The 223,585-nt window shown below is 63.5% G+C and carries 219 protein-coding genes, 5 tRNA genes and 1 riboswitch (1 of these 225 cut by a window edge); of the genes, 127 read left to right on the plus strand and 97 right to left on the minus strand.

Annotated elements, in window-relative coordinates; translation table 11 throughout:
* The first annotated feature begins 887 nt into the window (after positions 1 to 887).
* Together recO and parC are read left to right on the plus strand one after the other, a co-directional pair.
* A complete protein-coding gene (recO, locus tag ILT42_RS16000) occupies positions 888 to 1,619 on the plus strand; it encodes a DNA repair protein RecO (protein ID WP_204216635.1) in 732 nt (243 codons plus the stop codon).
* 64 nt (positions 1,620 to 1,683) lie between these two features.
* A complete protein-coding gene (gene parC / locus ILT42_RS16005) occupies positions 1,684 to 3,930 on the plus strand; it encodes a DNA topoisomerase IV subunit A (protein ID WP_204216636.1) in 2,247 nt (748 codons plus the stop codon).
* A gap of 327 nt (positions 3,931 to 4,257) precedes the next feature.
* On the opposite strand, the gene ILT42_RS16010 is transcribed toward parC, so the two are convergent.
* The 5 genes from ILT42_RS16010 to hemB all read right to left on the minus strand — a co-directional run bounded on the left by ILT42_RS16010 (position 4,258) and on the right by hemB (position 9,301).
* A complete protein-coding gene (locus tag ILT42_RS16010) occupies positions 4,258 to 5,004 on the minus strand; it encodes an arginyltransferase (protein WP_204216637.1) in 747 nt (248 codons plus the stop codon).
* Between the two features lie 108 nt (positions 5,005 to 5,112).
* Positions 5,113 to 5,595, minus strand: a complete 483-nt coding sequence (locus tag ILT42_RS16015) for an RDD family protein (RefSeq protein WP_204216638.1) — start codon at positions 5,593 to 5,595, stop codon at positions 5,113 to 5,115.
* 19 nt (positions 5,596 to 5,614) lie between these two features.
* Positions 5,615 to 6,856: a threonine ammonia-lyase gene (locus ILT42_RS16020; protein ID WP_204216639.1), complete on the minus strand. Its 1,242-nt coding sequence runs from the start codon at positions 6,854 to 6,856 to the stop codon at positions 5,615 to 5,617.
* A 26-nt stretch (positions 6,857 to 6,882) separates the two neighbouring features.
* Positions 6,883 to 8,217 carry a branched-chain amino acid ABC transporter permease gene (locus ILT42_RS16025; protein ID WP_204216640.1) on the minus strand — a complete coding sequence of 445 codons (1,335 nt, stop codon included), beginning with the start codon at positions 8,215 to 8,217 and terminating at the stop codon, positions 6,883 to 6,885.
* Positions 8,218 to 8,263: 46 nt separating this feature from the next.
* Positions 8,264 to 9,301 (minus strand): porphobilinogen synthase, encoded by a 1,038-nt coding sequence (gene hemB / locus ILT42_RS16030; protein ID WP_204216641.1) that lies wholly within the window; start codon positions 9,299 to 9,301, stop codon positions 8,264 to 8,266.
* A 510-nt stretch (positions 9,302 to 9,811) separates the two neighbouring features.
* Between hemB and ILT42_RS16035 the strand changes: the two genes are divergently transcribed.
* From ILT42_RS16035 to ILT42_RS16095, 13 genes are all read left to right on the plus strand, one after another.
* Positions 9,812 to 10,864, plus strand: coding sequence for an enoyl-CoA hydratase/isomerase family protein (locus ILT42_RS16035; RefSeq protein ID WP_204216642.1), 1,053 nt, complete (start codon positions 9,812 to 9,814; stop codon positions 10,862 to 10,864).
* The gene (locus tag ILT42_RS16040) at positions 10,864 to 11,352 is read left to right on the plus strand and encodes a DUF6163 family protein (protein ID WP_204216643.1); all 489 of its coding nucleotides are present in this window, start codon (positions 10,864 to 10,866) and stop codon (positions 11,350 to 11,352) included. Before ILT42_RS16035 ends, ILT42_RS16040 begins: the two co-directional genes overlap by 1 nt.
* A 257-nt stretch (positions 11,353 to 11,609) precedes the next feature.
* The gene (locus ILT42_RS16045) at positions 11,610 to 12,866 is read left to right on the plus strand and encodes a L,D-transpeptidase family protein (RefSeq protein WP_204216644.1); all 1,257 of its coding nucleotides are present in this window, start codon (positions 11,610 to 11,612) and stop codon (positions 12,864 to 12,866) included.
* Positions 12,867 to 13,057: 191 nt separating this feature from the next.
* Positions 13,058 to 14,362 (plus strand): serine hydroxymethyltransferase, encoded by a 1,305-nt coding sequence (gene glyA, locus ILT42_RS16050; RefSeq protein WP_407664588.1) that lies wholly within the window; start codon positions 13,058 to 13,060, stop codon positions 14,360 to 14,362.
* A gap of 9 nt (positions 14,363 to 14,371) precedes the next feature.
* On the plus strand, positions 14,372 to 14,854 hold the full coding sequence (locus tag ILT42_RS16055) for a hypothetical protein (RefSeq protein WP_204216645.1): 483 nt from the start codon (positions 14,372 to 14,374) through the stop codon (positions 14,852 to 14,854).
* The gene (gene nrdR / locus ILT42_RS16060; protein ID WP_204216646.1) at positions 14,854 to 15,357 is read left to right on the plus strand and encodes a transcriptional regulator NrdR; all 504 of its coding nucleotides are present in this window, start codon (positions 14,854 to 14,856) and stop codon (positions 15,355 to 15,357) included. Before ILT42_RS16055 ends, nrdR begins: the two co-directional genes overlap by 1 nt.
* Positions 15,354 to 16,454 carry a bifunctional diaminohydroxyphosphoribosylaminopyrimidine deaminase/5-amino-6-(5-phosphoribosylamino)uracil reductase RibD gene (gene ribD, locus ILT42_RS16065; protein ID WP_204216647.1) on the plus strand — a complete coding sequence of 367 codons (1,101 nt, stop codon included), beginning with the start codon at positions 15,354 to 15,356 and terminating at the stop codon, positions 16,452 to 16,454. Before nrdR ends, ribD begins: the two co-directional genes overlap by 4 nt.
* On the plus strand, positions 16,454 to 17,089 hold the full coding sequence (locus ILT42_RS16070; RefSeq protein ID WP_204216648.1) for a riboflavin synthase: 636 nt from the start codon (positions 16,454 to 16,456) through the stop codon (positions 17,087 to 17,089). The genes ribD and ILT42_RS16070 overlap by 1 nt, the downstream gene beginning before the upstream one ends.
* Before the next feature lie 175 nt (positions 17,090 to 17,264).
* Entirely contained in the window at positions 17,265 to 17,753 is a 489-nt protein-coding gene (gene ribH / locus ILT42_RS16075) for a 6,7-dimethyl-8-ribityllumazine synthase (RefSeq protein WP_204216649.1), read from the plus strand.
* Positions 17,754 to 17,756: 3 nt separating this feature from the next.
* Positions 17,757 to 18,233 carry a transcription antitermination factor NusB gene (gene nusB / locus ILT42_RS16080; RefSeq protein WP_204216650.1) on the plus strand — a complete coding sequence of 159 codons (477 nt, stop codon included), beginning with the start codon at positions 17,757 to 17,759 and terminating at the stop codon, positions 18,231 to 18,233.
* Positions 18,234 to 18,365: 132 nt separating this feature from the next.
* Positions 18,366 to 19,346 carry a thiamine-phosphate kinase gene (gene thiL, locus ILT42_RS16085; protein ID WP_204216651.1) on the plus strand — a complete coding sequence of 327 codons (981 nt, stop codon included), beginning with the start codon at positions 18,366 to 18,368 and terminating at the stop codon, positions 19,344 to 19,346.
* A 6-nt stretch (positions 19,347 to 19,352) separates the two neighbouring features.
* Positions 19,353 to 20,549: an MFS transporter gene (locus tag ILT42_RS16090; protein WP_229428716.1), complete on the plus strand. Its 1,197-nt coding sequence runs from the start codon at positions 19,353 to 19,355 to the stop codon at positions 20,547 to 20,549.
* A gap of 148 nt (positions 20,550 to 20,697) precedes the next feature.
* Positions 20,698 to 22,824, plus strand: coding sequence for a sodium-translocating pyrophosphatase (locus tag ILT42_RS16095; protein ID WP_204216653.1), 2,127 nt, complete (start codon positions 20,698 to 20,700; stop codon positions 22,822 to 22,824).
* Positions 22,825 to 22,949: 125 nt separating this feature from the next.
* Here the strand turns inward: ILT42_RS16095 and ILT42_RS16100 are convergent, their stop codons facing one another.
* Positions 22,950 to 23,408, minus strand: coding sequence for an outer membrane protein assembly factor BamE (locus ILT42_RS16100; protein WP_204216655.1), 459 nt, complete (start codon positions 23,406 to 23,408; stop codon positions 22,950 to 22,952).
* Positions 23,409 to 23,505: 97 nt separating this feature from the next.
* Between ILT42_RS16100 and ILT42_RS16105 the strand changes: the two genes are divergently transcribed.
* A complete protein-coding gene (locus ILT42_RS16105; RefSeq protein ID WP_204216656.1) occupies positions 23,506 to 24,048 on the plus strand; it encodes a ubiquinol-cytochrome C chaperone family protein in 543 nt (180 codons plus the stop codon).
* Positions 24,045 to 24,563 (plus strand): YceD family protein, encoded by a 519-nt coding sequence (locus ILT42_RS16110; RefSeq protein WP_204216657.1) that lies wholly within the window; start codon positions 24,045 to 24,047, stop codon positions 24,561 to 24,563. Before ILT42_RS16105 ends, ILT42_RS16110 begins: the two co-directional genes overlap by 4 nt.
* A 69-nt stretch (positions 24,564 to 24,632) precedes the next feature.
* On the opposite strand, the gene ILT42_RS16115 is transcribed toward ILT42_RS16110, so the two are convergent.
* A complete protein-coding gene (locus ILT42_RS16115) occupies positions 24,633 to 26,303 on the minus strand; it encodes a M10 family metallopeptidase C-terminal domain-containing protein (RefSeq protein ID WP_204216658.1) in 1,671 nt (556 codons plus the stop codon).
* Between the two features lie 189 nt (positions 26,304 to 26,492).
* On the opposite strand from ILT42_RS16115, the gene plsX reads away from it, so the two are divergent.
* From plsX to ILT42_RS16140, 5 genes are all read left to right on the plus strand, one after another.
* Positions 26,493 to 27,527: a phosphate acyltransferase PlsX gene (plsX, locus tag ILT42_RS16120; protein WP_204216659.1), complete on the plus strand. Its 1,035-nt coding sequence runs from the start codon at positions 26,493 to 26,495 to the stop codon at positions 27,525 to 27,527.
* A gap of 9 nt (positions 27,528 to 27,536) precedes the next feature.
* Positions 27,537 to 28,514: a beta-ketoacyl-ACP synthase III gene (locus tag ILT42_RS16125; RefSeq protein ID WP_324617746.1), complete on the plus strand. Its 978-nt coding sequence runs from the start codon at positions 27,537 to 27,539 to the stop codon at positions 28,512 to 28,514.
* A gap of 226 nt (positions 28,515 to 28,740) precedes the next feature.
* Positions 28,741 to 29,055: an integration host factor subunit alpha gene (locus ILT42_RS16130; RefSeq protein WP_204216660.1), complete on the plus strand. Its 315-nt coding sequence runs from the start codon at positions 28,741 to 28,743 to the stop codon at positions 29,053 to 29,055.
* Positions 29,056 to 29,078: 23 nt separating this feature from the next.
* Positions 29,079 to 29,609 (plus strand): MerR family transcriptional regulator, encoded by a 531-nt coding sequence (locus ILT42_RS16135; protein ID WP_204216661.1) that lies wholly within the window; start codon positions 29,079 to 29,081, stop codon positions 29,607 to 29,609.
* Positions 29,610 to 29,674: 65 nt separating this feature from the next.
* Positions 29,675 to 29,752 (plus strand) — tRNA-Pro (locus ILT42_RS16140).
* A 243-nt stretch (positions 29,753 to 29,995) separates the two neighbouring features.
* On the opposite strand, the gene ILT42_RS16145 is transcribed toward ILT42_RS16140, so the two are convergent.
* The 5 genes from ILT42_RS16145 to ILT42_RS16165 all read right to left on the minus strand — a co-directional run bounded on the left by ILT42_RS16145 (position 29,996) and on the right by ILT42_RS16165 (position 35,547).
* Entirely contained in the window at positions 29,996 to 30,988 is a 993-nt protein-coding gene (locus tag ILT42_RS16145; protein ID WP_204216662.1) for a LysR family transcriptional regulator, read from the minus strand.
* Between the two features lie 22 nt (positions 30,989 to 31,010).
* On the minus strand, positions 31,011 to 32,180 hold the full coding sequence (locus ILT42_RS16150; RefSeq protein ID WP_204216663.1) for an amidohydrolase: 1,170 nt from the start codon (positions 32,178 to 32,180) through the stop codon (positions 31,011 to 31,013).
* Positions 32,180 to 32,839: a hypothetical protein gene (locus tag ILT42_RS16155; protein ID WP_204216665.1), complete on the minus strand. Its 660-nt coding sequence runs from the start codon at positions 32,837 to 32,839 to the stop codon at positions 32,180 to 32,182. Before ILT42_RS16155 ends, ILT42_RS16150 begins: the two co-directional genes overlap by 1 nt.
* An 82-nt stretch (positions 32,840 to 32,921) precedes the next feature.
* The gene (locus ILT42_RS16160; protein ID WP_204216667.1) at positions 32,922 to 34,526 is read right to left on the minus strand and encodes an ABC transporter substrate-binding protein; all 1,605 of its coding nucleotides are present in this window, start codon (positions 34,524 to 34,526) and stop codon (positions 32,922 to 32,924) included.
* A 22-nt stretch (positions 34,527 to 34,548) separates the two neighbouring features.
* Entirely contained in the window at positions 34,549 to 35,547 is a 999-nt protein-coding gene (locus ILT42_RS16165) for a succinylglutamate desuccinylase/aspartoacylase family protein (RefSeq protein ID WP_204216669.1), read from the minus strand.
* Positions 35,548 to 35,769: 222 nt separating this feature from the next.
* Here ILT42_RS16165 and ILT42_RS16170 point away from each other — a divergent pair, with 222 nt between their 5' ends.
* The 4 genes from ILT42_RS16170 (at position 35,770) to ILT42_RS16185 (ending at position 39,974) form a co-directional block, all read left to right on the plus strand.
* Positions 35,770 to 36,711 carry an ABC transporter permease gene (locus tag ILT42_RS16170; RefSeq protein ID WP_204216670.1) on the plus strand — a complete coding sequence of 314 codons (942 nt, stop codon included), beginning with the start codon at positions 35,770 to 35,772 and terminating at the stop codon, positions 36,709 to 36,711.
* The gene (locus ILT42_RS16175; RefSeq protein ID WP_204216672.1) at positions 36,711 to 37,592 is read left to right on the plus strand and encodes an ABC transporter permease; all 882 of its coding nucleotides are present in this window, start codon (positions 36,711 to 36,713) and stop codon (positions 37,590 to 37,592) included. Before ILT42_RS16170 ends, ILT42_RS16175 begins: the two co-directional genes overlap by 1 nt.
* A 104-nt stretch (positions 37,593 to 37,696) precedes the next feature.
* Complete coding sequence (locus tag ILT42_RS16180) at positions 37,697 to 38,833, plus strand: NADH:flavin oxidoreductase/NADH oxidase (protein ID WP_229428727.1); 1,137 nt, start codon at positions 37,697 to 37,699, stop codon at positions 38,831 to 38,833.
* 4 nt (positions 38,834 to 38,837) lie between these two features.
* Entirely contained in the window at positions 38,838 to 39,974 is a 1,137-nt protein-coding gene (locus ILT42_RS16185; protein ID WP_204216675.1) for a M20/M25/M40 family metallo-hydrolase, read from the plus strand.
* A gap of 125 nt (positions 39,975 to 40,099) precedes the next feature.
* On the opposite strand, the gene ILT42_RS16190 is transcribed toward ILT42_RS16185, so the two are convergent.
* The 5 genes from ILT42_RS16190 to ILT42_RS16210 form a co-directional block, all read right to left on the minus strand.
* Positions 40,100 to 41,617: a flavin-containing monooxygenase gene (locus ILT42_RS16190; protein WP_204216682.1), complete on the minus strand. Its 1,518-nt coding sequence runs from the start codon at positions 41,615 to 41,617 to the stop codon at positions 40,100 to 40,102.
* Entirely contained in the window at positions 41,610 to 42,461 is an 852-nt protein-coding gene (locus tag ILT42_RS16195) for an alpha/beta fold hydrolase (protein ID WP_267874476.1), read from the minus strand. The genes ILT42_RS16190 and ILT42_RS16195 overlap by 8 nt, the downstream gene beginning before the upstream one ends.
* 414 nt (positions 42,462 to 42,875) lie before the next feature.
* Complete coding sequence (locus ILT42_RS16200) at positions 42,876 to 44,375, minus strand: tripartite tricarboxylate transporter permease (RefSeq protein ID WP_204216696.1); 1,500 nt, start codon at positions 44,373 to 44,375, stop codon at positions 42,876 to 42,878.
* Positions 44,376 to 44,414: 39 nt separating this feature from the next.
* Positions 44,415 to 44,855 carry a tripartite tricarboxylate transporter TctB family protein gene (locus ILT42_RS16205; protein WP_204216704.1) on the minus strand — a complete coding sequence of 147 codons (441 nt, stop codon included), beginning with the start codon at positions 44,853 to 44,855 and terminating at the stop codon, positions 44,415 to 44,417.
* Between the two features lie 70 nt (positions 44,856 to 44,925).
* Positions 44,926 to 45,900, minus strand: a complete 975-nt coding sequence (locus ILT42_RS16210; RefSeq protein ID WP_204216706.1) for a Bug family tripartite tricarboxylate transporter substrate binding protein — start codon at positions 45,898 to 45,900, stop codon at positions 44,926 to 44,928.
* Between the two features lie 298 nt (positions 45,901 to 46,198).
* On the opposite strand from ILT42_RS16210, the gene ILT42_RS16215 reads away from it, so the two are divergent.
* A complete protein-coding gene (locus ILT42_RS16215) occupies positions 46,199 to 47,329 on the plus strand; it encodes a zinc-dependent alcohol dehydrogenase family protein (RefSeq protein ID WP_204216707.1) in 1,131 nt (376 codons plus the stop codon).
* Positions 47,330 to 47,466: 137 nt separating this feature from the next.
* Here ILT42_RS16215 and ILT42_RS16220 read toward each other — a convergent pair whose 3' ends face one another.
* Positions 47,467 to 48,015 carry a cupin domain-containing protein gene (locus ILT42_RS16220; protein ID WP_204216709.1) on the minus strand — a complete coding sequence of 183 codons (549 nt, stop codon included), beginning with the start codon at positions 48,013 to 48,015 and terminating at the stop codon, positions 47,467 to 47,469.
* A gap of 140 nt (positions 48,016 to 48,155) precedes the next feature.
* Between ILT42_RS16220 and ILT42_RS16225 the strand changes: the two genes are divergently transcribed.
* Positions 48,156 to 49,490 carry an aspartate aminotransferase family protein gene (locus tag ILT42_RS16225; RefSeq protein WP_204216711.1) on the plus strand — a complete coding sequence of 445 codons (1,335 nt, stop codon included), beginning with the start codon at positions 48,156 to 48,158 and terminating at the stop codon, positions 49,488 to 49,490.
* Between the two features lie 221 nt (positions 49,491 to 49,711).
* Entirely contained in the window at positions 49,712 to 50,113 is a 402-nt protein-coding gene (locus tag ILT42_RS16230; RefSeq protein WP_204216712.1) for an MAPEG family protein, read from the plus strand.
* Here ILT42_RS16230 and ILT42_RS16235 read toward each other — a convergent pair whose 3' ends face one another.
* Positions 50,114 to 50,332, minus strand: coding sequence for a hypothetical protein (locus ILT42_RS16235; protein WP_204216714.1), 219 nt, complete (start codon positions 50,330 to 50,332; stop codon positions 50,114 to 50,116). It abuts the gene before it with no gap.
* A gap of 46 nt (positions 50,333 to 50,378) precedes the next feature.
* On the opposite strand from ILT42_RS16235, the gene ILT42_RS16240 reads away from it, so the two are divergent.
* A complete protein-coding gene (locus ILT42_RS16240) occupies positions 50,379 to 50,603 on the plus strand; it encodes a hypothetical protein (RefSeq protein WP_204216716.1) in 225 nt (74 codons plus the stop codon).
* A gap of 167 nt (positions 50,604 to 50,770) precedes the next feature.
* Here the strand turns inward: ILT42_RS16240 and ILT42_RS16245 are convergent, their stop codons facing one another.
* Positions 50,771 to 51,205 carry a BA14K family protein gene (locus ILT42_RS16245; protein WP_204216718.1) on the minus strand — a complete coding sequence of 145 codons (435 nt, stop codon included), beginning with the start codon at positions 51,203 to 51,205 and terminating at the stop codon, positions 50,771 to 50,773.
* 555 nt (positions 51,206 to 51,760) lie between these two features.
* Between ILT42_RS16245 and ILT42_RS16250 the strand changes: the two genes are divergently transcribed.
* From ILT42_RS16250 to ILT42_RS16265, 4 genes are all read left to right on the plus strand, one after another.
* Positions 51,761 to 53,917, plus strand: a complete 2,157-nt coding sequence (locus ILT42_RS16250) for a sensor histidine kinase (RefSeq protein ID WP_204216719.1) — start codon at positions 51,761 to 51,763, stop codon at positions 53,915 to 53,917.
* 11 nt (positions 53,918 to 53,928) lie between these two features.
* On the plus strand, positions 53,929 to 55,032 hold the full coding sequence (locus tag ILT42_RS16255; RefSeq protein WP_204216720.1) for a helix-turn-helix transcriptional regulator: 1,104 nt from the start codon (positions 53,929 to 53,931) through the stop codon (positions 55,030 to 55,032).
* Between the two features lie 272 nt (positions 55,033 to 55,304).
* Positions 55,305 to 55,517, plus strand: coding sequence for a helix-turn-helix domain-containing protein (locus tag ILT42_RS16260; protein WP_204216722.1), 213 nt, complete (start codon positions 55,305 to 55,307; stop codon positions 55,515 to 55,517).
* 24 nt (positions 55,518 to 55,541) lie between these two features.
* The gene (locus ILT42_RS16265; protein ID WP_204216724.1) at positions 55,542 to 56,249 is read left to right on the plus strand and encodes a PhoH family protein; all 708 of its coding nucleotides are present in this window, start codon (positions 55,542 to 55,544) and stop codon (positions 56,247 to 56,249) included.
* 656 nt (positions 56,250 to 56,905) lie between these two features.
* Here ILT42_RS16265 and ILT42_RS16270 read toward each other — a convergent pair.
* From ILT42_RS16270 to ILT42_RS16290, 5 genes are all read right to left on the minus strand, one after another.
* On the minus strand, positions 56,906 to 59,182 hold the full coding sequence (locus tag ILT42_RS16270; protein WP_204216726.1) for a hypothetical protein: 2,277 nt from the start codon (positions 59,180 to 59,182) through the stop codon (positions 56,906 to 56,908).
* A 7-nt stretch (positions 59,183 to 59,189) separates the two neighbouring features.
* Positions 59,190 to 59,744 carry a lysozyme gene (locus ILT42_RS16275; RefSeq protein WP_204216727.1) on the minus strand — a complete coding sequence of 185 codons (555 nt, stop codon included), beginning with the start codon at positions 59,742 to 59,744 and terminating at the stop codon, positions 59,190 to 59,192.
* Between the two features lie 16 nt (positions 59,745 to 59,760).
* On the minus strand, positions 59,761 to 60,147 hold the full coding sequence (locus ILT42_RS16280; protein WP_204216729.1) for a RuvC family protein: 387 nt from the start codon (positions 60,145 to 60,147) through the stop codon (positions 59,761 to 59,763).
* A gap of 635 nt (positions 60,148 to 60,782) precedes the next feature.
* Positions 60,783 to 62,309, minus strand: a complete 1,527-nt coding sequence (locus ILT42_RS16285; protein ID WP_204216730.1) for a VapE domain-containing protein — start codon at positions 62,307 to 62,309, stop codon at positions 60,783 to 60,785.
* A 32-nt stretch (positions 62,310 to 62,341) separates the two neighbouring features.
* The gene (locus ILT42_RS16290) at positions 62,342 to 63,376 is read right to left on the minus strand and encodes a hypothetical protein (protein WP_204216732.1); all 1,035 of its coding nucleotides are present in this window, start codon (positions 63,374 to 63,376) and stop codon (positions 62,342 to 62,344) included.
* A 289-nt stretch (positions 63,377 to 63,665) separates the two neighbouring features.
* On the opposite strand from ILT42_RS16290, the gene ILT42_RS16295 reads away from it, so the two are divergent.
* The 10 genes from ILT42_RS16295 (at position 63,666) to ILT42_RS16340 (ending at position 67,552) form a co-directional block, all read left to right on the plus strand.
* Positions 63,666 to 63,893: a hypothetical protein gene (locus ILT42_RS16295; protein ID WP_204216734.1), complete on the plus strand. Its 228-nt coding sequence runs from the start codon at positions 63,666 to 63,668 to the stop codon at positions 63,891 to 63,893.
* On the plus strand, positions 63,893 to 64,192 hold the full coding sequence (locus tag ILT42_RS16300) for a hypothetical protein (protein ID WP_204216736.1): 300 nt from the start codon (positions 63,893 to 63,895) through the stop codon (positions 64,190 to 64,192). Before ILT42_RS16295 ends, ILT42_RS16300 begins: the two co-directional genes overlap by 1 nt.
* Positions 64,193 to 64,437: 245 nt before the next feature.
* On the plus strand, positions 64,438 to 64,683 hold the full coding sequence (locus ILT42_RS16305) for a hypothetical protein (RefSeq protein ID WP_204216738.1): 246 nt from the start codon (positions 64,438 to 64,440) through the stop codon (positions 64,681 to 64,683).
* Positions 64,676 to 65,182, plus strand: a complete 507-nt coding sequence (locus ILT42_RS16310; protein ID WP_204216740.1) for a hypothetical protein — start codon at positions 64,676 to 64,678, stop codon at positions 65,180 to 65,182. Before ILT42_RS16305 ends, ILT42_RS16310 begins: the two co-directional genes overlap by 8 nt.
* Before the next feature lie 193 nt (positions 65,183 to 65,375).
* Positions 65,376 to 65,675: a hypothetical protein gene (locus ILT42_RS16315; RefSeq protein WP_204216741.1), complete on the plus strand. Its 300-nt coding sequence runs from the start codon at positions 65,376 to 65,378 to the stop codon at positions 65,673 to 65,675.
* A 250-nt stretch (positions 65,676 to 65,925) separates the two neighbouring features.
* Positions 65,926 to 66,135 (plus strand): HNH endonuclease, encoded by a 210-nt coding sequence (locus ILT42_RS23300; RefSeq protein ID WP_407664610.1) that lies wholly within the window; start codon positions 65,926 to 65,928, stop codon positions 66,133 to 66,135.
* Positions 66,136 to 66,385: 250 nt separating this feature from the next.
* Entirely contained in the window at positions 66,386 to 66,658 is a 273-nt protein-coding gene (locus ILT42_RS16325) for a hypothetical protein (RefSeq protein WP_204216752.1), read from the plus strand.
* Between the two features lie 32 nt (positions 66,659 to 66,690).
* On the plus strand, positions 66,691 to 66,894 hold the full coding sequence (locus ILT42_RS16330) for a hypothetical protein (RefSeq protein ID WP_204216754.1): 204 nt from the start codon (positions 66,691 to 66,693) through the stop codon (positions 66,892 to 66,894).
* Positions 66,891 to 67,094 carry a hypothetical protein gene (locus tag ILT42_RS16335; RefSeq protein WP_204216756.1) on the plus strand — a complete coding sequence of 68 codons (204 nt, stop codon included), beginning with the start codon at positions 66,891 to 66,893 and terminating at the stop codon, positions 67,092 to 67,094. Before ILT42_RS16330 ends, ILT42_RS16335 begins: the two co-directional genes overlap by 4 nt.
* Complete coding sequence (locus ILT42_RS16340) at positions 67,094 to 67,552, plus strand: hypothetical protein (RefSeq protein ID WP_204216758.1); 459 nt, start codon at positions 67,094 to 67,096, stop codon at positions 67,550 to 67,552. Before ILT42_RS16335 ends, ILT42_RS16340 begins: the two co-directional genes overlap by 1 nt.
* A gap of 497 nt (positions 67,553 to 68,049) precedes the next feature.
* Here the strand turns inward: ILT42_RS16340 and ILT42_RS16345 are convergent, their stop codons facing one another.
* Entirely contained in the window at positions 68,050 to 68,262 is a 213-nt protein-coding gene (locus tag ILT42_RS16345) for a hypothetical protein (protein ID WP_204216767.1), read from the minus strand.
* A 100-nt stretch (positions 68,263 to 68,362) separates the two neighbouring features.
* On the opposite strand from ILT42_RS16345, the gene ILT42_RS16350 reads away from it, so the two are divergent.
* Positions 68,363 to 68,812, plus strand: a complete 450-nt coding sequence (locus ILT42_RS16350) for a hypothetical protein (protein ID WP_204216769.1) — start codon at positions 68,363 to 68,365, stop codon at positions 68,810 to 68,812.
* A gap of 17 nt (positions 68,813 to 68,829) precedes the next feature.
* Here the strand turns inward: ILT42_RS16350 and ILT42_RS16355 are convergent, their stop codons facing one another.
* The 4 genes from ILT42_RS16355 to ILT42_RS16370 form a co-directional block, all read right to left on the minus strand.
* On the minus strand, positions 68,830 to 69,051 hold the full coding sequence (locus ILT42_RS16355) for a hypothetical protein (RefSeq protein WP_204216771.1): 222 nt from the start codon (positions 69,049 to 69,051) through the stop codon (positions 68,830 to 68,832).
* A complete protein-coding gene (locus tag ILT42_RS16360) occupies positions 69,038 to 69,250 on the minus strand; it encodes a hypothetical protein (protein ID WP_204216772.1) in 213 nt (70 codons plus the stop codon). Before ILT42_RS16360 ends, ILT42_RS16355 begins: the two co-directional genes overlap by 14 nt.
* Before the next feature lie 74 nt (positions 69,251 to 69,324).
* A complete protein-coding gene (locus ILT42_RS16365) occupies positions 69,325 to 69,561 on the minus strand; it encodes a ribbon-helix-helix domain-containing protein (RefSeq protein WP_204216773.1) in 237 nt (78 codons plus the stop codon).
* 56 nt (positions 69,562 to 69,617) lie between these two features.
* Positions 69,618 to 71,357 (minus strand): recombinase family protein, encoded by a 1,740-nt coding sequence (locus ILT42_RS16370; RefSeq protein WP_204216774.1) that lies wholly within the window; start codon positions 71,355 to 71,357, stop codon positions 69,618 to 69,620.
* Positions 71,358 to 71,670: 313 nt separating this feature from the next.
* Between ILT42_RS16370 and ILT42_RS16375 the strand changes: the two genes are divergently transcribed.
* Together ILT42_RS16375 and ILT42_RS16380 are read left to right on the plus strand one after the other, a co-directional pair.
* Positions 71,671 to 72,030: a hypothetical protein gene (locus tag ILT42_RS16375; RefSeq protein ID WP_204216775.1), complete on the plus strand. Its 360-nt coding sequence runs from the start codon at positions 71,671 to 71,673 to the stop codon at positions 72,028 to 72,030.
* 100 nt (positions 72,031 to 72,130) lie between these two features.
* Complete coding sequence (locus ILT42_RS16380) at positions 72,131 to 72,325, plus strand: hypothetical protein (protein WP_204216776.1); 195 nt, start codon at positions 72,131 to 72,133, stop codon at positions 72,323 to 72,325.
* Positions 72,326 to 72,330: 5 nt separating this feature from the next.
* Here ILT42_RS16380 and ILT42_RS16385 read toward each other — a convergent pair whose 3' ends face one another.
* Positions 72,331 to 72,540, minus strand: a complete 210-nt coding sequence (locus tag ILT42_RS16385) for a DUF2842 domain-containing protein (protein ID WP_204216777.1) — start codon at positions 72,538 to 72,540, stop codon at positions 72,331 to 72,333.
* A 131-nt stretch (positions 72,541 to 72,671) separates the two neighbouring features.
* Here ILT42_RS16385 and ILT42_RS16390 point away from each other — a divergent pair, with 131 nt between their 5' ends.
* Complete coding sequence (locus ILT42_RS16390) at positions 72,672 to 73,733, plus strand: COX15/CtaA family protein (RefSeq protein ID WP_204216778.1); 1,062 nt, start codon at positions 72,672 to 72,674, stop codon at positions 73,731 to 73,733.
* Between the two features lie 61 nt (positions 73,734 to 73,794).
* Here the strand turns inward: ILT42_RS16390 and ILT42_RS16395 are convergent, their stop codons facing one another.
* Positions 73,795 to 74,205: a DUF1236 domain-containing protein gene (locus ILT42_RS16395; RefSeq protein WP_204216780.1), complete on the minus strand. Its 411-nt coding sequence runs from the start codon at positions 74,203 to 74,205 to the stop codon at positions 73,795 to 73,797.
* Between the two features lie 412 nt (positions 74,206 to 74,617).
* Between ILT42_RS16395 and ILT42_RS16400 the strand changes: the two genes are divergently transcribed.
* The 5 genes from ILT42_RS16400 to ILT42_RS16420 all read left to right on the plus strand — a co-directional run bounded on the left by ILT42_RS16400 (position 74,618) and on the right by ILT42_RS16420 (position 80,233).
* Positions 74,618 to 75,295: a ParA family protein gene (locus ILT42_RS16400; protein WP_204216781.1), complete on the plus strand. Its 678-nt coding sequence runs from the start codon at positions 74,618 to 74,620 to the stop codon at positions 75,293 to 75,295.
* A 454-nt stretch (positions 75,296 to 75,749) separates the two neighbouring features.
* On the plus strand, positions 75,750 to 77,207 hold the full coding sequence (locus ILT42_RS16405) for a sensor histidine kinase (RefSeq protein WP_204216782.1): 1,458 nt from the start codon (positions 75,750 to 75,752) through the stop codon (positions 77,205 to 77,207).
* Positions 77,208 to 77,544: 337 nt separating this feature from the next.
* Complete coding sequence (locus tag ILT42_RS16410; protein WP_229428730.1) at positions 77,545 to 78,375, plus strand: ABC transporter ATP-binding protein; 831 nt, start codon at positions 77,545 to 77,547, stop codon at positions 78,373 to 78,375.
* Positions 78,372 to 79,163: an ABC transporter permease gene (locus tag ILT42_RS16415; protein ID WP_204216784.1), complete on the plus strand. Its 792-nt coding sequence runs from the start codon at positions 78,372 to 78,374 to the stop codon at positions 79,161 to 79,163. The genes ILT42_RS16410 and ILT42_RS16415 overlap by 4 nt, the downstream gene beginning before the upstream one ends.
* 47 nt (positions 79,164 to 79,210) lie before the next feature.
* Positions 79,211 to 80,233, plus strand: a complete 1,023-nt coding sequence (locus tag ILT42_RS16420) for an ABC transporter substrate-binding protein (RefSeq protein WP_204216785.1) — start codon at positions 79,211 to 79,213, stop codon at positions 80,231 to 80,233.
* Positions 80,234 to 80,308: 75 nt separating this feature from the next.
* Here ILT42_RS16420 and ILT42_RS16425 read toward each other — a convergent pair whose 3' ends face one another.
* Complete coding sequence (locus tag ILT42_RS16425) at positions 80,309 to 83,158, minus strand: Calx-beta domain-containing protein (RefSeq protein WP_204216786.1); 2,850 nt, start codon at positions 83,156 to 83,158, stop codon at positions 80,309 to 80,311.
* 508 nt (positions 83,159 to 83,666) lie between these two features.
* Here ILT42_RS16425 and ILT42_RS16430 point away from each other — a divergent pair.
* The gene (locus ILT42_RS16430) at positions 83,667 to 84,020 is read left to right on the plus strand and encodes a DUF1428 domain-containing protein (protein ID WP_204216787.1); all 354 of its coding nucleotides are present in this window, start codon (positions 83,667 to 83,669) and stop codon (positions 84,018 to 84,020) included.
* 90 nt (positions 84,021 to 84,110) lie between these two features.
* Here the strand turns inward: ILT42_RS16430 and ILT42_RS16435 are convergent, their stop codons facing one another.
* Positions 84,111 to 84,350: a hypothetical protein gene (locus tag ILT42_RS16435; protein ID WP_204216788.1), complete on the minus strand. Its 240-nt coding sequence runs from the start codon at positions 84,348 to 84,350 to the stop codon at positions 84,111 to 84,113.
* A gap of 280 nt (positions 84,351 to 84,630) precedes the next feature.
* Between ILT42_RS16435 and ILT42_RS16440 the strand changes: the two genes are divergently transcribed.
* Positions 84,631 to 84,840: a cold-shock protein gene (locus tag ILT42_RS16440; RefSeq protein WP_204216789.1), complete on the plus strand. Its 210-nt coding sequence runs from the start codon at positions 84,631 to 84,633 to the stop codon at positions 84,838 to 84,840.
* 86 nt (positions 84,841 to 84,926) lie between these two features.
* On the plus strand, positions 84,927 to 85,121 hold the full coding sequence (locus ILT42_RS16445; protein WP_204216790.1) for a hypothetical protein: 195 nt from the start codon (positions 84,927 to 84,929) through the stop codon (positions 85,119 to 85,121).
* Between the two features lie 146 nt (positions 85,122 to 85,267).
* On the opposite strand, the gene ILT42_RS16450 is transcribed toward ILT42_RS16445, so the two are convergent.
* The gene (locus ILT42_RS16450; protein ID WP_204216791.1) at positions 85,268 to 85,465 is read right to left on the minus strand and encodes a hypothetical protein; all 198 of its coding nucleotides are present in this window, start codon (positions 85,463 to 85,465) and stop codon (positions 85,268 to 85,270) included.
* A gap of 314 nt (positions 85,466 to 85,779) precedes the next feature.
* Between ILT42_RS16450 and tyrS the strand changes: the two genes are divergently transcribed.
* Positions 85,780 to 87,030 carry a tyrosine--tRNA ligase gene (gene tyrS / locus ILT42_RS16455; protein WP_204216792.1) on the plus strand — a complete coding sequence of 417 codons (1,251 nt, stop codon included), beginning with the start codon at positions 85,780 to 85,782 and terminating at the stop codon, positions 87,028 to 87,030.
* Positions 87,031 to 87,092: 62 nt separating this feature from the next.
* Here tyrS and ILT42_RS16460 read toward each other — a convergent pair whose 3' ends face one another.
* The 7 genes from ILT42_RS16460 to ILT42_RS16490 form a co-directional block, all read right to left on the minus strand.
* A complete protein-coding gene (locus ILT42_RS16460; protein WP_204216793.1) occupies positions 87,093 to 88,697 on the minus strand; it encodes a serine hydrolase in 1,605 nt (534 codons plus the stop codon).
* Between the two features lie 90 nt (positions 88,698 to 88,787).
* Positions 88,788 to 89,459 carry a class I SAM-dependent methyltransferase gene (locus ILT42_RS16465; protein WP_204216794.1) on the minus strand — a complete coding sequence of 224 codons (672 nt, stop codon included), beginning with the start codon at positions 89,457 to 89,459 and terminating at the stop codon, positions 88,788 to 88,790.
* Between the two features lie 10 nt (positions 89,460 to 89,469).
* The gene (locus tag ILT42_RS16470) at positions 89,470 to 89,907 is read right to left on the minus strand and encodes a pseudoazurin (protein WP_204216795.1); all 438 of its coding nucleotides are present in this window, start codon (positions 89,905 to 89,907) and stop codon (positions 89,470 to 89,472) included.
* 12 nt (positions 89,908 to 89,919) lie between these two features.
* A complete protein-coding gene (locus ILT42_RS16475) occupies positions 89,920 to 90,684 on the minus strand; it encodes an ABC transporter ATP-binding protein (RefSeq protein WP_204216796.1) in 765 nt (254 codons plus the stop codon).
* Positions 90,681 to 91,667, minus strand: coding sequence for a FecCD family ABC transporter permease (locus ILT42_RS16480; RefSeq protein ID WP_229428731.1), 987 nt, complete (start codon positions 91,665 to 91,667; stop codon positions 90,681 to 90,683). The genes ILT42_RS16475 and ILT42_RS16480 overlap by 4 nt, the downstream gene beginning before the upstream one ends.
* 71 nt (positions 91,668 to 91,738) lie before the next feature.
* A complete protein-coding gene (locus ILT42_RS16485) occupies positions 91,739 to 92,755 on the minus strand; it encodes an ABC transporter substrate-binding protein (protein WP_204216798.1) in 1,017 nt (338 codons plus the stop codon).
* 148 nt (positions 92,756 to 92,903) lie between these two features.
* Positions 92,904 to 93,099, minus strand: a riboswitch (cobalamin riboswitch).
* 50 nt (positions 93,100 to 93,149) lie between these two features.
* Complete coding sequence (locus ILT42_RS16490; RefSeq protein WP_204216799.1) at positions 93,150 to 94,010, minus strand: DMT family transporter; 861 nt, start codon at positions 94,008 to 94,010, stop codon at positions 93,150 to 93,152.
* Between the two features lie 120 nt (positions 94,011 to 94,130).
* Here ILT42_RS16490 and ILT42_RS16495 point away from each other — a divergent pair, with 120 nt between their 5' ends.
* Positions 94,131 to 95,537, plus strand: coding sequence for an aminotransferase-like domain-containing protein (locus tag ILT42_RS16495; RefSeq protein ID WP_204216800.1), 1,407 nt, complete (start codon positions 94,131 to 94,133; stop codon positions 95,535 to 95,537).
* A gap of 61 nt (positions 95,538 to 95,598) precedes the next feature.
* Positions 95,599 to 95,847: a CBU_0592 family membrane protein gene (locus tag ILT42_RS16500; protein WP_204216801.1), complete on the plus strand. Its 249-nt coding sequence runs from the start codon at positions 95,599 to 95,601 to the stop codon at positions 95,845 to 95,847.
* A 7-nt stretch (positions 95,848 to 95,854) separates the two neighbouring features.
* Here the strand turns inward: ILT42_RS16500 and ILT42_RS16505 are convergent, their stop codons facing one another.
* Complete coding sequence (locus tag ILT42_RS16505; RefSeq protein WP_204216802.1) at positions 95,855 to 96,103, minus strand: hypothetical protein; 249 nt, start codon at positions 96,101 to 96,103, stop codon at positions 95,855 to 95,857.
* A 168-nt stretch (positions 96,104 to 96,271) separates the two neighbouring features.
* Here ILT42_RS16505 and ILT42_RS16510 point away from each other — a divergent pair, with 168 nt between their 5' ends.
* Complete coding sequence (locus ILT42_RS16510) at positions 96,272 to 96,478, plus strand: hypothetical protein (RefSeq protein ID WP_204216803.1); 207 nt, start codon at positions 96,272 to 96,274, stop codon at positions 96,476 to 96,478.
* 24 nt (positions 96,479 to 96,502) lie between these two features.
* On the opposite strand, the gene ILT42_RS16515 is transcribed toward ILT42_RS16510, so the two are convergent.
* The 3 genes from ILT42_RS16515 to ILT42_RS16525 form a co-directional block, all read right to left on the minus strand.
* A complete protein-coding gene (locus ILT42_RS16515; RefSeq protein ID WP_204216804.1) occupies positions 96,503 to 100,132 on the minus strand; it encodes a PAS domain-containing protein in 3,630 nt (1,209 codons plus the stop codon).
* Positions 100,133 to 100,344: 212 nt separating this feature from the next.
* A complete protein-coding gene (locus ILT42_RS16520; protein WP_204216805.1) occupies positions 100,345 to 100,911 on the minus strand; it encodes a sigma-70 family RNA polymerase sigma factor in 567 nt (188 codons plus the stop codon).
* A gap of 240 nt (positions 100,912 to 101,151) precedes the next feature.
* Positions 101,152 to 101,613: a DUF1801 domain-containing protein gene (locus ILT42_RS16525; protein ID WP_204216806.1), complete on the minus strand. Its 462-nt coding sequence runs from the start codon at positions 101,611 to 101,613 to the stop codon at positions 101,152 to 101,154.
* A gap of 170 nt (positions 101,614 to 101,783) precedes the next feature.
* Here ILT42_RS16525 and ILT42_RS16530 point away from each other — a divergent pair, with 170 nt between their 5' ends.
* The 3 genes from ILT42_RS16530 (at position 101,784) to ILT42_RS16540 (ending at position 103,870) form a co-directional block, all read left to right on the plus strand.
* Complete coding sequence (locus ILT42_RS16530) at positions 101,784 to 102,800, plus strand: LLM class flavin-dependent oxidoreductase (protein ID WP_204216807.1); 1,017 nt, start codon at positions 101,784 to 101,786, stop codon at positions 102,798 to 102,800.
* Between the two features lie 92 nt (positions 102,801 to 102,892).
* Complete coding sequence (locus ILT42_RS16535; RefSeq protein WP_204216808.1) at positions 102,893 to 103,345, plus strand: cupin domain-containing protein; 453 nt, start codon at positions 102,893 to 102,895, stop codon at positions 103,343 to 103,345.
* 270 nt (positions 103,346 to 103,615) lie between these two features.
* Positions 103,616 to 103,870, plus strand: coding sequence for a hypothetical protein (locus tag ILT42_RS16540; RefSeq protein WP_204216809.1), 255 nt, complete (start codon positions 103,616 to 103,618; stop codon positions 103,868 to 103,870).
* Here the strand turns inward: ILT42_RS16540 and ILT42_RS16545 are convergent.
* A complete protein-coding gene (locus ILT42_RS16545; RefSeq protein WP_204216810.1) occupies positions 103,858 to 105,081 on the minus strand; it encodes a hypothetical protein in 1,224 nt (407 codons plus the stop codon). The genes ILT42_RS16540 and ILT42_RS16545 overlap by 13 nt on opposite strands.
* A 390-nt stretch (positions 105,082 to 105,471) precedes the next feature.
* Here ILT42_RS16545 and ILT42_RS16550 point away from each other — a divergent pair, with 390 nt between their 5' ends.
* Positions 105,472 to 106,281 (plus strand): adenylate/guanylate cyclase domain-containing protein, encoded by an 810-nt coding sequence (locus ILT42_RS16550; RefSeq protein ID WP_204216811.1) that lies wholly within the window; start codon positions 105,472 to 105,474, stop codon positions 106,279 to 106,281.
* Between the two features lie 43 nt (positions 106,282 to 106,324).
* On the opposite strand, the gene ILT42_RS16555 is transcribed toward ILT42_RS16550, so the two are convergent.
* Entirely contained in the window at positions 106,325 to 107,080 is a 756-nt protein-coding gene (locus ILT42_RS16555; RefSeq protein WP_204216812.1) for a sulfite exporter TauE/SafE family protein, read from the minus strand.
* Between the two features lie 174 nt (positions 107,081 to 107,254).
* Between ILT42_RS16555 and ILT42_RS16560 the strand changes: the two genes are divergently transcribed.
* Entirely contained in the window at positions 107,255 to 107,962 is a 708-nt protein-coding gene (locus ILT42_RS16560; protein WP_204216813.1) for a haloacid dehalogenase type II, read from the plus strand.
* A 62-nt stretch (positions 107,963 to 108,024) separates the two neighbouring features.
* Positions 108,025 to 108,279, plus strand: a complete 255-nt coding sequence (locus ILT42_RS16565) for an EamA family transporter (RefSeq protein WP_204216814.1) — start codon at positions 108,025 to 108,027, stop codon at positions 108,277 to 108,279.
* Between the two features lie 340 nt (positions 108,280 to 108,619).
* Here ILT42_RS16565 and ILT42_RS16570 read toward each other — a convergent pair whose 3' ends face one another.
* From ILT42_RS16570 to ILT42_RS16580, 3 genes are all read right to left on the minus strand, one after another.
* Entirely contained in the window at positions 108,620 to 109,135 is a 516-nt protein-coding gene (locus ILT42_RS16570) for a helix-turn-helix domain-containing protein (RefSeq protein ID WP_204216815.1), read from the minus strand.
* A gap of 478 nt (positions 109,136 to 109,613) precedes the next feature.
* Positions 109,614 to 110,897 (minus strand): O-acetylhomoserine aminocarboxypropyltransferase, encoded by a 1,284-nt coding sequence (locus ILT42_RS16575; RefSeq protein WP_204216816.1) that lies wholly within the window; start codon positions 110,895 to 110,897, stop codon positions 109,614 to 109,616.
* A 149-nt stretch (positions 110,898 to 111,046) separates the two neighbouring features.
* Positions 111,047 to 111,574: a CoA-binding protein gene (locus ILT42_RS16580; protein WP_204216817.1), complete on the minus strand. Its 528-nt coding sequence runs from the start codon at positions 111,572 to 111,574 to the stop codon at positions 111,047 to 111,049.
* 45 nt (positions 111,575 to 111,619) lie between these two features.
* Between ILT42_RS16580 and ILT42_RS16585 the strand changes: the two genes are divergently transcribed.
* The 5 genes from ILT42_RS16585 to argC all read left to right on the plus strand — a co-directional run bounded on the left by ILT42_RS16585 (position 111,620) and on the right by argC (position 115,006).
* A complete protein-coding gene (locus ILT42_RS16585; RefSeq protein ID WP_229428717.1) occupies positions 111,620 to 112,054 on the plus strand; it encodes a PaaI family thioesterase in 435 nt (144 codons plus the stop codon).
* 482 nt (positions 112,055 to 112,536) lie between these two features.
* Positions 112,537 to 112,998, plus strand: a complete 462-nt coding sequence (gene rplM, locus ILT42_RS16590) for a 50S ribosomal protein L13 (protein WP_204216818.1) — start codon at positions 112,537 to 112,539, stop codon at positions 112,996 to 112,998.
* Positions 112,999 to 113,000: 2 nt separating this feature from the next.
* Positions 113,001 to 113,477, plus strand: a complete 477-nt coding sequence (gene rpsI, locus ILT42_RS16595; protein WP_204216819.1) for a 30S ribosomal protein S9 — start codon at positions 113,001 to 113,003, stop codon at positions 113,475 to 113,477.
* Positions 113,478 to 113,581: 104 nt separating this feature from the next.
* Positions 113,582 to 113,917 carry a DUF3140 domain-containing protein gene (locus ILT42_RS16600; RefSeq protein ID WP_204216820.1) on the plus strand — a complete coding sequence of 112 codons (336 nt, stop codon included), beginning with the start codon at positions 113,582 to 113,584 and terminating at the stop codon, positions 113,915 to 113,917.
* A gap of 120 nt (positions 113,918 to 114,037) precedes the next feature.
* Complete coding sequence (argC, locus tag ILT42_RS16605; RefSeq protein ID WP_204216821.1) at positions 114,038 to 115,006, plus strand: N-acetyl-gamma-glutamyl-phosphate reductase; 969 nt, start codon at positions 114,038 to 114,040, stop codon at positions 115,004 to 115,006.
* A gap of 68 nt (positions 115,007 to 115,074) precedes the next feature.
* On the opposite strand, the gene ILT42_RS16610 is transcribed toward argC, so the two are convergent.
* Positions 115,075 to 115,956 carry a fumarylacetoacetate hydrolase family protein gene (locus ILT42_RS16610; protein ID WP_204216822.1) on the minus strand — a complete coding sequence of 294 codons (882 nt, stop codon included), beginning with the start codon at positions 115,954 to 115,956 and terminating at the stop codon, positions 115,075 to 115,077.
* Between the two features lie 382 nt (positions 115,957 to 116,338).
* Here ILT42_RS16610 and ILT42_RS16615 point away from each other — a divergent pair, with 382 nt between their 5' ends.
* Positions 116,339 to 117,658, plus strand: coding sequence for an OmpP1/FadL family transporter (locus tag ILT42_RS16615; protein WP_204216823.1), 1,320 nt, complete (start codon positions 116,339 to 116,341; stop codon positions 117,656 to 117,658).
* A gap of 69 nt (positions 117,659 to 117,727) precedes the next feature.
* Here the strand turns inward: ILT42_RS16615 and phaC are convergent, their stop codons facing one another.
* Positions 117,728 to 119,539: a class I poly(R)-hydroxyalkanoic acid synthase gene (gene phaC, locus ILT42_RS16620; RefSeq protein WP_204216824.1), complete on the minus strand. Its 1,812-nt coding sequence runs from the start codon at positions 119,537 to 119,539 to the stop codon at positions 117,728 to 117,730.
* Positions 119,540 to 119,652: 113 nt separating this feature from the next.
* Between phaC and ILT42_RS16625 the strand changes: the two genes are divergently transcribed.
* The 7 genes from ILT42_RS16625 (at position 119,653) to ILT42_RS16655 (ending at position 126,962) form a co-directional block, all read left to right on the plus strand.
* A complete protein-coding gene (locus ILT42_RS16625) occupies positions 119,653 to 120,057 on the plus strand; it encodes a hypothetical protein (protein WP_204216825.1) in 405 nt (134 codons plus the stop codon).
* 35 nt (positions 120,058 to 120,092) lie between these two features.
* Positions 120,093 to 121,313 (plus strand): LL-diaminopimelate aminotransferase, encoded by a 1,221-nt coding sequence (locus ILT42_RS16630; RefSeq protein ID WP_204216826.1) that lies wholly within the window; start codon positions 120,093 to 120,095, stop codon positions 121,311 to 121,313.
* 99 nt (positions 121,314 to 121,412) lie between these two features.
* Entirely contained in the window at positions 121,413 to 122,735 is a 1,323-nt protein-coding gene (locus tag ILT42_RS16635; RefSeq protein ID WP_204216827.1) for a homoserine dehydrogenase, read from the plus strand.
* 54 nt (positions 122,736 to 122,789) lie between these two features.
* On the plus strand, positions 122,790 to 123,788 hold the full coding sequence (gene glpX, locus ILT42_RS16640) for a class II fructose-bisphosphatase (protein ID WP_229428719.1): 999 nt from the start codon (positions 122,790 to 122,792) through the stop codon (positions 123,786 to 123,788).
* A gap of 209 nt (positions 123,789 to 123,997) precedes the next feature.
* Complete coding sequence (gene recJ, locus ILT42_RS16645; RefSeq protein ID WP_229428734.1) at positions 123,998 to 125,695, plus strand: single-stranded-DNA-specific exonuclease RecJ; 1,698 nt, start codon at positions 123,998 to 124,000, stop codon at positions 125,693 to 125,695.
* Between the two features lie 102 nt (positions 125,696 to 125,797).
* Positions 125,798 to 125,873, plus strand: a tRNA-Glu gene (locus ILT42_RS16650).
* Positions 125,874 to 125,981: 108 nt separating this feature from the next.
* Positions 125,982 to 126,962 (plus strand): glycosyltransferase family 2 protein, encoded by a 981-nt coding sequence (locus tag ILT42_RS16655; RefSeq protein WP_204216829.1) that lies wholly within the window; start codon positions 125,982 to 125,984, stop codon positions 126,960 to 126,962.
* Here the strand turns inward: ILT42_RS16655 and ILT42_RS16660 are convergent.
* Positions 126,959 to 127,585: a 2-dehydro-3-deoxy-6-phosphogalactonate aldolase gene (locus ILT42_RS16660; protein ID WP_204216830.1), complete on the minus strand. Its 627-nt coding sequence runs from the start codon at positions 127,583 to 127,585 to the stop codon at positions 126,959 to 126,961. The genes ILT42_RS16655 and ILT42_RS16660 overlap by 4 nt on opposite strands.
* A gap of 170 nt (positions 127,586 to 127,755) precedes the next feature.
* Between ILT42_RS16660 and ILT42_RS16665 the strand changes: the two genes are divergently transcribed.
* From ILT42_RS16665 to speB, 3 genes are all read left to right on the plus strand, one after another.
* On the plus strand, positions 127,756 to 128,271 hold the full coding sequence (locus ILT42_RS16665; protein WP_204216831.1) for an Lrp/AsnC family transcriptional regulator: 516 nt from the start codon (positions 127,756 to 127,758) through the stop codon (positions 128,269 to 128,271).
* 99 nt (positions 128,272 to 128,370) lie between these two features.
* Positions 128,371 to 129,636: an ornithine--oxo-acid transaminase gene (rocD, locus tag ILT42_RS16670; protein ID WP_204216832.1), complete on the plus strand. Its 1,266-nt coding sequence runs from the start codon at positions 128,371 to 128,373 to the stop codon at positions 129,634 to 129,636.
* A gap of 17 nt (positions 129,637 to 129,653) precedes the next feature.
* Positions 129,654 to 130,664 (plus strand): agmatinase, encoded by a 1,011-nt coding sequence (speB, locus tag ILT42_RS16675; protein WP_204216833.1) that lies wholly within the window; start codon positions 129,654 to 129,656, stop codon positions 130,662 to 130,664.
* 7 nt (positions 130,665 to 130,671) lie between these two features.
* On the opposite strand, the gene ILT42_RS16680 is transcribed toward speB, so the two are convergent.
* Positions 130,672 to 131,649: a DUF1624 domain-containing protein gene (locus tag ILT42_RS16680; RefSeq protein WP_204216834.1), complete on the minus strand. Its 978-nt coding sequence runs from the start codon at positions 131,647 to 131,649 to the stop codon at positions 130,672 to 130,674.
* A 55-nt stretch (positions 131,650 to 131,704) separates the two neighbouring features.
* Here ILT42_RS16680 and ILT42_RS16685 point away from each other — a divergent pair, with 55 nt between their 5' ends.
* The 9 genes from ILT42_RS16685 to ILT42_RS16725 all read left to right on the plus strand — a co-directional run bounded on the left by ILT42_RS16685 (position 131,705) and on the right by ILT42_RS16725 (position 136,971).
* On the plus strand, positions 131,705 to 132,475 hold the full coding sequence (locus ILT42_RS16685) for an SIR2 family NAD-dependent protein deacylase (protein WP_204216835.1): 771 nt from the start codon (positions 131,705 to 131,707) through the stop codon (positions 132,473 to 132,475).
* A gap of 111 nt (positions 132,476 to 132,586) precedes the next feature.
* Positions 132,587 to 133,207 (plus strand): cold-shock protein, encoded by a 621-nt coding sequence (locus ILT42_RS16690; RefSeq protein WP_407664591.1) that lies wholly within the window; start codon positions 132,587 to 132,589, stop codon positions 133,205 to 133,207.
* 63 nt (positions 133,208 to 133,270) lie between these two features.
* Positions 133,271 to 133,684 carry a DUF192 domain-containing protein gene (locus ILT42_RS16695; protein ID WP_229428737.1) on the plus strand — a complete coding sequence of 138 codons (414 nt, stop codon included), beginning with the start codon at positions 133,271 to 133,273 and terminating at the stop codon, positions 133,682 to 133,684.
* Between the two features lie 156 nt (positions 133,685 to 133,840).
* Positions 133,841 to 133,917, plus strand: a tRNA-Pro gene (locus ILT42_RS16700).
* Positions 133,918 to 133,953: 36 nt separating this feature from the next.
* Positions 133,954 to 134,259 carry an ETC complex I subunit gene (locus tag ILT42_RS16705; protein WP_204216837.1) on the plus strand — a complete coding sequence of 102 codons (306 nt, stop codon included), beginning with the start codon at positions 133,954 to 133,956 and terminating at the stop codon, positions 134,257 to 134,259.
* A gap of 19 nt (positions 134,260 to 134,278) precedes the next feature.
* A tRNA-Arg gene (locus ILT42_RS16710) sits at positions 134,279 to 134,355 on the plus strand.
* 281 nt (positions 134,356 to 134,636) lie between these two features.
* Positions 134,637 to 136,154 (plus strand): phytase, encoded by a 1,518-nt coding sequence (locus ILT42_RS16715; RefSeq protein WP_204216838.1) that lies wholly within the window; start codon positions 134,637 to 134,639, stop codon positions 136,152 to 136,154.
* Positions 136,155 to 136,275: 121 nt separating this feature from the next.
* Positions 136,276 to 136,506 carry a hypothetical protein gene (locus tag ILT42_RS16720; RefSeq protein ID WP_204216839.1) on the plus strand — a complete coding sequence of 77 codons (231 nt, stop codon included), beginning with the start codon at positions 136,276 to 136,278 and terminating at the stop codon, positions 136,504 to 136,506.
* 48 nt (positions 136,507 to 136,554) lie between these two features.
* The gene (locus ILT42_RS16725; protein WP_204216840.1) at positions 136,555 to 136,971 is read left to right on the plus strand and encodes a response regulator; all 417 of its coding nucleotides are present in this window, start codon (positions 136,555 to 136,557) and stop codon (positions 136,969 to 136,971) included.
* Positions 136,972 to 136,979: 8 nt separating this feature from the next.
* Here the strand turns inward: ILT42_RS16725 and ILT42_RS16730 are convergent, their stop codons facing one another.
* A complete protein-coding gene (locus ILT42_RS16730) occupies positions 136,980 to 137,162 on the minus strand; it encodes a hypothetical protein (RefSeq protein WP_204216841.1) in 183 nt (60 codons plus the stop codon).
* 240 nt (positions 137,163 to 137,402) lie between these two features.
* Between ILT42_RS16730 and ILT42_RS16735 the strand changes: the two genes are divergently transcribed.
* The gene (locus ILT42_RS16735) at positions 137,403 to 137,609 is read left to right on the plus strand and encodes a NepR family anti-sigma factor (protein WP_204216842.1); all 207 of its coding nucleotides are present in this window, start codon (positions 137,403 to 137,405) and stop codon (positions 137,607 to 137,609) included.
* Positions 137,610 to 137,625: 16 nt separating this feature from the next.
* Here ILT42_RS16735 and ILT42_RS16740 read toward each other — a convergent pair whose 3' ends face one another.
* The 3 genes from ILT42_RS16740 to ILT42_RS16750 form a co-directional block, all read right to left on the minus strand.
* Positions 137,626 to 140,697, minus strand: a complete 3,072-nt coding sequence (locus ILT42_RS16740) for a hypothetical protein (protein WP_204216843.1) — start codon at positions 140,695 to 140,697, stop codon at positions 137,626 to 137,628.
* A 245-nt stretch (positions 140,698 to 140,942) separates the two neighbouring features.
* Positions 140,943 to 141,695, minus strand: a complete 753-nt coding sequence (locus ILT42_RS16745) for a hypothetical protein (RefSeq protein WP_204216844.1) — start codon at positions 141,693 to 141,695, stop codon at positions 140,943 to 140,945.
* A 1-nt stretch (position 141,696) separates the two neighbouring features.
* On the minus strand, positions 141,697 to 143,271 hold the full coding sequence (locus ILT42_RS16750) for a lipopolysaccharide biosynthesis protein (RefSeq protein WP_204216845.1): 1,575 nt from the start codon (positions 143,269 to 143,271) through the stop codon (positions 141,697 to 141,699).
* Positions 143,272 to 143,738: 467 nt separating this feature from the next.
* Here ILT42_RS16750 and ILT42_RS16755 point away from each other — a divergent pair, with 467 nt between their 5' ends.
* On the plus strand, positions 143,739 to 145,742 hold the full coding sequence (locus ILT42_RS16755; protein ID WP_204216846.1) for a hypothetical protein: 2,004 nt from the start codon (positions 143,739 to 143,741) through the stop codon (positions 145,740 to 145,742).
* Positions 145,743 to 145,806: 64 nt separating this feature from the next.
* On the opposite strand, the gene ILT42_RS16760 is transcribed toward ILT42_RS16755, so the two are convergent.
* Both ILT42_RS16760 and ILT42_RS16765 read right to left on the minus strand, forming a co-directional pair.
* Complete coding sequence (locus ILT42_RS16760; RefSeq protein WP_204216847.1) at positions 145,807 to 146,094, minus strand: hypothetical protein; 288 nt, start codon at positions 146,092 to 146,094, stop codon at positions 145,807 to 145,809.
* A 69-nt stretch (positions 146,095 to 146,163) separates the two neighbouring features.
* Positions 146,164 to 146,463, minus strand: coding sequence for a hypothetical protein (locus tag ILT42_RS16765; RefSeq protein ID WP_204216848.1), 300 nt, complete (start codon positions 146,461 to 146,463; stop codon positions 146,164 to 146,166).
* Between the two features lie 240 nt (positions 146,464 to 146,703).
* Here ILT42_RS16765 and ILT42_RS16770 point away from each other — a divergent pair, with 240 nt between their 5' ends.
* The gene (locus tag ILT42_RS16770) at positions 146,704 to 147,804 is read left to right on the plus strand and encodes an NADH:flavin oxidoreductase/NADH oxidase (protein ID WP_229428720.1); all 1,101 of its coding nucleotides are present in this window, start codon (positions 146,704 to 146,706) and stop codon (positions 147,802 to 147,804) included.
* Positions 147,805 to 147,861: 57 nt separating this feature from the next.
* Here ILT42_RS16770 and ILT42_RS16775 read toward each other — a convergent pair whose 3' ends face one another.
* Positions 147,862 to 148,572, minus strand: coding sequence for an outer membrane protein (locus ILT42_RS16775; RefSeq protein ID WP_204216849.1), 711 nt, complete (start codon positions 148,570 to 148,572; stop codon positions 147,862 to 147,864).
* A 410-nt stretch (positions 148,573 to 148,982) separates the two neighbouring features.
* Here ILT42_RS16775 and ILT42_RS16780 point away from each other — a divergent pair, with 410 nt between their 5' ends.
* Positions 148,983 to 150,620, plus strand: coding sequence for a Na/Pi cotransporter family protein (locus ILT42_RS16780; RefSeq protein WP_204216850.1), 1,638 nt, complete (start codon positions 148,983 to 148,985; stop codon positions 150,618 to 150,620).
* A gap of 21 nt (positions 150,621 to 150,641) precedes the next feature.
* Here ILT42_RS16780 and ILT42_RS16785 read toward each other — a convergent pair whose 3' ends face one another.
* The gene (locus ILT42_RS16785; RefSeq protein ID WP_204216851.1) at positions 150,642 to 150,848 is read right to left on the minus strand and encodes a hypothetical protein; all 207 of its coding nucleotides are present in this window, start codon (positions 150,846 to 150,848) and stop codon (positions 150,642 to 150,644) included.
* Positions 150,849 to 150,978: 130 nt separating this feature from the next.
* Between ILT42_RS16785 and ILT42_RS16790 the strand changes: the two genes are divergently transcribed.
* Entirely contained in the window at positions 150,979 to 151,890 is a 912-nt protein-coding gene (locus tag ILT42_RS16790; RefSeq protein ID WP_204216852.1) for a LysR substrate-binding domain-containing protein, read from the plus strand.
* A gap of 3 nt (positions 151,891 to 151,893) precedes the next feature.
* Here ILT42_RS16790 and mdoH read toward each other — a convergent pair whose 3' ends face one another.
* Both mdoH and ILT42_RS16800 read right to left on the minus strand, forming a co-directional pair.
* Complete coding sequence (mdoH, locus tag ILT42_RS16795) at positions 151,894 to 154,077, minus strand: glucans biosynthesis glucosyltransferase MdoH (protein WP_204216853.1); 2,184 nt, start codon at positions 154,075 to 154,077, stop codon at positions 151,894 to 151,896.
* On the minus strand, positions 154,053 to 155,615 hold the full coding sequence (locus ILT42_RS16800; protein ID WP_204216854.1) for a glucan biosynthesis protein: 1,563 nt from the start codon (positions 155,613 to 155,615) through the stop codon (positions 154,053 to 154,055). The genes mdoH and ILT42_RS16800 overlap by 25 nt, the downstream gene beginning before the upstream one ends.
* Before the next feature lie 213 nt (positions 155,616 to 155,828).
* On the opposite strand from ILT42_RS16800, the gene glmU reads away from it, so the two are divergent.
* Both glmU and glmS read left to right on the plus strand, forming a co-directional pair.
* Positions 155,829 to 157,202 (plus strand): bifunctional UDP-N-acetylglucosamine diphosphorylase/glucosamine-1-phosphate N-acetyltransferase GlmU, encoded by a 1,374-nt coding sequence (gene glmU, locus ILT42_RS16805; protein WP_204216855.1) that lies wholly within the window; start codon positions 155,829 to 155,831, stop codon positions 157,200 to 157,202.
* 101 nt (positions 157,203 to 157,303) lie between these two features.
* Positions 157,304 to 159,130: a glutamine--fructose-6-phosphate transaminase (isomerizing) gene (gene glmS, locus ILT42_RS16810; protein ID WP_204216856.1), complete on the plus strand. Its 1,827-nt coding sequence runs from the start codon at positions 157,304 to 157,306 to the stop codon at positions 159,128 to 159,130.
* A 4-nt stretch (positions 159,131 to 159,134) separates the two neighbouring features.
* On the opposite strand, the gene recG is transcribed toward glmS, so the two are convergent.
* On the minus strand, positions 159,135 to 161,252 hold the full coding sequence (gene recG / locus ILT42_RS16815; RefSeq protein ID WP_204216857.1) for an ATP-dependent DNA helicase RecG: 2,118 nt from the start codon (positions 161,250 to 161,252) through the stop codon (positions 159,135 to 159,137).
* Between the two features lie 106 nt (positions 161,253 to 161,358).
* On the opposite strand from recG, the gene ILT42_RS16820 reads away from it, so the two are divergent.
* The 3 genes from ILT42_RS16820 (at position 161,359) to ILT42_RS16830 (ending at position 166,120) form a co-directional block, all read left to right on the plus strand.
* Positions 161,359 to 161,655 carry an FAD assembly factor SdhE gene (locus ILT42_RS16820; protein WP_204216858.1) on the plus strand — a complete coding sequence of 99 codons (297 nt, stop codon included), beginning with the start codon at positions 161,359 to 161,361 and terminating at the stop codon, positions 161,653 to 161,655.
* A 73-nt stretch (positions 161,656 to 161,728) separates the two neighbouring features.
* The gene (gene mfd / locus ILT42_RS16825; protein WP_204216859.1) at positions 161,729 to 165,250 is read left to right on the plus strand and encodes a transcription-repair coupling factor; all 3,522 of its coding nucleotides are present in this window, start codon (positions 161,729 to 161,731) and stop codon (positions 165,248 to 165,250) included.
* 3 nt (positions 165,251 to 165,253) lie between these two features.
* On the plus strand, positions 165,254 to 166,120 hold the full coding sequence (locus ILT42_RS16830) for a serine hydrolase domain-containing protein (RefSeq protein ID WP_204216860.1): 867 nt from the start codon (positions 165,254 to 165,256) through the stop codon (positions 166,118 to 166,120).
* Here ILT42_RS16830 and ILT42_RS16835 read toward each other — a convergent pair.
* Both ILT42_RS16835 and ILT42_RS16840 read right to left on the minus strand, forming a co-directional pair.
* A complete protein-coding gene (locus tag ILT42_RS16835) occupies positions 166,117 to 166,467 on the minus strand; it encodes a hypothetical protein (protein ID WP_204216861.1) in 351 nt (116 codons plus the stop codon). The two genes, ILT42_RS16830 and ILT42_RS16835, sit on opposite strands and share 4 nt — an antisense overlap.
* Positions 166,468 to 166,590: 123 nt before the next feature.
* The gene (locus ILT42_RS16840) at positions 166,591 to 168,405 is read right to left on the minus strand and encodes an extracellular solute-binding protein (RefSeq protein ID WP_204216862.1); all 1,815 of its coding nucleotides are present in this window, start codon (positions 168,403 to 168,405) and stop codon (positions 166,591 to 166,593) included.
* Between the two features lie 223 nt (positions 168,406 to 168,628).
* Between ILT42_RS16840 and ILT42_RS16845 the strand changes: the two genes are divergently transcribed.
* Positions 168,629 to 169,447, plus strand: coding sequence for an invasion associated locus B family protein (locus ILT42_RS16845; protein ID WP_204216863.1), 819 nt, complete (start codon positions 168,629 to 168,631; stop codon positions 169,445 to 169,447).
* A 102-nt stretch (positions 169,448 to 169,549) separates the two neighbouring features.
* Here ILT42_RS16845 and hspQ read toward each other — a convergent pair whose 3' ends face one another.
* Positions 169,550 to 169,879 carry a heat shock protein HspQ gene (gene hspQ, locus ILT42_RS16850; RefSeq protein ID WP_204216864.1) on the minus strand — a complete coding sequence of 110 codons (330 nt, stop codon included), beginning with the start codon at positions 169,877 to 169,879 and terminating at the stop codon, positions 169,550 to 169,552.
* 194 nt (positions 169,880 to 170,073) lie between these two features.
* On the opposite strand from hspQ, the gene ILT42_RS16855 reads away from it, so the two are divergent.
* Positions 170,074 to 171,042 (plus strand): AEC family transporter, encoded by a 969-nt coding sequence (locus tag ILT42_RS16855; protein ID WP_204216865.1) that lies wholly within the window; start codon positions 170,074 to 170,076, stop codon positions 171,040 to 171,042.
* Here ILT42_RS16855 and ILT42_RS16860 read toward each other — a convergent pair.
* Positions 171,024 to 172,247 carry a UbiH/UbiF family hydroxylase gene (locus tag ILT42_RS16860; RefSeq protein WP_204216866.1) on the minus strand — a complete coding sequence of 408 codons (1,224 nt, stop codon included), beginning with the start codon at positions 172,245 to 172,247 and terminating at the stop codon, positions 171,024 to 171,026. The genes ILT42_RS16855 and ILT42_RS16860 overlap by 19 nt on opposite strands.
* Before the next feature lie 211 nt (positions 172,248 to 172,458).
* On the opposite strand from ILT42_RS16860, the gene ILT42_RS16865 reads away from it, so the two are divergent.
* The 5 genes from ILT42_RS16865 (at position 172,459) to ILT42_RS16885 (ending at position 178,788) form a co-directional block, all read left to right on the plus strand.
* Positions 172,459 to 174,009, plus strand: a complete 1,551-nt coding sequence (locus tag ILT42_RS16865; protein WP_204216867.1) for an ABC transporter ATP-binding protein — start codon at positions 172,459 to 172,461, stop codon at positions 174,007 to 174,009.
* Positions 173,999 to 175,072: an ABC transporter permease gene (locus ILT42_RS16870; RefSeq protein ID WP_204216868.1), complete on the plus strand. Its 1,074-nt coding sequence runs from the start codon at positions 173,999 to 174,001 to the stop codon at positions 175,070 to 175,072. Before ILT42_RS16865 ends, ILT42_RS16870 begins: the two co-directional genes overlap by 11 nt.
* A complete protein-coding gene (locus tag ILT42_RS16875) occupies positions 175,069 to 175,986 on the plus strand; it encodes an ABC transporter permease (protein ID WP_204216869.1) in 918 nt (305 codons plus the stop codon). The genes ILT42_RS16870 and ILT42_RS16875 overlap by 4 nt, the downstream gene beginning before the upstream one ends.
* Positions 175,987 to 176,091: 105 nt before the next feature.
* Positions 176,092 to 177,153: a BMP family ABC transporter substrate-binding protein gene (locus tag ILT42_RS16880; RefSeq protein ID WP_204217046.1), complete on the plus strand. Its 1,062-nt coding sequence runs from the start codon at positions 176,092 to 176,094 to the stop codon at positions 177,151 to 177,153.
* 195 nt (positions 177,154 to 177,348) lie between these two features.
* Entirely contained in the window at positions 177,349 to 178,788 is a 1,440-nt protein-coding gene (locus tag ILT42_RS16885) for a M10 family metallopeptidase C-terminal domain-containing protein (protein ID WP_204216870.1), read from the plus strand.
* A gap of 135 nt (positions 178,789 to 178,923) precedes the next feature.
* Here ILT42_RS16885 and ILT42_RS16890 read toward each other — a convergent pair whose 3' ends face one another.
* On the minus strand, positions 178,924 to 179,835 hold the full coding sequence (locus tag ILT42_RS16890) for an agmatinase (RefSeq protein ID WP_204216871.1): 912 nt from the start codon (positions 179,833 to 179,835) through the stop codon (positions 178,924 to 178,926).
* Entirely contained in the window at positions 179,832 to 181,148 is a 1,317-nt protein-coding gene (rimO, locus tag ILT42_RS16895) for a 30S ribosomal protein S12 methylthiotransferase RimO (protein ID WP_204216872.1), read from the minus strand. The genes ILT42_RS16890 and rimO overlap by 4 nt, the downstream gene beginning before the upstream one ends.
* Positions 181,149 to 181,464: 316 nt before the next feature.
* On the opposite strand from rimO, the gene ILT42_RS16900 reads away from it, so the two are divergent.
* Positions 181,465 to 181,785 (plus strand): hypothetical protein, encoded by a 321-nt coding sequence (locus ILT42_RS16900; RefSeq protein ID WP_204216873.1) that lies wholly within the window; start codon positions 181,465 to 181,467, stop codon positions 181,783 to 181,785.
* A gap of 300 nt (positions 181,786 to 182,085) precedes the next feature.
* Positions 182,086 to 182,475: a response regulator gene (locus tag ILT42_RS16905; RefSeq protein WP_204216874.1), complete on the plus strand. Its 390-nt coding sequence runs from the start codon at positions 182,086 to 182,088 to the stop codon at positions 182,473 to 182,475.
* Positions 182,476 to 182,580: 105 nt separating this feature from the next.
* On the opposite strand, the gene ILT42_RS16910 is transcribed toward ILT42_RS16905, so the two are convergent.
* The 11 genes from ILT42_RS16910 to ILT42_RS16960 all read right to left on the minus strand — a co-directional run bounded on the left by ILT42_RS16910 (position 182,581) and on the right by ILT42_RS16960 (position 191,137).
* Positions 182,581 to 182,826 (minus strand): formate dehydrogenase subunit delta, encoded by a 246-nt coding sequence (locus ILT42_RS16910; RefSeq protein ID WP_204216875.1) that lies wholly within the window; start codon positions 182,824 to 182,826, stop codon positions 182,581 to 182,583.
* A complete protein-coding gene (gene fdhD, locus ILT42_RS16915) occupies positions 182,823 to 183,665 on the minus strand; it encodes a formate dehydrogenase accessory sulfurtransferase FdhD (protein WP_204216876.1) in 843 nt (280 codons plus the stop codon). Before fdhD ends, ILT42_RS16910 begins: the two co-directional genes overlap by 4 nt.
* Positions 183,652 to 186,495, minus strand: coding sequence for a formate dehydrogenase subunit alpha (gene fdhF / locus ILT42_RS16920; RefSeq protein ID WP_204216877.1), 2,844 nt, complete (start codon positions 186,493 to 186,495; stop codon positions 183,652 to 183,654). The genes fdhD and fdhF overlap by 14 nt, the downstream gene beginning before the upstream one ends.
* Positions 186,496 to 186,505: 10 nt before the next feature.
* Positions 186,506 to 188,062, minus strand: coding sequence for a formate dehydrogenase beta subunit (locus ILT42_RS16925; protein WP_204216878.1), 1,557 nt, complete (start codon positions 188,060 to 188,062; stop codon positions 186,506 to 186,508).
* The gene (locus ILT42_RS16930; RefSeq protein ID WP_204216879.1) at positions 188,059 to 188,535 is read right to left on the minus strand and encodes a formate dehydrogenase subunit gamma; all 477 of its coding nucleotides are present in this window, start codon (positions 188,533 to 188,535) and stop codon (positions 188,059 to 188,061) included. The genes ILT42_RS16925 and ILT42_RS16930 overlap by 4 nt, the downstream gene beginning before the upstream one ends.
* Positions 188,536 to 188,633: 98 nt before the next feature.
* On the minus strand, positions 188,634 to 189,527 hold the full coding sequence (locus tag ILT42_RS16935) for a LysR family transcriptional regulator (RefSeq protein WP_204216880.1): 894 nt from the start codon (positions 189,525 to 189,527) through the stop codon (positions 188,634 to 188,636).
* Between the two features lie 63 nt (positions 189,528 to 189,590).
* Positions 189,591 to 189,824, minus strand: a complete 234-nt coding sequence (locus tag ILT42_RS16940; RefSeq protein ID WP_204216881.1) for a hypothetical protein — start codon at positions 189,822 to 189,824, stop codon at positions 189,591 to 189,593.
* A gap of 34 nt (positions 189,825 to 189,858) precedes the next feature.
* Positions 189,859 to 190,005, minus strand: a complete 147-nt coding sequence (locus ILT42_RS16945) for a hypothetical protein (protein ID WP_204216882.1) — start codon at positions 190,003 to 190,005, stop codon at positions 189,859 to 189,861.
* Between the two features lie 74 nt (positions 190,006 to 190,079).
* The gene (locus tag ILT42_RS16950) at positions 190,080 to 190,280 is read right to left on the minus strand and encodes a hypothetical protein (protein WP_204216883.1); all 201 of its coding nucleotides are present in this window, start codon (positions 190,278 to 190,280) and stop codon (positions 190,080 to 190,082) included.
* A 186-nt stretch (positions 190,281 to 190,466) separates the two neighbouring features.
* A complete protein-coding gene (locus tag ILT42_RS16955; RefSeq protein WP_204216884.1) occupies positions 190,467 to 190,634 on the minus strand; it encodes a hypothetical protein in 168 nt (55 codons plus the stop codon).
* A 122-nt stretch (positions 190,635 to 190,756) separates the two neighbouring features.
* Positions 190,757 to 191,137, minus strand: coding sequence for a hypothetical protein (locus ILT42_RS16960; protein ID WP_204216885.1), 381 nt, complete (start codon positions 191,135 to 191,137; stop codon positions 190,757 to 190,759).
* Positions 191,138 to 191,530: 393 nt separating this feature from the next.
* Here ILT42_RS16960 and ILT42_RS16965 point away from each other — a divergent pair, with 393 nt between their 5' ends.
* On the plus strand, positions 191,531 to 191,704 hold the full coding sequence (locus ILT42_RS16965; protein ID WP_204216886.1) for a hypothetical protein: 174 nt from the start codon (positions 191,531 to 191,533) through the stop codon (positions 191,702 to 191,704).
* A gap of 28 nt (positions 191,705 to 191,732) precedes the next feature.
* Here the strand turns inward: ILT42_RS16965 and ILT42_RS16970 are convergent, their stop codons facing one another.
* Positions 191,733 to 192,716: a calcium-binding protein gene (locus tag ILT42_RS16970; protein ID WP_204216887.1), complete on the minus strand. Its 984-nt coding sequence runs from the start codon at positions 192,714 to 192,716 to the stop codon at positions 191,733 to 191,735.
* A 417-nt stretch (positions 192,717 to 193,133) separates the two neighbouring features.
* Between ILT42_RS16970 and ILT42_RS16975 the strand changes: the two genes are divergently transcribed.
* From ILT42_RS16975 to ILT42_RS16990, 4 genes are all read left to right on the plus strand, one after another.
* Positions 193,134 to 193,223 (plus strand) — tRNA-Ser (locus ILT42_RS16975).
* A 151-nt stretch (positions 193,224 to 193,374) separates the two neighbouring features.
* Positions 193,375 to 195,627, plus strand: coding sequence for an ATP-binding protein (locus ILT42_RS16980; protein WP_204216888.1), 2,253 nt, complete (start codon positions 193,375 to 193,377; stop codon positions 195,625 to 195,627).
* A complete protein-coding gene (locus tag ILT42_RS16985; protein ID WP_204216889.1) occupies positions 195,620 to 196,075 on the plus strand; it encodes a response regulator in 456 nt (151 codons plus the stop codon). Before ILT42_RS16980 ends, ILT42_RS16985 begins: the two co-directional genes overlap by 8 nt.
* A gap of 53 nt (positions 196,076 to 196,128) precedes the next feature.
* Positions 196,129 to 198,009, plus strand: a complete 1,881-nt coding sequence (locus ILT42_RS16990; protein WP_204216890.1) for an HWE histidine kinase domain-containing protein — start codon at positions 196,129 to 196,131, stop codon at positions 198,007 to 198,009.
* On the opposite strand, the gene ILT42_RS16995 is transcribed toward ILT42_RS16990, so the two are convergent.
* Positions 197,996 to 199,240, minus strand: coding sequence for an extracellular catalytic domain type 1 short-chain-length polyhydroxyalkanoate depolymerase (locus ILT42_RS16995; RefSeq protein WP_204216891.1), 1,245 nt, complete (start codon positions 199,238 to 199,240; stop codon positions 197,996 to 197,998). The two genes, ILT42_RS16990 and ILT42_RS16995, sit on opposite strands and share 14 nt — an antisense overlap.
* A gap of 105 nt (positions 199,241 to 199,345) precedes the next feature.
* Positions 199,346 to 199,765, minus strand: coding sequence for a hypothetical protein (locus ILT42_RS17000; protein WP_204216892.1), 420 nt, complete (start codon positions 199,763 to 199,765; stop codon positions 199,346 to 199,348).
* A gap of 659 nt (positions 199,766 to 200,424) precedes the next feature.
* Between ILT42_RS17000 and ILT42_RS23225 the strand changes: the two genes are divergently transcribed.
* From ILT42_RS23225 to ILT42_RS17040, 8 genes are all read left to right on the plus strand, one after another.
* Complete coding sequence (locus ILT42_RS23225) at positions 200,425 to 201,384, plus strand: septal ring lytic transglycosylase RlpA family protein (protein WP_204216893.1); 960 nt, start codon at positions 200,425 to 200,427, stop codon at positions 201,382 to 201,384.
* A gap of 70 nt (positions 201,385 to 201,454) precedes the next feature.
* A complete protein-coding gene (locus tag ILT42_RS17010; protein WP_204216894.1) occupies positions 201,455 to 202,669 on the plus strand; it encodes a D-alanyl-D-alanine carboxypeptidase family protein in 1,215 nt (404 codons plus the stop codon).
* On the plus strand, positions 202,669 to 203,340 hold the full coding sequence (gene tmk, locus ILT42_RS17015) for a dTMP kinase (protein ID WP_204216895.1): 672 nt from the start codon (positions 202,669 to 202,671) through the stop codon (positions 203,338 to 203,340). The genes ILT42_RS17010 and tmk overlap by 1 nt, the downstream gene beginning before the upstream one ends.
* A complete protein-coding gene (locus tag ILT42_RS17020) occupies positions 203,330 to 204,391 on the plus strand; it encodes a DNA polymerase III subunit delta' (protein ID WP_204216896.1) in 1,062 nt (353 codons plus the stop codon). The genes tmk and ILT42_RS17020 overlap by 11 nt, the downstream gene beginning before the upstream one ends.
* 30 nt (positions 204,392 to 204,421) lie before the next feature.
* A complete protein-coding gene (gene metG / locus ILT42_RS17025; protein WP_204216897.1) occupies positions 204,422 to 205,969 on the plus strand; it encodes a methionine--tRNA ligase in 1,548 nt (515 codons plus the stop codon).
* A 45-nt stretch (positions 205,970 to 206,014) separates the two neighbouring features.
* Positions 206,015 to 207,337, plus strand: a complete 1,323-nt coding sequence (locus ILT42_RS17030) for a family 1 glycosylhydrolase (protein WP_204216898.1) — start codon at positions 206,015 to 206,017, stop codon at positions 207,335 to 207,337.
* 65 nt (positions 207,338 to 207,402) lie between these two features.
* Positions 207,403 to 208,212 carry a TatD family hydrolase gene (locus tag ILT42_RS17035; protein ID WP_204216899.1) on the plus strand — a complete coding sequence of 270 codons (810 nt, stop codon included), beginning with the start codon at positions 207,403 to 207,405 and terminating at the stop codon, positions 208,210 to 208,212.
* Positions 208,209 to 209,012 (plus strand): MBL fold metallo-hydrolase, encoded by an 804-nt coding sequence (locus ILT42_RS17040; protein ID WP_204216900.1) that lies wholly within the window; start codon positions 208,209 to 208,211, stop codon positions 209,010 to 209,012. Before ILT42_RS17035 ends, ILT42_RS17040 begins: the two co-directional genes overlap by 4 nt.
* Here the strand turns inward: ILT42_RS17040 and ILT42_RS17045 are convergent.
* Positions 209,009 to 209,353, minus strand: coding sequence for a lysozyme inhibitor LprI family protein (locus ILT42_RS17045; protein ID WP_204216901.1), 345 nt, complete (start codon positions 209,351 to 209,353; stop codon positions 209,009 to 209,011). The two genes, ILT42_RS17040 and ILT42_RS17045, sit on opposite strands and share 4 nt — an antisense overlap.
* 100 nt (positions 209,354 to 209,453) lie before the next feature.
* Complete coding sequence (locus ILT42_RS17050) at positions 209,454 to 209,696, minus strand: hypothetical protein (protein ID WP_204216902.1); 243 nt, start codon at positions 209,694 to 209,696, stop codon at positions 209,454 to 209,456.
* Between the two features lie 740 nt (positions 209,697 to 210,436).
* Here ILT42_RS17050 and ILT42_RS17055 point away from each other — a divergent pair.
* Positions 210,437 to 210,802: a DUF4186 domain-containing protein gene (locus ILT42_RS17055; RefSeq protein ID WP_204216903.1), complete on the plus strand. Its 366-nt coding sequence runs from the start codon at positions 210,437 to 210,439 to the stop codon at positions 210,800 to 210,802.
* Positions 210,803 to 210,864: 62 nt separating this feature from the next.
* On the plus strand, positions 210,865 to 211,695 hold the full coding sequence (mazG, locus tag ILT42_RS17060; RefSeq protein ID WP_204216904.1) for a nucleoside triphosphate pyrophosphohydrolase: 831 nt from the start codon (positions 210,865 to 210,867) through the stop codon (positions 211,693 to 211,695).
* Here the strand turns inward: mazG and hflX are convergent.
* The 7 genes from hflX to dusB form a co-directional block, all read right to left on the minus strand.
* Positions 211,692 to 213,098: a GTPase HflX gene (gene hflX / locus ILT42_RS17065; protein ID WP_204216905.1), complete on the minus strand. Its 1,407-nt coding sequence runs from the start codon at positions 213,096 to 213,098 to the stop codon at positions 211,692 to 211,694. The genes mazG and hflX overlap by 4 nt on opposite strands.
* A complete protein-coding gene (hfq, locus tag ILT42_RS17070) occupies positions 213,099 to 213,350 on the minus strand; it encodes an RNA chaperone Hfq (RefSeq protein ID WP_204216906.1) in 252 nt (83 codons plus the stop codon).
* 163 nt (positions 213,351 to 213,513) lie between these two features.
* On the minus strand, positions 213,514 to 214,884 hold the full coding sequence (ntrX, locus tag ILT42_RS17075) for a nitrogen assimilation response regulator NtrX (protein WP_204216907.1): 1,371 nt from the start codon (positions 214,882 to 214,884) through the stop codon (positions 213,514 to 213,516).
* Positions 214,884 to 217,067, minus strand: a complete 2,184-nt coding sequence (locus ILT42_RS17080) for a sensor histidine kinase NtrY-like (RefSeq protein ID WP_204216908.1) — start codon at positions 217,065 to 217,067, stop codon at positions 214,884 to 214,886. Before ILT42_RS17080 ends, ntrX begins: the two co-directional genes overlap by 1 nt.
* A gap of 157 nt (positions 217,068 to 217,224) precedes the next feature.
* Positions 217,225 to 218,679: a nitrogen regulation protein NR(I) gene (ntrC, locus tag ILT42_RS17085; protein ID WP_204216909.1), complete on the minus strand. Its 1,455-nt coding sequence runs from the start codon at positions 218,677 to 218,679 to the stop codon at positions 217,225 to 217,227.
* A gap of 9 nt (positions 218,680 to 218,688) precedes the next feature.
* On the minus strand, positions 218,689 to 219,786 hold the full coding sequence (locus tag ILT42_RS17090) for a two-component system sensor histidine kinase NtrB (RefSeq protein ID WP_204216910.1): 1,098 nt from the start codon (positions 219,784 to 219,786) through the stop codon (positions 218,689 to 218,691).
* Positions 219,786 to 220,805: a tRNA dihydrouridine synthase DusB gene (dusB, locus tag ILT42_RS17095; RefSeq protein ID WP_204216911.1), complete on the minus strand. Its 1,020-nt coding sequence runs from the start codon at positions 220,803 to 220,805 to the stop codon at positions 219,786 to 219,788. Before dusB ends, ILT42_RS17090 begins: the two co-directional genes overlap by 1 nt.
* 139 nt (positions 220,806 to 220,944) lie before the next feature.
* Here dusB and ILT42_RS17100 point away from each other — a divergent pair, with 139 nt between their 5' ends.
* Together ILT42_RS17100 and ILT42_RS17105 are read left to right on the plus strand one after the other, a co-directional pair.
* Positions 220,945 to 222,135, plus strand: a complete 1,191-nt coding sequence (locus ILT42_RS17100; RefSeq protein WP_204216912.1) for a bifunctional 2-C-methyl-D-erythritol 4-phosphate cytidylyltransferase/2-C-methyl-D-erythritol 2,4-cyclodiphosphate synthase — start codon at positions 220,945 to 220,947, stop codon at positions 222,133 to 222,135.
* Complete coding sequence (locus ILT42_RS17105) at positions 222,132 to 222,620, plus strand: CinA family protein (protein ID WP_204216913.1); 489 nt, start codon at positions 222,132 to 222,134, stop codon at positions 222,618 to 222,620. The genes ILT42_RS17100 and ILT42_RS17105 overlap by 4 nt, the downstream gene beginning before the upstream one ends.
* Before the next feature lie 97 nt (positions 222,621 to 222,717).
* On the opposite strand, the gene ILT42_RS17110 is transcribed toward ILT42_RS17105, so the two are convergent.
* Complete coding sequence (locus tag ILT42_RS17110) at positions 222,718 to 223,188, minus strand: type II toxin-antitoxin system RatA family toxin (protein ID WP_204216914.1); 471 nt, start codon at positions 223,186 to 223,188, stop codon at positions 222,718 to 222,720.
* A gap of 2 nt (positions 223,189 to 223,190) precedes the next feature.
* Positions 223,191 to 223,585: the 3' portion of a P-loop NTPase family protein gene (locus ILT42_RS17115; protein WP_204216915.1), read on the minus strand. 127 nt of this gene lie beyond the right edge of the window; the window shows 395 of its 522 coding nt (coding positions 128-522); the start codon falls outside the window, past its right edge; it ends in the stop codon at positions 223,191 to 223,193.

The following is a 223,585-nucleotide window of genomic DNA, read 5'->3' on the forward strand; positions in this document are numbered from 1 at the left end:
CGGCCCGGAGGGCCGGGAGCGGGTGGGAAACGCCATGTCCGGGAATGTCGCGTTGCCGCCCCTCCCCGGGGCGCTGATGCGCTCCGAGCCTCCCCCCCTGGGGGGGGGGGGGGGGCTCCCCCCCCGCGTCCCCCGGTCCCGGCCCCCCCGGTTCCGGCCGACGGGGCTCGGGCTGTGCGGCCGGGGGCTGCCTCGGTGCGGGTGGGGTCGCCTGCGCTGGAGGCGCTTGAGGCGGGGTGGCTTGGGGCGCCGGGCGCGGTGCGGGACGCTCGGCATCGGGCCCTGGGCCGGGACGTGGCGCGCCTCCGGGTGCATCCTGCTGGCGCGGGGGACGACCGGGACCTCCCTCCGGGCCCCCAGGACGCGGAGCCTGCTCGCCCGCGCGCGGGCGGTCCGGCCTCGGTCCGTCGGGGCCGCCGGGACGGGCGCCGGGTGCGCCGCCGCGTTCGCCGCCAGATCCTCTTTCGCCGGGACCTCGCTCTCCACCGCCACGCTCACCCGGGCCGCGCTCTCCGCCAGGGCCGTCGGGACGCCGGCGCCGGGGCTCATTGGGGTTGTCGCCGGGACCAGGAGCCGGTTCGGCCTGGGCCAAGACGGTGTTCGCAGGCCGGTCGGTCAGCTGAGCGGAGGCCGCCGTCACGGCCATCATGAGGGGCAGGGCCGTGCCTGCGAGGAGCAGGAGAGGGGAACGCATGATTGGATAGGTCCTCGTCTGTTTTTTCTTCGATCAGGAGCCTCGACAAACCCGCTGTCCGTTTCTTGTTCCTTCAGGTAACGTTCAGGTTGGCCCGCGAGGACGCCGATATACTTGATAAGACTGGAAAATTGGTCTCGCGATGACTACATGAAATTCTCGCAGATCTTCCCCTGGGCCCTGGATTCGGTGCATGCAATGGACGGATGACGGCATCGTGCTCGGTGCCCGCAAGCACGGCGAGGCCAGCGTGATTCTGGAGGCGATGACCCGGGAGCACGGACGCCATCTCGGGCTCGTACACGGTGGGCGCTCGAAGCGGCTCCAGCCGGTGCTTCAGCCCGGCAATGGCGTGCATGTGACCTGGAAGGCGCGGCTCGACGAGCATCTGGGGCTCTTCCAGGTCGAGGGCACCGCGCTGAGAGCCGCCCACCTCATGGGGTCGCCCCTTGCACTCTATGGCCTTGCAACGCTGGCTCACGATTTGCGCGCCCTGCCCGAGCGCGAGCCCTTCGGCGAGCTTTACGAAACGTTGACCGTTCTGGTCGACCATCTCTCGGACCCGGATCTGGCGCCGTCCATGTTCGTTCAGTTCGAACTGGAGCTGCTCGCGGATCTGGGGTTCGGGCTCGATCTGACGGTTTGCGCCGCCACGGGCCAGGAGAACGATCTGATCTACGTGTCGCCTAGGAGCGGCCGGGCGGTGAGTGCGGGAGCGGGCGAGCCCTACAAGGACCGGCTTCTGAAGCTCCCGGGCTTCCTGATCGGGCAGAGCCGGGAGAACAGGCCGAGGCCGGAGGATATCCGGGCCGGATTTGCGCTCACGGAATTCTTCCTGCATCAGAACGTCTTCCTGGAGCGGGGGCAGACCCAGCCCGAGGAGCGGGCGCGCTTCGTCGCACTCGCGACGTCTGGAGACAGCTGATTTGTTTCTGATATGTTCTCATATCGGAATGTGACGAACGATTCGTATTTGAGGATTTTCATCCATGGGTAAGACGGTCACCCCGCCCTCCGGCGGGGAGATTGAGAACATCAATCTGAAGGACGCCCTGGAAGAGCGCTATCTGGCGTATGCGCTGTCCACCATCATGCACCGGGCCCTGCCGGACGCGCGGGACGGCCTGAAGCCGGTCCACCGGCGGATCCTGCACGCCATGCGGCTCCTGCGGCTCGATCCGAAATCGGCGCCGAAGAAATGCGCCCGCGTGGTCGGCGACGTGATGGGCCAGTACCACCCCCACGGCGACCAGTCGATCTACGACGCCCTCGTGCGCATGGCCCAGGACTTCGCCCAGCGTTACCCGCTGGTGGAGGGACAGGGCAATTTCGGCAACATCGACGGCGATAACGCCGCCGCCATGCGTTACACCGAGGCGAAGCTGACGGAAGTGGCGCGGCTTCTGCTCGAAGGCATCGACGAGGACGCGGTCGATTTCCGTGAGACCTACGACCAGACCAACGAAGAACCCATCGTCCTTCCGGCCGCCTTCCCGAACCTGCTCGCCAACGGCTCGCAGGGCATCGCCGTGGGCATGGCGACCTCGATCCCGCCCCACAACGCGGCCGAACTCTGCGACGCGGCCCTGTACCTGATCGGCCATCCCAACGCGTCGTCCGAGCAACTCGTCACCTTCGTGCCGGGCCCCGATTTCCCGACAGGCGGCATCGTGGTCGATACCCCTTCCTCGATCATGGAGACCTACCGCACAGGGCGCGGCTCCTTCCGCGTACGGGCACGCTGGAACAAGGAGGATGTGAGCCGGGGCACGTGGAACATCGTCGTCACCGAGATCCCCTATTCGGTGCCGAAATCGCGCCTGATCGAGAAGATCGCGGAGCTCCTCCAGGAGAAGAAGCTGCCGCTCTTGGCCGACGTTCGCGACGAATCGGCCGAGGACGTGCGCATCGTTCTGGAGCCGCGCTCCCGCACCGTCGATCCGATCATCCTCATGGAATCGCTCTTCCGGCTGACCGAGCTGGAAAGCCGCATCCCGATGAACGTGAACGTGCTGGCGGGCGGCAAGGTGCCGAAAGTGCTCGGCCTCGCCGAGTGCCTGCGCGAGTGGCTCAACCATCGCCGCGACGTGCTCATTCGGCGCTCGACCCATCGGCTGTCGGTCATCGACCGGCGGCTGGAAATCCTCGGCGGCCTGCTCATCGTCTATCTCGATCTCGACCGGGTGATCAAAATCATCCGCGAGGAGGACGAGCCGAAGCAGGAGCTGATGCGCGTCTTCAAGCTCACCGAGATCCAGGCCAACGCCATCCTCGACACCCGCCTTCGTTCGCTGCGCAAGCTTGAGGAGATGGAGCTCAAGCGCGAGCAGGCCGCCCTCCAGGGCGAGAAGGCCACCATCGAGACCCTACTCGGCTCCGAGAAGATCCAGTGGAAGACGGTTTCGTCCGAGATCCGCGAGGCCCGCAAGCTGTTCGGGCCCGAGACGGCCTTGGGCAAGCGCCGCACGGTCTTCGCCGAGATGCCGGACACCTCCGACATCGACTTCGCGGAGGCCATGGTCGAGCGTGAGCCCATCACGGTGCTCGTGTCCCAGAAGGGCTGGATCCGGACCATGAAGGGCCACGTGGCCGATATCTCGGGCGTCCAGTTCAAGGGCGACGACGCGCTCAAGACCTCGTTCTTCACCGAAACCACCGCGAAGATCATGGTGGCGGCCACGAATGGACGCTTCTTTACCCTGGAGGCCTCCAAGCTGCCGGGCGGCCGCGGCTTCGGCGACCCCATCCGCCTCATGGTGGACCTGGAGGAGGGCGCCGATTTCATTTCGGCCTTCCCCTACAAGGCGAACGCGAAGCTCCTCGTGGTGGGCACCGACGGGCGCGGCTTCGTGGTGCCGACGAACGACCTCGTGGCCAATACCCGCAAGGGCAAGCAGATCCTCAACCTCGACGAGCCGTCCAAAGCCGTGGTCGTGACGGAGGTCGAGGGCGACACGGTGGCGATCATCGGCGAAAACCGGAAGATGCTGGTTTTCCCGTTGAAGCAGATCCCCGAAATGACCCGCGGCAAGGGCGTGCGCCTCCAGCGCTACAAGGATGGCGGCGTCTCCGACGCCAAGGTCTTCAAGCTCAAGGAGGGACTGACCTGGAAGGACACGGCGGGCCGCACCTGGACGGTCGCCAAGGAAGACCTGCGCGACTGGATCGGCGACCGCGCCGAAGCCGGCCGCCTTCCGCCCAAGGGCTTCCCGCGCAGCAACAGCTTCGGATCGTGATTACAGAAGCCCCGCCAAGCGATTGGCGGGGCTCTTTTTTGTGCCTTCCTCCTTGAGGGGAAGGTGTCACGGAGTGACGGATGGGGGTGGAGCGACTGGGTGAGTGATCAGCATGCTCTTACCGCCGTCATCCCCGGGCTTGACCCGGGGACCCACGTCTTGCGACGCGGGCGTGGGTGGCCGGATCAAGTCCGGCCATGACGGTAGAGGTGTATGCGCCGTGACGATCAATGGTGCGCTCTGACTTCTCCACCCCCACCTCGGTCGCTTGCGCGCCTGTCATCAAAGATTATGGAGAAGTCACGATGCGGGTTAAGCGCGGACTGATCACTCGAACCGCAGCCACCCCGGCGCCAACAATCGCTCCTGCGGGGTGAAGCGCGCCTTATAGGCCATCTTCTTCGAGCCTTCGACCCAGTAGCCCAGGTAGAGGTAGGGCAGGCCCATCTCTCGCGCGCGCTCGATATGGTCCAGAATCATGTGGGTGCCCAGGCTCCGGTCCAAGAGCTCGGGGTCGTAGAAGGAATAGACCATCGACAGTCCGTCGCTCATCACGTCGGTGAGACACACGGCCAGGAGGTCACCCGTGCCGCGCCCCGTGATGCCGCTGTCGATGCCCCGTCGGCGATACTCGATGATCGCCGTATCCACGTGGCTATCCTCGACCATCATCGAGTAGTCGAGAACGGTCATGTCGGCCATGCCGCCATCGGTGTGCCGGGCGTCGAGATAGCGGCGAAAGAGAGAGTATTGGTCCGAGGTCGGCTTGTTCGGCACAAGGGTGCCGATGATGTCCCGGTTCGTCTTCAGGACGCGCTTCATGTTGCCGGACGGCTCGAACTCCCGCGTGAGCACCCGCACGGACACGCAGGCCCGGCAGGTGTCGCAGGCCGGCCGGTAGGCGATGGTCTGAGAGCGGCGGAAGCCTCCCTGGGTCAGGATCTCGTTGAGATCCCGGCCCCGGCGCCCGACAATATGCGTGAAAACTTTCCTCTCCTCCTTGCCTGGCAGATAGGGGCAGACGGACGGGGAGGTGAGGTAGAATTGCGGCGGGTCGCGGGGTTGGCTCGTCACGCGGAATGCCTTGGATGAGAACCTTGAGCGCAAACTTAACGCTCAAGGATAACATTGGTCCCCGACACGTCCAGTCAAGGCATGCTGCGACGCGGCATCACAGCCCGATCAGGCCCGGACAACGAGGATTCCGGTGAGAAGATCGCGCACGAAGCGGCGGTCGCTTCGGGCGAAGCCCACGAGAATATCGCCTGCCCAGAGCAGAAAGGTCGGCGAGGCCACGTAGAACAGCAGGGCATGCACGGCCGCTGCCAGTCCGGACACCCGCCCGCCCGTGGAGGCATCCACGACCTTCAGCCCGTTCATCCGCATGCCGACGGTGGCCTGGGCCGGCCCGCCAATGGTGATGGCGTTGTAGAGCACGAAGGTCATCGCCATGAGCGGCAGGCCGACGGCGAAGAGCAGCCAACCGAATCCAAGGGTGACGATGCCGAAGATGAAGATCGCCACGCAGATGAGGCAGATCCAGAAGAAGATCACCACCAGGTCGATCAGGTATGCCCAGAACCGGCGCGATATGACGCCCTCCGTCATGCGCTCCAGTTCGTAAGAGCGCGCATCGATCACCGGCATGGTCGGCCCGCTGGCCATGGTTGTTCACTCCTCAAGATCAGTAAGCCGTCTCCGACAACCCTCGCGCATCGATCCGCTTGGGGGCAAGACCGTCCTGTGCCAGGGCCTCGAAGATCTCTGATGTATGCATTCTTCCGCGCGTTTCTATAGTCACGTCGATGGAAACCCCTTTGGCGGGCACGTCGAGGAACAGGCGGCCATGGGTGACCTCCAGGATGTTGGCGCCCAACGCGCCCAGGCGGCTCGCCAGGGTCCCCAGGAGGCCGGGACGGTCGTTGGACGTGATCCGGAACGAGGCGATCCGGTCGTCCCGCTCCAGCTCGCGCACCATCACGGAGGCGAGGAGGCGCGCGTCGATATTGCCGCCGCAGAGGACGAGGCCGACCTTGCGGCCCCGGAATCGCTCCGGCTCGGTGAGCATGGCGGCGAGGCCCGCCGCGCCCGCGCCCTCCGCCATGGTCCGCTGCAGGGTGGCGTAATCGTTCACGGCCCGCTCGATCAGCGCCTCCTCGACCAGGATGATGCTGGGTACGAGGTCGCGCACCACCGGCAGCGGCCGCTCGCCCACGGTCTTCACCGCGATGCCCTCCGCCAGGGTGGCCCCGCCGATGGGGAGGTCGGTGCCCCGCACGGCGTTCCAGAAGGACGGGTAGAGCGCGGCCTCGACGCCTACGATCTCGATGGCGGGCTTGACCGCCTTCGCGGCGACCGCAATGCCCGAGATGAGGCCGCCTCCGCCGATCGGCACCACGATCTGGTCCAGGTCGGGAACCTCCTCCAGCATCTCGAGGCCGATCGTGCCCTGGCCCGCCATCACCTTGGGGTCGTCGTAGGGGTGCACCAGCACCAAGCCTTCCTCCACAACGAGCTCCCGCGCTCTCTGGGCCGATTCGTAAAGCGTCTCGCCGAACAGGATAACCTTCGCGCCATGGGAGCGGGTGTTCTCCGCTTTCACCAGCGGCGTGCCCTCCGGCATCACGATGGTGGCCGGGATGCCGAGACGCTTGGCGTGGTAGGCGACCGCCTGGGCATGGTTGCCCGCCGACATGGCGATGACGCCCCGGCGGCGCTCGTCCGGAGTCAGGCTTTCCAGCTTCACGACGGCGCCGCGCTCCTTGAAGGAGCCCGTCGGCTGCATGTTTTCCAGCTTCACGAAAACCTGTGCACCGGTCAGCTGGGACAGGCGCGGGGATGGCATGAGGGGCGTGCGGAGCACCTGCCCCTTGATGGTCTGCGCGGCTTGTCTCACGTCGCCGATATCGATGGCGTATCCGGCCACGATGTCCTCCGTTCGGATTTCGCCCTCTAGACGGGGCGTGGTGTCGATTCCCGCAGGCCAAGGAATCCGCCCGGCCTGAAGATCAGGAAAACCGCGAGCGCCCCGTAGAGAGCGATGTCCCGGCCTTCGATGGGAAGGTAAGCCGACCAGAAGGTTTCGAACAATCCTACCGCAACGCCACCCAGGAGAGCCCCCGGTATGGAGCCGATGCCGCCGATGATCGCCGCGATGAGCGCCTTCAACCCGTACTGGAAGCCCGCCGCGAAGCCGATCCCGCCATATTGGGTCACGATCAGGAGCCCGGACAGGCCCGCCATCGCGCCCGCCAGCGCGAAGGTTGTCAGCGCCAGCCGGCGTTCGTCGACGCCGAGAATCGCCGCCATGCGGGCATCGTCCGCGGAGGCTCGCCAGGCCCGTCCGAACCTCGTCCCCTGCATGGTCCACAGGAGAACGGAGGCGGCCACGAGGGCGATGCCGGCGACGAGCAGGGAGACCGGCGTGAGGCTCACCACGAAAGCCCCGGATCGGGCCACCGGGATCGCCCCGGACCAGAGAGGCGGGAGCCAGACCGTGACGGGGCTTTGCGCCAGGCGCAGGAACTCCATGAGGGCGACCGACAGGCCCACCGTGGCGATAAGGCTCGGCTGGCTGCTGCGGGTCGTGATCCGGGTGATCGCGAGGGTGTTTCCGACGGCGCTGAAAAGCGCGCCAGCGAAGAGGGCTGCCGCCATCCCGAGCCCGAGCCCTACGAAGGGCGACGTGACCCCGAGCGCCACAAGGGCGATGGCCGCTCCGGCGACCGTGGCCGCCCCTCCAACCGCCGCCAACTCACCGAAGGCGAGACTGATCCGACCCGTCAGTCCGAAGACGAGCGCATAGGCGACGGACAGGAGCGCATAGATGCCGATCCGGGGCAGGGCGGCGAGGAGCTGCTGGAGCGCGTAGGCCAGCCCGAAGGGGATCTCGGACGCGTCGACGCGCAGCTCTCCGCCCGGGTCCCCCGCCACGCCCTCCGGCGTCTCGATGTAGTAGCGCTTGAGCAGATAGAGGTTGGCGCCGGGAAGGGGGCCACGCTCCGTCAGGATGCCTGTCAGCTCGGCCTTGTTGGGGGAGAGGCCATCGGCCGCGAATTGGCACAGGATGGAGCGGTCAAGAGGACGGCGGTTGGGCATGTCGACGGAATAGTCGATGCGCACGCTGCGGGGCCCCGGGCCGGCCTCGGCCCTCAGCACGGTGATCCGCCCGCCGGGATTGAGGGCCGGCAGGGCGGTCCGGCAGACCCGCGCCTGCTCGGCGTCCACGGAGAACCCGCATGCGGCGAGAAGGCTCAATCCAAGGAAGCACAGGGCGAGACGCCCCATGCGCGCGATGCTGGCTCGGATCACGTCACGTGGGTGGGTGAGAGGTTCAGGCTTTCAGCCTCTCGGCGACCCGTGGGGCGAAATAGGTGAGGATCCCGTCCGCGCCGGCCCGCTTGAAGGCGATGAGGCTTTCCATCATCGCTCTCTCGCCGTCAAGCCAACCGTTCTGGGCCGCCGCCTGGATCATGGCGTACTCGCCGGACACCTGGTAGGCGAAGGTGGGCACCGAGAAGGTGTCCTTCACCCGGCGGACGATGTCGAGATAGGGCAGGCCGGGCTTGATCATGACCATGTCGGCGCCCTCGTCGAGGTCGAGCGCGACCTCCCGCAGGGCTTCGTCCGAATTGGCCGGGTCCATCTGGTAGGTGCGCTTGTCGCCCACCAGGGTGGCGCTGGTGCCGATGGCGTCCCGGAACGGGCCATAGAAGGCGGAGGCGTACTTGGCCGCGTAGGCCATGATCTGCACGTCCTCGAAGCCGGCCGCGTCCAGGGCGTCGCGGATGGCACCCACCCGCCCGTCCATCATGTCGGACGGCGAGATGATGTCGGCGCCGGCCTCCGCCTGAAGCACGGCCTGCCTGGCCAGGACGTCCACCGTCGCGTCGTTGACGATCCGGTCACCTTCCATCACGCCGTCATGACCGTGGCTGGTATAGGGGTCGAGGGCCACATCCGTCATGATGCCGATCTCCGGCACGGCCCGCTTGATCTCCCGCACGGCGCGGCAGACGAGGTTGCGGCTATTGACGGCCTCGGACCCGGTCGGGTCGCGAAGGGACGGGTCGGTGTTCGGGAACAGGGCGATGACGGGGATGCGCAGCGTGGCGGCCCGCTCGGCCTCCCGCACCGCCTGATCCACCGTGAGGCGCTCGACGCCGGGCATGGAGCCCACGGCCTCGCGAGCCCCCGAGCCTTCGTTCAGGAAGAGCGGCCAGATCAGATCGTCGACGGAGAGGCTGTTCTCGCGCACCAGGCGCCGCGTCCAATCGGCCTTTCGGTTGCGGCGCGGCCGGTGCGTCAGGGACAGCGAGAACGCGGGAGCATCCTGCACCACCGGGCGGGGGAACGACGACAGCTTCGACATCGATCTTTTTCGATCCTCTTCCGACGCCGGCTGCCAGTACCGGCTCGGATGGAGGTATCACATTTGAATGGATGTAAAAAAGGCGCCGATGTCGCATTTCCTCTTGGGGTGGCGAGGTCGTGAGAGGATTCTCCCTGTCCATGACAAGCGTGGCGCTTTTGCCCTCCACCCTTGCGGGGAGGGTCGAGTCGCGAAGCGACCGGGGCGGGGATGAAGACGTCGGAGCGGATCGTGAATTGTTGGAGCGCACGCGCCGCTACCGTCATGGCCGGACTTGATCCGGCCACCCACGGGTCAACGTCGCAAGGGGTGTCATCGGAGACGTGGGTCCCCGGCTCGAGGCCGGGGATGACGCGGCGAAGAGTTATGCCGCCATCGCTCACCCAGACGCCCCTCATCCGAGCGCGTCGCGCCCACCTTCCCCGCAAGGGGAAAGGAACAAGCGCCCATCCGTTGACGCATCCCCCAACGCCCGTCTAAGCCCTTGAGCTGGGATAAAGGGAGCGCTCCATGGCAGCCGATGACGAGGTGATCTGCGAGAAGCGTGGGGCAGCCGGGCTCATCACCCTCAACCGGCCCCAGGCCCTGAACGCCTTGACCCTGGGCATGGTGCGCGCGATGCGCAAGGCGCTCGATTCCTGGACCGCCGACCCGTCCGTGACCCGCGTCGTCGTGACGGGAGCGGGCGACAAGGCGTTCTGCGCGGGAGGCGACATCCGACGCCTGCACGACCTCGGCAAGGCGGGCGAGACCGAGGAAGCGCTGGCGTTCTGGCGCGAGGAGTACCAGCTCAACGCCCTGATTCACCGCTATCCCAAGCCCTATGTGGCGCTGGCGGACGGGATCGTGATGGGCGGGGGCTTCGGGATTTCCGTCCACGCGCCCTACAGGGTCGGCGGGCCGCGCTACCTCTTCGCGATGCCGGAGGTCGGGATCGGCTTCTTCCCTGACGTGGGCGGAATCTATGCGCTGCCCCGCCTGCCGGGCCGGACCGGCACCTACCTGGCGCTCACCGGAGACCGGATCCGCCTCGCGGACGCGGCCTATCTCGGCCTCGTCACCCATCCGGTCCCGTCCGAGGCCATCGAAGCCATCAGACTCGCCCTGGTCGAGGGTGCGCCCGTGGGCGAGACCCTGTCAGTCCACGCGATGGATGCCGGACCCGCGCCCCTCGCGGACCATCGTGACGTCATCGACGCCTGCTTCTCGGCCGACAGCGTGCAGGGCGTCCTGGACCGCCTCGACCAGGCGGCCACCGAGGGGTCGGGCTTCGCCGCCAAGGCGGCCGCGACCATGAGGACCAAGTCGCCGACGAGCATGTCCATCGCCTTGGAGCAGATGCGCCGGGGCGGAGCGCTCGACTTCGACGAGGCCATGCGCACCGATTTCCGCGTGGTGAGCCGGATCGCGCGAGGGCACGACTTCTACGAAGGCGTGCGTGCGGTCATCATTGACAAGGACAACGCCCCGTCCTGGAAGCCCGCGACACTGGGTGAGGTCGACCCGCAGGCCATCGCCCACCACTTCTCCAGCCTCGAATCCGACGAGTTGAAGATCGCCTGATGCCCCAGCCCCAATCCGCTCACTCCCAAGCGTCGCGCCAGCCGGTCGGCCTGTCCAAGGAACATCCCTCCGACCGAATCGAGGAGGCGGTCCCGTCCTCCGGCCTGCGCTGGAGCCTCATCCTCACCTGGTTCATGCGCGTCCTGGCGATTCTCTGGATCATGAAGGGCTTGAGCGCCTGGGCCGTTATCCTGGGGGTCTGGACACCCGCTGGCCTGTTCGAGACGCGCTCCCTCGGCTACCAGGCAACCATCGTCTATTTCGCCCTGATCGACCTTATCGCCGCCGTTGGGTTGTGGATGGTGAGCAGCTGGGGCGGTGTCATGTGGCTGCTCGCGATCATGAGCCACCTGATTCTCGCCGCGTTCTTTCCCGGCATCGTCGCGAGCGGCGTCTCCACGCTGGCGTTTTTCCTGGGACTGCTGGTGGTTTATCTGGCCATTTCCTGGCTTTCGGCGCGGGAGACGCAGCCGAAAACCCAAGCTTGAAGCCCTCGCCGGCTCAGCCCAGACTGGGCCCGAAGGATATATTGTGGCCTCCAGGTCACAGTTGGCAATTCCCTAACCATAAGCCTTCGCCTTTGCGGCAAGTATGGGCACACAAACGTGTTTTGCCTTAAATCGGCCCCGATGTTCTCTGTTTTCGATACCGTTCGTTAAATCTATCCCGGCAATTTCGGCTGGGAGCGAAGGGTGAGACGAACGCCCTTTTCGTCCTGGATCGTCATCAACCGAGAGCCTCGTTCATGCTGTCTCGCCGTCGCCTTCTCCTGACAGGGTCCGCCGCCCTCATCCTCACGCCCGCGATGGCTTCCGCGCAGGGCCAGGCCGAGTGGTCGCAAAATTACGAGGCCGTGTCCCGCAGCCGCGTCCAGCGGACCTCGACTCCTATCCTCTCGCCTGAGACGGTGGCCACCACCGAGCAGATGATCCAGCGCTACCGCGACATCGCTTCCCGCGGCGGATGGCCGTCCGTGCGCGGCACGGAAGGGTTGCGCGTCGGCTCCAACGGCCCGGCGGTCGGGCTACTGCGCCAGCGCCTCATCGTCACGGGCGACCTCGATCCCAACGCCGGCGATTCGCCGATCTACGATTCCTATGTCGAGGCCGCCGTGCGACGCTTCCAGGCGCGTCACGGCATCGGCGCCACGGGCTCCATGAACAGCACCACCGTGGCGGCCATGAACGTGCCGGCCGACATCCGCGCCCGGCAGCTCGAGATCAACCTCGTGCGCCTGCGTACCTATTCGGGCAATCTCGGTGGCCGCTACGTAATCACCAACATCCCGGCGGCCCTCGTCGAGACGGTTGAGGGGGGGCAGGTCCATACCCGCCACGCCGCCGGCGTTGGCAAGATCGACCGCCAGTCGCCCCTGCTGAATTCGAAGGTGGTCGAGATCAACTTCAACCCGTTCTGGACGGCGCCCGCATCGGTGGTGAAGAAGGATCTCATCCCCAAGATGCAGAAGGAGCCGAACTACCTGACGGAGAACAAGATCCGCATCTTCAACGGTGCCGGTCAGGAGATTCCGTCGAGCCAGATCAACTGGTTCTCCGACGAGGCGACCCGCTACCGCTTCCGCCAGGATCCCGGTGGCGACCTGAACTCGATGGGCTACGTGCGCATCAACATCCCGAACCCGCACGGCGTCTATATGCACGACACGCCGTCCAAGGGCATCTTCGGCGACGATTTCCGCTTCGTATCCTCGGGCTGCGTGCGCCTGCAGAACATTCGCGACTATATCGAGTGGCTGCTGAAGGACACTCCCGGCTGGAGCCGCGAGCAGATCGACGCCACGTTCAAGTCCGGCGACCGAATCGATGCCCGCCTGTCGACCGCTGTTCCGATCTATTGGGTGTACGTCACGGCCTGGGCGACACCGGACGGCCTCGTGCAGTTCCGCGACGATATCTACAACAAGGACGGCCTCGGCGGATCGATCCCGGTGGCCAGCCGCACGCCGACCGAGCCGGACCAGGAAATGTTCCTGCAGAACTGAGCCGGTTCACGTCATTCCAGCGGCCCGCCCCATGGCGGGCCGTTTCGCGTTTCAGGCGTCGCGGTCCTGGGTACTGGTCCTGGGGTGGCGGGTTCCATGGCCCCATGTTAAAGGCTCGGGCGAAAGTTCCATCGGCTCGCGGCGGATTTCGGTCGGCCTCGCGGGGCCGCCACTTGAGGTGAGGGTTCAACATGAGCATGAGCGAAAAGGCCCAAGGCCATCTGTCCAATAGCTTTTTCTCGGCCAGCCTTGCCGACAGCGACCCGGAGATCGCCCGCTCCATTGAGCTTGAGCTCGGCCGCCAGCGCGACGAGATCGAGCTGATCGCCTCCGAGAACATCGTGTCCCGCGCTGTGTTGGAGGCTCAAGGGTCGGTGATGACGAACAAGTACGCGGAGGGCTATCCGGGCCGCCGCTACTATGGCGGCTGCCAGTTCGTGGACATCGCCGAGAACCTCGCCATCGACCGCGCCAAGCGCCTGTTCGATTGCAAGTTCGCCAACGTCCAGCCCAATTCCGGTTCCCAGGCCAATCAGGCCGTGTTCATGGCCCTCATGAAGCCCGGCGACACCTTCATGGGCCTCGATCTCGCCTGCGGCGGCCACCTGACCCATGGGGCACCCGTCAACATGTCGGGCAAGTGGTTCAACGTGGTGAGCTACAAGGTCCGTCCCGAGGACCAGATCATCGACATGGATGAGGTCGCGGCCCTCGCCCGGGAGCACAAGCCCAAGGTGATCGTGGCGGGCGGCTCGGCCTATTCCCGCTTCTGGGACTTTGCCCGCTTCCGCGAGATCGCCGATGAAGTCGGCGCGTATTTCATGGTGGATATCGCGCATTTCGCGGGCCTCGTGGCCGGCGGCGCCCACCCGTCCCCGTTCCCGCACGCTCATGTGGCCACGACGACGACCCACAAGACCCTGCGCGGCCCCCGCGGCGGCATGATCCTCACCAACGACGAGGATCTAGCCAAGAAATTCAACTCGGCCGTCTTCCCCGGCCTTCAGGGCGGGCCCCTGATGCATGTCATCGCCGCCAAGGCGGTGGCCTTCGCCGAGGCTCTGCGGCCTGAGTTCAAGCTCTATGCCCGCTCGGTGGCCGACAACGCCAAGGTGCTCGCCGACACGATCCTGTCCGGCGGCTACGCGATCGTGGCGGGTGGGACCGACAATCACCTGATGCTGGTGGATCTGCGGCCGAAGAAGCTCACCGGCAAGGCCGCCGAGCTGTCGCTCGGTCGCGCCCACATCACCTGCAACAAGAACGGCGTGCCCTTCGATCCCGAGAAGCCGATGGTCACCTCCGGCATCCGCCTGGGCACCCCAGCAGCGACCTCGCGGGGGTTCGGCGTGGCCGAGTTCAAGCGGGTGGGCGAGCTGATCGTCGAGACCCTCGACGGACTGGCCAAGAACGGCGAGGAGGGCAACGCCGAGGTGGAGGCTTCGGTGCGAAAGCGGGTCCACGAGTTGACCCGCCGCTTCCCGATCTACGGGTGATCGAATTCAATGGCAGAAGTCCAGGCTGCAACGGCGCCAAGACAATCACGCGTCCTGGCGGCCTTCATCTTATCACCGTTAGCCGCCGGTCTGGCTTTCCTCTCGCCCCTGATCGTATCTGTCGTGTTCGAGATGTTAAGCGCGTCCAAGGATGCGGCCTACATGCTTGAGGTCAAGACGACTGCCTTAAAGACTGCTGCATTTGTGACCTCGGTCTGTGCCTTCGGGGCTACAATCATTCTTGGTCTACCAGTTTATTGTCTGCTCCGCAGAAGAGGTTCGATTTCTCCGCTTATGTCGGTCCTTACTGGAGGGATGGTCGCCTTCACAGCCGCATCCCTCGTTCTGATAGGGAATGATTGGGCGCATACGAGTATCGAGACTGTTTCCGGCCTATTGGCTAAGATTTTTGTTTGCGGGCTGTTAGGCGGCCTTGTTTTCTGGCTCTGTGCGTTCTGGCGCGATCCAGATTTGATAGTTGTGAGTGCCTGATGCGCTGCCCCTATTGCGGAAGCCTGGACACCCAGGTGAAGGACTCGCGACCGACGGACGACGCCTCGTCGATCCGCCGGCGCCGGGTCTGTCCCGATTGCGGGGGCCGCTTTACGACCTTCGAGCGGGTGCAGCTGCGCGAGCTTTTCGTGGTCAAGCGCTCCGGCCGTCGGGTGCCTTTCGACCGGGACAAGATGGAGCGCTCGGTCGAGGTGGCCCTGCGCAAGCGCTCGGTCGATCCCGAGCGGGTGGAGCGGATGCTCAACGGCATCGTGCGCCAGCTCGAGAGCCAGGGTGAGACCGATGTGCCGAGCGAGACGGTTGGCGAAATGATCATGGAAGGCCTGAAGGCCCTCGATCACGTGGCCTATGTGCGGTTCGCGTCCGTCTACAAAAACTTCGGCGAAGCCAAGGACTTCGAGGATATTCTTGGTAAGTTGGCCGAGGTCGAAGGCACCGTGGCGCCCCGCAAGAAGAGCGGCGCTCGAACCTCCGACGAATGAGCGCCGGGACCGACAGGCGCCTGATGGCGCTGGCACTGACCCTCGGTGAGCGCAATCTCGGTCGGACTTGGCCGAACCCCTCCGTGGGCGCGGTCGTGGCGGACGAGGATGGGTCCCTGATCGTCGCCGGGGGTGCGACCCAGCCCGGCGGGAGGCCCCATGCGGAGCGCGTGGCCCTCGCGTCGGCCGGGGAGGCTGCCAGGGGCCGGACCCTTTATGTCTCCCTCGAGCCCTGCTCCCACCACGGGAAATCACCGCCCTGCAGCGATGCCGTGATCGCGTCCGGGATCCGGCGCGTGGTCTCGGCCATCGAGGATCCGGACGACCGTGTGGCCGGGCGAGGCCATGCCCTGTTGCGCGCCGCCGGGATTTCCGTCGAGGTCGGGTGCCTGGCCGATCGGGCCCGGCGCAGCCATCGCGGTCACATGACGAGGGTCACGAAGGGTCGTCCTGCCGTGACCGTCAAGCTTGCCCGGACAACCGAAGGGTTTGCGGGGTCACGGTCCGGCCCAAGGCTCCTGATCACAGGCGAAGACGCCAGGGCTCGGGTCCACCTGATGCGGGCGCACGCGGATGCCATCATGGTCGGCATCGGCACGATCCTGGCCGACGATCCGTTTCTCGACGTGCGCCTGCCGGGCCTTGAGAGCCGGTCCCCGATCCGGATCGTCATCGACAGCGGGCTCCGGACCCCTGTCGGGTCCAGGATCGTCGGGGATAGCGGCCGCGTCCCGACCTGGATCGTCACGACGGCGGGGGCATCCTTCGAGGCGGAGCGGGCGTTCGTGGCCTCCGGCGCGGAGGTCCTTCGGGTCGAGCCCGATGCGGCCGGGCGAGTGGATCTGGGTCAGGCGCTGCAGCTTCTCGGAGCGCGGGGGCTGACGCGGGTTTTCTGCGAGGGCGGGCCGGAGCTTGCGAACGCGCTGGCGCGGGCCGATCTGATCGACGAGCTGACCCTCGCCACCGGGCGTTCGGCGCGAGGGCAGGGCGATGTCCCGGCCCTGGGGCCCGACCTGCAGGATTTCATGGACGGCCTGCGCCTCGTCGGTGACGAGGGGGCCGGATCCGATCTGTTCATGTTCTGGGAGAAACCCTGATGTTCACTGGCATCGTGACCGATATGGGCGAGGTCGTCGCCGCGGAGGGCCAGCAGGGCACCCTGAAGCGCCTGCGCATCCAGGCCACCTACGATCCGGCCACCATCGCTCTCGGCGCATCCATCGCCTGCGGCGGGCCATGCCTCACGGTGGTGGATGTCGGCGCCCGCGAGGGCGGATGCTGGTTCGACGTGGACGCGGCGGCCGAAACCCTGGCGCTCACCACCGTGGGCGAATGGGCGCCCGGCACCCGCATCAATCTCGAGCGCTCCCTGAAGATCGGCGACGAGCTCGGCGGCCATATCGTCACGGGTCACGTGGATGGCCTTGCCACCATCGTGAGCCGGGAGGAGATCACGGCGGGAGACGGGCCGTGGGGGGCGACCGCCCGATTCACCATCCGGGCGCCCCATGCCCTGGCGCCTTTCATCGCCGCCAAAGGCTCCGTCTGCCTGGATGGCACCTCTCTCACGGTGAATACGGTGGAGGGCGACCTGTTCTCCGTTCTGATCATCCCGCACACTCTCGACGTGACCACATGGGGTACGCGAAAGGCCGGCGACCGGCTGAATCTGGAGGTCGATCTGATGGCGCGATACGCCGCACGGCTTGCGGATGCGCGTGCCGCGGGGTAGGGAGCGCAGATCTTTCCAAATCTAAGCCCTCGCCTTGAGAGGCTGGCCGACGAAGCTCCAACGGGCTCTCCTCCCCACAAGGGGGAGGGGAACCTGTACTACAGCTTCATGAGCGAGACTCCCGGGATGAGGCGACCTCATCGGTCCTCCTTTCCACCCTATTTGATTGAAACCCATGGTCTCACACGGTCCCAAGACAGATTCCCGCCCCGCCGTTCCCGGTGTCCGCATCCTCGTCGTCGAGGCGCGCTTCTACGACGATATCGCCGACCAGCTCCTCAAAGGCGCCCGCGCCGTGATCGAGAAGGCAGGCGGTGCGGCCGACGTGCTGACCGTGGACGGCGCACTGGAAATCCCCGCCACCGTCACTCTGGCCCTCGATGCCGCCGAAAAGGCCGGCCGTCCCTATGACGGCGTCATCGCCCTCGGCTGCGTCATCCGCGGCGATACGGGCCACTACGACATCGTGGCGGGCGAGAGCGCCCGGGCGCTCATGGACATTTCGGTCCAGCGTCCGATACCCCTCGCCAACGGCATCCTGACCGTGGAGAATGACGCGCAGGCCTGGACCCGGGCCCGGGTGGGCGAATTGAATAAGGGCGGCGGCGCGGCCGAGGCCGTGCTGGCCGTCATCCGGATCGTCCGCCAGCTTCAGGAGGCTTGAGCCATGTCCAAACCCGCAGAGCGCTCCGCCGCGCGTTTGGCCGCCGTCCAGGCCCTGTACCAGATGGACGTCTCCGGCAAGGGCGTCATCGACGCGCTGGCCGAATTCGAGGCCTTTTGGATCGGCCGCGAGGTCGAGGGCATCGAGTTCAAGCCGTCCGACACCGACTTCTTCCGCAATATCCTGTCGGGCGTGGTGAACAACCAGCGCGCCATCGACCAGACGATCGACAAGGCCTTGGCCCAGGGTTGGCCGCTCACCCGCATCGAGGCGGTGCTTCGCGCCATCCTGCGCGCGGGCGGCTACGAGCTCATGTTCCGCAAGGACGTGCCGGCCCGGGTCGTGATCACCGAGTACGTAGACGTGGCCCATGGGTTCTACGGCGAGGACGAGCCGGGACTCGTGAACGCGGTTCTGGACTCCGTTGCCCGCGAGGTGCGGGTCGGCGAGCTGGAAAAGCGCGCCGCCGGCAAGCGCTGACCGCCCCGCCGCTATTCCCTCGCCCTCGTGGCGCGGTTTAGGCTGTGGGATGAGCGCCCGACCTGTCGGATCGACGCTCCCCCCACCTCCAGCTCCTTCCCGCCAGGGGAGGGCATGTCCGCGTGCCCATCCATGACCCGCCCCACCGAAGATAGCCTCATCGCCCGGTTCTTCGCCCCGATCGCGGACCAAGCGGGTCTTGGCCTGAGGGACGACGCCGCCTGCTTCGCGCCCACGCCGGGCCGGGATCTCGTGTTGACCGTCGATGCCCTGGTCGAGAGCGTCCATTTCCTGCCTGACGACCCGCCTGGTTCCGTGGCCCGCAAGGCTCTTGGCGTGAACGTCTCCGATCTGGCCGCCAAGGGGGCCGACCCACGGGGATTCCTGCTGAGCCTCGCACTTCCCATGGGCTGGACCGAGGAATGGCTGGCGGCCTTCGCGGCGGGACTCGGAGAGGCCGCGCGGGAGTTCGGGTGCCCGCTTCTGGGCGGCGATACGGTCAAGGCAAGCGGTGCGCTCTCCCTGTCGGTGACGGCGCTCGGCGAGGTCCCGTCCGGCCGCATGGTGCGGCGGACCACGGCTCGCCCCGGCGATGCCATCTGTGTCTCCGGAACGATCGGAGACGCCGCCCTGGGCCTCGACCTGCGCCGCGACCCGGCCTGGGCCGCATTCCTGTCGGAGGACGAGCGCTCGCACCTGGCCGACCGGTATCTCCATCCTCGGCCCCGCCATGGCCTCGCGAGGGCGTTGAGGCGCTATGCCCATGCTGCCATGGATGTGTCGGACGGCCTTGCGGGAGACCTCGCCAAAATGCTGCGGGTCAGCGGCGTGACAGGCTGGGTCGATGCCGAAGCGGTGCCCTTGTCGGACGCGACGCGCCGGGCCGTGGGGGTCGAGCCGAGGCTCCTGGATCGGGCGCTGACCGGCGGCGACGACTATGAGATTCTCTGCACCTGTCCGAAAGACAGGATCGACAGTCTCGTGGAGGAGGCCGATAAGGCGGGCGTACCGGTGACCGTCATCGGCCAGGTTCTAGCGGGCGAGGGCCTTCCGGCGTTTCGGTTCGGCGACACCGAGAGGCGCTTCGAGACCGGATCGTTCTCGCATTTCTGAGGCACCATGTCCGCCATTCCAGATGACCGCCTCGCCAAGCGCAATGCCCTCATCCTGTCCGGCGCGCAGGCCTTCGGCGGGGCGAGCCCGGCCATCGTGGTCTCGCTCGGCGGCCTCGTCGGCCAGACCCTCGCGCCCGCTCCGCAATATGCGACCCTCCCGGTCAGCCTGATCAACCTCGGCCTCGCGCTCGGGACGATTCCGGCCGCGATGGTGATGCGCCGGGCAGGGCGGCGCACGGGCTACATCCTGGGGTCCGCCACGGGCGTCGCGGCAGGCTGCGTGGCGGCCGCCGGGATCGCCTCCGCGAGCTTCGCGCTCTTCTGTCTCGGCACGTTCATGGCCGGGTTCTGGGGCTCGTACACCCAAAGCTACCGGTTCGCCGCCACCGACACCGCTTCGGAAGCTTTCAAGCCGCGCGCGATCTCCTGGGTCATGGCGGGGGGCCTCGCCGGAGGGGTCATCGGACCGCAAATCATCATCTGGACGCGGGACGTGCTCGTCACGGCGCCGTTCGCGGCGGCCTTCCTGGGGCAGGCGGCGCTGGCCCTGCTCACTCTCGTGGTCGTGTCCTTCCTCCGGCCCGCCCCGGTGGCCTCCGCCGTCAAGCCCGGCGGACGTCCGCTGGGCGAGATCGTGTCTCAGCCCCGGTTTGTCGTGGCCGTGGTCACCGGGCTCGTCTCCTACGGGCTCATGACCTTCCTGATGACGGCCGCCCCCCTCGCGATGATCGGCTGCGGGCACTCGGTTGGAGACGCAGCCCTCGGCATCCAGTGGCATATCCTCGCCATGTTCGGCCCGAGCTTCTTCACCGGCCGCCTGATCGCGCGCTTCGGCAAGGAGCGCATCACGGCGCTCGGCCTGGTCCTCATCGCGGCGGGCGCCGTCATGGGTCTCACGGGACTGGACCTCGTTCACTTCTGGGGCGCCCTCATCCTGCTCGGCATCGGCTGGAACTTTGGCTTCATCGGAGCCACCGCCCTGGTGACCGATTGCTACCGGCCCGAAGAGCGCAACAAGGTGCAGGCCGCCAACGACTTCCTGGTGTTCGGGTCCGTGGCCGTCGCGTCCTTTTCGTCCGGATCCCTTCTGAACTCCGGCGGATGGCTCCTGGTGAACTCCCTCGTCTTCCCGCCCATCGCCGTGGCTTTGGGCCTGCTCGCATGGCAGACGCACCGGCGCGCGGCCGCGCTATCCGCCTGAACTCTCCTGTGAATCTTATCCAGAAGTCGCGTTGTGGGGTGTCCTAATATTTGGCACCAAAGTCACACACCTGAGGGGAGAAGGCCGCATCGAGGCCGAGACCGGCCCTGACGAGCGACCTCCTGCCTTCCATGACAAGGATGGCACAATGGCACTTACGCTGATTATTGTGGGCGGTCTGCTTTCTATTGCCTACGGCCTTTGGGCCATTTCCGACGTGATGAAGAAGGATGCCGGATCGCCTCGCATGCAGGAGATCGCGGCCGCGATCTCCGAGGGCGCCAAGGCCTATCTGCGGCGGCAGTACATGACCATCGCCATCGTGGGCGTCGTCCTGTTCGTCCTGATCGCCTACCTCCTCGGCCTGCGTGTCGCCGTGGGCTTCGCCATCGGGGCCATCCTGTCGGGCGCGGCGGGCTTCATCGGCATGAACGTCTCGGTTCGGGCCAATGTGCGCACGGCGCAGGCGGCCACCCAGTCCCTCGGCGGCGGTCTCGACGTGGCCTTCAAGTCGGGCGCTGTTACGGGCCTGCTCGTGGCCGGCCTCGCGCTCCTTGGGGTCGCGCTCTATTTCGGCTACCTGACCCGCATCGAAGGCCTCGCGGGCTCCAGCCGCGCGGTCATCGACAGCCTCGTGGCCCTAGGCTTCGGCGCGTCCCTGATCTCCATCTTCGCCCGCCTCGGCGGCGGCATCTTCACCAAGGGCGCCGACGTGGGCGGCGATCTCGTGGGCAAGGTCGAAGCCGGCATTCCGGAGGACGATCCGCGCAACCCCGCCACCATCGCCGACAACGTGGGCGACAATGTCGGCGACTGCGCCGGCATGGCGGCCGACCTGTTCGAGACCTATGCGGTGACCATCGTGGCCACCATGGTGCTCGCCGCGATCTTCTTCGCGGGCCAGCCGGCCCTGCTGGAATCGATGCTGCTCTACCCGCTCGCCATCGGGTCCGCCTGCATCCTCACCTCCATCATCGGCACCTTCTTCGTGAAGCTCGGGCCGAACCAGTCGATCATGGGCGCCCTCTACAAGGGTCTTATCGCCACGGGAGTCCTGTCCGTTGTGGCCGTCGCGGCCGTGACCTGGGGCACCATCGGCTTCGGTCCCATCGCCGGGACGGATTACAGCGGCCTGAGCCTGTTCTGGTGCGGCGTGGCCGGCCTCGGCGTCACGGCCCTGATCGTGGTGATCACGGAATACTATACCGGGGTGGGCTACCGCCCTGTGCGCTCCATCGCCCAGGCTTCCGTCACCGGCCACGGCACGAACGTGATCCAGGGCCTCGCGGTCTCGCTCGAATCCACCGCCCTGCCGGCTATCGTCATCATGGCGGGCATCATCGTCTCCTACTCCCTGGCGGGCCTTTTCGGCATCGCCATCGCGGTGACGGCGATGCTCGGGGTCGCCGGCATGATCGTGGCCCTCGACGCCTTCGGTCCCGTGACCGACAATGCGGGCGGCATCGCCGAAATGGCCGGCCTGCCGAAGGACGTTCGCAAGTCCACCGACGCCTTGGATGCCGTGGGCAATACCACCAAGGCCGTTACCAAGGGCTACGCGATCGGGTCGGCGGGCCTCGGCGCTCTGGTGCTGTTCGCCGCCTATACGTCGGACCTGAACTATTTCACCCAGAACGCCGCGACCTATCCCTACTTCCAGGGCGTCCGGCCGGACTTCTCCCTGGCGAACCCGTACGTGGTGGTGGGCCTGCTCTTCGGAGGACTGATCCCATTCCTGTTCGGGGGCATTGCCATGACGGCCGTCGGACGGGCCGCCGGCTCGGTGGTGGAGGAGGTCCGCCGTCAGTTCCGGGAAAAGCCCGGCATCATGGCGGGCACGGACCGGCCTGATTACGGCCGGGCGGTGGACATGCTCACCCGCGCCGCCATCAAGGAGATGATCGTCCCGTCGCTCCTGCCGGTCCTGGCGCCGATCGTGACTTATTTCGTGGTCTATGCGATCGCCGGGAAAAGCCAGGCCTTCTCGGCCGTGGGCGCTATGCTGCTCGGCGTCATCGTCACGGGGCTATTCGTGGCGATCTCCATGACGTCCGGCGGCGGCGCCTGGGACAATGCCAAGAAGTCCTTCGAGGACGGTTTCACGGACGAGGCGGGCGTCACCCACCAGAAGGGCTCCGAGGCTCACAAGGCTTCCGTGACCGGTGACACCGTCGGGGACCCCTACAAGGACACGGCCGGCCCGGCCGTGAACCCCGCCATCAAGATCACCAACATCATTGCGCTGTTGCTCCTGGCGGTGCTGGCGCATTCCTGAAATCAGGCGTTTTCCAAAAAAAAGCCCCGGGGACCCTCCCGGGGCTTTTTGCTTCCCATCGATGCAGCAAACGAAAATGGCCGGGAAAACCCGGCCATTGCAATGTTGTGCGGGGCGGGCCCGGGTCAGGCGCCGAACGGGTTGAAGTTGTTCGTGCCCTTGAAGATCTGGCCCAGGAAGCTCGATTCCTCGCCGCCGGACGGGGTCGTGCGGGAGATGAAGTCGAAGACCTTGCCGTCTTGGATGCCGTAAAGGGCGACGCGCTCGACCCGGAGGCCGTTGTCGAAATAGACGGCGGTCACCTGCTGGTCGACCACGGACTCGCCGAGGAACTGAAGCGTCCGCTGCGATTTCTGGCTGATATAGTACCAGTTCTTGTTGCCGACGGTGGAGACCGTGGAGGGAGTGCCCAGGGTATTGAGGACCTGCTCGGCGCTCATGCCCTTCTTCACGCTGGCCAGGGCCTGCTCGTCGACGATATAGCCGCGCTGGAAGGTCTCGCCGCCCATGCATCCCGCGAGGGCCGAGGTCAGGAGAGCGGCGGCCGCCAGGCGGGCCAGTGTTTTACGAGATGAACGCGTCATATCACTCTTCCAACGATGCGGCGCCGTTGAGCTTGCGCCTTTGGATGCGGATGGCGTACCCCGGTGTCGAGATTTTGACAAGGCAGGACACTCCAAGGTGATCTTCAACCTCTTTCGCAGGGATCCCCGACGCGAGATGATCGCGACCCTCTACGAGCGGGTCGCCACGGCCTCGCGGCAGCCGGGACTTTATACCGGGTTGGGCGTGCCGGACACACTCGAGGGCCGGTTCGAATCCTTGTCTCTCCACATGATTTTGGCCCTGCGGGCCCTGCGCGGGCGGCCCGATCCGGCAGCGGAGGTCGCCAAGGACCTCACCGATGCCTTGTTTCGCGACCTGGACAGTTCCCTTCGGGAAATGGGCGTCGGCGACACGGTTGTGCCCAAGCGCATGAAGAAGCTCGCCAGCGCCTTCTACGGCCGGGCTCACGCCTACGACGCCGCCCTCGACGCCGGGGACGAGACCGGCGTCGCGGAGGTCTTGGCCCGCAACGTTCAGGGCAGCGACGTGCCGGCGGAGGCTCTCGCGCGTTATGTTCTGGCAGCCGACCGCCGGATCCGGCAGCCGGATCTCGATGCCATCCTGGAGAAAGGCCTCGATTTCCCGACCCCCGAAACTTTCATGGAGACGTCCCGATGACCCCGGATGAAGTTGGCCCACTGACCCGCCCGGTCGATGTCGTCCACATGCCGGCCCGGGGCACCCAGGCTCATGTTCACGCCACCGAGGAGGAGTGCCGGGCGCTCGCCCGGGACTTCAAGCTGCCCGCCATCCGCTCGCTCACGGGGGACTTCACCCTTGAGAAGACCGCCAAGGGCATCCAGGTGCGCGGCACGGTCCGGGCGGACATCACCCAGACGTGCGTCGCGACCCTCGAGGATTTCGATTCCACCGTCGAAGAGGACGTCGACGTGGACTTCGCGGAGCCGGAGGGCATGCCCGCCGCCCCCCCGACCGACGAACATGATTTCGACCCACCCGACGAGATCGTGAACGGCAAGATCGATCTGGGAGCCCTGACCGCCGAATTCCTGGCGCTGGGCCTCGACCCTTATCCCCGCAAGCCCGGCGCCGCCTTCGAGGGCGGCGACAAAGACAAGGAGGAATCCCCCTTTGCGGCCCTGGCGAAGCTGAAGGGGCAGGGCGGGGACTGAGGCCGAGTTCGCGCTTGCAGAACAGGAACCATGAGCGAGCCGGAGCGGCACGGGCCGCTCCCCAAGAACTCAAATAACCATAAAATCGCCGTGCTTGATGGTCGGCTTCATCAGCAGTTCGGCAAACTTGACCGCTCCGATTTTTCCGGTCCCGTCCGCGTCGTAGTACAAAGCGCCCTTGGTCTTGTCGTAGATGATGCGGTCATCCTTCTGCTTGGCTTCCTTGCCGAGCTGGAACGCGCCCTTTTTCAACGCACCGTCAGGTCCCACTTTCTTGAAAACATTGTTGTCGAGATGGATCTTATCGATTCTCGCCTGGAAATCCGTGATCGTATCGACGTTTTTCCGGGAAAGCGTGGTGTTGAAAACGAATATGTCGCTCCCTAGGCCTCCGGATAACGTGTCCATTCCGCCCATGCCGCGGATGATGTCATTGCCCGATTGGCCGGACAGCCGTTCAGGCGAATTGGAGCCGATGATCGTCTTGTTGTCCGGTACCGGCGATTGGCTGCTCACGGAGATGTAGAGATTGCGATCGAGGAAGGCGCCCTTGCTATCCGTGGCGCGAACCTTGACTGTATAGCTGCTGCCAATCGTGAAGCTGATTTTGGAAGGGTCGACGAGGGTGAGGTTTGTTCCGTTGAGGGCAAACCGGCCGCCCGAACCGTCGATCAGGCTGTAGGTCAGCGTGTCCCCGTCATTCGGATCGGTGCCCTCGACCGTGCCGACCTTGGATCCGGCCACGCTGTTATGGCTCACGTAGCCGCCCATCAGCCGAACGTCGCTCGGCGCCAGATTTTGGTTACCGAAAACGATCTGCTTCTTCGTGATGCGGTACCCGCTGCCATAGACGTCTATGTCCACAACCGTGTCACCGGCCGCCAGCGCCCGGGTGGGGGCATTGATGACGAGCGAGCGCATGAGGGCGCTGACAGCTTCGGATGAAACACCGGTGCCGAAGGAAAACGATATTGATCCGCCGTAGTAGCTCGAAGTGGAAAAGTCGGCGAGATAAGTATCTTTGAAATAGACTTTCCCTGAGCCTGAGACTGAACTCGAGAATGCGATGTTGTTGGTCGCCGTGAGGGCGATCGTGCCGTAATCTTGCCAGACCTGCTTCTTGGCGATACTCACCGACAGGGCCTTGATGGAGTTGAAGTCGTCCGAGATGACCGCGTCCGCGTTGCTGTCGAGCGCAATCCTGTCGCCTGACTTCAACTCCCGCTTCATCTCGTCGAGTCCTGTGACCGTGGGAGCGCGATTGACGGATATCAGGCCGCTTCCGTGTCGGATCGTGTCGATCCCACGGCTATGGAGGAGGTTGATGTCATCGACGATGAGTTCGGATCCCTCGACGATCACCGTGTCGTTCTGAGCCGAAAAGCCATTCAGGACCCTAGCCAGACGTACATCCTTCGTGGAGAGGACGGCGTTGTTCGTGTTCATGTACACGATGTTGAAATTCGTGACCGCAACCGATCTCAAATCGATCGTGTCGCCATAGAAGTCGAGCGAATTCCCGGTGCCGACCGCGTCGATCGCTCTTACACCCGCGAGCTGACTGGCGTTCAAAACGATCCAGTCGTTGCTCGCCGTGCCCGAGATCGTCTCGAACCCCGAAAAAGTAATCTTGCGCAGGTCGAAATCGCCGCCGCCGTTCAGGATCAGCTTGTCTTCGCCGGCGCTACCCTGGAACGAACCACCTGTCAGGTCGCTACCGTATATAACTTTATCCGCCATCTCACGCTCCAAGCTACGCAACTCTGTGCAGCCCCTGATTGCCGTTAGGGCGCAAGATACACGGCAATATATCTAACGCAATAACATTTCGTTGGTCTCGGAAAGGTTCCCAACAACCCTATTGCGCCCCCGCCCTAAACCGCTATTTTCCGGCGCCTGAACCTAGAACCACGGAAGACAGTCCCGCCCATGCCGAAGCCAGTGCGTATTTCGCTCGATGCGATGGGCGGGGATCATGGGCCTTCGGTGGTGGTGCCGGGGGCGGCGCTTGCCCTGGAGCGGCATCCGGACATCCGGTTCCTCATGGTCGGCAACGAGAGCCTGATCGCGCCGCTGGTGGAGCGGAACCCGAAGCTCAAAGACGTGACGGAAATCCGCCACACGGACCTCGCCATCGCCATGGACGAGAAGCCCGCCCAGGCCATCCGGATGGGACGCGGCAAGTCCTCCATGTGGAAGGCCGTGCAGGCGGTGAGGGACGGGGAGGCCGATGCCGCCGTCTCGGCCGGCAACACGGGCGCCCTCATGGCAACGGCCAAGATCTGCTTGAAAATGATGGCCCATATCGACCGCCCGGCCATCGCGGCCATGTGGCCGACCATGCGGGGCGAAAGCATCGTGCTGGACGTGGGCGCGACCATCGGGGCGGATGCACAGCACTTCGTGGACATGGCCGTGATGGGCGCCGCCATGGCCCGCATCGTCTTCGATCTCGACCGGCCGAGCGTCGGCCTCCTCAATGTGGGCACGGAAGAGATCAAGGGTCTGGAGACCGTAAAGGAAGCCAGCCGCATCCTGCGGGACACCAAGTTTCCGAATCTCGATTATCGGGGGTTCGTCGAGGGGGACGATATCGGCAAGGGCACGGTCGACGTCGTCGTGACGGAGGGATTCACGGGTAACATCGCCCTGAAGACGGCGGAGGGCACCGCCAAGCAGATCGGCGAGTACCTGCGTTCGGCCATGAGCCGGACCCTCATGGCCAAGATCGGCTACCTGTTCGCCAAGCAGGCCTTCACGGCCCTGAGGGACAAGATGGACCCCCGCAAAGTCAATGGCGGCGTGTTCCTCGGCCTCGACGGCGTCGTGGTGAAGAGCCATGGCGGAACGGACGCGCTGGGCTTCGCCAGCGCCATCGACGTGGCCTACGATATGGCGCATTTCGAACTCATTAAGACCATCAGGACCATGCTGGAGCATGATCCGGCCGGCCAATCGGCCTGAGGACACCCTGTGAAACGTATTCGTTCCGTCGTGCGTGGCTGCGGCTCCTACCTGCCGCCCCGTCTGGTCACCAACAAAGACCTCATGGAGTTCGTGGAAACCTCGGACGAATGGATCGTCCAGCGGACAGGCATCGAGCAACGCCACATCGCAGCCGATGACGAGACGACTTCGATTTTGGGTATCAAAGCCGCCGAGGCGGCCCTGGCGGATGCGGGCCTTCAGGCGAGCGAAATCGATCTCATCGTCTGCGCCACCTCCACGCCGGATTATACCTTTCCATCCACCGCGACGATGATCCAGAACGGTCTCGGCATTCATCACGGCGCCGCCTTCGACCTGCAGGCCGTGTGCACGGGCTTCGTCTACGGCGTTGCCACGGCGGACAAGTTTCTGACGTCGGGCTCCCACAAGCGCGCCCTCGTCATCGGGGCCGAGACCTTCTCGCGGATTCTCGATTGGGAGGACCGGACCACCTGCGTGCTGTTCGGCGACGGCGCCGGCGCCATCGTGCTCGAGGCCCAGGAAGGCGAGGGGACCCCCGCCGACCGAGGCGTCCTGACCTCGCACCTCCGTTCGGACGGCCGCTATCGCGACAAGCTCTACGTGGACGGCGGTCCCGGCTCTACCAAGACCACCGGTGTGCTGAAGATGGAGGGCCGCGAGGTTTTCCGGTTTGCGGTCGGCATGGTCACGGATGTGGTCCGGGATGCCTTCGAGTCGACGCAGACCACCGCTGAGCAACTGGATTGGTTCGTGCCGCATCAGGCCAACAAGCGCATCATCACGGCCAGCGCCGAGAAGCTGGGCATCGCACCCGAGAAGGTGGTGATCACCGTCAACAAGCACGGCAACACCTCGGCGGCTTCGATACCGCTGGCCCTCGACACGGCCGTCAAGGATGGCCGGATCAAGAGGGGCGATCTCGTGATGATTGAGGCGATCGGCGGCGGGTTCACCTGGGGCAGCGCGCTCATCCGCTGGTAGTCGGGGGATCGTCCCCGCTCGCCCTCTACGAAAGACGGGGGCGCCGCCGGCAGAAGGCCACAGGGTCTATTTTATTGGAATGAAAGCCTTTTTGGTCTTTCATACCTATTCATAGCCGGGTATTCGGCTGTGTTCGTGAGCTTGGGCGGTTGACCGCGCGGCACCGTCTGAATAGCGTCACGTTAGGGGACGGGTGGCGTAAGCCGCCAACGCTGGGGGAGCGTGAATGGCCGGGAAGACTGTGACCAGAGCCGATCTGAGCGAGGCCGTGTACCAGAAGGTGGGGCTGTCGCGGACGGAATCTGCGGATCTTGTCGAATCGGTGCTCTCGGAGATCTGCAACAGCCTCGCGGCCGGCGAGACCGTGAAGCTGTCCTCTTTCGGTTCCTTCATCGTGCGCGACAAGGGCGAGCGGGTTGGGCGCAACCCGAAGACCGGCATCGAGGTGCCCATCGATCCCCGGCGCGTCATGGTCTTCAAGCCGTCCAACGTGTTGAAGGCGCGCATCAACGGTTTGGACGTCGACGACGCCGAGGATTAGCCCTGGAGGCTCGGACCTGAGAGATGGACAAGAGCCCTGACGCCTTTCGGACCATCAGCGAAGTCGCCGACGAGTTGGACGTGCCGCAGCACGTCCTCCGTTTCTGGGAAACCCGGTTCAATCCCATCAAACCCCTGAAGCGCGGGGGCGGGCGGCGATATTACCGCCGCGACGACGTGGAGCTCCTCAAGGGCATCCGCCACCTTCTCTATGGTGAAGGCTATACGATCCGCGGCGTCCAGCGCATCCTCAAGGAAGAAGGCATTCGTTTCGTCCAGTCCGTGGGACGGGGCGAGCAGACGGTCGCGGCGCCCGAATTGGGTGAGCAGGAAGATCCCTTCGACACGCCGTCCGCGAATGGATCGGCGCTGCCGGGCCTCGAATTGGCGGATTCGCCCCCAGCCTCGGCAGGGATACCGTCCGGCGAAACCGGCGGGTCGGGGCTCGGCGACGCCGAGATTCGGCTGCTGCAAGCCGCCTGGGCCGAATTGGATGAATGCAGGCGCGTGCTGAGCGCCCTGAAAACGCTCGCGGAACCGAACTCGCAGGAATAACCGTCGATTTCCGTCGATTAGGCGATTGCTTCTCCGGGCCCGACGGCTTATATGGCGGGCTCAGTCGGAGCGTAGCGCAGCCCGGTTAGCGCACTAGTCTGGGGGACTAGGGGTCGGAGGTTCAAATCCTCTCGCTCCGACCATTGATTTCAATGACTTAACCGGCATTGAACCTGATCCTTTCATCACGGGTTGCAGATTTTGGTTCGGTGGTGTTCGTCCAGCTTGGCGATAACCGACTCGGCCATAGCCTTCGGGCGAGCCAGAAACCGGTCATGATCTTCTGAGCGTGGGCCGCGAGGGGGCCGATCAAGGTTGCAATCTCACGGGCCGATGCACCGGCTAACGACCGTCCGAAAGCTTTGCCTTGCGACGGTCAGAGGGATCTAGCTTGTTACGAGATCAGATTTCAGGACAGGCAATTGTCCCCATTCTTGAGACAAAAACGAAAATGCTTCCCCAACGGAACTCGATCGGCGTGAGCGCGTCCTGAGAATTGCTACCTGGCGTTCCAGCTTTGGCTCCGTCCTGATCTCTACGAGGCCTTTCTCTTTGCTGACGCACGAGGGCATGATGCCATAGCCGACGCCGCTCCGAATCAGAGTCTGCATGGTCTTGTAGTCGTCCACCTGGAAAGCGGGATCGGGGTAGCGCCCGATGCTTTCAAAGAATGACTCAGCGCCCCGTGTGGAATTCATATCGCGCAGGTTGCTTATGAATGGCAAATCAATGAGATCGGATGCCCTCACTAGACCCGCGCTGGCCAACTCGTGCCGCTCGGAGACGACGACATTGACTGGCTCCGTTTCTACGACCACCAGCTCGATGTCTGATCGCAGAACTGAGTGACCGACGACGATGTCGAGTTCCCCCCTGCGCAAGCGTTCCACTAGGACGGTCTGCAGCTCTCGTGTCAGTTCGAAACGAGTCCCGGGGTGTCTCCGGTGAAACTCGGCAACGTATTCTGCAGTGCGTACTGTCAGCGAGGGCAGCATGCCGATGCGGATTGTTCCGGCCTCTCCATTGCGGACCCGGCGCATGGATGCCTCGGCGTCCTGCACCCGCTGAACGATATCACGGGCATCGGGTAATAAAGTATCGCCAGCGGCCGTCAGCTTCACACGCTGTCCGCTGCGATCAATCAACTTGACCCCACAACTGGCCTCCAACGCGACGAGATCCTGCGAAATCGCGCCTTGGGACTTATGGAGTCGATTAGCCGCGGCGGTAAGCGTACCTTCTTCGACGATCGCCAGAAACGTTTGAAGGTGCCTTAGACTGACTCGCAGATTCATAGAGGTACGATGCCACCAAATCGAAGATTGGGGAGAATTGTTTATCTCGGCCCTTTTTGCAATTTGGTTCGGCTTGCTCGCCATTCGTCAACGCATTCCTGTTTATTCAAACCAGTCGGGTCTCCGCCACCTTGGCATACAGGGCAGCCCCGAGGGGTAGGACCTGGTCGTCGAAGACGAAGCCAGGATTGTGCAAGGCAACATCACCGGAGTGGCCCAGCCAGCAGAAGGAACCAGGCACGACCGCGAGGAAATCAGCGAAATCCTCGCTTCCCATGACAGGTCTGGACGCGGTCAAAACCCTGTCACCGAAAAGCGATCCAGCGATCTCGACCAATGCGGCTGTCTCTTCGGGATGGTTGACCAGGACCGAGAAAACGTCTCGTGTTTCGAACGAAACTTCGACGCGAAACGAAAGGCCGACCCCCGCCGCGATCTCCCGCATACGGATCCGGACAGCCTCTCGAACCACATCCGAGAAAGCACGTACGGTTCCAGCGACGGAAGCTGACGATGGAATAACGTTATACGCTGTTCCGCTGTGTATTCGTGTTACTGAAACGACAGTCGATTCGTTCGGAGGCAGATTTCTGGAAACGATCGTATTGATCTCGTTCACCAGCGCCACGACAGCGGCTATGGGATCATTGGCATCCTGCGGACGTGCGGCATGGCTTCCCTTCCCAGCGACCGTGAAATCGAAAAAGTCCGCTCCCGCCATGGCAGGGCCGGGAAAGACCGACACCTCACCCAGCTGAAGGTTCGGCGAGTTATGAATGCCGTAGATTTCATCCAGCGGGAACCGGTCGAGCACGCCATCCTTCAGCATCGCTCGCGCTCCGCCCAAACCCTCCTCAGCGGGTTGAAAGATCAAGACCACTCGGCCTTTGAACTCGCGCGTTTCCGCTAGATAGCGAGCCGCGCCTAGAAGCATGGCCATGTGCCCGTCGTGGCCGCACGCATGACTGCAGCCCGGACGGGTCGATTGCCATGGGAGGTTCGTCGTCTCGGTGATGGGCAACGCATCCATGTCCGACCGCAGGCCCACATACCGCTTTCCAGGATGACGCCCTTCGATGATACCGACAACGCCCGTTCCGCCGATGCCGCGAACGGTCTCGATGCCCCAACTCGAGAGCAGCGCCGCGATACGGTCTGACGTCCGATGCTCCGTGAAACCCAACTCCGGATGCGCATGAAAGTCACGGCGTATCCGTGTGAGGTCGTCGGAAAAGGCCAGAATACGCTGAGGCACGTTGGCGAGCGGGGCTATCATCAGACATCCCTGCGCTTGTCTGGCCAAGGGTACATCCGGTACCCGACGAAATTGGTCTGATCGCTCAATTCGGTTCCGAAACGTTCCGATAGCGATCGTCGCAGGTCAGTCATGTCCGGTCGGTTCGGCCATTCGCTCAAAAGCAAATAATGAGGCCGGAATGACGGCAGTCGCGGATGACCTTTTGTGCGAGTAGCGAGGCGAACCCGCTTGGCACCCGCAAGCAGAAGCCGCTCCGCCGCGCCAGAGTTGAGAAACGCAATGACATCTTCGCCGCTGGATGGATTAAGGTCGAAACGCTCCACGGCTATCCAGTCGGAATTGAGCAACGGCCGGTCCTCAACGACAACCGGGGCTACGAAAACATGGGAGTAGATCGTCCAGGTCTTGTTGCGGCGGCGTGCTAGAACTGCCTGAGAGTAAACGTCAGCCGCAGGGATGTGCTTGTACTCAGTCCGCTCGAATAAATCGACGCTTTCGATCTCGTAGAGATCGAAAATCGACATGTCTCCCTCTACGGCGCGATAGGAAGTCGCGTTATCGAACCCTGCCTGAAAAATGTCAGGCGCGTGCCGATACGCGTACCATTCGGCAAAGGCTGGAATATCCTCATCTGCGAGATCCAGCTCTGATGTGTAGAGCTTGCGTGTCGGTATCATGGCAGGTCCATTGAGAGCGCAGCGGCGCCGCGCCCTCCGTCAGGTTGATAGGTGTCCAAAATCACGTGGGTAGCCGTCGAATCTAAGCTGTTTTTTTCACGTTCCAGAACACTAGCATATTCGCGCGCACGAGCCCGCTCACCTCACTGCGCACGGCGAAAGGCGTAAAATACTCTCCAGTCAAAATTGCCGGTAGGCTCGTCCATAGAGCAGCAGACAGTTCTTCGAGCAGACCCCGTTGCTTAACAGGGTCGCTCTCCGCCATGTATCGCCCGCGAATATCTTCGACCTTTTCATCACAGGGCCAACCGAAGTAGGTCTTGCCGCTGCAACTACTGTCGATAACGAAGTTCGTCACAGGTGAAGACATCACGCCGCCGTTGATCGCGGAGTGGATAATGTGCCACCCCCCTTTTTCTGGTGGATCCTTCTTGTTGCGGCGTACTTGCAACTGCGCGAAATCGACGATCTGAAGGTCGACGTTGACCCCGATGGAGCGCAGTGCACCAACGGTGACATCCGCTAAGGCGCCCTGCGCAGGCAGTTCTCGCGTGCCGACCACGACAATGGTTTCGCCCTTATAGCCTGCCTCTTCCATCAGCTTGCGGGCGGCGGCTAAGTCCTGCTTGCGGTAGGGCTCGGAGCCCACCTCGGTCTTGCTGTCTCCGTCGCAGCTAAAATACGAAAAGCAGTTCTCGTGCCACCATCCCTCAGGGCCATATCCGGCGGCCATGTAGTCGGATTGCTTAACAAGCATTGCCAGAGCTTGGCGCGCCTTCGGATTGTTGAAGGGGGGAAACAGGTGGTTGGGGCGCATGAAACTCAAGGCGCCAAACATCATGAGCTTTTCGACCCGGACCTTCGGATTGTTCTGAAACAATGGAAGCAGGTCCGCCGGGGTCTGATCGATCAAATCAATCTCGCCGTTGATCAGAGCAGCCGCGCGTGTGTTGGCGTCCGGGAGGAATTTCAATTCAACTCGATCGACGTTCGCGACCTTACCGCCCGCAAGACCGCTGGGAGGCTCGTTGCGTGGAACATAATCTGTATTTTTGACCCACACGGCCTGATTGCCGATCCGCCACTCGGCGCGCACGAACTTGAACGGTCCTGAGCCAACAGACGTCGTCACTGCCTTGAAAGGGTCCGTTTCGACATCGGCCTTCCGCATAATTATCGGCTGGTTTCCACCGACCGGGGAAAGTGCCATTTCGACGAAAGGAAACGGTGTTGCGAGCTTGAGGACAAACGTGTCGGTCGTGGTCGCATCGAAAGACGCAATGATGCTTCCGAGCTTGGCTCCCAGGGTGTCCCGTACCATCCAGCGCTTGATCGAAGCCACAACATCGGCTGCCGTCACTGGCTGCCCGTCATGAAAGCGCAAGTCCGGCCTGAGCTTGAATTCATACGTCAGGCGGTCAGTCGAGATCGAATGATCGCCGACCATCTGCCGCTGAGGCTGCATTTTCTCGTCGAGGGCGAAGAGAGTGTCGTAGACCATCATCCCGTACTGGCCGGTCGTGGTGGTCGTCGTGATCATCGGGTCGAGCGTGCTCAGGTCGGAACTCGGGGTATACCGAAGCGTCCGCGCTGGGTCGGCTTGGGCCCAAGCGGGCCCGTGGAGCGCGCGTGCGAGAAAGGGCAGGGCAATACCCGCCTTGAGCAGGCTGCGACGTTCAATCTGCATTCTAGTCCCCTCTCTTCTTGTCTTATCGGCGTGGCGTGGGAATGTTGCGGTCGGACCACCCGGCCATAAACGCAAGCGTTCCCGGCTGAATCATTGCAGGCAGAGCTTGTGACACCATGAGCAACGGCTCGCTCTGCACGAGGAAACTCCGCATCACAGAAGGACCCCATCTGTCGAATCCGGATCCTTCCCCCGCGCGCTCGCCGATGTCCTCAAGGCGGAATTCTTCCAGCCGTTCGCCGGTAATCACGTTCGTGACCCACCCGAGGATTCCTGGAGGTATCCGCGCCCCCACCTTGGCATGATCATGAGGACCATCGAGCGCTCCAGCCCGCGAGGCGAAGAAAAGCTTAACCTGATCGATGATCTCCACGCGGTCAGGACCCGTCGGCTCTCGGTCGATATGCCCTCGAAAGGCGAGCATATTCAGGAGGCCGTCGGTGGCAATCGCAGTGTCGTTGCTCGATGCGCCTCCGAACTCGATCAAGCTTGCCTGTGCTCCTGCCGCTCGAGCAGAAGTGCACATTTGTCCTGGCGTATGTCGGTCCACCATTACGGGCACATAACCGAACGACGCGGTCAATTCGAGATTGCCGTAGTCGTAAGCGAAGTGCGTCTTGCGGACCGGCGTCCCTGAATGAACGTCGATGATGCAGTCGGCCCGCTCCAGAATATGGTCGAGAAGTGCGTGGGCCAATTGATCGCTCGTGCTCCCTACCGTGTTACCGGGAAAACGGCGGTTCAACTCAACAAGATCGGGATTATGCCTCATCATTCCCGTCAGACCGAAGGGGTTCGCGGCAGGTATGACGTAGACGGAGCCTCTGACGGGTAGGGTATCCAGCGTGCGGCACAGTTCGTGGAGCGCCAGAACGCCTAACGGTTTGTCACCGATGATCCCAGCAACAATTGCAGTCGCAGGGCCATCACCACGACCAAATTGGTGGACATGAATTCGCCAGGGAAAATCATCTATGCGAAGTCCGTCGACGTCGAAGAAATAGCGATGTCTACCTGGCATCAAACCACCATGAACCGACAGCGAGGATCAGTTCGTTCGATACGATAAGCAGGCCCGCTTCCGGCGAAATGCAGATCGGCTGCACTCCCTATCACTGTTTCTAAAGTCGCCGGACGCCTTCGGCATCATTAGTTTTTGCTATGTCCAGTTAAGGACTCTGCCGTTTCATGATGGATTCCGCTTTACGAAGATCAGGTGAAGTGGATACGCCCCGGAGAGCGCATGCTCAGGTATATCATCAAACGGATTGTGGCGGTGATCCCTGTGGTGTCTGTGGTGGCGCTGTTTGTCTTCTCGCTGCTTTACTTCAGTCCAGGGGACCCCGCAGCGATGCTCGCCGGTGACAATGCCTCGGCAGAGGACATTGATCGCATCCGAGAGAGCATTGGCCTGAACCAGGAGTTCTTCGTGCAGTTCGGACACTGGGCGCTCAACGTTTTGCAGGGGGATTTCGGGCGGTCGCTCTTCAGCAATACTCCCGTGAGCGCTCTCATTTTGGAACGAATGGGGCCAACATTAGCCCTCGCCTGGGTCACAATGGCCATAGCGATCCCAATCGGAATCCCCCTCGGCGTTGTGGCGGCATGGCGCTACGGCACTTGGATAGACCGTTTGGTGTCCTTCATGGCCGTGGCAGGATTTTCCGTTCCGGTGTTCGTGTTCGCCTACTGCCTCATCTATCTTCTCTCGATCCATCTGGCTTGGTTTCCTGTTCAGGGCTACGTTGAGCCATCTGCGGGCCTGTGGCCCTTCCTGCGCCATTTGATCTTACCGGGCGTCACCCTGTCGCTCCTGTATGTCGCCATGATCGCAAGGATGACACGGACGACGATGCTCGAAACCCTCAAGCAGGACTATATTCGAACCGCGAGATCAAAAGGATTGCGTGAGAGCCGTGTGGTCATGAAACACGCATTGCGCAACGCGTCCGTGCCAATCGTGACGACTGTCGGTCTGGGGGTCGCCCTGGTGATTACCGGCGTCGTGGTAACGGAAAGTGTGTTTGCAATCCCCGGCCTCGGCCGGCTGACGGTGGACGCAATCTTGCGCCGCGACTACCCGGTGATCCAAGGCATGATCCTCGTCTTCTCGCTCACCTATATGTTGATCAACCTGCTGATTGACATTTCCTACACGTTCCTCGATCCGCGGATCCGATACTGATGAAACTTTATAGGGTCGGTGGGGGCGAGGTGCAGACCGGTGTGGTCGCGATGCTCCGAAAGCAGTGGGCTCGGAACGCGCTAGCTGTCATCGCTGCAGGGATACTGATCGTACTGGCCATAGGCGCCATCTGTGCTCCGCTCTTATCGTCGATCGACCCACAATCAATCAGTCCAGCTAGAAGAATGAGGCCTCCTTCGACGCAGTTCTGGTTTGGAACGGACAACCTCGGCCGGGATATCTTCACCCGTGTAATCTATGGCTCGCGCGTGTCTCTAATGGTCGGCGTGGGAGTTGCGGCACTCGCCACACTATTTGGTACATTCATAGGCCTCCTGACGGGGTTCAATCGGGTTGCCGATGCCATTCTGAGCAGAGTTATGGATGGGCTGATGTCAATTCCGGCCATCCTGATCGCCATCGCACTGACAGCCCTGACACGTGCGAGCGTCCAGGGCGTCATCATTGCTATTACCATTGCGGAGATCCCCCGCGTGGCCAGACTGGTTCGCGGCGTCACACTGACATTGCGCGATCAGCCTTTCATCGAGTCCGCTCGCTCCATTGGATGCTCTACGCCTCAGATACTGTTCCGACACATTCTGCCAAACACACTCGCGCCCCTGATTGTGCAGGCGAGCTTTATCGGTGCGTCCGCGATTCTCATCGAAGCCACCCTGAGCTTTCTCGGCGCGGGCGCTCCGACTGAAATCCCAAGCTGGGGGAATATCATGGCGGATGGACGATCGCTTTTCCAAATCTCACCGCACATCATCTTCTTTCCGGCGTTGTTTCTCGCGATTACCGTTCTGGCAGTCAATATCGTCGGGGATGCAGCACGAGATGCGCTCGATCCTCGCCTCGCGCGTGAAACAAAATAGAAGTCTTTAGCATAACTGATGGGGCGCGCTTTGATTCCGGCTTGCCGTGACATCAACCACCTCTAGTGTGACCGACGGTCCGAATGATTCAGGAGACGACATCGATGGCAATGCTTTTCGAGCCGATTGCACTCCGGAGCTTGGTGCTGCCGAACAGGGTGGTGATCGCTCCCATGTGCGAGTTCAGCGCCGTCGACGGATGTGCATCGGATTGGCATATCATTCACCTTGGCCATCTCGCTGTTTCAGGCGCAGGCCTGCTCATCATCGAAGCAACCGGGGTCGAGCCGGCAGGGCGTATCAGCCGGGAATGCCTTGGCCTGTACTCGGATGAAAATGAGGAGGCATTGGCAAGGGTCCTGAAGATCGTGCGCAAGTACGCAAGCATGCCGATTGGAATTCAGCTCAGCCATGCAGGTCGGAAAGCGTCGATCCGCAAGCCGGCCGATGGACGGGGACCCGCAGGCGAAGAGGAGGGGGGCTGGGAGGTCGTTGCCCCATCACCGATACCCTTTGCCGAAACGTGGAAAACGCCACGGATGCTCGATCGAGCAGGCATGGACAGCGTTATTTCCAATTTTGTACAGGCGACCAAGCGTGCGGATCGGCTGGGATTGGATCTGTTGGAACTTCACTCCGCCCATGGCTATCTCATGAGCTCTTACTTGTCGCCGATCGCGAATGTTCGCACTGACGAGTATGGCGGAAGCCTGGAGAACCGGATGCGGTTCCCGCTCGAGATCTTCAAAGCCGTCCGTGAGGCTTGGCCGGATCACAAGCCTGCAGGTGTCAGGTTTAATGGCTCCGACTGGCTTGAAGGGGGCATCGACCCCGACGAAGCTGTGGCCTACGCAAAGGCGCTTGCCGCCATCGGATGCGATTATGTCGATGTGTCTTCCGGCGGCAATGGCTACGCTAACATACCGCTCAGTCCGGGCTATCAAGTCCCGTTCGCGGAGCGTGTGAAGCGCGAGACCGGCCTCCCAACCATGGCCGTCGGACTCATCAGAGAGCCAAGTCACGCAGAGCAGATTCTGCAGGATGGCATGGCTGATATGATCGCGCTTGGTCGAGGCATTCTCAACAACCCGCGCTGGCCTTGGCATGCGGCCGAGGAACTCGGCGCCGTCGTAGAAGCCCCGCACCAGTATATGCGTGCGGTGACCAGAACTGGCTTGCCGACACAGGATTCGACAGGCGTGCCGTCACATATTGCGCAGCTGCGCGAGTCGAGGGGGTAAACCGATGGACTTTGCGAACCTGCCGTTCGACATCGATTCCATGCTCCATGGCCTTCGCCGTTGGGTCGAATGTGAAAGCCCCTCGTATGATCCGCATCGCGTCAACGAGATGATGACGCTAGCCGCCCACGACTTCGCCGAAGCCGGTGGGCGTGTCGAACGCATTCCGGGATCCGGCGGTTTCGGTGACTGTATTCGCGTCAGATTCGGCGATGACGGTAACAGCAGACCCGGGATTCTCGTCCTTGGACACCTGGATACAGTGCATCCTGTCTCAACTCTTGAGAAGCTTTCCTGGCGCCGGGAGGACAATCGTTGCTACGGCCCAGGCATATTCGACATGAAGGCGGGCAATTACATCGCTCTCGAGGCGATGCGCCAACTGAAAGCGGCCGGGCAGCTGCCCTCGCTGCCCGTGACATTTCTTCTGACGAGCGATGAGGAAGTCGGAAGCGCGAGCACCCGCGACCTCATCGAGAAAGAGGCCGCCGTCCACCGTTACGTCCTGATCCCCGAACCAGGACGTCCGGATGGAGGTGTTGTGACCGGCCGATATGCCATTGCGAGGTTTGAGTTGGAGGCGATCGGTAGGCCCAGCCATGCGGGAGCGCGGCTCAGTGAGGGACGGTCGGCCATTCGCATTCTGGCCGATGCGATACCTGTGATCGAAGGCATGACGGACACAGACTGTACCTTCAGCGTTGGTGTCATCCATGGCGGCCAATGGGTAAACTGCGTAGCGAGTACCTGTACGGGGGAGGCCCTCAGCATGGCAAAGCGTCAGGAGGATCTCGACCGGGGTGTCGCGCGGATGCTAGCGCTCAACAGTGGCGACGAGGTAAGCGGCCGGCTGATCGTCAAGCGTAGCCTGACCCGCCCCGTTTGGGAAGCGAACCGTCGAAGCATGGAACTTTATGAGATGACGAGACAGCTTGCAAAGGAGCTTGGTGTCGATCTCAATCATGAAAGCGTCGGAGGTGGCTCCGATGGAAATTTCACCGGTCAGCTCGAGCACGTGGCCACTCTCGACGGCCTAGGTGTTCAGGGCGCGGGTGCGCACACCTTGAACGAACATATTTTCGTCGACAGCCTCGTTACCCGTGGCAGGCTTTTCGCAGGACTGCTCGCAACGCTTTCCTGAGCGTACAATTCGACATTCTATGAATTCGACCCTGGACCAGCATTCGCTCGTCCAGGGCATGTGCGTGTTAAAACTTCTGATGGTAGGACCCCTCTCACCCTTTTCAGGTGACAGGGGCGACCGAGTCAGGCGCTCTCGCGCACGTCATAGCCTGTTGGGGTGAACGTGCCGTTCTCGACGCGAAACTGTCTCATAAAGTCCGGCCAGAGGGCAGTGAGCTTTCCGCTATCCTTATGGAGGTACCAACTCTTGCATCCACCCGCCACCCAGACGGTTCCTTCGCTCCGTTCGTCGATTCTGCTCACATAGGTTGTTTCGGCTTCAAGGCTAGGCTCTATGACGGCGCCGTTGTCTATTATGTAGTTTAGGGCACCTCTGATGTAGTTAGCTTGGGTTTCGGCCATGTAGACCATCGACCCGGCACCCAGACCGGTATTCGGCCCAAGCATCATGAAAAGGTTGGGGTAGCCGGACATTGAGGCACTCGCGAAGGCGCGAGGCCGGTCACGCCAGTGATCGGCGAGCCGGTGGCCGTCGCGACCGAAAATGACCTCGGCAATCGGAAGGTCCGTGGCTTCGAATCCCGTCGCAAGGATCAGCGCGTCGACCTCGTGCGCCGATCCGTCCCGACAGGTAAGGCCAGACTCGGTGATGCGTTCGATGGGTGAGGTCTCCAGGTGGACATTGCTTTGTTGCAGTGCCGGGTAATAGTCGTTCGACAACAAGATGCGCTTGCAGCCGACTTCGTAGTCGGGCGTGACCTTGCGCTTTAAATCCGGATCATTGACTTGGGCTTCGAGGTGCCCTTGGGCCATCGCGGACACAACGGCAATGAAGCTGGGAACGCGTCGCCTCTGGAGAAATCGACCTTCGTTGAACCAGAACAACTCATTACGCAGAAGTTGGGCCGTTTTAGGCATTCGGGCGAACATGCCCTTTTCAGCCGCCGTGAACGCGGTGTCTCTGCGGGGAACGATGTATGGGGCTGATCGCTGGAAGATGGTAAGCGTGGCAGCCGTTTTCGCAAGTTCTGGGACGATTTGGACTGCGGATGCGCCCGTGCCGATCACCGCTATCCGCTGTCCTTCGGGCTGGAAGGAATGATCCCAACGAGCGGAATGTATTACCTTACCGGCGAAGGAATGAAGACCGTCGATGTCGGGAAACGCTGGGTCCGACAGGTGTCCGGCCGCCGAAACCAGGGATCGTGCTCGATAGCTGCCCGTCTCGGTCTGAACCACCCAGGCCGACACGGCGTCATCCCAATTCGCCCGCAGGACATTGGTGTTGAAACAAATATGCGGTCGTATATTTTCCTGATCCGCGGTTTCTCGCAGGTAGTCAAAGATCTCCTGCTGGCGTGCATAGACGCTGCTCCAGTTTGGATTGGGCCTGAACGAATAGGAGTATAAGTGGGATGGGATGTCACATGCGGCGCCTGGGTAGGTGTTATCACGCCACGTCCCGCCAACATCGTGTCCCCGTTCGAGAACGACAAAGTCGATCTTTCCCTCTCGCTTGAGCCCAATGGCAAGTCCGAGCCCGGAGAACCCGGTTCCGATGATGATAACGTCTCTTATTCGACTTTGGTCTTTGCCGTGGCTATTCATCGAAACGATCTCCGAGGCTTGCGGTTCACGCATGTTCGTTTGAAATAATGCTACCTGGGGGAAGGCGATCCGGCTGGGACATGAAGTCCTGTACTACCGACAATAGTTCTGCTGGTCGCTCGACGACAACTCCGTGCCCACAATGAATCTCGAACAGGCGGGCCTGCTCAATGCCGCCGAAGAGCATGTGCGAATGCCGGATGGGAGCAGTTTGATCCAGTTCGCAACCGACCACGAGGGTAGGGGCCTCAATCTTCCTAAGATCATCCGAGAGATCGACAGTTCGGTTGAGTTTCATCTTAGCGCTTCGCGCATCGCCTAGATTGTGCGTACGAATGAGCTCCTGGAGCTCGCCAGGCGTCCGCGCGTTGATGAAATGCTGGCCATAGTTCATAAGAACGGAGAATTTGCCAAGCGACGGGTGAGAGCTCTCATAGAGTTCACGCCACACATCATTCCTTAGAAGCTGTTGGGCATCCGTCTTAACCCATCCAGCGACGAGGATGAGCGAACTGATCAACAACGGCTTTTGAGCGGCCAACTGCGCCGCTACGACAGCACCGAAAGAGTATCCCAAAAGGCATACTTTTTGGTCGCCATCGACTGCGCTGATTACGGCTTCAGCCTGCTCACGGTAAAACTGGAGACTGAGATCGACCCCGATTGGGTCCGCAAAGTCGAAAGTTACGACGCGGAAATAGCGCGCGAGCATTGGGAGCAACATCCAAAACGTGCCCGCCGCTGTGCCTCCCGATCCATGCAGGAGGACGATGGTTTGCGATTTTGTCCGTTCTGGATCGCTATCGTAGCAACTCAACGAAGTGTCTTGAAAGCGAACGGAGTACCTGCGGACGTCCGGAGGAAAGTCAGAACTCATTTTGTCAAGCCGCTATTGAAGTGAGTACGTAAGACGGTGTCGCCCTGACACAGGATGTGCTTGTCCGGGATGTCACACCGGATGCTGATGTTTCTGCCGAGGTGAAACCGAGCTGCGTCGCGGGCATGCCAAGTCTTGCGATGGCCTCGACCGTGTCATGATGTGCATTGACTCGAGATCCAACTCTTTCTGGAAAAGCATTCGCCACGAGGCGGTCATAAGTCATTTGACCGCAGTACAGCGTCTATTGAAAGTTCTCATCGGTAGTTACGGCATCAGGATTTCTCATACCCTTGTCTTTGATATTCTCTGCGACATTGAAAAGGCGGGCGTAAAGCGACTGGACTGCTGCTGTGCGAGCCAGGGTTGCGGCGTCTCCGGCAATGTCGTGTCATGGACTGCGGCTATGATCCGTCAGGCTTCACTAAACACTTCCTTGCGGCGACTCTTGAAGCTCGGCACTGCGACCAGGACCAATAGAGCGAGTGCAGCCAACAACAAACCCAGGCTGATCGGCTGCTCGATAAAAACCAAGTAGTCGCCCCGCGACAGTACCAGTGCCCGACGAAGATTTTCTTCCATCATGGGGCCGAGAATGACCCCAAGAAGCAGTGGGGCCGCTTCGCAGTTCAGTTTGTGAAACAAGTAACCAACCGCGCCGAAGAGCCCCATCATCTTGATGTCGAATGTCGAGTTTGAGAGGGAATAGGCCCCAATCATGCAGAACAACAGCACGGATGGAAACAAAAGCCGGTATGGAATGCGCAGCATAGTGACCCATACGCCCACAAGAGGCAGGTTGATAACAACCAGCATAAGGTTGCCTATCCACATGGACGCAATGAGACCCCAGAACAGTTCTGGCTGCTGGGTAATGATCATCGGACCAGGGACGATCCCCTGGATTAGCAAAGCTCCAACGATCATGGCCATGACGACGTTGGAAGGAATGCCGAGGGTGAGCATTGGAATGAACGACGTCTGCGCGCCTGCATTGTTGGCGGACTCCGGGCCAGACACGCCCTCGATGGCTCCCTGCCCGAAACGCGATGGGTCCTTTGCCAGCTTTTTTTCGAGCGCGTAGGATGCGAAAGAGCTGAGAAGAGCTCCACCCCCGGGCAGAACGCCGAGTATCGAGCCGACCAACGTCCCGCGCACTGCGGGCATTGCTGCGGATCGCAGCTCGTCTTTCGTCGGCATCAGACTTCCGACCTTAATCGGAGTCTCCTTGCGATCGCGATGATCCAAGTTCGACAGGATGTCGGATATGCCGAAGAGGCCCATGGCGAGAGGTACGAACGCGATGCCGTCGAAGAGTTGGGGTAAGCCAAGAGTGAAACGCTGCTGTCCGGATTGGACGTCTGTCCCGACGATACCCAACATCAATCCGAGCACGACCATCGACACCGCGTTCAGCAAAGAACCTTGAGCGAGGACAATGGCTCCAACCAGTCCGAAGGCCATCAAGGCAAAATTCTCGGGCGCGCCAAAGCGCAAGGCGATACCCGCGAGGGCAGGACTGGCTACGGCAATAAGCAGTGTGGCGACGCTGCCTGCAAACAAAGAGCCGAGTGCCGCGATTGCGAGGGCGGCGCCAGCGCGTCCTTTCAAGGCCATCGCGTGGCCGTCGATGCAGGTCACGACCGAAGAAGCCTCGCCGGGAAGCCGCATCAGGATCGCAGTTGTCGATCCGCCGTACTGCGCGCCATAATAGATTCCGGCAAGCATGATCATGGAAGAGACGGGTGTTAGATAGAAAGTGAGCGGCAGCAGCATTGCCATCGTCGCGGCCGGACCCAATCCCGGCAGGACACCGACCAAGGTGCCAACGACGACCCCGACAAAGCAGAAGAAAACATTCTGAAACGTCAGGGCGACGCTCATGCCCAAGGTGAGATTGTCAAGCAGGTTCATCGACGGATCTCGAGTGTTTTTGAAAAGGCGTTTAGAGTTTCAGCTCGGGAAGACGATAAAAGGCAGCCCGAGAGCGTAGACAAAGACAAGCGTTGAGATGACCGCGAGCCCGGCAGCAAGGATGACAAGGCTGCGCCACCTAACGTCCGGACTACCAAAACCTGCGACTAGAGTGCTGACAAACGCGGATGCCGGAAAGCCAAGCATCTCCACAGTCAGCGCGAAAAGCACGATGGATCCGAGGATAAAAGGGGCAGGGCGCGGGTTGAAGCTCTCGAAGGCTTCTCCTCCACTTAGGCCGCGGATGACGCCAACCAGCCCCAATATCGCCAATCCCGCACTCAGGACTGTGGGGAAGTAACCGGGCCCCATATCATCGGCCTTGCCGAAGTCGTAGTCCCGCGATAGCCAGAATCCGAACAGTCCGATGCAGGTGAACATCAGACCGGATACAATTTGGCGATTGAGCGATCGGGTCAAAATTGGCCTCCGTGACCAAAGCTGCCCGAGCCGAATGAACGGCTCAGGCAGAGCAGCGCCAATCTAAACGTTACTGAGCTTCGAGATTCAGCGCCTTGACCGCATCTGTCCAGACTGCCGCATCCTGCGCTACGAATGGAGGGATTTCATCAAGTGTCAGCGTTCCGACTTCGCCTTCGCCGGCTTTCATGCGCTCGACATAAGCAGGGCTTTTCAGCGCGACCATCACAGCGTTATGAAGCTTCTCTATAACGTCCTGCGGGGTCCCCTTCTTCACGAAAAGGGCGTACCAAGTATATGCACTGAAGTCGACGCCGTCTTCTTTCCAAGTCGGTAGCTCCGGTGCGCTCGGTACGCGTTTGTCGCTTCCCATCGAAATGGCCTTGATCTGGCCAGATTTCGAATTGGCGAGTCCAGTCGCAGCGCCGTCGAACATCAGCTGAACGCGGCCACCGATCATATCAAGCGTTCCTTGAGCACTTCCGGGATAGTGAACCGGTCGGATGTCGATGCCGGTCTTCATGCGAAACACCTCTCCCGTGAGATGTGCTGCAGCCCCCTTGCCATGGGTTGCAAAATTGACCTCACCCGGGTGTGCCTTCGCGTAGTCGATCAATTCCTTGACCGTGTTCGGAGCAAAGTTCTTCGATGCAACCAACACGTAGGGAACTTTGCCGATCATGGCGACAGGAACGAGATCGGAAGGCGTGTAGTTTAGGTTTTTCATCAGCAACGGTGAGATGGCCGTCGAACTCGAACTACCGAGCATGATGGTATACCCATCCGCAGGGGCGCTCACTAACGATGCAGCTGCGAGCGTCGTCGCGGCGCCGGGCTTATTCTCCACGAGGACAGGCTGACCAAGCTGCTGTTTGAGCGACTCCGCGATAACCCGTGTCAGAATGTCGGACATGCCGCCCGCTGTGTAGGGGACGAGGATCTTGATGGGTTTTGTCGGATAGTCCTTCGCGACGGTGAACGTGGATGAAGCGAACAGCGCAATGGCAGCAAGGACGCCTTTGGCGACGGATAACGATCTGGACACCGAGTTCTCCCGAAATAATTCCCGCGCCACGCTCGTTCGTGGCTGTTCAGTCCAGACTACGACACGTCATCCGCTCAAGAAACGCACCGTTTCCTGCTTCGCCATTAAGGAATCTTATAACTGATGTAATGGCGCCTGCTTATAAGAAGAATTGATAATGTCAGTCCGAAAACCCAGGTTTCCTGCGGTACTCGATCATTTATCCAAAGGTCATCCTAATTCTAGGTGGCATCCTTAGAGCCCTGCCGGATCCATCACGGGCGAACGAAACAACATCCGTCTCCGGAGTTCAAAGACGATGAAAATACGAGCCGCTGTGCTTGAAGAAATTGGCCGCGCTGGGCCGTACGTTCAAACCTGTCCCTTGACGGTCGAGGAGATCGATCTCGCCCCACCGCTCGCAGGAGAAGTCCTAGTGCGGACCGCCGCAGCCGGCCTGTGTCATTCCGACCTCTCGGTCATCAATGGCGACCGGTCTCGTCCGACGCCGATGGTTCTAGGGCATGAGGGTTCAGGGATCGTGGAGGATGTCGGTCCAGGCGTCGACGACCTGAAACAAGGCGACCATGTCGTCTTCGTCTTCGTTCCGTCATGCGGGCATTGCGGACCGTGTCAGGCGGGACGACCAGCGCTCTGCGAACCCGGGGCGGCGTCCAATGGCATAGGCGAGCTCCTCGGCGGCGGTACTCGTCTGTCCAGACGAGGTGAGCCTGTGTATCACATGACGGGCGTGTCGAGTTACGCCACCCACTGCGTGATGTCACGGCGCAGTCTCGTTAAAATCGACTCAGATGTCGGGCTGGATATCGCGGCGCTCATGGGTTGCGCGATCTTGACCGGAGCAGGTGCCGTTTTCAACCTCGGTGCGGTCCAACCGGGAGGCACGACGGCCGTGGTGGGTCTCGGTGGTGTAGGACTGGCCGCGATCCTGGGTGCATCGGCGGCCGGAGCGGAAACGATCATCGCGGTTGACACGCTGGACTCGAAGCTTGAGCTCGCCGAAGAACTTGGAGCGACGCACTGCTTTAACGCCACCGACCCTGAAGTCACCGCCAAGGTCAGGGACTTGACGTCGGGCGGGGTCGACGCGGCGCTCGAGTTCGCCGGGTCCGCACGCGCTCTGGAAGGGGCGTTCGCAATGACGCGTCGTGGCGGGACGACAATCACGGCCGGTCTCCCTAATCCGCAAGCGACGCTCAACATTTCACCGTTGACCTTGGTTGCAGAAGAGAGGTCCATCCGCGGTAGTTATCTAGGTTCCGGGGTCCCTTCGCGCGACATCAATCGCTTCCTCGGTCTGCACAGACGCGGCAAACTTCCCGTCGAGAAGCTCGTGACGCACAGGATTCGTCTTGATGAGATAAACGAGGCCTTCGACCGATTGGCCACGGGGCAAGCTATAAGGCAGATCATCGATTTTACCGCTTAGACGAAAGCTCGTCGACGCGGCGATGGCATCGCGACGGCTTCGTTCGCCCGTAAAATTCGGTCGCGCCTGTTGATCACAATTCGGCTCTACTCGGAGAATGACACAAGCGGCTTCGGCACCAGGTCGCATCATCGGTATCAAAACGAGGGCGGCGTGCAGGCGCTCACAACTTCACATGGGACTGGGCCGATACACCGAAAGCGATGGGGGCGCCTGCTGTCGAAATAGTAGGCGTCGCCCGGTCCCAGAATACGGCGCTCATCATCAACGGTAACTTCCAGGCGTCCGGCGAGCACGATGCCCCCTTCTTCTCCGTCGTGCACAAGTGGAACCCGCCCTGTGTCTGCGCCCGGTTGATAACATTCCCGCAGCAGTTGGATGCTTCGGCCGAGCAGGCTCTCGCCGACCTGACGGTATGAGATGGAGCCTTTACCGATCTCTACTAGATCTTCCGCTGCATAGAACGCTTTCTTCGGTCGCTCCGGTTCGAATGCGAAAAACTCCGCGAGTCCGATGGGGATCCCATCCAATATTCTCTTGAGGGCCCCAACTGAAGGGTTGGATGCATTCGACTCGATCAGTGAGATGGTTGAGTTCGGGACACCGGTTCGCTTCGACAGGGCCCGCTGAGACAGGTTGCTCGCGATCCGCACAGCGCGGAGCCGATTTCCAATGTCGATCGACATCTGCATCCTTTGATGTTGTCCAGAATAGATCAAATACTGAATGCGTCGACGTTTATTTTCAAGAGCTTAACCGAGCAAAGAAAAGGACTTGTCCGATCGCGTGATAGCGTCAATCTGACGTCGACCCGATGGAGGCCCCTATGGACCACGCGCCCAGAACGAATGCTCTTCCCCTACAGAATTTCTGGATGCCATTCACCGCAAACCGTCAGTTCAAAGCATCACCGCGCCTGCTCGCTAGCGCGAATGGCATGTACTACACGGACATCAACGGAAATCAGGTCCTCGACGGGACAGCGGGGCTTTGGTGCTGCAATGCGGGGCACGGCCGCCGAACTATAACCCAAGCAGTGGAGCGGCAGCTTGCAACACTGGACTACGCTCCATCCTTCCAGATGGGGCATCCGGCCGCTTTCGATTTCGCCGCACGGCTGGCGGAGCACGCGCCGGGGCATAGCGAGGGCCGGTTGGACCGCATCTTTTTCACCGGATCCGGCTCGGAATCCGTCGATACGGCGCTCAAGATCGCTATCGCTTATCAACGAGCGATCGGACAGGGCACGCGTACCCGCATTATTGGACGAGAGAAGGGCTATCATGGGGTTGGCTTCGGCGGAATCTCGGTAGGTGGTCTCGTCAACAATAGACGTGTCTTTCCTCAAATCCCTGCCGACCATATGCGCCACACGTTGGATATCGATCGGAACGCCTTTTCCAAGGGTCTGCCGCTGCATGGGGTGGAGCTTGCAGAGGATCTGGAGCGGCTGGTCCAACTCCATGGAGCGGAAACCATTGCGGCGGTGATCGTTGAGCCGATGTCAGGATCAGCCGGCGTCATCCTGCCGCCGAAAGGTTATCTCGAGAAGCTGCGCGCGACAGCGGACAAGTATGGGATCCTGCTCATCTTCGATGAGGTCATCACCGGCTTCGGGCGTCTCGGCACACCTTTCGCTGCCGACTATTTCGGGGTTGTTCCGGACATGATGACGACCGCGAAGGGTCTCACCAACGGGGCTATTCCCATGGGCGCTGTCTTCGCCAGCCGCACGATCCATGATGGCCTGATGACCGGCCCAGACAACGCGATTGAGCTATTTCATGGTTATACGTACTCCGGTCATCCTGTGGCGTGCGCCGCTGGGTTGGCCACGATGGATATCTATGCTGAGGAAGGCCTTCTGACTCGTGCCGCCGAACTCGCTGATGCCTGGCAAGAGGCCTTGCATTCGTTGAAAGGCCTGCCTCATGTTATCGACATCCGCAATCTGGGGCTCGTCGGAGCCGTTGAGCTTGCTTCGCGAGAGGGAGCGCCGGGGACCCGCGCTTACGATGCTTTCATCGACTGCTTGCAAAAGGGCCTGCTGGTCCGCGTCACAGGTGACATTATTGCTTTGTCGCCGCCCCTCATCATTGAAAGAAGGGAGATCGATACGGTCGTTTCAATCCTGGGAGATGCACTGCATGCGCTGAACTAGCACCGAGCTGCAGCGGCGACTGGAAGTCAACGACTCTCATCAGTGACTTTGATGGGGCAGCGGATGTTCGGGGGCGTCGAGCGGACTATTGAAATCTTCTCGCTCCGACCGTGGCCGGATCCGGTATCAACCCCCGGCCGGGCCTCGCCAATCGCATCGACACACTGTCGAAACCCTTCTCGCCGCCCCATAATCACTACGGCTGAGCTTGGGGAACGGCGATGACCACCGAACTGACTTTGCTGGGATGGAGCCTCGTGCTGGCGCTTGTGCACGTCTTACTACCGGCGATGCTGCGCACGGGAGAAACAGGAGTGGCCTACAACGCCAGCGCGCGGGACACGGACGGCCCACCGATCGGCGTCGTCACGGGGCGGCTGATGCGGGCCCAGAAGAATCTCTTCGAAACCTTGCCGCTCTTTGCCGCCGCGCTGCTCATCGCGCATGTGGCTAACCGGACGGGCATCCTCACCTGGTGGGGTGCTATGATGTATTTCTGGGCACGGGTCATCTACCTGCCGCTTTACGCGCTCGGTGTTCCCTACGTGCGCTCGCTCGTGTGGCTCGTCTCTTTGGCGGGCGTGATCCTGATTCTCGTGGCGATTCTGCTCCCGGGAGCTTGATCAGGCTTGGGCGAGCTGTCCGATCGCCTTGGCGAGATCGCGCCGTCTTGCCTGGGCCTTGCGGCGCACGCGGATATCCGTCAGCTGGCCTTCGATCATCTGAAAGAGGGGCAAATGCTTGTCACCGTGCTCCGCCACAACGAAGGCGAGCACTCCCAAGGCTTTCTCCAGGCGCTCCTCCATGGTGAGGCTTTGCTGCTCGGCCGCTTGGCTCTTCATCGTCGTTCTCCGCCGGTCGTCCCTGCAACATCCAGGCGAAAGAATCATGCTCCTCAAAGGTAAAGGTTTGATTATTATCCTGGCGGCGGGCTCCAACGGATGGCATCTCCGGTTCTCGAATAGCGAAACCAACCGGCCTTTGAAGCGTCAGTATGGGATTGAACCGAAGGGGATCGATAATGTTTTCTTGGGCTTCCATCCGGTTGGCCGGTCTGCTCGCGGTCGTTATGGCGGCGCCGGCATCGGCCCAGTCCACGCCGTCGACGCGTGAATGCATGGCCGGCGAACAGCGAATCGATGGCGAATGCCAGCCGACGACCCGTGGGGCCAAGAACCGCGGTTCAGGATCCCGCTGAGACGGACCATGAGACGAAAAAAAGGTCCCGCCAACGGGTGATGGCAGGACCTTTCGCTGGGGATTCCCACCTCAGACGTGACTCACGGATAGGTGCAGACGTAACGCATCCCGTTGGTCGATAGGTACGTGCCCGAGGCAGGGTCATAGGAACGGTATTTCCTGGCGCAATAGGCTGCGACCGAGGGGCTGACAGTCCCAGGAGGAGGTGGAGCCGCCGGCTGGGCCTGGGCCTGATTGGCGATCGCTCCCGCAATCAGCGCGCCGGCCGCTAGCCCCGCGACACCGGCTGCCACGGCGCTTCCGTTGTCGCGGCGGTAATAGTACGGCCGAGGACCGTAATAGCCTGGGCCATAGTAACCATAGCCGCGACGATAGTAATATTGGCTGTAGCTCTCGCCCGGATAGGCCTGCTCGAGATTGGGCGTAACCGGCGGGCGGGCGACGGGTCCGGCACTCGCCGGAACCGTGGTGGCGAGCACGCAGACACCCGACAGCGCCAGGATCAAGTTTCGCATTTCCGACTCCTCATGGGCGGCAAGGTAGCAATCGGGGCCCGGCCGCAAGAACACTTTCCTTTATAGCGTGATCGCCTTGCAGGGCAAAAGGGGAGCTGGGGCAGGGCCGGTGCGGAGCCGCACACGTTTCAGCGATCAACGCCACCCCACCGAACGGTTGGGTTTCCCAAGCTGAAAGTCCGGTCGAAGGCGCAGAACTTATTGCGGAGGTGCAATCATAACTTGCGGTCCTGCATTTTCGTTTCGGATCCGAAAAATTTCGTATCGGATAAAACTCTGAAAAACCTTTGTTGTTTCTCAGAGGTTTCCGAGAGGAAGCTGCGATGCTTATCAGAAGTTACGTTGGCGTTCATTCCACAATGCGCCACCGTTCAAAAGTAATTTGATTACTTTTGGCGGGCTTGATAAAGTTTCATTTCCAATTTCGAGTCAGGTGCCGTCGATGCGCGCCCCAGGGTCCGGCAGTCATTGTTATAGGTTTGTGCTCGGCTCGCTGCGGCGTCCGTCTGCCGGGCCCCGGCGGTCGCTCTCCGGCCATTGTGGCGTTACGCGGCAATGAAGAACGCTCTGCCTTCGAAATCGACCATCATTTTCGTTCTCACGATCGGCAGCCTTATCGCCGGGCTGGCTTTCGCGTCCGTGCGCCTCCTGCAGGTCGAGCACACTCTGCCGGCGAAGGAATCGTACGCGGAGATCTGGGCGATTTCCCAGGCCCAGCTCGACATGTCCCTGCTGGCCGACAGCCTGAAAGGCGCGGCTGAAACTCGACGCGGCGAAGCCCAGCGTCCCGACAGCCCGGATCGCTCCCCCCTCGGGCGGCTCGAGAATGCGCTCCCCAAAGTCGATCTTCTGCTGGAGCGGAGGCAGGCGGAGCTCATTTCCGAAACCGGCCGCCTAGGGGCCTTGGAGGCCATGCGCGACCGGCTCGGCGACCTCCGCGCAGTGCTCCAACAGGGAATCGCGCCGGAACAGGCGTCTCGCCTGGAGGCCGAGGCGCGCAGCTTCGCCAACCTGCTTCAGCTCGTCTCGCTGCAGGTGACGGAGCAGGCGGAAGCCCGGGGGAGCGCGGAACGCAGCACCTACCTGCGGCTCATCTTCGAGGTGCTCGCGGCGATCATCGGCATCTTCATCACGTCCTCGATCCTGTTCTTTCGCGTGTTCAGGGGGATCCGCGAGACCTCGAATGCCCAACGCCTTCTGCGTCAGGAGCAGGAGCTGTCGGATCTCGTCATCAACAACATCAGCAACCAGGGCATCGTTATCTTCGACGAATGGCTGAACTGCCTGCTCTGGAATCCCGGGATGGAAACGCTCCTGGGGATCCGGTCGGCCGACGTGGTGGGAAATGGCATGCGGGAGGTCATCCCGATCTTCGCCAAGGACAATGTCGCATCGACCCTGATCCGGGCGACAAGCGGGACGAGCTCCGTCTTCGAGGATGCCGGGCTTACCGAGACCGGACGCGAGCGGTGCCTCGAGATCAACTGCTTTCCGTTGAACATCGCCGAACGCCGCCTCGGCATCGCCTTCGTCCGCGATGTCACCGAGCACTGGCTGGCCCGCCGCCAGAGCGAGCAGCAGGCCTTCAACCTGGAGATTCAGGTCCAGCAGCGGACCGCGGCCCTGCGCCAGGCGGAGCGCCGCCTCATCGCGGCCATCGAGACGGCGCCGGAAGGCTTCGCTGCCTTCGATTCCACGGGACGGCTTCTGTTCGCCAACGAGCGGATTCGCGCCGTCGAGCCGGTTTCGATCTGGTGCCGGCAGGAAATGACCCTGCCGGTCTTTCTCCAATGCTTTGCCATGTGCGAGGGGGCGGATACCCGGCTCCTGGCGGCGGACAGCGTGTTCGAGGATATTGCCGTCGATCTCATGATCAAGAAGGATGCCTGGGCGCATCTCTCCGTGACCTGGGCCGATAGCGGCACCATCTTCGTGCGCCTGACGGACATCACCGCCTACAAGCAGGCCGCCACCGCCTTGCAATCGGCCCTTGAGCGAGAGCGCGAGACCACCATGGCCTATCGCAGCTTCGTGTCCATGGTCTCCCACCAGTTCCGGACGCCGCTGGCGATCCTCGATTCCGGCGCCCAGAGGCTGTTGAGGCGGGGGCAGGCCCTGACGCAGGACGAGCTTGCGACACGAGTCCAGCGGATGCGCAATGCCACGAACCGGCTCACACGCCTTGTGGAGAGCGTGCTGAACGCCGCCAAGCTCGATGCGGGCCGACTCGAAGTCAATCCGTCCTCCTGCAACCTCAGCGCTATGATCGGGGACCTCTGCGAACGTCAGAGGGAGATGACACCCCACGCGGACATCCGCTTCGACGCTCCGCTGATGCCGATCCAGACCCGGTGCGATACGATCCTGATCGAGCAGGTGGTCATCAACCTCCTGTCGAACGCCGTGAAGTACTCCGGCGAGAATCCCCTGGTCGAGGTCAAGGTCTGGGTCGATGCCGGCCAGGCCTTCTGCTCGGTGCGCGATACGGGAATCGGCATCCCGGCGGACGAGCTGTCCAAGATTTTCGACCGCTTTTACCGCGCACGAACCGCCTCCGGGATCGCCGGCACTGGAATCGGCTTGAATTTTGCGCAAAAGATCATGCAATTACATGACAGTTCGATCGAGGTTCAAAGCCACGAGGGAATTGGATCCATCTTCACCTTCGCATTGCCGATAGAGAACGCCGGGCAGGCGTCACAGGCCGCCTAGAGGGGCACCGCATGAACAACCAGATGACGATCCTCTGCATCGAAGACGAGGAGGACCTGCGCACGGATATCGCCGAGGAGTTGATTGCGGCGGACTACGAGGTGCTCCAAGCCGGAAACGGCCGGGAGGCCATCGATCTGTTGGAGAACCAGCGCCCCGACCTCGTGCTGTGCGACATCACCATGCCGGGCCTCGGAGGTTACGACGTTCTGAAGACGATGCGGGAGAGATCGCACCTGTTGGACGTGCCGTTCATCTTCCTGACCGCTCTCGCGGATCGCAACGACGTCCTCGTCGGCAAGCAGGCCGGGGCCGACGACTACCTCGTCAAGCCCATCGATTACGACATCCTTCTGGCCACCGTCGCGACGCGCCTGGAACAGGTGAGTCGCGTGCGCACCGGCGCCGTGCAGCGCGCCGAGGAAGCGTGGGAGGAGGTGCTGAAATCCTCACGCGGGCGGGCCATGGAGGCTCTCTACAAGGCCACCTTCGCGTTCGACCGCTTCCTTGTGGGCGTCACCGTGGTCGACGAAGGCGGAAACGTGAAGCTCATGAACAAGGAGGCCGAGCGGATCCTGGGCGAGGACGACGGCCTGAGCGTGGTCCTCGGCAAGCTCAGGGGATCGGTGCCGAAGCTCAACAACAGGCTTCACGACAACATCGCCCGCGCCTTCCAGGAGGAGTTCCTCGACGAGATGGTCTCCTTCCCGCGTCTGTCCGGGGGGCGACCGTACCTCGTGCTCATCCCGGGCCAGCGGTTCTCGTCGGAAGAGCCCCCGGACGCCATCGTGCTCCTGATCATCGACACCGACCAGCGCACGAAAGTCTCCGGGGACACCCTCGTGCGCCTCTACAATCTGACCCCGTCTGAGACCCGCGTGGCGCTGATGCTCATCGACGGTAAGCGCCTGGATCAGATCTCGGAGGAACTCGACGTCGCTCAGACGACGGTGGTATTCCACCTGAAGAAACGCTATTATACGAAAGACACTACAAAGGGTTATCCCGATGAAATGCCCCAAGTCTTTGATGTTGCTGACTTTCCTTGCAACGTCGCCCGCTATGGCTCAGCCGGTCCAGCAGGGGGAAGCCACCTTCGTTCAGTTGGCTTGTGACCGCCTGGGGCTGGTCACCGCCGCTGATGTCGTACGAGGGGCGACAGGCCTTGAGGCTTCGACCGTGTACGAGGGTAGGGCTCTCCAGGCTCACTGGGAAAAGCGCCTTCAGACGATGACACCCGAAGAGCGCAACGAAGTTTGCCGCGACGCCTTCCAAAAGGGTGGGATGCTTGCGCGCTTCGGAGCTTATTGGACAGGCAAAGACTAACGTCAGGCCGAGACGAAAAACTCGTTATAAAATTGCGTGTCGTGGTATAAATAGAAGTACCATGACCACACAAAACAACACTTCTGGCGTCCACCGCCTCTTGAAGCCACAGGAGGTCGCCGACTTCCTGGGTATCACCCTCCGCCACGTCTACACGATGATCAAGGAAGGTCAGATCGCTTACAGCCGCGTCGGTCGGCTCTATCGAATTCATCCGTCTGAGGTCCAGCGTGTCACCCAGCAGATGATCAACGTGCCCGCTGGCGACGAATAATCCCAATCCAATTTGAAAGGCTGAATGGCCAAACGCAAAGCACGAGGCTCGAAAGAAGCCTTCAGCGTCAAAACGAAGTTTGACGCCACTGAACGGAAGCTCCCTCCAATCCGTCCGCTGACTGAGAAGCAAGCCGACTACCTGGAGGCGCTAGAGGCGTCAGACCAAGTCATCGCCCTAGGGGTTGCGGGAACCGGTAAGACCTTCATCGCCGCCACCTTCGCCGCTGACCAATACCGTCAGCGGAAAATCCGCAAGATCATCCTGACGAAGCCCAATGCTCCAGCCGGACGGTCATATGGATTCCTCCCAGGGACGATTGAAGAGAAAACCGCACCGTGGGTCCTGGGCATGACCGAGGCCATCAAAGAGCGGATCGGGGCAGGGGCATTCGATATCGCCATGAAGAACGGCGATATCGAGGTCGTTCCTTTCGAGACGATGCGAGGCCGAACCTTCAAGGACGCCTTCGTCCTTCTGTCGGAGTCTCAGAACTGTACGGTCGATGAAATCAAGTTGTTCCTCAGCCGTATCGGCGACGATTGCAAAGTCGTCTTGGACGGTGACCTGGGTCAGAAGGACATCAAAGAGTCGTCGGGGTTGGCTACGGCTATCCATCTGATCAAGAAGGACTGCCTCCCAGTCCCCATCATCGAGTTCGACCTTGGCGACATCGTCCGGTCGGGCATTTGCGCGATGTGGGTGAAGAGCTTCCATCGGGCCGGACTATGACCGATCCTTCAGAACTGGTGTACGTGCTATTGGAGTATCCAAGAGGGAGCGAAATTATTCCGGCTCCGCGAGGTCAATATATGCGTAAAATGTGCTCAGTTATAGCAGAGTCGGAGTCAGTCATTCCGTGGTGCGATAAAAACGACGTGCCCTATTACTCATTTCGGACGAATGGCCACATCGTTGCGCCGAAAACGCTTGAGCAACATACTCTGTTCAAGCTGACCTTCTTCTAATGGAAAAGGCTGGGAGCGATCCCAGCCTTTAATCGTTTAAGCCGCTTCGTCAGTCTGCAAAGCGTCTTCCGTGACCTTCACGACGGACCCCGGAGAGTTCCATTCGTGATGACGCGCCCCCGCCTTCGAGCCATCCCGATGCCGCAACCAGGAGAGCTTATAGACATCTCCGTTCGGAGCGATCCCAGAACCCTGATACAGGGCACCCCCACTATCGGTCGGACCACGGACCTTCACCGCTGGGGACAGGATGATGGCCATGTTATCCCGAACCAAAAGGGTCATGGGAAGGGTTTGGATCGGAGGAAAATCCGTCTCTGACATCGTAAAAAGCTTTCATCTAAAAACCGCCGCGAGCTAAGGGCTAGGGCGGATTTCAGTTGGTCACCAGACTCATTACGGTAGAAATTAACTCAGGCGTTAAAACCCGAAGTCGTCCCCCAAGAGACCGCCTCCAGCCGCCGCAAGCGGAGCCGCCGCGATCCCTGGATTAATGGTCGCACGAGGCCCAACAACGGTCGGAGCACCCTGAACCGCCTGAGCCGCACGACGCCCCTGATAAGCGTTCTTACCCGCCGACCCAGCCGCGCCGATGACCTTTGACAGGATGATACCCCCAAGACCGCCCGTCGCTCCGTCAGCCAACAGGCCAAGCGTTCCGAAGATGGCGTCGTATTTGCCCATGACACGGGAGAGCATCCCACCCATTGCCGCCGCTGTATCGCTGTTCGGGTTAGCAGTCTTGCCGCCGATCTTGGGACCACGGACGGTCTTCAGGACAGAGGCGAACTCTCTCATGACCTTCTGTTCGTCAGGCGAGAAGGTGACACGGGCAAGGGCTGAGCCTTCCGACAGGAAAGAGGAAATACGCTCCGACATAGCCTGGGGACCCCAATCGTCTTTTCCTTCCGGCTTCGAAACGATCTTTTGCCAGATGCCTTGACGGACACCCTTCCAGGCGTCCGAGTCCTTCCCCATGGTGTTCTGGAGGCGGACAGCTAGTCGTTGAGAGACGCCCTTCTCGCCGATCTTGGAGAGGCCGAACAGAGCGTCCGAAACTTCCTTTGCGGTGACATCGGTTTCAACAATGCGTTGCATCCAACGGGAGGCGTCGGCGTCAGGGGCGGAGCGGTTTGCCTTAAAGGTACTTTGATATTTTGCAAACGAGGCACGAGCCTTCTTGAGGGCATCCAACGCCCCTTCATCGCCGCTGAAAAGCTGGTTGGCCATCGAGTCTTCAAGATGGTTGTCGAACTTCTCGATGATGGCGGTGACCGCCCGACGATCTGAAGGGTTGTTCGAAGCAGCCGACCGGATCGCGTTGAGACGCTTACGCATCTGTTCGGCTTCCTGAAGGCTGACGTTGCCGATGACTTCGTCTCCCTCCTTCGGGGCGCGAAGTTCGTCCAAGAGCTTCACGGCACGGGAGGCACCAGGGGTCAGCATGGAGTCGATTTCGACTTCGCCCTGAAGCGACTTGGTGATGTTCCCGCCCAGGCCCTGGAACGCCGTCCCCTGGAATTCGCCTTCACGCCCCAGGGCGTCGGCGTACAGGTTCTTGTACTCGTTCTTTGCCGTAGCAGCCTTCGAACGAACATCCGCAATGATGTTGCCAGCCGCGTTCAAGGGGTCGTCCGCCGCATTAACGGGGACGCCATCAGGTCCGACCTTCCCACCGAACTGCTGACCGATAGCGGTCTTCGCCGCGCCGATCTGCTGTTCCTGCTTCTCGAAGAAGGGCGAAAGCCGGTTGAAGGCCGTCTTGCCGTAACCCTCCTGGGCGGCAAGGTTCTCAAACCTCATTTCACCGAAGTCCTGGGTCGCCTGACCTTTCGTCAAATCGATCCCGAACTTCTGAGCCTGAAGCTCCCGAGCCGTCGCGTCATTGGCTCCCTTACGAGCAACCGCCGCCGCCGCCTCCGGTCCAAAGGATCGGGGATCGAGCCCAGCAGCCTGGAGCTTCGCCGCATCCTCAGGAGAGAGGGTCGGGGGAGCGCCGGTCGGAGCCTTGGTAAAACGGTTGACGAGCTTCCCGCCAACATCGGCGACCTTGTCCATGACAGGCACGGCACCGCCACCCACAAGACCGCTCAGGGCAGCCGAGGTCCCGACCTTGCCCCAGTCGCGGTTATTCGAAATCAGACCCTGGTCCAGGTATTCATCCGCCGCACCAGCAGCCGCGCCGGTCAATGCTCCAGCACCCATACGGACACCGAGCTTCGCCGCCGCTGGGAGAAGGGTAGGGGTCGCCGCACCACCCGACAGGACGGACGCGACGACAGGTCCAGCGATACCCGTCAGAGTACCAGCCGTCGAGGCAGTCGGGTTGAGGGTCGCGCGGGCTTCGTCGATCTTCTTTGTCTGGTCGTAGGCGTCGGCAAAACTAACTTCTGGACCCGTACCGAGATAGCCACGCGCGACCTTGATCCCCGCGTCGAGGTTGCGGGGAAGGTTGAGCATACCCGTGTTGAGAGCTTCGGACGCGAAGGTCATGATAGACGAGCCATCGCCCTGGTTGCCGACACCACCCGCCGCCGCAAGGGTCTTGCGGGCTTCAGCCTCTTCCTTCGGCATGGCGTTGACCGAATACCACTGCTGGGCACCAGCGAGAGCCGCCTTCTCGTTATCGGCTTCGATGTCGAGGGTAAACCCAACATTCCAACGACGATCCATTGGACGATGGGCTTCAACAACCATTCCGGCATCAGCGGTCACGCCACTGGCAATAGAGCAGCCACGCGAGGGCGACGCCCATCAGGATGATGATGACGCCTGGGCCGGACATGACGAACTGCTTCGCGAGGTCAAATACGCCTGGACCATGCTCAATCGCTTGATCGAGTACCATGGCTGTACCACCCGTCAGGCCAACCGCGCCGCCTTTCCCCATGGGTGTGGCCATGAAGGAAGGTCTGCTGACAGCATCGACTTCGACACTTGGAGACACCTCTTGGTCGTCATACGCGTTCCAGAGTTCCTGTTCGGCATCGCGGCGACGCTTGAGACCTAGCAAGGGCTTGCCACCCGCGTTGATCCACAAATCAAATTCCGCACAAGCGCCGTCGTAATCCTTGCGGTTCAGCTTCCGGAGAAGCGTGGACTTCTGGAGCGCACCAGCACCGAGGTTGAAGACGAAGCACACAAGGGCGTCGAACTGACCTTGGGTCAGAGGAACCTTGACCATCCTGCTGACAGCCTTTTCGGAGTCTTCAACGTCCTGGTACAGGAAGTCGTCCGCTTGGGCCTTCGTGATCTTCATCCCACGGCGAACGCCTTTAGTGTGACCATACCCTAGCCGCCTCTCTAGCACCGTCCTTCAACGCTGGGACCTTCAGGTCTGCCTTCCACACTCCAGGCGTCACAAAACTAACTTTAGCTCCCGTAATCTGAGCGGCGGTTCGGACGGAGGCGAACGACTCCCCAAACGAGAAGGCCGACGAGACCCCTTCACCAGGGCGCGACCAGACGTTTTCGATCCAGACTTCATCGGCTTCGTGTTCGACCAGGAGCGCCCACACTTCGGCACCATTGACGCGTTGCTTGGTCCCGAAAGGCGTCGTCGGCATGTCATAGACCGCGATTAAGTCTAGTGGGTTCTTTGAGGTGTCGATGAAGCAGAGCGCTCCAGATAGGCCGGGATCGATCCCGCAGATGATGGGCATGAAGGTATTTATACAACGTAACGTCTTTCATATAAAGAAAAAGACGATGGGCTTTCACCCACCGTCTTAAGTAGTTCACAAGGTCAACCTTAAGGTCAGTCTCATTCTAAGTCGGCAACGCTTGGCTAGAGGCCGCAATCCCCGCAAAGCGTTTACTGACTAAGCTGAGTGTGCACGCCGAAAAGCTCTGGTCAATAGCCTGAGGGATTTTATTAATTACACTGTTTTCACGGATTTCACTACCCCAAAACAAAAAACGCTGTCCGGGGAGGAACAGCGCTTTTCGTCAACCATAATCTTTGAGGAGCCATTATGAACAGGCAGCCGATACTTGAACTCTTTTCGGTTTGCCATCCACTTTGTAAGATTACTTTAGCTATTTAGCTTCGTTCCCGCAATATATCTTTGGCGACGGGTGATATGCGGGGCAGACCCCTTGGGGGCAATAGTGGCAATTGTGGCGATAATTTTGACCAAACTCTTTATATTATTTCTCTCATTTATTTCTATACTCTTTAGAAATAATTGCCACAATTGCCACTATTGCCTCAAACCCTTATTTCATAAGGGTTTTTCGAGAGGCATATGGGTGGCAATGGTGGCGTATCCCCCGTCGCCACCCATATTTTGCCCGTTTACCGGTCGTCCGACTTGTTCTTGATCATGTCCTGGAGCCTGATTTTGCGTTCGGTGGCAATTGAAATGACGTTGTTGGGGGCAATTCGGTAGGAATTGCCCTCCTTGCGGCTTGTCCGAAGCTCGACGAGAGACCCCTTCTGGAGGGTGAGACGCTTCAGTTCGCGACTGAACTTGTTGACGTTCGCAAACTTGGTTTCAGAGGGATACGACCGCTCCAGCCATGGGTAGAAGCTGTCGGTGAAGAGACGGGTTGCCCCGACCCACTCATTCGCGGGGATCGTTGAGCATTCCTCCGTCCATTCCTCCGTGCTCGACTTGAAGCGCTGGTCAGACTGGGACTTGCGCAAGGCCTCCAGCTTCAACCGGTCGGCAATCATCGGCGCGACGGTCTCGTCTTCATCCACCGACTTCCAAATTTTGAGGGTGTCGATAGCTTTCATAGCGCCGACATCGATGGGCTGGGTGATCATCTGGAAGTATCGACGGTTACCGCTCTTATCCTTGATCAGGCCGTTGATGTCTTCGTTGGTGCACCCGATAAAGGATGTCACGAGGGTCCTGGAGGATGCCGCCTGATAGATTTGGCGGATATCGCGACGCTCTTCCGTCATCATACCCTTCAGCTTCTCGACGTTGGCGTTCTTCAACCCAGCGAGTTCGTCGAACATCATGACCGGCATATAAGTCAACCGATACTGCTTCGAGTTATCTTCGAGAAGTTCGAAGCCCGCTCCCGTGAACAGGTCCCCCAGGCTCGACAGGAGGTGTCGAACCGCCATAGTCTTCCCATCCTCCTGGGCACCATAGAAGACCGGCATCATGTGGGAGTAATGAAACCACCTAGCGGCACCGCCAACGCCCTTGATATTCCCATAGGCTCCGATGTGGTTCTTCACCCGATGAATCCAGTTCACCATCGCCAGGACGGAGGCTTCCATCATCTGGGCGTCGGCTTCCTCGTCTCCCGTAGGGCGGAGCACCAGTGAGAGCCACTTCCGAAGCTCCGTATGCCCAGGGTCGAGGTTGGCGTCGTATCTCAGTTCCCCAAAGGCGCGACGAGCGATCTGGAAGCGTTCGTCTTCGATAAAACTCCGGAGGGCACTGTCATAGGTGTTCTTGAAGATGCCGTAGGCATTCGTCCACATCTTGAGTTCGTCGAGCATCCGAGCCATCCCGTGGGTGACGCCGTTGGGCAGGACGAAGTCTTCGTTGAAGGTCATGCGGTAGCCATAGGCAGCAAGATAGGCGGGGATGAACTGAGTCTCCGTGTACGGATAGAGTCCCAGGGCGGCTTTCACCTTGGAGGCGCGCACGGTCGCCACAGCATCCGCCTTATCGAAGTCGCAACGATTGATCAGAAGCTTCTGGAACCGTGGCCATTGATAGCCTTCGGCGTCCTTAGCGCCTTCGGCATAGCTGACCACCAAAGCAAGTTCCTGGTCGGTCATCTTGCGCTTGGGGTCGGTGACGTTGTCCCACAGGTCGAGGGCGGCAATGAAATCGGTTGTCGTATTAGTAGGCATTAAATCAGGTCTTCAAAAAATAGGTTTGGGTATTAGGCGCGACGCTTAGAGGCGAGGAACTTCATTTTCTGTTCCAGGCGGTAGTCACGAAGTTGGGTATCGGAGAGAGGGGAGGCGGTGCCTGTCAGGGACATCACTGAGCGCAAATCGTCAGCGAGGGCACCAGACCCATAGGTCCGCTGGCAGTAATACCCCCAGCGACCGTCCAGGTCGAACTGGAGGCTTCGCATCTCCCCGAAGGTGAGGGACGTACCCGAGTATAGCCAGATACGGGAAAGGGTGCCCATCAGGGTCTGACGATGCGATCCGCCCTTATAGAGGGTGTCGTGTTCGTCGAGCCATGACGGCTTGCAGTACTTAGGATTGTCGAGACCAACGCCTGAGGCGACATCCATACTCGCCATCTGGAGGCGCAACGTGGCAAGCTCTTCAGGGGTGAGTACCCGTGTACTCTTGTCAGTCGCTTCTGAACGCTTGGCGTATTCAAGAGCCTCGTCAGGCAATGACTCAACGAGACCCAGGATCGCGTCAACGTCGAGGGCAGCACCCTCCAGCCACGCACGCCGTTCACCTTCGAAGCAGGGACCATAGAGGTGGTCGCCAGGGTCATAGATCGAACCGTCAAGCTGGTAGTTGAAGAGGTCGTTGAACCAGACGAACAGGAGGAACATCGTGTCGTAATCGACATCGCGGCTCAGGGGGATGACGATCCTGACCTTGTGCCGCCCATCTTTGCGCAGATGTGAATACGACGTGTAGAGAAGGTGGCTAAAGCCGAGACCCCTCAAAACTTGATTTACGTCGTCGAAGGTGACGGTTGGATGTCCGTCCTGGTGGTTGTCGAGGTCGAAGTAACCCAACGTCACGACGCCGCTACATGCTTCGCCAACCCTCCACAAACCTTGCTTCGGTTCGGCATCGGGCTTTGACTTTGGCTTCCACTCGCTCTCTTCGAACAGGGTTGGGGTCCAGGAATAGCATTGATACTTGTGTTCCTGGGCTTGCGGGTAGGCGGCTTGGGACCAGAAGTCGCTGACGAATGCATTGAAGTCAGCGTATGTGGTCATGGATGTGATTTTGGATTGGTGGAGTGTTGTCGCGCCGTGCGACGGCTTAAACACTTCGCGCAAGTAACTTACGCAAGGTTGGGTTTGGGTAGTGCTGAGCATTTGGCTCCGTGGTTTGGTTGGTTGAGCCTGTATTTACTCATAGGGGTATCGCCGATTTCAATAAGTGACGGCGTTTGGCGGTCATACCTGGGATTCCCAAAACGCATAGCTCAGGGGCATTTGAATTTCGATTTCGGCGAAGGGGTCTGCCTAAATACGCGGACCATTTAAACGAAAGCCATTTTCAATGACCAATACGCAATACCTCCTTCATGTCATCGACGGGCGAGGCATTCTCCTTCGCTATCATCCCAACCCGTCTGAACAGGAGAACGACATCGTCATGACCAAGGATGTGCTCGACTTCCTTGACGCTGAGGATATCCCGTACGAGCGCGAAGAACTCAACACCATCCATATCAACCCCCAAACTGACAGCCAAGCTGTCGCCATGAAACTTCGTTGGGGGTTCTAATGGCGAACACCGACGAAATCCTGGAGAGGCTGAAACAGGCTGCTGTAACAGCAACCGAGAAGGAGTTCAGGCATTACTTGGGCCGCTTCCCGATTGTCGTTGACGCAACTCATTGTTCGCTCTGGGAGGGCAAGAGGTTCAACCCGTATTACGATGGAGGCTTCCCACCCGAAATAAAATGGTGGTTGGTCAAGCGAGGTGTATTGCAGACGACGACGCTCTTTTACCGTTTCGGTCTGATCATCATCGGTTTCCAGGACGAGAAAGTCGCGCTCGAATTCAAAATGACCTTCGGTTGATTCATTTCGACAATATCCGCGTACTTAATTACACTCCATTCATACTAAATACATTCATGGACACATTCTCTTTCATCGTCCGAACCGTTCGCACCGAAGACCTTCTCCGATATTTGGACGACCAGGGCTTCGACTACGCGTTTGGCCGTCGAGGGCTTTGGCCGAGAGTGACGCTGTACGACGCGTCTCAGGCCGTGCTCTTCAAACTTACTTTTTCAAACTCAATCATTCAGTGAGACATTTTTTTGAACCACGATATTTCTGACGACGGTCCAGCCGTCCGCACCTACACCCATAACGTCAAGCTCTCTAGAGCCTCCCACCTCGTTTCTGGCAACCTTCCCGAGATGCTGTCCCAGGCATTCGAGCAGATGCACGAAGACCACATCGCCGCTGGAGGCTTGGACGACGACACGTTGATGATGGTCGCCCAGTTCATGCTGGTTGCTGAGCCGAAGGGACCTGAAGTGGAGGGCTCGACGCATGGCTAAGCGCAAGACCACCACCAAGACGCCTGAGGCGACCAACAGCCACGCTTCGGATTTGCAGAGTAAAGCAAACCCTGAGAACGCTTTCGTTACGGAAGAAACGTCGAGCGAAATCAAGGGCAACCCATACCTGACGCGTTCGTCTATCGAAGCCACTCTCCGAAAGCATGGGCCGATCATTATCCAGAGCCGGTATTCCTACGCTCCGGATTTGGACCTTGATCAGCTTATCGAGAAGGTCGTTAGGGACCTTACGGCGACACAGCACGCCGTAAACGATGTCGAGCGGGCAGTTACCCAGCGAGAGCTATCGGACTCTGCTGAGGCCGACGCTCTGCGGAAAGAATTCTCTGAGCGTGTTGTTTGCTCCGAACTGTCACGCCTGATCCGTTCTGAACTGGGCATCTATCCCGAGCGGAGGATTGAACCCACCGCCGATACACCTCCGTCAAAGCCCAGCTTCTGGGCGACGCTGATAGCAAAGCTAAAGGGGCGCGGCTGATGTTCTGGAAAGCATTTAGCGCGACCTTGGGTTCGTTCACCGCTCTCGCATTTATCGTTGGCTCAATGGGGCTTGTCGCGAAATTTCTCCCGAACCCCCCTAAGACGGTCGATCAGTGCCAAACCGTTCAGGGGGGGTCGAAGTGATGTCTAATCCTCCCGTTTTCTCCCAAACCTTGACCATCGACTGTTCAATGGCATCGATCAAGGACGGCTCAGCCGCCGCCCATATCCGAACCGCCGCTGAGCCAATGGTCGATATGCTATCGAGAGAGGCCGATCATATCGGTTACGCCCCTGTCAACCAACCTCGTCTTGAAGTTCACTTCGTCCTTCGTGAGGTCGTTGACGCGGATGATCAGGAAGAGGTCGTCGAGGAACCGTCCACCCGAGACATCATCCGTGACACCATCACCCAGTACGCCTTCGACAAGGTGTCCGTGGACAAGCTTGCCGACGCTATCGTCAAGGCTCTGGAGGGTCGTCGCGTATGACTTCCGGGAAAAGGGTTATTACCTGGACGAACATTTCTTACGTCGGCGTCGATAAGGATCGAAGGTTCGGTCCCGACAAAGAGCGTTTGAAAGAGCTTGCCGCGAAGATCGTTGCCAACCTGAAGAAGGGTGGCAAGTAATGACGACCTTCGTGAAGGATGGTCCGCGTTGGGCAACGAAGCTCAACTTCCTCCGTGCAAGTGCATTCGTCAAACAGGGCTGTCTCTGCTATTGGTGCGGCACCAGGATGATGACGCGCCAAGAGTGTCGTCAAGCTGGGATGAAGACCCCTCCGAACCTTCTTACCGCTGACCACCTCATCCCGCGCATTCATGGCGGTAGGGACCACATCAGCAACATCGTCGCCGCTTGTTTCTCCTGTAACCAGGATCGGGTAAAGCGCGATCACGGCAAGCCCCATGTTAGGGTCAAGGCGATCTGTGTGAGGGTCGAAGCGTGAAGCCGAGGCCGATACGCCGCAAGGCTTCTCCCAAGCCTCACCCGATCCCCCGTCCCACGACAAAGAACTGGTACGCGAATGATCGGGTCTGGGAGTTCATGCACCCAGACGAAGTTGATCGTAATCCTACTGCGGACGCGGTAGGATTTATCCATTACCCCGAAGATCGGGAAGACCTTTATTACACCGCTGACGGCACCTCTGATGGGTGGACGTGGGCTAAAGCCGCGAAGAACAAGAGATTTAGACAGTGACGATTACACTTTACGAAATCCGCACGTCGCTCCAGCGGGACGCTCTGAAGGATGCTCTCCGTTGGTGCGAAGAGAACTTTGGGATGGAGGGTTACCACATCCCCCAGACTGACGGCTCCATTGTCCGAACGGGGAACTGGTACGCGGTCAGGGGAGACATGGGGGGCCGGTTCATATTCTACCGCGACAATGACGCGACCCTCTTCCGGATGTTCTACGACAGCAGCATCCTGGACTCTCAAAAACGTAGTTTCGAGGATGCGGCATGAGTCTCTTAGTCCGACCTGTGACGCGGGAGACGATGGCGGAAGCTCTCCGCAAGGCCTTCGAGCGGTATGAAGAAGATGATGGGATGTTCTACGTGAGCGGGGTCTATGATGACGTAGGCGGGGACCCTTGGTTCAAGGTCGAAGGTGAGATTGTCGCCAACTCTTTCGCCGCCATCCTCATCGACGTTCTGAATGACGATGTGAACGACGACCTTTCGGGGGACGCTTCGGAATGAGAGCGTTCACCTGTACAGATCATGATGGGTATTGGTCGGTAGGCGTCGCCTCTGTTGTGATCGCCGCCGATGAAGATGAAGCTCGCCTGTTGTTGACGGCTGAACTTTCCAAATCCGGCTTGCACAAAGAGCCTTTCACCCTTCAGGAAATCGATTTGACCACGCCACAGGCCATCGTTCTTCGGGACGGTAATTATTGATGACCGCCGCCGACAACCCTCTGACCGTCACTGTCGCTAATCCGCTGATCCATTCGAATGGAATGGACTTCTTCGATTACGAGGAGATCGTCGGGAAGCATGTGAAGCTTGGATCGGGTAGACCTGATTTAGTTGCCGAAGCGGCAACTCTCATCGAGACCTTCCGCGACCCTAACCGACTTCGGGAGGCCAATCCTCACATCAATGGAAACTTCGTTTTGGTAGACCCGTCTCTCCAGACGAAAGATTTCCACTCCCCTCACTACCCCGTTGGGGGGGAAGTCATTTCGTGGATATCAGAGAATGCGAGGGGCGATGTCACCATCGATAAGGTAGCCATGCGAATGCCAGGGTCTACTGGTACAGATCGAATGAGCATCGTTCAGGCGGCTGTCCTGGTTTTCGGCGACGACGCTGACGCCACCCTCTTCAAGCTATTCTGGGAAGGACGGGAATGAAAGTCTGTTACACCGATTACAGCGACGGTCGGGTCCAGTGGGTTCGAGACCACGAGGGGAGGGAGGTCATGCTGATCTACAAGCTGGGCAATAAAAGCTACCTCCGTCTACGTGATGGAGGGCACCTTCGAAAGGATCGTCGTGATGGGGATGCAATATTCAGTTCGAGTTCTCCCCGGTCTCCCCAGCGTCGGCAAATCATTGGCTTTTCAAAGACTTAGCTATTTCTCCCCAGGCCTGTCCAGAAGAATATCGATTCAATCGGCGTTTAGATGCACCCGACTATGTTGACAGGTTAACGTTTCGAACCGCTTATAAAGAAATCGCCCCGAAAGCACTGATTCGACCATGAGTTTTTCTCAATGGACGAGTCTGCCCGATGTCTTCCCAGTCTTCCCTGAGCGTCAAGTCCCAGTGGTTCGATGCGACCGCCCAAGGCGATCTAGCGATCTATACCTTGGCCGGGATTATGGTCCTGGTCTTCGTCTACGCCGTGCTCAGGCTTTACCTGAGAGCACCCCGTGCGATTTCAGATGGAAGTGGGTCCGGTCGCCGGTCAATACCTCCGCCAAAGCGTCGATCTCCTGAACGAGGTGGTCAATCGCGCGATACTCATCCCCGCCGATTGGAATCTCCGCCAAAGATCGGGTCAGGGTAAATCGTGCTGGTCCCAGGGCGTCCAAGACCTTGTCCGCCACCAGCTTGTTCATGTCCCTCCGGGACCGACGCGAATGACCATGCCGCATAAATAAGGACTCCGGACCGTTCTTGGTCTGTTCTACCTCAAACTAGATTTCAGAAAAACTGCTTATGACCACCATCCACATTTCCACCCGCAAGATTGGCAACACCGTCGAGGAAGGCCTTCTCCGGATCGGGCTTTACCTGGGCTCCATCGGCTGTGACGAAGGCGACTTCAGTCTGGAGCATGACACCTTCCACACCCGCGCCTTCACCTTCGACCAGGACACCCATGCGATGGCGTTTAAGCTACGCTTCAGCGACTGGGTCACGACTGTCGAGGAAGAAGTGGGGATGGAGCGGGAGCGCTACAAAGAGCTACAGGCTCTGTTGGCTCAGCAGTGTCAATTGGGAGGGTCCAGAGCGGCAATTATGTCCGGGCTCATCAACCAAGCGCCTGCGGCTCTCAGCTATCAGAACCCCTACGTCAGTAATCAAGCATACCTGTCCGGTATGGGTCAGGCTGCTTGCGAAGCCCTTGGGCAGACTAGAACCGCCGTTAGCCCGTTCAAAAAATAAGGGCTCCGAAGAGCCCTTTATTCGTTGTGGTCGAGGAACCCGGAGAAGGCCCAACTAAGGCCTTTCGATATCAGCCACACCACCAGGGGCGGGATGATCGCCCACCCGAGCCACGCGACGAACATACCCTTTTGGTAAGGTCCGCTGGTCAGCATCACGGTCATCCAGGTCAGAAGCAGGGTCTCATAGATCGCCAAGACGACCCAGCCCAGGCGGGAGAACCCTTCACGCCAGTTCATACGAGAACGCCATGCTGACGAGGGTCGCATCTTCCAGGGCATCGAAGCCCATGACGACTTTGTCCCGTCCTGCGAAGAAGAACCTGGGGGCGACGTTCGCCCTGATCATGAAGTCCTGAGCTTCTTCCCAGGTGGAGCGGGGGACTTCGACGGTCGGCAACTCAACGACATCAGCCGTAGGCCGGAATTGGGTAGACATGCGTCGCCCTTTCTCAAAGAGAGGGCTTCACCATGCGGGCAAACGTGCAATACGTCAAGTGTGCAATACAGATGTCACTCTTTGCGGTAGGTCTCTAACCCTGCCTTTAAGCGTGCGGAGTCGGACGCCCGCATAGGGTCTCCGACCTTCTCAAAGAGCAAATCGACAGCTTCCTCCATCAGTGCCTGGACAGTCGTCTTCCGCTGGACCGCAAGTTCACGGACCCGCCAATAGGCGTCGTCGTACAGGTAGCTTGTGAAGGCCTTCTTCATGTCGCGCCCGCCACGCTTTGGCTTCTTGTCGTCCGTCATCTGGCAGCCTTGCTGTATGAACTCCTTGCATCATTGCAGGAAGGCAGGGGAGGCGGTCAAGGCTTCAGCTTATTGAAGACTTCAACTCTCAATGGGTCTTCAGAGCTATCACCAGGATCGCGCGTCATGGTTGTAAAGGCTTCGCGGACGACGGTGTCGCCCATGTCCTTCAGGACGTTCACCGACCCGACGTATTGGATGCGACGGGCACGTCCACGCCCCTGGGGGTTGGTCTTCTTGAAGCGGTGAACGATAGCGCCACCCATCAGGACCACATCAAAAACTTCGTTTTCAAAATCGAACCAGACGTAGTCGATGAAGGTCTGGAGAGCCGACGAGAGCTTCGCGCGATACCGATAGAGGTCGTCACCCGTCGCCGTCTCAAGCTCCGCCCGAAACTGGGCGATGACGGCCTCCAGATCGCTTCTGTCATCTTGTTGCGCTTCAAGCTCCGCTTTGGCTTCAGCCAGACCGTCGAGGGATTCCTTCCCCTTGCGGATGTCGGTGACGATCTCCCGGAGGGTTTTGCGGTGGAGGTCCAACAAAGGGTCATCGTCGTCGGTCAGGGAGATTTCCCGCGCCATACGATCCCGACGCTTCTCCAGTTCGCCCAGCTTGAAGGCGACCGCGCCAATTTGCTTCTCACACTCCTTAAGCTCCGCCATGTCTCTGGTGTTCTCAAACACGTCGGAGAGCCGGTATTCAGGGATGTGGTCGAGGATGGCGGCTTCGACTTCGTCGTAATTGAACCTCTCGCCACCAGGGCAGCCGCGCTTTGCCTCAGCATTCGAACAAGCGAAATATCGAAACACTTTGCCATGGTCTGGGCGACCCTTCGCGACCGCCTTCGTGACGATCTTCATCGGGCTCTTACACGCCAAGCACTCCGCCCGGTTGCCCAGGAGGTTCGTCAGGTAGAGGCCTTTTGCTCCCGAGGCGTGTTTCTTCCGAGCCGCCTGGGCGCGAAGCCAAAGGTCTTCGTCAATGACCTTGGGGTAATAGTCGGCAACCTCTTCCCCTACTTTGACCTTCTGCCCATCCTCCACGGCTCCAGGCTGGTGGAAGCCCAACAGGGCACGGTTGGAAAGCAAGTTATAGACGGTGGTCGGATGCCACCCGGCACCCTTCCTCCCTACGACCGTCTTGAACGGTGGCTCCCGACGATCATTGAGCATCCGGGCAATCGTATACGTACCGACGCCTGAGATGGTCAGTTCGAAAATCTCATGGATGACCTTCACCCGCTCCGGGTAGGGCTTGTACTGCCCATCGGTGTCGAGGAAGAGCCATGACGGGCAAATCGCCCCTTTGATTCCATTCTTCCGCCGTCCGACCCAGGAATGTTTGACCCGTTCGGATTTCTTCTCGCTTTCTTCGTTGGCTCGACTCATGATCATCAGCGAGCCCATCAGTTGCATGGGGTCGTTGACGGTGTCCTGGTCATAAATACGGTCGTCCATGATCGTGCCGATTTTGATCCCGGCATTCAGGAGATTGATGAACCAGGGGAGGGCGGTGCCAACCTTTTCACGGGAGAGGCGGTCGAGGGATTCCACCAGCAGCCACGACCCAGGTCTGATCTTCTGGGCGGTCACGTCATCCATGAAGGCCTTCAACTGACCTTCGGTCTTGTTCTTCGAGCGGAAGGCGGAAACGCCCAGGTCGGAGTAGTTCTTCACGATCCGGAGGCGGTTCTTCTGGGCGAAGGTGTCGGAGAGTTCGACCTGTCGCCGATGGGAGTCACCCCGAACCTGACCCTTGGTCGAGTACCGGATGTAGGAGTAGGCGAGCGCCATGTCGTCGGCCTCTGAAACTTGATTTGTCACAATAGCACCATCAAAATGTTTGAGGTGCTTTCCATACACTAAAGAAACCTCTTTCGTAAGACAGAGACGAATCGCCAGGCGGATCTCATCCGCGTCCTCCTGTCCGTTCCCTTGCGCACCGCCGCCGATTGAGAGTTAACAGGTCGTTGACCAAACAGGGCCGCTGCGCGAGCGGCTCGGGCTTTGCCACAATTCGTTCAGCATTCAGAGAGGTTCCATCGCGTATAACGGGACCTGAAGGAGAGGGTGCCCCTCGGGCCCCGGTCTCAAGGTGAAGACAACCATGACGATGACGCGTTTCATTTCCGGCACTGCCGCCGCTCTCGCACTTGCCGGCGGCCTCGCTGCCGCCCATCCGGCCGAGGCGCGGGATCGCCTGTCACCCGGCGCAGCCGCCGCAATCGGCGTTCTCGGCGGCCTTGCGGTCGGCGGCGCCATCGCTGCGTCCCAACCTCCCGCCTATTACCCGCCGGCCCCGGTCTACGCGCCGCCGCCACCGCCGCCAGTCGTTTACGAGTCCGCGCCTGTCTACTACGCGCCTCCTCCGCGCCCGGTTTACGTGGAGCGTTGCTTCACCGAGCGCTATAGCGAATGGGTGCCCGGTTGGGGCTGGGAGCCCCGCCGCCGGGAAGTCTGCCGCTAGGATCGATTGGGCCCGCTCTCGCGGGCCTTTTCATGCCGGTGGGGCAACCGGCACCCCGGCCCGGCGTTGTCCCGCAGCACGCCTATGCCGGGAGCCCGCCATGACCGCACCGAAAACCAGTGACGCCCTGCCGGACGAGCCCAAGCTCAATCCGGGCGACGAGGCTGAACCCGGCTCGCCGGGTTCCGGGGAAAACATCTGTTCCGAGTGCCAGGGATCGGGGAAGATCGGGGCCGTCGAATGCCCGATCTGCGGCGGCACCGGCATCGTGATCACGGGGATTGGAGGGGGGTAGGGCCTCTAGGCCTTGTCGGGCTTTTCCATCCACCGGATCAGCGGCATCACGGGCAGGACCCAGATCAACCCCAAGACGATGTAGACGATCGTCTGCATCAGCGTGCCCGCATCCCGTACGCGGCCCTCCGCGATGGCCATCGCCATCAGTGCGTAAACGCAGATGAAGGCCACGAGGACCACGGCTCCGACAAATTTCCGGGTGCGCTTGCGCATTCCTGTATCCTCGATCCTGCTGACGGGCCCCGGCCGCTGCGGCAATGGCAGGCGTTGCACCCTTTCCTTCGTGCCTCTATGTGACAGGGCCTATCCGGCGTTCAAGCCCCAATCAGCACGTGAGAGTGAGCATGGCTGTCGCAGCCGTCGCAAACGGTGTCAGGGCGGATCCCATCCGTCCGGCATCCCAGTCAACCGCCGTCCGAACCTGGCTCTATGTCCTGGCCGCCCTGGTGGTCGCCATGGTGGCCGTCGGCGGCGCCACCCGACTGACGGGCTCCGGCCTATCCATCACGGAGTGGAGGCCTGTGACGGGTGCGCTGCCGCCCTTGTCCGAGCAGGCTTGGCTTGCGGAATTCGAGAAATACCGTCAGATCCCGCAATATGAGCTGCTCAACAAGGGCATGACCCTGTCGGAGTTCAAATTCATCTACGGCTGGGAATGGAGCCACCGACAACTCGGGCGCCTGATGGGCTTGGTGTTCTTCCTCCCGCTGGTGTGGTTCTGGGTTCGCGGCGCGATCAATCATCGGCTCGCCCTGACTTTGCTTGGCATTGGCGCTCTCGGCGGCCTTCAGGGCGCCATCGGCTGGATCATGGTGGCGTCGGGCCTTCAGCCGGGCATGACGGCCGTCGCACCGATCAAGTTGACCTTGCACCTGACCACCGCAAGCGTGATCTACGCCTGCCTCCTCTGGGTAGCGGCCGGTCTCGGGCGTGAAAAAGCGGGTGGCGCTCCGAGGGTTGCTCCTGCCATGCTTCTCGGGCTGGTGTTCCTGCAAATCGCGCTCGGCGGCCTCGTGGCTGGGTCCAAGGCCGGTTATACTTACAATACATGGCCTTTGATGGACGGCGCTCTGGTTCCTCCCGCGTCCGCATTGTTCGTCGTAAAGCCCTGGATCGAGAATTTCGTCGACAACGTAGCCCTGGTTCAATTCAACCACCGCCTGGTGGCCTACGCCATCGTTGCCTTCACGCTCTGGCACGCGTTGAGTCTGAAAACCTCCCGGCCTGCCACGAAGGCCTCCAGGCGGGCCACAGCGCTCGCGGGCCTTACGCTGTTCCAGATGGGTCTCGGAATCGTCACGCTCGTCCTCGTCGTACCGCTCTGGGCAGGCCTTGCCCACCAAGTCTTCGCCATGGCCGTCCTGGGAATGGCCGTCGTCCACCTGCGCCTAAGCCTGTTGGAATAGGGCAGGCGTGAACGCAAAAAGGCGGCCCTAGGGCCGCCTTTCCTGCGAGTGATCGCAAGCGTTACTGAATGATCTGGACGATGCGGCGGGTGCGGGGCTCGACCAGGACGGGCGTGTCGTTCACCACGGTGTAACGGTACTCGGTCGAACCGTACTCGGCGGGCACATCGTAGTAGGTCACGCCCTGGTTCGGCAGCACGGCGCCGACACGAACCGACTCACTGTAGCGGTAGGACGGCACGCCCTGAGTCACTACGTACTGACGGAACTGGGGCTGCTGCTGACCGGCGATGCCGCCCACGATGGCGCCCGTGACGCCACCAACGGCCGCACCGATCGGGCCGCCCACGATGGCGCCGCCGACGGCGCCCGTCGCGGCACCGGCGGCCGCGCCGCCATTGGACTGGGCGAAGGCTGCGGCCGGAGCCATCAGGGCAACAAAAGCACCAGCGAGAAGAATTTTCTTGGACATCGTTCGTCTCCAATTGTCGATCGAAACATCCAACGGCTAACCTTCAAACGGGTTCCTAATTCTTATTTTCGTCTCTGCATCACGGATTATTACGGAATAAATACATCATGACGCCTGAGAAGAAGGGGACCTTGGGCACATACGTCGAGTGGATCGCGCACTCTGGAACGGCCAAGCTTTGGGGAGCCTGACCGCGTGAGACCGACTGGAGAGTTCCCACGCCGGGGGGGGGCATTCAGAGAAAAAGCGCTGTGCTGTCCTGTCGAATGCAGAGCCTTTTGGTGGAAATTCCTGTTTTTTCAAGGAACGCAAATTGTAGTCTTCCGAAATTACCTGCTAGAACGGCAACACTGTTAGAGAATCACCCTCCGGCAACCGCATCGGAGTGGCGAAAAGAGTCAGGAGTTCAGGGATGAATGTGCTGGTCTTTGCTTCACGGAAGGGCGGTGCGGGCAAGAGCACGCTTGCGGCGCATCTGGCGACCTATATCGCCGAGCACTCCAACTCCACCCTCCTCATCGACGGAGACCCGCAGGGGTCGCTCAGCCTCTGGCACCGCCTGAGAGGCGAGGAGCAGCCAGCCCTGAAAACCAGCACCCGCAGCCTGGGCCAGACCCTCGAGAGGGCCGAGCGGGATGGCGTGGAATGGGTCATCATCGACACGCCGCCCGACGCCTCGCCTCCCGTCGCCGAGGCTATCCGCCACGCGACCCTCGTGGTGATCCCTATGCGTCCCGGCTTGTTCGATCTCGCAGCTGTGCGGGAGACCATCCAGATCGCCCGCGATCTCGGCAAGCCTTACGCGGTGGTGATCAACGCCGCCCCGGCCAGGCGCGGCCGGCAGGACGATGCGGTTGTGGCCGATGCCCGAGGGGCCCTCAATGGTCTCAAGGCGCCCGTCTGGTCCGGCCAGATCACCCACCGGCCAGAGATGACCCTGTCCCTGTCCTATGGCGAAGGCGTGAAGGAGTACGGCGCTCGTTCCGTCGGCGCCGAGGAAATCCGCCAACTCTGGTTGGCGCTGACCCGCACGGTGGATGCCGTGCAGGCTGCTTACAGACGGCCGGGAACCCGACGCGTCGACGCCTGAGCGATTGAGCCCGGCCCCGCCGGGCTTTTTCGTATCCGGGCCTCGCGTTGGCGCCAGCTTACCCGCGCTTGTAACGGATGCCTTGCAATCGTTACCTTCGTCGCGTCCTCCGCATTTCGCCCGCCGGTTCAGAACGCTGTACAGTCGTTCCGGCCACGGTTCGACACGAAAGATACGTTGAAAGTTTCGTTATCCAGTTTCGACCATCGACTGAGATATTTTTTGCGGCTGTTGAGCTTGAGCCGCACCTGGTTGTCGTTTAGGCATGTTTTTCAAGCAGGCGTTGAATAACAAGGTGGCCTGAATACACATTTTGACCGATGCACCCGAAATATAAACAGTGCTAGGGTGCCACTTGGCGTAAGGGCATGGGGCAGTTTTACAAGTGAGCGAAAAGCGTGCATCGCTCAATTCTTTCAATCAAAAGTCGCAGTGGCCCATTGGCGACAGCGTCATGGCGGGGCTCATCCGTGACATGGATTGGTCTGCCACGCCCCTCGGGCCCATGGACGAATGGCCCCAATCGCTGAAGACTACCGTCGACATCATGTTGGCCAATGTCTTTCCCATGTGCATCGCTTATGGCCCCGAGCACATAGCGATCTACAACGACGGTTACATGCGGCTTTTCGGCGACCGACACCCAAGTGTCCTCGGCCGCCGGACGTCTGAGATTTTTCCCGAGATTTGGCATCACATCGTGGCGATCTACGAGCGCATCTATGCGGGCGAGAATCGGATCGATCAGGACCATTCCTTCTCCACCACCGAGATGCATCTCGACAACCGCCCCATCTACACGACCACGCTATCACCCCTGCGGGACGAGACCGGCGCAGTGTGCGGGGTCCACGCGGTCACGGTCGAGACGATCGAGTGGGTGCGCATCAGCCATATCAAGCAGCGCGCCGACAGTATCGTGCGCGAGAAGGAAGCGCGCTTCGGCGCGGTGACGGAGCTTGTCCCCAGCCTCATGTGGAGCAGCGATCCAGACGGGCGCGTCAACTGGTTCAATCAACGCTATCTCACCTACACGAGCCAGTCTCTCGAAGACGCCCTGGAGCGTGGGTGGATGTGGCCCGTGCATCCGGACGACAAAGAGGATTCGACCGGAGAATACCGGAAGGCCTTCGAGACGGGACAGGTTTTCAATGTCGAGGAGCGGCTTCGGAAGGGGAGTGACGGATCCTACCGTTGGTTTCTCTGCCGCACGGAGCCGCTCCGGGACGACGAAGGACGGATCGTGCAGTGGTTCGGCTCCGCCACGGACATTCACGATCTCCGCCAGGCCCAGGAGCACGAACGTCTCCTCGCCGCGGAGCTGCAGCACCGGGTGCGGAACACCCTCGCGGTCACCCGGTCCATCGCGAAACGAACTGCGGAGAGAAGCCGGACCATCGAGGACTTCACCCGGCATTTCGACGGCCGCCTGAATGCGTTCGCCCGCACGCAAGCTGTCGTGACCCGAGACCCGACGTCCGGCGTGGACCTGGAATACATCGTGTCGGACGAGCTGAGGGCTCATGGCGGGCGGCGCGGCGGCAATGTGCGTATCGAAGGCCCAAAGCTGCGCCTGCGTTCAAAGCCCGCCGAAACCTTTGGGCTCGCCATCCACGAACTGGCCACCAATGCCGTGAAATATGGGGCCCTCTCGTCTCCGGACGGGGAGATCGACATCCGGTGGCGCTTGAGGAACCAGGAAGGCGTCTCGTATCTGCGGTTCGGCTGGATCGAGAGCGGGCTCCGGCTGGATCCCAGCCGGCCCGTGCAGCGCGGATTCGGATTGGACATGCTGGAACGAAGCCTCGCCTACGAGTTCCAGGCGGTCACGATCCTGTCCCTCGAAAGGACGGGCCTCCACTACCATGTGGATCTGCCGCTCACGGACCAGGTGGTCGGAGCGGACGTCTGATGGCCCTGCCGGTTGGTTTCGATGACGAAATGATTACACGTCGATCTCCCCGGAAACTGCACTGATTGTAGAATTCTCAAGTCCTTTTTATCGCCTCCGGCAGCCCGTGGTTGGATGGCTTCGCTTCGATCGAAATCAGGCCGCCACAAGCTGGCGGATATTGAGCCACGACGTCAGATCCGCAGGAATTCGGCGCTCGGCCAACTCCAGCACAAAGCGCCCGCCCGGACCCTAACCGGAGGCGTCGGGGGCAACCTTGGAACAACTTGCCATGGGGGTTTGAGGCTTTACCTTGGCCCGGAGCGCCGTCGACAGGCGCGGGAAACGCCGGACCCTCATGCCCGCCGACCAGAGCGCCCCTGCCGTCTTGCTTCGCAACGTCGCCATCACCTTCGGGGCCGGTTCCGAGGTTTACACGGCCGTGCGCGCCATCGACCTCGAGGCGCGACCAGGGGAATTCATCGCCATCGTGGGACCCACCGGCTGCGGGAAGTCGACCCTGCTCAACGCTTCGGCCGGCCTGCTCAAGCCGTCGGAGGGCCAGGTCGCGATCTTCGGCGAGCCTCTCCCGGGGCTGAACAAGCGGGCGGGCTATCTCTTCCAGCAGGACGCGCTCATGCCCTGGAAGACGGCGCTCCAGAATGTCGCCGTCGCCCTGGAGCCCCAGGGGGTGTCGCGAGGGGAGGCCGAGACCAGGTCCCGCGCCTGGCTGCGCCGGGTCGGGCTCGCAGCCTTCGTCGACCGCTATCCGCACATGCTCTCGGGCGGGCAGCGCAAGCGGGTGGCCCTGGCGCAAATGTTGATCCGGGACCCGGAAATCCTGCTCATGGACGAGCCTTTCGGGCCCTTGGATGCTCAAACCCGCCAGATCATGGGGAATCTGCTCCTCGATCTGTGGGCTGCGAACCGCAAGGCGGTGCTCTTCGTCACCCATGACCTCGAGGAGGCGATCGCGCTCGCGGATCGTGTCGTGGTCATGTCGGCGGGCCCGGCGGCGCGCATCATCGGCGAGTTTCCCGTGAGCCTGCCGCGCCCGCGGGACATCGCGGAGGTGCGCCTGGAGCCGGCCTTCCATCACATTCACAAGGAGATCTGGGCCAGCCTGCGCACGGAGGTCCAGAAGGCCTATGCCCAGGGCGAGTTCGATGCGGGGGAGGGCGCAGCATGAGACGGGCGAGGCTTCTCCTGCTCCAGATCGCGGTCGGGCTCGCGTTCCTGCTGATCTGGCATGTGCTCACGGTCTATCCGATCCTGGCCCCCACGCGACAGGCGCAGTTCTTCTTCTCGACCCCGCTCGATGTTCTGGCCCGCGTCTGGAAAGAATTCGCCTCGGGCGAGATCTGGCGCCATCTCGGCATCACGCTTCTGGAGACCGTCCTGGCCTTCGCGTTCGGGGCCGCGGGCGGCATCCTGTTCGGGTTCCTCTTCGCTCGGCGCGAGTTGCTGGCGGCCGTGTTCGACCCCTACATCAAGGCCGCCAATGCCCTGCCCCGCGTGGTCCTGGCGCCGATCTTCGCACTCTGGTTCGGCCTCGGCATCTGGTCGAAGGTCGCGCTGGGCTTTACACTCGTGTTCTTCATCGTGTTCTTCAACGTCTATCAGGGCGTGCGCGAGGTGAGCCCTGTGGTGCTTTCCAACGCCCGCATGCTCGGCATGAACGAGCGCCAACTCCTGCGGCATGTTTACTGGCCGTCGGCGCTCACCTGGATGTTCTCCTCCCTGCACACCTCCGTGGGCTTCGCCCTCGTGGGAGCGGTGGTGGGTGAATATCTCGGCTCCTCCGCCGGGCTCGGCTACAAGATCCACGAGGCCGAGAGCGTTTTCGACGTCACGGGCGTGTTCGCCGGGATGGTGATCCTGTCCGTCTTCGTGATCCTCATCGACCTGGCCGTGACCCTGATCGAGCGGAGGCTCCTGGTCTGGCGTCCCGGTCCATCGACAAACGGACAGGCCTGAGCGATCCTTCCCTTCGAAAAACATCACACCGGAACAGGGAGATGACCATGGAACGCCGCACATTTCTGATTGGAACGGGCGCCGCCGCGCTGGCCGCCGGGCTGGCGCCGGGCGCGCTGGCGCAGGCCAAGCCAGAGAAGACCAAGGTGACCCTGGGCGTCGGCGGCAAGCCGCTTCTCTACTATCTCCCGCTGACCATCGCGGAGCGGAAGGGCTTCTTCAAGGAGCAGGGGCTCGACGTGGAGATCAACGATTTCGGCGGCGGCGCGAAGTCGCTGCAAGCCTTGATCGGCGGCTCCGTGGATGTCGTGACGGGCGCTTACGAACATACCATCCGCATGCAGGCCAAGGGCCAGGACGTGCGGGCCATCACGGAACTCGGCCGCTTCCCGGCGATCGTGCTCGCCGTGCGCAAGGACAAGGCGAACCAGATCAAGTCCGCGGCCGATTTCAAGGGCGCCAAGATCGGCGTGACGGCGCCTGGCTCCTCCACGGCCCTCACCGCTCAATACGCCATGGTCAAGGCGGGCCTGAAGCCGACGGACGCGGCCATCATCGGTGTCGGCGGCGGCGCGGGCGGCGTGGCCGCCATGCAGAAGGGCGAGATCGACGTGATTTCGCATCTCGATCCCGTCATCTCGAAGCTCGAGGCCGATGGCGACATCGTGGTGCTGGTGGACACCCGCACGGAAGCGGGCACCCGCGCTCTCTTCGGTGGCTCGAACCCGGCCGCGACCCTCTACACCAAGAAGGACTTCATCGACGCCAATCCGGTCACCACGCAGCTGCTCGTCAACGCCTTCATGAAGACCCTGAAATGGCTCGACGGCGCCAAGCCCGAGGATGTGGCCGAGGTCGTGCCGCCGGAATACCACCTCGGCGACAAGGCGCTCTACATCAAGTCCGTCCAGAACTCGCTGGAGAGCTTCTCGCGCACGGGCATCGTGCCGCCGGAGGGGATGACGAGCGTGATGGATATGCTCAAGACCCTCGATCCCGAACTGAAGGACGCCAAGGTCGATCTCGCGGCCACCTTCGACGACCGCTTCGTGAAGAAGGCCGCGAGCTAGGTCTCGGCGCGCGGCCGCCTTCTCCTTACGACTTGGCCCTCCCCCGCGCGGGGGAGGGCGCCACCGTACTGCCCGTCAGATCACCCACTCGAACGTCCCCGAGGGCCGCCCGACGCCTTGGAAGCCGAACACGACTTCTTGGCCGGGCGAGATCGTGCTGTTCCAGCCCACGTTGTGGACCATGAAGGTGTCGCCCTCGGAGCTCACGACCTCGGCGTTCCAGATATTAGTGATGGCGCTCGAGGACTTGAATGCCAGGGTCCAGGCGTCGACGGCCGACGTACCGGTGTTCTTGACCGCGACGTTCGCCGTATAGCCCGTGCCCCAATCATTTGTGACCGTTGTCGTTGCCTGAAGCTTGGCGCCCGTCGGGGTGGTGGGCGTCGTCGGCGTCGTAGGATTGGTGGGCGTCGTTGGGACGGCGCCGTCGTCGTTGAGGATCGTTGCGGTCGCCGTGGCCTTGGACAGTGTCGCGCCCGATGCGTTCGACAGCGCGATCTGGAAGGTCTCGTTGGCCTCCGCCCGCGCATCGCCCACGACCTTCACCACGACCGTCTTCGACGTCTCACCCGGCGCGAAGGTGAGGGTGCCGGAGAACGGCGTGAAGTCGCTCGCATCCGCCGTGCCCGCGACGCTCTGGTAGGCCACCGTGACAGCCTCGGCGGACGCCGCCGAAAGGGTCACGGTGAAGACCGCGTTGGTGACGCCGTCCACGGTGCTGCCGCCGGTTCCGCCCTCGCCGAAATCGAACATGAGCGGCTGCAGCTGCGTGACCTTGTTCTGCAGTACGGTGCTCCAGTCGTCCGCCAGGATGCCGCCGGTATCGCCCGAATTCGGGTTCCACGACCACCACGTCCAGCCGATTCCCTCCTTGCCCGACGCGATGTCGACCGTGCCGTTGGCGTCGAAGTCGCCCGACAGGTAGGACTTGATTTTCGACAACCACGCCACGTCCTTGGGATCCGTCAGGCGGCTGCCGAACTCGCCGAGATAGACCGGCGCGATGTTGTTCTTGTAGATGTAGCCCCACATCTGGTCGAATTTGGCCGTCAGGTTGTTGGGGAAGGCCGGGTCGTTGAACCACGGTTGGCCGTAGATCGAGTTCGGATAGTCGTGGGCGGAGTACACGAGCTTGTCGCCCACGTTGAGCTGGATCGGCCGATCCTTCACGCCCATGAGATTGCCGCCCCACCAATAGTAATTGCCCTGGTAGGACTCGATGCCCTCCACGAAAATGAGCCAATTGGGGTTGGATGCGAGGATCGCATTGCCGGCGCGCTCGGCCGCCGCCGCCCAGTCGGTGGATCCGCCTCCGCCCCAGGTGGCCGGGCCGTGGGGCTCGTTGTGGAGATCGGCGCCGATCACCGCATCGTTGCCGGCATAGCGCGCCGCCAGCATCTTCCAGTTGTCGATCCATTTCTGCTCGGTATAGGCTCCCTCGTACCACAGGCCGTTGCCATTGGCGCCAGCGCCTGCCGCGGAGCGATGATGATCGAGGATGATCTTCATGCCGAGCGCGTCCGCCTGGGCAACGATCTTGTCCATGATCTGGAGGCCCGTGAGGTTGGCCAGGTCGGGGTTCTTGTTGAAGTCGATCCCGTTGGGCCGGCTGCCGGCCTCGAAGAGCTGGTCGGAGAAGGGCAGGCGGATGGTGTTGAAGCCCAGATCGGACATCTGGGTCATCATCTCCTTGTAGTTGCGCACGTTGAGGCCGTCCGGCGAGTACCGGTTGGACTCCATCCCGAACCAGTTCACGCCCGCGATCTTCACCGCGTTGCCGGACGCGTCCAGGATCTGGTTGCCCTGCGTGCGGAAGAACCCGTCGCCGGCGCCTGAACCCGGCGTGCCGGGCACGAAGACGGGGTTGCCTTCCTGGACGGAGATGTCCGCCACGCTGATGGTCGGACGGGCCGGGGCCGCGTCGTCGTTCAGGATCGTCCCGACCCCCTGGGCTTTCGAGATCGTCGCCCCGGACGCCCCGGAGAGGTTGAACGTGAAGGTCTCGTCGGCTTCGAACAGGCTGTCGCCGATCACGGATACCGCCACGGTCTTCGTCGTCTCGCCGGGTGCGAAGGTTACCGTCCCGGTCTTGGCGGTGTAGTCGGATCCGGCCGTGGCGGTGCCGTTGGCCGTGGCGTAGTTGACGCTGACGGTAGACGCTGCCGCAGCCGACAGGGACACGGTGAACAGCGCGTCCTTGGTGCCGCTCTGCCCCTCCGTGACGCTCACGTTCGAAACGCTCAGCGTTCCGGCCGGGGCGGCCGTATCGTCGTTGACGATGGTGGCCACGCCCTGGGCGTCCGCCAGCGTCGCCTTGGTGGGGGAGGACAGGTTCAGCGAGAAGGTCTCGTTCGCCTCGACGGCTGTGTCGCCCTGCACGAGGATGGCGACGGTCTTGCTGGTTTCGCCCGGCGCGAAGGTTAGGGTCCCGGCCTTGGCGATGTAGTCCGATCCTGCCTTGGCGGTGCCGTCGGCGGACGCGTAGGCCACGGTCACGGTCTCCGTGGAGGCCTTGGACAGCGATACCGTGAACACGGCTTCCTTCGTGCCGGAATTTCCTTCCGTCAGGCTTACGTCCGAGACCGCAATGGCAGGGGGTGTCGGAGCGGGAGTTCCGCCGATGGCCGTCCCGTTGACGGCGTAGCCGGTGGGTTGGGGAACGCTGCCGGTATTGTTCGCCTGGAACCCGAAGGACACGGTCCCGTTGGCCGCCACGCCGGCATTGTAGGCCAGGTTCTTCACCACGTAATGATTGCCCACGTGGCTGACGATCTGCGCGTTCCAGACGTTGGTGATCTCGAATGGCGCGTCGAACTCCACGGTCCAACCGTTCAGGGCCGTCGGATTCGCATTGGTGAGGGCGATCGAGCCGACGAAACCGGAATTCCAGCTGCTCCCAACGCTGAAGCTGACGTTATAAGACATAGACCCACCCATCGACATTAAACGAAGTTGCTTGCGTCACCTGACGCTGCAATCAGGTTGCAGATCCGCGCATATTAGGGCGAATTTAAGCCTAGAATAGCCTGTTTTATTGTGTTTCCGTGCATTTTTATTTCGCACAATTCGCAATTGCTGCCCCTGGAGAAATGTGCAGTCCAAGATTATTGGAGGCTCCAGTAGAGATTTCGATTATGCTTAAGATTTGTAGTTAAGTTGTTAAAAGACATAATGTTTTATCCAATTGAAACGTCTCAGTATAGTGCCGAGATGCTCAAGGGTTCCTGAGCCGTCTCAGGTCCCTTTCAGGTCTTGCGACAATCTTTTGTTAAAATGCTATCCATCATCATGGGCCTTCGGAGTCCGGTCGGTGCCGAGCCCGGTAGCCTGCCTCTGTCGGCGTTCAGCCCGGGCTTGCGGGATCGCCGGCGGTTTGTCGGCTAGGGCGGGGCTCGAACGTCCTGTAGAACGACAAGCTCACTGGAGATGCCCGATGTCCTATGTCGACGGATTCATCTTGGCCGTGCCGAAGGAAAAGCTCGATGACTATAAGCGCATCGCAACCGAGGCCGGCGAGGTTTGGAAGGAACACGGCGCCCTCGCCTATGTGGAGTGTTATGGCGACGACGTCCCCTACGGCGAACTGACGTCATTTCCCCGCGCGGTTCTGGCGAAGGAGGACGAAATCACGGTCTTCTCGTGGATCGTCTACGAGTCCCGCGAGGCGCGCGACGCCATCAATGCGAAGGTGATGGCGGATCCCCGCATCAAGATGGACATGGACAGCATGCCCTTCGACGGCAAGCGCATGATCTATGGCGGGTTCCGGCCGTTCGTGGAACTCTGAACCGGAACGCGGTTCCGCCGCTTCCGATCAAGCTCCGGCTTCAATGAAGGGCGCCGCGTTGGCTATAGGGTTCGGACCCGCTTCGGCCGATCAGCACCCGTTGCAAATGCCGCGGGTGATGCCCCGTGTCTTGGCATCCCAGGCGCGCTGCTGTGCGTCGCTCTTGCGACGGGCCTCGTCGCCTAGGGCCCGAGATTCGGCCTCCGTCAGCTGCCGCGCCGGCACGGCCTCCTTGCCGGATGCCGCGCGGTCCTTGACGGACGCGGGCTGAGCGGCGAGGGGAGACGAGACGAGGAGAGCGAGCGTGATCGCGATCATTCCGGCGCGCATGACAGATCCTAACGGAGCGATCCAGAAAGCTCCGGATTCACCATAGGCACAGGGGGCGCCGGCCGCCAACGAAATTGATAGGTAAACTAAAACTTGCCTTAAGGTCCAAAAAGGCATAATCCTAATATATCGACTTTTGGCCAGATACCTGTGCCGTTTCGCCTTCGTATAACCAGGCGCACGTTCAGAGCTTTCCGAAAATTCGACTAATCCGGGGTAAGGGATGTGCTTCTGCGCGCCCTGAGCTCCGGCGCACCTATACCTACCGAGGATGTTTCTCATGGAAACCGGCACCGTCAAATTCTACAACTCCCAGAAGGGTTACGGATTCATCCAGCCTGACAACGGCAGCAAGGACGTTTTCGTCCACGCCACCGCTCTCGAGCGCGCTGGCATTCGCGGTCTCGTCGAGGGACAGAAGGTCTCTTTCGAGACCGAGGAAGACCGCCGCTCCGGCAAGGTCGCCGTCAGCACGATCCAGACGGACTGATCATGCCGCTCGGCCGAACAGGCCGCAGCGAACCCGAAGCCGCTCCCACGGGGGCGGCTTTTCCGTTTCTAGCGAGGAGGACAAAGATGTCCCACAAATTCGCGGTGAGGCAGCTCGTGCGCCTCAAACAGCCCAGCATCTCCGACAAGCGCGTCACCGGTGGAAGCACCTATGAGGTGGTCCGGCTGATGCCGGAGGACCAGACCGGCGAACCCGCCTACCGCATCAGATCCGGCGACAGCGAACGCGCGGTGCGCGAGAGCGAGATCGCCTCGGCGTGAACGAGGAGCCGCGGCCGACGATTTACGCCCTGAGCTCACCGATTTAGGCCGGATCCTGGCCGCAGATTCTCTCGAAGAATTGAAAAGGCAGCCCCGCCGTTTCCCGGCCGGGCTGCCTCTCGGGGGCCTTCAGGGGCCCAAATGACTTATTCGGCGTCCTGCGCCGATGGGTTCTCGGACGGTTCGGCCTTCTCCGCGGTTCGCTTGGACGCGGGCTTCCAACGGTTGTTGGCCGGGGTCTTCTTGACGGTTTCTGGCATTGGCCGGCGCTCGAAGATGAGCTGAGCGCGTGCGACGATATCGGTCACGCCCTGCGCGGTGCCGGTCGGAAGTGTCTTGACCACATGGTCTCCAATGCTGTGCCCAAAAAAGTTTGGGCGTCCATCCTAGCACGTTAGGCGAATATTTACACTTTCGGCGGCTGAGCGGCCGTGGAGGCTTCGAACCGCCGTGCATTGACGGGTCAGGCCGGAACCCGTACAAACGGCCCATGATCACCGGTCGCCACACTTTCGTGAGTTATTTTACGCCGTCCCCATAGGGCGGCTCCGTTCGGTTGCGACCAGACGTTCGATGCCGCCGCATTCCGGCGGCATTGTCTTTTGGTGATCAGGTCTCCGGGTTGCGGCTTTCCAGCCAAGCCTGAAGGAGACCCCAGATGACGATCCCCACATCCGACTTCCTGAGAACGCTCACGGAACGCGGCTTCATTCACCAATCCACGGACCTGGGCGGGCTCGATGCGGCGATGTCGGGCGGACCGGTCGCGGCCTATATCGGGTTCGATGCGACGGCGGACAGCCTGCATACCGGGCACCTGGTGCAGATCATGGCGCTGCGCTGGCTTCAGCGCGCAGGGCACAAGCCCATCGTGCTGATCGGCGGCGGTACGACCCAGATCGGCGATCCCAGCTTCCGCGACACGAGCCGACCACTCCTGGGCGACGAGCAGATCGCCCGCAACGTCGAGGGGCTCAAGCGGGCCTTCTCGCGCTACCTCGCGTTCGGCGACGGGCCGACCGATGCCGTGATGGTGAACAACGCCGCATGGCTCGACCCGCTGCGCTTCCTGCCTTTCCTGCGCGATTTCGGTACGCACTTCACCGTCAACCGCATGCTGGGCTTCGACAGCGTCCGCCAGCGCCTCGAGAGGGAGCAGCCGCTCACGCTCCTGGAGTTCAACTACATGGTGCTCCAGGCCTTCGATTTCCTGGAGCTCTCCCGCCGCCACGGCGCCGTCCTGCAGATGGGAGGCTCGGACCAATGGGGCAACATCGTCAACGGCATCGACCTCGCCCGCCGCACCGACGGACGGCAGCTCTTTGGCCTGACGACACCGCTGCTCACCACGTCGTCGGGCGCCAAGATGGGCAAGACGGCGCGCGGAGCCGTGTGGCTGAATGCCGAGCGCCTGAGCCCCTACGAGTTCTGGCAGTTCTGGCGCAACACGGAGGATGACGACGTCGCCCGCTTCCTTCGGCTCTTCACCGAACTGCCCATGGACGAGGTCCGCCGACTCGGGCGGCTGCAGGGGGCGGGCCTCAACGAGGCCAAGGAGGCCCTCGCCACGGAGGCGACGCGCCTCGCCCATGGCGGGGAGGCCGCCGCGACCGCAGCCGCCACGGCGCGCCGCACCTTCGCGGACGGCGAGACGGGCGAAGGCCTCCCGAGCATCCTCGTCGCGCCGGACGAATTCGGTGACGGCGTGCCGGTCGCGACCCTGCTGCACAGGGCCGGGCTCGTGGCCTCGCGCGGGGAAGGTCGCCGTCTCATCAAGGGCGGCGGAGCGAGGCTCAACGGCGAGACCGTGGCCGATGAGGGCGCCTTGGCGGCCCTGGCGGACCTGAAGGCGGGCTCGCTGACCCTCAGCGCCGGCCGCAAGCGCCACGCCGTGGTGCGCATCGCGTAGGAGCCGGGCAACCAGACGGGAGACGAAGCGCGACAGCGCGCGTCCCCCGTCAAGGCCGCCTCCTATTCGCGGCCGAACGTATAGGCCTGCCCGTCATCCATGGAGAGCCGGAAGGTGTCGAGCTTCCCCTGGCCGTCGATCTGGAACTGCACGAAGGCGTTCGGTGCGGGGCCCAGGTTCTCCGCCATGGCCGCGTAAGGGCCGAGCGGGACGATCCGCACCGTGAACACGTCGCCATTCCAAGGATCGAGCCGGAGCTTCGCACCCGTGGCTGCGAGCTCCATCGTCAGTCCTTCGCCCTCCACGGCGAGGGAAACCTTGCCGAAGCTCGGGTTCGCGTAGGTCCCCGCGAGCGGCGCGAGGGGCGGGAAGGGGCGCGGGTCGGCGGGCTTGGCGAACAGCGCATCGGACGCCTGGACACCTGCCTTAGCCCGCGCGAGACCATTCGCGACGTGATCGACCCGCGCATTGCCGAGGACGCGGTCGAGCACCCAGAGTCCGATGGCATCCGGGAAACCCACATTGGTCTCGTTGGTGAGAACCACGATGCCGAGGTCGCGGTTCGGCAGGAGGCCCACATAGGACCCGAAGGACGGCGTGCCGCCGTTGTGCCAGACGATGGTGCCGCCGGGCGTCTGCTGCACCACCCAGCCGAAGGCATAGGAGAGCTGTTCCGTCATGGCGATCTTCGGCGTGTGCGTGAAAGTGAGGCTCTCCGTCGACAGGAGGCGTTTACCGTCCAGGGCGCCCCGTCCCAACTGCAGCCGCAGCCAGCGCGACATATCCTCGACGGTGGAGTTGATGTCCCCGGCACCTCCGAAATCGTACGGGAAGAGCCGGGTGAACGGCACTTGCACCGTGCCGTTCGGGGTCCAGCGGTGGCCGCCCGCATGGTTGGGGGCCGCCTCGATGGCCTTCGCGCTGTGGGACGTATCCGCCATTCCCAGCGGCTGGAGGAGTTCGGCCTGTAGGACCGCGTTCCAGTCCGGAGCATTTGCGGCCGTGGCGACGATGCGGCCGGCGAGCAGGTGGGTGATGTTGGTGTACGAGAACGTGGACCGGAAGCTCGAAGTCGGCTCCACGTGGCGCAGGGAGCGGATCATCCCGGCCTCGTCGATGCCGAGGATGCCAAGGGTGTCGTTCACGTCGGCGGGAAGACCGGACCGCTGCGCCAGGAGGTCGAAGACGCGGAACTCCCGCGTGACCCACGGGTCCTTCATCTGGAAATCGGGATGGAGGTCCACGACGCGGTCGTCCCAGGCGAAGCGCTTGCGGTCGACCATGATCCCCAAGGTGGCGGCCAGAAAGGCTTTGGTGGCGGACCCGATCTGGAACACGGTCTTCGTGTCCACGGGGTCGCTCCCGCCCTTGGCGCGAATGCCGAACCCCTTGGCGTAGACCAGTTTGTCCCCGGCCACGATGCCGATGGCGAGGCCCGGAGAATCATAGGCCTTCATGCCGCTGGCGATGTAGGCCTCGATTTCGGGCACGAGGGCCTGGACCTGCGCGTCGCTCACTGGCCTCGGCCCGGCATCCTGCGCCAGAGCCGGATCGGTCAGAGGCGCGGCGAGCGCCGCCCAGGACAGCACCAGGCCTCCGATCGCCCACGCCTCGCGGCGTGCTATTGCTCTGACGCCCGATACGATCTCCCTGACAAGTCCCAGCATGGCAAGACCCCCCAAGCCGGCGCTCCGGCTGGCCGATTCCTAGCACGGAACGTCAGCGCGCACGACGGTGGGGCCGATGACCCTTCGAGGTCAGCCCGCTGGCTTGGTCGCGGTCAGAAGGAAGAAGGGGATCTCGCCGTAGGCATCGTAAGGATTCACGGAGAACAGACCGTGCCACGGCTTCGGGTCGAGGAAGCCCGCATCGCGCAGCAAGGCGCGGGCATCGGCCTCCGTCAGCCCATTATAGAAGGGCAACTCCACCCCGAAGATCTCGACCGCCTCGCGCTCCTGTCCAGGTTTGCGCCACATGCCGTCCGAGACGAGCAGCGTTCCGCCGGGACGCAGGATTCTCCACGCCAGCGCGAGGGCGGCGCATGGGTTCTCCAGGGTCCAGAGCACGTTGCGCAACGTGACGGCGTCGGCGCTCGCCTCGGCCAGTCCGGCCTCGTCCATGGTGGCCTTCACGAACCGGACCGACAGCCCGCGCTCCGCAGCACTTGCCCGCGCATGGGCCAGCATCCCCTCCGACCCGTCGATGGCGGTGACGCGGTGGCCGAGTTCGGCCGCGATCAGCGCGCAGGCACCGGTGCCGGCGCCGAGATCCACCACGTCCAGGCTCCGCTCTCCCAGGGCGGCTGCCAGCACCCGCTTCCATTCCGCCCGGTGGCGGATGTGGGAGGCCGCGCCATCGAAACGATGGGCGCGGGCAGACCAATGGTCAGCCATGGCTTGTGCGGTCTTCGGCGCGACGAGCGGCATCATCTTTCCTCGTTCAGCGGGCATTGGCGCGGGACAGGATCTCGGAGAAGCGCCGAGCCGGTCCCCTCGGAAGACCGCCGGGTATCCGAGCCTCGTCGACCGGAGCTTTCCCGACCTGGATCAGCATCACCATGCCCATGTCGTAGTGAGGCGAGCACTTGATGCCGTAGAGGCCGGGCACCGTGAAGGTGACTTCGATCTCCTGATTGATCTGTCCTTTGAAAGGTTTGGCGCCGTCCGGCAGGAAGCCGTCGACGGTGGCGGCGTTGTGCCCTCGCTGGGTTGCCAGGAACTTCACCGTGTCGCCGGGCTCGATCGACAGGTGATCGGGCTCGTAGAGCATCGAGCCGCGCTCGCTGCCGTTGAGCATGCGCACCTCGTAAGTCTCGGCGCGTACGCCGTGCGCCGGGAGGATGAGCCATAGGGCAAGGATCTGGGTGGGAAGCCGCATGGAGGAACCTGTTCAGGATGCCGGATGGAAGCGGATGATGCGGCTTCCGTCGGCCGGATCGATAAGGAAGCTGGCGGCCACCCCGAAGATGTCGCGCAGCACCGGGACGGTCAGCACCTCGTCCGGAGGCCCGAGGGCGACAAGCCGGCCCCCGTGCATCACCCCGAGACGGTCGCAGCCGAGAGCCTGGTTCAAGTCGTGCAGGGCGATCACGGTGGTGATGGGCAACTGGCGCACCAGACCCAGAATCGCGAGCTGATGCTGGATGTCGAGGTGGTTCGTGGGCTCGTCGAGGAGAAGAATTTCGGGCTGCTGCGCCAGAGCGCGGGCCAGATGGACGCGCTGGCGTTCGCCGCCGGAGAGCGTGTGCCAGAAGCGTGCTTCCATGCCGGTCATGTCGGCATCGCCAAGGGCGCGCGCGACAATCGCGTCGTCTCCGGCCGTCCAGGGCTGAAGCGGGGAAAGCCAAGCGGTTCGCCCGAGTTCGACGGCATCGCGAACGGTGATGCGCTCTCCCGACTCGGCGTGCTGCTCGACGAAAGCCAGGGCCTGGGCCACGGACCGTCGCGGCATGGAAGCGAGGGACGCGCCCTTGAGGCGCACGCCGCCCTGGCTAGGCTCCAGCAGGCCGGCCATGAGCCTCAGGAGCGTAGACTTGCCGGATCCGTTGGGCCCGACGAGGCCGAAAGTCTCGCCCTCCCGGATCGCGAGGCTCACATCCCGCACGATGGGCGTACCCCGTGCCGACCATCCGAGGTCGTGGCATGAAAGCATCATCGTCCGCGTCTCCCCCGGATGAGGATAAGGGCGAAGCCCGGCGCCCCGACCAGCGCCGTGATGACGCCGATCGGAAGGACTTGGCCGTCGATCGCTGTGCGGGAGGCGATGTCGGCACCCACGAGGAAGACCGATCCCATCAGGGCAGAGGCGGGCAGCAGGCGCGCGTGGCGCACGCCGACGAGAAAGCGGGTAGCGTGCGGGATGACGAGGCCCACGAACCCGATGGATCCTACCATGCTGACCATCACGGCGGTCATCAGCGCCGAGGTTCCGACGAGCAGGATTTGGACCTGCCGCACGGGGATACCGAGAGATGCGGCCGAATCCGATCCGAACGTGAAGGCGTCGAGCGCGCGCCGGTGCCAGATACACACGGCGACGCCCAGGATCGCCACCGGCACCGCGAGCCGAACGTCGTGCCACCGCACGCCGCTCAGGTTGCCCAGCAACCAGAACATGATGCCCCGCGCCTGCTCCGCATTGGCCGACTTGGTGATGATGAAGGACGTGAGGGCGTTGAAGAGCTGTGAGCCCGCGATGCCGGCGAGGATGATCTGCCCCGTGGCCTGCACGCTGACGCCACCACCCGCAGCGCGAGCGAGCACCGCCACGAGCAGGAAGGCCAGCACCGCGCCCGCGAAGGCACCCAGCGAGAGGGAAATGGCGCCGGCTCCCAGGCCCGTGATCGCGACCGTGACGGCGCCGGTCGACGCGCCCGCCGAGATTCCGAGGATGTACGGGTCGGCGAGGGCGTTGCGAAGAAGGGCTTGAAGCACCACGCCGGACACCGCCAGCGCGGCGCCGCAGCAGGCCGCCACGATGGCCCGGGTGAGGCGGTAGTTCCAGACGATCCCCTCGTCGATGGCATCCAACGGATAGCCCGCCGCGAAGATCCTGTTGGCCAGGGCCTTGGCGATCACCGGAAGAGGAATCGACGTTTCGCCGATGGCGGCCCCCGCACAGACCGCCGCCACGAGCAGGAGCGCCGCGAGGGCGGCGCGTCCCGAAAGGGCGAGGCGGGAGGCGCGGGGCTTTCCCGCCGATGCGAGGGTCACGGGGCGGCGCCGATCTTCGTCATGGCGTCCACCATGGCTTCGATGCCCGTGGCGATCCGGATCGAGGCGTGGATCGCGTGCGCATCCACGATCACGATGCGTCCCTGTTTCACGGCGCTCATCTGGCTTGCCACGGGGTCGGTTTTCAGGAATTGCAGTTTCTTCTCCACATCGTCCGCCGGGAAGCGCCGGCGATCCATGCGCATGATCACGATGACGGACGGGTCTGCCTTGACGATGGTCTCCCAACCGACGGTCGGCCATTCCTCGTCGGATTGCACGACGTTGCGAATGCCGAGCGTGTTCATGATGTAGCCCGGAATGCCCTTCTGGCCCGCCACATAGGGGTCGAGATCGATGTCGGCGCTCGAGAACCAGAACACGGCCGAGGCATCCTTGAGGTTCAGGGACGCCGCGCGTTCCGTCGCCTTGGCGACACGGGCTTGAAGGTCCGCTTTCAGGGCCTTGCCCCTGTCCGGCACATCGAAGATCGCCGACAGGTCGTCGATGGCCTTGTAAACCGTGTCGATCGTGAATCGCGTCTTTCGCGTGCCGTCGCCGCCCGTGAGATTATCCTTGCCCACGCAGTCGGCCGGCATGGCGTAGGTTTGGATGCCGATCTCGCGGAACTGCTCCGGCTTTCCGACGATACCCTGCGGTCCGACATGCACCTCGAACTGGGTCGTCACCAGTTGAGGTCGCTTGGCCGCCACGCTCTCGAAGCCCGGATGGTTGTCGGCGAGGCGGGGAATGCGGCCGTTGGCGTCCCCGAATTCCGGCAGGACGTCGTTGAACCACACGGACGTGCCCACCACCCGGTCGGCGAGGCCGAGCGCAAAGAGCATTTCCGTGGTCGATTGTCCGACGGTGACCACCCTCGTCGGAGCCGCCTGGAAGGTCAGCGTCCGCCCGCAATTCTCGACCGCAAGAGGGTATGCCGTCGTTTCAGCCTGAGCGCCAGCGACCATGCAGCTCAGGGCTGCGGCCGCCAGGGCGATCTGTGTGATCTTCATGAATTCGGTCTCCAATCGTCGTGATGCTTGCGATTGGGGAGCCGATCAGACAGAGCATGACCCGCGACAGACGCGAACACGCCTCTCGGGTCGTCGGCACAGTGAAGGCCTGGTGCATGCGCTTTCTCCTCCGGACACCCCGCCCGGGTCAAGTTTCAGGGTGTCGGCAGGTCTCCTGACTGACGGATCATCGCACCGCCCGCCTTCCCGAACTCACGTTCAGTGGCTGGTTGGGGGTGCTCACCGCCTACAGTTGCGGGGGCAGTTTCGTTTCGCGGCCCCGGCCGGGGCCGCCGCGAATTCCCTGTTAGTTCCTCTCGGAAACCGACGCCGCTTCGTAGCCGGTTTCGGGTCGCTTAACAAGCCGGGACGAGGCCCATGCGGGTCGGCGCCGTCACGCGAACCGCTTGGCCCCGGCAACGCAGCAGACGACGAGAGCCGTGGCTGCGATCATCGTCCAGGGGACCGGCTCATGGAGCAGCAGGGCCGCGAGGGCCAGGCCGAAGAAGGGTTGAAGGAGCTGCAACTGTCCGACGCCCGCGATGCCGCCGAGCGCGAGCCCACGGTACCAGAACACGAACCCGACCAGCATGCTGAAGACCGACACGTAGGCGAGGCCGATCCAGGCCGGCCGGCCGATTCCGCCCCAGGTCGCCGGCAGGGTCGCGAGGGCGAGCGCAGTCATCACCGGCAGCGACAGGAGCAGCGCCCAGGAGATCACCTGCCATCCGCCCAGCTTCCGCGACAGGGCGGCTCCTTCCGCGTAGCCGAGACCGCACAGCAGGATCGCTGCGACCATCAGCCCGTCGCCCACGAGCGAGCCAGTTCCTGCCTGGATGAGGGCGAACCCCGCCACCGTCGCGGCTCCCAGGCCGGAGAACAGCCAGAAGGCGGGGCTGGGCCGCTCGCCGCCCCGCAGCACACCGAAAAGTGCCGTGGCGAGGGGCAGCAATCCGACGAACACGATGGAGCGGGCCGCCGCGACGTGCTGGAGCGCCAGCGCGGTGAGCAGCGGAAACCCCACCACGACGCCGAGGGACACGATGGCGAGGGACATGAGGTCCGTCCGCCGCGGCCGCGGCGCGCGAAACAGGGCGAGGCAGGCGGCTCCCAGCAGGGCGGCGATCACGGCACGGGCGGAGGTGAGGAACAAGGGCGAGAAGTCCAACACGGCAACCCGCGTGGCCGGGAGCGAGCCGCTGAAGATGACCACTCCCAGAAGGCCGCTTCCCCAGCCGGCCGTCGTGCGATCCATGGTGTGCGTCCTCCGTCCCAAGAGAGGTATCGGCTCGCCCCTGGCGTGAACAGGCACGCTTCCATACAATTGTGCCGAACTGTATGGGTATGACGGTCAGCACAATGGGGACGGGCAAGGATGGCTGAACGAGACGTGTCGCGCACGGGCGCCGTGATGGCCGCGATCCGGTCGAAGATCGCCGGGCGGGCGCTCGGCGCGGGCGATCGCCTGCCTTCGATCCGACGCCTGGCGGCGACCATGGGGGTGTCGCCGTCCACCGTGGTGGAAGCCTATGACCGTCTCGCGGCGGAAGGGATCATCCGCTCGCGGCGCGGGTCCGGCTTCTACGTGACGGGAGCGGGCACGCCGCCCATGGCGCTCGCCCATTCGGAGCCTCGCCGGGAGCGGGCGGTCGACCCGTTCTGGGTCTCGCGGCAATCCCTCGACGCGGATCCGGGCACCTTGAAGCCGGGATGCGGCTGGCTTCCGGCCGATTGGATGCCACACGCACCTCTCAGGCGGGCCCTGCGAAACCTCGCCCGCGCCGACGAGGCCTTGCTAGTCGAATACGGCAGCACACGGGGCGCCGCGTCCCTGCGCCGCTGGCTGCTGGGCCGGTTTGCCGAGGAGGGACTGGACGTCGCGCCCGCCCAGCTCATGCTCACCGCGTCGGGAACGCAGGCCATCGACCTGATCGGCCGTTTCCTGCTGCGCCCCGGCGACACGGTGCTCGTGGACGATCCGTGCTACTTCAATTTTCAGGCCTTGCTGCGCGCGCACCAGGTGCGGATCGTCGGCGTCCCGTACACGCCGGCCGGGCCGGAGGTCGGCGCCTTCGAGACTGCGCTGGCGGAGGAGCGGCCCCGGCTCTACATCACGAATTCGGCCCTGCATAACCCCACGGGCGGAACGCTCTCGCCTCAAACCGCGCACCGGATCCTGAGAGCCGCCGCGCTTCACGGCCTCACGGTCGTCGAGGACGACATCTTCGCGGATTTCGAGCCCGATCCCTCGCCGCGCCTGGCCGTACTCGACGGGTTGGAGCGGGTCATCCGCATCGGCAGCTTCTCGAAGACCCTCTCGGCCTCGGTGCGGTGCGGCTACATCGCCGCGCGGGCGGACTGGATCGAGGGGCTGGTCGATCTCCAGGTCGCGACGTGCTTCGGAGGGCCGAGCCCCGTGGCGACGGAGATCGTGGCGGCCATTCTCGCCGGAGGGGGATACCGCAAGCACATGGACGATCTGCGCAGGCGCCTCGAACGAGCGCGGCGCGACGTGGCCGCGCGGCTCGAGCCCCTCGGCATCCGTCCCTGGCTCATGCCGCGGGGCGGGTTCTATCTCTGGTGCCGCCTGCCGGACGGCGTCGATTCCGCGGCGCTCGCCCGCCGCTGCCTCGACGAGAACGTGGTCCTGGCGCCCGGCAACGTCTTCAGCGCGTCGCAGCGCTCGGGCGGCTTCATGCGGGTCAACGTCGCCCAATCGCAGGACCCGCTGGTCTTCGACGTGCTCGGACGGGCTGTCAGGGAGCTGCGAGGCGGGGCATGAAAGCGCGCTCGTATGGCGTAGAAGGGACGCTCACCTCGGCAACGATTCGGGACGCGCCACCATGAGCTTTGCGGATATCGTCGGTCTGATCGGCGTGGCGGCCTACCTGTCGGCCTACGGGCTGCTGCAGCTCGGCCGCCTCAAGGTCGAGGAGCGCGCCTACGCGCTGCTCAACGGTCTCGGCGCGCTCCTCATTCTCTATTCGCTGATCTACGACTTCAACCTGCCGTCCTTCGTCACGCAATCCTTCTGGCTGTTCTTCACCGTTCTCGGCTATTGGCGCTCGCGGGCGGGGCGTCCGGCGCGCTGACCGGCGCTCAGGCTGCGGATTCCCGCTCGCGCCGGATCGCGCCCAGAATGGCGTCGTCGTCGTGCCCCTCCCAGTCCAGGGGAAGCTCCACGCGAACCGACTGCGCTCCGCCGGCCGGGGTGCACACCACGTGCACCCGGTCCTTCGCGCCGTCCACGCGGGCGGCCTCGACCTTTTCGGGATCGTTGCCAAGCCCCGCGAAGGCCTGGATGCAGCTCCAGACGATTCCGTCGGCGTCGGTCACCTCGCGGGTCATGGGGTCTCCTGCGGTCAATCGGACTCCGGGTTGAAAGTGGAGCGGCGGCACGGCGTTTCGAGGGGCACCGCGCCCGGCCCGACGAATGAATAAGCTCAAGGTTCGAACATTCGGCAAGCCCCGCCGTTGAGAGGTGATCTCATACCGTTCAGGCAGGAGGGTGTTGCCATGCACAACGCTTTCGCTTCAGGCCAACTCGTCGTCCACAGTTTCGGCGCGGAGGGCGTGTGCCGCATCGTCGGCGCGATGCCGCATCTTCCGGACGGCGAGCGGCAATATCTTGTGACCGACTCGGTGGGCCGCATTGCCCGCGTCGTGCGCGAGAGCAACCTGCGGGAGGCCCCACTCAGGACAACGGTCTCGACGGACCGGTAGGACGCCCGAAAGTACGAGGCGCGCTCATTCCTCGTCTTCGAAAAGCGCGCCGACCTGTGTCTTCGGCTCCACCCCCGCCTTGGCGGCGAGAAGCACCAGCTGGGGCAGCGTCTGCACATCGAGCCTTTGCATCACGCGGGCGCGGTAGATCTCCACGGTCCTGGGGCTCAGGCCGAGATCGAGGGCGATGGTCTTGTTGGTGCCGCCCGCCAGCAGCCCCTCCAACACAGCCCGCTCGCGCTCCGGCAGGGAGTGGATGCGGGCCTTCGCCTGATCGGCCTCCTGGCCCTTGGTCTCCCGAGCCTGGACGCGGTTCGTCACGCTGGCCACGGCCGCGAGGAGGTCCTCCCGCGTATAGGGAATCGACAGAAAATCGGCGGCTCCCGCCTTGATGGCCCTGACGCCGTAGAGCACGTCTCCACCGGGATCGCCAATGACGATGACGGGCAGGTCGACTCTCTGCGCCTTGATGTCCCGCAGCACCGCCACGCCGCCCGAGCCCGGATCGCCCACGTCGCACACGACGCAGCCGGGCGCGAGCGCGGGCGCCGCCGCCAGGAAGCCCGCGGCGGAGGTGAATCGGCGGACGTTGTATCCGGCGCTCCTCAGCATTCCCGCCAAGCTCTCGGCGGACGCGTTGTTGCTGTCGATCGCATAGACGAAATGCCCGTCTTGCTGCGTGATGTCCTGCATCAGCCCGCCGATACGGCGGACGCGTCCCTCGGCACTCCGGATCGGGAAGAACGTGTCCCGCAGCCAACGGATCGTCCGATCCGGGCGGAGGATCCGGTATTCCTCGACCACGACCTCGCCCAGCCGAACTTGGTCCAACGCACGCGCGACGCGGTCGCGATCTTCGTGATAGATCGACTGCATCCAGTCATGCAGGCGGGTGGGAACGTTCACGGCGGATCCCCAGAGCATTTTGAACCGAGCGCCCAGATGGGTCAGCGTCTCCGTCTCCAGGTCGAGGTCCCAAAGGATATGCGCGGAATGTTCGGCGAACTGGCGCAGGCGTTTCTCGCTTTCATGCAAGGCCGCCTCGGCCTCCTTCAACTTCGTGACGTCCTGCCCGATTCCTCCGATGCGGATCACGTGCCCTTTTGTGTCGCAGATTGGAAAGTCGGAGTTGCGAAGCCACCGGATCCTGCCGTCAACGGGCCGCCTGATGCGGTACTCGAACCTTACCCGCTTCCCTTCGAGGACTTCCGCGATGCACTCGAGCGAACGGTCACGGTCTTCCGGCACGATGATTCGTGCCCAACCCTTGAAGTTGTCGCCCTTCAGCGCCTCCTCGACGCCGAGGCCGTAGATCGTCTCGAAGGCAGGACTCAGATACTCCAACTGCAGGCTCCTCGCGTTGCGGATCCAGATCACGTCCGAGGACGCCTCGCCGAATTGCCGTAAACGTTCCTCGCTCTCCTGCAGGGCCGCATGGGCCGTATGAGACCGAACGGCCACGCTGGCGAGGCGGGCGCAGATGTCGTTGAGACGCTTTTCCCGCTCGGAGAGATGGTGGGGCTCGCGCCAATGCGTGGAGAGCATCCCGATCGGTTCTCCGTCCGATCCGACAAGCGGCGTCGACAGGACGGCCCTGAAGCCGGCGCGACGCGCATCCTCCACCCGGGGCCGAAACTCCTCGTCCCGTTCGGTGTCGGTGATCTCGACGGATTGCCGGAGTGTCAAAGCCCGGCCGCAGGCCGAAACATCGGCGGCATCGACTGCCGCGAACGCGTCGAGGAAGGGCTGCTCGAAACCCTGAGAGACGGCAATCCGCAACTTGCCGCTCGCCGGATCGAGAAGCTGGACATTGCCGAATTGCGCCGCTGACATCTCCACGGCCGCATCCAGGATGAGCCCGAGCAGAACTGTGAGATCGCTCTCGACCACGACGCGCTGCGCGAGCTTGTGCAGCCGCACCATGGCGGCCAGTTCGGCCTTGAGTTCCAGATCCGCCTGCTTGCGTTCGGTGATGTTGGCGAACAGGGAGGCGAAGCGGTCGTCCTCATGCGGGAACAACCCGACCTCGTACCATTGGCCGAGACCCTCGTTGAAGTATTCGAACCGGTTCGGCCGACCGGATGCGACCGCCTCCGCCGCCATCGTCAAGGTGCGCTCGTCCGGGATCGGAATCGCCTCGGAGCGCAGACGCCCTTTGACCTGGGAGGCGCTGAGCCCCGTGAGTTTTTCGAAAGCGGGATTCACCTCCACGAAGCGATAGTCCACGGCATCGCCCCGTGCGTCGCGCACGACCTCGCACAACGCATAACCCTCGTCCATCGCATCGAACAGCTGCCGGTATTTCTGCTCGCTTTCCTCGAGCTTGGATCTCGCGATCTGGTCCTGGAGGCGGAGAACCTCGTCTGGGGCGCTCTTCCAGTCCGTGATGTCCTTGGTGGTCGTCGCCACGCCGTCGCCGAGCTTGACGACCGATTGAAGAAACCATCCGTTGAACTGCTCGTGGGGGTAATAGTGCTCGGCGATCTCGGCCTTTCCGCTCTCGGTCACACGCTTGAAGGCGCCGAAAATGTCTTCCTGCACCACGCCCGGGTTGCGCTCCAGCAGGCTTTCGCCTCGCACCTCGCCGTATTTGCTCTCCGAGGTGTGGTTGTTCAAAAGCCAGCGGAAGTCGACGATCTCGCCGGCCTCGTCGCGAATGGCCGCGAAGACCTGGATCATGTCCATCGAGGAATCCATGGTGGCCTGCAGGAGGTCGCGGCTGGACATCAGCTCGGCCGGCCGCTCGTCGACCTGTCGCATCAGCTCCGCCCGGTATGCCGCCTCGCTGCTGCGCAGCCGATCCAGCGCCTCCCGCCGCTCGGTCACGTCCGTGCCGGTGCCGAACCATTCCACGATCTCCCCGTCGGGTCCGAGGATCGGAACGGCGCGCGACACGACCCACCCGATCCCGCCATCGGCGCGGTTCACGCGATGCTCGAGTTCGAACAGGGATTTGGTCCGGATGGCTTCGTCGATGGCGGCGAAGATCGCCGGGCGATCGTCCGGCGGAAGATAGTTGTCCGCCCAGTCCTCAATGGGCTCGACCGTGTCGGCCAGGATGTCCCGGCCGGACAACTGGTACATCTGCCGCCAGTCAGGGCTCATGCGGTACATCATGAAGGTCCCGGCCGTGACCAGGGCCCGGAACCGCTGCTCGCTCTCCCGCAGCGCCCTCTGGGCCAAGTGCTGCGCCGTGGTTTCGAATATGGTCACCTGGATACCGGCGACGGCGCCCCTGTCGTCCCAGACCGGGTTGTAGGTGAGGGTGAACCAAGCGTTCGTCAGCACACCGCCCCGAGAAAGGGGGTAGAGGGCATCCTCGAAGGTGCAGGTTTCGCCCTTCCAGACGCGGTCGTAGATCGGCTTGTTGATGTGCCAGACCTCGGGCCAGACCTCACGGGTGGGCCGACCCAGCCCGGCCGGGTGCTTGTTGCCCAAGATTGCCGCGTAGCCGTCGTTATAGATCTGGATGAGTTCGGAGCCCCAGAGGACGACCATGGGAAACCCGTTTCCCAGGACGAGGTCGATCGTCGTCCGCATGCCTGACGGCCACGTCTCGATGGGACCGAGCGGCGTCTCCGCCCAATCATGCCGGCGGATCAGAGTCCTCATGGTCCCGCCGCCGTGAGGCCAGGACCCGGTCGAGCGAGCCATGTCCGCCATCCGCTGGTGTGTCCATGCTTCTTACATGGACCCGCGTACGGAACCTACGTGATATCCCCTAGGAGTTCAACGATTGAGGGCCTGGGGTCAGCCGGCCGCGGCGGCTCCCCATGATTCCCGACATGCAGCGGCTCTTGTCCCGGTTCGGCGCTGTGGCACCGAGCAACACGTCGTGTCCGGCGAGAACGCGGGAGCCTTAGCCCTCACTCGTGGCCCAGGATTTCGGCCAGCTTCGATCTGGCGCGATTGATCCGGCTCTTGATCGTCCCGATCTCGATGCCGCAGATCTCGGCCGCCTCCTTGTAGCCCAGACCTTCCGCCGCCGTGAGGAGAAGCGCCTCGCGCTGCTCGGGGGGCAGCTTGTGCAGGGCTTTCCAGACGTCGTGCAGGTAGAGCGGGCTCTCCTGGTCGGGCATAGTCGCCTGCGCCCCGGCGATATGCCCGTCCGGATCGGGAACCTCGCGCTTGAGCTTCCTGTAATGGGTGTAGAACTGATTGCGCAGGATGGTGAATAGCCAAGCCGTCAGGCTCGTGCCCGGCGTGAAGCGGTCGATGTTGTCGAGGCCCCGCAGGAGCGCTTCCTGCACCAGATCGTCGGCGCGGTCCACATTGCCCGTCAGGGAAATCGCGAAGGCTCGGAGACTGGGAATCGCCGCGACGAATTGTTCGCGGATGTCGTCCTGAGGCGGCACGAGGGCTCCATACCTGGCATCGACCAGGGGCTCGATCACTGGCGCTCCGCCTGACTGGGCATGAGGATTGGCATCCATGACGGCCTCCGGGTCGGACTCAAGAGGGGCCGCACCACCGCGAGCGGGGCACGCTCAAGGCGATGCGGGCCCGCTTTAACCTGTGGGAGCGGGGCTCCGCTGCCATGCGGAGCAGCCCTAGGGAATCTACCTATCAGCGGAGCAGCGCGTGGGATCGGCCTGGGCCCGGCCCTGGGACGGGCTGGGACGGGCCGGGACGGGCGAGATGCTGCGTTGCGGCGGGGTGCGAAGCGGTCGGACCTAGCCGTTCCATCCGGGCCTTTCGGCAGCCTGCCGGATCCAGTCGGACAGTTGCGCCTCGTCGAGCGGGTCGCGCTCGCGGATGTGGCAGTACCGAGTGGTCGGGTCCTTGGACGCGACCGGCGGCAGAGGGGTCAGGGCCGCGCCGTTGAAGAAGGCCAGCTTGATGTAGGCCGTGAAGCAATGCATCCCGAGAAACCAGCCCCCGCCCTCGACGCCGTAGAGCGGCGAGTTCCACTTCACGGCCCGGCGGACGCCCGGCACCGTGCGGGCGACCAGCGCGTCGAGCCGATGGCCGATGTCACCCTTCCAGCCCGGCATCGCGGCGATGTAGGCCCGCACCGGTCCCTCGCCGTCGCCCTTGGCGATCTGGGGGTTGCCGCCCGGCAGAAGGCGCGGGACCGGGGCAGCGGGGCCGGCGGCCAAGCTCCTGGAAAGCTGCGTGCGGGGCGCTTTCGTCATCTATTCGTCGCCGTCTCCTGCGCCAGGATGGCAGACCGGCTCCCCGCCCGCAACGGGGCGAGGGCCGATTGATCTGCCATCGGCGAAGCCATAAGGAATCCCCACATACGGATACGGCGGACGCCGCAGCCCATGGGCCGCGCGGGCCGGAGATCGGATCGGAGCGCCCCATGAAGAAGATCGGTTTTCTCTCGTTCGGCCATTGGTCGCCCTCGCCGGGCTCGCAGACCCGCTCGGCGCGGGACACGCTCCTGCAATCCATCGACCTCGCGGTCGCGGCGGAGGAGCTCGGGGCGGACGGGGCGTATTTCCGCGTCCACCACTTCGCGCGCCAGCTCGCGTCCCCGTTCCCGCTGCTCGCCGCCGTCGGGGCGCGCACGAAGCGCATCGAGATCGGCACGGCCGTGATCGACATGCGCTACGAGAATCCGCTCTACATGGCGGAGGACGCGGGCGCGGCGGACCTCATCGCCGGCGGGCGCTTGCAGCTCGGCATCAGCCGGGGTTCGCCCGAGCAGGTGATCGACGGCTGGCGCTATTTCGGCTACCAGCCGCAGGAGGGCCAGAGCGACGCCGACATGGCCCGGCAGCACACGGAAGTTTTCCTCGACGTGCTCCGGGGCGAGGGCTTCGCCCAGCCGAACCCGCGCCCCATGTTCCCCAACCCGCCCGGCCTGCTGCGCCTCGAGCCACATTCCGAGGGCCTGCGCGAGCGCATCTGGTGGGGTTCGGCCTCCGATTCCACCGCCGTCTGGGCGGCGCGGCAGGGCATGAACCTGCAAAGCTCGACCCTCAAGGAGGACGAGACGGGCGAGCCCTTCCACGTGCAGCAGGCGCGCCAGATCCGCCGCTACCGGGAGGCCTGGACGGAGGCGGGCCATGCCCGCGCGCCCCGTGTCTCCGTCTCCCGCTCCATCTTCGCCCTCGTGGACGACCGCGACCGCGCCTATTTCGGGCGCGGCAAGGAGGGCGATCAGGTCGGCATCATCGACAACATGCGGGCGATCTTCGGCCGCTCCTACGCGGCGGAGCCCGACAGGCTGGTGGAGGAGCTGCGCGCCGACGAGGCCATCGCGGAGGCCGACACCCTGCTGCTCACGGTGCCGAACCAGCTCGGCGTCGACTACAACGCCCACGTGATCGAGGCGATCCTGAAACACGTGGCCCCGGCGCTCGGCTGGCGCTAGCGGGCCCTCCCCAGCGTGCTCTTCCCAGCCTGCCGCCGGGGTGCCAGTCTGGGCCCGCACCGGGAGCACGGATTCCCCGGAAGGGAGGATTCATGGCGAAGATCGATCAGGCGGCGGCGCGGGTGGCCCGGGGCTCGGACTACCCCGCGCCCTACGACGTTCCCTGCCGGGACCGCGTCCGGCGGGCCCTCGGCGACGTCGCCGGGCTCACCCAGTTCGGCGTCAATCTGCTGGAATTGTCGCCGGGCGCATGGTCGAGTCAGCGCCACTGGCATTCGGCCGAGGACGAGTTCGTGTGGATTCTGGAGGGCGAGGTGGTGCTCGTGACCGAGGGCCGCGAGGAGATCCTGCGGGCGGGGGATTGCGCGGGCTTCAAGGCCGGCGACCCCGACGGCCACCACCTCCAGAACCGTTCCGCGCGACCGGCGCTCATCCTGGAGATGGGCTCCCGCCGCACCGAGGAGGACGTCGCGGACTATCCCGACATCGACCTGCGCTACTCCACGGCCGAGGGCGACCGGCACAGGGACGGCACGCCGTATTGAACGGCCGGGGACGCCGCGCGCCACGTTGCCCGCCGGGCCCTCCTCATGTTACGCGGTTACCAGAGCCGGACGCATCCGGCTCCGGGACCTAGAAAGCCCGCACTAGGCGGTCGGCATCGACCGCAACGATGCCTCCTTGCCCCTATGGCCGGGAGGTGTTGGCGTATGTCCAAGGCGCAAGCCGAAAGGCCAATACGGCCGTCCTAGTGCGGCTTTCTAGCTCCCGGCCACCAGCACCCCGCTGGTGGCCATTTCCCTGGGAGCCCGCACATGGAAAGCCTCAACCCCGCCCCGTATTCCATCATCGCCGACGCCCTCAACAAATTCCACACGGCATCCGAGCCGATCCAGGCGCTCGCGCTACTCTGCGCGACCGCGATGGTGCTGGGGACGGTGTGGAGCGTGTGCGGGGTGTTGCGGGCGGTGGCGGGGAGGGGAACGACCGGCGGACGGTTTGGTCGCGTGCTGCGGGTTTCCTCGCGACCGGAGCACTTGATTCTGCCGGGGCGGGATCAAACCACGTAGAAATCCTTGTAGGTCAGCTTCAACCCCGCCTTCAGGGTCGCGATCCTGATAGGAGCGGATGCCCCGTTGCCGTCGGCATCGTATGAGAGTGCACCCGTCGTGTTGTCGTAGACGAGGTGATCGTCGGCGTCACCGGCTGCGCCGCTCAGGGTGAAGAATGCCTTCTTGAGAAGCGCGGGCTTTAGCTCAGAGCCCTTCTTGCCGAGCGCTGCGAAGATCTTGTTATCGAGCCAGATCGTGTCGTCCTTCACGTTGAAGTCGGTGATCTTGTCGACGTTGTTGGCGCCGGGCTTGGTGTTGAAGACGAAGACGTCCCGGCCGCTTTTCCCGGACAGCACGTCCTTGCCGCCGAGGCCGTAGAGGATGTCGCTGCCGCTTCCGCCAACGAGCTTGTTGGCTTTGCCCGTCCCGCGCAGGGCTTCGACCGCATCGGTCACCGTGATTGTGAGTGTCTGCTCGAAAGTCAGGCCCCAATTGTCCGTCACCTGGAGAGTGACCGCATGGGATGCGGCCGTCTCGAAATCGATCGTTGCGCCGTCCGCGACCACGATCTGGCCGTCCTTCAGCGCGAAGCGGCCCCCGGCGGGATCCTTCAGCAGAAAGGTGAAAGCGCCACCGTTCGCGTCCACCGCGCCGAGCGTGCCCACGACGGTGCCGCCCGCACTATTCTCGAGGATCGACGCACTCGACAGCGTGATGGCGGTCGGAGCGACGGGCACGGTCGCCAGAACGTCGAGGGAGCGCGCGGTGCCGTCCGCGAACTGGAACGCCTCGACGCCGACGAGCGTATCCGCGCCGTCCGCATCGACGCGTTGATCGGCCACCGTGACGGTGCCGTCCTCCGCAATCGCGACGGCGTAATCCGCGCGCTTGCCGGAGAAGATCGCGGTGTCCGTTCCGGCACCGCCAATGACCGTATCATTCCCTTTGCCGCCGGTGAGAGTATCGTCGCCACCGAAGCCTTCGAGAATGTCGTTAAATCGATTGCCGATCACCGTATCCGCGCCTGCGAAGATTTTGGCGGCGGCAGTAGCGGAGTCGCCGGTCATGAACGTGTCGAAGGTCGACTTGAGGTACACAACGTCCGTTACAGTCGCCCAGGGAACACCGTAGAGGCCTGCAAGCGAAATGGCCTCACCCACGAAGATGAGACTTGAATTGTAGTCCAGTAGCGTGACGGATTTGAGGGAAATGTTGAGGGGTGGTCCCATACTGACCGAATAATAGTAAGACTTTGTGGTACCGTTCGTATGGGGCCCTGAGGATGAAAACCCGCCTCCGAAGGCTTCCGACAACTTGTTTTGAAGATTCGTCTCGGCAAACGTCACTGTCGCCATACACTGCTCCCCCTGCATCGTTCAGTGGACTAGCTGCTCTATAGGCTTGTTTCGCACATGAACCAGCACTCTGCTGATACTTCACGATAAGTAATGTGATGGTGATTATTGTGACATGAATCCCATTTTCCGCAAGAGTGGAGGTTTATACTTTCTACTATCCTGTATTGCCGGACCCCCCAGTTTCGCTCTGCTTCCAGACGTGAGTTTGCCCCCTCTGCCGCCCCACCTATCCCTCCCGCCAAATCCCGCTATCATCCGCCCATGAACGAGAGGGTGAAGCGGCGGCTGACCACGGTGCTTTGCGCGGATGTGCAGGGCTATTCGCGGTTGATGGGGGCGGATGAGCCGGGGACGCTGGCAGCGCTGCGGCGGGCGCGGGCGGCCATGGCGGCGCTCGTGGAGCGGCATGACGGCCGGATCGTCAACACCTGGGGCGACGCCGTCATCGCGGAATTCGCCAGCGTGGTCGAGGCGGTGCAATGCGCCGTGGAGATCCAGGCCGAGCTGAAGGGCGAGGAGGGGCATCCGGATTCCGGCGCGCCCGAGAGCCCGGAGCCGGGTCCGTCCGGGGACGGGCGCATGCGCTTCCGCATCGGGATCAACCTCGGTGACGTGATGGTGGACGGGGGCGACATCTACGGCGACGGGGTCAACATCGCGGCGCGCCTCCAGGAGATGGCGGAGCCCGGCGGCATCCTGGTCTCGGGCCCAGTCTACGACCAGGTGCACAACAAGCTCTCGGTCGGCTTCGAGAACCTCGGGCCCCGGCCCGTGAAGAATGTGGCACTTCCCGTGATCAGCTACCGGGTGACGGCCGGAGGAGGCGCCTCTAACCTTTCCGCCGCCGCGATGCCCGTTCCGGCGCGCGCGCCACGGGCCGAGGGCATGGCCGGGCTGTTCCGGGACATGCCGCCCGCCATCGCGGCGATGCTGGTCTCGGTGCCGCTCCTCATCCTCATCAACCTCTTCACCGGCATCCAGCGGATGTGGTTCCACTGGCCCGTCACGTCGATCCTCGCCGTGGTGCTGTTCTGGGCGATCACGCGCAGGACGGGGCGGCGGCGCTCCTGAGCGTGCTCCCGGCGCGGCCGCGACGCCGGAACGATCCGGATCCTCAACCCCGCAGGACCGCTTTCGCGAAAAGCTCGACGCCTAAGAGCAGCAGCCCGGCCAGGAACCAGCGGCGGAAGGTTGTGGGGCTCACGCGGCCCCGCAAGATCCCGCCGAGCCACATGCCGGCGAGGGCGGGCGCGACTGCCAGGGCCGAGAGGGCAAGGCCGTCGAGCGCGAAGGCGCCGCGCCAGGCGAGCCCCGCCGCGAGCGCGATGGTGGAGACCGTGAAGGAGAGCCCCAGCGCCTGGATCAAATCGTCCTTGGGCAAGCCCAAAGCCTGGAGATACGGCACGGCCGGAATGACGAAGACGCCCGTGCCGCCCGTGACGAGTCCGGTCGCCAGCCCGATGGCGGGCGAGAGCGGCCCCTCCAGGCGGGACGGCACCTTCGGCTGCCGCCCCCAGAGCGCGAAGGCCGCATAGGCCACGAGGGCGAGGCCCAGGCCCGCCGTGGTCCAGCGGGTGGAGCCTCCCGCCAGCAGGGACGATCCCGCGAGGGTGCCGGCCACGATCCCGACCATCATGGGCCAGAAGCGCCGCGCCAGCCCGCCGAGGCCGGGGCCGCGCAGCAGCTGCCACAGATTGGTGACGAAGGACGGCACGACGAGGAGCGCCGCCGCCGCCACGGGCGGCATGATCGCGCCGAGCACGCCCATGGCCACCGTGGGCAGCCCCATGCCGGTCACGCCCTTGACGATCCCCGCGAGGAAAAAGGTGAGGCCGGTGACGAGGAGGAGCCAGGGGGAAAGGTCCGACATGGCCCATAGGGTCACGGCGGACGGGGCCTCGCAATGCGGATCTCGTTGAGCCTGCCTTCGGGACAGCCGAAGGCCGCGGGATCCTCCAGGGGGCGCCGAACCCAACCCGCCGCATTCCCGTTGTCCGGCGGTGGCGACGCGACGTCCGCGATCCGCCCGAACCAGGCCCCGCCGATGCCCGAATCTGACGCGCCGTTCTCCCTCGATCCCGCCCCGAAGGTGATCACCTTCGATTGCTACGGCACCCTCGTGCAGTGGTACGAGGTGCTGGAGCGTGAGATCGGGCGAGTGCTGGCCGCCCACGGCGCGAGCCCTGCGCTCGCCCCGGCGATCCTCGACAGCTTCTCGGCGCAGGGTCGCCGCCTCACGGCCGAGAGGCCCCACCGCCTCTACAAAACAATTCTGCGGGAGGGCTTCGCGGCGGCCTTCGCGGAGCATGGCTTGGCTCCCCGCGCGGACGAGATCGAACGGGTCGCGGCCTCGCCGGCCACCATGGGTCCGCATCCCGAGGTTCCGGCGGCGCTGGAGCGCCTGCGCGAGTGCTACAGGCTCGCGATCTTCACCAATTCCGACGACGATCTGATCGCCCCCACGGTGGCGCGCATCGGCGTTCCCTTCGATTTCGTCGTCACGGCGGAACAGGCGGGGGCCTACAAGCCCTCGCCGCAACTCTTCGCGTTCGGCTACCGCCGGATGGGCGTGAGACCCGACGAGACGGTGCACGTGGCGATGGGCATGTACTGGGACATGAAGGCCCGTCATGAATTGGGCCTGCGCGGCATCTGGGTGAACCGTCGGGGCGAGGACGGCAACCCGGACTGGCGGCCCTATGCCGAGGTGAAGAATCTGGAGGAGGCCGCGGACCTGCTGCTTCCTCCGTGAGCGCGGGCGTTGCGTCGCCGCTCCCGGCGTCGCCAACCTTCTAAAGAAACACGCTCGATCTCGTGCTCGTCTGCACGATCTTTGCCTTCTTCGTGCAAACCTATGCCGTCCGACGGATGTCGCCGAGCCGCGTCGGTCTGCTGATGCGAACGGAGCCCGTCTTCGGCGCTCTCTTCGCCATGGCATGGCTCGGCGAAAGCCTTTCTCCCTCCGCTTGGGTTGGTGGCGCATTGATCGTCGCCGCGTCCCTTTGGGGGGCCTCGACGCCGGCGGAAGCTCGCACCGGCGAGGAGACGCGCGAGCGAGAAGCCACCTAGCCGTCTCGCCCCATCCCGCTGTCATCCTCCCATGAGCGAGCGGATGACGATGCCGTTCCGGGCCTTCTTGCGGATGACCGGCCGCCGCTCATGACGATCGGCGTTGGACCGTGCGCAGTGCCTGTCGGTTCGGTGTGAGCGCAGTGCATGCCGCCGTTACCCCGGGCTTGGCCCGGAGATTCACGGGCCACGCTGCAAGACGTGGGTGGCCGGATCAAGTCCGGCCATGACGGTGAGGCGGTTGCACCTTTCCGATGATCCGAGGGGCCTGACGTCTCCACGTCCACCCGGCCCTTGCGGCCCCCGTCCCCGCAGGGGCGAAGGGTAGGGGCGGCCCGTGTCACGGGCGGTGCGGATGGACCTTCGCCTTGAGCCGCCGGCGTCGCGGCTTCCGTCGCGGCCGGTCCACCCGGTCGAAGGAGGCGGCGGCGCGGGCGAGCCTGAGCGCCCGGCGGATCTCGGCGGGTTCGGGGGCGGGTGCCTGCTCCAGGCGCTCCACGCAGCGCTCGGTCTGGCGCATCAGGCGCTCCGCCAGGGCGTGTCGGCGCAAGCGGCGGCGCCCTTCCTCGGTGAAGTGCTCCAAGGGCTCGGCGCCGGGACGCGCCCAGCCTCCGGCTTTGGCGCGGCGCGACACGGTCGCGGCGGAGGTGCCGGTGCGGGCCGCGATCTCCCGGTAGGAGAGGGTGGTCTTCTCCACATAGGCGCGGATGCGGTCGAGGGTTTCGGGCCCGTGCGGGTCGCCCTTGCGGCGGGGCCGTGGCTTGCGGGGGCGCATGGGCACCGCAGGGCCATCCGGCGGGCTCCTGTCGGGCCGGGCGGGGGCGAACGGCGAGAGGCGATAGACCGGTCCAACCATGCGACCATCGGGCCGCAAGCCGCTCCTCACGTCAAGAACAAAAATAGAACATCGTTGCGCTTATCCGCAGGAATCTCGGGCGGATCGGGGCGCAAAATGTGCAACGCCCGTTACACCGTGTTTCACCCCGCCGTTTTGACGAACCGGAGGATTGAGGGATTCGGATCGGGCGAAAATGGCCATCGGGAGGCTGGTATCCGCGCTTCCCGTCAAGGAGGGGTCGAATACCTCTGCTTCCTTCCCTTGAGTGCCCCTGACCCTCGACGTGCCGGGCCCTCCTATCAAGGGGAGCGCAGCCGGAGGGCTGGTTGGGGGGCGACCGGGTGAGCGCTCGCATCGCCTCCCACCGTCGTCATCCCCGGGCCCGACCCGGGGATCCTCGTCTTCGGGCGCGGGGCGTGGGTGGCCGGGTCAAGCCCGGCCATGACGGGAAGGGGGCGCGAAACCCTTGGAGTGTAAACCCTTGGGGCCGCAAGGCTTACGCGGCGTCGAGGGCCTGATTCAGGTCGTCGATGAGGTCGGCCTTGTCCTCCAGGCCGACGGACAGGCGCACGACTTCGGGGCCTGCTCCCGCCTTCACCTTCTGCTCGTCCGTGAGCTGGCGGTGGGTGGTGGAGGCCGGGTGGATCACCAGGGAGCGGGTGTCGCCGATATTGGCCAGGTGCGAGAAGAGCTTGAGGTTCGAGACCAGCTTCACGCCCGCCTCGTAGCCGCCTTTCAGCCCGAAGGTGAAGACCGCCCCCGCGCCCTTGGGGCAATATTGCTTGGCGAGGTTGTGGTAGCGGTCGCTCGTCAGGCCCGGATAGCTGACCCAGGACACCTTGCCGTGGCCCGCCAGATGCTCCGCCACCGCCAGCGCGTTGTCGGAATGGCGCTGCATCCGCAGGGGTAGGGTCTCGATGCCGGTGAGCAGCATGAAGGCGTTGAAGGGCGACAGCGCCGGGCCGAGATCGCGCAGGCCCAGCACCCGGCACGCGATGGCGAAGCCGAAATTGCCGAAGGTTTCGCCCAGCACCATGCCGCCGTATTCGGGACGGGGCTTGGACAGCATCGGATAGCGGTCGTCGCCCCCGAAGTTGAACGTGCCGCCGTCCACGATGACGCCGCCGATGGAATTGCCGTGGCCGCCGAGGAACTTGGTGGCCGAGTGCACCACGATGTCGGCCCCGAACTCGAAGGGGCGGATCAGGTAGGGGGACGCCATCGTGTTGTCGACGATGAGCGGGATGTTGTGCCGCTTGGCGATGGCCGCGATGGCCGCGATGTCGACGATCACGCCGCCCGGATTGGCGATGGATTCGATGAAGATCGCCTTGGTCTTTGGCGTGATGGCGGCTTCGAAGCTCGCCGGATCGTCCGCATCGGCCCAGACCACATTCCAGCCGAAGTTCTTATAGGAATGGTTGAATTGGTTGATCGAGCCGCCATACAGCTTGTTGGCCGCCACGAACTCGTCGCCGGGCTGGAGCAGGGTGTGGAACACCAGGAACTCCGCCGCGTGGCCGGACGCCACCGCGAGCGCCGCCGTGCCGCCCTCCAGCGCCGCGACCCGCTCCTCCAGCACCGCATTGGTGGGGTTGCCGAGCCGGGAATAGATATTGCCGAAGGCCTGGAGCCCGAAGAGCGAGGCCGCGTGGTCCACGTCGTCGAAGACGAAGGACGTCGTCTGGTAGATCGGCGTCGCCCGCGCGCCCGTCGCCGCATCCGGAGCCGCGCCCGCATGAATCGCCAGGGTCTCGAAACCCGGTGCCCGCTCACCCATATCTATCTCTCCGAGGTCGTGATCTGAGGTTTTGTGATCTTGGAATGCGTGATCTTGGAATGTTTCACCATGACGCGCACGGCGACGCGCTCACACCCTCCCGATGGTTCTTTATAAAGAACAAATTGTTCTTCGGTCAAGGCAGCCGCTCAGCGGGGCCTGTTCAGGCTGAGCTTCTGAAACCCTTTACCCGCAAGGACCGGCTTCTTGGATGAGAGCATCCGGGAGTTGATGCCCTGCCAGGAAATTTCCCCGGAAATCCGCCCGAATTCGATCTTCGGGCAGCGGTTCATGACCACCTGAACGCCCTTGTTTTCCGCCCGTTTGGCAGCCTCGTCATTGCGCACCGAGAGCTGCATCCAGATCACTTTCGGCAGCGGATCCAAGGACAGGGCCTCGTCCGTGATGGGGCCTGCAGCCTCCGAATTGCGGAAGATCTCCACCATGTCCACGGGATGCGGGATGTCGGCGAGCCGTGCATAAACCGTCTTGCCCAGGAGTTCTTTCCCGGCCAGTCCCGGGTTGATCGGAATGACGTCGTAGCCCTTGTCGGCCAAGTATTTCATGACGATCCAGCTCGGTCGCGCCGGGTTCTGCGAAGCCCCCACCAGCGCGATGGTCTTCACGGTCTGGAGGATGCCCCGGATATAGTCGTTCGAGTAATTGTCGTGGTCCATGACCCAACCGTATGGGAAGTAAGGCCCACGTTCAATGAGACAGCCATGCTGAAAACGCCCCCGAGCCCTGTCATGACCAAGGAGGAGGTCGAGGCCTTCCTGGAGCGGGAATTTCCTCAGATGCATCATGGGGGACAGTCCTGTTTCATCGAGGAGATCGGTCCCCATTCGGCCCGGATGCGGATGGCCTATCAGGAGCGCCACCTGCGCCCGGGCGGCACCATCTCGGGGCCGGCCATGATGGCGCTGGCCGACTACGTGCTCTATGCGGCGATTCTCGGCTCTCTCGGGCCGATCGCCTTGGCCGTGACAACCAATCTGAGCTTCAACTTCCTCCGCAAGCCCCTGCAGCGCGACCTCATGGCCAAGTGTCGGCTGCTGAAGGTCGGACGACGCCTTGTGATGGGGGAGGTGGCCATCGTGTCGGAGGGCAGCGCCGACATCGTCTGCCACGCGACCGGCACCTACGCCTTGCCGTGAGTGAGACGCATCCCATCTCTTGATACGATGTTTCCATCGCGTACGGAGGCGTGAGAATGCATGTGACGAGATGTGCCCAGGCCGGAGCGTGCGAGCCTTTCCTGCTGAGTGCGAAGCGCGCCGGTGCGCCAAGGCCCCTGGTCTGCCCCATATCCAGAGTTTTCGCGAAATATAGCCTTTCGCGAAGGATGTGACGTCGTGCGTTGTATGATTTAGCGAACGACTGGGCGGGTTTATCGAACCCAGGTGATGTGAGGATGGAGTAGGTTGGGTTCGGAACTGGGCGGAAATAAATGAAGTATTATGATACCACACAGATTAACGTATTGTATTGGCTCGATTTTCCACCGAGGTGCCGTGAGCGTTCGAGTTGACACCGCGCCGCGAGTCCGTTAGATCGCAAGCCACTGACCGTCGCCTTCCGTGGCGGTTGTCGTTTTTCGAAAACCTGAGCCGCGAGGCTCTACAACGGGAACCATGCGATGAAGACTACTTCGCTGAAGCCCGCCGAGGTCGAGAAGAAGTGGGTTGTGATCGACGCGAACGGCCTCGTTGTGGGCCGCCTCGCTTCGGTCGTGGCGATGCGCCTGCGCGGCAAGCACAAGCCGAGCTACACGCCCCACGTCGATTGCGGCGACAATGTTATCGTCATCAACGCCGATAAGGTGGTGTTCACCGGCCGCAAGCGCGACCAGAAGGTTTATTACCATCACACCGGCTATCCGGGTGGCATCAAGGAGCGGACCGCCAAGTTCATCCTCGACGGCCGTTTCCCGGAGCGTGTCGTGGAGAAGGCCGTGGAGCGCATGCTTCCCCGCGGACCGCTCTTCCGCCAGATCATGGGCAACCTCCGCGTCTACAAGGGCACGGAGCATCCGCATACGGCTCAGCAGCCCGAGGCTCTGGACGTTGGCGCCCTCAATTCCAAGAACGTGAGGGGCTAACCATGGCAACTCTTCAGTCTCTCGCCGATCTCGGCCAGAACGCCCAGGCCGCTGCTCCGGAAGCTCCGAAGCACGTCCAGAAGCTCGATGCCCAGGGCCGTGCCTATGCCACTGGCAAGCGCAAGGACGCGGTTGCCCGCGTGTGGATCAAGCCCGGCTCAGGCAAGATCGTGATCAACGGCCGTGAGGTCGAGGTCTATTTCGCGCGTCCCGTGCTCCGCATGATCCTGAAGCAGCCGCTCCAGATCGTGAACCGCGACGGCCAGTACGACATCGTCGTCAACGTCAACGGCGGCGGCTTGTCCGGCCAGGCCGGCGCCGTGCGCCACGGCCTGTCGAAGGCCCTGACCTACTATGAGCCCGAGCTTCGCGGCCCGCTCAAGAAGGAAGGCTTCCTGACCCGCGACGCCCGCGTCGTCGAGCGTAAGAAGTACGGTAAGAAGAAGGCCCGCCGCAGCTTCCAGTTCTCGAAGCGCTAAGCGAACCTGCATTTCCCGGAAGGGCGGCCCTGTGGCCGCCCTTTTGCGTTTGGGATCCTTCCCGCCCATCCGTCGTTGAGGCCACGAACACCTGGAGACGAACGATGAGCGACGTGGACCGTGACGAGGTCGAGAAGGACTTCAAGGAAGCCGTGAACATGCAGCCGGCGGAGCTGGAGAAGTGGCTCGAGAGTGAGGAAAGCCGGTCCGTGGGCTGGACCCATGACGGCGAAGGGGAATCCGTCGGTCACCATTCCGGGCGTATGATCGTGGAGATCAAGCGCAAGAAGAAGGCGGACCTGACCGACAAGGACGTCGCGCACATGCGCAAGGTGGTGGGCTACGTGCGCCGCCACATGGCCCAGAAGCCCTCGGGCGACATCGAGAACAGCCGCTGGCGCTACTCCCTCATGAACTGGGGCCACGATCCTTTGAAGTGACGTCCCGCCGTATCGCCGGTTCCCACAAGAAAGCCTTTCCTTTCCGGCGGTTCATTCTTAAATACGGCTCCTGAAATGGGCGCCGTGGCGGTCACGGCGTCAGGACGAAGGCAGACGATCATGACGATCTCGCTCGACAAGAACCAACCGCAGGTGCAGGCGACCCGGACGGTCTTCATTGATGGTGAAGCCGGAACGACGGGACTCGGCATCCGCGACCGCCTCTTGAACACGAGCGATGTCGCCATCCGAAGCATCGATCCGGCCCGCCGCAAGGACCCCGAGGCTAAGCGGGACATCCTCGCCGACGTCGACCTCGTGATCCTCTGCCTGCATGACGATGCCGCGCGGGAGACCGTCAGCTTGGTCGAGAGCCTGAACGGCCGCAAGCCGCGCATTTTGGATGCCAGCACCGCCCACAGGGTCAGTCCCGGCTGGACCTACGGTTTCGCGGAACTGGATGCCGGGCAACGGCAGGCGATCCAGGCGTCTGATCGCGTCGCCAATCCCGGCTGCTATCCGACGGGCGCTATCGCGCTGATCCGTCCGCTGATCGATGCCGGGCTGATCCCCGTCGATTATCCGATCAGCGTCAATGCTGTCAGCGGGTACAGTGGTGGAGGCCGCTCGATGATCGAGGCCTATGAGGCCGGGACCGCACCCGCCTTCGAGCTGTACGGCCTCGGGTTCGAGCACAAGCACGTGCCCGAATTGCAGAAATATACCGGCTTGACGCGGCGCCCCATCTTCATCCCGTCCGTGGGCAATTTCCGGCAGGGGATGTTGGTGAGCGTGCCGCTCCACCTCGATCTCCTCCCGGGCAAGCCGACCGCGACGGACCTGGAAGCCGCCCTGCGCAACCATTACGGCTTGAGCGGTCTCGTGAGCGTGATCTCGACGGCTCGGGACGACAAGCGGATTGAGCGCATCGAGCCGGAGGCACTCAATGACACGGACAAGCTCGAGTTGCGCGTGTTCGAGAACGGCAGATACGGACATGCCGTGCTGGTGGCGCGCCTCGACAACCTCGGCAAGGGTGCGTCCGGCGCTGCGGTTCAGAACGCGCGGTTGATGCTCGGCCTGGACTAGAACAGGGTGCCGCCCCCTGGTTGGGGGCGGCTCTCCAGTCCTGGCTGGCAGGCCGTGGACGGCAGGCGTCAGGCGCGCCGCTTGTGGCTCGTATCGATCGGCTGGTCCTCGTAGGCCACCACGTTCTGCCGCTGTTCGCCGAGCCCTTCAATCCCGAGCGTGACGACGTCCCCCGACTTGAGGTAGCGCGGCGGCTTCATGCCCATGCCGACGCCGGGTGGCGTACCAGTCGTGATGACGTCGCCCGGCTCCAGGATCATGAAGTGCGACACGTAGGAGACGATCTTGGCGATGTCGAAGATCATGGTCTCGGTCGAGCCGTTCTGAACCCGCTCGCCATTCACCTCGAGCCACATGGCAAGTTGACCCGGATCGGGAACCTCGTCCTTCGTCACCAGCCAGGGGCCGATGGGCCCGAAGGTCGGGCAACCTTTGCCCTTCGTCCACGTACCGCCGCGCTCGATCTGAAACTCGCGCTCGGACACGTCGTTACACACGCAGTAGCCCGCCACGAAGTCCAAGGCTTCGTTCGCGCCCACATAGGACGCCCGTTCGCCGATCACGATGGCGAGCTCGACCTCCCAATCGGTTTTCTTCGACCCGCGCGGAATGACGATGGTGTCGTTCGGGCCGACGATGCAGGAGGGAGCCTTGTTGAACACGATGGGTTCGGCGGGGATCGCCGCACCGGTCTCGGCCGCATGGTCGGCGTAGTTCAAGCCGATGGCGATGAAATTGCCGACGCGAGCGACGCAGGGCCCGAGGCGCTGACCGGCCGGCGCGGCGGGCAGGGCGGTAGGATCGAGCGCGGCCAGCTTGGCCAGGCCATCACGCGAAAGGATATCGCCCGCGATGTCGGAGACCATGCCGGACAAGTCTCGGATCTCGCCATTCGCGTCGACCAGACCTGGCTTCTCCTGCCCCGGCTCTCCATAGCGCACTAATTTCACGGCGTTCTCTCCTGTTGCATGAGGCTAAGAATTTGCATCGAGACTAGTCCACAATTCGGCCACCGGAATGTTGCGCTTTTGTCACGAGCGCCCAAAACTCGCGCAGTACACAAGGCTGTGGGGCGGGTTAGCCTTTATTCCAAGTTGGCTGCGCAATACGGTAGTTTATATGTGAACGACAGTTCGAATTCATTGTTCTACTGAACAACCTGGAGATGGACTGAATAATAACGCAGGGGAAGACGCAAGCTCGGCAGGCCGTGGCTTCATGGTGAAGCAGAACTTAACCAATTGCGGCTAAATCCAAGCATAGGCAATCTGTCCCCACGGCGGATCTTCCGCAAGAATCAAGACGGTCCATTCTTCAGGGCGGGAAATTTCTATGAGTTGTCATTTTCGTACTTTGAGCCTCGCGGCGGTGTCTCTCGCCGCATTGGTCTCAGCACAGGGAGCCGCGCAGGCCGGAGCTTTCGGTCTGCGTGAGCAGAGCGCCACGGGCCTGGGCCAGGCTTTCGCGGGCGTTGCGGCCGGCGAGGCCGGAGTCTCGTCGCTGTACTGGAACCCGGCGACCATCACGATGAACCCTGGTTTCCAGAGCGAATGGCATGCCTCCGCCATCGTGCCGCGTTCGGACATCACACCCACCTATACGGTTCCGGGCGGCCTGGCAGGCCTCGGAAAGTCGGGCGACATCGGCCTCGACGCTGTTCTGCCCGCCTCCTACAGCAGCTATCAGATCAATGACAGCCTGTGGGTTGGTCTCTACACGGGTGCACCCTACGGCCTCGCGACGAAGCCGAACCCGATCTGGGCTGGTCAGCTCTATGCCCGCACGACTTCGGTCATCTCCTACGAGGCCATGCCGACCGTCGGCTACAAGGTGAACGACTGGCTCTCCGTCGGTGCCGGCGCTCGCGTGCAGTATTTCAAGGTCCGCTACTTCTCGGCGATCGGCCCGACCCCGACGGCACCGTCGCCGCTTGCCGCCAGCGCGGGTCTCGAAGGTGACGATTTCGGCTTCGGCTACTCGGTCGGCGCGACGCTGACGCCGTTCGCCGGAACCTCCATCGGTATCGGTTACCGCTCGTCTGTCGAGCAGGAGCTCGACGGAAAGTTCCAGTACTTCGGCGTGCCGATCACCGCGAAGGTGGTTCTGCCCGAGTCGGTGTCCGTCGGTTTGAGCCAACAGGTTACCGATGCGCTGACGTTGAGCGCCACGGCGGAGTGGACCAACTGGAGCCGCCTCGGCTTCCCGCGCGTCTATAACGACCTGACCGGCGGTCTGCTCGCCCAAGCCCCCTACCTGCCGCTGGACTACAAGGACGGCTGGTTCTTCTCGGTCGGTGGCGAGTACCGCATCAACCCGTCCTGGGCGGTGCGGGCCGGCGTGGCCTATGAAATTTCCCCCATCGATGTCGATAACCGCAATCCGCGCCTGCCGGATTCGGACCGGGTCTGGGTGTCGCTTGGTGCAACCTATAACTGGAGCGACAACCTCTCCTTCGACATCGCGTATAGCCACCTCTTCTCGGTGGGCAATACGGACATCAACATCGCGCCGGGCAACTCCATCTTCCCGACGCGGGGCGTGGTCTTCGCCGGCGACGTGGACTCGAGCGTCGACATCGTGTCGGCCTCGATCAAGTACCGCTGGGACAATCCCGCCCAGCCGATCCCAGCCCCGATCGTCCGCAAGTACTGAGACGAACGGATCACTCCAAAAGAAAGGCCGGCTTCGAGCCGGCCTTTTTCTTGGGTCGTTGTCTTGGGATCACGACGGCTCAAGCACATACGTGCCCGGAGCATCCGCGAGGGGGGGAAGTGCACCGGCGCCCGGCTCCCGCGCCGCCACCTTCTTGGGTGCCTGCTTCTCGATCCATGACATCCAGTAGGGCCACCACGTCCCTGGGGTTTCGGCCGCCTCCGCGATCCAGTCCTCGACCCGCCCATAGGATCCGACCGCGTCGCCGGTCCAGAATTGGTATTTCGCCTTGCCTACGGGGTTGACGACGCCCGCGATATGACCAGACCCGGCGAGCACGAACTCGACGGGGCCGCCGAACAGCTTCGACCCCCGGAAGACGGATCGGGCTGGGGCGATGTGGTCTTCCCGAGTCGCGAGGTTGAAGACCGGAACCTTTACTTTCTTGAGATCGAGCCTCACGCCGCCCACATCCATCTCGCCCTTGGCCAGTTTGTTTGTGAGATAACAATTGCGCAGATAGAACGCGTGGTTGGCCGCAGGCATGCGGGTGGAATCGGAATTCCAGTACAGGAGATCGAAGGGGAAGGGCGAGTTTCCCTTCAGGTAGACGTTGACGACATACGGCCAGATCAGGTCGTTCGGGCGCAGCATGTTGAAGGCGTTGGCCATGTGGGCGCCTTCGAGAAAACCCCGCTTCTTCATGGAGTTTTCCAGAGCGGAGACCTGTTCCTCGTCGACGAATACCTTGAGGTCGCCCGCATCCGTGAAATCGACCTGCGCCGTGAAGAACGTGGCGCTGTCGATCCGCTTGTCGCGCTTGGCGGCCATGTAGGCGAGGGTCACGGCCAGGAGCGTGCCGCCGACGCAATAGCCGATGGCCGTCGCCTTCTTCTCGCCGGTCGCCGCCTCGATGGCGTCGAGTGCCGCGAAGATGCCCTCGCGCATATAGTGCTCGAAGCTCTTGTCGGCGTGACGCGCGTCGGGGTTGACCCAGGAAATGCAGAAAACCGTCAATCCCTGCGACACGGCCCAGCGGATGAAACTCTTCTCCGGATTCAGGTCGAGAATGTAGTACTTGTTGATCCAAGGCGGCACGATGAGAAGAGGGCGCTTGTACACTTTCTCCGTCGTGGGCGCGAACTGGATCAATTCCATCAGGTCGTTCCGGAAGACCACTTTGCCGGGCGTGGTGGCGATGTTCTCGCCGATCCGGAACCGGGTCGCGTCCGACTGTCGGATCTTCAACGAGCCTTGCCCGGCTTCGATGTCTTCCGCCAACATCGCCATGCCGCGCACGAGATTCGCGCCGCTCTCCTTGAACGTCTCCCGCAGGAGCTCCGGATTGGTCGGCACGAAATTCGAGGGCGAGAGGGCGCCCGAGATCTGCTTGAGATAGAACCTCGCCTTCTGGCGAGTGTGATCGTCTACCCCTTCCGCTTCGTCGACGATGTCCTCGGCCCAGCGGGACGTGATCAGGTAAGCCTGCTTGAGAAAGTCGAAGAACGGGTTCTCGGACCACTCGGTGTCCTTGAATCGATTGTCCTTCGGCTCCGGTTCGGCCACGGGCCCGGTCGGTTCACCCTGCGCGCGGCGAAGGGTCGAGGTCCAGAGATCGAGGAATTGAGAACCCAGCTTCGACTGAGCCTCGATGGTCTTCTGAGGGTCGACCATCCAGGCCTCGGCCACGAAGCCCAGGGTTTTCACGACCTCCGCCACCTCGGTGCTGAAGTCGCTCTTGGGGCCGCCGTTGCCGAGCGGCTTCAAGTAGGCCGCTGTCGCCCTGCCGGCACCCTCGATGAACAGGGCCATGTTTCGAGACAGGGCCTCGAAGTCCGGCACGGCGGGCGTTTGCGTTTCCTCTTCGTGCGGCTTAGCCATAGGACGGTCTCCCTTCAAAGGCCGTTGACGTTGCCCATGAGCCGTGTTTTCGACATTCTACGGATCGACCACATGAAAACACCAGACACTTGTCATCATTTCCGGATTTTAAAATGAGTTCCATAGGGACGTTGGTTTATCAGGTTGTCGTGAAGGGCGCGGCAGGCCTGTGCGTCGTCGGACTTGCGGCCTGCTCGGGCAACACCGCGGGCAATCTGGTCCGCTCGACCGGGTTTGGGCCCACAACCGCGGCCTCGCCGGATTTCGTCTCGGCTTCCCGTCCACAGAACCTCGACTACATTCCCATCACGGCGCCAGGACCGGGTCGGGAGACGCCGGCCAAGACGGCCGATCAGGTCAAGGCCGTGGAGGCCGAGATGGATGCCCTTCGCGAGCGGAACGCTGCGGCAGGGGCCACCGCGGCCGAGGCGGGCGGGACACCGGCGCCAGACCCTGTCCTTACTCCCGCCAACAAAAGAAACTCTAACGCCGCCAAGAAGACGTCATCCCCCAACTGAGCCCAAGCCGGCACGAAGCCCCCAGGAACCCCGCTATGTCCGATTTCTACCGCATCCAACGCCTTCCGCCCTATGTTTTCGAACAGGTCAACCGGATCAAGGCGGCGGCGCGAGCTGGCGGCGCGGACATCATCGATCTTGGGATGGGCAACCCGGACATGCAGGCCCCCCAGCATGTGATCGACAAGCTGGTCGAAACCGTGGGCAAGCCCCGAACGGATCGATATTCCGCCTCCAAGGGCATCGGCGGCCTCCGCCGCGCCCAGGCGGGCTATTACGCGCGCCGGTTCGGCGTGAAGCTGAACCCCGACACCCAGGTCGTCGCGACGCTGGGCTCCAAGGAAGGCTTCGCCAACATGGCCCAGGCGATCACGGCGCCCGGCGACGTGGTTCTGGTGCCGAATCCGAGCTACCCGATCCATGCCTTCGGGTTCCTGATGGCGGGCGGCGTTATCCGGTCCGTCCCGGCGGAGCCGACTCCGGCCTTCTTCCCGGCGGCGGAGCGCGCCGTGGCGCATTCGATCCCCAAGCCGATCGCCATGGTGGTCTGTTACCCCTCGAATCCGACCGCCTATGTGGCCTCCCTGGATTTCTACCGGGACCTCGTGGCCTTCGCGAAGAAGCACGACATATTCATCCTGTCGGATCTGGCCTATTCGGAGGTCTATTTCGACGAGTCCAACCCGCCTCCCTCCCTGCTCCAGGTCCCGGGCGCCATGGATGTGGCGGTGGAATTCACCTCCATGTCCAAGACCTTCTCCATGGCCGGCTGGCGCATCGGCTTCGCGGTGGGCAACGAGCGGCTCCTGGCCGCCCTGTCCAGGGTCAAGTCCTATCTCGATTATGGGGCCTTCACGCCGGTCCAGGTCGCCGCGACGGCGGCGTTGAATGGTCCGGAGGATTGCATCCGCGAGATGCGGGCCACCTACAAGCGCCGTCGCGACGTCCTGATCGAATCCTTCGGCAAGGCCGGATGGGCGATCCCGGCTCCCACGGCCTCCATGTTCGCCTGGGTCCAGATCCCGGAGAAGTTCCGCTCCCTCGGCAGCCTGGAATTCTCCAAGCTGCTGGTCGAGAAGGCCGATGTGGCCGTTGCGCCCGGCATCGGCTTCGGGGAACACGGCGATGACTACGTTCGCATCGCCCTGGTGGAGAACGAGCAGCGGATTCGGCAGGCGGCGCGCAACGTCCGCAAGTTCTTCGACAATGCGGACCAGACCCTGCACAACGTGGTTCCGATGAGCCGGGCCGTCTGATCCCAGGTGCATCAGGCCTGGAAAACGGCCGGTCTCTCATGGACATGCAACCGTGGCAGTCGTAAAGAGCGACGCGACTTTCAACGGAGGCCTTTGTCCGTGACTTCTCCTCTCCGCGTCGGCATTGCCGGCCTCGGCACCGTCGGCGCTTCGGTGGTCGGCATTCTGGCCCGCCAGGGCGAGGGCTTGGCCCGCCGGTGCGGCCGCGCCATCGTCGTGACGGGTGTCTCGGCTCGGGATGGCACGAAGGACCGGGGCGTCGACCTCACGGGCAGCACGTGGTTCGCGGACCCCGTCGCGCTGGCGTCCTCGGACGAGATCGACTGCTTCGTCGAACTGATCGGCGGGGCGGATGGAAAGGCCCACGAGGCGGTCAAGGCCGCGCTTTCTGCCGGAAAGCACGTGGTAACGGCCAACAAGGCACTTCTCGCCAAGCATGGCCATGCCTTGACGCAACTGGCCGAGGAAAAAGGCGTCGCCCTCGCCTTCGAAGCCTCGGCCGCCGGAGGCATCCCCGTCGTCAAGGTGTTACGCGAGGCCTTGCCCGGCAACACGATTTCCCGCCTTTACGGTATCCTGAACGGCACGTGCAACTACATCCTGTCCCGGATGGAACTGGAAGGCCTGACCTTCGCCGAGTGTCTCGCGGACGCGCAGCGCCTGGGCTACGCGGAGGCCGACCCGACCTTCGACGTCGAGGGCTTCGACACGGCGCACAAACTCGCGCTGCTGACGAGCCTTGCCTTCCGGACCGAGATCGACGCCGACGCCGTCTATGTCGAGGGCATCTCCTCGATCACTCCCCTAGATCTCAAGATGGCGGATGAGCTCGGATTCCGGATCAAGCTCCTCGGCGTCGCCGAGCGCACCTCCGTCGGGATCGAGCAGCGGGTTCATCCGACCATGGTGCCCAAGTCGTCACCCATCGCGCAGGTGATGGGCGTGACCAACGCGGTGACCATCGACGCCGATGCCGTAAAGGAACTGACGCTCATCGGCCCAGGGGCGGGTGGTGACGCCACGGCGTCCGCCGTCATCGGCGACATCGCGGATGTGGCCTCCGGACGCTCCGGCACCCCGTTCGGTTATCCGGCGCTGGAACTCTTCAAGGCCCCCAGAACGCCCGTTCAGCGCCACGAGGGCGGCTACTACATCCGTCTGACCGTGCACGACAGGCCCGGGATCGCGGCCGGCGTCGCCACACGCATGGCGGAAGCCGACATCTCCCTTGAAAGCATCCTTCAAAAGCGCTCGGAGGCTGCCGCAAACCGCGATCCGCATGGGAGGTCCGGGGCGCCCGTCTCCCTCGTCCTGATCACCTACGCGGCCACCGAGTCGGCGATCCGATCCGCAGTCGACAAAATCTCCGGGGATGGTCTTATTGCCGAGCCGCCCCAGGTCATCCGCATCGAGCGGGAATAAGAGAGCGGCCGACAGGTCCTTCCGTCAATATCCTCCAAGGGAGCCATAGCATCCATGTCACAGGCGATCACAGTCCAACCGGGTCAGGTCATCGAACGCATCCTGACCCTCGAACTCGTTCGCGTGACAGAGCGCGCCGCGGTGGCCTCCGCCCGGCTGCGCGGCCGTGGCAACGAGAAGGCCGCCGACCAGGCCGCCGTGGACGCCATGCGCCGGGAGCTCAACAAGCTGCCCATCGACGGTACGGTGGTGATCGGCGAGGGCGAGCGTGACGAAGCCCCGATGCTGTTCATCGGCGAGCGGGTCGGCAACCGGAATGGCGTGAAGGTGGATATCGCCGTCGATCCCCTGGAGGGCACCACGCTCTGCGCCAAGGACATGCCGGGATCCATCGCCGTCATGGCCATGGCGGAGTCCGGCACGCTCCTGGCCGCGCCCGACGTCTACATGCAGAAGATCGCCATCGGGCCGGGATATCCGCAGGGCGTGGTCGACCTCGATGCCTCGCCAGAGGAAAACCTTCACAATCTCGCCAAGGCGAAGGGCGTGAAGGTGACCGAACTGACCGCCCTCGTTCTGGACCGCCCGCGCCACACGGATCTCATCGCGGCCATCCGCAAGACCGGGGCAGGCGTACGCCTGATCTCGGACGGAGACGTGGCAGGGGTGATCTTCACGACGAACCCGGCCTCGACCGGAATCGACATCTATCTCGGCATCGGCGCCGCTCCCGAGGGCGTGCTGGCAGCCGGAGCGCTCCGCTGCATCGGAGGCCAGATGCAGGGCCGGCTCATCCTGGACACCGAGGAGAAGCGCAGCCGCGCCCTCCAGATGGGCGTCAAGGATCCGAACCGGAAATACGACATGAAGGATCTCGCGAGCGGCGACGTCGTCGTGGCCGCCACGGGCGTGACCGACAGCGCCCTGACCAAGGGCGTCAAGTTCGGCAAGGACGTGATCGAGACCGACACCGTCGTCTATCGGTCCGCCACCGGCACGGTCCGTCGCATCTACGGCGAGCACCGGGAGCTGTCCAAGTTCCATCTCGACTAGGCCAGCGCCCTACGCCCTGCGATCATCGGAGAGGCGCGAAGCCTCTCCGATAAGGAAGCTGTTTTGACCATATTCCCCGCTACCATCGGCCCGTGACCGAATCAGCGAGTTCCCCCATCCCGTCCGTCAGACCCTTCCTCGGCGTCGAGCGCTCCGCTCTCGGCCGAACCTGGGTCGAGCGCTGCGCCCCGGCTCAAGGCGCGATCGCCATGGCCATCGCTCAGACGCATGGCGTGCCGGAGATCCTGGCGAGGGTGCTGGCCGGTCGTGGCGTATCGGTCGCCGACACGGACGGATTCCTCAACCCGCGCTTGCGCGACCTGCTGCCGGATCCGCATGTTCTCACCGACATGGAGGCCGCGGTCGAACGGCTCGCCCTGGCCGTCGAACGGCGGCAGACGGTCGCGATCTTCGGCGACTACGACGTGGACGGGGCCTGCAGCGCCTCCCTGCTCGCCGAGTACCTGGCATCCTGCGGCGTGCCCTATCTGATCCACATCCCTGACCGCATCACCGAGGGGTATGGCCCCAACAGCGAGGCGATCCGAGGCCTGAGGGAACAGGGGGCGGACCTCCTCGTCACGGTGGATTGCGGAACCGCCAGCCTCGAGCCCCTGGCTGAAGCCAAGCGGATCGGACTGGACTGCGTGGTCCTCGACCACCACCAGGCACCCCAACAGCTCCCCGAGACACAGGCTCTGGTGAACCCGAACCGGCAGGACGACCTGTCGGGCCTCGGCTATCTCTGCGCCGCAGGGGTCGTTTTCCTGACAATGATCGCTCTCAATCGCGCCCTTCGGGCCAAAGGCTTCTTTGCCGGAACAACGGAGCCCGATCTCCTGTCGAGCCTGGATCTGGTGGCCCTGGCGACCGTGGCCGACGTCGTGCCCCTCGTCGGCCTCAACCGGGCTTTCGTCCGCCAGGGACTGGTGGTCATGCGCAACCGCCGGCGCGCCGGGCTCGCGGCCCTGTTCGATGCGGCTGGCCTTTCGGGGGCCCCGGAGAGCTGGCATCTGGGATTCCTGGTCGGGCCCCGCATCAACGCAGGCGGCCGGATTGGAGACGCCGCCCTAGGGTCCAAGCTTCTGCTCACGCAGGATACGTCCCAGGCGGCCCGCCTCGCAGGTGAACTCGACCGCCTCAACCGGGAGCGCCAGACAATCGAGCAGCTCGCCATTGCGGAGGCGGAGGCCCAGGCGCTGTTGTCGCTGGAAGCCGCACCGGATCGGCCGGTCATCGGGACCGCCTCGGCCCAATGGCATCCGGGCGTTGTGGGCCTCATCGCGTCCCGCCTCAAGGAACGCCTGCGACGGCCCGCCTTCGCGTTCACGTTCAATCCTGATGGGACCGCAACGGGATCAGGACGCTCGATCCAGGGGGTGGATCTCGGCCGCGCGGTGAGGGGCGCGGTCGATGCGGGTCTGGCCATCAAGGGGGGCGGCCACGCGATGGCGGCCGGGGTGACGATCCGCCAGCACGATTTCCCGGCTTTTCTCGAATACATGGCAGCCCAGGTCACCGAAGCCTATGCGGAGGCCCACGCGGCGGATCATTACGCCATCGACGCGACGTTGACGGCCGGAGCGGCCCAGCCTGGAATCGTCTCGGCCCTGGAGCGGGCAGGGCCCTTCGGCGCGGGCCAGCCGGAGCCTGTCTTCGCCTTCCCCCAGCATCGAATCGTCGAGGCTCGGGAGGTTGGAAGCGGAGGGCATGTGCGCGTGAAGCTCCGCGGCGGCGACGGCTCGTTCATCGGCGGGATCGCCTTCCGGGCCGCTCATCAGCCGATCGGCCAAGCTCTGACCAACGGGATCGGCCTTGTGGTTCATGTGGCTGGGACGCTTTCGATCGATCGCTGGGGTGGCGGCGAAAAGGTCGAGCTGCGCGTTCAGGACGTTGCGAACCCCTGATGGGACCGCGCTTGCGTCCCTCAGCCTGATTTCTTCAATAGGGTGCTTGCCGCGCTGACAGAACCCCATTATACACCCGCCTGTCTCGGTGATTTCGCCGATGCGCCCTTCGTCTAGCGGTCTAGGACGTTGCCCTTTCACGGCAAAAACACGGGTTCGAGTCCCGTAGGGCGCGCCACTTCAAGTGGCCCGTACAAGCTCCCGAGTGATCCGAACTGTCTGTCCACGCTGTTATACAATATAACGCTTGCGGTCCCGTGTGCGGGCAGGATAGGGCGTGCCGGTCATGACGCAACAGCCAGAACTCTCGGTCATCGTCCCCTGCTTCAACGAGGAAGAGGCCATCGGCCACACTCACGCGCGGCTCAGCGCCGTCTTGCAGGGGATGGGGCTGACCTACGAGATCATCTACATCGATGACGGCAGCCGCGACCGGACCGCATCCCTTCTGGGCGACCTGCAGCGCAAGGACCAGCATGTGCGCGTGCTGCGCCTGTCGCGCAATTTCGGGCATCAGATCGCCGTCACGGCCGGGCTTGACTACGCGCAGGGACGGGCCGTCATCCTCATCGATGCGGATCTCCAAGACCCACCGGAGGTCATTCCAGGAATGGTCGCCAAGTGGCGGGAGGGTTTCCAGGTGGTCTACGGCCAGCGGGAGTCCCGGGCCGGCGAAACCCGGTTCAAGCTTTGGACCGCTCACGCTTTCTACCGGTTCATCAACACGCTGTCCGAGGTGCCGATCCCGGTCGATACGGGTGACTTCCGCCTGATGGATCGTTCAGTCGTCGAGGCCCTGGGACGCATGCGTGAAAAGCACCGCATGCTCCGGGCCATGACGAGTTGGGTCGGATATCGCCAAACCGCCCTGCCGTATGAGCGCCAGGAGCGCTTCGCCGGACGCTCGAAATATCCGCTCCGCAAGATGATGCTCCTGGCCTTGGACGGCATCGTGTCGTTCTCGGTCGTGCCCCTGAGGCTCGTCACCATGACGGGCGTCGCCTTCTCGGTCCTGTCCGTCCTGGGCATGATTTATGCGCTCGTCGTGCGCCTGATGACCGACAATTGGGTGCCGGGCTGGGCTATTCTCTTCATCACGATCCTCCTCGTGGCCGGCGTGCAGTCCATATTCCTCGGCGTCATCGGAGAATATGTCGGGCGAATCTACAGCGAAGCCAAGGATCGACCCCTGTTCCTGGTTCTCGAGGAACTCGGCTTCGAAGAGGAGGTCGACCGTGAGCGACCTCCCATCCGTGCTGCCCGCTAGCCCGCCTTGAGGGCCTGCCAAGCCTCGGAGAACGCACGGGCGTTGCGGGAGATGTCCGCAACGGCCATGCCCGGCGCGAACAAGGCGGATCCGAGACCGAAGCCGTCGGCGCCGGCATCCACGTAGGACTTCATGGTCTCCGGCTTGATGCCGCCAACCGGCAGCACGATCGTGCCTTTCGGGAGGACGGCCCGCCAGGCTTTGACCACGGCGGGCGGCACCGCCTCGGCGGGGAAGATCTTGATGGCATCGGCTCCGGCCTTGAGGGCCGCGAACGCCTCCGTGGGCGTCGCAACGCCGGGCGTGCACACCATGCGGAGCTCCTTGGCCCGGCGGATCACCTCGGTATCGCCGTGGGGCATGACGACGAGCCGGCCTCCGACGTCCCGGACCCCGTCGACGTCCGCCGGGCTGAGCACGGTGCCGGCTCCGACCAGCACATCCTTCGGCAGGGTCCGGCTCAGGGTCTCGATGCTTCGGAAGGGCTCGGGCGAGTTGAGCGGAACTTCGATGATTCGAAAGCCCGCTTCGACCAGAGCCGACCCAACGGCCTCGGCTTCGTCCGGCCTCAAACCCCGAAGAATTGCGACCAGAGGAAGACTTGCGAGAAAGTCCTGAAGCACAAGGTGACCTTTCCTGTAGGACGCGAGGCGCCGGGGTGCGCCGTGATCAATGCCTTAATTGGCCAAGACAAGCGCGTTTTCAACCGAAAGGCCATGGCCGCCAAGCTCGACCGCAACGGTCGTTGGGGCTAGATCTGAGCGCAACTGAGATGCACGGCGGCAGGGCGTTCATGACACAGCGTACGAGATCGGGGGGCGACAGGCGGGGCTTGAGGCTCGACCGCATCGATCTCTCCATCCTCCGAACCATGCAGGAGAACGCCCGCATCACCTATCAGGCCCTTTCGGAGCGCATCGGCCTGTCGGCGAGACCTTCGCTCGAGCGCGTGCGCCGCCTGGAACAGAAGGGCGTCATTCGGGGCTATTCGGTGCTTCTCGATCCGGCCTCCGTCGGCCATGACATCATCGCACTGGCCGAAATCGCAATGCGCGACCCCTCGGCTTCTACCCGGCAGCGCCTCGAGCGGGCCTTGATTGCGCACCCGTCCGTGGTCGAGCTCCAAGTGGTCAACGGCGCGCACGACTACGCGGCCCGCGTCGTCGCCCCATCGCTGGCCAATTACGAGGCTCTGACGGAGGCCTTCCTGGCCGACCCGGCCTTTGGGATCAGCCGCATCCACACGACATTCGTCCTCAAAACCCTCAAGCCGTTCGCGGGGTATCCGGTCCCAGACGACGAGGACTGACGCCAAGCTTCGCCTTGGCGACAGGATCGGCTTCCGATCATGGCCTGTTCGACGGTTTCGGTCCCTGGGATTTCCTAGACTCGGGGAAAAGAGGGACCCATGAACGACAGCTTGAACATCATCGCCCACGAGCAGGCCGTCACCGCCGCCAATTACGACCCCCTTCCCGTGGTTCTGACGGAGGCCAGGGGCGTCTGGGCGACCGACGTCGATGGCAAGCGCTACCTCGACATGATGAGCGCTTACTCAGCGGTGAGCCTCGGCCACGGTCATCCCCGAATCCTGAAAGCCATGTCGGAGCAGGCCGCCAGGCTCGCCGTGACGAGCCGCGCCTACCACACGGACGTTCTCGGGCCCTTCCTGGCGAAGTTGGTTGCCCTGACGGGCCTCGACGTCGCGTTGCCGATGAACACCGGCGCGGAGGCGGTCGAGACCGCCATCAAGGCAGCCCGACGCTGGGGCTACCGGAGGAAGGGCATCGCCGTGGATCAGGCCGAGATCCTCGTGGCCGAGAATAATTTCCACGGTCGCACGACAGCCATCGTGGGCTTTTCCTCGGATGCCTCCTATCGCGAAGGCTTCGGCCCGTTCCCGGGCGGCTTCAAGCGGGTTCCGTTCGGGGATGCCGAGGCGATGACTCGGGCCGTCACGGATCGCACCTGCGCGGTCCTGGTGGAGCCCATCCAGGGAGAGGCAGGCATCGTCCTTCCTCCGGAGGGCTACCTGAAGGACCTGCGGACCCTGTGCGACAAGCGCAACCTGCTCCTGCTCCTCGATGAGGTGCAATCGGGGCTTGGGCGCACGGGTCGCTGGTTCGCCCATCAGCACGAGGAGATCCGGCCGGACGGGCTGATATTGGGGAAAGCCTTGGGCGGAGGCGTCTATCCCGTCTCCGCTCTCGTTGGGACGCGCGACCTGATGGAGGTTTTCGGTCCCGGATCCCATGGCTCGACCTTCGGGGGAAACCCCCTCGCGGCCCGGATCGGGCTCGAAGCCCTGGCGGTGATCGAGGACGAAGGGCTGGTCCAGCGCAGCGCCGAACTGGGCGCCTATCTCTTGGAGCGTCTTCGCGCCATGCGCAGCAACGTGGTCGTGGACGTGCGAGGTCGGGGCCTCTGGGTCGGCGTCGAAATCGATCCATCCGCGGCCTCGGCGCGTTCTCTTTGCGACAACCTGCTGAGGGAGGGCGTCCTGTCCAAGGACACGCACGGGACGGTTTTGCGTTTCGCACCGCCCCTGACGATCACGCGGGATGAGATCGACTGGGCGATGGAGCGGATCGAAAAGGTGTTCGCCCAGCTCCCGGACCCTCATGCCTCGCACGCCCAGGTTTCGCCCGCCCAAGCTTCGCACGCCCAAGCATGACGCAAAGGTCCCCAAGCATGTCAGGAAGCCTCAATATCAAGCCGAGCCGCGTCGAACGGGACAAGCGTCTTGCCGCCTATCAGCCCTTGTCCGGCATGGTCGTGCCGCGTTTCGCCGGAATCTCGACGTTCATGCGGTTGCCGCACATCTTGCCGGAAAGTGCGCCCGGGGAGATCGACATCGCGCTCCTCGGGATCCCGTTCGATGGCGCCACCACCAATCGGCCAGGCACGCGGCTGGGTCCGCGTCAGGTTCGCGAGGCGTCGTCCCTGATGCGGCTCGTGAACTACGGAACGCTTGTTGCGCCTTACGACCTGTGCGCCTGCGCGGATGTGGGCGACGTGCCCGTGAACCCCATCGACGTGTCGGACACCCTCGGCCGGATCGAGGCACAGATCGCCCATCTGCATGCGGCCGGCATTACGCCCTTGTCCGTTGGAGGCGACCACATCGTGTCCTACCCGATCCTGCGGGCGCTCGGCGCTCGTGAGCCCGTCGGACTGATCCATGTGGACGCGCACAGCGATACCGGAGACACCTATTTCGGGGGTCAGAAGCTCACGCACGGGACTCCCTTCCGCCGGGCCATCGAAGATGGCGTGCTGGACCCGAAGCGTATGGTCCAGATCGGGATCCGCGGGACCATGTACTCCACTGACGAGCGCGACTGGGCGCTCGACCAAGGCATCCGGATCATCGACATGGAGGAGGTTGCTGAGAAGGGCATTCCCTATGCGATCGCGGAGGCTCGCCGCGTCGTGGGACAGGGCCGCACCTACTTCACCTTCGATATCGACTCCATCGACCCGGCCTTCGCGCCTGGAACCGGCACGCCGGAGATCGGAGGCTTCACCAGCCGCGAGGCGCTGCAGCTCGTTCGTGGCTTTCGCCATCTCGACCTCGTGGGCGCCGACATGGTGGAAGTGTCGCCGCCGCTCGATCCGACGGGAGGAACCGCGCTCGTGGGAGCCTCGATCGCCTTCGAGCTTCTGTGCCTGCTGGCGGAGGCTCGCTCGGAGCGCAATTAACGTAACGTCATGCCGGCGGAACGCTTCTCAAGCATTGCTGGGCGGTGCGGGAGATTCGTGTCTGGTCGTCGGGGCCGACCGTACCGGCCATGACCTTCCGCCATGTGTCGTCCTCCCGGAGGCGGTCCACCACGCAAGAGCAGACGGATCGGCAGACCCGCACATTGCTGTTGCTGGTCAGGCAGTTCGCCTCGCATTGCTGGATGAAGGGCTGGGCTTCGGCCGTCCGGTTCGGACCGACGAGTTGCAAAACCCCGTAGAGAGCGCCGAAGAGCACGAGCTGGTGGATCAGGTAGATCGGCAGGCTTTTGCGTCCTGCCCACACGAGCGCTCGCGTCCCCGGTCCCTTGGCGCCCACGGGAGCCGTCGGAGCCGCATTGCGCGGGAGAAGCAGAGCTCTCCCGATCACGATGCCGATGAGCACGAGGCCGAACCACGGGAAGACCGGCACATAGTCGTTGGTGACGGGCTCGCTGGCTCCCAGGCCCAACCAGTCGAGCCACGGCCGGTCCCAGAGGGGAGCCGTAGCGATCCATGGAAGGCTGAGGCAGAGCAGGGCTGACACGGCCGCGATCCAGGCGGGAAGGCGCAGAAACGGGAGGGCCAGGACGCTCGACAGCGCGATGCAATGCAGAATTCCAAAGAAGATGTAGCTCTCGGGAAACGCGAGATAGGTTGCAATCGTCACGAGGGCGGCCGCCCCGGCGATCTTGGCGAGGCGCTTCAGGAAGGCCCAGCCACGAAATCCATTGGCATGGGCCATTGTTAACCCGACACCGACCAGGATCAGAAACGATCCGGCGATGGTGCGCGCGAACCAGCGCCAGGCTGGGTCCTGGATCAGATCCACGGGAATCAGCCTCAGGTAGCTCAAGTCCCACCCGAAGTGGTAGACCACCATGGCGCAGATCGCGATGCCGCGGGCAATGTCGATGCCATCCCATCTCCGGGAGGGGATCGCTCGGTTGGTCGCGGTGCTGGTCAAAGGCTTCGGTCCGGTTCTCGCCTGACATAGGGCAGGGGAGCCCTATATCACCCCGATGACGGAAAGCCTTGATTCTTTACTGGCCGCGCTGGCACGCCTCTTGAGCGAGAGCCGCGTCGCCGTCGGGTTCACCGGGGCTGGGATCTCCACGGAGAGCGGTGTCCCGGACTTCCGAACTCCTGGGTCGCCCTGGATGCAAAACAAGCCGATCCCCTACGAAGCGTTCCTGGCCAGCGCCGAGGTGCGCCGAGAGGCCTGGCGCCGCAAGTTCGCCATGGACGACCTCTACCGCGGCGCGCGTCCTGGCGTAGGACACCGCTTCCTGGCAACGATGGTATCGTCGGGCCGCATGCCGGCCGTCATCACGCAGAACATCGACGGCCTGCACCAGCAATCGGGCCTCTCGCCCGAGGAGGTGATCGAGCTGCACGGGAACGGGACCTACGCGACCTGCCTGTCCTGCGGGACGCGTCATGAGCTGGATGGGATCCGATCCCTGTTCGAGACGGAGGGCAGTCCGCCGCCTTGCCGTCATTGTGGCGGGATCCTCAAATCGGCGACGGTATCGTTCGGGCAGGCTATGCCCTCCGACGCCATGAGAAGGGCACAAGACCTGACCCTGTCATGCGACCTGTTTCTGGTTTTGGGATCCTCTCTAGTGGTGTACCCCGCCGCCGCTCTTCCGTCGCTGGCTAAAAGAAACGGCGCGAGTCTCGTCATCGTCAACCGCGAACCCACCAAGCTCGATGCGGAAGCCGATTTGGTCATCCGCGGAGAGATCGGTTCGATCCTCGACGCTATCTCATTGAAATGGCAATATAATTGAAAGCCGGTGACGCTTCGGCATCATCAAAATCGCGTTTCGGGCTTCCCCGGATTCAGGACGGTGTTATCTTCTCATTAAGAGATGGCAGTTTGATTCGAGTGCGGGTTTCTCATGTCCAAAGATTTCAGCGCCAGTTCGTTCGGCATGGCAGGGCACGACTCTTCCTTCGAATCCCCCAGGACTGATGCGGGACAGGACACGTCCGGCGAGAAGCCCCTCGATCTCGTCCAGATCAGCGGCCGGATCAAATGGTTCGACGTGGCCAAAGGCTTCGGATTCATCGTTCCGGACGACGGCAAGCCCGATGTGCTGCTCCATGTGACCTGCCTGCGCCGGGACGGATACCAGGCCGCGAACGAGGGCGCGCGCATCGTCGTCGAGGCGGTCCAGCGTCCGCGAGGATGGCAGGCCTTCCGCATCCTCTCCCTCGACCAGTCGACGGCGCTCCATCCCTCCGAGTTGCCCATGCCTCGCACTCATGTGCAGGTCACGCCGACGAGCAGCCTGGAGCCGGCCATCGTCAAATGGTTCAACCGCCTGCGCGGGTTCGGCTTCCTTACGCAAGGTGAGGGCAGCCCGGACATTTTCGTTCACATGGAAACTCTGCGCCGTTACGGCATTGCCGAACTGAAACCGGGCGAGCGGGTTCTGGTGAGGTTCGGAGATGGGTCGAAGGGCCTGATGGCGGCGGAAGTCCGTCTGGCCGATATGACACTGCCCCAATCCCACTGACGCTCGCGCGAGGATCGTTCCGTGTTTCGCGCTCTGGCCCGCCCATTTGCGGCTTTCTGCTTATTGCTGGCCTTCGCGGCTGCCGCCCACGCCCAGGTTTTCGAGCCGCTGACGATAGTGGCCACGGGCGGCCAGCGTCATTCCTTCCAAGTCGAGGTCGCCCGCAACGATGCCGACCGCGCTCAAGGCCTGATGTTCCGGCGCACCATGGCGCCGGATCACGGCATGCTGTTCGACTTCGCCAAGGTCGCGCCGGTTTCGATGTGGATGCAGAACACATACCTTCCCCTGGACATGCTCTTCATCCGCCAGGACGGCACCATCGCGCGGATCGCGGCCAATACCGAGCCATTGTCGACCCGCACCATATCATCGGGCGAGCCTGTACTTTCCGTTCTCGAATTGAATGCAGGGACGTCCGCACGGCTTGGGATCAAGGCCGGCGACAGGGTCGAGCATCCGCTTTTCAAGCGCTGAGATCCGTCGACGGCATCGTCTCGGGCCCACCAATGGGCCGGCGCGGAGATTTCCGTCCTAGATCGGCCCCGGATTTCGATTCCTTCCAATCCAGGAACCGGAGGGCTTGCGCTCCCGTTCCCAGAACGATAGACGAACCAAGCTCTTGGTGAGGATCGGGGTGTAGCGCAGTCTGGTAGCGCATCTGCTTTGGGAGCAGAGGGTCGCAGGTTCGAATCCTGCCGCCCCGACCATCCACCAACGGCACGACCAGGATTTTCGGTAAGCCCATGCCCGCACGCATTTATAAGCCAGCGAAGGCCGCCACCCAGTCCGGAATGGCCCGGACCAAGCAATGGCTGCTCGTTTTCGAGCAGGATAAGCCCCGGGAGATCGAACCGCTCATGGGCTGGACCAGCTCCGGCGACACCCGCCAGCAGCTCCGCCTGTGGTTCGATACGCAGGAGGAGGCTGTGGCTTACGCGGAGCGGGAAGGGATTCCTTACCGGGTCGAGGAGCCCCACGACATCAAGCGGCGCCTGATGTCCTATTCCGACAACTTCAAGTTCAACCGGGTTGGTCCCTGGACCCATTGATCGCGCCGAGATGCCCCACGGCCCCGTAGCTCAACCGGATAGAGCAGCCGCCTTCTAAGCGGCAGGTTACAGGTTCGATTCCTGTCGGGGTCGCCACTCTCGGATTTTCCGGGCCGTGGGGCCGGCATTCCACCACCCTCAGCATCCGGTCTTTTCGCCGCCAAGGGGCGGCATCTGGTCCTCGAGCACGGATCATGAGTCGTTCGGCGGCCGCCAGAGACAAATTTCTCTCCTTCCGGCGCATTTCGACCCTTCCGTCAGGTCTCCCGGAACATATGTAATTTGTTGACCTCTCCCTGTCGTGCCATGGGAGGAGTTTGTTCCGCCTACCGCCTACCGCCTCCGCCTGCTCTCAACCGCATCCCAAGGGGATCCAGATGGCGTTTTCCGGCAACGTGGCAGCTTTGGCTGAAACTCCCTCTGTAGCGGGAAGCGGCGATGTTGCGGACGATCCGACCTTTTGGATCAACCGCAACGATCCGGCCGCCAGTTACATCATCGGAACGAGCAAGCACCCCAGCCAGGGCGGACTCTACGTTTACGACCTGCAAGGCCGTCAGGTCGATCACTACGCGGCAGGCGAAGCGTTGAACAACGGTGATCTGCGCTACGACTTCGACCTCGGCGGCAGCCTCATCGACCTCTATGGTGCGACGAACCGAAAGACCAACCAGATCGACTTCTTCACGCTCGACGCCGGTGGAGACCTGCAGAAGCTCGGCTCCGTTCCGAGCGGCATCAGTGGCGTCTATGGCTTCAGTTTGGCCAAGGTGGACGATACGCTCTACGCCTTCGTGACCCATCGCAACAGCGGCGTCGTCAACCAGCTCGAAATTTACGACGACAATGGCTCGCTGGCCTCGAAGCTGGTTCGGAGCTTCGATGTGGGGTCCGTCGCCGAGGGCGTCGTAGTGGACGACCGCACCGGAGCCGTCTACATCTCCCAGGAGAGTACCGGCATCTGGCGCTATGACGTGGATCCGGAGACAGGCTCCGCCCGCACCCTGGTCGCGGAGGTCGGCACAAGCGGACTCCGAGCCGATGTCGAAGGGCTGGCGATCTATGAAGGGCAGGACGGCGCAGGATATCTCGTCGCATCCAGCCAAGGCAGCGACAGCTATTCGGTCTTCGACCGGGCCTCGAACAGCTATCTCGGCAGTTTCAAGGTCGCGGCGAATGGCGGCATCGATGCGGCGTCGGACACGGATGGCGTCGCCGTTACGGGACAGAATCTAGGTGACGTCTACGAGCAAGGGATGTTGGTCGTCCACGACAGCAGCAATAGCGGAGGCGCCACGAGTAACTTCAAGCTCGTGCCCTGGTCAGGCATCGCGGCCCTGATCGGTCAGGAGACGCCTCCCGATTCCCCGCCTCCTCAACAGCCGGAGGAGCCGAATCCTGAACCTCAGACGGACGATCCGACGTTTCAATCGGTAAATTGGGCCGGGAGTGCCGGGGCCGACACCGCCATCGGCAACGCTCTCGACAATGTCATGGACGGGAATTTCGGCAACGACCTGCTCAAAGGGGGAGCCGGGAACGACCGGATCGACGGTGATTATGGAGCCGATACCCTGTGGGGTGGATCGGGCAAGGACGTGTTCGTCTTCATGCATTCGAGAGCCACCAACGGCGACGTGATCAAGGATTTCGTTCAGGGCGAGGATATGATCGATCTCAGCGGGATCGATGCCGACAAGGGTCGCGCGGGCAATCAGGACTACGAGTTCATCGGAGACGCGCCCATCGCACGCGTCGGCCAGGTGTCCTTCGTCCAGGATGCCGCCGAGAATCGGACTTACCTTTACGGAAACTCCACCGGCACCACGGCTCCGGAATTCAGGTTGATCGTGGAGGGCCTCCACACATTTACCGTGGCCGACTTCGTTCTGTAACGGGATCGGGTGCGGTCTCACACACCTCCTTCGGTATCCCGGAAACCTGTGCGGTTCGTCGCGAGTTGGGGTAGCAAGCTCGAATGAGCCGGGGACGCGACATTCGCACAGGGGCACTTCCATGTTGAACGACAGGCCACTTCAAGGTTTGAGGCTCTCGAACACGCTCATCCCGTGTCCCGAAGCCGCAGCTCAGGTCGCCGGACATCTTCTGAGGCACATTTATGCCGATCTGATCGATGCCGAGCAGCCGGAGCTATTCAAGTCTCTGATCCTGCAACTGGAGGCGCGAGAGATGATTGGCCGGGCGAGAACCGGCTCCGAGTGCCCGCAAACGGCCGGGCCGGCTTAAGACAGCGTTAACCGTCGAAGCGCAACATCGGCATCCGGGAGATGCGTGATGGAAGCTCATTCTCATCCTCGACAAACCGTTCTCGTCGTCGACGACGACCCCATCTCCGGAGGCCTGCTCGTCCAGATTCTCCGGATGGGCGGCTTCGAAGCCGTCCGAACCGCCTGCGCCAGCCACGGGCTGCTCACGCTCTGCAAGGCGCGCGCCGGTGTCGACTGGCTGGTCACGAAGCTTGAGATGCCAGGCCTGATCGACGCCTGGATCCTGGCAGATGAGTTCCATCGACATCAGGCCGATAGACCCGTGGTTCTCTTGACCGATTCACCCACCGGCTGCGACGCACCCGCGATCGATGCCGTCGCTGCCCCGGCAGGGTCTCCAATGTTGGTCGTGGAGGCGCTTCAGGCGCTGGCGCAGCCCCGCCGCCCAGCGCCGCCCTCCCTCGAGATTTCGAGAGCCGCCTAGAAGTCGGGTCAGCTCGTGCGCTCCGGCTCCTGAGTCCAAGTCTCGATCGCGACGCGAATGTCGCTCGGCAGGTCGTAGATGCCGCGGTCGTTCTCCGCAATCGAGGAAATGACGGCCGCATATTCGTCAATTCGGCGAGCCTGAGCCGAGGCGGGATCCTCAGTCAGGAAGGAATCGGTTGAACAGACCATTAAGGACAAAATCCCTAGCAATGCACGCATAGGCGATGACTCCCATGTCGTTAGGGAAGCAGCTTGGCTTCTCAGAAGTCTCTGAGGCGTGCGGGCGCGCACCCGCCGGATGCCTTATCCGGGCGTGGCTTTCCCGCCACGGGAGAGCACGGACGCTGCGGCCAAGCTGAAACCGATGGGAGCCGCAGGAGTTCAACCACCACGCCTTGTGGGAACTTTGGCTTTGAAATGAGTGCTGCCATGCTGTCAAACGATAGAGATTTCAGGGAGTTGCGTCTTCCTAACACGCTGCAGCTTACGCCTGACCACACGTCCCTGGTCGTCGGCCGGCTTTTGCGCGAGCATTACCAGCGGCTCGTCGAGGAGGACGTTCCCGACCGGCTGCGCAACCTCCTGAACCAAATCGACGACAGAGAACGCGCTGCCATGCATGCCAGCGCACGTTGAGCCGGGTGTATTCTCCTCAAACGAAGAATAGATCCGTTTGGGGAAGTTCGATGTTGTTGTGCCAAATCTGGCTCCCCGCCTTGGCGAACACGAAGAAGGAATTGTCCGTGTGGGAGCCGACATTATGCGCTGGAAGCTGAGGATCCGTGAAGGCGAGGCCTGGGCTCGATAGGGCGACGGATCCGAGGTCCGACGGATTGAACGTCAGATTTCCCGTGCTCACCTTCTTGTAATAGATGTCCTTCGGGCTGCCCGTGTGATCCTGATAGAAAATGTAGAGCTCGTTGTTCGTGTCGTCGAGCACGAGAGACGGCCGGCTGGGATCATGTTCCGCTCCACCGTTCACGACCTTGGCTGGCGTGCTCCAACTCCCGGGACGCCCGGACGTGAGCCAGATGGCGTTCTTGTCGTCCTTCATGGCGATATACACGGTATTGCCGTGAGCCACCGCCGAGATGTGGTTGTCGATCGCGACCTGACTTGACGTGGCGATCGTGCTCACGGCCCAACCACTGGCGTAGTCCGACGAGAAGCTGACATTATGCGTCGCCATCTTCCAACTGTTCGTCGCGCCGTCCGCGCTATAGGCGATGGCCACCTTCGTGACGCCGCCATCGGTGTAGGTGACGAAATCGGCTTTGCTGTCCCCGTTCGAGCCACCGTTTCGGACCGTTCCGGTGTCAACGGTTGTTTCCGCCCAGGTTGAGAGGCTGGTGTCGGTCGCGTAGGCAACATGCAGGCCGACCGTGCCGACCGTCGTCGACCCGATGGACGACAGAAGCGGATTCCCGTTTGTATCGAGGCCGAGAGCGATCTCGCTGTTGGAAGCCCAATTGCCGCTTGTGAGACCGCTTGCCGCGCTGACGCGGATATCCGCCGTCATCAGCCAGCTCTCGTGTTCCTGATCGTAAGCGAAGCGGTACAGGTGGGGTTCGACCGTACTCGGCCCGTGGTTCAGGACCCAGAGCACGTCGCGTTCATCGTCGAAGGCGATGTCCGCTCGCGCCCGGTTGTTCAGCATGTTGCCGCTGGCCTTCTCCCAAACGCCATCGTCATACTCGTGGATGGACCAGTTCGCTCCATCGGGCAGCACCGCCCACCATTCGCCGTCATGGTAGAAGCTCTTGCGGGCGTTCGTGTGCTCGAACGTTCGAGTCTCGCCCCCCGTAAAGGTCGTCGCGCGTCCCGGAACCCCAACGCCACCCGGCGTCGTCGTCGGCGCGATAGAGATGCTGAAGGCTCCCAGTGTCCCGGCGGCGGCTGCGTTACCGGCGTGGTCCAAGACGGCGCCCTGCTTGAGACTGACAGCGTGGCTTCCGTTATCGATCGGCGTGAACCCGCCGGGCGACGACAGCGTGTAAGTCGCCGTGACCGACCCATTGGCGTTCGCGGCGGTCGTCACCCCTGTGACCGTGACGCTGCCCGGCCCTGAGACCTCCAAGTCGTCCAGGCCGATGCTCGCGGGATCGATCCCGGACCCACCGACTTCGTCCGTGTAAACCACTTCAATCGTGTGAGTTTGGCTAGCGCTGCTCAGGTTCGGCAGAGTGGCGCTGGCGGTGGGCGCGGTCTTGTCCTGTGGCGGAGGAGGGGGGTCCACTTTCACCGTGTAAGTGACCACAAGCTGTGGCTTGATGGACGCCTCGGATGCATTGAAATCCCAGCCATCGGAGCCGAGCGACTTCAGCATCCAGCCGTGGTTGGCCTCGCCGTCCGCCCAGGCCTGAACGCTCGTGGTGACATCCACGTTCGTGGCGCCGACGAGGGTCTTGCCGGTATTGGCGTCCGCAGCCGCCCGCGCCTCGACGCCGTCGGTCTGGATCCCGTTGTTGCCGAACGTGTTCCAGGTCGCGGCCGCGTCCCAGGATTGCAGCATCCGGTGGAAGGTCGCGCCGTCGCCCTTGTTCGTCGTCTGCAGCGTCAGGACCGCGGAGGTGATCTTGGCGCCCACGGGAATCTGGCCTGTGCCGCTGCCGATCAGGCCCGAGAACATCAGCAGGGACTGGACGTCCGTGTCGACGCCGATGGTTGCCGTCGTCGCGTAGCTGCGCGTCGGCGAGGTCGACTTGATATTGGTGTCCTGCGCCCCCGAGTAGCCCCCGACGCCCTGCTGGAAGCTCACCGTTTGAGGCTGGGAGGTGGGGGGAGGCGGCTCGGGAGTGGGGTTCGGGATATCAACCGTGAAGGACGCGAGCGTTTTCGCCAACGCGGCGTTGCCTGCGAGATCCGAGACCTCGTTCGCCTTGAGCGATACGGAGTAGGTGCCGTTATCGGCGAACGTGAAGCCATCGGGAGAGGCGAGGGTGTAGGTGGCGGAGACCGTCCCGTCACCCGCGACGGATGTCGTGACCCCCGTCACGGCAATTCCGCCCGAGACAGCGATATCGTTAATGTCGATCTTGGTGACATCGACACCCGTACCGCCTGCCTGGTCCTGGTAGGTGACGACCACGGTGTGGTCCTGCCGGGCCGTCGTCACATTGGCTGCAAGCCCGCTGGCGGTGGGCGGGGTCGTATCAACGGGCGGCGGCGGGGGCGGCTGGTCGTCGAGCGTGTAGGTCACAACCAGGCGTGGTCTGACGGACGCCTCGGATGCGTTGAAGTCCCAGCCGTCGGAGCCGAGCGACTTCAGCATCCAGCCGTGGTTGGCCTCGCCGTCCGCCCAGGCCTGAACGCTCGTGGTGACATCCACGTTCGTGGCGCCGACGAGGGTCTTGCCGGTATTGGCGTCCGCAGCCGCCCGCGCCTCGACGCCGTCGGTCTGGATCCCGTTGTTGCCGAACGTGTTCCAGGTCGCGGCCGCGTCCCAGGATTGCAGCATCCGGTGGAAGGTCGCGCCGTCGCCCTTGTTCGTCGTCTGCAGCGTCAGGACCGCGGAGGTGATCTTGGCGCCCACGGGAATCTGGCCTGTGCCGCTGCCGATCAGGCCCGAGAACATCAGCAGGGACTGGACGTCCGTGTCGACGCCGATGGTTGCCGTCGTCGCGTAGCTGCGCGTCGGCGAGGTCGACTTGATGTTGGTGTCCTGCACCCCCGAGTAGCCTCCGACGCCCTGCTGGAAGCTCACCGTTTGAGGCTGCGATGCCATGACCCGTCTCCTGCCTAGCCCGATACGTGTGGGTTCTTGTTGTCGGCATCAGAATCGTTGGCTTGGAAGGTATTGCGCCGCGGCTCGTGCCATAAGGATAGTGTTGCCTGAGCGCGCCGCGCTCATTAACATTTCATGCTTCTGTCAAGTCAAAGGATTTATGGTTGACGAAGCTTTAAGAGGGATAGGCATCATGCCCTCCGGGTACCCCGGAAGGCTTAGGGTTCGGCTCGCACCTTCGTCCGTCACCGAGACAGGCGGCGCTTGAGCCAGACGTTGTGCTCCGCGAGCTTGTCCAACATCTCGGCTTCAGGGCGCCATCCTCTCGTCTCGAGGTAGTCATCGAGCTCTTCCATGGTGATTCTCACCGGGATGGCAAGGCGTTGCGCCATGCCTTGCAGTATCTCGCCATAAGGATGCTCCGGCGTGGCCGTGGGCGTCAGATCCGGCAACACGGTCGGCAAGCCGGACGACAGCCCTTTCTGGTAGACCGCGTGATAAGACAGGCTCAGGAAGTGGTCATCGGCGCATGGCTTGAGAACAAGCTCGCCTTGGCGCTGCGCGCGTTCCAGCAGCGCGCGCGCTCGTGCAGGAGGAAGGTATGACGTTCCTCGATACGAGGTGCCTGGCAGTGCGCTTGCCGTGTAGACATCGCAGGGTACGGCCCCTTCTTCGGAGTCCAGGAGTTCAGCCAGACGCGGCAGATCGGCATCGGCCACAAGCAGGTCGATATCCTCGCCGGGCTCGACATGCGGGAGGGCCTCGAACCATCGCAGAACCGCGTAGCGAATCTGGCGCCTGCGCAGTTCCTCGAAAAAGCCGGACACGCCGAGGCTTGCCGGGATAAAGCGCCGCGGCGACGGTCTGGGAGCGATGCCGAGGGCGCGCCTGATCCTGCGGCGGCGTTCCGGGGACACCAACGCCCTTGCACCGATGAAGCGCCGCTCCATCTCGGCGACATCGCGAAGGAGCCTCTTGACGGGAGCAAGCGCCGACACGTCACTCCCCCGCAGCTGGCGATGGCAGGTTTGCGGGGCGCATCATGGGTCGCAGCAGCTTGCGGGCCGCATCGATCATGACGCGAACATTCGACTGGCCGCCGGGGGTCACGCAGTAGATCGCCATGTAGAACGCAAGATAGATCGCGGCATCCGCCATGATGGCCAGGAAGGGCTGCTGGATCGTGAAGCTCGTGCTCGGAATCGCGTGGACGGCAAGCACGCATGCGCCTGCGGCAATCGACGCGACCGAGGCCGGCAGCACGGCGCCGATCACATCCCGCGGGCGAACGAACGTCCCCCGCAGGCAGAACGCGATGGCGGGCCCTCGGAGCACCATCATGACGGCGCTGTAGGCCGCCGCCACGCCGATCGGCCCGTATTGCACGCCGATGGTGACGCCGATCGCGATGATCGGTGTCTGCAGGATGGCCCATCGCAACTGGCGGGCCGTCCGTCCCAGGCTGACGTAAAGCCAGCCCGTTGCGACGTTGAAACTTCCGAGGAAGGCCGCAGGAGCAAGCGCCTGGAAGATCGGAACCGTTCCGAGCCACTCCTGTCCGAGAAGAAATCCTATGATCGGCCTGGCCTCGATGGAGATGAACACCACGAGGGGCATACCGGCCGTCACGAGCAGGCCGAGGGCCTTGCGATAATAGGTGCGATATCGGTCCGGATCGTTCTGCAGCCGGCTGAGCGCCGGAAGCGCCACGTTGGTGATCGGACCGTTGAGCTGCGTAATCGGAAGCAGGAGCAGGCTATAGGCGCGATTGTAGAGGCCGAGGGCCGTCTCGCCCCACACCTTGCCGATAAGGATGTTGTCCAAGTTGCGGTTGAGATACTGGCAGAGATTGGCACCGGTCAGATGCCCACCGAAGGCGATCATGGACCGGATCCCGGACCCGCGCACGGGGCGCCCCGGGCGCCACCGGCAGGCGATCCAGACCCAGACCATCGTCACGAAGGAGGTGGTGACGGTCATGAGCACCAGCGACCAGTAGGACAGGCCATAGAGCGCCGCCACGACGGCGACGGCGAAGCCGGCCAGCATGGAGCCGACCTCGATCACGGCGAGCTGACCGAACAGCATGTGCCGTTGCAGGAGCGCGATGTGCTGGGCGGACAGGCCGCCCGTCAGCATGGTGGCACCGAAGATGGCGGTGATTCCGATAAGGCGCGGATCCTCGTAGAACCGGCTCACGAGAGGAGCGCTGGCCACGATCAGGCCCGCCAGCACGGCGCTCATGGCGACGTTGATCCAGAACAGGGTGCTGACCTGTTCATCACTGATGGATTGCTTCTGGATCGTCGCCGCGGAGAGCCCCATGTCGCGGATCAGCGTGATCAGCCCGACGATCGGAGTGACCATCGCGATCAGGCCGAAATCCCCCGGCGACAGCAGCCGCGCCAGCACGACGATGGACAGGAAGTTCAGGGTGAATTTCGCACCCTGCGCCGTAATCGCCGCGACGCCTCCGGAGATCGACCGGCGGGCGAGATCATGCTTGAGATGAGACGTGTCGAAAAGACCGGATGCGGACTTCCCGGGCTGGCCTGCCTGGCCTTTGTCTTCCATGCCGGTTCCCATTCCCGAAGGGTTTCACGAGAGGTAGTCGGTGTGCGCCTCCACGAGGCCTCCGAATGGCGGTTCAGCCAGCGTGCTCCGGTCCCGGAAAACCGCCGCCATGGCCGAAGGTCTCGACGTGGCGCGCCGATCCACGCGGCTCACAAGCGAACGACTCTATTATGCCCCGCTTTGCTGGCGTTGACACCCGCACTACGCTTTCTTTCAGTCGCGTACCTCTTCTGGAGTAGGTTTAGACTAGAGGTCGGCAAGTCTAATCCATGCATCGGAAGGCTTTATTTTCAGAGCGGCCACTATAAACCTTCGCTCTACCGACGGAGCCCAAGTTTTATGGGTTCTAGCCATTTTGGTTCGTTAGTCGGCTGAAGGACAGATGATATAACTCCTGTAACGCTGGAGAGGACCTGTCCTCGCGGTGGCGAACCTGATTCTCTATGAGACGGAATGGAACGAGCCTGATGGAGCGGCGAGAGGACACCTCATCTTTGTCGGCCCGACTGCCTGGGCCGCTGAGCCGATTGCTGCGGCCGCGTCTCAAGACGCTTCTCGGCCGGGTGCGTGGCGACGGTCCCGTGCATCACATCGCTCAGGGCTTCGATCTCGCCGACCTCACGGCCGAGCTCGAAAGACATCAGCTCTCTTACGCTTTGCTCGACCTGAACCCGTCCGGATCCGGATCGCAGCCTGTTCTCCTCCTGGACGATGACGCTATGATGACGGTCGAGGGCATGCTCTCGCCGTGGCCAACGGGGCAGACGGTGGCGATCTACTCTGTCACAGGTCTGCCGGGCTATGCCTTCTCACCGCCCGGCGGCGACGGCGGCATGGCGCTCTTCCCACCCTATTTGGCACGCTCCCTCCTTGCTGCCGCCGAGCGTGGCTCCGGCCGGGTCGAGGGCCGGGAGGCCTTCCTGGCGCGCGCTTACGCCCTGACCTATCTCGCGGGCGGCTCGGCGGATGCCGCCTCTGTCGATGGATGGGACAGCGACGGCGCTCCGGCGAAGGCGATGGAGGCGGAGGCCGCCAGGCTGGGCATCCAGCTGGCAGCTCCGGTGACGCTGGAGGCCATCGAGACCGTCCTGGCTGACAACGGTTGGCGTCCTCCGATGGACGTCCTCGAACGCGCAGCGGGCTGGAACGGCTGGCTGCGAGACCGCTTCTTCGGCGAAAGCCACCAGGAGACCGAGGAGCCCGGCCTGTCGCTGTTCTTCGTTCGCCGGAAGGCCTCGGAGGATGGTCTGGAGCCGTCGATCATCAGGCTGCTGGAATCGGGCGGCTTCGAGATCCTGGAGACGATCCCGCTCGAGGGGGAACTGGCGCAGAAGGTCACCAACTCGGTAAGAGGCGGGAACTGGGGCCGGGGCCCCTGGCCGGTGAGCGGAGGGCCACCCGCGAGCATCATCGTTGCTTTCGACGTCATCCCCCTCGGCGTGTCGCAGGCGGAAGGCCGCCGCCATCCCGGCCTGGACAACGGACGGATCCTTGCCGCCAAGGAAGCGGTGCGGATGTACCTGAACGAGAATCTGCCGGCCGAAGCACGCTTCAACGCGGTCCACTCCACCGATAACAGCCGCCAATCGCTCGAAGTCCTGCGCGGCATTCCCGCCGTCGACGTGGACGCTCTCCTCCGGCTCATCGACGATCGCAGGCGGGACTTCGCGACCCATCACACCGTGATCGAGACCCTGACCCGCCACGGAAAGCGGGCGAAGGTCGAGCTCATCGAGTACAATGGGACGGTCGCGGTCAAGAAGACCTACCGGCATCAGGCCTTGCGCTTCCTCCAGCGCGAGGTGGCGTTCCAAGCCGAGTTCTCGGCCCTGCGCCCGGAGGTTCTGCCGGTTCTGGAGACGGGGCCGAACTATTTCATCTCACCCCACATCGAGGATGTCGGCGCCCAGCACCGGTTCCTGGGAATCACGTTCCCACGTCTGCTCAGCCTCAAGGATGTCCGCCAGCTCGCGGACTTCATCCGCTTCCTTCTCGCGCGTGGATACGATCCCATCGACCTGACGCCCTGGAACAACGTGCTGATCGACAGGACGGCAGGCCTGAAGGCGATCGACTTCGAGTTCGTCTACCGGAACCCGGATGGCCGTATCGTTCCGGAAAAATCGATGTGCCTCACCGGCCTCAAGGATGAGTTCCCGGGCGATTATCCATACGGGGTCTTCTATCTCAAGAACCCCTACGCGACGGAATGGTACCCTCGCATCGGCCTCGACCTCACGCGCTTCCTGCGCGGCGCGACGTGGAAGCAGCAGCCCCTGCGTTATATCAACTTCGGACGTTACGTGGTCCGTTGGACGATCCGGGGTGTGCTGCGGTCGGAAAGCAACAGCATCAAGGCGATCATTCGGCGTGTGGGACGGCAGGTCCTGCGGCGCAAGGCCAAGGTCGCAGCGACCCTCGACAAGGCGTCCCGGATCGCCCAGCACCCCCGAGAGCCCGCCACAGGCTAGAAGCCGCAGGCTCCGCGATCGCGAAGGGCCGGGTTCACCGAGCGTGCCGTCGAAGGCAGCGCCCTCAGAAGCGGAATCCGGCTCCCATTCCGCTGCCTGTCATGACGGGCTGGATCGCGGGCTCCGACGATGCGGCCGGCGCCTCCGCTGCATCCGGAGCCTGGACCCGTTTTGCGGGGGGAGCGGATGCGGAGGATGCCACCGGCGTCGGGGCCGATTTGACCTCGCCGGTCATGGAAGGCGGCGGCGGCACGTTGGTGTGCTGAAACACGCCCGAGGGACCACCGAACTGGCAACCCGCCAGCGCCGTTCCGATGGCTGCCAGAGCGAACAGTGTCACGATCGGCCGCATGCGAATCTCCTTGAAGTTGGGCCGAACCCTATTCTTCGGCAGGAGAATGTCGAGCGCGACCTGCGCCATCTAATGGGGATGCACGTCGCTGAGCGCGATGCGCACCCGCACGGCACCTTGGCGGGGGATCTTCGGGGGCCCGATGCTGACGGGCGTGTTCAGATAGGCGACGAGATCGCGGGCGGTGGCGGGGTCCTTGAACCGGATATGGCCGTACCGGGCATTGGCTTCGAAAAGATTCAGGAGCAGAACCTCGTCCTTGGTCAGATCGACATCGGCCAGATAACACCCCGAAACGCCCGTCACCGGGCGAACGTCGCGCAGGGCATGGTCGAGCGCATGGGGCCACTCACGAACGGGTTCAGGCATCGCATCCTCCGCAGGCTGCCATATTTCTACCAGTTGTAGTCGTCCGCTGTCTCGCAGCTATCGCCGGTTTATGATGGCGCAGAAGGATTAGTGGCGCGCGGCGCAAGCGGGCAGCCGGCCGAGATGAGAGCGGGCACCTGCCATGCAAATCCGCCATAGCCGCGCTTGCGGCTTGCGTTAGATTTCGGCCATCGGCCTTCGACTCAATGCGAAGGCTTCCACGAAGCACTATCGGTTCCCATGACAAGCATGCTCTTTTCGCCGATCCGTCTGGCGAATGCGGATCTTCCCAACCGGATCGTCGTCGCACCCATGTGCCAGTATAGCGCCAATGACGGCTGCGCCAGCGACTGGCACCTGACCCATCTGGGAAGCCTGGCCAATTCGGGCGCCGGTCTCGTCGTCGTCGAGGCGACCGCCGTCGAGCGTCGCGGCCGGATCACCCACGGAGATCTCGGGCTCTATGACGACGCCTGCGAGGCGGCCCTGCTGCGGGTGGTCAATCATTGTCGGCGGATTGGCACCGCCAGGATGGGCGTGCAGATCGCCCATGCGGGCCGAAAGGCGTCGACCCAAATTCCCTGGGAGGGAGGGCAGGCTCTCGGTCCGGAGCAGGATCCCTGGCAGACCATCGCGCCGTCAGCCATGCCCTACCGGCCCGACTGGCACACGCCGCGAGAGATGACCCAAGAGGATATCGACCGTGTCCGCGAGGCGCATGTGGACGCCGCCCGGCGGGCGCTGCGCATCGGATTCGACGAGATCGAGCTTCATGCCGCCCACGGCTACCTGCTGCACGAATTCCTGTCGCCGCTCACCAATAAGCGCACAGATCGCTACGGCGGCAGCCTCGAGGCGCGGATGCGCTTCCCGTTGGAGATAGCCCAGGCCGTGCGCGCCGTTTGGCCGACGGACAAACCCCTCGGCATTCGCATCACCGGCAGCGACTGGGCGTCGGGCGGCATCGAAGTGCCTGATGCGGTCGCATTCGCCAAGGCCCTTGAGGCGGTCGGGATCGATTTCATTTGCGTGTCGAGCGGAGGGCTCGTGCCGGAGGCGAAGATCGCGGTCGGGCCGAACTATCAGGTTCCGTTCGCGGAGGCGGTGAAGCGGCAGGTGAGCATTCCCGTCAGGGCGGTCGGGCTGATTGGAACGCCGCGCCAAGCGGAAAAGATCATTGCCGAAGGGCGCGCCGACATGGTCGCCCTGGCGCGGGCCTTTCTCGACAATCCGCATTGGGGTTGGCATGCCGCCAAGGTGCTGGGGGGCGATGTCGCCCGGCCACTCCAGTATGCCCGCGCGGCGCATCACCATTGGCCTGCGGCCTTTTACACGGACTGACCCGAAAAAAGCCCGGTGGAGGCACCGGGCTTTCTGGGTCTCTAGGAGGGAAGCGGCCTAGTTGAACTTGTAGTTCAGGCCGGCCCGGACCACGCCGAACTCCGTGTCGCGGCTGCGGTTGTAGATCGAGCCGAGGTCGTAGTTCGACTTCGTGTCGAGGTTGACGTAGAGCCCTTCCACCTTGGCGGTGATGTTGCTGGTGAAGCCGTATTCGACGCCGCCGCCGAGGGTCCAGCCGCCATTGGTGTCACCATCGCCGCGCCGGCCGCCAAGGCCCACGTCGTACGCATTGTTGCCACCGATGTCGCCGTAGGCGAAGCCGCCGGTGGCATAGATCAGCGCGTTGTCGATGGCGACGCCGGCACGGGCCCGGATTGTGCCGAAATAGCCGTCGGAATCGCCGCGATAGTAGGTCGTGCCGAAATAGGTTCCCTTGTTGCCGACCGCCGCATACTGGATGTCGGTCTCGGCACCGATCACGAACATGCCCATCTGATAGTTGTAGCCGGCTTGAGCGCCGCCGGTGAATCCACCCGAGCGGCCGCCGCCGACGGAGCCGAACGCCGGATCGACGTAGCGGCTCGTGCCCGTGCTCCAGCCGTAACCGGCATTGGCGCCCACGTAGAAGCCCGTCCAGGTGAAGATCGGCATCGGGCTGTAGGCGGGCTGCGGAGCGCCGCGATAGGGGAGGTCGGCCGCATGGGCGGCACCGGCGGCAAGGACGATGGACGCCGTTCCAGCGAGCAATCCGGTCAGAAGGTTACGCATAACATATTCCCGTCTTGAGAAACTTGCGGCGACTGAGGCTCATTGCCAAAGTGCAACGGGACCAAGATATCCATAAAACGAAACATAATTCAATAACACTATACCCGTGTTGGGTTCCTATGCTTTACAGACCGTAAACGGGTTACTTTTTGTAAAGACATCGTCGCATGAAAGCCTTCAGGTAATTTTCGGTTGCCTGAGGCTCGCCGATTCTAGACTTCGATCGGCCCCTCTCGCGTTGATCTGCCACCGAAATCCGAAATGTGGCTCCATCTGCCGAGACATCTTTCCCTCGACTTATGTCTCGACAGGCCTTAGAGGTTTTATTCATTAGCCGGCAACCTGATCGAGAGATTCAAGAGCCTGGACATCAATAACGCGAACAGGCCGCTCGTCCCTGGAGAGGTACCATGTCGGTGACCACTATTCTGCTCCATCTCCTCGGGGAGATCGCCCTCCTTTTGTGGGGCATCAACATGGTCAATAGCGGGGTTCAACGCGCTTTCGGCAGCGACCTCCGCTACGTCCTGGGGCTCGGCCTCAAGACCCGCCTGCGCGCGTTCTTCTCCGGCGTGGCCGTGACGACTGTCCTGCAGAGCAGCACTGCAACGGCCCTCATGGTGGCGTCGTTCACGGCGGGAGGGGCTGTCGATCTTGTCCCTGCCCTGGCGGTCATGCTGGGCGCGAATGTGGGCACGACCCTGATCGTGCAGGTCCTCTCCTTCGACATCTCGCTGGTGTACCCGGTTCTATTGTTCGGAGGTTTTCTGGCCTACCGCAAGGGCACTTCCAGCAAGATTCGCGACATCGGCCGCGCCGTCATCGGGCTCGGCCTCATGCTGCTGTCGCTTCATCTCGTGGTCGAGACCATGGCACCGATCGAGTCGTCCTCGATTCTCAAGGAGATGCTGGCTTCCTCGGACCCTATCATCCTGGTTCTGCTCGCCGCGATTTTGGCCTGGGCGGCTCATTCGAGCGTCGCCGCCATGCTGTTCATCATGTCCCTCGCGACGGCGGGCGTGATCGGGGCGGAGGCCGCTCTGGCGATGGTGCTTGGGGCGAATCTCGGAACGGCGCTCAACCCTTTGCTGGAGGGGACGGGTGGCGATCCGGTAAAGCTGCGGGTGCCCGTCGGCAATCTCGCCATGCGGGTGCTCGGCTGCGCGGTGGCGCTGCCTCTCATCCATCCCATCGTGGGCTTGATGAGCGGTTTCGACGCGCAGGCATCGCGCATGGCGGCCAACTTCCACACTCTGTTCAATTTCGTCCTCGCGGCGATCTTCATTCTGCCGCTTCCCTGGATCGCGCAGGCGCTGCTCAAGATCTTCCCCGAGAAGGTGAAGGCCTCCGATCCCGGCGTGCCGCAATACCTCGACGCCGATGCCCTGGACACGCCCTCCGTCGCCCTGGCCAATGCGGCCCGCGAGGTGCTGCGGATGGCCGATGTGGTGGAGACCATGCTTCGCAGCTCCCAGGACCTGTTCCGGGAAGGCGATCTCAGCCGCGTCTCGTCCGTCAGCCATACGGATGATGTCGTGGACCGGCTCTACAGCGCCATCCGTCGCTACCTCAGCGCGATCAACCACGAAGCCCTGAGCGAGGAGGAGGCGAGGCGCCTGTCGGACATTCTGGCCTTCGCCATCAACTTGGAGCACGTCGGCGACATCGTGGACAAGAACCTGATGGAACTCGCGGCCAAGCGCATCAAGAACCACCTTCGCCTTCCGAAGGACGTTCTCGACGACATCACCCATATGCACGCCAAGCTGCTGGACCATCTGCAGCTCGCGGCATCGGTGCTCATGTTCCAAGATGTGGCTTCGGCCAGGCGGCTCGTCACCGAGAAGGAGCAGTTCCGGGATATCGAGCGTGCGATTACGCAGCGGCACCTAGAGCAGCTGCGCTCCGGACGCGCCACGGGCGACACCAGCGCCATGCAGCTCGATATCGTCCGGGACCTGAAGCGCATCGAAGCTCACATCGCCTCGACCGGGCATTCGCTCCTGGAGCAGAGCGGCGACCTGAAGCCGAGCCGGCTCGCGTCCTGAACTCACCGGCCGGGAGCCTCTTCATAGTCGTTCCTGGTCCTTGAGGGCCTTCCAGTCCATGTACTGAACCTGATCCGGAAGCCCGATGTCCCGGCGGAGGTATTCGTTCAGGTCCGGAACGTCCGGCAGGATGACCGGCCGGAACCAGGGATACCCAGTCATCCGGAGCTTGAAGCGCAGCCAGAGGCCGCCGACGCCGTCCAGGCGGCGTAAATCGTCGTACCGCATTTTGATGCCTTTCCGAGGAAGGGCGCCGGAACGGCCGCCCTTGTTCATGCCCCGATGGTGGACCTCGTGAGGTGCCTTGACAAAGCGAAAGCCAAGTGGCTGCCATAAGGCCACCTTATGGATTCAAGTCATGCAACTTCCGCCCATGAGCACGATACGGGTCTTCGAAGCCGCGGCTCGCCACCAGAGCTTCACCCGCGCGGCCGAGGAGCTCGGCATGACCCAGGCCGCCGTGAGCTACCAGATCAGACTGCTGGAGGATCGCGTCGGCCTCCCGCTCTTCGTGCGGCTTCCGAGGCAGGTCGTTCTGACCGCGAAGGGGCGGGAGCTGGCACCGGCGATCACGGAGGCCTTCTCCCTCCTACGGGCAGCCTTTACGGATTTCGAGGATAGGTCCGAGACGACCCTCTCGCTGACGACCATGACCACCATCGCGTCGAACTGGCTCATTCCCCGCTTGGGGCGCTTGAAGGCCCTTCATCCGGAACTGGCCGTTCAGATTTCGATCTCGGACCAGATGGTCGATTTCAGCCGCAGCGAATTTGACGTGGGCATTCGATCGGGCCTTGGCGAGTGGCCGGGCCTGGAGGCGCACAGGCTCATTCCCAACCACTTCACCCCTGCCTGTGGGCCGAGCCTCCTGCAGGGCACACCACCCTATGCGCCCGAGGCAATCCTCCAGATGCCGCTGCTCTCGCCCCGCGATCCCTGGTGGCAGGATTGGACGCGGGCGGCCGGGCTCGGCGAAGTCGATCTGTCCGACCGGCCCGACAACGCCTTCGGCACCCAGCAGTTCGAGGGACTGGCGGCCATGTCCGGCCAGGGCGTCGCGCTCATCAATCCCTACTTCTTCGGGGACGACATCGCGGCGGGACGGCTCGTTCCAATCTCCGACGTGATGGTGCGGTCAGACCGGCCTTACTGGCTCGTCTATCCTAAAACCCGGCATCGCTCGAAGCGTATCAAGGCGTTTCGGGACTGGATCCTGACAGAGGCCGCCAGCGACATCCGAAGAAACGAAGAGGTCACCCTCGCGGGGTGAGGCCTATTCGGCCGCTTGCGGCTCACGCTTCCCGGAGGCCTTGAGGCGCATGGCCAGATCCAGGAGCGCGCGGTCGTGCAGCACGTACATGCGCTCCTTGGGTTTCAGCCATTCGAGAGCCTCCTGGATGGTCTCCGCATCGACCAGCTTGGCCTCCGCCAGCGCGCGCTCCGTCTCGATCTCGCCGCGGCGCCGGGACGGGGAGGGCGGGAGCATCTCCACGTGTTGCTGCCTGAGCTTGGGATCCGCGTAGAGCGCCGTCAGAGCCTCTTCGTCGTCGTAGCCGAATTTGGCATTCCGGGCCTGAAGCTCGTTCGCGCGGGTGGCGATGGCGGGCACTTGGCGCTCCTCCGGCGTCATGAGCAGCCCGAGCTTCTTGAGGGCGAGGCCCGCGCTGAGCTGGCCGCTGAGCCAGGAGAGGGGGATTGCCAGGAGCAGACCCACGATGGTGGGCGACATCCAGAGGAAGAGGGATGTGGCGATCAGGAAGGCCGAGATGCCAGCGAAGGCGCCGAGCGCCGTGTGCCAGCGGTGCCGACGCACGATATCCCGCATCGGGATCGACCCGTCGTCGCGCCTCTGGGGCTGCCAGCCGGTGTCTCGTCCAAGCAGGATCTGGAACACGGAGCCCGATTGGATCAACATGAGGATCGGGGCGAACAGGGCTGCCAGCGCGATCTCGATGATGGTCGAGATCGTCAGACGGATCGCGCCGCCAGAAGCCCGCCGGTTATCCCCTTGAATGAGCATGAGGATCAGGCCGAAGATCTTGGGCGCGAGCAAGATGCCCATCGTGATGGCGAAGAGGGTGAGCGCGCGCTCGGGATCGAAGCGCGGCCAGATCGGGAAAAGCCGGAAATCGCGGGCGAAATATTCAGGCCGGATATAGGTGGTTTGCAGGACCAGCGCGATACCGACGATCAGCTGGAACAGCCAGAACGGCGAGGCCAGATAGGACATGATGCCGGTCGCGAAATGCTGGCGCGTCGGCAGCTTGAACCCTTTCGCGGAAATCACCCTCATGTGCTGAAGGTTGCCCTGGCACCAACGCCGGTCTCGGGCCGCGAGATCGATCAGGGACGGCGGACTTTCCTCGTAGGAGCCACCCAGCTCCGGCAGCATGTACACGGTCCAGCCGGCGCGGCGCAGCAGGGCCGCCTCCACGAAGTCGTGGCTGAGGATGTGCCCGCCCAGCGGGGGCTTGCCCCTCAGGTCCGGTAGCCCCCCATGGGCCGCGAAGGCCTTGGTGCGGATGATGGCGTTGTGGCCCCAGTAATTCCCGTCCCGGCCCATCCAGGTCGAGAGTCCCGTCGCGATCACCGGCCCGGTCACGCGGGCGGCGAATTGCTGCAAGCGCGCGAAGAGGGTGTTGCGATTGATGATGAGTGGCAGGGATTGAATGATGCCCGCATCCGGATCGGCCTCCATGGCGGCCGCAAGCCTCACGATGCAGTCGCCTGTCATGAGGCTGTCCGCGTCGAGGACCAGCATGTGGTCGTAGTGGCCGCCCCAGCGTCCCACGAAATCGGCGATGTTGCCAGCCTTGCGGTGGTGGTTCTTGGCTCTGTGGCGGTAGTAGAGACGCGCGCCGGGACCGAGGCGCTCGCGCAGGGCCAGGAACGCCCGTTCCTCGGCGATCCAGGCATCCGGATTCGTCGTGTCGGACAGGATGAAGTAGTCGAAATGAGAGCCGAGACCTGTGGCGGCGACGGATTCGTGGATCGCTTCCAGGGCCGCGTAGGTGCGTTCGGTCTGCTCGTTGTAGACCGGCATCACGATGGCGGTTCGGCCCGCCAGCGACGTGGGCAGCGGCGGCAGCTTCGGACGCCTCAGGAGGACGAAGAAGCCCAGCAGCGCGCTGGTGAAGGCGAGGGCGATCCAGGAGAAATTGACCGTGAAGAGGCCGACCAGGACCCACTGGAGAATGGTGGTCCGGCTGATCGACACCACCTGATACATCTCATAGGTGCCGTAGGCCGTCAGCAACAGGGCTCCGCCGAACACGAACAAACGCGCGAGCCAGGGCTTGGCGTGGTTCACCACCTGCCGGCGCTCCTCCTCCGCCGACCAGCGGCGCAGGTGTTGCGTCGGCATGTTCAGGTGGTTCTCGGGAGGCATAGCGGGCTCAGGCCGCTCGAAGGGGGCGACGGTCGCGTCGGGACTCACGGTGTCCAACGATAAAGCCATGTCTCGCTAATCTGCTTCCCATTGGCCTCGAGGATGAGGCGCATCTCACATGCGTTTTCGTTACCTGGATCAAGCTCGAACGCGACGCGTACGGTCTTGCGCTCCGGATAGGACCATTGCTTCAGGTTCTGAAACGATCCCGGCCCGACGCTCAAGACGGCCTTGATGTCCCCAGAAGGCGTAGTGCCCAGTATATCGCCTGTAAAGTCGACGATAAAGCGGCGACGCCGACCGGAGGTACCCACACCGGTTCTCAGGGAACTCGCGATGGCCAGCGGGGGCCGTTCGGGCGGAGTCCAGCACCAGTACTGACGATACGCGAAGGCAAACTCGGACCCGGCCGCGATCGCAGCCTTGGGCCGCCAATAGGCCAGGATGTTGTCGTTGACCTCGGAATCCGTCGGTATTTCAAGCAGTTGGACGCTGCCCTGCCCCCAGTCGCCCAAGGGCTCGTTCCAGAGGCTCGGTCGCCGGTCGAAGCGTTGCTCGTCGTCTTGGAACGCCTCGTAGCTCCGCTCGCGCTGCAGCAGCCCGAAGCCCTTCGGGGCATTGTCCACGAAGGCGGAAATCTGGAGGGTCTCGGGGTTGTGGAGCGGACGCCAGAGCCACTCGCCCTTGCCGTTGAAGATTTGCAGTCCGGTCGATTCGAACACCCCCGGACGGATATCCTCCGTGCCCCGGTTGTCGTTGGGACCGAAAAAGTAGGTGGAGCCGATCCCGCCGAAACCCACATGCTCCAGATTGACGCGAGGGAAGAGCGAGGTTTCCACATCGATGATGGTCATGTCGCCCGGCCGCAAGGTCATGCGAACCGCACCCGTGGTGGACTCGCTGTCGATGAGAGCGTGCAACGTGATGCTGTTGCTTCCGGCGGCGGGCCGTTCAAGCCAGAAGGCACGGAAGAACGGGAACTCCTCGCCCCGCGCCTCGGCGGGCTTGAGGGTCAGGGCGCGCGCGATGGCGCCGAAATTCTGACCGCGTGCCAGAGCGCGGAAGAAGGTCGCGCCCTGGAAAATGGCAAAATCGTACGGCCGTCCTTCCGGGGAGGTGGCCAGCAGGCGGAAACCCGAATATCCGATGTCACCCGTATTGGCCGGCACGTTGAGGCCGCCGAAATCGTATCGCGCGGCGTCGTATCCGACCCGGCGCACCGCGCCGTCCTCGACGAGATAGATGTCGACCTGGTTGGTGAAGACGAACCCGCGATGCAGCGGCTCGAGCCCGATCCCCCGGCCTTCCCCGCCCCAGATCGTGAAGGGCTGCCGGGGCCGGATCGCGACGTATTGGCCATAGTTCAGATTCGCGAAGACGCCCGGCAGATCGCTCGGCAAGGGAGAAAAGCCCTGCTTCGACAATTGGCGGGCCAGCTCCGCCACGCCGGCGGCGTCGAACGGCCGGCCGTCGCCGAGCCGGGACTGGATGAAGGCCTGCGGGGTCTGGGCCTGGGCGAAGGCTGGGGACCCGGCTCCGAGAGCCAGGGCCGATACGCCAATTGAGGCCAGCACGTCGCGCCGGCTGGGGGACATGCGAGGGGACATGGGGGACTGAATGTCCGGCGGGACCGGCACGGGCACTACTCTTGCTGTCATTCGGGCGGAAGTCTGAAGACTAAAGCCTGTCTATATAATTAGAAGCCCTGTCCGCTAGGTAAATGCGCATTGCGACAACCTATCCCGAATAGATAGCTGTGCATTGCGGAATGGGACCGGTCTGGGCTAGGTCTTCGCAACGACCGTTGGAACACAACCTACATGACCGAACAGGCCATTTCGCGCGCTCCATCCCGCTCCTGCCTCGCCGTGGTTTTGGCGGCAGGCGAGGGGACGAGGATGAAGTCCGACATCCCGAAGGTCCTCCACAGGGTGGCCGGCCGCACCCTGGTAGGACATGCCCTCTCGAATGTGGCGAGAGCGGGCGCTGACCGGATCGCCGTCGTGGTGGGGCCCGACCGGGACGATGTCGCTGGCGAAGCGAGGTCGGTCTTCCCCGGCGTGGACATCTTCGTTCAGGCGGAGCGGCGGGGCACCGCCCATGCGGTTCTGAGCGCCCGCCCGGCCCTCGACGCCGGAGGGGACGACATCATCGTGGCCTTCGCGGACACTCCGCTGGTGAACCCCGAGACCTTCGTGAAACTTCGCGGTGCCCTCGATGGCGGCGCGGCGGTCGTGGTGCTGGCCTTCGAGGCGCAGGATCCCACCGGCTACGGCCGCCTGCTCATGGAAGGCGATGCGGTGACCGACATCCGCGAGCATCGCGACGCCACCGAGGACGAACGGCGGATCACCTTGTGCAACGGCGGCATCATGGCCCTGCGGGGCGACGTGGCGCTCCGGCTCCTGGAACGGGTCGGCAACGAGAACGCCAAGGGCGAGTACTACCTGACCGACGTGGTGGCGATTGCCCGCGGCATGCAGCTTGCGGCGACGGTGGTGATCGTGCCGGAGGACGAGGTGCACGGCGTCAACGACCGCGCCCAGCTCGCCCAGGCGGAGCAGATGATGCAGGCCCGCTTGCGCCACTCCGCCATGTTGGCCGGGACGACGCTCATCGCCCCCGAGACGATTTTCCTGAGCCACGACACGGCCTTCGGTCGGGACGTGGTGGTCGAGCCGCATGTGGTTTTCGGCCCCGCCGTCCGCGTCGGGGACGGGGTCGTCATCCATAGTTTCAGCCATCTGGAGGGCGCGACGGTCGCCGGCGGGGCCGCCATCGGCCCCTATGCCCGTCTCCGCCCCGGCGCGAATGTGGGCGAGAAGGCCAAGGTCGGCAATTTCGTCGAGATCAAGAACGCCGATCTCGGCCCCGGCGCGAAGGTGAATCACCTGACCTATATCGGGGACGCGACCGTGGGCGCGTCGGCGAATGTCGGCGCCGGGACGGTCACGTGCAATTACGACGGCTTCGGGAAGTACAGGACGGTGATCGGCGAGGGCGCCTTCATCGGCTCGAATTCGTCCCTCGTGGCTCCGGTCACCATTGGGAAGGGCGGATTCACCGGATCGGGCTCCGTGATCACCGAGGACGTGCCGGACGACGCGCTTGCCGTGGGACGGGCCCGCCAGGTGGTCAAGGAAGGCTGGGCCCGCACGTTCCGGGAGAAGGCGAGCGCCGCCAGGAAGAAGTGACGGGCGTCACAATCTGTCACGCGAGTTGATTTGAGACGCAACACTGTATTCGGTAAGCCGTGCAAGCTTGACCGAAATCGAAGCGTTTGGGGGCCTGACGCATGTGTGGAATTGTTGGAGTCGTGGGCGATACGCCGGTCGCGCCCCTCATCGTGGATGCGCTGAAACGGCTTGAATATCGCGGCTACGACTCCGCCGGGGTCGCTGCGCTCGAGGACGGCGCCATCGTGCGGCGCCGCGCCGAGGGCAAGCTGCGGAACCTCGAAACCAAGCTGTCCGCACAGCCGATCCTCGGCACGATCGGCATCGGCCACACCCGCTGGGCCACACACGGGAAACCCAACGAGACCAACGCCCACCCGCACGCGACTGACAAGGTCGCCGTCGTTCACAACGGCATCATCGAGAACTTCCGCGAGCTGAAGCAGGGCCTCGAGGCCAAGGGCGTCCGCTTCGAAACCGAGACCGACACGGAAGTGGTCGCCCAGCTCGTTTCCTACGAGATGCATCAGGGCCGCGGCCCGGTGGAGGCGGTGGCCGTCACCCTCCCGCGCCTTCGCGGCGCCTTCGCGCTGGGCTTCCTTTTCACGGGCGAGGACGATCTTCTCATCGGCGCCCGCCATGGCGCCCCGCTCGCGATCGGCTATGGGGATGGGGAGATGTTCCTAGGTTCGGACGCCCTGGCCCTGGCTCCGTTCACCGACGACATCACCTATCTCGAGGACGGGGATTGGGTGCTCCTTCGCCGCAAGGGCGCCGACATCCACGACGAATCTGGGCGGGTGGTCCAGCGCAAGCGCAACAAGATCCAAACCAGTTCCTTCATCGCCGACAAGGGCAATCACCGGCACTTCATGTCGAAGGAAATCCACGAGCAACCCGAGGTGGTCGGCCGAACCCTGGCCCATTACGTCGACTTCACGGCGGGCCGGGTCAGCCTCCCGTTCGAACTTCCCTTCGATTTCAAGGATCTGCGCCGGATCTCGATCTCGGCCTGCGGCACCGCCTATCTGGCTGGCCTGATCGCAAAGTACTGGTTCGAGCGTCTCGCCCGGGTCCCGGTGGAGATCGACGTGGCCTCCGAGTTTCGCTACCGCGAAGCTCCCATGGAGCCGGGCGGGCTCGCGCTCTTCGTCTCCCAGTCGGGAGAGACCGCCGACACGCTGGCGTCTCTGCGTTACGCGACCGGCGAGGGTCAGCACACCCTCTCGGTCGTGAACGTCCCGACCTCCACCATGGCACGCGAGAGCGCCGTGATGGCGCAGACCCTTGCCGGGGTCGAAGTCGGCGTCGCGTCCACCAAAGCCTTCACGTGCCAGCTTTCCGTCCTCCTGTGCCTCGCCATCGCGGCGGGCCGGGCCCGTGGAACCCTGACCGAGGAGGACGAGAAGGAACTCGTCGAGGCCCTGATCAACGTGCCCGGCCTCATCAACGAGGCGATCAAGCGCGAACCGCAGATCGAGATCCTCGCCCGCGAACTCGCAAAGGCCAGCGACGTCTTGTATCTCGGGCGCGGAACCTCCTATCCGCTGGCCATGGAAGGTGCGCTCAAACTCAAGGAAATTTCCTATATCCACGCCGAGGGCTACGCCGCGGGTGAGCTCAAGCACGGTCCCATCGCGCTGATCGACGAGACTCTGCCCGTCATCGTGATCGCGCCGCACGATGCCGTGTTCGAAAAGACGGTTTCGAACATGCAGGAGGTCGCGGCACGGGGTGGGCGCATCGTCCTGATCACGGACGAGAAGGGCGCTCTCGATGCGGGGCTCGACACCATGGAGACCATCGTGATGCCGGAGGCGCATCCGGTCGTCGCGCCCATCGTTCACGCGATCCCGGTCCAGCTCCTCGCCTATCACACGGCCGTCTTCATGGGCAAAGACGTGGACCAGCCGCGCAACCTGGCAAAATCCGTCACGGTCGAGTAGGGGCTCAGCCCGCCCGGAGCAGCTTGATCGCGGAATCCCGTTCGAACATGTAGAGCAGCGTGCGCAACGCTTCGCCACGCGTGCTCGTCAGCTCCGGGTCGCGGTCCACGATCAGCCGGGCGTCATCCCGGGCGGCCGCCAGGATATCGCCGTCCACCTCCAGCCGCGCGAGCTTGAAGCCGGGCAGGCCCGATTGGCGCGTTCCCAGAACCTCGCCCTCGCCCCGTAGGCGAAGGTCCTCCTCGGCAATGCGGAAGCCATCCTCGGTTTCCCGCATCATCTCCAGCCGGGCCTGAGCGGTCTGGCCGAGGGGACCCTTGAAAACGAGGAGGCAGGTGGAGGCCTCGGAACCGCGCCCGATCCGGCCTCTCAACTGGTGAAGCTGCGCCAGGCCGAATCGCTCCGCATGCTCGATCACCATGATGGTGGCGTTGGGCACGTCGACGCCCACCTCGATGACGGTGGTGGAGACGAGGATCTTCGTCTCGCCGCGCACGAAGCGCTCCATGGCGGCGTCCTTGTCCCGGCCCGCCATCTTGCCGTGGACGAGGCCGACCTGATCGCCATAGAGGCCGCGCAGATGATCGTAGCGCTCCTCGGCGGCGGCGAGGTCCACGGTCTCGGATTCGCCGACGAGCGGACACACCCAATAGACCTGGGCGCCATTGGCGACGGACCGGCCGATGGCCGCCGCCACCTCTCCGAGGCGTTCGATGGAGATGAGCTTGGTGGAAATGGGCTTCCGGCCCGCCGGCTTCTCGTTCAGGATCGAGACGTCCATGTCGCCGAAATAGGTGAGGGCCAGGGTCCGGGGGATCGGCGTCGCCGTCATGACGAGAATATCCACGGCCTCGCCCTTGGCCCCGAGCGCCAGGCGCTGATGAACGCCGAACCGGTGCTGCTCGTCCACCACCGCGAGCCCCAGGTCGTGGAAGGCGACGCCCTCCTGGAACAGCGCATGCGTGCCGACCGCGATCTGGATGCTGCCATCCGCGAGCCCGGCCAGGACGCGGCGGCGCTCGGCGCCTTTCTCGCGACCGGTCAGAAGCGCGATGGTCAGGCCGGCGCCCTCGGCAAGAGGAGTCAGCCGCTCATAATGCTGGCGGGCGAGGATCTCGGTGGGCGCCATCATGGCCGCCTGCCGCCCGGCCTCGATTGCGCTCACCATGGCGAGCAGGCCCACAACCGTCTTGCCCGCGCCCACATCCCCCTGGAGGAGACGCAGCATCCTCTTGTCCGCCACCATGTCGGACCGGATATCGTCCACGGCCTTGTCCTGTGAGGCCGTGAGCCCGAAGGGCAGGGCGGCCTTGAGCTTCGCCACCAGGTGTCCGTCGCCCGCATTGGCGCGGCCCGGCAGGCGGCGCATGCGGCTGCGGACCAACGCGAGGGCAAGCTGGGACGCCAGCAATTCGTCATAGGCCAGACGCTTGCGCGGCGGCGATTTGAGCAGCGCCTCCTCGGAGAGCGCGCTTGCCTTGTCGGGCCTGTGAAGCGCCTGCAGAGCGTCGTTGAAGGCCGGATAAGCGTTGCGTTCGAGCCAGGCCTTGTCCTGCCATTCGGACAGGGTCGGCACCCTCTCGAGAGCCGAGCCGATGAACTTGCCGACCATGCGCGACGTCAAGCCGTCGGTCAGGCCATAGACCGCTTCGACCGCCGGAAGGCTCGCGATCCCGCGCTCGTCCAGGATGCGGTCGGGGTGAACCATCTGGCGCATCCCGTCCCAAAGCTCGATCTTACCCGAAATGTAGCGCTGCTCGCCCACCGGAAGCAGCTTTTCCAGGCGCGCTTTGTGACCGTTGAAGAAGATCAGCGACACGTCGCCGGTCCCGTCCTCCACCAGGATCCGGTAAGGCGCCCGGCGGCCCGGCGGGGGCGGTCGATGGGCCGCGACGGTGACGGAGAGCGTCACCGGCTCTCCCACGGGCGCATCCGCGATCGAGCCTTTCAGATCCCGCGAGATCCCGCCGCTCGGCAGGTGGAATAGCAGGTCCGCCACGCGCGCGGGCCGCCCCGGCTCGCCCAGCAGGCGGTCGAGCAGCGGAGCGATCTTGGGCCCGACGCCAGGAAGGGTGGCGGCGGGCGCGAACAGGGGATCGAGGAGCGAGGGACGCAGGGGCATGGGGGAGCGGGGTGGCAACTGGCAGGAAGGCGTTTATATAGCGGCCTTGTCCCCAATTCGCTAATGCGCGAGGAGGCGGACCCACCATTCCGACCGGAGCAGCCCCATGAGCGGAACGACCCGCACCAGCGCCGACCTCGACGTCCGCCGCCGGCAGATCCTTTACCGTTCCTGGCACCGGGGCATGCGAGAGATGGATCTGATCATGGGCCGCTTCGCCGATGCCGAGATCGGCAACCTGACGGATGACGAACTGGCGGATTTCGAGCAGTTGATCGAGGTCACGGACCGCGATCTCCTCGGGTGGATCACCGGCGAGATCGAGACACCCTCGAACTACGATACGCCGCTCTTCCGTCGCCTGAAGAGCTTCCACTCCCATACCTCTCCGATCCACACCTGAGAAAAGCCTGGCCCGGCCTCCAACCCGCGCCGGGCCCGCGCGTTGTTCCTGACCGTTTGATTGATCCAAAGCCATGAAATCCGCCCTGAACCGAGCCCTCGACGTCCTGAAGAAGGGCCAAAGCCTCACGCTGTCCAGCGTGCCGGACGGGTTCGACGCCCTCGTGGTGGGCGACCTGGCGCGGGGCCTGTCGGGGATCGTCGAGGGGGCGGCCGTTCTGGTTCACGTGTCCCGCGACGGCCAGCGCCAGCAGAACTTCATCAACGGCCTGAACTTCGTCGCCCCCGAGATTGAGGTGCTGACCTTCCCGGCCTGGGATTGCCAGCCTTACGACCGGGTCTCGCCCAACGCCGCCATCACGGCCCAGCGCATGACGACCCTGGCGCGACTGGCCCGCTCCAAGACCTCCGAGGACAAGCCGCGCATTCTGTCGACCACGGTCAACGCCCTCGTGCAGCGGGTGCCACCCCGCGACAGGATCGCAGCCGAAACGTTCTCGGCGGCGCCCGGCAACGTGGTCGACACGACGCTTCTCATCAACTGGCTTGAAACCAACGGTTTCCTGCGCACCGGCACGGTCCGCGATCCGGGCGAATATGCCGTGCGCGGTGGCATCATCGACCTGTACCCGGCGGGTCTTCCGAACCCGGTCCGGCTCGACTTCTTCGGCGACGCCCTGGAGTCGATCCGCGCCTTCGACCCGGAGACCCAGCGGACGGTGGGTACGCTGCGGTCCCTGGATCTCGTGCCCATGAGCGAGGTGCAGCTCACCACCGAAAGCATCAAGCGCTTCCGTCAGGCCTACGTGGCCCAGTTCGGCGCGCCCACCCGCGACGATCGGCTCTACGAGACCATCAGCGAGGGGCGCCGGTATCCGGGCATGGAGCATTGGCTCCCCTTGTTTCACGACCACCTGGACACGCTCCTCGACTATGCGCCCGATGTGCCGGTGATCTTCGACGCGCTGGCGGACGATGCGGCGGGGGAGCGCCTGTCCCAGGTTCAGGACTATTACGACGCCAGGCGTTCGAATCTCGGCCAGAATCAGTCCGGCGTCGCTCCCTATCGGCCTCTTCCCCCGGACATGCTCTATTTCAAGCCGGACGAATGGGCCGCGCGCACGGAAAAGCTTTCCCTTGCGCGCCTCACGCCCTTTTCGATGCCCGAATCCGGCGGACGCGTCGTGGTGGATTGCGAGGCCCGCCAAGGGCGCAACTTCATCGCCGAGCGGGCGGAGGAGGGGTCCAACGTCTTCGAGGCCGCAATCGCCCATATTCGCGCCCTTCAGAAGGACGGGCGGCGCGTCATGCTCGGGGCGTGGTCCGAGGGCTCCCGCGAGCGGCTCTGCCACGTTCTCCACGACCATGACCTGCGCCAAACCAAGCCGGTTTCCCGCATGGCCGACGCCCTAGCACTGCCGAAGAACGAGGTGCCGGTCGCGATCTGGAGCCTGGAATCCGGTTTCGAGGCGGGCGATCTCGCGGTCATCAGCGAGCAGGACATCCTGGGCGACCGGCTCGTTCGCCAGAAGCGCCGCTCCAAGCGCCCGCAGGACTTCCTCACGGAGGTCGCGGCGCTGACGCCGGGCGACCTCGTGGTGCACGTGGACCACGGCATCGGCCGGTTCGAAGGCCTGAAGACCATCGAGGCGGCGGGTGCGCCCCATGACTGCCTGGAACTGCACTATGCGGGCGGCGACCGGCTGTTCCTTCCGGTAGAGAATATCGAGCTTCTGACCCGCTACGGCTCCGAGGAGACCGAGGTCCAGCTCGACAGGCTCGGCGGCGGAGCTTGGCAGGCCCGCAAGGCCAAGATGAAGCAGCGCATCCGCGAGATGGCGGGTGAGCTCATGAAGATCGCCGCCGCTCGTGTGCTCAAGGATGCGCCGCGCCTCGTGCCTCCGGAGGGCATCTACGACGAGTTCGCGGCTCGTTTCCCGTACGACGAGACCGAGGACCAGCAAAACGCCATCGACGCGGTGCTGGACGATCTCGGCACCGGCCGGCCGATGGACCGCCTCGTCTGCGGCGATGTCGGCTTCGGCAAGACCGAGGTGGCCCTGCGCGCCGCCTTCGTGACGGCCATGAGCGGCAGGCAGGTGGCCGTGGTGGTGCCCACGACCCTGCTGGCGCGCCAGCACTACCGCACCTTCGCCGAGCGCTTCCGCGGCCTGCCCCTGAACGTGGCCCAGGCCTCCCGCTTCGTGCCGTCGGGCGAGATGAAAAAGGTCAAGGAAGGTCTGACGGATGGGTCCGTGGATATCGTGGTCGGCACCCATGCGCTTCTCGCCAAGTCGATCCAGTTCAAGGATCTCGGCCTGATCATCATCGACGAGGAGCAGCATTTCGGCGTGGCCCACAAGGAGCGCCTGAAGAACCTGCGGGCCGAAGTCCACGTCCTGACCCTGTCGGCCACCCCGATCCCCCGCACCCTGCAGCTGGCGCTGACGGGCGTGCGTGAATTGTCGCTCATCACCACTCCTCCCGTGGACCGACTCGCGGTGCGCACCTTCGTGACGCCTTTCGACCCGCTGCTGATCCGGGAGGCGCTCCTGCGCGAGCGCTATCGCGGCGGCCAGGCCTTCTACGTGGTTCCACGTCTGGACGACCTCGCGGAGGTCAAGACCTTCCTGGACAAGGAAGTGCCGGAGGCCAAAGTGGCGGTCGCCCACGGCCAGATGGCGGCAGGCCAGCTCGAGGACGTGATGACGGCCTTCTACGAGGGCAAGTACGATATCCTGCTCTCCACCACCATCGTCGAATCCGGCCTCGATATCCCGACGGCTAACACTCTCATCGTGCACAGGGCCGACATGTTCGGCCTGTCCCAGCTCTACCAGCTCAGAGGCCGCGTCGGCCGCTCCAAGACCCGCGCCTATGCGCTCTTCACGGTCCCGGCCAACAAGCACCTGACGGTCCAGGCCGAGCGGCGCCTCAAGGTCCTGCAATCCCTCGACACCCTGGGCGCGGGCTTCCAGCTCGCTTCCCACGATCTGGACATCCGCGGCGCCGGCAACCTGCTCGGCGACGAGCAGTCCGGCCATATCAAGGAGGTGGGCTACGAGCTCTACCAGCAGATGCTGGAGGAGGCGGTGGCCCAACTCAAGGCAGGCATCGAGGAGCCGACCGAGGAGCAGTGGTCGCCCACCATCGCGGTCGGCGCGCCAGTCATGATTCCCGAGAGCTACATCTCAGACCTGCAACTGCGCCTTGGACTCTACCGCCGGCTCTCGACCCTGGAAACCGATGGCGAGATCGACGCCTTCGGGGCCGAGCTGATCGACCGGTTCGGGCCCTTACCCTCGGAAGTTCAGCAGCTTCTCAAGATCATGGCGATCAAGGTCCTGTGCCGTCGCGCCAACGTGGACAAGGTGGACGCAGGTCCCAAGGGCATCATCGTGTCGTTCCGCGAGAACTCATTCGCCAACCCGAATGGCCTGATCGCCTACGTGACCGAGCAGGCGTCCTTCGCCAAGGTTCGGCCCGACATGAAGATCGTGTTCATCCGGGACATTGAGGAGCCGGACGAGCGCATCAAGGCCACGACCACAATCCTGCGCAACCTCGCCCGCATCGCGGAGAAGAAGGCGGCCTGAGTCATGCGCGAAGCCTGGATCGTGCTGGAGCGCGGCGAAGTGGTTGCGGAGCGCGACGCCGATCTCGTCGTTCCGTGGTGGAGCTTCACGAAAACTGCCATCGCGGCTTTGGCGCTCGCCCTGGTCGAGGAAGGCCGCCTCTCCCTCGACAATCTGTTGCCGGGGCACTCTTTCACCCTGCGCCAGCTCCTTCAGCACCGATCCGGACTGCCGGATTACGGTGGCCTTGCGGCTTATCACGACGCGGTTCTGCGCGATGGCGACCCCTGGACGCCGGAGGAATTGCTGGACCGCATCGATGCCCGGCGGCTTCGTTACGAGCCGGGTTTGGGCTGGGCCTACTCGAATGTGGGTTACTGGCACATACGGCGCCTCATCGAGATGGCAACTGACGAAAATCTCGATTGTGCATTGCAACAAAAATTGCTGAAGCCGATGGGACTCGCAGGCGTCGGACTGGCCGAGAGGCGGGCCGATCTGAGGTCGGTCGAGATGGGTGAGGTTCGAGGCTATCACCCCGGCTGGGTCTATCACGGGCTGGTCTGCGGGCCCCTCCGGGCGGCTGCGCGCCTCATGGACGGGTTGATGAGGGGCGGCTTTCTCTCTTCGCCAAGTCTCCGCGCCATGCTGGACGCCCATCGGCTCGGCGGACCGATTCCAGGCCGCGATTGGGAAAGCTCGGGTTATGGGCTCGGTCTCATGATTGGGCGAACGAAGGGCGGGGTTGCGGTTCGTGGCCATACCGGCGGCGGTCCAGGCAGCACGGTTGCGGTCTACGACTCGTCGGAGACGGATCGTACGGCTGCGGTTTTCTCAACCAGTGTCGATGAAAATGCCTCGGAAAATAAGGCTTTGGCTCTTCTACGCTAGGCTTCGGCCGCAACGAGGGCGCGGGCGCTGAGCTTGTTCTGCAGCACGAGGTTGGCCGCATTGCCGTATGCGCGGCTGACAAGGATGACCGGAATGCGATTGCCGTCGAGGGTGGATTTCAGGCGCCGCGCCAGAGCGAGGAACCGGGTCCGCTCCTCGGAGGAACCGCGTCGCGGCATCTGCAGGACGACCGCGACGGGGCTCGGCATCAGGGCCAGGACGTCGTCCGTCGCCTCAAACGGCGTGGTGACGCTGGCGAAACCCATCTCCGCGAGTTCGGCCGATAGGGCGCTGTCCAAGGTACGATCACCATTGTCGACGACCAGAACCTTTTGCAGTCCGCTCATATCGGTGGTCCCCGGGTTTGCACCCTTCGCAGGTGCGAAAGGTAACCTATAACGATTTATAGGCGGCTTTGTTTCGGGATCCAACCGAATATGAGCTTGGCCCCACGCCGATAAAGGAGGGGGTCAGCGCGGTTCCCGCCACCAAAAGTCGATATTGGGGCCAAAGAGTGGTAGGGCTTCCGGCCGTCGCAGGTCAGCCGAGTAAGCCACCCACTGAGCCGGTATGTAGAACAGAGGGACCACGTAAAACCCCGACATCAGGACCCGGTCGAGGGCCCGGACCGATGCGACGAAATCCTCCCTGGAGGTGGCGCCCAGCAATGCGTCGATCATGCGATCCGCCGCCGGCGAGGCGACACCCGCATAGTTGAAAGATCCATCTCGGCCGACATTGGCTGCGCCCCACCGATTGCGCTGCTCGTTGCCCGGCGAGGCCGAGGCAGGCCAGACCCATTGGATCATGTCGTAGTCGAAACGGGAGAGCCGCCGCCAGTACTGGACGTCGTCCACGAGCCGCACGCGGGCTCGGACACCGATCCGGCTGAGCGTGCTCGCGAAATTCAGCGCGAGGCGTTCCTGTTGGCGGGAATTGACCAGCATCTCGAAGGAGAACGCCTCGCCCGTGCCTTTGCGCCGCAGCGCCCCACGGCCGATTTCCCAGCCGGCTTCTTTGAGCAGATCCAGCGCCTTGTGGGCGCTCTGCCGGTCCCGGCCCGAACCATCGCCGTCCGGCAGGGCCCACCGGCCTTCCAGGATCGTGGGGACGAGATCGCGAGAATAGGGCTCCAGAAGCTCTCTTTCACGGTCCGTCGGAGACTTCTCGTAGGCGGACAGGTCCGACGCGGCGAAGTAGCTGGTGCTGCGGTCCAGGAGGCCGAAATAGAGGTTCCGGTTGATCCAGTCGAAATCGAACATATAACCCAGGGCCTGTCGCACGCGCGGATCCTGGAAGATCTCTTTCCGGGTGTTGAACACGAAACCGTTCATGCCCTTCGGCAGGCGGTTGGTGAAGCTCTCCAGCTTGATGCGCCCCTGGCGAACGGCCGGAAAATCGTAGCCTGTCGACCAGCGCCCAGGTTCGCCCTCCGCGCGGAAATCATAAAGTCCCGCTTTAAAAGCCTCGAATAACGTGTTGGCGTCGCGATAGAAATCGTACCGGATCTCGGCAAAGTTGTAGAGGCCCTTGAGGACCGGCAGGTCCGCGCCCCAGAAGTCGGGCCTGCGCTCCAGCACGATGCGCTCCCCAGGCCGGATCTCCTTGATGCGATAGGGGCCCGAGCCGATGGGAGGCGTGAAGGTCGTTCGGTCGAAGGTAGCCGGGTCGGTGGCGTGGGCAGGCAGGACGGGCATCAGCCCGATGATGAGAGGGAGTTCCCTGTCGTTCGCGCCGGTCAGATCGAACCGGATCCGGTGGGCCCCTTCCACGGTCACGGCCTTGACCAGGCCGAAGAGCGAGCGTTGGAGCGGCTTGCCGGATGTCTTGAGAAGCTCGAACGTGAACCTGACATCCTCGGAGGTGAGGGGCGTCCCGTCCGAGAAGCGGGCTCGCGGATCGAGGTTGAATGCCACGTAGCTCCGGTCCTCAGGCATCTCGACCGTCTGCGCAACTAGGCCGTAGAGCGTGAAGGGCTCGTCCTGCGAGCGCATCAGCAAGCTCTGCAAGACGTAGCGCGGCACGACGTCGGGAGCCACGCCGAGTACGATGAGCGGGTTGATGCTGTCGAAGGTCCCCTGGAGCGCAAGGGTGATTCGGCCACTTTTGGGGGCGTTCGGATTGACGTAGGGCAGATGGTCGAAGCCGGCGGGGAGGGCAGGCTCGCCGTGCATCGCGATACCATGCCGCGCCCCAGCGCCCGGCACATCCTGGGCCGAGACCCCTGACACCAGGAGCCAAGCGCCCAGAATCGCCTGGAGCGGGCGCCTGAAAAGCCTCCACATCGGCTGGTTCCCCGGTTTCATCCTGTCCCCTGAGGCTAGCATGGATAAAGTCTCGCTTGAGACTGGAAACCTGTAGCGCGAAAGGTTAAAGGAGCCCTGCACGTCATTCCTTCGCCTTAATCGGCGGGGATGCACTCAACTGATTGAAGGCCCCCGCACCATTGGGCAACACGGCTCACCGATGCAGGGGGCCGGCCTTCCGATTGAAGAGGAACAACGAGACATGTCATTCGCGACTCGAATCGCGAGCCTGGGGGGCTCCTGCGGCATTGCCACGGCGATGGCGCTCATCCTTGGCGCGGCGCCCGCGCTGGCCCAGACCGCTCCGGCTCCCGCACGCCCCGCCGCTCCCGCCCAAAGGCCGGCCGCTCCGGCAGCCCCTGCCCAGCAGCCTGGCGCTCCCGCCGGTGGCCAGGCCGCCCAGGCTCAGCAGACCGGGCCGATGGTCGTGCAGGTGAAGGCCGAGCCGTCCCAGCCGGAATGGACCAAGGTCTGCGGCAAGGATCAGGGCACCAATGCCGAGATCTGCTACACGACCCGTGACTTCGTGTCCGACCAGGGTCAGCCGGTTCTCGCCGTTGCTCTCTACGACATCAAGGGCCCGCAGCCGCAGAAGATCGTCCGCTTTCTGATGCCCCTCGGCCTGCTGCTGAAGCCGGGCATCCGCTTCGCCGTGGACCAGGGTCAGGCGACGCCGGGCGATTACGCGGTCTGCTTCCCGAACGGCTGCTTCGCCGAGGCGAACGTGAAGGATGATTTCATCGCCTCCATGAAGAAGGGCCAGAACCTGAACGTGAGCGTTCGCAACCAGGCTGGCCGCGAGGTCACCTTCGCGGTGCCGGCCACGGGATTCGGCAAGTCCTTCGACGGCGCGCCGATCGACCCGAAGGTGCTCGAAGAGCAGCAGAAGAAGCTTCAGGAAGAGCTCGAGAAGCGTAGCGACGAGCTTCGCAAGCGTCTTGAGAGCAACGCGGCAGGCGGTGCAGCCGCGCCGGCCGCGCCCGCCCCCGCTCCGGCGGCGCCCACGGCTCCCAAGCCCTGACATCAGGTTCTGGTCGCTGTCCCCATCGGGCCGGTAGCTGCAACGAAAAACGCCGGGCTTCGCGCCCGGCGTTTTTCGTTTAACCGGGCTGGCTGCCCAGGATCAGTTCGCGAGGATCGGGTGCGCCTGATAGCTGCCGTCCTGGCGGCGAACGAACATTTCGTCGATCATCGGGTTGCGCAGGGGCTCCTCCGATGGGTCGAGGACGAGGTTTTGCTCCGACACGTAGGCGATGTATTCCGAATCCGCATTCTCGGCGAACAGGTGATAGAAAGGCTGGTCCTTCCGGGGACGAACATCTTCCGGAATTGATTCCCACCACTCGTCCGTATTGTCGAATTCCGGATCGACGTCGAAGATCAGTCCCCTGAACGCATAGACCCGGTGCTTCACGACTTGGCCGATTGAGAACTTGGCTGAAAGGGCCTTCATGGCTCCGCACTCCTTAGTCTCAACATATAAGTGCACGCGGCCTGAACGCCAAATGGCTCCGTGGGATAGCTCCCCGGAATGGTGCGGGTCCGGCCACGGGATTGCGTTTTGCGACTGCCTCTCATCTCACCGCGTGCATTGCCGCAGGGCTCAAAGCTTGCCAGAAGGCGGCGTCACCTCACGATGGATCCGCGATGTCCGACCTGATCGGGCTTTTCAATCTCCTTGCCCCCTTCTTCGGCCTCATCGGGCTCGGCTTCTTTTGCGGCAAGGTCGTGCGGCAACCGGAGGCCGGCCTGGCGTGGATGCAGTTTTTTCTCATCTATGTGGCGCTGCCCTGCCTCTTCTACCGGCTCATCGCCGATAAGTCGCTGGACGAGCTGACGAATTGGGCCTTCGTGGCGGCCACGACCATCGGCACCTTCACGGCATTCTCGTTGTCCTTCGCGGCCGGGTGGAGGCATACCCGCGATCTGCCGCAATCGGTCATGCAGGGAGTAGCCGGGTCCTATTCCAATGTGGGATACATGGGCCCTCCGCTGATCCTGGGTGCCCTGGGCAGCGACGCCTCCGCGGCTGTCGTGCTGATCTTCGTCTTCGACAACCTGCTGCTGTTCACCCTGGTGCCGCTCCTCATGTCGTGGGCGGATCCCGAGCGGCAGACCCTGGGCGCAACCTTACGCCGCATCGTTTGGCGGGTCCTGACCCATCCGTTCAACATCGCAACGGCCGTAGGCGCCGTGGCCAGCTACTGGCACCTGAAGCTGCCGGTGGCGGCGGACCAGATCGTGACCTGGCTCTCGGGAGCGGCCGCCCCATGCGCGCTCTTCATCATGGGCGTGACGGTGGCCCTTCGTCCCTTGGGCCGGTTGCCGGGCGAGGTGCCGGCGCTTGTCTTCGTCAAGCTGATCCTGCATCCACTCTTCGCGTGGGTGCTCCTGTCGGCGATCGGAGATTTCGGACCCGCCTGGACCTACGCGGCCATCATCATGGCCGCCCTGCCGCCCGCGCTCAACATCTTCGTGATCTCGACCCAGTACAATGTCGGGGTGGAAAGGGCCTCCGCCTGCGTGCTGGTCGGCACGCTCGCCTCCATCGTCACGCTGACGGTGGTCCTCTACCTCATCAAGACGGGCAGCATCCCCTACGACCTGTTCTCCTGAGCCCGAGGCTCCCGGCGCATCAGGCTCGGAGCGCCGAAGCGGGGCAGCACGCCCTCCCGCATGAGGGCCCGGCGCAGCGGCCCGATGCCGCTCACCGCCAGGAGACCCGCGCCACGCATGAAGTCGGCCGGCATCAGATCGGTCAGGAGGGTTCGGTTCAGGCCATCGACGGCGGCGGTCCGCAGGCGGACGTCGAAGTCCCTGCCGCGCTGATAGCCGCGGAGCGTCTCGTCGCTCCCAAGGAACTTGCCCTGCCGCCGCGCATCCACCGCCACGTCGCGCAGGGCCGCTGCGTCCCGCAGACCCAGGTTCAGGCCCTGGGCTCCGATGGGCGGGAACACATGGGCGGCTTCGCCGATCAGGGCGAGATGGGGAGCCCAGTAGCGGTCGACGGAAAGCCCGCTCATGGGCACGACGCCCCGGGGCCCGTCCACCCGCATGGCGCCGAGCATCGATTGAGCCTGACGCTCGATGGCGATGGCGAGTGCCCGGTCGTCGAGGTCGGCCAGATTCTTGGCTCTGTCAGGCTCCGTCACCCAGACGAGGCTCGACCGGCGGCCGGGCAGGGGAACCAGGGTGAAAGGTCCATGGCGGGTATGAAATTCCGTCGACGTCTCACGGTGCTCCCGGTCATGGGACAGGATCGTGGTCAGGGCCGATTGGGGATAGGACCAGGTTCTGGCGGCGATTCCGGCCCCCACTCTCAGGGCCGACCGACGTCCGTCCGCCGCCACGACGAGGTCCGCCGCGATGACCGTGCCGTCCGAAAGGGTCAGGGATGCGGCCCCGTCGGAGGCTGCCATGCCGGTGGCCGTGCCCTCGAAGAGCGTCAGGAAGCTCTCTCGTCGGGCCGCCTCCGCCAATCGGCTCACCAGAAGCGCGTTCTCCACATTCCACCCGAAGGCGTCGAGGTCGATCTCCAGCGCCCGGAAGGCCACCGGGGGCGGGCGGAAGAGGCTGCCGCTGTCGTCGATGAGGCGCATGGTCTCGAGGGCAGCCGCGTCCGGCTGGATCGAGCTCCAGACCCCGAGCGCCTCCAGAAAACGGATCGATCCGTTCATGAGAGCGACGGTGCGCCCGTCCGGCCGGCTCTCCAGGCTGCCGACCAGGGCGGTGCGGAAACCGTCCCGCGCGAAGGCGATGGCGGCGGCGATGCCGGTCGCGCCCGCGCCGACCACGGCGATGTGGAACGAGGCACCGCTCATGCGAGGGCTCCCGGTGCCGCAGGACAGGGCAGGGCGGTCTGGGGATAAGCCCGGCCGCCCGGTTTCCCCCGTTGCCGACAGGTAAAGTAGGCCATTATGATAACCTTCAGGAGAACATGGATGCTTATCGGCCCGGAGCCTTCGCGAAGGCAAGCCCGGAGAGACGCATCAAGGGTCTTCCCTCTGACAACAAACGTTGAGGCCGTCGCGCGTGATATCGGATGTTCCGTCGACACCCGCCCTTGTGGAACTCAAGGGCATCAGCAAGCGCTACGGTGATCTTCTCGCAAACGACAATGTCAATCTCGCCCTCAAACCGGGCGAGGTCCACGCCCTCCTGGGCGAGAACGGGGCGGGGAAGTCAACCCTCGTGAAGATCCTGTATGGGGTCATCGAGCCGACCGAGGGCGAAATCCTGTGGGAGGGGCGTCCGGTCGCCATCACGTCCCCGGTTGAGGCACGCGCCCTCGGCATCGGTATGGTCTTCCAGCACTTTTCGCTGTTCGACGAGCTGACCGTGGCCGAGAACATCGCGGTCGCACTCTCGGAAGACTGGTCCTTGAGGGCCGTCCGCGCCCGGATCGGCGAGATCAGCACGGCCTACGGCCTGTCGCTTGAGCCGGATCGGGCCGTCTGGACCCTTTCGGCGGGCGAGCGCCAGCGCATCGAGATCGTGCGCTGCCTGCTGCAGAACCCGAAGCTGCTCATCCTCGACGAGCCGACCTCCGTGCTGACGCCCCAGGAGGCCGAGAACCTGTTCCAGACCCTCGACAAGCTGGTGCTCGACGGCTGCGCGATCCTGTACATCTCCCACAAGCTCGAAGAGGTCCGCCGCCTGTGCCGGGCCGCCACCATCCTGCGGGGCGGACGCGTCGTGGGCACCCTCGACCCGCGCGAGCGCAGCGCCCGCGAGATCGCCGCCATGATGGTCGGCGCCGAGGTGGGCGAGGTGAGGGCGGCTCATAAGCCCCCCGGCGAAACCGAAATCCTCGCCGTGCGCGGCCTGTCGGTCCCGGCCACCGTGCTCCACGGCCAATCCCTGAAGGACATCGAGCTCATCGCCCATGCGGGCGAGATCGTCGGCATCGCGGGCGTCGCCGGGAATGGCCAGAGCGAGCTTTTCGCCGCTCTCTCGGGCGAAGTGGCGGCGGTGCGGGACGACGCGGTGGTCATCTCCGGCAAGCCGGCCGGCCTGTCCGGGGTCGATGCGCGGCGCCGCACCGGCGCGGCTTTCGTCCCGGAGGAGCGCCTGGGCCACGCGGCCGCGCCCACCCATCGCCTGAGCGACAACGTGCTGATTTCCCACCATGCGGGCGGGGAGGTGAGCCGGTCGGGCTTCATCGTCACCAAGGCCGCCAAGCGCCTCGCCAAGGCCATCATCCAGGGCTTCGACGTGCGCACCCCGGGCCAGGAGGAGGCCCAGGCCCGCAAGCTTTCCGGCGGGAACCTGCAGAAATTCGTCATCGGCCGGGAGATCATCCGCCGTCCGAAGCTGCTCGTGGTCGACCAGCCGACATGGGGCGTCGATGCGGGCGCGGCGCGGCTCATCCGCCAGGCCCTGGTCGATCTCGCCGCCGAGGGCGGCGCCGTGGTGTTGATCAGCCAGGATCTTGATGAGCTGTTCGAGATCGCGGACCGGATCGCCGTGATCCAGCACGGGCACCTGAGCCCGCTGCGTCCGGCCCCGGAATGGACTCGCGAGGCTATCGGCCTCGAAATGTTGGGCGTCGCCCGCTCGTCGGAGACCGCCCATGCGCCTTGAGCTGACCCCGCGCCTCACGGTCGCGCCCTGGATGCGAGCCGCGGCCTCGATTGCGGCTTTCGCGGTCTCGTTCCTGATCGCCGGCCTCGTGATCTGGCTCATGGGCCGCTCCCCCGCGGCGGCCTTCGATGTCTATGTGGTCCAGCCGCTCAGCGATCCTTGGTCGATCCAGGAAATCGTCGAGAAGGCCACGCCTCTCGCGCTCATCGCCATCGGCCTGTCCTATTGCTTCCGGGCCAATCTCTGGAACATCGGGGCGGAGGGTCAATACGTGATGGGCGCCGTGCTCGGAAGCTGGCTGGCGCTCAAGACCCACGGAACGGATGCCGGGATGTGGGTTCTGCCGCTCATGCTGATCCTCGGTGTCGTCGGCGGCGCGCTCTATGGCCTGATCCCGGCCTTTTTGAAGACGCGCTTCGGCGTCAACGAGATCCTGACCAGCCTGATGCTGGTCTATATCGCGCAGCTGACCCTCGATTATCTGGCGCGGGGACCCTGGCGAGACCCGAAAGGCTTCAACTTTCCGCAATCGGTCACCTTCGATCCGTCCGCCACCCTGCCGACGATCTTCGAAGGAGGCGTGCATTGGGGTTCGGTCTTCGCGCTGCTGGCCGTGATCGCCACGGCGATCATCGTCGGGCGCTCGCTGTTCGGCTACCGACTGAGGCTCGCGGGCGATGCGCCCCGGGCCGCCCGCTTCGCCGGGTTCGACTCCAAGACCACGACGCTCATGGTTTTCGCGATCTCCGGAGGCCTCGCGGGCCTGGCGGGCATCGTCGAGGTGTCGGGCCAGATCGGCCAGATTCAGCCCTCGATCTCGCCGGGCTACGGCTTCACCGCCATCACCGTGGCGTTCCTGGGCCGCCTCAACGCCTTCGGCATCCTCGTGGCGTCCCTTGTCTTGGCGCTCACCTTCATCGGCGGCGAGAGCGCCCAGATCCTGCTGAAGCTGCCCCTCGACCTCACGCAAGCTTTCCAGGGCATCCTGCTGCTGTGCGTTCTCATCGCGGACGCCATGGTGAGCTACCGCATCCGTCTCGTCAGAAGGGGAGCGCATTCATGACCATGTTCGAGGCCATCCTCCTCACCATCGTGACGGCGTCCACGCCGTTCCTCATCGCGGCCATCGGCGAGCTGGTGACGGAGCGCTCAGGTGTCCTCAACCTCGGTGTCGAGGGCATGATGATCATGGGCGCGGCCTGCAGTTTCGCGGCGGCCGTGACCTTCGACTCAACCCTTGCCGGTGTTTTGGCCGGCATGCTGGCCGGAACCCTGATGTCGGGGCTGTTTGCGATTGCCGTCTTGGGATTCGCGGCCAACCAAGTCGGCTCCGGGCTGGCGTTGACCATCCTGGGCCTCGGCTTGTCCGGTCTCATCGGTGCGCCTTTCGTAGGTGCGCGGCGCGAACCCATCGGTCACATCGTGATCCCGGTTCTCAGCGACATTCCGGTGATCGGGCGTCTGCTTTTTGCCCAGGACATTTTCGTCTACGGCTCGATCATCCTCACCGTCGGCGTTGCCTATTTTCTTGGCAGGACACGGGCGGGCCTGAAGCTTCGCTCGGTAGGCGAAAGCCACACCTCCGCGCATGCTCTTGGGCTCCCGGTCCTGAAGATCCGTGTCCTGGCCATCCTGTTCGGCGGGGCCTGCGCGGGTCTCGCGGGCACCTATCTGGCGCTGGTCTATACCCGCTTCTGGTCCCCCGGGATGACATCCGGGCGCGGCTGGATTGCCCTGGCGCTGGTCGTCTTCGCGGCGTGGCGTCCGGGCTGGGTGCTGGTTGGGGCCTACATCTTTGGCACAGCCTCCGTCCTCCAGCTCCATGCGCAGGCGGCCCAGTTCGGCCTGCCCTCGCAGGCCCTCTCGGCGATCCCGTATCTGGCGACGATCCTGGCTTTGCTGGCCCTGTCCATTCGTCACGGGCGGGCCATCGGCGCGCCGGGCTCTCTCGGAGTGCCGTTCGTGCCTGACCGGTAGGCAATTGCCGAAAAAGTGATCACTAAGTCTCCCTTGCAGGAGTCGTGGCGTCTTGTATGGAATACGAAACTCTTTCCAGGGGAACGAAGCATGAAGTTACGGGTCATGATGGGCGTTTTGGCAGGAGCCGCGGCCCTTGCTCTCACCGCCGGAAGCGCCAGCGCCCAGGAGAAGCTGAAGATCGGCTTCATCTATGTGGGCCCGGTCGGCGATCACGGCTGGTCCTACCAGCACGATGTGGGCCGCCAGGCCATCGTGAAGGCCTTTGGCGACAAGGTTGAAACCACCTACGTGGAGAGCGTGCCGGAGGCCGATTCCGAGCGTGCCATCGAGCAGCTGGCCCGCACCGGCCATAAGCTGATCTTCACCACCTCTTTCGGCTTCATGGAGCCCACCCTCAAGGTGGCCAAGAAGTACCCGAACGTGAAGTTCGAGCACGCCACCGGCTTCAAGCGCGCGCCGAATGTGTCCACCTACGCGGCCAAGTTCCACGAGGGCCGCTACATCATCGGCCAGATCGCCGGCAAGATGTCGAAGACCGGCACCATCGGCTATGTGGGCGCCTTCCCGATCCCAGAGGTGGTGGCGGGCATCAACTCGTACTTCCTCGGCGCCCAGTCGGTGAACCCGAACATCAAGATCAAGGTCGTCTGGGCGAATTCCTGGTACGACCCGGCGAAGGAAGCCGATGCCGGCAAGGCGCTGCTCGACCAGGGCGTCGACATCATCGCCCAGCACACCGACAGCCCGGCCCCGCTCCAGGCCGCCGAGGCGCGCGGCAAGTTCGGCTTCGGCCAAGCCTCGGACATGGAGCGTTTCGCCCCCAAGGGCCAGCTGACCGCCATCATCGACAACTGGTCGGATTATTATGTCGCCCGCACCAAGGCGGCTTTGGAGAACACCTGGAAGTCGGAAGACACATGGGGTGGCATCGACGCCCACATGGTCGTCATGTCGCCTTATAAGAACATGCCCGACGACGTGAAGAAGCTTGCTCAGGATACGGAAGCCGCCATCAAGTCCGGCGCGCTCAACCCGTTCAAGTGCCCGATCGTGAAGCAGGACGGCAGCCAGGTGGAGTGCAAGGGCGACGGCGCTCTCTCCGACGAGCAGGTTCTCGGCATGAACTTCTACGTGAAGGGCATCGACGACAAGCTGCCGCAATAAGCGATATTGGCGCGCAAGACATGAGGGCAGCTGGTCGATCCGGCTGCCTTTTTTGTTTTGAGCATCAGTGAGAAGCGTTCGCCAAGCGGTGCACGTCGGGGGCATGCAATCTGAGCGAGCGCCCAATCATTTTATCTATTTACAGTATAACGTTTCGATTTCATGATCTCGTATTGTCGCGCCTAGGGGGGCCAAATGGTTCGTCATTACGAGTGGAATTCGGAAGTCTTCGAAAGGGAAAACAAGACGACCTACGCTCTGGCGCTCGGGGATACATTTACGGAAACGCATCCGCGGGCGCTTTATAAATATATTAACGGGGCGGATCAGAGCAGCTTCATGACCCTGGCCGGCCACAATCGTGTCTCAATGGACAATGGAGGCATCTACGCCGGGCAATTCGGCATTCGCGCGCATGGCGAATACAACGACATTTCAGTGAAGCAACTGACCGCAGATGGAACAGGCGTGAGCTTGGAAGGCGCTCACAGCTTCCTCCGGGCCGAAGGGATCTCCGCCAAACAGAGGGTGTCCATCAATCTCGAGGGCTATAACAACACCGTACTCAATTATGGTTTGGTCAATATTTATGCCCCATTCGAGGCGACGCCCATTGCCGTGCGAGTGGCGGGTGAAAACAACAACATTCACAATTACGACTCCTATACAGGCGGGATCTATTCGAGCGGATACATCAACGGAAAGAAAAGCGCGGTCTATTTTGAAACGGGCAAGCACGTTCTCACTAACGATTCACTCATGTTGGCTCAGGAAAACGACACGACGGGTGTGATCGAGATCGCTTCTGCGGCAGGAAATATTCGCATCTACAATAACGGTTCGATCAAAGGCATGGTGAACGGATATGCCGTTCATCAGGCAGCCTATGCAAGGCCCGTCGAAATCGATCAATCCGGCATCAGCATCGAGAATACCGGCGCTATCGAAGGTCATATCCAGCTTGGATCCTGGGGAGATGAGATCCTCAATCATGGTCATATTTACGGGCGTGTCGACCTGAATGGCGGCGACGACAGGTACTGGCAGAATAATTCACTCAATAAAATCAACTATACTATCGAAGTTTCCGGCGGGCAGGGGAATGATCGGATAGCCGGTGGGCGTGAGAAGAATTCATTCTCTGGCGACGGTGGCAACGACACGCTGGAAGGTTTCGGAGGAGATGACATTCTACGCGGTGGTGCAGATCACGACTATATCAGCGGTGGGGAAGGCGCGGATACACTTTCCGGCGGCCTAGGCAGAAACGAACTAAGCGGCGGGCCAGGAAACGATCTCTACGTCTTCGACTTCAACCCGTATTCCATCAAAGCGGAACCCTCCATCATCTTGGATTTCCTCTCATCCGAGGATGATATCGCTTTAGATCAGACTGTTTTCAAAGGGCTTACCTTTGATCGAAATGGTCTTTGGTATGGCTGTTTGGAAATCGGTTCGAAGCCAAAAGACGCATCGGATCACGTCATCTATGATCCTAGCAATGGCAGGCTTTACTACGATGAGGACGGCATAGGCCCTATAGGTCAGTTGCATATCGCGACAATCAACATCGCCGTTGGCTCAAATCGCCATCCGGCAATTCTTTACCCCGAGGACTTTCAGCCTTGGGTGTAAACTCAGGGAGTGAACGATATCAACGGTCTCCAAAGGGCATGGATATCATCACCCTCCACAGAGACAGCCCGGCGCGTCTGCACTCCGCCGGGGCGCGGGGCAAGTTCGGCTTCGGCCAAACCTTCGATATGGAGATCAAGCTTGACGAACGATGCTACCAATCGCGTTGGCGACAAGGCGAGCGGCGGTCAGGGCGGATAGACCGCTGATGTCGTTGGGAGGGTAGAGTTCGACGAGGTCGAAGCCTGCGATTCTGGCCCGTTTGCCGAGCCCTGCGATCAGGTCGATTACCTGCGTATAGGTGAGACCGCCCGGCGTTCTTGACGCGACTCCTGGCATTACGCTGGGATCGAGGCCGTCGCAGTCTAGCGTCACGACGACCCGCGCTCCTTCAGGAATATGCCGGAGAGCCGCCTCGACGCCCTGAGCGTGGATCTTGCGGGCGGTCACAAAGCGGCTGCCGTAACGCATCGCCGCTTCGATTTCGGCCGCTCGTGCACTCCCGACGCTGCGAAGGCCGACCTGCACCATGCCAGTGACATGCGGCATCTCGCTCGCCCGGCGCATGGGGCTCGAATAGCCGTCGCGTTCGCCATGGAGTTCGTCGCGCCAGTCGATATGGGCGTCGATCTGCAGGATCCAGACCGGGCCATGGTCCGCAAAACCGGCAAAAAAGGGAATGGGTACGGAATCGTCGCCGCCGAGCAGGATCGGTACGGCTCCCAATGCCAGGATCTCGCGGGTCTTCGCCTCGATCCGGGCGCGGTTTCCGGCATTGTCCTGCATCCTGGTCGGGACATCGCCGGCGTCGATGCAGCAGACCGGCTTGCCGTCGAACAGCGGGCCGCCGAGATCGAAATCCCAGTGCTCGATCAACGGGGCATCTTCCTGGCTCGCTGCCCGGATGGCATGGGCAGCCAGGGCTTGGCCGCTGCTATCCTGGCCGGGATAAGTGCTGCCATGACCTGCGCCGAAGAGCACGATACGAGGCGCATGCCCCTCGGCGAGGTGATCGGGAAGGCCGAGGAAGGACGGCGAGGGAATCATACAGCCACGCCGTGCAGATCGTACTCGTCCGAGCGTTCGATCTTCACGGTGACGATGTCGCCCGCCCGCAAGGGACGCCGGGAGGCGACGTAGACGGAGCCGTCGATCTCCGGCGCGTCGTATTTGCTGCGCCCCTTGGCGACGGTGGAGCCCGGCTCGTCGATGATGACGGGGATGCGCTTGCCGACCTTGTTCTTGAGGAGCCTTGCGCTTACCTCGCGCTGGGTCTTCATGAAGCGATGCCAGCGCTCGTCCTTGGCCTCGGGCGGAACGGGGGTGCCGATCTCGTTGGCGGGAGCACCCGCCACAGGCTCGTAACGGAAGCAGCCGACCCGGTCGAGCTTGGCTTCCTTCAGCCACTCCATCAGGAAGTCCACGTCCGCCTCGGTCTCACCGGGGAAGCCGACGATGAAAGTCGACCGGATGGCGAGGTCCGGACAGATCTCGCGCCACTTGCGAATCTTGTCGAGGGTACGCTCCTGGTGCGCTGGGCGGCGCATGGCCTTGAGAACGGTAGGCGAGGCGTGCTGGAACGGGATGTCGAGATAGGGAAGGATCTTCCCCTCGGCCATCAACGGAATCACCTCGTCCACGTGCGGGTACGGATAGACGTAGTGCATGCGCACCCACATGCCGAGCTCGCCCAGCTCCCGCGCCAAGTCGAAGAAGCGGGTGCGTACCTCGCGATCCTTCCAAAGGCTCGGCTGGTACTTGATGTCGAGGCCGTAGGCGCTCGTATCCTGGGAGATGACGAGCAGTTCCTTGACGCCCGCCTTGGCGAGCTTCTCGGCCTCGCGCAGCACATCGCCGACGGGGCGGCTCACGAGGTCGCCGCGCAGCTTGGGGATGATGCAGAAGGTGCAGCGATTGCTGCAGCCCTCGGAAATCTTCAGGTAGGCATAGTGCCGGGGCGTCAGCTTCACGCCCTGGGGCGGCACGAGATCCACGAAGGGATCGTGGGCCGGAGGCGCCGCCTGATGGACCGCGCTGACCACGGACTCGTATTGCTGCGGCCCCGTGATGGCGAGCACGTTCGGAAACTTATCGAGGATCGGGCCCGGCTCCGCGCCCATGCAGCCCGTCACGATCACCTTGCCGTTCTCGGCCATGGCCTGCCCGATGGCATCGAGGGATTCGGCCTTGGCGCTGTCGAGGAACCCGCAGGTATTGACGATGACCAGATCCGCCCCGTCATGGCGCTTGGTCAGCTCATACCCTTGCGCGCGAAGCTGGGTGATGATCCGCTCGGAATCCACCAGGGCCTTCGGGCAGCCGAGAGACACGAACGAGACTTTGGGTGCGGGCGCATTCATCCGCGGGGTCGCTTTCTCAAATGGAATTCCGTGCGGGGTGACCGAGGCCTCCACGCACCATCGTCAGGGCGGCAGGGCAGAGAGCCCGGCTCGGCCGGCCATGACACCGATATCAAGGACTGGTCCTGCCGGCTTCAGCGCCAGGAGCGCGAGCGGCGGCGGGGTTTCGTTCTGCCGGGCTATGTAGCTGCTTTCCATGGGAAAGTTAAGCCCACCGGGGGGCGGTGCGGCGATGGGCGCCCAAGCGCGCCGAGATGCCTGGGAACCTTAGCCGCCCGTTTGGAATTTGCCCTGCGCCATTGAGAGAGGATGATCCATGTCGAGTGCCAATGTCGCTAGGGCAATCTATTCCACGCGCAAGGCCGCCAATCAGGCAGCCCGGCGATTGGTGGACAGCGGATTTGCCCGCAACAGCATCGATATCCATGAGCTGGAGGACGATGGCTTCGAGCTGTCCGTCCATGCACGGCGCGAGAACCTCTGGAAGGCGCGACGTGTCATCGGTGCCTCCACCCCCCGCGAATACGCGACGGGGGCTTACGAGGGTGTTCGCGCTCATCCGGCCGTCGCGCTCGGGATCGGCCTCCTGGCTGGGCTATCCCTGTATGCCATTCTTTCGCGAACTAGCCGCGAGTGATCTAAATCCAAAGTTGTAGGTTTTTCAAACGGCCAAGGTGAAACATTTTCGCCTTGGCTTTGTTTGCGTCCTAGATTCATGCGACGGGCCTCGCGTCCGCCTGCCTGAGGGGACGCCTCCATGTCACTCGCCTGCAACGGCCACCCAAGGCCGCGTCAAGGGATTCTGGCGCCCTCTCCCTGCCTGTCATACGCCTCGAGCCCGAATTGCACCCCCGACGACGTGCCTTTCGCCTGAACGGCTCTGCGCTTCGGCAGACCAAGATCCATGCAGCGAAGAACCAGAGAGGAGACTGGCAAAATGGGACAAGCCGTCAAACAGCCGAGAGTCGCGTTGATCGTGGAAGACGAGGACGAAGTGCGTGATCTTGCCGCTGCTCTGCTGGAGGAGACCGACCTGGAGGTGGTCGAGACGGAGAACACCCAGGAGGCCATGAACTACCTCTCGGGCAACGCGGGCGACGTGGCGTTCCTCTTCGCGGATGTGCGAACGTCTTCACGGCTCGATGGGGTGGACCTCGCCCGCACGGTCCGCCTGAAATGGCCGTGGGTGCGAGTGGTGTTGACCTCCGGTGCGCCTCTTGACGACGACCTCGACAAGGGACTGCGCAATGTCCGCTTCATCCCGAAGCCTTGGCGAGCCCTCGACGTCCTGATGGAAGCCGAAAAGGCCTTGGCGCACCACTCCTGACATCGACTGGGCGCGGCCTGGTTTACCGCGCCCCTCGAAGACCTCGTCGTCCGGCGCGACCCTGCCGGCGTTCAGCCGGCATCGCTCCCCATCGGCCCAAGCTCGTCAGGCCCGGCAAATACCCTTCTCGATTGGGCTCTCCGCCACCTGGAACGTCCGCAGGGCCTTGGCCACGAGCGGATCGAGCCCCGGGCCTTCCAGATTTGCGTGGGCCAGGATCTGGCGCCGCATTCCCGGCGTCCAGAACGCAACCATATGATCCCGTATTCCTGCCATGGCCTGATCCTCAGGGTATGAGCGAAAGAAAGCCGCGATCTGGTTGGCCATCCGGATCAGCTTGTCGGGGTTCATGCGGAGACGCTCTCGGTCAGGATGCGCTCAACCCCATGGAACACCGTCATCGAATCGCGCCGGGCGATGGCGGCCAGGGTGATGTCGAGCGCGCGGGCTCGATCGAGGGCGAGAGATGTCGGTGCGGAAATCGCCACGAGGGTGCGAGCCCCGAAGGCGGCCACCTTCTCGACCAACTCGAAGGAACAGCGGCTTGTCACCACGACGAAGCCGGAAGCGGGATCCACACCCGCACGGAGGAGGGCGCCGATCAGCTTGTCCAAGGCATTGTGACGGCCTACGTCCTCCCTCACGAAGAGCAGGACACCGTCGAGAGATGACCAAGCAGCCGCATGGACGGCGCGGGTGACATCGTTGAGAGGCTGATGCCGCTCCAGGGCTTCCAGAGCCTTTCGGATCGCATCGACGGCGATGCTGGGGGCTCGGCCCTGGGGCGCGGCCGCGCCGGGCAGGGAGGCGAGATCCTCGACCCCGCATAGGCCGCAGCCCGTTCGCCCAGACAGAGCCCTCTTGCGGGCCAAATGGTCCCGCAGGCGCTCGGCGCTCAGATCGATGGAACAGACGAGCCCGCGATCCGCAGGCTCCAGCCGGATCCCCCGCACTTCGCTCGCTTGCCTGACGATCCCTTCCGTGAGGCTGAACCCATAGGCGAAATCCTCGATATCGGCTGGCGTGGCCATCATGACCGCAAAAGGAATGCCGCCATAGACGAAGTTGACCGGGACCTCCGCCGGCAGCGCGCGTTCGGCGGAATCGGCGTCACGCCCACCAAAGCCGATGACCGTGGCGGCGGCCCGCGTCGCGGCGGGCAGGAGCGTATCGACCTTACTCCGCCGCATCGAACCGCGTCTCGATCCGCTTCAGGGCCACGTCCTCCTCGTAGAACCTCGCCTGCCAGTCGGACGGCCGGTTGGTCCGGCGAACCTGCACCGCCGTCACCTTGTACTCGGGACAATTCGTGGCCCAGTCCGAATAGTCCGTGGTGATCACGTTGGCGCCGGTCTTGGCATGGTGAAACGTCGTATAGACGATGCCGGGCTGCATACGCTCGCTGATCTCGGCCCGGAGCGAGATGTCGCCGGAGCGGCTTTCCAGTGCAACGAGATCACCGTCCACGATGCCACGGCTCTCCGCGTCGAAGGGATGGATCTCCAGGACGTCCTGCTCATGCCAGAGGCTATTGGCGGTTCGCCGCGTCTGGGCGCCCACATTGTACTGGGTCAGGATCCGTCCCGTCGTCAGGATCAGCGGGAAGCGCGGCCCCGTCCGCTCCTCGGTGGGCACGAATTCGGTGATCATGAACTTGCCCTTGCCGCGCACGAAGCGGTCGACGTGCATCATGGGCGTCCCGCGCGGCGCATCGTCGTTGCACGGCCACTGGATCGATCCCAACATATCCAGCTTCTCGTAGGAGACGCCTGCGAAGGTGGGAGTGAGCTTCGCGATCTCATCCATGATTTCGCCGGGATGCTTGTAGTTCATGGGGAACCCGAGCTTGCCCGCGAGCGCGATGGTGACCTCCCAGTCCGCAAGGCCGCCCAGCGGTGCCATGACCTTGCGCACTCGGTTGATGCGCCGCTCGGCGTTGGTGAAGGTGCCGTCCTTTTCCAGGAAGGAGGAGCCCGGCAGGAAGACATGGGCATATTTGGCGGTCTCGTTCAGGAAGATGTCCTGGATGACGACGCACTCCATCGCCATCAGGCCCGCGGTTACGTGCTGGGTGTCGGGGTCCGACTGGGCAATGTCTTCTCCCTGGATGTAAAGGCCCTTGAAGGTGCCCGCCACCGCTTCGTCCAGCATGTTGGGGATGCGCAGGCCCGGCTCGTCGTTGAGGGGCACGCCCCAGAAGGCCTCGAACATCTGCCGCGTGGCATCGTCGGAAACATGCCGATAGCCGGAAAATTCATGGGGGAATGAGCCCATATCGCAGGAGCCCTGGACGTTATTCTGCCCGCGCAACGGATTCACGCCGACGCCGGAATGCCCGATATTGCCGGTCGCCATGGCGAGGTTCGCCATTCCCATGACCATGGTGGATCCCTGGCTGTGCTCGGTGACGCCGAGGCCGTAATAGATCGCCCCGTTGCCTCCCGTGGCGAAGAGGCGGGCGGCGCCTCGCACATCCGCGGCCGAAACGCCGGTCAGGGATTCCAAGGCCTCCGGCGAGTGGCGCTCGTCGGCAATGAACCGGGCCCAGGACTCGAAGTCGTCGAGGTCGCAGCGCTCGCGCACATAGGCTTCGTCGACCAGTCCCTCGGTCACGATCACATGGGAGAGGGCATTGATCATCGCCACGTTGGTGCCGGGCCGCAGCGGCAGGTGGAAATCGGCCTCGACATGCGGTGATTTCACGAGATCGATCCGGCGGGGATCGATGACGATGAGCCGGGCGCCCTCGCGCAGGCGCTTCTTCATCCGTGAGGCGAAGACCGGGTGTCCGTCGGTGGGGTTGGCGCCGATCACCACGATCACGTCCGCGTCGGCGACGGACGCGAAATCCTGCGTGCCCGCCGAGGTGCCGAGCGTCGTCTTGAGACCGTAGCCCGTCGGCGAGTGGCACACACGGGCGCAGGTATCGACGTTATTGTTCCCAAAGCCTGCGCGGATCAATTTCTGAACCAGGAACGTCTCCTCGTTCGTGCAGCGGGACGACGTGATGCCGCCGACGGCATCCCTCCCATACTTGGCTTGGAGGCGCTTGAATTCCGACGCCGCGCGGGTCAACGCCTCCTCCCAGGAGACCTCCCGCCACGGGTCCGTGATCTTCTCGCGGACCATCGGCTTCTTGATGCGATCCCTGTGGGTGGCATAACCCCAGGCGAAGCGGCCCTTGACGCAGGAATGGCCTTCATTGGCCTTGCCGTCCTTGTAGGGCACCATTCGCACCACGGTGCTGCCTTTCATCTCGGCCTTGAACGAGCAGCCCACGCCGCAATAGGCGCAGGTCGTCACGACGGAATGCTCGGGCGTCCCGAGTTCGATGACGCTCTTTTCGTTGAGCGTCGCGGTGGGGCAGGCCTGGACGCAGGCTCCGCAGGAGACGCATTCGGACCCGAAGAAATCCATCCCGCCCGGAGAAACCCGGGAATCGAAGCCGCGACCCTGGATGGTGAGCGCGAAGGTCCCCTGCACCTCCTCGCAGGCCCTCACACAGCGCGAGCAGACGATGCATTTCGAATCCTCGAAAGTGAAATAAGGATTCGACTCGTCTTTCGGCGCCTTCAGGTGGTTCTCGCCCTCGTAGCCGTAGCGCACCTCCCGCAGGCCGACCGCCCCCGCCATGTCTTGCAGCTCGCAATCGCCATTGGCCGAACAGGTGAGGCAATCGAGCGGATGATCGGAGATATAGAGCTCCATCACGCCCCGCCGCAGCTCGGCCAAGCGCGGGGTCTGGGTGGAGACCACCATGCCGTCCTCGACGGGCGTGGTGCAGGAGGCGGGGGTCCCGCGCCGACCCTCGATCTCCACGAGGCAGAGCCGGCAGGACCCGAAGGGCTCGAGCGAGTCGGTGGCGCACAGCTTCGGGATCTTGGTGCCCATCATCATGGAGGCCGCCATGACGGAGGTGCCCGCCGGGACCGACACGGGTTCGCCGTCGATGGTCACGGTCACGCTCTTCTCCGCCTTACGAAGCGGCGTGCCGTAATCGACTTCCTGAATTAGAGCCATGGCGCTCTCCTTACTCCGCGGCCGCTGGCAGGTGCGGCGCCTTGTCGAAATCTTCGGGGAAATGGGTCAGGGCGCTCGTCACGGGGACCGGCGTGAGACCGCCCATGGCGCAAAGGGACGCGTCGGTCATGAGCTGACAGAGATCGTCGAGAAGGGCGACGTTCTTCTCCCGCTCGATCCCCGCCACGATTCGGTCGATCACCTCGACACCGCGCACCGCGCCGACCCGGCAGGGCGTGCACTTGCCACAGCTTTCCGCGGCGCAGAATTCGAAAGCGAAGCGGGCCTGCACGGCCAGATCCACCGTGTCGTCGAAGACCACCACGCCGCCATGGCCGAGCATTCCCTTGGCGGCCGCAAAAGCCTCGTAGTCCATGGGGATGTCGAGCATATGCTCCGGGAAATAAGCACCGAGCGGCCCGCCCACCTGCACGGCGCGGATCGGCCGCCCCGAATGGGTCCCGCCGCCGAAACCCTCGATCACCTCCCGCAGGGTAACGCCGAAGGCCAGCTCGAGCAGGCCACCGCGCTTGACGTTTCCGGCCAATTGAACCGGCAATGTGCCCATCGACCGGCCCATGCCGTATCGTGCATAGGCCTCGTGCCCATGTTCCAGAATCCAAGGGACGCTGGCGAAGGACAGCACGTTGTTGACGATCGTGGGCTTGCCGAAGAGACCTTTGAGAGCGGGCAGGGGAGGCTTGGCCCGAACCGTGCCGCGCTTGCCCTCGAGGCTCTCCAGAAGCGATGTCTCCTCGCCGCAGATATAGGCGCCCGCGCCGAGGCGGGTCTCCAGGGTGAAGGCTCGGCCGGATCCGAGAATCGAGGAGCCCAGAATGCCCGCCTGGGTGGCTGCCTCGATGGCGGCGTTCATGGCGCGGTAGGCGTGGGGGTATTCGGACCGGATGTAGAGGTAGCCCTTGGTGGCACCCACCGCGAGCCCCGCGATGGCCATCCCTTCGATGAGGGTGAAGGGGTCACCCTCCATGAGCATCCGGTCGGCGAACGAGCCGCTGTCGCCCTCGTCGGCGTTGCAGACCACGTATTTGCGGTCCGCCTCCGCGTTAAGGACGGTGTTCCACTTGATCCCCGTCGGAAAGCCCGCGCCCCCACGCCCCCGTAGGCCGGACAGCTTGATCTCATCCACGATTTCAACCGGTTCGAGGGCGAGTGCCCGGCGCAAGCCCCTGAGGCCGCCATGCGCCTCGTAATCCGCCACGGACTTCGGATCCGTCACCCCGCAGCGAGCGAAGATGAGCCGGGCCTGACGGGTCAGGTAGGCCACGTCCTCCAAACGTCCGATGCGTGAGGGGTGCTCCCCGCCCGCCAGGAACCCGGCCGCCAACAGGCTGTCGATGTCCGAGGTCTTCAGGGGGCCATAAGCGATGCGCCCTTCGGCCGTTTCGACTTCGATCAGAGGCTCGAGCCAGAACAGGCCCCGTGAGCCGGTGCGTACGATCTCGAGCGCAAGGCCGGCCTCCGCTGCGGCATTCTCCAGCCGCGCCAGGATCCGCTTCGACCCAAGCGACAGCGAGGCCGCGTCCTGCGAGATGAAAACGCGCGTCATCGTCCACGCGCCTCCGTTACGAGTTCATCCAGGGTGTCCGCGCACAGTCGACCCACGGGCTCCCCGTCGTAGAGGGCCGCCGGGGCGCAGGCGCACAGGCCAAGGCAATAGACAGCCTCGATCGTCAACCGCCCATCGGCCGTGGTCTCGCCCCACATCACGCTTTGTCGTTTCAGAAGGGCGTCCGCGAGCTCGGCGCCGCCCATGGACTGGCAAGCCTCCGCCCGGCAGATCTTCAGCGTGTGGGCGCCGCCGGGCTGCCACTTGAAATCGTGGTAAAAGGTCAAGATTCCATGCACTTCGGCGCGCGACAGGTTGAGCGCCGACGCGACCAGGGGAAGGGCTTCCTCGTGGATGTATCCGAACTCCTCCTGCAAGGCGTGCAGGATCGGCAAGGCCGGCCCATCCCAGTGGCGCTCCCGCATGACGATCTCGGACGCTCGCACGCTATCCCATTGGGCCGGCTTGGACATCTTCTTCCCTGGAACCGTTCTCGTTTCGGCCAGCGTGTCGAAGACAGGCGCGAGACACAAGCGTCTTGTCACATGTCGCGATAGAAAACCTCTATCGATCAGCTGGCGAGACCGGCCGCGAGACGGCGGGCCTCGCTCACGAGGGCCGCCGTGATCGGCGTCATCGGATCGCGCTGCGGCACCACGAGGCCGATCCGATGCACCGCATCCGGCTCCGTGATGGGGATTGACCGCAGGCGCTCCGACAGGCCCAGCGTGTCCGCGAGCTTCTCGGGCATGATCGTCGCCCACTCGCCTGTTCGCACGTGCGAGAACAGGACGATCATGGAGTTGGACTCGAGGGTCGGCGCGGGATCGTTCCCCGATCGCTTGAGAAGATTATTGATGATGCGGCGGTTTTGCATGTCCGGCGTCAGGAGACATAGCGGAATGCGGCCTACCTCGGCCCAGGTGACGCTCTCGCGATCCCCGAGGGCGCCGGTTCTGGACGTCAGCAGGCGATAATGCTCGGGATAGAGCGGTACGGTTCGCACGCGGCCGAGCGGCTCGTTGTCGAGATAGGTCAGCCCCGCGTCGATCTCCAGGTTGTCCAGCATCGCCAGCACCTCGGCGGACGTGCGGGACAGAATGGTGAAGCGCACGTCAGGGTGCTTGGCCCGGTAGGGCGTCGTCAGGCTCGACACCATGGCGAGCGCCGTCGGGATCGCGCCGATGTGCAGATGACCGACCAGCCCGTGCTTGAGCGACAACACGTCCTGTCGCATCGCTCGGGCGTCGGCCACCAGCCTTTTGGCCCATTCCAACACCCGCTCGCCCTCGGGCGTCAGTCCGCGATACCGCGAGGTCCGATTGATGAGCAGCACGCCAAGGGAAATTTCCAACTGCTTGATCCCTGCGGACAGCGTCGGCTGCGTCACATTGCAAGCCTCGGCAGCGCGGCTGAAATTGCCCTCACGGGCGACGGCGATGAGGAATTGCAGCTTGTCGATCATACGCGCGATGGAAAGGATACCGGAACGCCGACACCTTGCCGCGCGCCCGGTGGAGGCAGAACCCTACTTTGGTCGAGTGCGCGGCCGGGCCTGAAGCGCCCGGACAGCCATGATCGGGCCGAGGACCGCACCCAGAAATGCGCCCGCCAGCCCGGCGGCAACGGCTGCGTAACCGCAGGCGCCCTCGAAGCAGCTTACGTCCAGATAGTCGTTGAGCAGGAGGCCGCCGCCGAGGCCAACCGCGAATCCCACGGCGCCGCCGAGCAGGAAGGCCGCGACAAGCGCCAGAATTCTCATGGGCGTCCGGTCGGGCGGGGTGGGGCCGGGTTCATCATCCGGCGGAAAGGACGAGAATGACGATGGCGAGGCCCAAGCTGGCGAAGGCAATTGTGTCGGCCGCGTGCTTCGAGGCCTTCAGGACCCTTGGAAGCAGGATTTTGGCTGGAAACAGCGGCCCGCAGCACTTGTCCATGGTCATCCCCTTCGCTCGATCGCGTGAGTCGGAGACTGGCGCGGCCGGGTGACCTGCGCTGTGCGCTGCCTCACATCCGCTCAGCCCAGATCCCGTGAGCCGTGCTGGGCGGACCCTGGAGTGGATTTGGACACGTCGTCCGTCAGTGCGGCGCGGGACTCGCCCGCAGGGAAGGCGTGGTAGACGGCCCATGTGCAGAGCAGGAGGGCTCCCAGCATGACGATCCACTGAGCGGCGCGGCTCCGAGGACGTTCGGCCGTTTCGCGCCAAACGGGTGTCATTCGATCCCGCGCCATGTTCCCCCGCCCTGTGGCTTGCCGTGATGAGACGTTCGGGAGGGTAGCCGCGAGCGCGATTCGAGCACCGTCATATGATGGTTTGGGATTTCAAGAACGCGTGAGAAGGTGTTGTCCCACAACCGGAAGCTTAAAAACCGGCGTATCTAGATAATCGTTTGCTTCAAGCTCCTAGTTCGGCAGGAGAGAGCCTTGAAACAGCCAGTAGAAGGCCCCGAGCCAGAAAATACCCGTATAGAGCACGATGCCCAACCAACTCAAAACAGCTTGACGATCGACGACGTCGCGCAGGTCATGTCGGCGGCTTTCCTTTGGAGCCGCAAGCAAAGATACCGGCATCACTTTGTTCCTCCCCAGATGTTGCTGATGGCGGCTTAGTGTGACCACTTTATGGCCAAGCCCTCCGGGAGGACGGGGCGTGAGGCTCTATTGAAGAGGTCTCAGCCCGCGCTTCGCATCGATCAGTACCAGGGCCCCCATACGCCCCAATAATTCCAGGAGGCATCCTGCAGCATCGCCGCCGTCATCTGCCGCTGGTCCGCAAGGCGTTGGTCGAAGGCCATCTGCTGATAGGCCGCATAAGCGGTCTGATCCCCATAGTAGAGGCACCGGCAGATCGTCGGATCTGCATAGAGATAGACCGGCTGGCCGTTCTGATTGTTCGTGACGAACTTGTGGGGTGGAAGCGCCTTCAGGCCATTGATCTTGTCGGCCGTGTCCGCGAGCTTCACCTTGAAGCCTGCGGCGGCGAGCATGTTTTCCTTGTTCTCCACGGCGGTGACGCAACCCGTCACGCCAAGGGAGAGGGCGACGAGTGCCGCCGCTGTAAGAATGCGAGCCATGAAATCCTCCCTTTCGACGCGACCGGTTTATTGCGGGCCGACTACGGGACCCGGCAGCACGTCCGTACCGACGCGGCCGCTGGGGGGAAGGGGGCTCTGGACGATTTGAGCCTCGACGTAGTTGGGGGGCGTACCTTGAGACGACCCGGACAGGCAGCCGGCTAGGGATGCGCCCAGCAACGCCAAGGCAGCAAATTGTAAGATCTTGCGCATCGTCTATCCCCCGACCTGAAGTTTTCGTCCCCACCACCCAGTGGCCGAAATTTACGGTAGTTGCCGCCTGGATCCTTGTAAACTCGGCAATTACATTCATTCCTAAGGAAGATTAACGGTGTGCCGCAGAGGAAGAGCGCGGATCTTTCTCAAGACGACCATCGAGACCGAGGTGACCGGATGGCGAAGGAACCCAGGAAGACCGACGAGGAGCTCCAGCGCGAGCTGGACCGCGAGCTCGATGCGGAATTGGAGGATACGTTTCCTGCCAGCGATCCGCCGCAGGTGACGCGTATCCCCGCCCGGAGCCAATATACGGGCGATCCGGACGAGGATGAGAACAAGACGGAATGATGAGGGGGCCGCCCGAGCGGCCCCACCTCTACAGGACGAAATCAGCCTTGGTCAGTCCGAGCTTCACGCCCTTGAGGGCGATCTCGAACTGGGTCGCGCCGGTGTTGCCGTGCACATGCGTGACGCCGGCCTTGAGGTCTTCGTGATAGAAAACGTGCCCGGCCTTGTTCACCTTCTTGGCTCCGTCGAACGCGAAGCTCTGGTTGCCGGCCTTGCCAGCCTGGGCATCGATGGCCGACAGATCGATCTTGTCGCCATGCCGGAAATCCATGATCCGGTCGCCGTTGGCATGGGAGGCTGACTTGAACGCGAAAGTGTCCTTGCCCTTCCCGCCCCAGAGCGTGTCCCGGCCGGGACCGCCCCACAGCGTATCCGCCCCGGCGCCGCCCTTGAGGACGTCGTTGCCCGCGCCGCCGAACAACTGATCGGCACCGGCGCCGCCGACGAGCTTGTCGCGTCCGCCAAGGCCCTTGATGACGTCGTTGCCGGGCGTTCCCACCAGGATGTTCGCGCCCGCGTCGCCGGCGAGGACTTTGGCGACGGTGACGGCGGAGGAGTTGGTGACCGTCGACGGGATCGAGGAAGGCTTGGTGGTGGGCGGCTTCGAAGGCGTCGCCACCTGAGGGCTGGAGCCGGACACGAACGGAATGTCGTAACCGGACAGGCCGGACAGATACTTCACCAGCCCGGAATCCGTCGCATAACCCGCACCCTTCGCGTCCAGGAAGTCCCGCATCTTGCCGATGCCGGCGAGATGGGATCCGGCCACGATGACCGACGGGGTGATCAGGATGCCCGAGATGGTGTCGCCCAGATGGTCCGTCATATGGAAGTTACTCTGCTGGGCATACTTCCAGTAGAGTTTGAGCATGTCGTCGAAGACTTTGTCCTGTAGCGACGGAGTTCCCAGGAGCTGCGTTTTGCTGGTGACGCCGTTTTTGCCTGTAAACTGCCCGACCCAATCCTGCTCCTTGGTCCCGTCCGTGTAGTATCCGAGATCCTTCAGCGTCACCTCGGCGAACTGATAGGCTCCGAGATAACCCTTTGAACTAACAAGGCTATAATTTTGAGTGGATTCCCGATCCCGAATAGCTGAGAAGAAATCAGCATAGCTCTTACCACCAGTTGAAGCCCCCGCCATTTTGCCTCCAGTTAAGAATAAAGACACAAAAAAAGGTCGGTTACGAAGCCCGACCTATCGAATGACCTATGCTTAACAAATGATGTTTCTTAGCGTCAATACAGATTATCTTTTGATTTACCATGTATTACCCAAGGAAATGCGAGCCCGCAAGCAACCACCGCAAATCCATGATTTTGTTGATCAAACCGATCCCGTTCCGGGTCGGCACGGCCCGCCCGCGCCAAAAAGGCTTGACGACCGACCCTCCATATTGAATGCGTAACGGGTTCGCTTCGGGGCGATCGCGGAAGGGTGGCCGAGTGGTTTAAGGCAGCGGTCTTGAAAACCGCCGTGGGTGCAAGCCCACCGTGGGTTCGAATCCCACCCCTTCCGCCACGTCATCCAGACCCGAACGGTGGCGCTTCCTTCAGGAAGCTCCGTGGAACAGCGTGTCGCAGGCTCCAACCCGTCATCCTCGGGCTTCAGGTTTTGAATTCCGGGCCCGATGCCCTACAAATCTGGCATCTCATCGATTGAGGCCTGTTGATTGTCTTCGCCTAAGGCCAACCTTGCGGACCTGGACACCTGCGCCCAGGAACCCATCCGCATTCCCGGCAAAATCCAGCCGCATGGTGTCTTGATTGCCCTCTCGGGCGAGGACGCGTCGATCGTCCATGTCAGCTTCAACGTGAGCAGGCTCGGTCTCGACGGCGAGTCCGTTCTCGGCCAAAGATTCGATGAGGCGGTGCCGACCCTGGCCAGACAGCTCCAACCTCTCCTCGACGAGGTTCGCGGACGGCAGGAGGATGGGCCGTCTCGCGCCATCATGATCGAACTGACCGGGACGGGAGGCCGATTCGAGGCCTCGGCGCACCGCTGCGGCGACCTGCTGATCGTCGAGCTGGAGGATGCGCGGGCGGGGGTGGCGACGGCCGGCGAGCCCGACCCCGACCTTCGCGCCTTCGTCAGGCGGCTGCAATCGACCGCGAGCCTCGACCACCTGTGCGCCCTCGCGACCGACGAGATCCGTCGCATGACCGGCTTCGACCGGGTGATGGTGTATCGCTTCGATGAAAACTGGAACGGGACGGTGCTGGGCGAGAGCCGCAACGACGTTCTGCCCTCCTATCTCGACCTGCGTTTCCCGGCCTCCGATATCCCGGCCCAGGCCCGCGAACTCTACCGCATCAGCCCCATCCGCATCATTCCCGATGCCGCCTACGAGCCCGTGCCGATCCTGCCGGTGCTCACACCGGGCACCGACAAGCCGCTCGATCTCAGCTTCGCAGCGCTTCGCAGCGTCTCGCCCGTTCACATCGAGTACATGCACAACATGGGCACAAGGTCGTCCATGTCGATCTCGATCCTCCAGGGCGACCGGCTCTGGGGCCTTATCTCGTGTCACAGCCGGGAGGCACGCCGCGTTCTGCCTCAGATTCGGAACGCCTGTGATTTTCTGGCCCAGATCTTTGCCCTCCAGGTCGGCGCCCTGGAGCAGGCCGCCAGTGCCACGCACCGCATGCACCTCAGTTCGGTGCAGACGAAGCTGCTGGGCTTCATGGCCGAGGAAGACAGTTTCGTCAGCGGACTCCTCGAGCATCCGGCGGAATTCCTGGAGGTGGCGGAGGCGTCCGGCGGCGCCATCGTGGTGGGGGACAGCATCCGCCTGATCGGAGAAGCACCCTCGGTGTCGGAGGTGAGGGACCTCGCGGACTGGTTGAGGCGTGAGCACAAGGCCGATCTGGTCGCAACGGATTCCTTGGCACGCGACCGGGGCCTCCCGGCCACGGAGACGAGCCCGGCCGCCGGACTTCTGGCCATGTCCATTTCACAGGTCCACACCGACTACGTGATGTGGTTCCGGCCCGAGGTCGTCCAGACCGTCAAATGGGGTGGCGATCCGACCAAGGCCGTGTCCGCACAGGACGGCTCGATCCGGCTCCACCCGCGCAAGTCCTTCGAGATCTGGCGCGAGACCGTGCGCGGGCAGTCCCTGCCCTGGTCGCGGAACATCATCGAGACGGTGAGGGAGTTGCGCAACGCGGTCGTGGGGATCGTGCTCAAGCGTGCCGAGGAGCTGGCCTCGCTCACGGTCGAATTGCAACGCAGCAACAAGGAGTTGGAGGCCTTTTCCTATTCCGTCTCCCACGATCTGAGGGCTCCGTTCCGCCATATCGTCGGTTATTCCGAAATGCTGCGAAACCAGGAGGGAAGCCGACTCTCGGAGCGAGGCAGGCGCTACATCGACACCGTCATCGAGGCGGCCTTCTCCGCCGGGACGCTGGTGGACAATCTTCTATCCTTTTCGCAGATGGGACGGGCGACGCTCAACAAGCGGGCGGTGGACCTCAACATGATCGTCGAGGACGTCATCCGCCGCATGGCACCCGATATCGGCGACCGACAGATCGATTGGCGGATCGGACGCTTGGGTTCGGTCCGGGTTGATCCGGTCATGTTCAAGCTGGCGGTGGAGAATCTGATCTCGAACGCCGTAAAATACACGCGCGGTCGGGACGTGGCCGTCATAGAGATCGGGCGCACCGACGATCAGTCCGAGAGCGTCATCTTCGTCCGCGACAACGGGGCCGGCTTCGATATGCGATACGTCAACAAGCTCTTCGGAGTGTTCCAGCGCCTTCACAGGGCGGAGGAATTCGAGGGGACCGGCATCGGTCTGGCCAATGTCCGCCGGATTCTCGAGCGCCATTCCGGCCGTGTGTGGGCGGAGGGGGCCCTGGATCAGGGCGCGACCTTCCATATGGCCCTTCCCAATCAGGAGGCGGCTCGCAATGGCTGACCTGAAGCCCATCCTCCTCGTCGAGGACAGCCCGAACGATCTCGAGCTGACGATGACGGCTCTCGAGCAAAGCCAGATCGCCAACCCCGTCGTCGTCGCCCGTGACGGAGCGGAGGCCCTGGACTATCTCTACCGGCGCGGGCCCTTCGAGAACCGGCAGGACCGCGATCCGGCCGTGATCCTCCTGGACCTGAAGCTGCCCAAGATCGACGGCCTCGAGGTACTGGCGAAGGTCAAGAGCGACCCGGCCCTGCGCTCCCTTCCGATCGTGATGCTGACATCCTCCAGGGAGGAGAGCGATCTGGTGCGCAGCTACCAGCTCGGCGTGAACGCCTTCGTGGTCAAGCCGGTCGGCTTCGAGGATTTCTTCAAGGCCATCCGCGAACTGGGAGTCTTCTGGGCGCTCTTGAACGAGCCTCCCCCAGGGGGCGGCATGCTGAAGCCGTGACGGACCATCACCCCTCTTCCTCCTTGGCGGGCCAGGAAACGATATCGATCCTCATGCTGGAGGATAGCGATCTCGACTTCGAACTGATCGCCGATGCCTTGAGTCGAAGCGACCTGACCGCGCGGATCCGGCGGGTCGTGTCCCGCGAGGCGTTTCAGCAAGCCGTGCTCGGCGGGGGGCAGGACGTCATCTTGGCCGACTATGTCGTTCCGGGCTTCGATGGCGACGAGGCCTTCCGGTTCGCCCTGAAGCACGCACCGCAGACGCCGTTCATTTTCGTCTCGGGCACCCTGGGCGAAGACATCGCCACGGAGGCGATCAAGGACGGCGCGTCGGACTACGTCACGAAGCATCGGCTCGACCGCCTGCCTCGCGCGATCCACCGCGCCCTGGGGGAGGCTCGCCTCCGGAAGGAAAACGACAGGGTCCGCGAGGATCTGGCAACCAAGGAGCAGGCCCTGCGGGTCAGCGAGGAGCGCCTTCAAGTGGCCCTGGACGCCGCCGAGGTCGTGGGCATCTGGGACTGGGACTTCGAGTCTGACCTGATCCATGCGAGCGCGCGCTTCGCCCGGATCTATTCGGTGGACCCGGAGATGGCGGCGATCGGAGCGCCGGCCAACCAGTACTTCGCGCATATCCATCCGGACGATCTCGGACGGCTGCATGATGCGATCGAGGAAGCCAAGGCGGGGGACCCCATCTTCCAGAGCGAATACAGGATTCGACAGCCCGACGGAACCGTGCGGTGGGTGCTGGCGAAGGGGCGGATCTACAAGAATGCCGTCGGCAAGCCGGTCCGGTTCCCCGGAGTGGCCATCGATGTCTCGGACCAGCGCCTCGCGGAAGACCGCAAGTCCCGTCTCGTCGACCTGATGGACCGTCTGAGAAACGCCGACACCGTCACGGAAATCCTCGATGCGGCGGTCGGTGTCGTCGGATCGGGCCTTGCCGCGTCCCGCGCCGGCATCGTCAGGCTGGATGCCTCGGGACGGATCGCCACCGTCGTTCATGAATGGTGCGCGTCAGGCGCTCAAAGCATTGAGGGCCGCTACGAACTTGCCCGGTTCGGACGTTCATTCGTCGACGCGCTGGCAAGCGGGCAGCCCCTGATCGCCCCCGATGTCGCTCTGGCGCCCGAGACCCGGGCCTCGTTGCCCATTTTCGAAGCCCTGAGGATCAAGTCCTTGATCAACCTGCCGCTGATCGAGCAGGGCCGTCTGGGAGCCGTGCTGTTCGTGCATGCCCAGGAGGTCCGGCACTGGACTCAGGCCGACGTCGGGTTCGTGCGGGATGTGGCCGACCGGATGTGGGCCAGCGCCGAGCGCGCCCGTGCGGAGGAGCGCCAGCAGATCCTGATCAACGAACTGAATCATCGGGTGAAGAACACCCTTGCGACGGTCCAATCCATCGTCAACCTGACCCTTCGAAAGGCGGAGACCCTTTCGAGCGGATCGACCGCCATCGAGATGCGGCTGCTCGCCTTGTCTCAGGCCCACAACATTCTCACGCGGGAGAATTGGGACGGGGCGGAGCTGCAGGAGATCGTTGCGGAATCCACGACGGCCTACCGGAGCGCCCGGGAGGACAGGCTTCACATCAGCGGCCCGAAAGTTCGCCTGAATCCGCGAGCGGCGCTCGCCCTCTCCATGGCGCTCCATGAGCTCGCCACGAACGCCGTGAAATACGGCGCTTTGTCGAACGATACCGGCCGGATCGTCGTCCAGTGGGCGCTGGAGCGGCGGGACGCGCGCGACTGGCTGAGACTCCGGTGGGAAGAGCAGGGCGGTCCGCCGGTCCAGGCGCCCTCCCGGCGGGGGTTCGGCTCGCGGCTCATCGAGCGTAGCCTCGCCCAGGACCTCGACGGCGAGGCCCACATCGATTTCGCTCCGGACGGGGTGATCTGCCGCGTCGATACGGCCGTCACGCTGAACTGACCCCCGATCCGGGACGGTCGAGGAAAAAGCGCATCATTTCGCGGCTCGCGTCCGGCCCGCGAGGCTCCGTATACGAGCCCCTCGGGCTCCCGCCCGACCAAGCATGACCTGCGCCATGGAGCACCCATTGCTCCAGCATGGCCCGTCCGGCGGCATCGGACGCCACCGTCCGGGTATAGGCGAGGCCGCCGGGCGCCCGTCCGTGGGTGGTGCTCGTGTGCAGGTTCAGGCCCGACCCGGACTGGGCCGCCACCTGATCGCCGTTGATGGGGTTGACCGTCGTATCTCCGTCCCCATGGAACACGATGGTTGGCACCGCGCGTCCCGTTCCCCAGCGCGGTGCCGCACCACCCTGGCGCATGGCCGCGAAGGCGGACGGCATGTCCCGCGCCGCGCCGCAGGCCAGGCCCGAGTGCACGCCGACGGCCGCGTAGAGCTCAGGATAGGCCGCTCCCATGATGGCGGCCGCTGCTCCGCCAGCGGACAGGCCCGCCACAAAGACCCGTCCGGGCTCGACCGGCAGGCTGCGCATGATCTCCTGGGTGATCCCCGCGATAAGGGAGGGCTCGCCCAGGCCGCGCTGCTGGTCGGCCGCATTGAACCAGTTCCAGCACCGCGAGGCGTTCGCGGAAGCCGTCTGCGCCGGATAGGCCACGAGGAACGTCATTTCCTCGGCCAAGTCGTTCATGCGCGTGCCCGCCGCGAAGTCGTCCGGGGACTGCGTGCAGCCGTGCAGCATCACCACCAGAGGGAGCGGCTGCTCCTTATAGCCGCTCGGAATGTACAGCTTGTAGGATCGGCTGCCGGCTCCATTGCTGAAGACGCGCTCCTCGAAGCGCGCCCCAGCAGGCAGCGGCTCCTGGACTGACGCCGGCCTCAGACGGGCGGCTCCACCGAAGCCGAGGCCCTTACCCGGCCGTCCCAGGCGCTCGATGAACCCTCTCATGGCCTCGGGGATGGCTCCCGCCGCGGCCGAGGCGTCGGCCGGAGCGCCAGCGGCCTTTCCGTGCGGTGGCTCCCAGGCTCCCTCCGGAGACGATGGCGGCACCATATCGATGGTTGCGGCAGGCCCTGCTCCGCGAGTGTCCCTAACCCGGCTCGCGCTTGCCTCAGCGGGGATTGGACCCGCATCCGGTGCGTCTCCTCGCAGCATCGCCATGGCCTCGCGCAGCCTGCCCTCGCGGGTAAGGCGGGTGACCTCGAACATGTCGACATTCGGCGTGACGTTCATGATTGAATTCCTGCATTGGGTCGATGGGAGTCCAACGCTGCGCTCCTAAGGGGCCGCGATGTCTCGGGACGGGTGGAATTTGGGTGAGGGGCGGGCCGGCCGAGGTCAGCGCATCCTGTCCTTCAAGGCCTCCTTCACGGCAGGGCTGGCGTGCAAAGCCCCCAGCACCTGAACGGAGGCAATCGTTTGGCGTGCCAGATCGGGGCTGACGTCGTCGGCGATGCTGGCGAGGCCGAGCACCTGGATATGCAGCGCTTCCCCAGCCGCCTGCACGGCCTCGAGGTCCTGTCGGCTGAAGTGGCGCAGGCCGAGGTCGAGCCGGTGCCGCGCCACGGATTTCGTGACGGCGTCGCCGTGCCGCTCGAGCTGGTTGCGGATTGCGGTCCGGATAAAGTCCGTTCGATTGGAATAGAAGCCGTCCCTGACGAGCAGATCCACGTGCCCCAGATCCACGTATCCGAGATTGATCGTGATCTTCTCGCTATCCGCGGCCCGCGCGCGAGCCTCTGAGACGTTCTTGGCCATGAACACCATCCCTCTACCATCCCCATGGATGGCATATGGATGGCCTGCATGGTCTTCGCAAGAGATGGGTTCAGATCTGTTCGTTTGGTCCGAGGTGCTGTCTCGGGACGCCTGGAACGGAAAGTGCTTGGGTCGAAGGTTTTTCGAAGGGCGGGTTGTGATGCGATTGGGCCACGGAAGCGATATTCACGCTACGACACAGGCGAAACACCGGCATTTCGTGCGTCTTGGTTAAAAGACCGCTCCGCGCCGTCCCAAACGTTGGCATAAAATTTCAGAAAAACGATCTAAGCTATTGATATAATTGATTTTACATTGATTTTAAGCGCCATGCCCGACTGGGTTCATGGGAAGGTCCCGCGGTCCGTCGCGACCAGCCCGCACCTCCTGCCAAGCCTCGGCAACCTCTCGCCAAACCGTTGAAATGTCGACAGGAAATGCATGCTGTGCACATCTACTCCGATTAAAGCTTAGGCATTGACAAGCGAGACCGTTTTAACGTCTCCTTAACCTCTGAAAACGCACCTTGCCCCGATGAGACCCGGCGACAAGGCGCTTACGCGACAACTCCGCGCCAAGCGGGATGAGGAATGCGAGGCGGCATGATTTGTGATCGCACCGATCCAAGCAACGGCTTCTCCAGGCAGAGAGGCCCTTCCATGAGATTGCTCCTCCGCATCGCGGGGGTGACGGCGATCGCGCTGACGGCGGCCAACTGCTCGAAGGGGGTCGGAGGCATCGACCCCAAATACGGCGTCGCGGCGAGCCCACGCGTGGTGCGCGACGGTGAGGCCGTGCCGAAGGGTGGCGGCCGCAACATGGTCGGCAAGCCCTATACGGTCGCCGGCAAGACCTATGTTCCGACCGAAAATCCGGGTTATGCGCGGGAAGGGCTCGCCTCCTGGTACGGCTCGAATTTCCACGGTCGCCTGACCGCGAACGGCGAAGTCTTCGACCGGGGCTCCATCGCGGCGGCGCACACGACCATGCCGCTTCCGAGCTACGCCCGCGTTACCAACGTTCAGAACGGTCATTCCATGATCGTCCGGGTGAACGACCGCGGACCGTATCACGGCAATCGGGTCATCGACGTGTCCGAGCGCGCCGCCGAGGCCCTCGGTTTCCGCCGCGCCGGCACCGCTCAAGTGAAGGTCGAATATGTCGGCCGCGCCTCCACCAACGGCAGCGACGACCGCATCCTCCTGTCGAGCCTGCGCACGGACGGAAGCCCCGCCAGTCTCGGCAATGGCCGTCCGACCATGCTGGCGGAAGCTCCTCCAGCAGCCCCCGTCCGGCAGGTGCGTCAGACGATCACCATGGCCAGCTATGAGGCGTCCGAGCAGGTCGAGACGGTCACGCCGATCGCGGGCAACTTCGTAGCCGCTGAGGCCGCCCGCGCCATCAATCACGTGCCGCTGCCGCCGGAGCGTCCCTTCGACCTCGGCACGATCCCGGGAGCGGCGACGCCCGTCCGCACCTCGGCCCAGAACACGGGTGGGCGGCCGGTTGTGGCTGGCCTCTACTATGCCGAGCCGCAGCAGGCGCGCGGCTTCCAGAGATCGGCTGCTTTCGGCTCTCTCGACCAAGCTAAATTTGTGAGCAAGTCGACCCAAAACTAAACCGTGATAAGCGTAGCGTTGATTTTCGTACCGTAAGGCCACAAATTCCCTTCTCGGAACGGAGGGGATTATGGTGGTTTTGCGGCGCGTGAAAAACCTTCTGCGGTTTTTGCCCGGCGCCCTTTGCGCAGCCCTCGTTCTTCCCCTATTCGGAGAGGCGGCGAGCGCTCAGGGCTTCCAGACCACGGCGCCGCAGGCCATCCTGATGGATGCCGATACCCGCGCCGTCCTGTTCGAGAAAAACCCCGATCAGTTGAATGCGCCTGCCAGCATGGCGAAGGTGATGACCGCCGAGGTCGTGTTCCGTGAACTCAAGAATGGTCGCCTGACCATGGACAGCGAGTTCACAGTCTCCGAGAATGCTTGGCGGAAGGGTGGTGCCGGATCAGGCGGTTCCGCCATGTTCGCCAAGGTCCACACTCCTGTCCGGGTCGAGGACCTCCTGCGTGGTCTCATCATCCAGTCCGGCAACGATGCCGCCATCACCTTCGCGGAGGGCATCGCCGGAACGGAAGAGAATTTCGCCCGCATGATGAACGAGCGCGCGAAGGAGATCGGTCTCGCAAACTCCACATTCCGCAACGCCACCGGCTACGGCGACCCCCAGCAGAAGGTGACGGTGCGGGATCTGGCGAAGCTCGCGCTCTACGTCATCGAAACCTATCCGGATTACTACAAGCTTTATGGCGAGCGGGAATTCACCTGGAACAAGATCCGCCAGCAGAATCGCAACCCGCTCCTTGCCATGGACATTGGAGCGGACGGGCTGAAAACCGGAAACATCGACGAGTCCGGCTATGGCTTGATCGGGTCGGCGGTTCAGAACGGCCAGCGCCTCATCGTGGTGGTCAATGGCCTGAAGACGGCCCGCGACCGGGCCAACGAGGCGCGCAAGATCCTCGATTGGGGATTCCGCTCCTTCGAATCCCGGCAATTCTTCGCCGCCAGCGACGTGATCGGCGAAGCCCAGGTCTTCGGCGGCGACAGCCGCTCCGTTCCACTGGTCGCCAACAAGCCCATCAAGGTTCTGATGCCGAGAGGCGAGGGCGATCGCATGCAGGCCCGCATCCTTTATACCGGGCCGCTTCAGGCCCCGGTTCAGAAGGGCGCGCAGGTCGGCCGCCTGCAGATCACCCGGGGCGACGCGATCGCTCTTGAAACGCCTCTTTATGCGGGAGAGGATGTTGGGGTAGGAACGCTCAGGCAGCGTGCTTTCGACGGCCTGCTGGAAGTCAGCACGGGCTGGGTGCGGCGCGCGTTTTCGAGCGTTGCCGATAGGATCTGATGGCGGGAACATTCATCACCTTCGAAGGCGGGGAGGGGGCCGGAAAATCGACGCAGATCGAGCGCCTGCGCCGGTTCCTCGAGGCCGAGGGCCACGACGTGGTCGTCACCCGCGAACCCGGCGGCTCGCCCCGGGCCGAGGAGATCCGCGCCTTCATCCTGGGAGGCAGGGCCAAGGATCGCGGCCCCGTCCTGGAGACGATCCTGTTCGCCGCCGCCCGCCTCGATCACCTCGACACCACCATCCGGCCGGCACTCGCGGCGGAAAAGGTCGTGCTCAGCGATCGCTTCGCGGACTCGACCCGCGCCTACCAGGGTGCGTCAGGGGGGATCGAATCCGGCCTGATCGAAGCCATCGAGCGCGTGACCCTGGACGATACGCGGCCAGACCTGACCTTCATTCTCGACCTGCCTCCCGAGACGGGACTTGCTAGGGCAGACAAGCGGCGTGCTGGCACCGGCGGGCCGGCGGATCGGTTCGAGGGCGAGGCGCTGGCGTTCCATGCCAGCCTGCGCGAAGCGTTTCGCTCCATCGCTGAGAGAGAGCCCGGCCGCTGCGTGCTGATCGACGCGGACCGGGATGCCGACACTGTGGAGGCTGCAATCCGAACCGCCCTGTTGGCGCGCCTGCCCCACCTCGCCGCTCCGAAAGACCTGCGCGATGCCTCGTGAGCCCGACGACGAGACGTCTCCGGACCAGCTGGCGGGAACGACGCATCCGCGCGACCGCTTCGCCTTCTTCGGGCACCGAGAGGGGGAAGAGGCATTCCTGGACGGCATCCGCAGCGAGCGTCTCCATCATGCTTGGCTGATCGGGGGCCCCCCTGGGATCGGAAAGGCGACGCTCGCTTACCGGGTCGCCCGCATGGTGCTCGACCTCCACAACCGGGACGCCTCGCGTCTCACCAGCCTCGGCATCGCCGAGGATTCCAGGACGGCCCGGCAGGTTTCGGCCATGTCTCACCCCAATCTCAGCATCCTTCGCCGGGCCCCTGCTACGGACAAGAAGGGCCCTTCAGCCACGATCCAGGTGGATGCCGTACGCAAGACCCTGGGCATGTTCGGGTCGACGGCGGCGGATGGCGGATATCGGGTCTGCATCGTCGACAGCGCGGAAGACCTGACCGCGTCGAGTGCCAATGCGCTCCTGAAGATGATCGAGGAGCCCCCGCCGCGCTCGATCTTCCTGATCGTCAGCCACGCGCCGCAGCGCCTCCTCCCGACGATTCGATCGCGGTGTCGCCGGCTCCTGCTCCGCCCGCTGGCGGACCGGGACATCCGGTCCGTCATCTCGTCCATGGGCGAGGGATGGGCGGCTCCTGAGCCGCTCCTGGCCCGCGCCGTCGCCCTGAGCGACGGGTCTGCCCGGCGCGCTTTCGAGCTTCTGGATGAGGACAAGGTCGCCTATATCGACAAGGTGACGGGCCTTCTGAACGCCCTGCCCAGCAAGGACGACAAAGGGATCCTGGCGCTGGCCGAATCCCTCGCCAGGAAGGACGCGGACGATACCTACGAGCTGACCCTGGAGACGGTCGAGCGCTGGGCGGGCGACCGGATCCAGGCCGGGGCCCATTTGGGAGCGGCCCGCCTTGCACCCCTGGTGGAGGTATGTGAGAAGATCGCCCGCCAAGCCCGCGAGATCAGGGTCTTCAACCTCGACCGCCGGCCCTTTATTCTCGAGCTGTTCGACGATCTTGCAGAGGCTGTCCGGCGAACGGCGTAAGTGCTGCCCCACGGCAAAGGAATGCGTCCCATGGCCGAACGAGAAAAATTCTACATCACCACGGCTATCTCCTACCCCAACGGCGCGCCGCATATCGGCCACGCTTACGAGGTGGTTGCGGCGGACGCCATCGCGCGCTTCAAGCGGATCGACGGCTACGACGTCTTCTTCATGACGGGCACGGACGAGCATGGCCTGAAGATCCAGCAGACCGCCGACAAGGCCGGAACGACCCCAAAAGCCCTCGTGGACGAGATGTCGGCCAAGTTCCGCACCATGGCGGACGGGCTCAATTGCTCCTACGACCGGTTCATCCGCACCACCGACGCCGATCACCTGCCCTCGACCCATGAATTGTGGCGCCGGATGCAGGAGAAAGGCGACATCTACCTGTCGAAATATTCCGGCTGGTACTCCGTGCGGGACGAAGCCTATTACGACGAATCCGAGCTGACGAAGCAGCCTGACGGCTCCTGGCGCGCTCCCAGCGGCACCCCGGTGGAGTGGATCGAGGAGGAGAGCTACTTCTTCCGCCTCTCGGCTTATGAGAGCCGCCTGCTCGCTCTCTACGAGGACCATCCGGAGTTCATTGCGCCCCAGACCCGGCGCAACGAGGTCGTGAGCTTCGTCCGCTCGGGCCTCCAGGATCTGTCCATCAGCCGCACGACCTTCAACTGGGGCCTGCCGGTCCCGGCCGATCCGAAGCACGTGATGTATGTGTGGATCGATGCCCTCAACAATTACCTCACCGGAACCGGATTTCCGGAAGCCGACAACCCACGGGCGCATTACTGGCCGGCGGATGTGCATATCATCGGCAAGGATATCATCCGTTTCCACACGGTGTATTGGCCGGCCTTCCTCATGTCGGCGGACCTGCCCTTGCCGAAACGGGTCTTCGGGCACGGTTTCCTTCTCAACAAGGGTGAGAAGATGTCGAAATCCGTCGGCAACGTCCTCGATCCGTTGGATCTGGCCGAAGCCTACGGCGTCGACCAGTTGCGTTACTTCTTCATGAGGGAGGTTCCGTTCGGCCAGGACGGTAATTATTCCCATGAAGCCATCGTCAATCGCATCAACGCCGACCTCGCGAACGATCTCGGCAACCTCGCCCAGCGCTCCCTTTCAATGATCGCCAAGAATTGCGAGGCCTCGGTGCCGCAACCGGCAGAGCTGACGCAGGCGGACAGCGACCTCCTGTGGCTAGCCGACGCGCTGCCCGGGAAGGTGAGGGGAGCCATGGGAGACTTCGCCCTGCACACGGCCCTGGCGGAGATCTGGTCCGTGGTGGCCGAGGCCAACCGTTACTTCGCGTCCCAGGAGCCTTGGGTTCTGCGCAAGAGCGATCCGGCCAGGATGGCAACCGTGCTCTACGTGACGGCCGAGGTGCTGCGGGCCGTCGGCATCCTGGCCCAGGCCTTCGTGCCAACGGCGGCGGAAAAATTGCTGGATCTTCTGGCGATCGCACCCGGGGACCGGGTGGTGGCCACCATCGGGGCCGGAGGGCGGCTCGCGCCCGGCACGTCCCTGCCGCAACCCCAGCCGATCTTCCCGCGTTATATCGAGGCGGAGGCGTAAGCGTCCGCTTCGAAGCGCCCGTTGCGGGCTCACGCGAAAGCCGAGATGTTCACGTCGTTCATGTTCGCCACCGGGATCGAAAACAGTATCCCGACCATCAACAATGGCCGCACCCGCATCGACCAAATGGAGAAGTGCGGCCACTACAAACACTGGAAGACGGATTTCGACCTCTTGAAAGAGCTCGACATCAACGTCCTGCGCTACGGGCCGCCGCTGCACACGACCTTCGCGGGACCAGGCCGTTACAACTGGGATTTTGCGGACGAGACCTTCGGCGAGATCCGGCGCAGGGACATCATCGCCATCGTGGACCTGTGCCATTTCGGCGTGCCCGACTGGCTCGGGAATTTCCAGAACCCTGATTTTCCCGAGCTTTTCGCGTCCTATGCGGAGGCCTTTGCACAGCGCTTCCCGTGGGTGCAGCTCTACACGCCCATCAACGAAATGTTCATCTGCGCGGTCTTCTCCGCCGCCTACGGCTGGTGGAACGAGCAGCTGGCCAGCGACCGCGCCTTTGTGACGGCCCTCAAGCACATCGTGAAGGCCAACGTCCTCGCGATGGAGCGGATCCTGAAGGTGCGTCCCGACGCGATCTTCGTCCAAAGCGAGTCCTCGGAATACTTCCACGCCGAGAATCCGGCAGCCATCAGGCCGGCCGAGATCCTGAACGCCCGCCGCTTTCTATCCCTGGACTTCAACTACGGTCGGCGGGTGGATTCCGAGATGTACGAGTATGTCATGGACAATGGCATGACGCGCGAGGAGTATCATTTCTTCACCGGTCGTTCAGCCCTGCGCCACCACTGCATCATGGGCAACGACTATTACGTCACGAACGAGCATCGGGTCAGAGCGGACGGCTCGACCACATCCGCCGGCGACGTGTTCGGCTATGACGAGATCACGCGCCAGTACTACGACCGGTATCGCCTGCCCGTCATGCACACCGAGACAAATCTCATGGAGGGTCCGCGGGGCGATGAAGCGGTAAACTGGCTTTGGAAACAGTGGGCCAACGTCCTGCGGGTTCGCAACACGGGTACCCCCATCGTCGGGTTCACCTGGTACTCCCTCACGGACCAGATGGACTGGGACACGGCGTTGCGCGAGGAGAACAACCGCGTCACCCCCGTGGGGCTCTACGACCTGGACCGCAATATTCGCCCTGTCGGACGGGCCTACAAACAGCTCATCGAGGATTGGTGCGATGTCCTGCCGTCTCAGAGCGTTTGCCTCACCCTTCCTGTCATGCTGCCCTGCGAGTATGAGGAAACCCCGGTTCTTCGCCATCGGGAGCGGGTGCGGCAGTTGATCCGGAAGGAATCCGAGTCCAAGAACGACAATCAGCAGGTCTCGGCCGGATAGCACCGTTCCAGTGGCCGTATTGCCGAAACGGGCTGGACCGTTTCCGGAGGAGGGCGCTTTTCGTCATGTTGGTCGATTCTCACTGCCATCTGGACTTTCCGGACCTGCAGGGCCGGCTCCCGGAAGTGCTCGCGAACGCCGAAGCCCAGGGCGTCCGGCGTTTGGTAACCATCTCGACCTACGTGTCCCGCTACGATACGTACCGCAGCCTAGCGGAAGCCCATGACAGCGTCTTCTTCACCGTCGGAACGCATCCGCATAACGCGGCAGCCGAGCCGGATGTGCCTGCCGCGCGTCTGATCGAACTCTCCGATCACCCGCGCTGCATCGGCATCGGAGAAGCCGGGCTCGACTACTTTTACGACAAGAGCCCTCGCGACGTTCAGAGAACGGTCTTCCGGACCCATATCGCGGCCGCGCGCGAGACCAGGCTGCCGCTCGTCATCCACGCTCGGGATGCCGACAGCGACATGATCGAGATCCTGACTGACGAGATGGGGCGAGGGCGGTTCGATGCCATTCTCCACTGCTTTTCGTCGGGCGCGGGCCTGGCGCGCGTCGGCGTGGAACTCGGGCTTTACGTCTCCTTCTCCGGAATACTGACCTTCAAGAAATCCGAGGACATCCGCCGAATCGCCGCCGAGGTGCCGCTGGATCGGCTTCTCGTGGAGACGGACGCGCCCTACCTGGCGCCCGAGCCCTACCGGGGCAAGACGAACGAACCCGCTTATGTGGCATACACGGCCCGGGTCCTCGCGGAGGTTGCTGGCTTGCCGGAGGACGAGTTGGCCGGGATCACGACCCGTAACTTCTATCGCCTGTTCAGGAAAGCGGCGGCCCTGGATTCGGCGCCGGCCGGCGAGGGGGAGCCATGAGCCTGCAGGTGACGATCCTCGGCTGTGGATCCTCCGGAGGCGTCCCGCGCGTGGGCTCCGGCTGGGGTGCCTGCGACCCTTCGAACCCGAAGAACCGTCGCCGCCGCTGCTCGATCCTCGTTGAGAAAAATGGTCCAGGGGGCCGGACCAGCGTATTGGTGGATACTTCCCCGGATCTGAGGGAGCAGTTGCTCGACGCGAACGTCCTACGCCTCGACGGCGTTCTGTTCACGCATCAGCACGCCGACCACACCCACGGGATCGACGACCTCAGGCCTTTGGTGATCGCCATGCGGCGCATCATGCCCATTTATGCTGATCCGGAGACCAGAGGCCTCCTCTTCAAACGCTTCGGTTACTGTTTCGAGACGCCGCCGGGCGGAAGCTATCCGCCCATCCTCCAAGCCCATCCGATCCATCCGGACGACCCGGTCGCCGTGTCCGGCCCTGGCGGTGAGCTGCGGGCGCAGCCATTCCGCATGGAGCATGGCGACATCGAAGCTTTAGGATTCAGGTTCGGAGGGCTTGCCTATGCGCCGGATGTGAGTCGCATGCCCGCCTCGAGTCTCGATCACCTGCGTGGCCTCGACATCCTGGTCCTCGATGCCCTTCGCTATACCCCTCATCCGACCCACTTTTCGGTATCCGAGGCGCTAGAGCTGATTGAAGAGGTACGGCCCAAGCGGGCCGTTCTGACCAACCTCCACACGGATCTCGATTATGCCGAACTGGCCCGAAAGCTCCCGGAAACGGTTGTGCCGGCTTTCGACGGAATGGTCCTGAGCCTGCCCGCCCCTTAGAACGGTCCGCGCTTGGCGAGGTCGTCGAAGGCGGATCGCAGCTGGAACAGCCTGTCCGCATAGGCGCGGCTGAGGCACGCCCGGTCGCCGCCGCAGGTTTCCCGTCGCTTCAGCCAAGTTGTCTGGGTCGTCTCGAGCTCCCCGCGGGCGCCCATGGCGACGAGTTGCTTCAGGCGCGTGTAGAGAACTGCCATCTCGACGTCCTGATCGTCCATCTCCTTATCGGCGCAGATCGCCTTTTCATCGGCCGCCTTGGCCTCGGAGCAGTCGAAGCTGGCGGATTGGGCGGGTGCGCTCACTCCTAGCAGCGCAACGGTGAGGACCGGCAAAAATCGGAACATCGGAAGACCTCCGTCGGGGCACAGGTTTAGCAGTGAACGGCCAGGGACGGCTCCGGCTCCCGCTGTGGCCTGGGCTTTTCGATCTAGGGTAAACGAGGCGTTAAGGAGCCTCGCCGCCCATATCGTCCTCTAGCGCCATCCTCATGCGCTGAATCACCGCGATCGTGCCCTCCGGCGCCGAAAGCATTTGGAGTTGAGCCTCCGTGTGCTTGATCTCCCGGACGATCATGTTGGTGGTAAAAATCCGGCGCTGGATCAGACTGAGGACGAGGCCGGATACCAAGGCCTCCAGGCCCCGCAGTTCCGCTCTCAGCTCATCGATCTCAACGTTCTGCGCGCTCATTGTGCATTCCCTAAGGTCATAACCTTAACCCGGAACCCCGGGATTTGCTCCCGGCGCGGCTGCAGCGGGGCAGGGCAGCCTGACGAACCCTCACCTGGCCGGTCATGCGCCATTCAGATTGCCGGCGCGATGATGTCGCTTCCGGATCGAGAACCCTGACACCGAAGGAGGCATTCATGGCCGTGTCGGAGTGGATTTCGAAGTGGTTGACCCGCGCTGGAGAGCCGGCCAGTTCGCCCGGGCATTCACAGTGCCCGCCGGCTGCACCCAAGGGTATGATCTTCCTGTCGTCCGAGCCCGGCGCGAAGGACGCTGCGCCATTCCCCGAGCGTGTCGCCATGCCGCCATCCGGCTATACCATGCCGCCGAGCGGATACCAGCCTTATGCACCTCCGTCGCGGCGCCGGTCGGCCTGATCTCATATCCCCGGCTTGGGGCTTGGCCCATCCGGGAAACTACCGATCATCGTAAAGGACCGATGGGCCACGCATGAAACGAAGGTTCGCGGCACCGGCTGTCCGTGAGCCCTCGAGCCGAGCAAAACCGGGCACCGGCAAGGCCACGCAAGCTCACCTCAAATGTAAGTTCCATAATATATCTTATGCGAAATTGGCATTGGGCCCTCTGGTGCAGGTCGCACGGTTGGAGCGACTGGCAGACTTTCTGGACCCTGGCGATCTTTCCAGCTTGAGATCCAGGATCCCTGCCCTCAAGAGCTTAGCCGTTCGCGAAGATCCAGCGTGCAAGACATCGACCACATTTTCGAAGGCCTCGGACGTTCTGCCTTCCGAAGGAGGTTTCGCCTCGGCGCCAGCGAGCGACGGTACGTTCGCGACAAGAGCCTTCCGGTCGTGATGGGGCATGCCCGAGATTTCGTCGAGCGTCGTCTCGCGCCCGCTGAACCCGCAAACGACGGGAAGCAGACCCCGTTTCGTGGCCATCCGGTCTTCATCGCCCAGCACGCCACCGCCACCTGCTGCCGTGCCTGCCTCCAGACGTGGCACGGCATCTCGCGTGGTAGGGCGCTGAGCGGGTCTGAAAAGGATCATGTTCTGGTCGTGCTCGAACGTTGGATCCGCAAGGAATTGGGGCCGGACGCACCTTGAGGTCTGGCTTGGGGCTCCGGGGTGGGCTATGGCGTCGAGATCACGAAAGGTGCTCACCCGAGATGACGCCATCCTCCGATATCGGCCGCCTGATCGAGATCATGGCGGCTCTGCGAGACCCCGAAACCGGCTGCCCTTGGGACGTTGCGCAAAGCTTCAGGTCCGTTGCGCCCTACACGCTGGAGGAGGCCTACGAGGTTCTCGATGCGATTCAGCGCGAAGACATGGTCGACCTGAAGGAGGAACTCGGCGATCTGCTGCTGCAGGTGGTCTTCCACGCCCGGATGGCAGAGGAACAAGGCAGCTTTGCCTTTTCGGACGTGGTCGAGGCGATCACCCGGAAGCTGATCCGGCGCCACCCGCACGTCTTCGGCGAGGCGGGCGCGCTGCCGGTGGAGAAGGTGAACCAGCTCTGGGATCGCATCAAGCAGGACGAGAAAGCCGAACGTCGACGGGAGCGGGAAGCAGCCGGTCAGTCGATCCAAGAGGCGGGATTCCTCGACGGGATCGCGGACGCGCTCCCTGCCCTCACCCGGGCCCAGAAACTCACCGCCAAGGCCGCCAAGGTCGGGTTCGATTGGCCCGACGCCGATCAGGTCGTGGCCAAGATTCACGAGGAACTGGACGAGGTCCGCGAGGCCGCTGGAACAGGGGACGCGGATCATCTCGAGGACGAGATCGGAGACCTGCTCTTTGCGGCCACCAACCTTGCCCGCCATTACGGTGTCGATCCGGAGGCCGCCCTGCGTCGGACGAATGCCAAGTTCGAGCGCCGTTTCCGCGCCATCGAACAGGCCTTGACCCTCTCCAACCGCACCCTGGCCGACGCGGATCTGGTCGAGATGGAGCGACTCTGGGTCGAGGCGAAGGGGCAGGACCGGAAAAAAGCCTAGGCGTCGAGGGGCTTGGCCTCAGGAAACCGGCTCAGGAGTCGCGGCTGTTTGCCCGGCGTGACGCGGATCCGCAGGATCGAATGACCGTCGTCGCGCAGCTGCCGGTCCAGAATCTCCGTGTTCTCGTGCAACCAGGCGAAGCCTTTGCCGTCCTCAGGCGCCACATCCACCTCGAAGCTCATCCGCTCGGCTGCGAGATGGTCGCCGATGGCCGCGAGAAGCTGCGGAATCCCCTCGCCCGTCAGGGCCGAAATGAGGATCGGCCGCCGTGACTCGTCCGTTCGTTCGGAGGTGGCAGCAAGGCGTTCGTGCTCTTCCGGCGTCAGAAGGTCAGCCTTGTTCCACACCTCGATGACGCGCTTCGTGTCCTCCGGGTCGATGCCCAGTTCGCGCAAAACGCCTTCCACGTCGCCGGCCTGCTCCTCCGTCTCGCCATGGGAGAGGTCACGGACGTGTAGGAGCACATCGGCCTCGACCACATCCTCCAGGGTAGCTCGGAACGCAGCCACCAGCATCGTCGGCAGGTCCGAGATGAAGCCGACCGTGTCGGACAGGATCGCCTTCTCGCCGGAGGGCAAGTCGATGGCGCGAGAGGTCGGGTCGAGGGTGGCGAACAGCATGTTCTCGGCCAATACCTCGGCCTGGGTCATGCGGTTGAAGAGGGTCGACTTGCCGGCATTGGTGTAGCCCACGAGCGCCACGATCGGATAGGGCACCCTCCTCCGGCTGACCCGATGGAGGGCGCGCGTCTGGACGACCGTCTCCAGGTCGCGCTCGATCCGTTTCATCCGCTCCTGGATCATGCGCCGGTCGGCTTCGATCTGGGTTTCGCCGGGACCGCCGAGGAAGCCGAACCCGCCGCGCTGGCGTTCGAGGTGGGTCCAGGAGCGGACCAAGCGCCCTTTCTGATAAGATAGGTGGGCCAGCTCGACCTGGAGCGTCCCCTCCTTCGTGCGCGCCCGGCGCCCGAAGATTTCGAGGATCAGGCCGGTTCGGTCGATGACCTTGGCGCCCCAGGCCTTTTCGAGATTGCGCTGCTGGACCGGCGTGAGTGCGCAATCCATCACCACGAGGCCGATGCTCTCCGCCCGAATGAAACCCGCAAGCTCCTCGACTTTCCCGCTGCCGAGATAGGTGGCGGGCCTTGGGGAGGCGAGAGGGGTTATGACGGAGCGGACGATATGAAGATCGATGGCCGCCGCAAGGCCGGTCGCCTCGTCCAGGCGCGCTTCCGGCGTACGAAGGTTTGGAACCTGGCCGTCGGAGGCGTCGGGCGCGAGGAATTTCGGCCTGCGGGTCAGGTAGGGGCCGACCACAAGCGTATGAGTGCCGGCGGCGACGTCCTTTTCAGGCTCCGCCAGCTGGGCGAGACGCTCTTCGCCGGGAGACCGGGGTTCGGTCAATTAGATCTTCTCTCCTGGATCGTCCTGGTCGAACAGCTGCACAGGGTGGCCTGGCATGATGGTCGAAATGGCGTGTTTGTAAACCAGCTGCGAATGGCCGTCGCGCCGCAACAGAACACAGAAATTGTCGAACCAGGTGACAACGCCTTGCAGCTTGACCCCGTTGACGAGGAAGATCGTGAGGGGGATCTTGTTCTTTCGGACGTGGTTGAGGAAGGTGTCCTGAAGATTTTGCGCGCGCTCGCCCGCCATTGAAGTTGCCTCGCCAGCCCATCGCCGCCGGTCTTGGCTAGGGGCCGCTTATATGATTGTCCGCATCCGTGCGGTCGGTGACCGGCGGTCTTATTACAGGGCGAACCTCGCCGTTGCGCAAGTGCCCCCTGCCAACATTGTGCCTATTTTCCGTGGATCGCCCCTAGCCTCCGATCCCCAGGGATTTCAGCTTGCGGTGCAAGGCCGAGCGCTCCATCCCAATGAATTCGGATGTTCGCGAGATATTTCCGCTGAATCGGGCGATCTGCGCGAGCAAATACTCCCGCTCGAAGATCTCCCGGGCCTCGCGAAGGGGCAGGCTCATGAGTTTCTCGCCGCCCGAACCGCCTGGCGTCGAAGGCACCAGGGTGCCGATCTCCGAGGGCAGCATGTCCGCCGTGACCTCGGCATCCGGGTCGCCGGAGGTGAGAATCATCAGCCGCTCCACGTTGTTGCGGAGCTGACGGACATTGCCGGGCCAGTCGTGAGACTGGAGCACCGCCATGGCGTCCTCCGCGATAGACCGGCGCGGCAGGCCCGTGGCCGACGAGATCTGGTCCATGAAAAACTCGATCAGCTCCGGCACGTCTTCCCGGCGCTCCGCCAGGGACGGCACGCGAATGGGCACGACGCCGAGGCGATGAAACAGATCCTCGCGGAACCGCCCAGCCCCGATTTCGGCTGCCAGATCGCGGCTTGACGATGAAATGATGCGTACGTCCACATGGACCCGTGTCGTGCCGCCGATGCGCTGAAAGTTCTGGTCCACGAGAACGCGCAGGATGCGGTTCTGCGTCTCCCGAGGCATATCGGCGATCTCGTCAATGTAGAGGGTGCCGCCATGGGCCTCCTCCAGGGCGCCGATCCGGCGGCCCCTCTCCTCGCCCCCTTCGATCCCGAACAGCTCCGCCTCCATGTTGTCCGGCGTGATGGTGGCCGCCCCGAGCACCACGAAGGGGCCGCTCGACCGGCTGGACAGGGCATGGATGGTGCGCGCGGTCAGCTCCTTGCCGGAGCCGGGAGCCCCGGTGACCATGATGCGGGCGTTCGTGGGAGCGGCGCGCTCGACGGCTTGTCGGAGCTGGTTGATCGCGATCGACCTGCCGGCGATCCGTGTCGCCTGCATGGAGCGCGACCGGAGATCGCGCACCTCGCGCTTGAGGCGGGAGGCTTCGAGCGCCCGGTCGGCCACCAGAACCAGCCGGTCGGCTTTGAAGGGCTTCTCGATGAAGTCGTAGGCGCCCGCCTTGATGGCCGATACGGCCGTCTCGATGTTGCCGTGACCCGAAATCATCACCACGGGCAGGTCGGGGTGCTGGGCCTTGACCAGGTCCAGCACCTGTAGTCCGTCGAGACGGCTGCCCTGGAGCCAGATGTCCAGGAACACGAGGTGAGGGCGGCGGGACTCGATGGCCGCCAGCGCCTCGTCCGAAGACCCGGCGGTGCGGGTGCGGTGCCCCTCGTCTTCCAGGATGCCCGCCACGAGGTCGCGGATGTCGGTTTCGTCGTCGACGACGAGAATGTCAGCGCTCATTAGCTAGCCTTGCGATGTTCGGCACGAGAGGGGTGATCCGCGGGTTGCGGCGCCGCATGCGCCTTGGGGATCCACATGCGAACCCGCCCTCCCCGGCCCTCCGGGTTGTCGGCCAGTTCCATGCCGCCTCCGTGCTCTTCCAGGATCTTGCTCACGATGGGCAGCCCCAGGCCGGTGCCGCCCTCGCGCGTGGTCATGTAGGGTTCCAGCAGCCGCTGGCGCCCCTCGACGGGAAAGCCTTTCCCGTTATCGATCACTTCCATGACCAGACAGTCGGGATGGGCGTCGTCGAGGATTACGGAAATCCGGCCCTGCCCTCGCTCGTCCTCGGGAACCGCCGCGATCGCTTCCGTGGCGTTCTTCACGATGTTCGTGACCGCCTGGGACAGGAGCCTGCGATCGATGGGCACCACCACCGGCTGCTCGGGCAGGCGGTCCGTGAACTGGATGTCTGGGTGGCCGATCTTCATCATGAAGACGACCTGTCGAAGCGTTTCGATCAGGTCCTCCTGCCCGATCGTGGGCTTGGGCATGCGAGCGAAGGACGAGAACTCGTCGACCATGCGCTTGATGTCGTCCACCTGGCGAACGATGGTATCGGTGCACTGCTCGAACACCTCCTTGTCGGTGGTGATCACCTTTCCGTATTTCCGGCGGATGCGCTCGGCGGACAGCTGGATCGGGGTCAGCGGATTCTTGATCTCATGCGCGATGCGGCGGGCCACGTCCGCCCAGGCCGAGGTGCGTTGCGCCGTCACGAGATCGGTGATGTCGTCGAGGGTGACGACGAGTTCCCGCTCCTCGCTGCGAGGCTGCTCGCCCGTGACGCGCACGTTGATGGTGCGCTCCTTACCGTTGCGGGTGATGAGAATCTGCTTTTGCATCAGGCGCTGGCGCGAGTGCTTCATCTCCTCGACGAGATCGGACACCTCGGGCAGGATCCGAGCGATGGGACGTCCCAGGATCTGGTTGCCGGGCGTTCCCAGGAGAGCCTCGGCGGACGGGTTGACGATCGTGATCACGCCCCCGGCATCGATGCCGATGACGCCTGCCGAGACGCCGGCCAGCACGGCCTCCGTGAAGCGGCGGCGCCGGTCCATCAATTCGCTGGCGGCCGTGAGTCCATCATGCTGCTGGCGAAGCTCCGATGTCATCTTGTTGAAGGTCTCTCCCAGATGGGCCAGATCCCCCTCGCCCCGGCGCACGGGCACCTGAACGTAAAAGTTGCCCGTCGCCACCTGATCGGTGGCGTGGATCAGGCGGCGGATAGGCGCCACGAGCCGGTTCGCGAAGTTCAGGCCGAACCAGATGGCCGACAGCAGGACGATCAGCGCGATGAGGGTAAACATGGACGCAAACGCGATCTGCGTGCCGACCTTCTTCTGCTCCAGGCCTTCGTAGTAGGCGACGCCAGCCTCCGCGACCGGTGGGAACTCGATGGCACGCGGATCGACCTCGCGGGCCACGTACAGGATGCGCCCTCCATGGGCGGGAAGCTTCAGCATCGAACGGAAGACGTTGCCCTGGCCTGAGAACAGGCACAGGGCCTCCGTCTCGCTGGTGTCGTCCAAATCCGCCGCCGTCGGGAGCTGCAGGTTCAGAATCGGCCGGGGCTCGACCTTGTCGACGGTCGTCCCGTTCGGCTCCAGCAGCATCGCCACCGGGAAGCCCAGGAACACCGCGCGGGAATTCATGAAATCGTGGAAGACCTTCCGGTCCGCATCGAAGAGCACCTTCGCGCGGTTGAGGTCCGCCGCCATGAGCTGCGTCTCGCGGGCCAGGGTTCTGCACTGGGTCTCGCGATAGGCTTGCGCGATAGCCACGGTGTTGTTCATCAGCTCCTTGATGGAGCCCTGAAACCAGGGGTCGAGGCCGCGCTCGAGCGTGACGGTGGCCACTCCGGCCACGAGAATCGTCGGCAGCACCGCCACGAGGCTGAAGAGACCCACGATCCTCACATGCAGCCCGGCCGCCGCCGCTCCGGCACGCCTCTCGCGCACGAGACGCTTGGTTTGCCAGGCCACGATGGCAAGCAGGAAGAGGATCAGCACCCCGTTGAAGATGAAGACCCCGATGACGACCTCGTGGGTCGGCAGGATCGGCGTCAGCCCCGCCAGCACCAGGAAGGTCGTCAGGGCCGACGCTAGGGCCGCCATGACGCCGATGGTGCCGAACCACGACACCCCCCGATGGGGCTCCCCAGCCTGGCGATGTGAATGTGCGTTCTGTGCGCTCAAAAAAGGTGCCCCGCCTCACCGGACGCATTCCATGCGCCGCTCTTGGTGATGCACCAACACAACACTGTGGTCAAATTATTACAGTCACGGTCTCCACAGCAGATTACCTGCCGGACTTGATCACCTGCAGCTCGAGGTCCCTCACTTTCTTGCGGAGGGTGTTGCGATTGACCCCTAGCAGTTCCGCCGCGCGAATCTGGTTTCCGCGCGTCGCCGCGAGGGCCGCGCCGATGAGGGGACCTTCGACCTCTCGCAGGATGCGGTGATAGAGGCCGGGCGGCGGCAGGGTGTCCTTGAAATTGGAGAAGTAGTCCGACAGGTGGCGTTCCACGGCGTCCGACAGGTCCTCCGATTCGGCCTTCTGGGACGGCTTGTTCGGGGTCTGCGGCAAGGGCGCCGACCGCGCATCGAGTTCGGAGTCGATGATCGCTCCGGTGATGGTGTCCTGCGGATACAAGGCTGCGAGGCGGCGGACGAGGTTCTCCAGCTCGCGCACATTGCCCGGCCAGCGGTAGCGTTTGAGCCGGTCCATGGCCTCCACGTCGAGCTGCTTGCGCGACAGCCCCTCCTTTTCGACGAGGGTGAAGAAGTGGCGCGCCAAGTCCGGGATGTCCTCGATCCGCTCCCTGAGGGGCGGCAGCCGAAGGGGCACGACGTTGAGGCGGAAGAACAGGTCCTCTCTGAACAGGCCCTGCTGGATCAAGATCCGCAGGTCCTTGTTCGTGGCTGCCACGATGCGGACGTTCGTCTTGATGGGCACCCGGCCGCCGACCGTGGTGTACTCCCCCTGCTGGAGGACCCGCAGGAGCCGGGTCTGCGCCTCCATGGGCATGTCGCCGATCTCGTCGAGGAAGAGGGTTCCGCCCTCAGCCTGCTCGAACCGGCCGGTGTTGCGCGAGGTCGCCCCCGTAAAGGCTCCCTTTTCGTGGCCGAAGAGCTCGGACTCGATGAGTTCGCGCGGGATGGCCGCCATGTTGACGGCCACGAAGGGGCCCTGGCGGCGCTTGCCGTAATCGTGCAGGGCCCTGGCCACGAGCTCCTTGCCGGTGCCGGACTCACCCGTGATCATCACGGTCAGGTCGGTGGGCATGAGCCGCGCGAGAGAGCGGTAGATTTCCTGCATGGCGGGCGACCGGCCCACGAGGGGAATGTCCTCGTTCTCGTTGGCGCCGTGGGAGCTCGCGACGCTGCGCGGGCGGGACATGGCCCGGCCGACCACGGCCACGAGCTCCTTGAGGTCGAAGGGCTTGGGCAGGTACTCGTAGGCACCCCGCTCGGACGCCTTGATGGCCGTCATGAAGGTGTTCTGGGCGCTCATGACGATGATGGGCAGGTCGGGCCTTACCTTCTTGATCCGCGGCAGCAGGTCGAAGGCGTTCTCATCCGGCATCACGACGTCGGTAATGACCAGGTCGCCCTCCCCTTGGGCAACCCAGCGCCAGAGGGTGGCGGCGTTGCTCGTGGATCGCACCTCGTAGCCGGCGCGGGACAGGGCTTGATTGAGCACGGTCCGGATCGCGGCATCGTCATCGGCCAGTAGGATATGTCCGCTCGGCATGGTGTGTCCTCAAAGGTCCGAACCGCGCCCGTCATCGGCGCGGTGCATGGGAAGCAGAATGCGAAAGGTGGTACGGCGCGGGGCGGGATCGCACTCGACGACCCCGCCATGATCGCCCACGATCTTGGCCACAAGCGCGAGGCCGAGCCCGGTCCCGGACGCCTTCGTGGTCACGAACGGGTCGAACAGGTCTCCCACGAGATCGGACGGGATGCCCGGTCCGTTGTCGCTGATGCTGACCTCGATGGGCAGGCTCACCCGCTCGCGGGCTCCCGGCACCTGCAGGCGAACGCCGGTCCGGAAGGCCGTCGCGAGAGTGATCTCGCCGTCCGTCGTGTCGGGCCCGATGGCCTCGGCGGCGTTCTTCATGAGGTTCAGGACGACCTGGATCAACTGATCCCGATTGGCCAGGACGGGCGGGAGCGAGGGGTCGTAGTTCTCGACGAATCGGACGTGGCGGGCAAAGCCCGATTGCGCGAGACGCTTCACGTGGTCGAGAATGCCGTGGATGTTCACGGGACCGCGCTCGATGGGCCGCTCCTCGCCGAAGAGCTCCATGCGCTCCACGAGCTTCACGATCCGGTCCGTCTCGTCGCAGATCAGGCGCGTCAGAAGCCGATCGTCCTCCTCGGCGGATTGCTCCAGGAGCTGGGCCGCCCCACGGATCCCCGAGAGAGGGTTCTTGATCTCGTGCGCCAGCATGGCGCCCAGCGCCGTGATCGACCGGGCAGCACCCCGGTGGGTCAGCTGACGGTCCATCTTCTCGGCGATGGTCTTCTCCTGCAGCATCACCACCACGTCCTCGGTCTGGTCGCCCAGGGGCGTCGCGAAGACGTCGACCACCCGCTCGGCGCCAATTCGCGGGGTGCTGATGTCGACCCGGTGCTCGCTCACGCTGGAGCCCCTGTGGCGCACATCGTCCACAAGCGCGATGACGGGCGAGCCATACGGGATGATGTCCTGGAGGCGTTGGCGCTGCATCATGCGCAGGCTCATCTCGAAAAACGCTTCCGCAGCCGCGTTGGCGTGGACGATCCGCCCTTCGGGGCCGATGGTCAGGACCGGCAGCGGCAGGGCATTGACGATGAGGTCGTTGACGCTGTTCATCAGGCGGCCGCCCTCGCCCGATCTTTGTAGAGGGCGCGCAGGAGAGCGGTCACTACGGCCGGATTCTCGCTGGTCACGATGGATCGACGCATGTCCGGCGTTACGTCAAATCCGTCCGAGAGCGCGACTTCGGCATAGGCCGCCAAATGTTTGCGTGCATGGCGAATCCCGGTTTCGATCCCGTAGAGCGACAGCAATCCCTCGTAATGCTCGACGGCGAGGCTGGCGCGCTCTTCGGGCTCGGGCGTCTGGATGGGTCGTCCGCGGAGGCCAGCGCCAACCTGAGCCACGAGCCAAGGCTGGCCGATGGCAGCGCGTCCGATCATCACGGCGGCTGCGGCGGATTCCGTCAGGCAGCGCCGAGCATCCGCAAGGGTGGCGACGTCGCCGTTGGCGATGACCGGGATCGCGACGGAGGCCGATACGGCCCCAATGGCAGCCCAGTTCGCCGACCCCTTGTAGAATTGCTGACGCGTGCGTCCGTGCACGGTCACAGCTTGCACGCCGAGGCTCTCAGCGCGCCGGGCCAGATCGGCCGCGTTCAGGGTCGCATCGTCCCACCCGAGCCGCATCTTGACGGTAACCGGTACGCACACGGCCGAGACCGTGGCGTCGATGAGGCGGGAGGCATGATCCAGGTCCCGCATCAGGGCCGAACCGGCATAGCCGCCGATTACGCGCTTGGCCGGGCAGCCCATATTGATGTCGATGATGCGGGCGCCGGAGGATTCCGCCACCTTGGCGGCTTCGGCCATCCAATGGGGTTCGCAGCCCGCCAGTTGCACCACGTGCGGCTCGATGCCGGAACCCTCCGCTCTCAGCCAGGCTTCGGCGGAGCCCTTCACCAGTTCGTCCGACGCCACCATCTCGGAGACGACCAAGCCCGCTCCAAGGCGCCGGACGATCCGCCGGAAGACCGCGTCGGTCACGCCGGAGAGGGGAGCGAGAACAGATGGCGCATCGACGGAGAGCGAGCCGATACGAAAGTCTATTTCGCCTACTTTTTGATCAAAAATCATTGTGCACACAAAATAGCCAAATCAGTCAGGAGCGCAAGCCCCTGCGAGGGGATGCGGTGCCGCAGCCGACGCAAAGGAACGTTTGCGTCCCGCCGCAGGCGGGCTTACGAAAGCGGATCGACAACGCGATCGCATTCTCATGACATTGACCGCCCTGATCGTCGCCGCCGGACGCGGGTCCCGTGCGGGAGCCGGGCTCCCGAAGCAATATAGAAACCTGGACGGCCGCTCGGTGCTGGCTCGTACCCTGGGGTCCTTCCTTGACCACCCTGGCATCGACTCCGTTCGGGTGGTCATTCACCCGGATGACGAGAGCCACTACGCGGCAGCCCTGCGAGCCGGCGCAGCCGACGCTACGAAACTCGGACCCGCCATTTCGGGCGGCGAGACGCGTCAGGACTCGGTCAGGCTCGGCCTGGAGGCCCTATCGGACTGCCCACCCGGCGTCGTTCTCATCCACGATGCCGCGCGGCCGTTCGTGGGCCCGGCCCTCCTTGGCCGGGCGATCGAGGCCGGACGGGACCGCGAGGCGGCAGTGCCGGGCATCGCCGTGACGGACACGATCAAGATCGTCGACCCCGAAGGACGTGTCATCGATACGCCCGACCGCTCGACCCTTCGGGCCGTCCAGACACCACAGGCATTCGACTTCCGTGCTCTTCTCGACGCCCACCGGAAAGCCAAGGCAGCGGGAGAGGAGCGCTTCACAGACGACGGCGCCCTGATGGAGTGGGCCGGCATCGCCGTTCACGTCTTCGAGGGCGAGGCCACCAACATCAAACTAACCCATCCGGCCGATTTTGCGGCGGCGGAACGACATCTGAGAGGATCGATGGCCCTGCTGACCCGTCTCGGCACCGGTTTCGACGTGCACGCCTTCGGCGAAGGCGACCACGTCTGGCTCGGCGGCATTCGCGTGCCGCACGACAGGGGCGTCATCGCCCATTCCGACGGGGACGTGATCCTCCACGCCTTGACGGACGCTATCCTAGGGACACTTGCGGATGGCGACATCGGGACTCACTTCCCGCCAAGCGACCCGCAATGGCGCGGTGCCTCCTCCGACCGGTTCCTGGCGCACGCTGTCGGTTTGGTCCGGGACAGAGGCGGGCGAATCGACCACTTGGACGTGACGCTGCTCTGCGAGGCTCCTCGCCTCGGACCTCATCGGGAGGCCATGCGCCAGCGGATCGCCGATATTTCCGGGATTGGTATCGGGGCTGTGTCCTTGAAGGCCACGACCACTGAGAAGATGGGCTTTACCGGGCGCCGCGAGGGAATCGCCGCCCAGGCCGCCGCCACGATCCGCCTGCCGGAGGACGATGCATGAACCTGGACCTCCTCACGCGAGCCGCAGCCTTGCTCGACACCTACAAGGCCAAGGGATGGATGATCGCCACGGCGGAATCCTGCACGGGCGGGCTCGTCGCCGGGCTTTTGACCGAGATCGCGGGATCCTCGGCCGTCGTGGAGCGTGGCTTCGTGACTTATTCCAACGAGGCCAAATCGGAACTCGTCGGCGTGCCCGCAACGCTGATCGCCGAGCATGGGGCCGTGAGCGAGCCGGTGGCCCGCGCCATGGCGGAAGGCGCCCTCGCCCGATCCCGCGCCCATGCGGCGGTGGCCATCACCGGCGTGGCGGGTCCGGGAGGCAGCACGGAAGCCAAGCCGGTGGGTCTGGTCTGGTTCGCCTTGGCCGTCAGGGACCGACCGACCGTCGCTGTCGAGCGTCGCTTCGGCGAACTGGGACGAGGCCGGGTGCGGGAGCACTCCGTCGAGCAAGCCGTCGCGCTGCTGGAAGAAGCCGTGGCCTAGCGGATCCGCTGTCCTTCTCGTGCCAGGACGTCCGAAAGATCGAGCGAACATCCCGGTTGGGCCTCGTGCCGGACCTCCCGAAGGCGTTGGACAATCCCTAGCCGATGGGCGCGCTGCGCTGATGGCCATAGATTTCGTCGGCCCGCTCCTCGAAAGACTCCGCGAACTTTCGGAACGCCTTGTCGAACATGGCGCCCATGAGCATGCCCAAGGCGAAGCTCTTGAACTCGTAGTTGATGTAGAACTCGACATCGCAGCCGGTCGGCGTTGCCCGGAACGTCCAGCGGTTCTCGAGATATTTGAAGGGGCCGTCGACGTATTCGACAAGGATGCGCAGCCGGGGACGGTCTAGGCTCACCCGCGTGGTGAAGCTCTCTGAAATGGCCTTGTATCCGATGCTCATGTTGGCCACGAGGGATTCGACCCCCTCCCCGCTCTGGGAGCGGCGAATGACCCTCAGCGATTCGCAGAGCGGCAGGAACTCGGGGTACTTTTCGACATCGGCCACGAGTTCGAACATCTGCAGCGCCGAGTGCTTGACCGGGCGGGTGGTGCGGAAGGTCGGCATGATCAGGCAGCCACCGGTTGGAAGAGGCGATCCTCGAAGGCCGCGACCTCGCGAGGGGTTCTCAGGATCATACCCTGCTGGTCGGGACGCAGCCGCTCCATGACGCGCTGCGTCCGCGACCGGTTGCGGCTCTCGAAGGTCCACACGAAGCGCAGGAAATCAAGGCTCAACCGTTCAGGACACCCAGCGGCCATGTCGGGGCGGACCCGGCCCCAGTTCAGGACGAGCCGCCGGACGACGCGCAGCATGCAGCGCCAGCGGGCGATGTCGAGCCAGATCACGGTTGTGGCGCGGGCGATGCGGATCTGGAGTGTGCTGGTGTAGTTGCCCTCAATGACCCAGGCGTTGCCCTCGGCCAGCCTATTCACGCGCTCCGCCCACGCGGCCTTGGCCGGCT

The organism is Microvirga pudoricolor (genome assembly GCF_016892705.1).
In the GTDB taxonomy this organism is placed as follows: Bacteria; Pseudomonadota; Alphaproteobacteria; order Rhizobiales; family Beijerinckiaceae; genus Microvirga; species Microvirga pudoricolor.

Coding starts and splice junctions, on each gene's coding strand:
- recO (WP_204216635.1), top strand. CDS start 888: ATGCAATGGACGGATGACGGCATCGTGCTCGGTGCCCGCAAGCACGGC.
- parC (WP_204216636.1), top strand. CDS start 1,684: ATGGGTAAGACGGTCACCCCGCCCTCCGGCGGGGAGATTGAGAACATC.
- ILT42_RS16015 (WP_204216638.1), bottom strand. CDS start 5,595: ATGGCCAGCGGGCCGACCATGCCGGTGATCGATGCGCGCTCTTACGAA.
- ILT42_RS16025 (WP_204216640.1), bottom strand. CDS start 8,217: ATGGGGCGTCTCGCCCTGTGCTTCCTTGGATTGAGCCTTCTCGCCGCA.
- hemB (WP_204216641.1), bottom strand. CDS start 9,301: ATGTCGAAGCTGTCGTCGTTCCCCCGCCCGGTGGTGCAGGATGCTCCC.
- ILT42_RS16035 (WP_204216642.1), top strand. CDS start 9,812: ATGGCAGCCGATGACGAGGTGATCTGCGAGAAGCGTGGGGCAGCCGGG.
- ILT42_RS16040 (WP_204216643.1), top strand. CDS start 10,864: ATGCCCCAGCCCCAATCCGCTCACTCCCAAGCGTCGCGCCAGCCGGTC.
- ILT42_RS16045 (WP_204216644.1), top strand. CDS start 11,610: ATGCTGTCTCGCCGTCGCCTTCTCCTGACAGGGTCCGCCGCCCTCATC.
- glyA (WP_407664588.1), top strand. CDS start 13,058: ATGAGCATGAGCGAAAAGGCCCAAGGCCATCTGTCCAATAGCTTTTTC.
- ILT42_RS16055 (WP_204216645.1), top strand. CDS start 14,372: ATGGCAGAAGTCCAGGCTGCAACGGCGCCAAGACAATCACGCGTCCTG.
- nrdR (WP_204216646.1), top strand. CDS start 14,854: ATGCGCTGCCCCTATTGCGGAAGCCTGGACACCCAGGTGAAGGACTCG.
- ribD (WP_204216647.1), top strand. CDS start 15,354: ATGAGCGCCGGGACCGACAGGCGCCTGATGGCGCTGGCACTGACCCTC.
- ILT42_RS16070 (WP_204216648.1), top strand. CDS start 16,454: ATGTTCACTGGCATCGTGACCGATATGGGCGAGGTCGTCGCCGCGGAG.
- ribH (WP_204216649.1), top strand. CDS start 17,265: ATGGTCTCACACGGTCCCAAGACAGATTCCCGCCCCGCCGTTCCCGGT.
- nusB (WP_204216650.1), top strand. CDS start 17,757: ATGTCCAAACCCGCAGAGCGCTCCGCCGCGCGTTTGGCCGCCGTCCAG.
- thiL (WP_204216651.1), top strand. CDS start 18,366: ATGACCCGCCCCACCGAAGATAGCCTCATCGCCCGGTTCTTCGCCCCG.
- ILT42_RS16090 (WP_229428716.1), top strand. CDS start 19,353: ATGTCCGCCATTCCAGATGACCGCCTCGCCAAGCGCAATGCCCTCATC.
- ILT42_RS16095 (WP_204216653.1), top strand. CDS start 20,698: ATGGCACTTACGCTGATTATTGTGGGCGGTCTGCTTTCTATTGCCTAC.
- ILT42_RS16100 (WP_204216655.1), bottom strand. CDS start 23,408: ATGACGCGTTCATCTCGTAAAACACTGGCCCGCCTGGCGGCCGCCGCT.
- ILT42_RS16110 (WP_204216657.1), top strand. CDS start 24,045: ATGACCCCGGATGAAGTTGGCCCACTGACCCGCCCGGTCGATGTCGTC.
- ILT42_RS16115 (WP_204216658.1), bottom strand. CDS start 26,303: ATGGCGGATAAAGTTATATACGGTAGCGACCTGACAGGTGGTTCGTTC.
- plsX (WP_204216659.1), top strand. CDS start 26,493: ATGCCGAAGCCAGTGCGTATTTCGCTCGATGCGATGGGCGGGGATCAT.
- ILT42_RS16130 (WP_204216660.1), top strand. CDS start 28,741: ATGGCCGGGAAGACTGTGACCAGAGCCGATCTGAGCGAGGCCGTGTAC.
- ILT42_RS16135 (WP_204216661.1), top strand. CDS start 29,079: ATGGACAAGAGCCCTGACGCCTTTCGGACCATCAGCGAAGTCGCCGAC.
- ILT42_RS16145 (WP_204216662.1), bottom strand. CDS start 30,988: ATGGCGAGCAAGCCGAACCAAATTGCAAAAAGGGCCGAGATAAACAAT.
- ILT42_RS16150 (WP_204216663.1), bottom strand. CDS start 32,180: ATGATAGCCCCGCTCGCCAACGTGCCTCAGCGTATTCTGGCCTTTTCC.
- ILT42_RS16155 (WP_204216665.1), bottom strand. CDS start 32,839: ATGATACCGACACGCAAGCTCTACACATCAGAGCTGGATCTCGCAGAT.
- ILT42_RS16160 (WP_204216667.1), bottom strand. CDS start 34,526: ATGCAGATTGAACGTCGCAGCCTGCTCAAGGCGGGTATTGCCCTGCCC.
- ILT42_RS16165 (WP_204216669.1), bottom strand. CDS start 35,547: ATGCCAGGTAGACATCGCTATTTCTTCGACGTCGACGGACTTCGCATA.
- ILT42_RS16170 (WP_204216670.1), top strand. CDS start 35,770: ATGCTCAGGTATATCATCAAACGGATTGTGGCGGTGATCCCTGTGGTG.
- ILT42_RS16175 (WP_204216672.1), top strand. CDS start 36,711: ATGAAACTTTATAGGGTCGGTGGGGGCGAGGTGCAGACCGGTGTGGTC.
- ILT42_RS16180 (WP_229428727.1), top strand. CDS start 37,697: ATGGCAATGCTTTTCGAGCCGATTGCACTCCGGAGCTTGGTGCTGCCG.
- ILT42_RS16185 (WP_204216675.1), top strand. CDS start 38,838: ATGGACTTTGCGAACCTGCCGTTCGACATCGATTCCATGCTCCATGGC.
- ILT42_RS16190 (WP_204216682.1), bottom strand. CDS start 41,617: ATGCGTGAACCGCAAGCCTCGGAGATCGTTTCGATGAATAGCCACGGC.
- ILT42_RS16195 (WP_267874476.1), bottom strand. CDS start 42,461: ATGAGTTCTGACTTTCCTCCGGACGTCCGCAGGTACTCCGTTCGCTTT.
- ILT42_RS16200 (WP_204216696.1), bottom strand. CDS start 44,375: ATGAACCTGCTTGACAATCTCACCTTGGGCATGAGCGTCGCCCTGACG.
- ILT42_RS16215 (WP_204216707.1), top strand. CDS start 46,199: ATGAAAATACGAGCCGCTGTGCTTGAAGAAATTGGCCGCGCTGGGCCG.
- ILT42_RS16220 (WP_204216709.1), bottom strand. CDS start 48,015: ATGTCGATCGACATTGGAAATCGGCTCCGCGCTGTGCGGATCGCGAGC.
- ILT42_RS16225 (WP_204216711.1), top strand. CDS start 48,156: ATGGACCACGCGCCCAGAACGAATGCTCTTCCCCTACAGAATTTCTGG.
- ILT42_RS16230 (WP_204216712.1), top strand. CDS start 49,712: ATGACCACCGAACTGACTTTGCTGGGATGGAGCCTCGTGCTGGCGCTT.
- ILT42_RS16235 (WP_204216714.1), bottom strand. CDS start 50,332: ATGAAGAGCCAAGCGGCCGAGCAGCAAAGCCTCACCATGGAGGAGCGC.
- ILT42_RS16240 (WP_204216716.1), top strand. CDS start 50,379: ATGCTCCTCAAAGGTAAAGGTTTGATTATTATCCTGGCGGCGGGCTCC.
- ILT42_RS16245 (WP_204216718.1), bottom strand. CDS start 51,205: ATGCGAAACTTGATCCTGGCGCTGTCGGGTGTCTGCGTGCTCGCCACC.
- ILT42_RS16250 (WP_204216719.1), top strand. CDS start 51,761: ATGAAGAACGCTCTGCCTTCGAAATCGACCATCATTTTCGTTCTCACG.
- ILT42_RS16255 (WP_204216720.1), top strand. CDS start 53,929: ATGAACAACCAGATGACGATCCTCTGCATCGAAGACGAGGAGGACCTG.
- ILT42_RS16260 (WP_204216722.1), top strand. CDS start 55,305: ATGACCACACAAAACAACACTTCTGGCGTCCACCGCCTCTTGAAGCCA.
- ILT42_RS16265 (WP_204216724.1), top strand. CDS start 55,542: ATGGCCAAACGCAAAGCACGAGGCTCGAAAGAAGCCTTCAGCGTCAAA.
- ILT42_RS16270 (WP_204216726.1), bottom strand. CDS start 59,182: ATGGTTGTTGAAGCCCATCGTCCAATGGATCGTCGTTGGAATGTTGGG.
- ILT42_RS16275 (WP_204216727.1), bottom strand. CDS start 59,744: ATGAAGATCACGAAGGCCCAAGCGGACGACTTCCTGTACCAGGACGTT.
- ILT42_RS16280 (WP_204216729.1), bottom strand. CDS start 60,147: ATGCCCATCATCTGCGGGATCGATCCCGGCCTATCTGGAGCGCTCTGC.
- ILT42_RS16285 (WP_204216730.1), bottom strand. CDS start 62,309: ATGCCTACTAATACGACAACCGATTTCATTGCCGCCCTCGACCTGTGG.
- ILT42_RS16290 (WP_204216732.1), bottom strand. CDS start 63,376: ATGACCACATACGCTGACTTCAATGCATTCGTCAGCGACTTCTGGTCC.
- ILT42_RS16295 (WP_204216734.1), top strand. CDS start 63,666: ATGACCAATACGCAATACCTCCTTCATGTCATCGACGGGCGAGGCATT.
- ILT42_RS16300 (WP_204216736.1), top strand. CDS start 63,893: ATGGCGAACACCGACGAAATCCTGGAGAGGCTGAAACAGGCTGCTGTA.
- ILT42_RS16310 (WP_204216740.1), top strand. CDS start 64,676: ATGGCTAAGCGCAAGACCACCACCAAGACGCCTGAGGCGACCAACAGC.
- ILT42_RS16315 (WP_204216741.1), top strand. CDS start 65,376: ATGGCATCGATCAAGGACGGCTCAGCCGCCGCCCATATCCGAACCGCC.
- ILT42_RS23300 (WP_407664610.1), top strand. CDS start 65,926: ATGACGCGCCAAGAGTGTCGTCAAGCTGGGATGAAGACCCCTCCGAAC.
- ILT42_RS16330 (WP_204216754.1), top strand. CDS start 66,691: ATGGCGGAAGCTCTCCGCAAGGCCTTCGAGCGGTATGAAGAAGATGAT.
- ILT42_RS16335 (WP_204216756.1), top strand. CDS start 66,891: ATGAGAGCGTTCACCTGTACAGATCATGATGGGTATTGGTCGGTAGGC.
- ILT42_RS16340 (WP_204216758.1), top strand. CDS start 67,094: ATGACCGCCGCCGACAACCCTCTGACCGTCACTGTCGCTAATCCGCTG.
- ILT42_RS16345 (WP_204216767.1), bottom strand. CDS start 68,262: ATGAACAAGCTGGTGGCGGACAAGGTCTTGGACGCCCTGGGACCAGCA.
- ILT42_RS16350 (WP_204216769.1), top strand. CDS start 68,363: ATGACCACCATCCACATTTCCACCCGCAAGATTGGCAACACCGTCGAG.
- ILT42_RS16355 (WP_204216771.1), bottom strand. CDS start 69,051: ATGAACTGGCGTGAAGGGTTCTCCCGCCTGGGCTGGGTCGTCTTGGCG.
- ILT42_RS16360 (WP_204216772.1), bottom strand. CDS start 69,250: ATGTCTACCCAATTCCGGCCTACGGCTGATGTCGTTGAGTTGCCGACC.
- ILT42_RS16365 (WP_204216773.1), bottom strand. CDS start 69,561: ATGACGGACGACAAGAAGCCAAAGCGTGGCGGGCGCGACATGAAGAAG.
- ILT42_RS16370 (WP_204216774.1), bottom strand. CDS start 71,357: ATGGCGCTCGCCTACTCCTACATCCGGTACTCGACCAAGGGTCAGGTT.
- ILT42_RS16375 (WP_204216775.1), top strand. CDS start 71,671: ATGACGATGACGCGTTTCATTTCCGGCACTGCCGCCGCTCTCGCACTT.
- ILT42_RS16380 (WP_204216776.1), top strand. CDS start 72,131: ATGACCGCACCGAAAACCAGTGACGCCCTGCCGGACGAGCCCAAGCTC.
- ILT42_RS16385 (WP_204216777.1), bottom strand. CDS start 72,540: ATGCGCAAGCGCACCCGGAAATTTGTCGGAGCCGTGGTCCTCGTGGCC.
- ILT42_RS16390 (WP_204216778.1), top strand. CDS start 72,672: ATGGCTGTCGCAGCCGTCGCAAACGGTGTCAGGGCGGATCCCATCCGT.
- ILT42_RS16395 (WP_204216780.1), bottom strand. CDS start 74,205: ATGTCCAAGAAAATTCTTCTCGCTGGTGCTTTTGTTGCCCTGATGGCT.
- ILT42_RS16400 (WP_204216781.1), top strand. CDS start 74,618: ATGAATGTGCTGGTCTTTGCTTCACGGAAGGGCGGTGCGGGCAAGAGC.
- ILT42_RS16405 (WP_204216782.1), top strand. CDS start 75,750: ATGGCGGGGCTCATCCGTGACATGGATTGGTCTGCCACGCCCCTCGGG.
- ILT42_RS16410 (WP_229428730.1), top strand. CDS start 77,545: ATGCCCGCCGACCAGAGCGCCCCTGCCGTCTTGCTTCGCAACGTCGCC.
- ILT42_RS16415 (WP_204216784.1), top strand. CDS start 78,372: ATGAGACGGGCGAGGCTTCTCCTGCTCCAGATCGCGGTCGGGCTCGCG.
- ILT42_RS16420 (WP_204216785.1), top strand. CDS start 79,211: ATGGAACGCCGCACATTTCTGATTGGAACGGGCGCCGCCGCGCTGGCC.
- ILT42_RS16425 (WP_204216786.1), bottom strand. CDS start 83,158: ATGTCTTATAACGTCAGCTTCAGCGTTGGGAGCAGCTGGAATTCCGGT.
- ILT42_RS16430 (WP_204216787.1), top strand. CDS start 83,667: ATGTCCTATGTCGACGGATTCATCTTGGCCGTGCCGAAGGAAAAGCTC.
- ILT42_RS16435 (WP_204216788.1), bottom strand. CDS start 84,350: ATGCGCGCCGGAATGATCGCGATCACGCTCGCTCTCCTCGTCTCGTCT.
- ILT42_RS16440 (WP_204216789.1), top strand. CDS start 84,631: ATGGAAACCGGCACCGTCAAATTCTACAACTCCCAGAAGGGTTACGGA.
- ILT42_RS16445 (WP_204216790.1), top strand. CDS start 84,927: ATGTCCCACAAATTCGCGGTGAGGCAGCTCGTGCGCCTCAAACAGCCC.
- tyrS (WP_204216792.1), top strand. CDS start 85,780: ATGACGATCCCCACATCCGACTTCCTGAGAACGCTCACGGAACGCGGC.
- ILT42_RS16460 (WP_204216793.1), bottom strand. CDS start 88,697: ATGCTGGGACTTGTCAGGGAGATCGTATCGGGCGTCAGAGCAATAGCA.
- ILT42_RS16465 (WP_204216794.1), bottom strand. CDS start 89,459: ATGATGCCGCTCGTCGCGCCGAAGACCGCACAAGCCATGGCTGACCAT.
- ILT42_RS16470 (WP_204216795.1), bottom strand. CDS start 89,907: ATGCGGCTTCCCACCCAGATCCTTGCCCTATGGCTCATCCTCCCGGCG.
- ILT42_RS16475 (WP_204216796.1), bottom strand. CDS start 90,684: ATGATGCTTTCATGCCACGACCTCGGATGGTCGGCACGGGGTACGCCC.
- ILT42_RS16485 (WP_204216798.1), bottom strand. CDS start 92,755: ATGAAGATCACACAGATCGCCCTGGCGGCCGCAGCCCTGAGCTGCATG.
- ILT42_RS16490 (WP_204216799.1), bottom strand. CDS start 94,010: ATGGATCGCACGACGGCCGGCTGGGGAAGCGGCCTTCTGGGAGTGGTC.
- ILT42_RS16495 (WP_204216800.1), top strand. CDS start 94,131: ATGGCTGAACGAGACGTGTCGCGCACGGGCGCCGTGATGGCCGCGATC.
- ILT42_RS16500 (WP_204216801.1), top strand. CDS start 95,599: ATGAGCTTTGCGGATATCGTCGGTCTGATCGGCGTGGCGGCCTACCTG.
- ILT42_RS16505 (WP_204216802.1), bottom strand. CDS start 96,103: ATGACCCGCGAGGTGACCGACGCCGACGGAATCGTCTGGAGCTGCATC.
- ILT42_RS16510 (WP_204216803.1), top strand. CDS start 96,272: ATGCACAACGCTTTCGCTTCAGGCCAACTCGTCGTCCACAGTTTCGGC.
- ILT42_RS16515 (WP_204216804.1), bottom strand. CDS start 100,132: ATGGCTCGCTCGACCGGGTCCTGGCCTCACGGCGGCGGGACCATGAGG.
- ILT42_RS16520 (WP_204216805.1), bottom strand. CDS start 100,911: ATGGATGCCAATCCTCATGCCCAGTCAGGCGGAGCGCCAGTGATCGAG.
- ILT42_RS16525 (WP_204216806.1), bottom strand. CDS start 101,613: ATGACGAAAGCGCCCCGCACGCAGCTTTCCAGGAGCTTGGCCGCCGGC.
- ILT42_RS16530 (WP_204216807.1), top strand. CDS start 101,784: ATGAAGAAGATCGGTTTTCTCTCGTTCGGCCATTGGTCGCCCTCGCCG.
- ILT42_RS16535 (WP_204216808.1), top strand. CDS start 102,893: ATGGCGAAGATCGATCAGGCGGCGGCGCGGGTGGCCCGGGGCTCGGAC.
- ILT42_RS16540 (WP_204216809.1), top strand. CDS start 103,616: ATGGAAAGCCTCAACCCCGCCCCGTATTCCATCATCGCCGACGCCCTC.
- ILT42_RS16545 (WP_204216810.1), bottom strand. CDS start 105,081: ATGGGACCACCCCTCAACATTTCCCTCAAATCCGTCACGCTACTGGAC.
- ILT42_RS16550 (WP_204216811.1), top strand. CDS start 105,472: ATGAACGAGAGGGTGAAGCGGCGGCTGACCACGGTGCTTTGCGCGGAT.
- ILT42_RS16555 (WP_204216812.1), bottom strand. CDS start 107,080: ATGTCGGACCTTTCCCCCTGGCTCCTCCTCGTCACCGGCCTCACCTTT.
- ILT42_RS16560 (WP_204216813.1), top strand. CDS start 107,255: ATGCCCGAATCTGACGCGCCGTTCTCCCTCGATCCCGCCCCGAAGGTG.
- ILT42_RS16570 (WP_204216815.1), bottom strand. CDS start 109,135: ATGGTTGGACCGGTCTATCGCCTCTCGCCGTTCGCCCCCGCCCGGCCC.
- ILT42_RS16575 (WP_204216816.1), bottom strand. CDS start 110,897: ATGGGTGAGCGGGCACCGGGTTTCGAGACCCTGGCGATTCATGCGGGC.
- ILT42_RS16580 (WP_204216817.1), bottom strand. CDS start 111,574: ATGGACCACGACAATTACTCGAACGACTATATCCGGGGCATCCTCCAG.
- ILT42_RS16585 (WP_229428717.1), top strand. CDS start 111,620: ATGCTGAAAACGCCCCCGAGCCCTGTCATGACCAAGGAGGAGGTCGAG.
- rplM (WP_204216818.1), top strand. CDS start 112,537: ATGAAGACTACTTCGCTGAAGCCCGCCGAGGTCGAGAAGAAGTGGGTT.
- rpsI (WP_204216819.1), top strand. CDS start 113,001: ATGGCAACTCTTCAGTCTCTCGCCGATCTCGGCCAGAACGCCCAGGCC.
- ILT42_RS16600 (WP_204216820.1), top strand. CDS start 113,582: ATGAGCGACGTGGACCGTGACGAGGTCGAGAAGGACTTCAAGGAAGCC.
- argC (WP_204216821.1), top strand. CDS start 114,038: ATGACGATCTCGCTCGACAAGAACCAACCGCAGGTGCAGGCGACCCGG.
- ILT42_RS16615 (WP_204216823.1), top strand. CDS start 116,339: ATGAGTTGTCATTTTCGTACTTTGAGCCTCGCGGCGGTGTCTCTCGCC.
- phaC (WP_204216824.1), bottom strand. CDS start 119,539: ATGGCTAAGCCGCACGAAGAGGAAACGCAAACGCCCGCCGTGCCGGAC.
- ILT42_RS16625 (WP_204216825.1), top strand. CDS start 119,653: ATGAGTTCCATAGGGACGTTGGTTTATCAGGTTGTCGTGAAGGGCGCG.
- ILT42_RS16630 (WP_204216826.1), top strand. CDS start 120,093: ATGTCCGATTTCTACCGCATCCAACGCCTTCCGCCCTATGTTTTCGAA.
- glpX (WP_229428719.1), top strand. CDS start 122,790: ATGTCACAGGCGATCACAGTCCAACCGGGTCAGGTCATCGAACGCATC.
- recJ (WP_229428734.1), top strand. CDS start 123,998: ATGGCCATCGCTCAGACGCATGGCGTGCCGGAGATCCTGGCGAGGGTG.
- ILT42_RS16655 (WP_204216829.1), top strand. CDS start 125,982: ATGACGCAACAGCCAGAACTCTCGGTCATCGTCCCCTGCTTCAACGAG.
- ILT42_RS16665 (WP_204216831.1), top strand. CDS start 127,756: ATGACACAGCGTACGAGATCGGGGGGCGACAGGCGGGGCTTGAGGCTC.
- rocD (WP_204216832.1), top strand. CDS start 128,371: ATGAACGACAGCTTGAACATCATCGCCCACGAGCAGGCCGTCACCGCC.
- speB (WP_204216833.1), top strand. CDS start 129,654: ATGTCAGGAAGCCTCAATATCAAGCCGAGCCGCGTCGAACGGGACAAG.
- ILT42_RS16685 (WP_204216835.1), top strand. CDS start 131,705: ATGACGGAAAGCCTTGATTCTTTACTGGCCGCGCTGGCACGCCTCTTG.
- ILT42_RS16690 (WP_407664591.1), top strand. CDS start 132,587: ATGTCCAAAGATTTCAGCGCCAGTTCGTTCGGCATGGCAGGGCACGAC.
- ILT42_RS16705 (WP_204216837.1), top strand. CDS start 133,954: ATGCCCGCACGCATTTATAAGCCAGCGAAGGCCGCCACCCAGTCCGGA.
- ILT42_RS16715 (WP_204216838.1), top strand. CDS start 134,637: ATGGCGTTTTCCGGCAACGTGGCAGCTTTGGCTGAAACTCCCTCTGTA.
- ILT42_RS16720 (WP_204216839.1), top strand. CDS start 136,276: ATGTTGAACGACAGGCCACTTCAAGGTTTGAGGCTCTCGAACACGCTC.
- ILT42_RS16725 (WP_204216840.1), top strand. CDS start 136,555: ATGGAAGCTCATTCTCATCCTCGACAAACCGTTCTCGTCGTCGACGAC.
- ILT42_RS16730 (WP_204216841.1), bottom strand. CDS start 137,162: ATGGTCTGTTCAACCGATTCCTTCCTGACTGAGGATCCCGCCTCGGCT.
- ILT42_RS16735 (WP_204216842.1), top strand. CDS start 137,403: ATGCTGTCAAACGATAGAGATTTCAGGGAGTTGCGTCTTCCTAACACG.
- ILT42_RS16740 (WP_204216843.1), bottom strand. CDS start 140,697: ATGGCATCGCAGCCTCAAACGGTGAGCTTCCAGCAGGGCGTCGGAGGC.
- ILT42_RS16750 (WP_204216845.1), bottom strand. CDS start 143,271: ATGGAAGACAAAGGCCAGGCAGGCCAGCCCGGGAAGTCCGCATCCGGT.
- ILT42_RS16755 (WP_204216846.1), top strand. CDS start 143,739: ATGGAGCGGCGAGAGGACACCTCATCTTTGTCGGCCCGACTGCCTGGG.
- ILT42_RS16760 (WP_204216847.1), bottom strand. CDS start 146,094: ATGCGGCCGATCGTGACACTGTTCGCTCTGGCAGCCATCGGAACGGCG.
- ILT42_RS16765 (WP_204216848.1), bottom strand. CDS start 146,463: ATGCCTGAACCCGTTCGTGAGTGGCCCCATGCGCTCGACCATGCCCTG.
- ILT42_RS16770 (WP_229428720.1), top strand. CDS start 146,704: ATGACAAGCATGCTCTTTTCGCCGATCCGTCTGGCGAATGCGGATCTT.
- ILT42_RS16775 (WP_204216849.1), bottom strand. CDS start 148,572: ATGCGTAACCTTCTGACCGGATTGCTCGCTGGAACGGCGTCCATCGTC.
- ILT42_RS16780 (WP_204216850.1), top strand. CDS start 148,983: ATGTCGGTGACCACTATTCTGCTCCATCTCCTCGGGGAGATCGCCCTC.
- ILT42_RS16785 (WP_204216851.1), bottom strand. CDS start 150,848: ATGCGGTACGACGATTTACGCCGCCTGGACGGCGTCGGCGGCCTCTGG.
- ILT42_RS16790 (WP_204216852.1), top strand. CDS start 150,979: ATGCAACTTCCGCCCATGAGCACGATACGGGTCTTCGAAGCCGCGGCT.
- mdoH (WP_204216853.1), bottom strand. CDS start 154,077: ATGGCTTTATCGTTGGACACCGTGAGTCCCGACGCGACCGTCGCCCCC.
- ILT42_RS16800 (WP_204216854.1), bottom strand. CDS start 155,615: ATGTCCCCTCGCATGTCCCCCAGCCGGCGCGACGTGCTGGCCTCAATT.
- glmU (WP_204216855.1), top strand. CDS start 155,829: ATGACCGAACAGGCCATTTCGCGCGCTCCATCCCGCTCCTGCCTCGCC.
- glmS (WP_204216856.1), top strand. CDS start 157,304: ATGTGTGGAATTGTTGGAGTCGTGGGCGATACGCCGGTCGCGCCCCTC.
- recG (WP_204216857.1), bottom strand. CDS start 161,252: ATGCCCCTGCGTCCCTCGCTCCTCGATCCCCTGTTCGCGCCCGCCGCC.
- ILT42_RS16820 (WP_204216858.1), top strand. CDS start 161,359: ATGAGCGGAACGACCCGCACCAGCGCCGACCTCGACGTCCGCCGCCGG.
- mfd (WP_204216859.1), top strand. CDS start 161,729: ATGAAATCCGCCCTGAACCGAGCCCTCGACGTCCTGAAGAAGGGCCAA.
- ILT42_RS16830 (WP_204216860.1), top strand. CDS start 165,254: ATGCGCGAAGCCTGGATCGTGCTGGAGCGCGGCGAAGTGGTTGCGGAG.
- ILT42_RS16835 (WP_204216861.1), bottom strand. CDS start 166,467: ATGAGCGGACTGCAAAAGGTTCTGGTCGTCGACAATGGTGATCGTACC.
- ILT42_RS16840 (WP_204216862.1), bottom strand. CDS start 168,405: ATGTGGAGGCTTTTCAGGCGCCCGCTCCAGGCGATTCTGGGCGCTTGG.
- ILT42_RS16845 (WP_204216863.1), top strand. CDS start 168,629: ATGTCATTCGCGACTCGAATCGCGAGCCTGGGGGGCTCCTGCGGCATT.
- hspQ (WP_204216864.1), bottom strand. CDS start 169,879: ATGAAGGCCCTTTCAGCCAAGTTCTCAATCGGCCAAGTCGTGAAGCAC.
- ILT42_RS16855 (WP_204216865.1), top strand. CDS start 170,074: ATGTCCGACCTGATCGGGCTTTTCAATCTCCTTGCCCCCTTCTTCGGC.
- ILT42_RS16860 (WP_204216866.1), bottom strand. CDS start 172,247: ATGAGCGGTGCCTCGTTCCACATCGCCGTGGTCGGCGCGGGCGCGACC.
- ILT42_RS16870 (WP_204216868.1), top strand. CDS start 173,999: ATGCGCCTTGAGCTGACCCCGCGCCTCACGGTCGCGCCCTGGATGCGA.
- ILT42_RS16875 (WP_204216869.1), top strand. CDS start 175,069: ATGACCATGTTCGAGGCCATCCTCCTCACCATCGTGACGGCGTCCACG.
- ILT42_RS16880 (WP_204217046.1), top strand. CDS start 176,092: ATGATGGGCGTTTTGGCAGGAGCCGCGGCCCTTGCTCTCACCGCCGGA.
- ILT42_RS16885 (WP_204216870.1), top strand. CDS start 177,349: ATGGTTCGTCATTACGAGTGGAATTCGGAAGTCTTCGAAAGGGAAAAC.
- ILT42_RS16890 (WP_204216871.1), bottom strand. CDS start 179,835: ATGATTCCCTCGCCGTCCTTCCTCGGCCTTCCCGATCACCTCGCCGAG.
- rimO (WP_204216872.1), bottom strand. CDS start 181,148: ATGAATGCGCCCGCACCCAAAGTCTCGTTCGTGTCTCTCGGCTGCCCG.
- ILT42_RS16900 (WP_204216873.1), top strand. CDS start 181,465: ATGTCGAGTGCCAATGTCGCTAGGGCAATCTATTCCACGCGCAAGGCC.
- ILT42_RS16905 (WP_204216874.1), top strand. CDS start 182,086: ATGGGACAAGCCGTCAAACAGCCGAGAGTCGCGTTGATCGTGGAAGAC.
- ILT42_RS16910 (WP_204216875.1), bottom strand. CDS start 182,826: ATGAACCCCGACAAGCTGATCCGGATGGCCAACCAGATCGCGGCTTTC.
- fdhD (WP_204216876.1), bottom strand. CDS start 183,665: ATGCGGCGGAGTAAGGTCGATACGCTCCTGCCCGCCGCGACGCGGGCC.
- fdhF (WP_204216877.1), bottom strand. CDS start 186,495: ATGGCTCTAATTCAGGAAGTCGATTACGGCACGCCGCTTCGTAAGGCG.
- ILT42_RS16925 (WP_204216878.1), bottom strand. CDS start 188,062: ATGACGCGCGTTTTCATCTCGCAGGACGCGGCCTCGCTGTCGCTTGGG.
- ILT42_RS16930 (WP_204216879.1), bottom strand. CDS start 188,535: ATGTCCAAGCCGGCCCAATGGGATAGCGTGCGAGCGTCCGAGATCGTC.
- ILT42_RS16935 (WP_204216880.1), bottom strand. CDS start 189,527: ATGATCGACAAGCTGCAATTCCTCATCGCCGTCGCCCGTGAGGGCAAT.
- ILT42_RS16940 (WP_204216881.1), bottom strand. CDS start 189,824: ATGAGAATTCTGGCGCTTGTCGCGGCCTTCCTGCTCGGCGGCGCCGTG.
- ILT42_RS16945 (WP_204216882.1), bottom strand. CDS start 190,005: ATGACCATGGACAAGTGCTGCGGGCCGCTGTTTCCAGCCAAAATCCTG.
- ILT42_RS16950 (WP_204216883.1), bottom strand. CDS start 190,280: ATGACACCCGTTTGGCGCGAAACGGCCGAACGTCCTCGGAGCCGCGCC.
- ILT42_RS16955 (WP_204216884.1), bottom strand. CDS start 190,634: ATGCCGGTATCTTTGCTTGCGGCTCCAAAGGAAAGCCGCCGACATGAC.
- ILT42_RS16960 (WP_204216885.1), bottom strand. CDS start 191,137: ATGGCTCGCATTCTTACAGCGGCGGCACTCGTCGCCCTCTCCCTTGGC.
- ILT42_RS16965 (WP_204216886.1), top strand. CDS start 191,531: ATGGCGAAGGAACCCAGGAAGACCGACGAGGAGCTCCAGCGCGAGCTG.
- ILT42_RS16985 (WP_204216889.1), top strand. CDS start 195,620: ATGGCTGACCTGAAGCCCATCCTCCTCGTCGAGGACAGCCCGAACGAT.
- ILT42_RS16990 (WP_204216890.1), top strand. CDS start 196,129: ATGCTGGAGGATAGCGATCTCGACTTCGAACTGATCGCCGATGCCTTG.
- ILT42_RS16995 (WP_204216891.1), bottom strand. CDS start 199,240: ATGAACGTCACGCCGAATGTCGACATGTTCGAGGTCACCCGCCTTACC.
- ILT42_RS17000 (WP_204216892.1), bottom strand. CDS start 199,765: ATGGCCAAGAACGTCTCAGAGGCTCGCGCGCGGGCCGCGGATAGCGAG.
- ILT42_RS23225 (WP_204216893.1), top strand. CDS start 200,425: ATGAGATTGCTCCTCCGCATCGCGGGGGTGACGGCGATCGCGCTGACG.
- ILT42_RS17010 (WP_204216894.1), top strand. CDS start 201,455: ATGGTGGTTTTGCGGCGCGTGAAAAACCTTCTGCGGTTTTTGCCCGGC.
- tmk (WP_204216895.1), top strand. CDS start 202,669: ATGGCGGGAACATTCATCACCTTCGAAGGCGGGGAGGGGGCCGGAAAA.
- ILT42_RS17020 (WP_204216896.1), top strand. CDS start 203,330: ATGCCTCGTGAGCCCGACGACGAGACGTCTCCGGACCAGCTGGCGGGA.
- metG (WP_204216897.1), top strand. CDS start 204,422: ATGGCCGAACGAGAAAAATTCTACATCACCACGGCTATCTCCTACCCC.
- ILT42_RS17030 (WP_204216898.1), top strand. CDS start 206,015: ATGTTCACGTCGTTCATGTTCGCCACCGGGATCGAAAACAGTATCCCG.
- ILT42_RS17035 (WP_204216899.1), top strand. CDS start 207,403: ATGTTGGTCGATTCTCACTGCCATCTGGACTTTCCGGACCTGCAGGGC.
- ILT42_RS17040 (WP_204216900.1), top strand. CDS start 208,209: ATGAGCCTGCAGGTGACGATCCTCGGCTGTGGATCCTCCGGAGGCGTC.
- ILT42_RS17045 (WP_204216901.1), bottom strand. CDS start 209,353: ATGTTCCGATTTTTGCCGGTCCTCACCGTTGCGCTGCTAGGAGTGAGC.
- ILT42_RS17050 (WP_204216902.1), bottom strand. CDS start 209,696: ATGAGCGCGCAGAACGTTGAGATCGATGAGCTGAGAGCGGAACTGCGG.
- mazG (WP_204216904.1), top strand. CDS start 210,865: ATGACGCCATCCTCCGATATCGGCCGCCTGATCGAGATCATGGCGGCT.
- hfq (WP_204216906.1), bottom strand. CDS start 213,350: ATGGCGGGCGAGCGCGCGCAAAATCTTCAGGACACCTTCCTCAACCAC.
- ntrX (WP_204216907.1), bottom strand. CDS start 214,884: ATGAGCGCTGACATTCTCGTCGTCGACGACGAAACCGACATCCGCGAC.
- ntrC (WP_204216909.1), bottom strand. CDS start 218,679: ATGCCGAGCGGACATATCCTACTGGCCGATGACGATGCCGCGATCCGG.
- ILT42_RS17090 (WP_204216910.1), bottom strand. CDS start 219,786: ATGAACAGCGTCAACGACCTCATCGTCAATGCCCTGCCGCTGCCGGTC.
- dusB (WP_204216911.1), bottom strand. CDS start 220,805: ATGATTTTTGATCAAAAAGTAGGCGAAATAGACTTTCGTATCGGCTCG.
- ILT42_RS17100 (WP_204216912.1), top strand. CDS start 220,945: ATGACATTGACCGCCCTGATCGTCGCCGCCGGACGCGGGTCCCGTGCG.
- ILT42_RS17105 (WP_204216913.1), top strand. CDS start 222,132: ATGAACCTGGACCTCCTCACGCGAGCCGCAGCCTTGCTCGACACCTAC.
- ILT42_RS17110 (WP_204216914.1), bottom strand. CDS start 223,188: ATGCCGACCTTCCGCACCACCCGCCCGGTCAAGCACTCGGCGCTGCAG.